The organism is Fictibacillus aquaticus (genome assembly GCF_002245695.1).
In the GTDB taxonomy this organism is placed as follows: domain Bacteria; phylum Bacillota; class Bacilli; order Bacillales; family Fictibacillaceae; genus Fictibacillus; species Fictibacillus aquaticus.
The window spans coordinates 55,750-283,477 of sequence record NZ_NOII01000011.1; the positions used below are offsets into that span (position 1 = coordinate 55,750).

A 227,728-nucleotide genomic window follows, 5' to 3' on the forward strand; every position below is an offset into this window, starting at 1 on the left:
TCAAATTTCTTTTTGTTTTCCTCAAGAGCAAGCTGGGCACCAAGCTTAATGGATTCCCCTAGTGTTGCACTTCCTCCAGATAGAGGTGTCTGTGTTGCAATTTTAATGACTTTTCCTCCTGATGACCCGCCGGATTCCCCGCCGCAGCCTGCCAAAAGTCCTAATGAAAGTGCGGATGCCATCACTACCGCCAAGCTTTTCTTAAGCACCACCCAAAATCCCCCTTTGTTGTTGTTTGAATTTTTAGATTATTAATACTATTTAAAAAAATAGTACAGTATAAACTCGTCCCAAACAACTAGTTTTTTACACTTTTAATAAAAAATTGATTTAATTTAAATGTTTTCCTGTTCATTCGACAAGATAACAAGGAGGGTGACACCTAAAAAAGGCTGTATTCGTAAACTATGTTGCTTTTATTGAATTCAGAGAAGAGGTTGATCTCCGTTTCAGGCGCACGCTTTCCGCGGGGTGAGCGGTGGAGTCGGCACATTCCACTCCAATCAACTTTATCAATGATGGGATCAAGATGTTCAAGCCATTTTGATGAAAGAATCAGCCGAAGCATTTGAAGGGAAAATAGAAACATTTCTTTTGGTTAGGCGTTGAAGCTTAACTTCTTCACAGGCAAAACCGCTGAAAGTTCTCTACAAACCAATCTGTTCAAAAGCAACAATCTTTAGAAAAGAGCCGAAAAAAAGACGGCAGAAAATTATATTCTGCCGTCTACTATTATTTTTTTAAGATTTCCGCGAAGTAGTTTCGCCTTCTAGGGCCGTCAAACTCACAGAAGTATATTCCCTGCCAGGTGCCGAGAATTAATTCCCCTTCTGAGATCAAAACCATTTGTGATGCTCCCATCGTGCTTGCTTTCAGGTGTGATGCGGTATTTCCCTCTGCATGCCGGTATTTCGGATGTTCCCAAGGGTATACCTCATCCAGCCTCATAATCATGTCCCGCTTCACATCGGGGTCGGCATTTTCATTGATTGTAATCCCTGCAGTTGTATGCGGACAGTACACGTATAGCACGCCATCCTGTATACCTTCCTCTTCTACATACGCCTGCAATGTCGAGGTGATTTCGTAAAACTCATCTCTTTCGTGAGTTTGAATCGTAAATTTTTGTGCCAATCATCCCGCCTCCTTTCATGTTCACTACAGCTATTCCCTTTTTCGCCAGTTATCCTTCATACAATTTTCACAGTTTCAAGCGTAAAAAGCCTTTTTTACACGGTAAAATAATGTCGAGAATACATTGTGAAAGGATGAACAAAATGAGCCAATCTTATGTAAAAGAGTTAGAAGAAGTACGCGACCGTCTGCTTGGCCATCCTCTATATAAACAGATGACGAACGCTGAGCGCATTAAAGTATTAATGAAACATCACGTATTTGCTGTTTGGGATTTTATGAGTTTATTGAAAAAATTGCAGCAGGAGCTGACTAGCGTATCCGTTCCATGGATGCCTCAGCCGCACCCTGAATATGCCCGGTTTATTAATGAAATCGTTCTTGGCGAAGAAACAGACGAAGACGGTGAGGGCGGCTATATCAGCCACTTTGAGCTGTATTACCGAGCAATGGAAGAAGTCGGAGCAGACTATTCCGCTATGGAGGAATATTTGAACTCACTAAAATCTGGAGCTGATCCAATTGAAGCGTTAGGTCAAAGCTCTATTCCCGGTACGGCTGGTGATTTTGTGAAGCACAGCCTCAGTCTGGCTATGAATGGAAAACCGCATGAAGTAGCGGCTGCATTCTTCTATGGCCGCGAGGATCTTATTCCAGATATGTTCCAGACACTTGTCGATGAAGTCGAAGCAAACGGTGTTGACGCGCACTGGCTGAAATATTATCTGCACCGCCACATCGAGCTTGACGGCGACGAGCACGGACCGTTAGCTGAACGGCTGCTGCTGTCGCTGTGCGGCGGAGATGCTGTAAAGCTGCAGGAAGCAGAACGGACCGCAAAAGAAGCGCTTGAATACCGCATTAAGCTTTGGGACGGCGTGCTGCAGGAAATTGAAGAAAAAGGGCTTTAAATATGAAATCCCCTGTAGGACAACATGTCCTCAGGGGATTCTTGTGTTTTATTTGCGGTGAACTCTCGTGCGGTCACCGGCGATTTTTTTCCACTTGGCACGCTCTGCATTCGCCAAACGCTGATCTTCCTTTCTTGCAAGGAAGGCCAGTTCGCGCTGCAGCTTTACATAGCTTTGATACCTGGAAGCATCAAGTGTGCCGTCTTCAAGTCCCTCTTTTACTGCACATCCAGGTTCGTTATTATGCGTGCAATCATTGAATCGGCATTGCTCAGCTATCGACTCAATATCTTGAAAACTTTGGCCGACGCCTTCGTCTGCTTCCCATAGCTGAAGCTCGCGCATTCCCGGCGTATCGATCAGAACGCCTCCGCTCTCCATCACAAGCAGTTCACGGTGTGTCGTTGTATGGCGCCCGCGGCTGTCTTCTTCTCTGACCGCGTTCGTTTTCAGCACTTCGCTGCCATATAAATAGTTGGCGAGTGTAGATTTCCCTACGCCCGAAGAACCAAGTAATGCGACCGTTTGACCTTCGCCAAGGTAAGGCTGGAGTTCATCCAATCCCGCTCCTGTTTCAACGCTCACGGCATGAATCGGCACTCCAAAAGCAACAGATTCAGTCAGGCGGATTTTCTCATCGACATCATTGCATAAATCAGCTTTGCTCAAAATCACGACAGGATTCGCGCCGCTCTCATAAGCCATCAGCAAGTATCGCTCTAACCTTCTAATATTAAAATCATGGTTCAGTGCGTTCACCAAAAAGACGGTGTTTACGTTAGTCGCGACGATCTGTTCTTCTGTTATAAGCCCTGCTGCTTTACGCGAAAACTTGCTGAAGCGCGGAAGTATGGCATGAATCGTCGCTTTTTGCTCTTCAGGCCGAGCCTGCACTGCGACCCAGTCACCAACAGCCGGAAAGTCGCCGCGGCCCTCTGCTTCATGACGCATCTTTCCGGTTACTTCACCCAAAAGCTCTCCGTGTTCCGTTAGTACACGATAAATCCTTTTATGCTCAAGGCTGATTCTGCCAGGGACGAGGCCCTGCTCTTTATAGATTTGAAATGCTTCCTGCAGACTATCATTAAATCCTAATTTTTGTAATTTCAAGTTTGTTTCCTCCAATGAGTTGTTTGTTTTTTTGATAATAAAAAAAGAACCGCATTGCACGGTTCTCGTGATGCACACTTCTGCCTAGAGGCAAAAATGCGCATATAAAAACCATGAACCGACACGCAGCCCATGGCAAAATAACAAACTCATGAAAAGGAAAGTTTTAAACTATACCCGTTCGATCGTTTCCAAAGGCTGCACTATGCAATTAACAATGAATGTATTCACAATCGATACCATAATGCATTCCTCCTTTGGCGAACTTGGTAATTAATGCCTTAAGTATAATATAGTATGTGAATTTTTGTAAAGCGTTATTCTAAAGAAAACTTGGCTGACGCTATGCCTTTAAGTCAGCCTTAGTTGCGCTTATACTTTATACCTTAACTTTTTGACTACGTCGAATCTCTGCTTTGTAAAAAAGTTATGCTCTCTTAAAGTGTAAAAAATAAAAAAACTGGCGCGAAATCCGCCAGTTTTTTCATTATTACTTCTTGTAGATCCAGACAGCTCCTGCAGAGTTGTCTTTTGCTTCTCCAAGAACCTGGAACTTAAGACCGAACTTAGGAACAAGACGTCCAGCATCGTCAATTACTCCGCCTGCAAGTTTGCCATTGTAGTCTTTGTAATCGATATAAGCTTTGGAATCATCAAATCCAGTTACACCAGTAAGACCTTTGTAATCAAAGATTCCACGTGATGGAGAATCGATGTACCATTTAGGTGACTTATCAAATGAGAATGCAGCATCAGCAACCTGGTAGCGTGTAGACTGCGCTACTGTTGGAAGGCCGTTAAGCTTACCAACGATCGCTTTAGGATGTGCATCTACTACTCCAAGGAACCCTTGGCCAGCATGTTGTCCTACCCAGTTATCTGTGAAGCTTTCATCTGCATACCATACTAGCATACCCGTGTTGTACTTCACGCCGCGAGAGAAAGCAAGAGCCTTATCCGCGCCAGCGTAGTTTCTCCACTCGATGTAGTAGTAGTGGTCTTTCTTATCAAATCCGTTTGAAACAACAGCTCCGTCTAAAGTAAGCTTAGGCGTTCCTTCTGCATCATCAGAGAAAACAACTGCGCCGTCAGCTGTAACAACAAGGTTATCCATAGCAAAGCCTTCAAGTGCAAGGCCGCCATCCGTTACGTACTCAAACTGGATTTTAACTTTCTTGCCTGCATACTCAGAAAGATCATAATGCTTGTCGACCCATAGACCTTTAGTAGATTCTGCACGAGCATCTCCATCCGTGTCATTATCTCCATAAGTATCAATCGTCTTTGAAACGCCATCTGCAATTACATTTACATACAGATAGTCATAATCGAATTCAACATCATAGTAAGCTTTAAAATCGACACTTGCAGTTGTTTTTCCTGTCAAATCAATCTCAGGCGTTGTCATCGCTGTATGAAGATCGTCGCCTTTTGTGCTGTAGTAATATTTCTGGCCAAACTTCGGCTGAATTCCTTTAACATCCTTCTTAGGAAGGTTAACTTTTACGATACCTGGGTTATTGGATTTTGTAACAGACTGATCGATAACAGTTGCTACACCCTTTTTCTGCAGGTCTGCATAGTTAACTTCCTTAATGTTAGCCCAGTTTCCGCCCATCGTATCTTGGAAGAATTCCTTATTTTGAGGCGAGAAGCTAGTCGGTGCTGTACCAGCGATGTTACCGTTCCAGCTTCCTCCAGACATGATAGACCAAGATGCTACTGGCTCTCCATCACCAGAGTACTGAGTGTCATACTCATCTGGAAGACCAAGGTCATGGCCGTATTCGTGTGCGAATACACCTACAGCACCGTCTTCAGGCTGGATTGTGTAGTCGTAAGCAGCCATTTTCCCGCCCCAGTATCCAACTTTTGCAGTTGTATTCGGAACAGGGAATACTCCGTTCAGTACCCAGCGGTGAGACCAGATTGCATTGTCGCCAAGCTTGCCGCCGCCAGCTTCCTGACCAGTTCCAGCATGGATGATCATCAAGTGGTCAACAAGACCGTCCGGCTCGTTCTGTTCGCCGTCACCGTCAAGATCGTAAAGATCAAACTCATCGTATTCAGAAAGGTCCATGCCCTTAGCTACTGCCGCTTTAAGAGCTTCTTTTACAAGATCACGAGGCCCTAGAGGCGCCAAGTTATCATGGCCGCCAGCAGGATTATCATCTCCATAATCTGCTGCTTTACCTGGAACAGTCAGCCACTCAGAAACCGTACCGTCTACAGTGTAGCTTCCGCCAGACTGCTCTTCATAATATTGCTTGAACGTTTGAACCTTTTCACCGTTAAAGAGGGTGAATTCGTTATCGCCGAACATCAATTTTTCATAATGTTCTTTGTTAAAGTCGTCAGAATACATGTAGCCATCTTCTTGGATAACATTGTTGTGTTTGAAGTCTTCAAACTCTGTTAATAGAACAAGAACCTTATCTTCTCTCACATCACCCTTGTATGTAGCAGGCTTAGCCGGATTAACTTTTACCAATCCGCTTGAAGAAGTTGTGCTCTTATTAAGACTGTGGCTTTTGTTAAGCTTGTTAGAAAGACTTTCCTTTTGCTTAGCCAAGAAATCTTTTGTTTTTACATCCATTTCGTGAGCATGCTCTGAATGCTTGTCCGTTTTTGAAACAGATCCGCCAGTCTTCATGCCCTTTTTGTTAATATAGTTCGAAACTGCTTTTTCAACCTGTGCTTTTGAAGCTTTTGATGAAATAAGCCCGCGTTTCTGTAAAGATTTTGCTAAACGGTCATGATCAATAATGTTGAGGTCAACCGGTGCTGATGCCAATACATTTGCTGCTGCCGGTTTAGCCTCTTCCTTCGCTTCCTTCGTAAAGGCAGCTGGAGCCATAACCCCAAGGGCCAAGCTTGTCACCAATAGTGACGTCCCTAACTTCTTCCCCCAATTATCCAACCTCATCCCTCCATAGTTAGAACATATTAAATATTCTGTAATTTCTTACTATATGAAGGTAACATATTCCAAGTATTTTAGAACGGGTATATGGAACTATATGTAAGTTAGATTAATAGGACTTTAGAATCATTTATAAAAAATAAAAACCACTGCTGATTTTTCAACAGTGGCTTACTTCGTTATTTTATAGACTTTTCATACCCAAAAATGATTCTTCTCAGCATCACTGTATCCATCTGCAGTGCCTTTTTGCCTGCTTTGGTCATTAGAGTACGTGTGTTTTTTGCGTCAAATTGAATGTTCCGGGTCAAATAGTCCCTGTAAACAGCAATCATATCATTCAAGCTGCGCTCTTCAGGCGAAAGGTCAGCTTCTGATTCAAACGGCACTGTATCAATGTTCTCAATTTCCAGGTTCTCGCAGATGATGTTCAATGCATCTATACTGTTTGGCGGATCGCTGTTCGTAATATTATAAATGCTACCGTCTTCTCCAAAGTGAATGGCTTCTTGCAGAACATCTGCTACATAATCCACTGGAACAAGGTTTTGTGTGCTATCGGGTTCACACAGCAGACGGTACGTTTTGCTCCCTTTATTTTGGCGTTCCATCCGTTTCTTGAACACCTCTAAGCTCCTCATTAAACCGTACATCGTAAATTTCGAGTCCGCTTCCCCTGTTATCGAATCTCCAACTATAATCGCCGGACGAAGAATTATGACGCCGAAATGTTGCTGATAATCAAACACAAGATGTTCAGCCTTGCATTTGCTTTCTTCATAAGGATTGTTGAACGGCCCCGTTTCCGAATACAGCCGTTCCTCCCCGTACTCTCTTGTTCCGAGTGTGTAGGCAGTGGATACGTAAAAAAAGCGTTTTGCCTTCATAGCTTTTGCTGCCTCAAGTGCGTGCAGCGTTCCTGTGTAATTTATATCATGAAGTTCTTCTTTTAAATGCAGATCAAATTTCACGAGTGCTGCCATATGGTAAAAGACATCGACCTCACCGCTAAGTTCCTCTAACTGATCATGTGACAAACCGAGATTAGGATGAGTAATATCTCCACTGATTATATGAATGTTAGAATTCTTATGATTAATTCCATCTAAAATAGCAGCTGCTTTGCTCAAGCTCCTTGCCAAAATATAGAGGGTGTGCCCTTGCTCGGCAAGACCTTTAATTAGCTTTCCGCCTAAAAAACCGGTCGCCCCAGTTAAAAAGATATTCATATTCTGATTTTCCTTCCTGGTTATCTTACCTTTATAGTACCATAGTAAAAGAACTAAATTAAGGTATGATAAAAGGCCGCCCTTTCCCAGGGCGGCCTTCACGAGTGGTGTCCATTCGGGGTACCGTACCCCCAATTATTCTTCTCTTTCTCTTTCAGGCTTGGCAATGTTGATGGCTGCTGTTTCGTTGTTCATGTAGTCTGTTGTGTGTGGCTGGTCTTCTTCCTGCCCGATGCCATAAAAAAAGTCATTTATCTTTTCTTCAGCCCTAGCTGTCTCATTTTGCTTCTCTTCTTCTCGGTTCATGATTGAGTGTCTCCTTTGCATTCTTCACATGCTGAAAATACTTCTTCGTACATATCCTGCTTGTTTGCATCGAAATTCGTGTTGCAATAGCGCAGTATGCCTTCCTTATCCACCACAAAACAAGAACGAATAGCTGTCCCGTCTTTCTCATTAAGGACACCGAATGCTTTAACCGTCTTTTTGTGCCAGTCTGCAAGTAAAGGGTACGGAAGTGTGCCGAGCGCTGCTGCAAAAACATTATGAGAGTATATGTGATCGACGCTTATTGCGAGCACTTCTGTTTCGGCTTCTTCAAACCTTTTATAATCCTCTTTCCAAGAGGTGATTTCCTTAATTCAGCCAGGGGTAAAATTAAGAGGATAAAAAGCAACAAGAACGTTCTTTTCTCCTTTAAAATCCGATAGCGAAATGTCTTTGCCACTTGTAGATGGCAGACTGAATTCAGGTGCCTGATCTCCAGCTTTCAGCATCATCCCACCTCCTTTTATTATCCTGTTTATAGTTCCCTCATTTTTCAAATGCAAACAGCGAAACTTGAAGATAAAGCACATTTAAAAAGAGAGGGGTACTGTACAAATGATGGTAACGTACCCCCTGACCTCAGAAAAAAACCAGAGACGCAGTGGTCTCTGGCTTTTTTGAGTAATTATTGAACGATTACTGTTTCTTCAATTGTTGTAATCGGTTCTGTTACAGGCTCTTCAGTGATAATTTCAACACTGTCTTCTGCAGGCTCAGACGCCTCATCTTGAGCTGGTTCTTGTACAGGCACAGCATGTACTGCAGAGTTTGCAGCAGCGCGCTTTTTCGCTGTCTCGCTAGCTTTTACTGAAGCAGATGCTTTAGCCTTGTTAATCTCAGAAACAGTTGTTTCCGTATCAGCTTGTTCAGGTGCTTCAGTTTCAGGAGTTTCTTCTGTCTCAGGAGCTTCTGGAAGTTCTGCTTCAGGTGCTTCTTCTGTCTCAGGAACTTCTGGAAGTTCTGCTTCAGGAGTTACTTCTGTCTCAGGAACTTCTGGAAGTTCTGCTTCAGGTGCTTCCTCTGTTGCAGGAACTTCTTCAGCAGGTGTTTGCTCTTCTGTGTTGTCTTCTCCTGCAAGCACAGCTGAATTTGGAGATGCATGAAGCTTTGCGTTTTCGCTTGCATGCTCAGCTGCCTGAGAATTAATTTTGTTTTGTAAAGATGGATTAACTTTTTCAGATTCCTCTTCAGTCTGTTCATCATCTGAAGTAGAATTATCATCTTCCTTCACAGCATCATCATCAGAAACTTCTTTTACGATTTCTTTGTCACGCTTTTTCTTTTCTTTTTTAGCTTTTTTCTTTTTCTTATCTTTCTTTTCCTTTAAGACAGCCTCAGGCTTGTCTTTTTCCTGGTCATCAGACTCTTCCTTTTCTTCGTCTTCTTCAGGAGCAGGAGTTTGTTCTGGTGCAGGAACAGTTACAACTTCATCCTCTTCAGGGGCAGGAGCTGGTTCTTCAGTTGGAACTTCAACCGGGATCTCAACTACCACTTCTGGAGTTTCTTCTTTCACATCTTCCACAGGCTCAGCTGGCACAGGTACAGCTACCGGTGCATGAACAGCTGAGTTAGGCGCGGCATGTTTTTTAGCATTTTCACTGGCATGCTCTGCAGCCTGTGAATGCGATTTATCCTTCACCTTCGTCTGTTTGTCAGCTTTATGTGCGGTTGCAGCTTTGTTCGCTTTTTCCTGCTTGCCATGAGGTTTTGCAGCAGGCTTATGAGCTTTATGCCCTCTTTCTACAGCTGTGTTAGGCTTTCCTTTTCCTTCCGCTTTGTGTCCGGAAGCATCGGCAGTTCCAGCTCCAGCCATAGCAGCAAGAGTTAATGCACCTGCAAAAACAAGAGTTCTGACAAAAACACGGTTATTCTTTTTCATAATTTATTTCGCTCCTTAATTTTTCATTTTTTTTGACGTTCAAATTGAAAAATCAAGGGCGTTTTTTGGCGGCTCAGACGGCGGGGCATTCACCCATTGGTTCCTGAGCAAATCCAGCCTTGTAAAAAAGCACGGCTGCACAGCTTTTTCTTCTGCTGCAGATCCGCAGTAAATTAAGCCTTTTGAAAAATTGGAAGATTTCCCTCCGCCTTCTTTTTCCTTGGAAGCAGACTTAAGACTTTGTACAGCTTGCAGTAAAACACCTTCCTCTTGAGGGATATATGGATCATCCGCTGGAAGAGGCCTCTGTTTTTGCTGCTCTGGCTTAAATAAATCCTGCCGTTTATGGAGATTTTTCACCTTGGCTTTTGATGCAGTCTGCACTTTTAAAGGCAGATGCGGCGCAGTCTGTTTTTCTGGTAACATTACCGGTTTAGCCGGACTTTTAGGCTTTGCAGCTTTTATAGCCGTTACTGGTTTTATCACTGAATTCTTTTGAATTGCAGCTCTTTTTTGAACAGGAACCTGTTGAACCTTTCCATGAGCGTTTGAAGCTGGCGGCAAGGATTTTTTCACTTGCTGTTTCTGACTATTTTTCAGCTGGCTCTGACCTCTGTTAACAGATGCTTTTTGCACGGTCTGAGGCTGCTGCCCTTGTGGGCGAGCGTGAGCCGCTCCCTTATTAACAGCGTTTTCATTTTTTTCTTTAGAAAAATTCTTCGCATGCTGTGAAGATATAGTCTTGCCTTTTTCCGCAAACACTTCTGAAGGAAGGAACAGGATGGCACCTGCAATTAAGCCTTGAAATACAAGACTTGAAAATCGCATAATTTCACCTCCTTCCATTTCCTAAACATAATAATACAGGTAAAATATGAAATTTTTGTCGGTATAGGTAAAAAACAGTCAAAGAGGCCTAGTTTGAACAAAAGGAATAGGACTGCTTATGGCGAATGAAAGAGGAAAAAGGAGGATTTGACTAATGAGCGCTCAAAAATCTTTTATTGAAAAATATAAAGAGGACCACCAGCATCCTATTAATAAAGCAACCCATGCTGTCGGCATCCCAATGATTATCGTATCGCTTCCGCTTTTTTTCTTTAATTGGAAGATTGCGCTGGCTTTATTTATTGGGGGGTGGATCTTGCAGTTTATCGGTCACATGTTTGAAGGGAAGAAGCCGTCTTTCTTATCTAATCCAGTCTATTTGCTTGTGGCTCCAGTATGGTATGCCAAAAACATCCTGACAGGAAAAGCCTTTAAAAAAGAAAACAAAGATCGGCCGTTTTAATTTTACGAAACTATTTGCTTTATGTGCCGTATATATTACTATCGAAATAATAACTTTATTATCTCAGGAGGAATGGAAGAACAATGAGAAGTGCAAATCCTTCTTTAAAATCATCAACATTTTCAAAGCACAGGGGGCTTGGCGGCGATTCTGCAATGACGCTGGCAGGTACGGTAAACAAAGCATTTATTATGCTTATGATCCTGCTAGGAACAGCCTTTTACACATGGGGTCAGTACTTTGCTGGGAAGCCTGTTGCCCACTTATTGATAATCGGGCTTATCGGCGGCTTAATCACTGCACTTATTGTCATTTTCGTCCCGAAAACAGCACCAGTTCTGGCACCAGTTTACGCTGCGCTTGAAGGTTTAGCGGTCGGCGGAATATCTGCTCAATTTGAATCACAGTACAGCGGCATCACTCTTCAAGCAGCAATGCTGACGTTTGGAACATTGCTTGCTTTATTGATCGCTTACAAATTCCGCATCATCCGCGTCACACATAATTTCAGACTGATGGTTTTCGGGGCAACAATGGGTATTTTACTTGTATACCTTGTCAACTTTATCATGAGCTTTTTCGGAGCATCCGTTCCTTATCTTCATGACTCTGGACCTATTGGTATCGGAATTAGCTTGTTCATCGTCGGTATCGCAGCACTGAACCTTGTTCTCGATTTTGATTTTATTGAACACGGTGCAGAGCAGAGAGTGCCTAAGTATATGGAGTGGTACGGAGCATTCGGCTTGATGGTAACACTTGTATGGCTGTACTTCGAAATCTTGAACCTTCTGGCTAAACTTAAGGACCGCTAATAAAAGCAGAGCCGCACTCAAATGTGAGTGCGGCTCTTTTTTGATTTTATAAAATTTCATTCCATCTCGTTACAACATACATAGCAAGCAGGATGACTGCAGCCAGTCCTCCCCACTCTTTTGCTTTGGATCCTGTAAGAATGGTAGTTTGCCCTATGTAAAGAAGCATCCATGCCAAGAAAAGCAGCAATGGCATCAGAAGTTCTATATGATAGCCTTCAAAAATAAGCAGTCCGTAAAAATAAAAGACGCAGTATGGAACAATTATAATAGCGGCAGTAAAGTAAACTGCATGAAGTACGTATTTGCCAACAAATCTTGATTTGTTCCGGTTATCGAGATCGGTCAATGCTGCGAATAGCGAGCTTATACCGAAAAATGTGCCAGTAAAATAAAAAGCCTTCCAGATAAACAGCATGGTGTTGTCTAATTGAATATAGCCGTTATGCCAGAACACTCTGCTGATTAATAGGATCAGCAAAACAATAAGCAATACGAACGCCATTGAATTAAGACGGAAGCTTCCTCTCCGATTTAAGAACCATATTACAGAACCAGCAGCCAAAAATAACACTGCCAGCATAGGCCTTCCTAGTATCATTGCTGTTCCATAGCCAGCCAGCAGCACACTGAACATATTGATCAGATAGGTTCTGAAATGCGGTATTTCACTGTGAATAGAATCATTATCCTTGTTCATGATGCACCTTCCTGTTTAGCGCTTCGTTTGAATAGAATATCGGCCAAAAAGAAGGAAAGTCAAGCACTCTTATTATTTTTTAAACCTGGCATATGATTGCACAGAATCTCTGATGAGCCACAAGTGGATAAGCTCCAATTTGCGCTTGTACTGCTTTGCCGCGAGTTCCCCCCGCCAATGGCGTTTTCGTATTAATTCGATATACTTTTCAATCACTTCATAATAATTGATCATATGGCACACACCCCCAGCTAGTATCACGGAATCTATTCCCCTGCCTGGCTGGTTGTAAACCTGCATTGTGTATTCATGTGCATGGGGTACGGTACCGAAGCTTAAATCCGGTACCGTACCCCACAATAGAATTTCCCTTATTGGACATCCTTCTTACTAAAGGAGGCATGAATGATCATGGCAAACAATGATAAGAAATACGAAGGAAAAGAAGATCTTTACTTGGACATTGACCGGATGATCAATGAAGGAATGGCCGGTGGCACAGTTGCTGATGCAGAAGACCTTAAGCAGATAGGGCCTGACACTAATATCACGCAGCAGGAAGAACCCCCTATTAAGCAAGGCGAGTAAAAAAGAAGGTGTCCTGTCAGCAATGAACATGGACACCTTCTTATAATCATTAATCTTGAGCTCACTCATAAAAACCTGTCCATAGCTCTTTCATCAATCACCAAACCGCTTCCAGTCGATGCGCGTCTGCTGGTAGCTGTCCTTCAGCTTCATGAGCCGGATATACAAGAACCCTTTTAAATAAAATGCACTAACCTGTTCTTTTCGGACAGGGCACGGAAGGTACAGCTCTCTTTCAAATTCACCGCCCCAAAATTCTTCAATCACCGGCTTAAAAACACCGTTTTTAATCGTTACATTACCTGAAATTTTCAGAGTTTGATGCTCCGCCGATATGGTGACATCCGTATCTTTTTCGATTCCAGGCATGGCCGCCACACATAATAGTTCGTGATGTGATTCGTAGATATTCATGGCTATGCTTCCAGCTGAGCCTTCTTTTGTCCGTTCCTGAACATTTTGCGGATGAAAAAAAGACTTTCCGAGATATTGATCAGCTATTTTCTTCCATTCCAGCATATCTTTCCATTGATCCATGGCGGTCCATCACCTCTCTTACGTTGCAGGAGCGAGCGGAACTAATGTTGGCGGAATGATCGGCGGCGCTTTTTCTAAGAATCCTCCCGAGTTATAGAGATTGGAAACTGGCGTTATCATCCCTGCACTGCCTACTTGCAGGACAGAAGAGTTTGAGATTCCTTCTACCTTTAACTGGTGGATGACAATATTCTGGCTCACAAAGAGATTCATACGTTCCTCCTCTCTGTCCACCCTGGAGGGCGAGCGATAAAATTCCGGATTTGCAATGCACGTGATTCCAGTCTCACGTTACCCGTATTGCCGATATGAAAGACCGCCGAATTCGCAAAACCGACCGAAGTTATTTTGCCTACTGTTATGAACGGATGCTCGTTAAACGTTCTTTTCTTAACAGGTGAAGGAAAGTCTGCGATCGGGATCGTTACTTTAAACGCGTCGTAATCAACAAACTGAAGGTTATACGAACCAAACCGGGCATTCTGCCTCTGAAGCGCAATGGCATAAGACAGGCAATTTATCTCCCCGCTGTCACCTGCTTCAAATACTCCTGCGCTGTCAAAGACATCAACGACGACAGATTGAACGACAGACGTTCTTTTCATAACGCAGCTATTCTTCCCTAGTAAGCGGAACGAGATCTGGTCCGATAACAAGAGATTCAGGCGGAGTATCATAAATGCTTCCCATCCTGATTATGTCTGCGTCTCCAACAATAAAGAGAGAAGAAAGTGTCACTCTTCCTACGTCAATACTGCCGACATTCAGTTCAATGTTGGTTACCTGAAAATTCATTGCCTCCCCCACCGCCTTCCACGATGCTCTTTTTCAAATGTTCCATGAACGCTGTGATGGATTTCATAACATCTTCTTTCGTTTTCTGCACGATCATCTGCTTGCCTTCCTCATCCTGCGGGTTATATTTGCTGCGATAATGTTCGAGCCGTTCTGGGATTTGACGCTGGATATCTTCTACCATAAACAGCCTGTATGAGTCTTCAAGCGGGAATTGCATCTCTGCTTCAAGCTTTTTAACTTCAACGATGATTTCTTCTTTGAAAAAGTCTTCTAAGCCGCCTCTTACATCACTGAAAAACGGATCAGATGTCATCCATTCCGTACTTCCGGTAGAAATCGTGTTTTTTCCGGCTGTAAACTGTTCAACTAGCTCCTTTGAATCATCAGAAGAAGGAGTGATTCCTATATTAAGCGTGCCATCCAGCCGTTCAATTTTAAGCTGATCAAATTTATATTCAATATTTTGCGGCGGTTTGGACTTTAATTCTTCCACTTGTTTCGTCAGCTCTTTCACCTGCTCTTCTAGAACCAGCAGCCTTTCTTTTTGAGTGCTGACCAATTCCTGAATCTGCTGCATATAACTGTATACATTAAACTGATCGTTCATAAACACACCCCTCTGTCTGAAATATATGCCTGATTTGAGGGGATTATTAATTATTCGCTACGACGTTTTGATCGTTGTTATCTGCATCATACGTGTAGGTCATACTATAGCCGTTCTGAACATTAATGTGATCGCCCGTGTTAAAGGAACCTGCTCCAGCATACGTTTTGGCATAGCTTACTGGACACATGGACTGTACGTCCCCAACATTCAAAACCGAACTGTTGCCAATAGATGTGATAGAAATTGATCCAACAATGGCCGGCATGGGCATCACCCGCTTCTTCATATTTCTGTCATCATGCTATGCAAAGAGCCCAAGAAATGTTCTTTTACTATTTTTCGTAAATAATATGCCTCTTCAAGAAAGCTATGAAGGGGTTGATCTCCGTTTCACGCGCACGCTTTCCGCGGGGCGTCCGGTGAGCCCCTTTGCCGCTACGCGACCTAAAGGGTCTCACCTGACCGCTCGTCCCGCTGGAGTCGGCGCCTTACACTCCAATCAACTTTATCAAGGATGAATTCAAGATGATTGAGCAAATAACATGAATGGACCAACCGATGCAATTGAAACTAAAATTGGAACATTTCTCATGGAATATGCAATGAAGCTCACACTTCATTGAAAACTCCGCCTTTCATTTAGAAAAAGGCTTAAATAAGTAACACATGGGCGCGTCCGTGAATATCGTGTAAAAAAGGCTGGAGAGGAGCGGATATATGCCATCACTCATCGTTGCCCCCATTAATATAAATGCAGCAAATGGACAGGTGAATTTCGGCGACAGCTTCATTATTAATCCGAAAAGCACAAGTAAATCGTACAATGGAGCTGGCGGAGCCAATACGGGGAATTTTGTACAGACGGTCACTGTCATCAGCGGAACAAACACGATTGACACAGATGCTCTTGATTCCAATGTCGCTGCTAACGCGTAAATACTTTATTTTCAGGAGGTAGATTGAATGCTCTCTTTTAATGACCGCTCTCTGTCGAGCTGGCTGAAGTCTTTCGAAGACCTCGTTGATAAAGGGTTCGTCCAATACAAGCAGATCATGGAGAACCTGTCGTTTTTAGTAGAAACAGATGAAACGCCTGACAAATACATCATTAATGCCCATCTGCATGATTACAGTATGAAAGATATTCAGCTTGAAGTCTTTGATCAAGCAGTAAGGATTGTAGCACAGCGGAACGAGAGCACCCAAATTGAAAACTCTCTGAATAAAGCGAGGCAATTTAACGGCCAGGTAAAAAGAATTGAACGGGTCATACCGCTTCCGTTCCGGATTCGGCAGGAAGATTTGCGTGCAACGTTTGGTGACGGAGTATTGAAGATCTCTATTCCGAAAAAAGCACTGCCGAATTACATCGATATTGAAACTGAAGAGGAAAAATCATAAACCTTCATCCATGGATGGAGGTTTTTTTCATGATATACTTGATAGAAAAAGAGGTGCTGTATGAACAATAAAGTAGTACTCGTAACATCAGACACGTTCGGCAAAGGTGAACAAGAACTCGGGGAAACTGTTATGGAAACCTTCTTCACTGTATTAAAACAGCAGCCTGAACTCCCTGCAGCCGTCTTTTTTATGAACAAAGGTGTATACTGTCTTACGAATCAGTCGCTTACCTCTCTCCATGCGAAAGAGCTTCAGGAAAAAGGGGTTAAGGTGTACGCGTGCAAAACATGCGTCGATCACTATGGCGTCGAAAATGATCTGACCGCAGGCGAGATATCAAGCATGGCACACTTTGTTGAACTGGCGGCCAAACATGAAGTAATGACAATAAGCTGATAATGAAAAGAGGATCACGCCAGAGTAATTATCTGGCGTGATCCTCTTTTTTGTGAAGTCGTTCGGTTATGATTTAGAAATCTCAGTAAGCGCATCTCCCGCTTTGTTGTTATCAATATCTTTTACAGCTAAGTCACCTAAGGAAACGATGCCAGCAACTCTACCATTTTCCATGATAGGAAGACGGCGAACTTGATGTTCTGACATAAGTCTCTTCGCATCCTCGACTGTCATGTCAATTTCTCCTGTAACGGGGTTTCTCGTCATTACATCACTTGCTGTACAGTTGATTGTACCATCTGCTACGCTTTGAATGACAATATCACGGTCTGAAACGATACCAACTAATTCACCATTTTCTACGACAGGTATTGATCCAACTTCCATGGTTCTCATTAGACTCGCTACTTCCTGAATAGGAGTTGATGGCTCGCAAGTTTCAATGCTTCCTGTCATTAACTTTTTTAATTTCACATTACCGCCTCCTTTAGAGTTTTACGGTAATGGTGTTCCTTTTCTGTGTTATCCATAAACATTCACCAGCATATCGCTGTCAATTTCGCTTTTTGTTCAGCCAGTTTTCAGTAAAATCCACTAGTTCTCTTTGGCTCATAAGATGAGAGTCCGCCGAACCAATTTTCCCTCTTAACACCTTGTGCTCTTGTTCAAATGCAGCTCCAATTTCCGGGAACAGCTCTTCCTGATAAACTCCACGTATGTATGTTTTCCAAACTCTAACCCCATTTTCCATAACTGGACTTCCTGAACTCTCTGTTTCTAAGCCAAGTGCACGGTGCTCCGCCAAATGCATGGATGTGTTGCTGTCATAACCTGCACCCAGCAGAAGAACAGATCCGTTCAATGCATAAATTTTAGCAAGCGGCGATTCTTCCCCTAATCCGTTGTCATAAGGATGCTCGTTTACAATATAGTCTCTATTTTTTCCCCATGCAGCAAATGAAAGAGTCGGATGACCGCTCCGTTTCACATCTGGATAGCTGCGGAACATATCCACAATCTTTCCCATAAACCATGTAGGCGTAGTTCGTGGATCGTAAGCCGGCATCTCATTCTTGATGGTCTCCCACCAGCTTTCAGGCACAGGAGGGTTCTGCCAATGTGACGGATCTGATAAATCCCCGCTCTGTGCCGGCATAACAATGGTACCCTCTTCTGTAACAGCCTCCATTAACGCTTCCACAACAGCTGCTGCTCCCCCGACCGTCCATCCTATTGACTTCAAACTGGAGTGCACGATAATGGTCATTCCCTTTTTCACACCGAGTTCTTTTAAATCCTGCAAAATCGATGTCTTTGTCCGTGGGAAGTCTGTTGATTGAATTAAACTTGTCATGCGTATCCAAGCCCCCTTATCGCTATTATTATACTAGATAAGAGAGATTCCACTTCCATTATTTGAAAAGAAAAAGCCCCTCGATATGAGGAGCTTTTTACATTAAGCAGCAGTTTGTTTAGATTTCTCTGCATTTCTTTTCATTCCCAAGCCGATTCCGCTAAAGCCAAAGAATAGCGCAAACAGCGGTGAAAGCCAAAGCATGAATGCAAATGGCAAGTAATCCAGCACAGGAACATTTAGAGTTGCAGCAATAAATGCACCGCTCACACTCCAAGGCACGAGTGGATTAACAAGTGTGCCTGCGTCCTCAAGGGTACGGGATAGATTCTTTAAAGGCACTCCTGCTTTTTCGTATTGCGGCTTGAATGCTTGACCTGGCAGCATGATTGAAAGGTACATCTCTCCTGCCAGAAGGTTTATCCCTACAGAAGATGCGACTGTCGCTGCAATTAAGTTTCCTGCTTTATGAAGCTTATCTTGAATGGCACTTAGCAAAAGTTCAAAAATGCCAAGCACTTGAATCAGACCGCCAAGTGAAAGTGCGATCATAATGAGTGAGATCGACCACATCATCGGAATCAGACCGCCTTTGTTGACAATGCTGTCTACCGCACTGTTTCCAGTCTGCATTTGCAGGCCGTTTTGCATGACGGACGCGACTTTAGCAAGCGTAAGGTCAGGTACGAGAACAAATGCTGTAATGATTGATAATGCGACACCCGCCAGCAAAGTAGGTACGATCGGAAGACGGCGGAATGCCAATACCATGACCGCGATTGGCGAAAGCAGCGTTAACGGATGTACAGGAAAATTACTGCTCAGGGTTTGGCGAATCTTTTCGAGCTCTGCTGCGTTTCCTGCCGCGTTCTCATGGCCGATAAAAAAGAAAATGACTGCTGTAATGGCCAATGACGGGACAGTTGTCCACAGCATGTGCCGGATATGCGTAAACATGTTTACCCCTGCAATACCTGGTGAAAGATTCGTTGAATCGGATAATGGAGACATTTTATCCCCAAAGAAAGCTCCGCATACGATTGCTCCGGCTGCGATACCAGGGTGAACGTCCATTACCTGCCCGATTCCCATCAGCGCCACGCCGACTGTTCCAATCGTCGTAAACGAGCTTCCAGTAAAGGTTGATACTAAAATTGTAATAAATAGAGCACTTAAAGCGAACCATTCAGGCTGAATATAATCCATTCCATAATACAGCAAGGTTGGGACAGTGCCGCTCATCATCCAGCTGGCAATAACAAAACCGATAACCAGCAGAATCAGTACAGGCTGCAGTCCGCTCGTGATGCCTTGAATGAGCCCTTTCTCAATCGTTTTCCAGTCAGCGCCACAGATAATGCCATATGCTCCGAGCACGATAACACAAACCATAAGCGGCACATGTGGCTCAACCTTTAATAACACAAGGCTTGAAAACATGATGCCAAATAATAAAAACAACACGGCAATCAACCCAGGTGCTGAAATCTTGCTGTTCATAAAAATCTCTCCTTCTTCTTGCTGTTAAATGGAATAGGCACATTCGCCCACTTACTTAAACGCTTTTATGCGTTGAAGCGAGTTGGTACAGTTACCTATAATAACTAAGAAGGCTGATTCTGTCAACATCATAGGTCTTAAGGGTTAGCTTGTTTGTGGGGTACGGTACCATTGGTCAATGGTACCGTACCCCGCGAATCCATCAAGAAAGCCCCAGCAGAGATAATAGCTGCTAGGGCCGTGTTGGAAGTTCTATTTTGTTTCAGCTTCTTCGCCGCGCAAAGTCGACAAACCTGAATTTATCCAGTCTGTGCCTGGATTCAGTGTATTGAAAGAGGCTGGCGTCTTCAAGATATACCGTGTTCTTAACTACAACAATATGAGTGAATCCATCTAGGTCAAGAACGGATTTATCTTCTTCTGTGGCCTCTTCAACGACAATTTCTTTTTTAGCAAATGATATCGGAAGTCCAAGATCATTTTCCAAGTATTCATAAATAGAACCTTCGCATATTTCCTTTGTCAGTGATGGGACGAAAGAACGCATAAAGAAGTCCTTGTCTAGAATCACTTTTTCGCCCTCAATCTCCCTTACTCGTAAAACTTTCCATACTTCATCGCTGCATTTTGCATGAAGGCTTTGCTGAAGCCGTTCATCTGGTTTGACGACCTGTATTTCATGTACGATCGTTCTCGTTTCTTTGCCCATGCTTTTCGCAAGCTCCTGAAAGCTTACGAGTCCTGATACAGGAAAACTTAACTTGCTTACATCCAGAACAACAGAGCCTTTTCCTCTGATTTTCTGAATATATCCGTTTTCCGCAAGCATCTGCAATGCTTTGCGAATGGTCTCTCTTGATGTTTCGTGTTTTTGCGCAAGTTCATTTTCTGAAGGAAGCTTGGACAAAGGAGCTATTTCTCCTGTATTAATCATATCTGCCCATTCATGGTAAACCGCAATAAACTTGTTTGTTTTCATATGATATCACCTGCTAAAATTGTAGCACTACTTTTTAAGGTGATAAATAATCGATTCATATGGTCGAAGCTTTATGCGATTTGAAAGAGCAGGTGAATCATTGTAATTCGATAACAAAATTTCAGAAGCAAAGTGCTCTAATTGAACACTGTCAGTCAAAACAGCTTCTGCTTCCTGACTGTAAAAGTTATTGACGACGAGCAGCTTTTCGTTATTTCCATTTCTGAGATACGCAAAGATTCTAGAATCATCTTCAAGCAGAAGTTCATAATTCCCTTCTGTAACGATATCCAGCTCTTTTCGTAGCTTGATGAGATCCTGATAATGATAGAATACAGAGCTTTGATCTTTGACAGCAAGATTTGCATTGATCTCTTTGTAATTGTCAGCTACAGGAATCCAAGGAGTTCCCGAAGTAAAGCCTGCGTTTTCAGATGCGTCCCATTGGACTGGAGTGCGCGAATTATCACGCGATTTGTGCTTCAAAATCTCTAGGATCTCAGCATCATCTTTTCCTTCAGCTTTAAGAATCTCGAACATATTGAGCGACTCTACGTCCCTGTACTGACTGATATCGTTGAAGCCGGGATTTGTCATTCCGAACTCTTCACCTTGATAAATATATGGTGTGCCCTGCATCATATGGATACACGTAGCGAGCATTTTTGCAGACTGAACTCTATACTCGCCGTCATCTCCATACCGGGAAACAATTCTTGGCTGGTCATGGTTGCACCAGAACAGAGCGTTCCAGCCGCCGCCTTCATTCATGCGGACCTGCCATTCAGATAAGATCTGTTTTAATTTAAGGAAATCAAAGTCGGCTACGCTCCACTTTTCACCGTTCGGATAATCTACTTTCAAATGGTGGAAATTAAACGTCATGCTTAGCTCGCCGCGTTCTGGATTGCTGTACTTGATGCAATGATCAATCGATGTTGAGGACATCTCTCCTACCGTCATCACATCATATTTTGAAAAGACGTTCTTGTACATCTCCTGCATGAATTCATGAACTCTCGGGCCGTCCGTATAAAACTTGCGTCCGTCACCGGGAGGGACTGAACCGTCATCATTCGGGAATGCCTGGTTCTTAGAAATCAAGTTGATGACATCAAGGCGAAAGCCATCAACTCCTTTCTCAAACCAAAAAGTCATCATATCGTAGACTTCTTTACGCAGCTTTTCATTCTCCCAATTTAAATCAGCTTGCGTGACATCAAACAAATGAAGGTAATATTCACCTGTTTTCTCGTCGAGCTGCCAAGCTGGCCCTCCAAATTTTGATATCCAGTTTGTCGGCTCTTTACCGTCCTGCCCTGGCTCTTTCCAAATGTAATAATCTCGGTAAGGACTGTCCTTTGATTCCTTTGCACGCTGAAACCATTCATGCTCTGTTGAAGTATGGTTCACTACAATATCCATGATGATTTTCAGTCCTCTTTTATGAGCTTCAGAAAGCAGCCTTTCAAAGTCCTCCATCGTCCCGTATTCCTCATGAATAGCGTAATAATCGCTGATATCATAGCCGTTGTCCTTCTGCGGCGACGAGTAAACAGGAGTAAGCCATACTACATCAGTTCCGAGTGACTTTATATAATCGAGCTTTTCAGTAATCCCGTTAAGGTCACCTTCACCGCTGCCTGTCGTATCACGAAAGCTTTTCGGATAAATCTGATAGACCGCAGCTTTTTTCCACCAAGGTTCTTTCACTATTCCTGCACCCTCTCGTTTATTGTTTTCGAAGCTTTACCTTCGCATAAAGGAAAGTAAGCACAAATGGTACGATTAGAGAAATCGCCATTCCAATAAAGAATGCACCCCAGAATTCAGGAATGATAGACAAGAATCCTGGCAGTCCGCCAACACCGATAGAAGATGCTTTTACACCTTGAATCGTGATGGTGATTCCAGCAATCGCAGATCCAATACACGCGAAAATAAATGGATATTTAAAGCGCAGGTTAACACCGAACATAGCTGGCTCAGTTATGCCAAGATATGCCGAAATTGCAGATGTTAAAGACAAGCCTCTAAGCTTTTCATCTCTTGCCGCAAACATCATAGCCAGCGCAGCTGATCCTTGCGCAATATTTGAAAGTGCGAGCATCGGCCATAGGAAGGTTCCCCCTGCATTTGTAACAAGCTGCAGGTCAACCGCCAAGAATGTGTGGTGCATTCCAGTGACAACAAGAAGTGCATAAAAACCGCCGTAGATCAGTCCGCCGAGCCATGCAAAATGGTCAAAAATTGACACGAATCCATCCGTGATCGCATTTCCGATAGCGAATGTTACCGGTCCGATCAGGATAAAAGATAAGAAGCCAGTAACGAGCAGCGTAATCGGCGCTACTAAAAGCAGCTTGAATGCATCAGGTATCCTCTTATCGAGGAACAGTTCAATCTTTGCCAAAATATAAGAAGCGAAAAGAACAGGCAGTACTTGGCCTTGGTAACCGACTTTCGCGACATCAAATCCAAAGAGATTCCAATACGGGATTTTACCCGCTTCAAGCGCTTTTCCGTATTCCCATGCATTTAAAAGACTAGGGTGTACGAGCATCAAACCGAGCACGATACCGAGCAGCGGAGATCCGCCAAACTTTTTAACTGCCGACCATCCAATAAGCGCCGGCAAGAAGGTAAATGCGGTGTTTGCGATTACATTTATGATGTCCGCAAAGTCCTTCCAGCCTGTATTCACATCTACAAAAGATTTTTCATCATAAAAAATGCCAGGACCCGTCAGGATGTTGTTGATACCCATAAGCAAACCAGCGGTTACAATGGCAGGCAAAATAGGAATAAAAATATCTGCCAGCGTCTTAATAGCCCGCTGCAGCGGATTCAGTTTCTTTTCCGCTTCATCCTTTATATCCTGTTTGCTCGCCCTGCCCATGCCAGTAATGTCAACGAGTTCGTTATAGACCTTATCAACAGTTCCTTGTCCGATAACAACCTGATATTGACCGTTTGCCGAAAATGATCCTTTTACAAGATCAATATTTTCAAGCGCGCTGCTGTCAACTTTGCTTTCATCTTTTAAAGCAAAGCGCAGTCTTGTTACACAGTGCGTTGCAGCCGAGATATTTTCCTTTCCGCCGACTGCCTGCACGATTTGTTCTGCTGTTTCACGAATGTTGCTCATTTCATTACCTCCCGCAAGCGTTTTCATTTTATCTAAAAGATTAACCTGAAATAGAACGTCTTAGATATTCATTCCCAATTGCTGAAAATTGAACACCTGTAAACTTGTATATACATGTTTCTCCTACATACTAACTTGTATATACAGGTTAGTCAACCTGGTAAAGGCGTCCAATTTATCTGCAATATATAGCAAGCAGACGGCAATAAAAAAAGCCTTTCCCGTAGTAAAGGGAAAAGCTTTCCTGCATTTTATAGTGAAAAAACATTCTTTTTGATTTAATTCCGCAAATGATGTCGCTGAATTTTCGAATTGAGTCTTTTGTCCTATCAAAATTTCCGATTTATTTGCGCTCCATAGCTTGACCACACCGACTGGCTCAGCTTTCTTCGTTCCATCAGTTCCTGAAAACGCAATGTTTTTTCATTCAGCTGCTTTTTCAGTCTTTCCTGTTCGTCCATCGCCGTACAGCAATGTATAAGATCTTCAATCCTTAAAACTTCCTTTTTCAGCTGAACTTCTTCAGGTACCATGCCGGCATTTTTTAAAACCTTATAAGATGCCCTCAGGTCGGAGGGAATTGATGACTCGTCTTCCAATTTTAGCGGCTTTCCTTTTCCAGGAAGGTCTTCAAAAACTCCTTCACGCTGTGCTTCTTTAATTCTCTGTTCCGCCATATGAAAGAATAAATCCATATCTCTCACCCTCTCCGTACTCTCTTTTACCCTCACAATTCTACTCTTACTCTTTTTTCTCCTGTTTTTGTTATAATCGGAATATCAAACTAAATTTCAATAGGTAAAGGAGCATATATTATGTCAAAATACAAAGCATTGACTATTGCCGGATCCGATACTAGCGGCGGCGCAGGTATTCAAGCAGACTTAAAAACCTTCCAGGAACTCGGCGTGTACGGTATGACTGCTCTTAACGTTGTAGTTGCACAAGATCCTCACAGAGACTGGTTCCATGAAGTGTTCCTTCTCCCGGTTGATCTATTCAAGGCACAGCTTGAAACAACGATTTCTGGCATCGGTGCTGATGCGCTTAAAACGGGAATGCTTGCATCAGTTGAAGTCATTCAGGCAGCCGCCGACATGATTGAAAAACATAACCTTAAAAATGTCGTCATCGACCCGGTTATGGTATGCAAGGGAGCTGAACCGCTTCACCCAGAACTAGCCGAAACTCTTCAAAACGTTCTTGTACCGAAAGCTACGGTCGTGACACCTAACTTGTTCGAGGCTGCACAGCTAGCTGGGATGGAGCCGATCACAACCATAGAACAAATGAAGGAAGCAGCACAAAAAATCCAGCAGAACGGCGCTCAATTTGTTGTTATTACTGCCGGCGGCAAATTTGAGCACGAGAAAGCTGTCGACCTTCTTTATGATGGCGAAACGTTTGAGCTTCTTGAAGGTGAACGTATTGATACGAAATATACTCATGGAGCAGGATGCACGTTTTCTGCGGCCATCGCTGCTGAACTGGCGAAGGGTGCACACCCAAGAGATGCTATCTACACAGCCAAAGAATTTGTTACGGCAGCCATTAAAGAGTCCTTCCCGCTTAACGAATATGTGGGGCCAACATGGCACGGTGCTTACCGAAACAGCCGCTGACCATATTAGTAACTTGAAAGAGCCTTTCCATAAGGCTCTTTTGCTTTTTTATCCGTGTATACCGAGCGGCTTTCACCTATATTTAACTCTCTAAATAAGATAAGTAAAGCAGATTGGTATAGGTTCTGAAGGCTTTTCCATTATAATAAGCGTTAAGAAGATTTCAGGGAGTGTGACTTCATGCAGCCGATACTAATTGAGCATGTGCAGCCGGTAATTGAACAATTTTTCGGAGAAGACGTTTATCTCCACCTTGAAACAACCAATGGCGCTTATGCTAATCATAATAACGAAAAGGTACTTACCGTTAACGCCTACATACGAAACGGTAAGGTAAACTTTGACTCTGGCAAAATAACAGGACCGGGACCTTACCGGGTCGGCTTGAAGATAGAACTTGGCTGGATCTATGCTGAAGGATTGACACACTGGGAACTCGACAGCAGCGGCCGCCTCTTGCTTGCTGGCCATGATGCCGAGGGCAAGCTGGCCGTAGCACTTCAGATCAGCCGTAATCCGTTTGAATAAGGAGGCACCACACGTGAATGAGCACATATTAGTTGTTTTCCCTCATCCAGATGACGAAGCATTTGGCGTAGCCGGGACCATCGCCCAGCTGACGAACCGCGGAGTGCCTGTCACCTATATTTGTTTAACATTAGGCGAGATGGGGCGAAATATGGGAATTCCCCCTTTTACAACCCGTGAATCGCTGCCTGAGATCAGAAAATCTGAGCTTGATCAGGCTTGCAAAGCAGTAGGAATTACCGATTTACGGCGCTTTGGATACCGCGATAAAACCGTTGAATTCGAAGACCGTGATATTCTCGCAGCTCGTATTTTAGAAGTAGTGGAAGAATTGAAGCCGTCACGCATTATTACTTTCTATCCGGGTTACAGCGTGCATCCGGATCATGAGGCAACTGCAGAAGCGGTCGTTCATGCACTTAGTCTGCTTCCTGAAAACAGCCGTCCAGAGCTTCATTGCGTAGCTTTTGCCCGCAACACTGAAGAAGGCATCGGAAAACCTGACATTGTAAATGACGTGTCTGACGTGTTTGACAGGAAAATGGACTGCATCAAAGCGCATAAATCACAGACAGACTGGCTTATCAAAGCGATAGAACAAGACCCTGCTATGTATGAGTGGGCGAAAAAGGAACGCTTTTGGGTTTATAAGTTTTAATCGGCAACGCACACAATATGTGTGCGTTTTATTATTTACAAACTCTTTTCATTGAATTAATTGAAAGTAAACAATCCTCCTGTAGGGTGTTAGATAACACACCTAGAGGAGGCATAACGTGAATTTCACTTTAAATAAATCCATCATAGCGGTTACAGCCGTCATGACACTATTGGGTTCTGCTCCAATAATCCCGCAGTCCATTTCTTCAACTGCTTCAGCAAATGAAAACTCAGCTTCTCCATTCTCAAAGCCAATGATGTTAAACAGCAGCGAGCTGCAGCCTGGTCTGAAACATAAAGAAGTCGTATATGGAAAGCCAGATGATTCTGCTGGATACTTGATTAACATAGACTTTTCCCCTAAAAAAGCAGACGCTGAAAAACTGCAAAACGGTTTAGAGCAAAAAGGATATAAAACAGTCATTATAACAATCAGAGAGCGCCCTCAAGATGATAACGCTGCAGGAGCGCTCGGATACATGGTGAGAACTGACACATTTGAGACCGAGCAGGAAGCTGCTGATCAACAGAAAAAATTGAACGAAGATGGGTATGCTGACGCCCGTGCCATTCATTCATCTGAAACTGGGGATCCTGTGTCCGGTCCATGGAAAGCCCATGTACTTGAGATTGATCCAAAAGTATTCAATGGCAAAGTAACGCCTTCACTTGCTACCAAAGTTATTCCGGGCAAGGAAAAACTGACAGAAATGAGCGCGCGAAGCCAAGCTCTGGCAGCCGTAAATGGCGGCTACTTCGTCATGGGTCCAGCTGATGGAACAGAAGGCGATCTTGCCGGAATCTCTATGATAAACGGAAGGTTGGAAAGTGAGGCTGTTAACGGAAGAAGCAGCTTTATCCTTAATAAAAACAATAAAGCTAGCATTGAATCTCTTGAAACGAAACAAAGTATTCGCTCGGCTAACGGCTCAACAAAAAGCGTGGATGGAATCAACCGGACTCCTGGCCTCATTCGAGGCTGCGGAGGTATAGATGATACTGAAACGACTGCACCTAAGCATGATTTCACTTGTACAGACAATAGCGAGCTGATTAAGTTCACTTCTGCGTACGGAGATACAACGCCAACTGGTGAAGGTGCAGAAGCTGTTATCGACTCTAAGGGACAAGTAATAAATGTATATAACAGCAGAGGCAACAAAATCCCGCCCGATGCTATTGTTATAGCTGGTACTGGAGATTCGGCTGAATGGATTAAGAAAAACCTTGTTACCGGATCTAAAGTGAAGACAAAGGAAAACGTTACAAAAGAAAAGACCCCCCTGGAGATTACACGTGATACGTCTATTATTAATGGCGGACCACGTTTACTGGATGAAGGAGCAGTTCGTATTCCTGCTAAAGCAGAAGGATTTCACCATGATGATAATCCAGAATTCTTTTATCAATTTGGTGTTCGCCGCCACCCGCGCACAATGGCAGGGATCAAGCCGGATGGAACCCTTCTTTTCGTAACGATCGACGGCAGAAAACCTGGACATAGCATTGGCGCTAATTTCCGAGAAGCTGCAGAAATCATGAAATCACTCGGCGCTGTAGATGCTGTGAACCTTGACGGCGGCGGCTCCACAACCATGACCGTTAACCAGAAACTAATCAATTCACCATCTGACAAGACCGGAGAACGTCCGATCGGTGATGCGATATTAATGCTCCCTGCTAAAAAGTAAAAGCCAATAGGAGGTAAAATGATGAAAAGAATAATTCTGGCAGCTGCTGCTGCATTAACGATTGGTTCTGCTGCAACTGCGGCTTTTGCAAATAGCAATACATCTTCTTCTGATAGCCTTGCAGACTCTTTTCAGCAGCTTTCACGTGAAAACGTCTGGGAACAAAAAGAAAAGCTGAACCTGCAATTTAACACGTTCCACCCTCAAGGGATGACAAAAATCGGTGACTTGTATTACATGTCTTCAGTAGAAGTTACCGAAAAGCCTGTAAAATACGGGGAACTTAAAGACGGGTACGACCGATCACCTGGAAAAGGAATCGGCCACTTGTTTGTCTTTGATAATGAAGGAAAATTGAAAAAAGACATCAAACTTGGCGAAGGCCAAATGTATCACCCAGGCGGTATTGCTTTTGACGGTAAATCAATATGGGTATCAGTTGCAGAATATCGTCCAAACAGCGAGTCAATCATCTATAAAGTCGACCCCGAAACGATGAAGTCAAATGAAGTCTTCCGCACTGACGATCATATTGGAGGCATCGTACATGACGATAAAAGTGGTAAGCTAAAAGCTGTAAGCTGGGGATCACGCACATTTTATGAGTTTAATGAAACCGGAAAAATTCAAAAAAAATCTAAAAACAGCAGCCATTTCATTGATTATCAGGACTGTGAAGATGCTGGCAACGATAAATTAATCTGCAGCGGTGTAACAGAACTGCCGCAGCCGGCTCCATCTCCGGGAAAATATGAGCTCGGCGGACTGGCTTTGCTGGACAGCAAAACTATGGATGTCGAGCATGAGCTTCCAATTTCCTTATTTTCTCCACAAGGTCACTCTGTAACAAGAAACCCTGTTTTCCTTGAACAGGAAGATGAGAGAATAAAGCTTTATACCATCCCAGATGACGACCAATCATCTTTGCTCGTCTATGATACATCCTTAAATAAATAGCGAGCTCTTCAAACCACTTTGATACATTACTCAAAGTGGTTTTTCTTTTTCAATTATCTTTAAAAGATTTGTCCTATTTTTACAAATCGATGTGTCAATATAAAATTCTTGTGGTATACTACTTGTAACAGAATGTTCACAAATACGACGATTTTTCGTCAAATTTGTAAGCGGTAACAACACTGGAAGGGGTTGACTCATCATGGACGTTTTTGTACTGTATCTTTTCATCGCTACAGCCACGCCACTATTTCTTTGGACAGAAAGCAAAAAAATGGCTCTCATGCAGATACCATTTATCGCTGTTATTTGGCTTTATATGATTCTGCACTTGGCTAAAGTTGACATGAGCCCGTTGATGCACACGCTGTTTATCAGCATATTTGTTGCTAACGTCATCTTTGCACACATCGCTGCAATCATGATTTACGCGCCTTATTTTAAAAAGAAGAAACTTGAGAAGAAAACAATTGTTGAATAAATAAAACTCCCTGGGCGATCAGGGAGTTTTTGTTATAACGGGCGGTGCGGCGATTTCTACTTTTATCCGGTCAGGGTCCTCAAAGAAAACAGCGTAATAGTCTTCACCAGCAGCAAAAGGATGACGGTCCTGATAAAGAATGGAAACTGACTGTTCCTCAAGCTTTGCCGTTAGAAGATCGACCTGCTCCCTGCTGTCTGCATGAAAGGCTAAATGGTTCAAGCCCACTCGGCATCGATGATACGGTACGTCCATGAACCGTTCCTCCGTCTGTACGAAAACGATATAAAAATGATCCTTTCTGTAACTAAATCCGTTGTTCCACTCCTGATAAACCTGATAGCCGAGTTCGTGTAACAGCCAGCCCCAGAAACTCCGGGATTCTTCTAAACGGGATACATATAATTCAATATGGTGAAGCATATTACTCCCCTCTTCCGGTTTATTTTTCCTTCTTTTATTATGACATATCCATCGTAAATCCTCTTCCACAATGAAACAAGTTAAGCTATACTTGTAAAAAAATTCAAAATACGGGGTGAATCGATGGAACTATTAAGAACCTCCTTCAGCTGGGTTGGCAGTGATGATATGCTGCTCGATACACCGGCTGTGACGAAGGCTGGCTGCATTACGATTGGCAGGTATGGCGGGCACTCTTCTGCAGGTGCTAAAAAGAACGAAGACGGCTGCCTAGTATGGTGCAACAAAGAATATAATTGGGAGTTTGCTGTTGTATTGGATGCTCACAATACCGCACAAAGTGCTGAACTGGTAGTCGATGCTTTAGAAAGCTGCCGGGAATCCATACATGTACTTCTAAACAAGCCAGCTTCATTCTGTCTGCCTCGGCTTGAAGAAAAAATACTGTCTATTTTTCAGTCTGATTCATTCAAGAGAAAATGTTCAGAAATCAAAGGCGAAACAGCCTGCTTGATCGCGGTACGCAAAGATAATTATTTATGGTGGTTTTCAGTCGGAGACAACCTGTTGTTTTTGTTTGCCAACGAGCTGCGTTCTTTTGGCCAGCAGCAGCTGAATCAACGAAACTTTTATGAATGGATCGGCCAGGTAAATACGTTCGATTTAGATGTTCCGTGTTATTCAACAGGACGCAGAGAGCTGCGGCATGGAAACAACTATATCATTCTCGCTACCGATGGACTTATAGAATGTCCAAACGAGCCATTCGCGGATCCTCAGACGATTTACCAGCGCTTTGAGGACCACGACCCTATATATGCTGTGCAATCACTACTAGACGATGTACACTATAACAAAGGAACAGACAGCACGACTGTGCTTGCTTGGAGTGTAAGTAATTCAAATAAAGCCGTGATGCCGAGCAATATGCCCTCTTTTTAGAGTTATGTTTTTTGCACAAAAAGAAAATAATGACATAAAAAAAGCCTCCTGCTATTTTGTAGCAAGAGGCTTTTCGCATTATATTCATTAGTGACTTTCGTGCTCACCATGATTTTCTTGGTTCTCGGTCTTCGGCTCGTCATGCTTATCATGCTTAGCGTGGCCTGCTGTCATTACCCATACAGACCCAATGACGATAACGATGGCAACGAAAGCTGCAAACAATATATTACCGATCTGCACGCGGCTCGTAAGATTACTCTTAGTCGAGTTCTCCGTCACGTGCATGAACATCAGCAGCTGCAGAGCAGCTTGCAAGAACGCAAAACCGAAAATGATGATTAAAATCCACGTCAATGATAAATCAGTACCCAGTGCGACCCATAGTGCAAACAAAGTAAGCACGATGGAGAGCACGAAACCGATTAAATGCTTCCACGGGAAGCCGTGGTGTTCATTAACTGCCGTTTTATTAGCCATGATGCATCACCATCCCCATCAGATAAACAGCTGTGAAGATAAAGATCCACACTACGTCTAAGAAGTGCCAGTATAGACTGGTGATAAAAACTTTTGCAGAAGTGGCTGGCGTAAGACCGCGCTTTGCCACTTGGATCAAGACCATCGTTACCCAGAAGATACCAAACGTTACGTGGGCACCGTGAGTTCCAACAAGAACAAAGAATCCTGACCAGGCTGCACTCGTACCGATGTTTGCACCTTCATGAATGAAGTGCAAGAACTCCTGAATCTCGAAGTACAGGAATCCCAGACCAAGACCAAGCGTTATGGCCATCCATGTGATCAGCCCTTTAACGTTCTGACGGCGCATCTCATGTACCGCAAGTCCGCAAGTGAAACTACTCGTTAGAAGCAAGAAGGTTTGAATCAGCAAACTCTTTACTTCAAACAGTTCACCAAGTGCAGGTCCATCTGCGATACGATGTGTTAATACCATATAAGTCGCAAATAATGTTGCAAAAAGCGCTATTTCTGCCCCTAGGAAAATCCAGAAACCGAGAATGTTTAGACGCCCAATCTCCGAACGATACTCTAAAGGCGTGTTGGGGTCGTGTGTTTCTGTATGTGCCATTTTTCACGCCTCCTTATTTTGAAATCTTTTCTGTTTCGATTACTTCTTCAACACTTACATAATATCCATCGTCGTACTCGAATGAACGGTAGATCAATGTTCCAAATACACCGATCATTCCGGCGATGCCCATCCACATCCAATCGAATACCATTCCGAATCCGGCTACAAAGAAGAATGAAGCCATGATGAACGGAACACCAGAGTTGCTAGGCATATGAATCTTCTTAATATCTTCGGCTTTTAATTTCTCAACTTTTCCAGCCTGCTTTTGTTTCCAGAAGTGGTCAAGACCTGTTACCTCTGGAATTTTTGCAAAGTTATAGAATGGAGGCATCGGTGATGGAGTAGACCATTCAAGTGTACGTCCATTCCAAGCATCTCCAGTCGTTTCACGCTTCGCAAAGCGGAAGCTGTAATAAATGTTGTAAACAAGAATGACGAATGCGATACCCATCATGAATCCGCCGATTGTAGAAACCATGTTCAATGGACCCCAGCCAGATTCTTCACTGTACGTGTAGACACGTCTTGGCATACCGTCTAGACCAAGGAAGTACTGCGGCATGAAACATACGTTAAATCCAATCGTGAAGATCCAGAAAACCCATTTACCGATACGTTCGTTCAGCTTGTAGCCAAACATCTTTGGATACCAGAAAATCAAGCCGGCAAAACATGCAAACACTGTACCCGCGATCAACACATAGTGGAAGTGAGATACCAGGAAGTATGTGTTGTGGTACTGATAGTCTGCAGCTGCCATAGCAAGCATGACACCTGTAACACCGCCGACAACAAAGTTCACGATAAAGCCTAGTGACCAAAGCATTGGGGTTGTAAATTCTATCCTTCCCCTATACATCGTGAAGAGCCAGTTAAATATCTTAACCCCTGTCGGAATACCGATCGCCATCGTTGTGATAGAGAATACGGAGTTAACGACTGCTCCTGAACCCATCGTAAAGAAGTGGTGGACCCAAACCAAGAAGCTGTATCCTGCAATAAGAAGCATAGACCAGATCATGGCTTTATAACCAAACAATGTTTTCTTAGAGAACGTAGAGATGATCTCAGAGAACATACCGAATGCCGGAAGAATAACGATATATACCTCTGGGTGGCCCCATAACCAGAAGAGGTTTGCCCAAAGCATATCCATTCCTTCTCCTTGCAGTGTGAAGAAATGACTTCCAAATAAACGGTCAAATGTCATAAGTACTAGTGCAACTGTAAGGATCGGGAAAGCGAAAATAATGATAACCATTGTTACTAGTGATGACCATGTAAACATCGGCATACGGAACAATGTCATTCCAGGTGCACGCATCTTAAGGATTGTAACTAAGAAGTTAATACCGGTTAAGAGCGTACCAATCCCCGCTATCTGCAGACCGAGCAAGTAGTAGTTCTGGCCAGGCCCAGGACTCAGTTCATTACTCGCAAGCGGCATGTAACTCGTCCAGCCCGCCGATGGCGAACCGCCGATTACGAATGAGATGTTGAATAACATCGCACCGATAAAGAACGTCCAGAAACTGACTGCATTTAAATAAGGATAAGCTACGTCACGTGCTCCGATTTGTAATGGAACAACTACGTTTATCAAACCAATCAAGAACGGCATTGCCATGAAGATGATCATGATCGTACCGTGAGTTGTAAAAATTTCGTTATAGTGCTGTGAATCGAGGAAATTCGCCTCTGGAACTGCGAGCTGTGCCCTCATTAAGAGTGCATCTACCCCGCCGCGGAACATCATCAGCACAGCGGAAACGATATACATGATACCAAGCTTTTTATGATCTACAGTTGTGAGCCATTCGTCCCACAGCCATTTCCATTTTTTAAATTTTGTAAGATAAAACAGGATACCCACCATCGTCAATACAATGGATACGTCTGCACCATAGATTAACGGGTCACCTGTTACGAAAAATTCATCCCATTTCATATTGAAATGCCTCCTCTGTTAATGGGCATGAGAATCCCCATGAGACTCTGATTCTTCTTGCTTCTTCTTCTCTTCTTCACGCTTTTTCTTTTCTTCTTTTGCAGCTTTTGAGTGCGGGATCTTAGGCTCATAACCTAAACGCTCACGAGCTTTCATCGCATAATCTGCCTCATCAGCATGGTTGACCCATCCTAAATGAGTAGAAGAGAAAGTCATCTCCTTAACGTGACCAGGAAGCATCAGTTTATCGTACTGCTCCTTCGTTAACTCTGGAGCATCGGTTTTTGTCTCGCTAACCCATTTTTCAAACTCTTTATCAGACATGGACATAACATCAAACGTATGATCAGTGAACCCTTCTCCAGTAAAGTTAGAGTTGCGTCCTTCATACGTACCTTGCTCGTCAGCCTGCAGATAAAGCTTTGTCTCCATACCCGCCATCGCATACTTTTGGCCGCCTAATTGCGGAACCCAAAATGATGCCATTGAATCAGCAGAAGTGAGCTTAAATAATACTGGCCGATCTTCTGGAATATGAAGATAGTTAACAGTTTCTATGTCTTGCTCAGGGTAAGTAAACACCCATTTCCAATCGACAGATGTAGCATGAATCACTAATGGTTTTTGATCTTTAGTCTCTTCAGGAGGTCCTTCTAGAGAATAGATCGTCTTAACCGTAGGAACCGCCAATGCAATCGTAATAATAATCGGAATGATCCACCAAATCGTTTCAAGCAAATGACTTCCTTCATTATCAGGATCATAGCCTTTATGATTTTTTCGATCACGATATTTATAAACAATAAAAGCAGTAAGTGCATAAACGACAATTAGAATAAATGTCATAAATCCAATTGAATACAGAATAAGGTCCTTTTGTTGCTGCCCTACTGGCCCTTTCGGATCTAATATAACCATTTCGCTGCAGCCGCTTAGCATGAGTACGGCCATCAATAACCCGAATGTAAAAAACGGCTTTAACCGTCGCATCACCAGGTCCACCTTCCTTTCTATGTTTGTCGCTTGTGAATTACCTCACAAGAAAACTTTGGTTAAGTACCTAATGTTTACTTTCTGTTAACATCCTACCAAACGTTAACACAAAAGTTATCTGCGTTGTGAAAGTGTCACGAGAATTTCAAACAAAGCTCACAACTTCTTCACACTTTGGTCAAAAAACGTTCATATTTTTGGAAGCTGCTTCTTCTGCTGGAAGATTAAACGGTTTTTTACCAGTGCAGGATTTTCCTCCCTTAACATCTATTGTAGAATTTTACCCTTTATGTACAGCCTTCACACCTTTATTGATTATTATCTTTTGGGGTATATTCTTGGCATAAAAAATGAAAAGGGGTCCGGTACCACGAAGGTACCGGACCCCTTTTCTATTATAGTGAGCAAATACAAGCATCGAATATGGCTAGTACCGTACCCCAGTGTTTATGCGCTCACTTCAACTTGATTATCAGCATCGTTGTAGACATCTGTGTCCAGCTCGTTTTGCAGTCTGCTTGTGACGATACCAGATGTCATGGCTCCGCTGACGTTTACTGCTGTTCGCCCCATGTCAATCAGCGGCTCTACTGAGATCAGAAGCCCTGCCAGCGCGATCGGAAGATCCATCGCTGAAAGGACAAGAAGTGCTGCAAATGTAGCTCCTCCGCCAACCCCAGCTACTCCAAACGAGCTTAATGCGACGATGGCGATAAGTGTTGCGATAAAGCTTGGTGAAAGCGGGTCAATCCCCACAGTCGGCGCGATCATTACAGCGAGCATGGCTGGATAAATTCCTGCACAGCCATTCTGTCCGATCGATAAGCCAAATGAACCGGAAAAGTTAGCAATTCCGTCTGGAACACCAAGGCTTTTTTGTGTACGGATGTTCAGAGGCAGTGCCCCTGCACTTGTACGTGATGTGAAGGCAAAAGACAGTACCGGGAACGCTTTTCTCATATATGTTACAGGATTAAGCCCTGAGAATGTAATCATCGCTAAATGGATGAGGAACATGACAAGCAGTGCAACATAGGAAGCAATGACAAACTTTCCGAGCTTCGTGATCGCGTCTAGGTCACTCAATGCAACGGTTTTTGTCATGATCGCCAATACTCCATATGGCGTCAGGCGCAGAATCAGTGTTACTACTCTCATGATAACTCCGTAGAAGGCATCAACAATCCCTGCAAACGTAGCGGCCTGCTCTTCGTTTTTCTTTTTAACCCCTAAATAAGCAAGACCTAAGAAAGCGGCAAAGATTACAATTGCAATCGTTGAAGTCGGACGAGCTCCTGTAAAGTCTAAGAACGGATTAGCCGGGAGCAGCGATAAGATCTGCTGAGGCAGCGTTAAATCTTTTACTGTACCAAAAGTCCCTTCAAGTTCCTGACCGCGTGCGTTCTCCGCATCACCCTGCTCAATCTGCACAGCTTCCAGGTCAAATGCTACCGCTGAAGCGATACCGACTGCAGCAGCTACTGCTGTAGTCGCAATCAGAAGACCAATAATCCAAGTGGAGATTTTACCGATGTTATTAGAAAGCTTCATTTTTGTAAAAGCCGATAAGATTGAAATAAACACAAGTGGCATCACGATCATTTTTAGGAACGTAACATAACCGCCGCCTACCAGCGAAAACCAATCTGCTGATTTCGCAACCGCTTCAGATCCAGGTTCATACGCATACTGAAGAATTAATCCAAATATAATTCCGAGTCCGAGACCGGTAAATACACGCTTTGAAAATGAAACGTGTTTGCGCTGCATATACACTAAAACGCCAAGCAATACTGCCATAACGGCGAGATTCAACAATACCAGGTAAGTTGTTGTCATCCTGGGTTCCCCCTCTTTAAAAATAGTCGCTTACTTAAAGTAATATAACTATTCCAATCCGTCAAGTAGGAATTCCCGATTTTATCAAATTTTTCCCCTCACCTCCTTCAAGGGTATACCTGTCTGCACAAAAAACCCACATTCAAAAAAGCAGCATTGAATGCGGGTTTATCATATAAGCAAGTATCCTGGATGTGGTTGTATTTAGTTTTGTACAATCTATTCGCTATCAGGACAAATTATTCATCATAAATTTGGACAAAAGCTCCCCGATATTTCGATGAAGCATGATGGCGTCATTGCTGTTTTTAAAATCACTCAAGAGAACAGCGGCAATCACAGGCTCCCCTTCATCTTTCACAATTATTGCGGCATCATGCTCTAATCCCGGAAGTTCGCCTGTCTTGCTGCCTACTGCCAAGCAAGGGTTCATTAGTGCAGGAAGCTTGTGACGGAACTGCTGACTGCACAGAATGCTGAGCATTTCGTTTTGAAAAGGAGATCTCAAAATCTGCTTCAGCATCGTCACCGTATCCCGGGCACTTGTCCAATTATCTTTATCAGAATGAAGATCCATCATTCTCCGCTGGATCACTGTTTCGCAGCAGCCGATATCCTTACAAAATGAATTAATCCGGTTTATTCCAATAAGATCAATCAGCTTGTTTGTTGCTGAGTTATCAGAAACGGTAATCATTAGAGTAACGAGTTCTAGAATGCTAAATGTTCGATCAACCTCCAAAGTTTTCAGGACTCCAGATCCTCCTGTCATGCAGTGGGATGAAACCTTTATTGGTGCAGTTAAACTGAGACTGCCTTGTTCAGCCTGACGAAAGACTTCCAGCATTACCGCCAGCTTTATTAGACTTGCGGATCTCACCCGTAAGCTGCTGTTCCATTCAGCATTCATTTTTCCCTCTATCATAATGCTTGCATTACCGTTGAAAGAACTAACCATTTCCTTTATGTATTCTGAAAAATCCTCCATTATTATGTCACCGCGCCGCCCATAGGAGCCGCACTGTTGTTCATCTTTTCAATCATGTTCACACCCATTACTACAGCTGTAAGCTCCTCTATTGACAGAATCTGTGATCGGCTGATGAGCTTATACGAGCTGCTCTCGAAAAATCCGTTCACCTTTTCAAAGACTGCGATTTCGTTTTCCTGTGCATCAAAAACACGGTACTCTCTAGAAAACGTCTTAGAAACAATTGAAAAGCTTCCCCTGTTTCCTGTCTCATAGACAAAAACTTTTTTAGTGAACGTCAGCTTATGCTTTAGCCAGCCAATTTCCTCTTTATTTTGGTTGGTGACAGTCCACCTGCTTCTGAAAAACCCGCTGAATCGGCCCTCAATGAGTGTCCTGTGATCCAGCCCGCAAACTGACACTGAAGACGTTAAAGCACTCTTTAAATCAAGGTATCCAGTCTTTTCTTTTTTCTCATTAAATATTTCGGTAAGCCCTCTTGAAAAGAAATTATCCTTGAAATAAGCCGTTTGCATCCACGCTCACTCCTTTGTCTGTCCTTTAACTATTCCAACGTTTTCGATAGAGAAAAGTTTCAGAAACATATTTTCACCTCAAAGGGAAAAAATGAAGTAGAAAAGGGGTGAATAGCATGTCACGCGGAAAAGAATTTGAACATAAGAAAAAAGGCCATCCCGGCAGGTTTCCGGATAACAGCCTCCAGCCTCGCATCGTGCAGGCATCAGATGAAACCGATTCAGAATCATTCGTAACAAAAGAAGCATTCAAAAACCGTACACAAGACGAAAAGTAACAATCATTAAAAGGAGCCGTAGCAGCTCCTTTTTATAATCCCCTCGTTGTGTCCCGTTCTCTGATAACCACATCACGATCGCGTTTCGTATGCCCGATCATGAAAAGACGTCTCAAGAAATAGCCGGCAATTCCATAAACGATAATGGCGACCAGGGTTGAAAGTTCCAGTTCAAACCTGCCGACATCCACCATTGGGAAAATAGAACGGAACGGATAAAGCAGCGGCTCGCTGAGACTAAGCACAAACTGAACAAACGGAGCAGCTTCATTAGCGCCAAACAATTTAAATAATAAACGCAAGCCAAGAATAACCTGAACGATGCCAATCAGTATACCAACTATTACAGCCATGATAGGTGTCCGTCTCATTAATTTTCGCTCCCTTAATTTTAATTATGAAAAATTTACCCTTTTTTCTCTTTTTTGTAACCTGCGGAGACATCCGTTTTTGTCTTTGTAAAGGCTTTTCCCTAACAGATTGTTTATTTTGAAGGGTTTGGTCTGTAAAGAAATTTTCCGACATCACCTCTGCGCTCTAAGTTAAAATACCAATGCCTCAAACATGAGATATTCTTTTATCACAGTAGCTTAATCATCTTTGAATACATCATTGATCAAGTTGATCTGAGTGTAAGGTGCCGACTCCGGCGGGATCAGTGGGACAGGTGAGACCCTTTAGGGCGCGTAGCGGCAAAGGGGCTCACCGCACACCCCGCGGAAAGCGTGCGCCTGAAACGCAGATCAACTGCTTCTCTGATTTCTAAAAGCAACAATGGTTACGAAAACGGCCTTTTTAAAATACATTCAAACACACAGTGCGCTTCTCTCTTTTGAGGGAAGCTTTTTTTCGTTGAGGCTGTTGAGTCAATTCCTATTCAATACTATAATGAAGCAGTATGAGACTTCTGACAGAAAAAGGTGTTCTATAGATGAGTATTTTATCAGTAACGAACTTGAGTCACGGCTTTGGCGACCGTGCAATTTTTAATGATGTGTCATTCCGCCTGCTAAAAGGCGAGCACATCGGCCTGATCGGTGCGAATGGTGAAGGTAAATCAACCTTCATGAACATAATCACAGGCAAACTGAAGCCCGATGAAGGAAAAGTTGAATGGGCTAAAAAAGCACGCATCGGCTATCTCGATCAGCATACTGTGCTGCAAAAAGGCATGACAATCCGCGACGTACTAAAAAGCGCGTTTCAATACATGCTGGACATGGAAGCGGAAATGAACGCTATCTATGAAAAAATGGGCGAAGCGACACCAGAAGAGCTTGAGAAGCTTCTCGAGGATGTCGGCGTCCTGCAGGATACGCTTACTAACAATGATTTTTATATCATTGATGCAAAAGTTGAGGAAATCGCGCGCGGACTAGGGCTAGAGGATATCGGTCTTGAGCGTGATGTAAACGATTTGAGCGGCGGACAGCGTACGAAGGTCCTTCTTGCCAAGCTATTGCTTGAAAAGCCAGACATTCTGCTCCTCGATGAGCCTACTAACTATCTTGACGAGGTTCATATTGAGTGGCTCAAGCGCTACCTTCAAGAGTATGAGAACGCATTTATCCTCATCTCGCATGATATCCCGTTCCTTAACAGCGTTATTAACTTGATCTACCACATGGAAAATCAGGAACTAAACCGCTATGTCGGGGACTATGACAACTTCATGGGCATTTATGAGATGAAAAAATCTCAGCTCGAATCTGCTTATAAAAAACAGCAGGCTGAAATGGCACAGCTGAAGGATTTCGTTGCACGCAATAAAGCACGTGTATCAACAAGAAACATGGCGATGTCGCGTCAAAAGAAGCTTGATAAGATGGATGTTATCGAGCTGGCAAAAGAAAAGCCGAAGCCGGAGTTTAACTTTAAGCAAGGCCGTACTTCAGGCAAGCTGATTTTTGAAACAAAGGACCTTGTTATCGGCTATGACGAGCCGTTATCAAAGCCGCTGAACCTGCGCATGGAGCGGGGCCAGAAGATTGCTCTTGTCGGTGCAAACGGAATCGGTAAGACAACATTGCTCCGCAGCATTCTAGGCGAGATCAAGCCAGTCTCTGGATCTGTCGAACGCGGCGAGCATCAGGAAGTCGGATACTTTCAGCAAGAGGTAAAAACAGCGAACTATAACACGTGTATTGAAGAAATCTGGAGCGAATTCCCTGGATTCTCTCACCACGAGGTGCGTGCGGCACTTGCAAAATGCGGGCTGACGACTAAGCATATTGAAAGCAAGGTCGAAGTGCTGAGTGGAGGAGAAAAAGCGAAGGTCCGATTATGTAAGCTGATTAACAATGAGACGAACCTGCTCGTGCTCGATGAGCCGACAAACCACCTGGACGTGGATGCTAAAGAAGAGCTCAAACGCGCTTTAAAAGCTTACAAAGGAAGCATCATCTTGATCTCCCACGAACCTGAATTTTATAAAGAAGTTGCCACTGATGTCTGGAACTGCGAAAGCTGGACAACAAAGGTATTTTAATAAGTTAAACCCTCACTTTGAAAGTTTAGAGTGGGGGTTTTTGTTTATTCATATGAAAGCATATAACGCATTCCCTTTTTAGAACCAATTATTATAGGACTCAATGAATGAATGATACGGTGAACTGTTTTCCTAGAACTTAAACTTATAAATGCTCGAATATCTCTGTTTTTAAATTGCTCTTTTAAAAGGAGTGAATAATCCATGATTGTTTCTTTGTGAGCCGTTCTTGAATTAAACGGACACTTGATACAGTGCCACTTTGCAACTTTCCAAATCATACTGAATGCTCCACATGCTGAGCATTGAACACCTTTCTGAATTTCATGTTCTCTTATTTGAAAAGTTTGCATGATGTCTGGATTATGCGGAGTGTGATTTTTCATCAAATAGTTGATGGCCTTCTTGCACTCTTTTTTAGTAAAGGCTTCTGTGGAATAACGGTCTAGGCAATTTTGAATTTTGGTGATCAGGCTCGCTCCTTTAGCAACCTTTTGAAGCTGTTCCTTAGAATTTGAGCGGACGATGGATAAGGGGTTAGTAAAAACAACCAGGGATTCAATCGGTACATTCGGAAACTTATGAAGTTTGAGCCATCCTGAAAGCTGCATATGCTGCAAATTAAGCTGTGACAACGGGTTTGGAAAACCTTCTTCAACGCCATTTCTTGTCCGTACCATCTGATCGACTTCCGAATCTAAAAAGATATCACCTTGAAAATTCTTCACTTCTAAAATCATAATCATTTTGGCAAACACTATGATCGTATCTATTTGAAAATAGGTACCATGCTTGGAAAGAAGCCTCACATCATAAAGGATAAAATTTTCTTTTTCAAGCAGCATACGCAAATAGTAATCAATTGAGTGTTCTCCCTTATAACCTGCATAGTGACGAGCAAATTCCTCTTGCACAGCCTGTCTCTTCGGATGATCAGGTCCCATTCGTCTTAATAATGCCTCGAGCTTCATCAACCTTATTGATTTAGTCTTTTTCTTAACAATCATGCAATCACTCTCCGCTTACTGTTATGAAATTCATCATACATAACCGGATTATTAATGGAAAATCGATAAATTACGGATTTTGCTTATTCTTTTAGGGAGTTTTTATAATTAATCAGCTAGAACCTTCAAGAAAATGGATAGAAACGCCCTTATTTTGGCTAATATTGTTATTTTTTCAGTTTTAAATAACTTGGTAAATTACTGAATGTTCCCGAAAGTTCGGATATGTGCCATTTTCAGAGGTTATGTGCCATCTTAAAAGGATATCTTCCAAAATTAAAGAACTATGTGCCGTTTTAAAAAGATTTGTGCCATTCTACAAATTTCGACACGGAAACTCCCCCTGTATGCTGAAAAGCTTACATAAAAAAGCCTCCTGATCCACTCAGAAGGCTTCCATACTAGCTATTCAATTCTTCCACAAGCAGCGACAGTTCTTCCCACCGCTCCATCGTTGTTTCCAGTTCGTCCTCTATCTTCTTCTGTTCAGCGAAAAGCTCATTGATCTTGCCAATATCACTGCCGGCTGCGATAATCGCCTGTTCCAGCTCGCTTTTTCGCTCTTCGAGGCCCATGATGCGGTCTTCAATCGTATCCCATTCCTGCTGTTCTTTGTACGACAGCTTCTTTTTCCGGCCTTCTTTTTTCTGCTGATTCGCTTCAACCGCACGTTCTGCTGAAAGCTGAGCCGCTGCTGCTGCATCCCGCTCGCGCTTCTCTTCCATATACTCGCTGTATGCCCCTTGATAACGGCGAATTTCGCCATCCCCTTCAAAGGCGAGCAAACGGTCAACTACGCGGTCAAGAAAATACCGGTCATGCGAAACGGTAACGACGACACCAGGAAAATGATCAAGATAATCCTCTAGAATAGAGAGAGTCTGAATATCCAAATCGTTCGTCGGCTCATCCAAAAACAGTACGTTCGGTTCGCCCATTAAGACACGCAGCAAATAAAGTCGGCGGCGCTCACCGCCAGACAGCTTGCGGATAAACGTATATTGCTGTGATCTATGAAACAGAAACCGCTCGAGCATCTGCTCAGCCGTTATTGCTGTTCCGTCAACCGTATAAATGACGGAAGCCGCTTCCTTGATGTAATCGATCATTCGGAGGGAGCCGTCAATCTCATCATGGTTTTGTGTGTAATAGCCGATCTTGACCGTTTCGCCGATCTCGACCGTACCGCTGTCAGGCTGAAGCCTGCCGGCGATTAAGTTCAAAAGCGTTGTCTTGCCGCTTCCGTTCGGTCCAACAATTCCAAGACGCTCTCCCGGTACCATTAAATAATCCAGCCTGTTGATCAGTGTTCTGCCGCCAAGCGCTTTAGAAACATCTTGAAGTTCAATTACTTTTTTCCCGAGACGCTGTGACCCGATGGCAAACTCTATATTGCCTTGTTTCTGCGGACCTTTAATCTCCTGCAGCTCCTCTGCACGATGAATGCGCGCTTTCTGCTTTGTCGTGCGGGCTTTCGCTCCGCGCTGCAGCCAAGCCAGCTCGCGGCGCAGAAGGTTTTGCCGCTTATCCTCACTCGCTGCTTCGCGCTCCTCGCGATCCGCTTTTTTCTCGAGATACGTCTCATAGTTGCCTTCATAAGCAAAAAGCCTGCCATGGTCGAGCTCAAAAATTTGGTTCGTCACACGGTTAAGGAAATAACGATCATGCGTGACCATGATTAAAGCGCCTTTATACTGAGACAAAAATTGCTCGAGCCATTCAATCGTATCGTTGTCTAGATGGTTTGTCGGCTCATCCAAAATCAGCAGCTCTGCTGGCTGGATAAGAGCTTTTGCGATCGCTACACGCTTTTGCTGTCCGCCTGATAAATGCTTCACAGTTTGAGAGAAGTCGCTTAATCCTAGTTTAGTCAGCACCGTTTTTGCTATCGTGTTCGCTTCCCACGCATCGTTTTCATCCATCCGCTGCTGCATTTTCATGAGCTTAGTCAGCCTTTTCTCATCAGCAGGATCTAATTCGAGATCCATCAGCGCTTTCTCATACTCTCTCATCGTTTTCATGATAAGAGAGTCGCCGTAATAGATTTGTTCAAGAACCGTCAGTTCTTCATCGAGCTCTGGCTGCTGCGGCACATATTCTACATGAAACGCATTGGAATGAGTCAGCTTTCCTTTTTCCACCGATTCCTGGCCCACGAGCACCTTCAGCAATGTTGATTTTCCTGTACCGTTTGTTCCGATCAAACCGACTCTCTGATTTTCCGAAATAGAGAATGAAATGTCATCGAATAATATTTTTTCGCCATACGTTTTAGTTAAGTTTTCAGCCAATAAAATACTCATGAACTAACCTGCCTTGTCTGTTATGCTGCTTTTATTGTATAGCAACTTCAGCAAGATTGAAAATGCCGTCGTTCATTATGAATGAGTTAGGTGACGTCCCGGGGCAAATTTCCTTCCTGGATGGTCATTTGGAAGAACACTTCTCCCATGGCTGAACAATTTTTCCCGGAGCGAACCATCTTTATATTCTTTTTTATAAATTCCTCGTTCCTGCAAAATGGGTATGACAAGATCTATAAAGTCTTCTAAGCAAGATGGCGTCACAAGATGGTTCAAATTATACCCATCGACACCTGACGTTTCAAAGTGATGCTGTATTTGATCAGCGACTTCAACGGGATTGCCGATAAAGACGGTGTTTCGATCAATAGATTCAAGCCTTCCGAGTGCCTCTTTAATCGATAGCTGTTTCGAAGCATCCTTCGTAAGCGAAGCCGCTTTATAGTGGCCATGCTCAGTTTTCTTAAACTCAAACGGCTGATCTTGATCTTGCTTTTCATATTCAGAAAGATCGTACCCGCTTGCTCCGCCAAACTGTGATTTAGCAGCATCTGGACTCCACAGCTTGTTGTATTCTTCGTACTTTGCCTCCGCTTGCTCAGTCGTTTCTGCCACGATAACAGTTAAGAAGCAGATAATCTTCACATGATCAGGATTCCGTCCATGTTCCACTGCTCTCTTCCGAATATCATCTGCATAATACTTAATGCGTTCTGGCGTTGGACCGCCAACAAACACACATTCTGCATGCTTAGCAGAAAAATCACGGCCGCGCTCTGACGTTCCTGCTTGGTAAATAACGGGTGTACGCTGCGGTGATGGCTCACTTAAGTGCGGGCCTTCCACGCTGAAAAATTCGCCCGTATGATTAATTTCGTGCACTTTAGAGGAGTCTACTAAAATCCCGTTCTCCACATCCTCTATAATCGCACCGTCCTCCCAGCTTTCCTCCCATAGCTTGTACGAAACTTCAAGAAACTCATCGGCGATCTCATACCGCTTATCATGCTTGACCATATCCTTCAGTCCAAAATTCCTTGCAGCGTTCGGCAGATAAGAGGTCACAACATTCCACGCAATCCTTCCGTTTGTAAGATGATCCAGCGTCGAGAACCTCCTTGCATTTCCGAACGGCTGCTCATAGGTTGTGCTGACCGTGATAGCAAATGATAAATGCTCTGTAACGCTGGCCATAGTCGGTATGACAAAAGCTCCGTCGTTCACGGGAATCTGCAGACCATCGTGAATGGAAGGTTCCTTGCTTTGCTTATATGTGTCATAAACACCTAGAACATCTGCAAAAAAGACGGCATCAAACTTTCCTCTTTCAAGAAGGCGCGCCATTTCGATCCAATAATTCAAATCTTTATAGCCTCTGTGTCTCTTAGACTTAGGGTGCTTCCACAAACCGTGCGAGTTATGCATCGCACTCGTCATCTCAAACGCATTTAAAATAATTTGCTTTGTCATCACATGCCTCCGTTTTTTTTGTAGACCAAACCATACAAAAAGCCTCTTCCCATAAAAATAAGAAGAGGCGAAAAAACGCAGCAGCTATGCTCTTCTTATCTTTCAAGCGTTACGCTTGCTGGAATTGGCACAGTGCTTCAATAAGCCTGCTGCCGAGGTTTCATAGGGCCAGTCCCTCTACCTCTCTGGATAAGAAATTAAACTATTTAACTTTGATACTTAAAATAACCTTTCAAGTAAACCACTGTCAACATTAAATTTTAAAAATAAAAAATTATCCGTCTTTTTAAACTGCGCTTTTGTAAACTATGTTGCTTATATAGAATTCAGTGAAGTAGTTGATCTCCGTTTCAGGCGCACGCTTTCCGCGGGGTGTGGCGAAAAGCAGAAACGGCTCGTTCAGCCCCGACAAGCAAAAGGGAAAGGGGCCGGTAAGTCGCTCTTTGACTTATTGGACACTTGCCCTTTTGACCTCGAGGGGCTAGCCGTTTTCTGCTGGACAAGTGAGCCCCTTTGCCGCTGCGCGACCTAAAGGGTCTCACCTGTCCCACTCGTCCCGCTGGATAAGGAAGGCTACGCAGCAAGACATCGCACGAAGAAAATGCGATTTTCATTTTAGAGGAGTCGGCACCTTACACTCCGATCAACTTTATCAATGATGGATTCTAGAAGACAAAGCAAAAGTAAAAAAAATTTAACAAAATCGATTAATTGAAATTCGAAAACTATTTTTATGGATTTAACATTTGAAGATTAATTTACAATTCAGATATCAACAACCGATGAACTTTCAAACTTACACAATCCTGTCATAAGCAATTATCTTTTAGAAATGCGCCCTTTTAAAAGATATGAAGTTTGGGGTATACAGTCAGTAAACACAATGACAGGAGAGGGTATGATGGGAATCCGCAAATACATTTTTCACAAATTTGAGAAGCCGACAGGAGTCATTGGGAAGATTGCTGGCCGCTATATGGCTGTAGAGAATAAAAGTCTGAACAAATGGACTGCTTCGCTTTTGGATATTCGGGACGGCGATAAACTGGTTGAAGTAGGCTATGGTCCTGGAAAAGGCATTGAATACATTTGCAGAGCCTACCAAAATGTCAGTTTAACAGGCTATGACATTTCAGCTGATATGAAGGAACTTGCCGAATCACGCAATAGCGATTATATCAAAGAGAGACGCGTTACACTTTATAGCCGCAGTGTGGCGGAGGCTAGTGAACAGCCTGAGACATTTGATAAAGCGTACTCGGTCAACTCCATTTTGATTTGGAAGGATCCTGTGAACGATCTTCGTGTGATTAAAGAATGGCTTAAACCGAACGGGCAGATTGCCATTACGCTCCAGCCTCATGAAAAAGGAGCGACGGATGAGACGGCGGAAGAAAACGGGAAAGTCATTTCACTCTACTTAAAACAAGCTGGTTTTCAGAACATTACGGTGCACACAAAAGAAATGAAGCCAGTTAACGCTGTTACTGTAACCGCAAATAAAAAAATAGAAAATTCAAATAATAATGTTTTGAAAAATTTTAACCGGGTACATTAACTATGCAACACTATAACACCATAAGGAGGAGTTGCAAGATGAGGAACACACCGTGTACCGAAAAAGGCAATGATCCAAGAGATGGGCCAAGTAGTGAGTGCAAGAACCGTTTAGTACCGATTTAGCTGTACGAACGTAACATTGAAAAGCAATAAGGATGCAAGACAGAAAGTAATCAAGTAAGTTGAAACAATGAAAAAGAGCCGGATGCTCGACCCGGCTCTTTTTTCATGGCTTCATTTTTGGCGCTCTTCATATTTTTCGTGATTTTCATGCCCTTCCAAATAACTTGTTTTTTGCCTTTTCTTGCGTCGCATTTTTTGAACGAAAAAAATAATAACCAGTACAATCAGCAGCAGACTGATATTAAAGAAGCCGCCTAAAAACAGAAAGAAATCACGGATTCCATCCCACATATTTATCACCTCTATTCCATCCTTACCCTCTAGCTTTCCCATGTACTCATGTTTTTTCTTCCAGTGAGCGGGAATAGTATAAAAAAAGAATTGAGGTGACGGCTGTGGCTGAAAACCGAAAAAAGCCAATGAAGAACAATCCGATGGACCATCCTGAACAGTATAGAACTGACAAGGAAAGCCTGTTTGACAAGTTTGAGTCTGAGAAAAATGTAGATCCCATACCAATGGAAGATCTGAAGGAAGAGAAACGAGAAGAAAAAGACAAAAAAGGAACGAAGAGCACATCATCCAGTGAAAAAAAGTATAATCCATGATGTAAAAAAGGGCCTGGTAATCAGGCCCTTTTTAGTTATGTACCAATTCTTTTGTTACTTGATCCTGTTCAACCTGCGATTCTTCAGCAGGAAGTGTAACGGTTACGACCGTTCCTTTCCCTTTTTTGCTGTCATATTGAACAGTTCCGTTCATTGATTCGATTATGCGGAGAGAAACCACTGTTCCAAGACCTGTACCTTTATCTTTTGTTGTGTAGAACAAAGTGCCGATTCTTTCGAGCTGTTCTTCACTCATTCCTTTGCCTGTATCTTTTATCGTAATGAACGCTTCTGCATTACTGCCCTCCAGTATAATGGACACTTTGCCTCCTTGGTCTGTCGCCTCAATTGCGTTCTTCACCATATTTACCAGCGCCTGTTTCAGCTGGCTCTTATCTGTATAAAGCAGAACACTTTTCTTGTAAATCTCCTCGATAACAACACCATTTTTCAAAGCAAGAGGATTTAGCAGCAACGCTAAATCGTGAAGAAAATCGGCAGCATTAAATTTTTCCATCTTGCGGAATTCCGGCTTTGCAAAGTTCAAGTAATCACTGATGATGGATTCTGCCCGTCCGAGCTCGCTTAATACGAGCGGGATGTACTGCTTGCTGTTCAGCGTTTGGTCCCTCTCCATGAGCTGAAGGAATCCTTTCACGACTGTCAGCGGATTTCTCACTTCATGAGCAATGGATGCAGCGAGCTCTCCTATTGTGTTGAGTTTTTCAGCACGCTGAATCTCGATTTTCATATAAGATCGCTCAATAATAGACTCGTTCAATATAGCAGCACAGCCTACCCCGATAATCTGAATGCATCCAAATAACACACAGTACATCGTTAATTGATACCATGTGACAGGAAAGATAATCTGTTTTTCTTCTACGATTGCAAAAAGAATACAAAGCTGAACAATAACAGGCCAAAAACCTATAACAATCGCCATCTTCCAGCGTTTATCAGGTGTACACTTCCAGAATTTTCGGTATACCAATAATAGAACTGACAGAGCCAAAAAAATAGCTATATATCCGTAAACTAGCGTATCTCCGCCTAAATATGTTCTTGTAAGTAACAGTGAAGCAAAGACGATAAGTCCTGCTTTCGTTCCTCCGTATAAAACGGCCAGAACGAGCGGTATGTAACGTAAATCCCAGTAAATTCCGTATTCGTAAAAGCTAAATAATAGGCTAAGAGATGCAGCCGCTCCATTTAATATTCCCGAAAGATAAGGTGATTCTGCCCATCTGCTTTTTTCCAGCAGCACACTATAAAATAGAACAGGTGCCAGTACTATCAGCATTTGTAATAGTAATTTTTCAGCAAGCATCTCATATCCCTCATTTCTCTTTACAGTCTAAAGTGAAAATACGACAAAAGTTCCCAATTACCTTTATAAGGAAACAAAAAATTGCATATCTTGCAAACGAAATATAAAAGTCCACAGAAAAAGACCTCAGCGTGTGCTGAGGTCTAATAAATTTAAGACACTTTGTCCTTTTCATTTTCAGTTCCTTTATACCCATTCTCCCAATACTCTGCGTTTTTAATGCCGAGTTTAGAAGAGTTGAAGACCGGATCGATACCCTGCTTTTTTTGCTCCTCATAGTCTTTTAATACTCTAAGTGCAGGCTTTGCTAAAATGAGTATCGCGATTAGGTTCAGCCACACCATGATTCCGAGGCCAATGTCACCCATCGCCCATGCGAGCTCCGTCTCTTTGACAGCACCATAATATGTTGCTCCGAGAATAACGATTTTCAAAAGAAACATGGCTACCTTGCTGTCCTTGCCTCTTGCTAGATAAGCAATATTCGTTTCAGCCATATAGTAATAGGCCATAATTGTTGTGAAGGCAAAGAAGAACAGCGCAACAGCTGTGAAACCAGCACCGAATCCAGGAAGAACGGATTCAATCGCGGCTTGTGTAAATCCAGGACCATCCGGTACTCCTGGAAGCTTTTCAGTAATGAATTTTGTTTTCTCAGCATTTTCGTACACATTGTATGAACCTGTGAAAAGGATCATAAACGCTGTCGCTGAACAAACAAGAAGAGTATCAACATAAACTGAGAACGCCTGTACAAGCCCTTGCTTAGCTGGGTGAGAAACCTCTGCTGCCGCCGCCGGGTGAGGGCCTGTCCCCTGGCCAGCTTCGTTTGAATAAACTCCTCGCTTAACACCCCAAGAAATGGCAGCACCTATAATACCGCCGAACGCTGCATCAGCTCCGAAAGCACTGCGGAAAATTAGCGAGAAGACAGCTGGAAGCTCTGATGCATTTGCCGCAACGATAATGAGAGAAACAAGAATATAGCCGATTGCCATGAAAGGAACGACATATTGCGCAACAGCCGCAATCCGCTTTACTCCGCCAAAAATAATTCCAGCTAAAAGCCCCATTAAAATGACGCCTGTGATCCGCGTATCTAATTCAAACGCATTGTCTAGTCCAACTGCGATGGAGTTAGACTGAATGCCTGGCATTAGCAGTGCCATCGCCAGGATAGCAGCGACAGCAAAAATGATGCCGTACCATCTCCAGCCTATTCCTTTTTCAATGTAATAAGCAGGTCCCCCGCGATATTGCCCGTCCTGCTTCACTTTATAAACCTGTGCGAGCGTTGATTCGATAAATGCACTCGCTGCACCAATAAACGCAATCATCCACATCCAGAAAACGGCACCAGGTCCGCCCATAGCAATGGCTGTTGCCGTACCGGCGATATTCCCTGTGCCGACACGTCCGGACAGAGCGATAGCCAGCGCCTGAAAGGAAGAAACGCCTGCTTCAGAGCTTTTCCCCTGAAACATAAGCTTGATCATATCTTTAAAATGCCTGACCTGCAGAAACCGGGTAAGAATAGAAAATAATAGCCCGACACCTAAGCAAAAATAGATCATCGGCTGACTCCATAGAATGGCAACTGCATCATTTACTGCATCTTTTAGGAATGTATCCATTTCAACCACCTCTCGTTGTCTGAAAATTTAACCTATTATGAATTATAGATTAAAGAGAGTTAGTTGACAAATCTACAAATAGTTCCAATTTTCTCAGCCCGATCTTTCGCTTATCTGATTTTGATAAAGATCGTAATAATGACCCTTCATACACAGAAGCTCATCATGCGTCCCTTTCTCTGCAATCGTGCCGTCATGAAGCACGATAATTTGATCCGCACGCTGAATCGTGTTCAGACGATGGGCAATAACAAAGCTCGTTCTTCCTTGAAAAAGTCGTTTAAGCGCATCTTGAATTTTAAGCTCAGTAATCGTGTCGATGCTGCTCGTCGCTTCATCAAGCAGAAGAATGGATGGATCAGCCAGCATCGCTCTAGCTATTGACAGCAGCTGCCTCTGCCCTTGCGAGATACCGCCGCCCTCCTGCTTCAGAACAGTTTCATACTGTTCAGGTAGCTTCATGATAAAAGAATGAGCATTTGCCATAACAGCTGCTTGCTCTACTTCTTCATCACTCGCCTCAAGACGGCCGTAACGGATGTTCTCACGTATCGTGCCTTGAAAGAGAAACGGATCCTGAAGCACGACCGCCATATGCGACCTTAAGCTTTCCCTTTTAATGGATATGGATGGTTTGCCGTCAAAAAGGATACTTCCTTCATCAGGATCATAGAAGCGTGACAGGAGATTGAAAAGTGTCGTCTTGCCTGCCCCTGTAGGACCGACGAGTGCTGTCATCTGCCCCTTGCTGGCTGTAAAACTAACATTTGCAACGGTATCGCCTTCTTTATCATAAGAGAAGGACACGTCCTGAAACTCTACGTTTCCGCTCAGTTCTTTAACATCAACTGCTGTAATTTCATCGCTTTCTTCTTTTTCTTCATCAAGTATTTCAAACACTCTCTCTGCTCCTGCAACGGCCGAGAGCAGTGTATTAAACTGGTTGGCAAGCTCGTTAAGAGGACGCGTGAATTGGCGAGAGTATTCGGCAAAAATCACGATGACACCGATCGTGATCATCCCCTTTAGCGCAAGATAGCCGCCCATTCCTGCTATGATGGCAAAGCTCAGGTTGTTGAGCATGTTCATCAGCTTTGGTATAAAGCCAGAAAACGTCTGTGACCAATACCCAGACTGCTTGAGCTTTTCGTTTTTTTCCATAAATTCTGCGCTTACGCGTTTTTCCTGTGAAAAAGATTTGACGATCCGCTGGCCAGAAATGATTTCTTCAATGTAGCCGTTCAGCTCCCCTGTATTTTTTTGCATCTGTTTATAAAGAGGACCTGTTCTGCTTGTTATCCATTTCATCCCCCAAAAAAGGAGCGGAACAATAATAAGTGTCAGCGCTGTGAGCAGCGGGCTTAGCCAAAGCATGACGGAAACGGTTCCGACAAGAGTCAGCACACTGGATACGATTTGAATAAACGAACTATTAAGAGTCGAGCTGACGTTATCTATATCATTGGTTATCCGGCTCATCAATTCGCCATGCTGACGTTTTTCAAAATAAGATATTGGCAGGCGATGAAAGGTGCGGAACAGCTGAGAACGCATCTTGTACACCGTATGCTGAGCAACCCCGATCATCCAATAGTTCTGAAGAAAGATAGAGACAGAGTTTAATAAATAAACGGCGATAAATGCGGCAAGGAGTAAAGGAAGCCCTTCCATCTTCCCCGGTACGATGTATTTGTCTATTGCTACACCGATAAGGAACGGACCAAGTAAACCAAACGCCGAACTGCCGATAATCATGAGGAAAACGAGGATAAGCTGTCCTTTTCTTTCCGCCATATAGTCCCAGATGCGTTTTACGGTCGTGCTCCAATTTTTCGGCTTTTGCTTTTTCGTGTTGAAATTATGATGATGACGCATTGCCATAGACAGCCTCCTCTCCGTATTGAGATGCTGCGATTCGCTGATAAAGCACTGATTCTCCTAAAAGCTCCTCATGCGTACCTGCTGCTGTCAATATGCTGTCTTCGAGCAGCATGATCTTATCCGCTTGAATCGCTGTACTGATTTTTTGTGTAATGATGATAGTTGTGCATTGATGCTTTTTCAACGCTTGCAGCAGTGCTGCTTCCGTCGTTAAGTCCAGCGCGCTCGTACTGTCATCAAGCAGGAGAATCTTCGGCCGCCTTACAAGAGCACGGGCAATGGAAAGCCTCTGCTTCTGCCCACCAGAAAGGTTGACCCCTTTCTGGCCGACTCTTGTTTCATACTGCTGCGGCAGTTTTTGGACCGTTTCATGAATTTGCGCGTCCTTTGCCGCAGAAATGATCTCTTCCATTGATGCTGTCTCGTTGCCCCAGCGGATATTTTCTTTTATTGAACCTGTAAACAGAAGAGCTTCCTGAGGAACATAGCCGATCTCGCTTCTCAGCCTTTCCATCTCCATGTCCCGCACATCGGTTCCGTCAATTTTAACCGTGCCATCTGTTGTGTCATAAAGTCTTGGAATAAGCTGAAACATCGATGTTTTACCTGATCCAGTTGCACCTAGGACAGCTACCGTTTCACCTGCTGCGATAGAAAAAGACAAATCACGAATCACCACTTCATCAGTGTCTGGGTATTGAAAGCTTACATTCTCAAATGTAACTGCCCCTTCTGCAATCACTTTGTCTGAACGGTTGCCGTCCTTCATTTCGGTCTCACTCATCAGCACCTCATTTATACGTTCAGACGATGCTTTTGCACGTGAAAATGCCATGATGATAAAAGAAAAGATCGATAGGACAGTCGTTATCCTGGTCGCATAGTTAACGATCGCTACAACTTCACCTGCTTTAATTTCCCCTGAAGACACATCCATGCTGCCAAACCAAAGGATTACCATCACTGCTATATTCATGATGAACAGCAGGATGGGAGTCGTCATTTCTACAAGACGCAGAGAAGAAACCGTATCGTTCATCAAGCTTTCGTTCGCTTTATGAAATCTGTTCCCTTCATGTTTCCGTCTGATGAACGCTTTAATTAATTTCATCCCCGCAAGGTTTTCCTGCATTACATTGTTTACTTTGTCTAGCTTTTTTTGCACGATGCTGAAAAGCTGACCTGCTTTCTTCATTACTGCCACCAAAAACAAGAGAAGCAGCGGGACTGTCAAAAGGAGTGCCAGCGAAAGCTGCATGTTGACAACCAAAGATAAAATAACACCGCCCACAATAATAAGAGGAGCACGCATCATAATCCTCAAACTCATGAAAACAAGATTCTGAACTTGTGTTACATCATTCGTCATTCTTGTAATGAGCGACGAGGAAGCAAACTTATTAAAATCGGCAAACGAAAAAGACTGTATTTTATCAAATAATAATTTTCTCAAATCATACCCATAATGCTGGCTGACATGAGCTGCCACAAACGAGTTAATGATCCCAGCAGCAAATGCAGCAAGCGCTATTCCCAGCATGATCGCACCCCAATAAAAAACCGTATCCAAATCGCGCTTTAAAATTCCTTCATCGATGATTTTCGCCATAATGAGCGGCTGCAGCAGCTCTACCGCCAGTTCCGTAAGCATCAGCAGCAGCGCCCCTACTACCCATAGGCGGTAAGGCTTAAGCAAAGCAAGAACCTTCTGCATTTTTTCCCTCCGCATTAAAATGGTTAACAAACTTAAGTATATGTACTATCATATCTCTTTTACCTGTAATTTTTAAATATTTTGACTTTTAAAGGAAAATTTTTTAGAACGCTTGGCTGATGCTATGCCTTTAAGTCAGCCCTTAATGTGCACTTTTTCTTATACTTTAACTTTGGAACTACGATGACTCTACTATTCGCAAAAAAATATTTTACTTATATTTCAAGAAAAGGTTTTAAACACTATTATTGAGGGAATTGATTAGATTGGCACAGTTTCAAATTAACAACTCATACATATAGCAGCCAACTTATCACTTTCTTAAAAGGAGAGCACGAGTATGCTAACGAAACAAGATACCTTTACACTCGGTGACATCAAATTCACATGGGATCTTGATGAAGGTCATTTTACATTCCAAGGTTCCGATGTTGTATTATTTTGGATTGACTCCGCCATGAAAACCTTGTTTGATACAATCGAGGAGATTTCTGGAGATGATGCTGCTAGTGTAGTCATGGAAACGACTGGGCACCGTCAGGGAGAAATTGTAGGGGATTTCTTTAAATCACTTAATCTGTCTCTTGAAAAATCGCTTGAGGCCATTCCCCCCCTTTATGCAACCGCTGGATGGGGGAAAGTTACATTTGAAGAATTGGATATTGAAACATCTCGCGTTATCGTTACCTTAAAAAACAGCTGGGAATATAAGATCAATAAAGCTCAAGGAAAGATGACACACGGATCCTTCCTCCCCGGCCATTTTGCCGGACTGCTGTCAAAGCTGTTCAACACAAACATCTGGTATGAGACGCTGCAGGGTGAAGTAGGCAATGACCCTTGCTGTGTGTTCTCCTTTTTCCCTTCTGATATGACATCATCCAAAAACATGCATGAGCTGCTGAGGAAGAAAGAACAGGATGAGATTCGAAAGCTTGAAGAAGAGGTGGAAAAACGAACTGAAGAGCTCAAATCGCTTATTCAAAAGCTTTCCTCCCCTATCATTCCTGTACTCGAAAATATTGTAGTAATTCCGCTGATCGGCAATTACGATGACAGCCGTGCCGAAGAGCTGCTGACCAAAACTCTTGAAAGTCTTCCAAAGCTTAAATCTAAATTTCTTATTCTTGACCTAACCGGAATGGATACAGACGGCTTTGATGCATCCAACCTGTATTTTATCGAACGCCTTTCAAAAGCGGCTGCTCTTCTTGGTTCAGAAAGCATCCTTGTCGGCATTTCAGCTGAACTGGGTATCGCCATTACCCGTGAACAGGTCGATCTCTCCGCCTTGAATTGCTTCGGCACACTGCAGCACGGCATCTACTATGCACTGTCTCAGGAAGGCCGAAAAATCATTTAATATACAAAAGAGGCTCGGTCCAGCGTTTGGATCAAGCCTCTTTTTGTGTCTGTTATTGCATTCTTCTTAAACGGGACTGCCGGATAATCTGGTTGATGACCTCGGAGAAAACTATTCCCATCGCGATTGACCCCGAAATCATGAATGCTTTCGCCGCCAAGCTGACAGCGACATTATAGTCGTTCTGAACAAAGTTCCGCATCGCATCATAAGCCATCCCTCCAGGCACAAGCGGAATGATCCCTCCGACACTATATATAATCACCGGGGTACGGTACCTTTTCGCAAAAAACTGGCTCGCCACTGCAACAATAAACGATGCAATAACAGTCGCCGGAACAAGGTCGACTCCATTTTCAGTGAGTATAATGTAGATGCTCCAGCCCATCATGCCGACAAAACCGCACTTTAAGAGGGAAGGCCGAGGAGCGTTGAACAGAATGATAAAAGCTGCTGATGCGATAAAACTGGTAACAAGCTGCTCTGCAATAAACATAACGGACCTCCCTCTTTACATGATAGAAAAAATAACGGCAATCCCTGATCCGATGGCAAAAGCTGTTAAGAATGCGTCAGCGCCTTTTGCCAGCCCTGAAATAAGATGGCCAGCCATCAAGTCGCGCACGGCATTGGTTATAAGCAAACCGGGCACAAGCGGCATGACTGAGCCGATAATAATAATATCCATGTCACTCCCTATTCCTGTTTTGACAAATAACAGAGCAAGCAGGCCAATCAGCAGCGAGGCGGAAAACTCAGAAAAGAATTTAATCGGAACCAGGTTGTGAAAATAAAGAAGCGCCATGAACCCAATGCCGCCAGCCAGAAAAGCTGGAATAAAGTCGCCCCAGCTGCCTTTAAACATGATTAAAAAGCAGCCTGAAGCAACAGCTGCCGCCAGAACTTGTACGGCGTATGAATATGTTGATTTTGAAGCACCAATCGCTTTTAATGCTGTATATGCTTCTCCGACTGACATTTCGCCTGCGCTGATACGCCTCGAAATCCCGTTAACCTGAGCGACCTTCTCCAGATCTGTCGTCCGTTCCATGATGCGGATGAGCTTCGTCTTTGTCGGCTCTTCTGCTTCAACTGAAAACAAAATACCCGTCGGCGTGACATAAGGATGAGATTCAGCAATACCGAAAGAAGCCGCGATCCTCATCATCGTGTCCTCGACCCGGTACGTTTCAGCGCCGCTCTCAAGCATGATCTTGCCAGCAAGAAGGCAGACGCCCATTATGTCATATGTAAAGTCCTGTTCCATCTCCATCCGCATTCTCTCCATCTATATTCTTGCTATTATTGTATCCCAAAAATAAACGCTCAATATTTTAACAGTTTAAATGATTGTCATATAAAAAGTAAATGCCTAATAAACGGTTTAGGGGTATGGTACCGTACCCCCGGATTACGCGCTTTTTTTTGCTTTTAAGCTTAGCTTTCCCCTGCTTAGCATAGACTTGATGGCATCGGCGTTCACAAGGATGATTCCTGCAATGATTGTGATGCCGCCGGCAACGCTGATCCAAGTAACTTCTTCATTGTATACAGCTGCGCCCAGACATAGAGCGATAAGCGGCGAAATGTACAGCCAAGTTGATGGAAACACAGGGTTCGTTTTAGAGACGAGCCAATAAAACAATGTATGGCCGATCATCGATCCTGCAACCGTCAAGTACAGCAGCGAGCCCCAAGCTGCAGGCTGAACAAATGTTTCTATATCCACTTTTTCCGTAAAAGAAGATAAAACGAACAGCAAGGCTCCGCCGTACATCATCTGCGCCGCATTAAGCGCAATCGGAGACGTGTCTGAAAAACGCTGTATGACACGTTTAGAATAAAGTGCACCTCCTGAATAGGAAACCTCCCCTGCTAAGATCAGCAGACAGCCGGCAAGCCACAGCCCGCTCACTTCCAAGTACAATGTAGGCAGCAGCAGGATGACGACACCGCAAAACCCAATCAATCCTCCAACCGCAGCCACAAGCGGCACTTTTTGCCGGAATAAGATTACCTGCCAAAGCATGATCATAAGCGGTCCCGTCGCTGACAATACACCTGCAATGCCTGATGAGACGTACTGTTCCGCCCAATATAGAGTGGAAAATGTACCGAAAGTTAAAGCAAGACCGCTTATCAGCATTTCTTTTCGAAGCAGCAGCCTCCACTCTGTTTTCTTGCGCCATTTCATCCACAAGAAAAGAATTGCACCTGCTATGAAAAAGCGGCTCCCTGCCGAGAAAAACGGCGGTGCTCCGGCGTCTACTCCTATTTTTATAGCGAGAAAGGTTGTTCCGAAAATAAGGCACATAACGAAATAATTAAAAAGCACCATCCGCAGCCACTCCTTTTCTATTTATCATATAGCGGCATGCACAGAACAGTTTTAAAATAACAGAACAGTTTTGTTTGAAATTTTGTACAATAAATAAAAAGGAGTGTGTGCCAGCCATGAAAAATCCGCTGTTCATAAAAGTACATGAAACAATCAATAACCGCTTAGAGCGCGGAGAGTACAAGCCTGGCGAAAAGCTTCCTTCTATTCGTTCACTCGCCACCGAGCTAAATGTTCACCGGCTGACTGTGTTTAAAGCATATCAGCTGCTGAAGGAAAACGGAAAAGTGGAAGTGAAGGACAAATCAGGTTACTATGCCAAAGGTGAGTCTTCCATTTTGACTGATCTCGACTACCCCATCGTCACCTCTTACATTCATAAAAGTCATCTGTCTGAGATTCACAGAGTACACGTTGAATTCCAGTTTTCACAGGCGGTTATTGACCCGGACCTTTTACCGAATCAATATACATCTTCTTCTGCAAAAAAAGTTCTCGACCTGTATCCTAAAGTGCTGAGCACGTATTCTACTGTTCAAGGAGATCGTGAGCTGCGGGAATCCCTTGCGAACTATTTTTATGAAAAGCAAAAGCAATATATCACAGCTGATGACGTGCTAATCACAACTGGATCGCAGCAGGCAATTGATCTAATCGCTCGTACGTTTGTTAGAAACGGCGATCACGTATTAATCGAGAGACCAACTTACAGTCCCGCAATCGATATGTTCAGAGAGCTGGGCGCACGACTCCTGCCAGTGAATATCACGCCTGACGGCTATGATATGGAGCAGCTCGAACAGTTCATGAAAGAGAAGAAGCCTGTTCTGTTTTATTTGAATCCTACTTTTCAAAATCCGACAGGCTATACTGTACCGGACAATCAGCGGAAACAGCTTGCTAATCTTGCTGAAAAATACAGAGTCTTCATCCTTGAGGATGACCCGTTCCGAGATATCTATTTTGAAAAGAAACCTCCGCTCCCTCTTTTTACATATGATGTACATGGCTATTGCCTGTACGTGAGGAGCTTCAGCAAATACATCGCACCCGGGCTCCGTATTTCTGCAATCCTGTGCAGGCAGCCGCTAATGGAACAGCTTCTTGCATCAAAGTCGCTCGCTGACAACGGCACACCGCTGCTGAATCAAAAAATGTTTCTTCACTATTACGCATCTGAGCGTCTTCAGAAGCATATTGAAAAGCTGCGGATTGCACTAGAGCTAAGGAAGGCCGCGATGGAATCAGCGCTTGAAGGAGAAGACTTTTATTGGGAGACTCCAGACGGAGGGCTCAATTTATGGGTTCAAATCCCTGATTCTATACGTATGGAGGAACTTCTGGCTGCATGCCTGGAGCAGTCTTTATCCTTTGTCCCCGGCACTATCTGCGATCCGCTGAAGGAAAAAGAAAACTGGATACGGCTAAGCTATTCGTATTTAAATGAGAAGAAAATCGTTAAAGGAATACAATTATTCAAAGACATTTTGTCTTCACTAAAATAAAAAACAGCCGCTTAATTTTCACGCGGCTGCTTTGTTCAATTATTGGTTTAACATAATTTTAATCGGGTCCATTTTATCCGGGCCGCTGTTCATGCTGAGGATGCCGAACGGGATCATCACATAATAATCTTTTTCAGAACTTCCTTTCGCGAGTACGAATCTGGATTGCAAGCGGAGTTTTTCTTTATCTAAAACAATTCCTTTGCTGCTCAAAATCGCAGCCTCCTGCTTCTGCGCTAAATCATTTTTATGCACGACTTTTGCCATTTCAGCAAAGTTCTGCAGAATATCCTTTTTAAATGCTGATGCTTTCAACCCTGTTAGCTCATAATCAAGCGTCAGTACATTTCCGTCTTTTTTCAATCCTGTTATAGAAACACTGTAAGGACTGCGGCTGCTCTTCACTTTAAATGATGCAGCAGTAATTTTATGCAGTGTATCTTCCTCATCACGGGAGATTTCTGGATAGACCATTAAATATTTCGCATTAGCATTGACTTTATTTAAGACCGTCCGCATTTCTTTCTTTTGCATACCATCTATTTTCTGGACACTTAAAACTCCGCCGTTTCGATTGTTCACTTGCTTTCCTTTATCATCTAACACCTTAAGCTCAACTGAGTCATTTGCACCAGCCACCATCGCAGTTGACCATGTAAAATCAATAATGGTTGAAGCTTTTGCGAGGCTTACAGATTGCAGCTGCAGCGAATCTGTTTTTGTCTTCACAGATGCATTTGACGCGATCGTTTTAATCGGCAGCTGCTTTACCGGTACGTTAAATTTCCACATCCCCTCATTACCTGCAATGTTTGTAAAGGTAATAGGCAGTGTAAAGTCTTCCGGCAACTCTTTTTCGCGATACTCAAATTCTACCGCCGCCTCATAGCCGTTTTCCGTTTTCTTCAGTCCGCTCGAGGAACCGGCATTCTCCGTTTGCTCGCCTTTTTCATACAGGTAGAAATTGAATCCTGAGACCCACACTCCGTTGCGGTCGATATCTTCCTTTACAAGTCCATCACCCGTTGCTGTAAAAGTAATTCCGACATTCGTTCCATCATAATAAGCACTCGTCACAGTCAAACTTACATTGTTGCTTACCGCTTCTTCATTCAGTTTTGTAACAAGTCCGCTCTGTGCAAGCTCTTTTCCTGTTTCTGAGCCAAACTTGTCGTAGATTCCCCCAAGGAACGGAACATCAGCCAGTACGGTTTTGACCGGCGTGGAAACGAACCCTGCGGCAAGCAGAAGAGCAGCTGCGCTTGAAGTAATCCAACCTGTTCTTGTAGCCAGCTTTTTGCGTACAATTTGCTTTTTCTGTAACCGGCCTTTTTGCATGCCTGCGCTGATAGCTTTTAAAATATCCTGCTGCGGCACTTCAATCTCCTCTACCTCTTTATCAAACCACGCTTTTTCCATAAGTGTCCGTCCCTCCTAACAGGTTTTTCAGTTCAAGTCTTGCACGCCGAAGATACGTTTTGACCGTACTCTCTGGTTTTTCCATCGTGTCAGCGATCCTCCGAATAGAAAAATCATGATAATAGAATAAAATAATTGCCGTTTGATAGTTTTTCTCTAAGCGTGAAATCGCACATGTGACGTCCAGCTCAGATGCATATGAATCTGTCCCTTTTTCAGCAGCTTGATTGAGAAAATCGTCACCGGTAAGAACTACTTTTTTCTGTTTACTTAGCAGCTGATAAGCATTCCTGATTAATATCTTGATTAGCCAAGTACTGAAATATGCCGGCTCTCTGAGCTGATGGATGGAGGTATACGCTTTACAGACCGTCTCCTGCACAACATCCAGCGCATCCTCTTTATTTCGCACATATAAAAAAGCGGTTTTATACATTTTTTCACTCTCATGCTTCATAAGTGCTTCAAACGCTTCGTCATTTCCGCGAACCGCTTTCTGCACAAGATGGATAACTTCCAATCTTATCCCCTCCTTCAACTATTAGAGCATAAATTAAGAGGAATAAGTTTCATAAATTACAAAAATAGTTATTTTTATCCACAAGCCTGAAAGATATAAGTTTCATTCCGCAAAAAAACAGCCAGGAACGAAAATTCGTTCCCGGCTGTCTCGTTAAGCGTCCTCATTCCTGCGCCTCATTCCTGGCAGGATTAGTAGTACAATCATCAGTACTCCAAGCGCTATTAAAATTATATATACGATTGGCAGAGCTGACTGGCTAGTTTCCTTAGTTTCATCCGTTCTGTTTAAAAACTGTCCGCTGTTTTTGCCGGAAAAAAGATGCAGCTGCTTCGCTTTTTGCGCAACTGTGCTCTTTTCTTCACCGCTTCCCTCTGCAAACAGCTCGCCTTTAATGTTCTCCCACTTTTCATCAGGTTTCATCTTAAAAGTAAGGCTTTTCTGCTCTTCAGGAATTGGTGTTTTTTGCTCGTTCAGCGGTTCATCTGTAAAGAAATCCGTATTGTTGTTCCTGTCCTTTTTTTCATAAAGATTTGGGGACAGGTTGTTAATATTCTTTTCTGCACTTGCTGTCTTGCTGCTCAAAAAGGTAAACAGCAGCACGAATGCCAGTACTAGTTTAATAAGCTTCATAAGCTTGATCAGACTCCTGAGGCTTTCCTGGTTTTCTCCAGGCATCAGCTGCAAATGGAATCACCGACAGCACCGCAATAATGCCGATCAAGACGAATGATCCTTGAGCAAACTGGTTATCCGCATCATATTGAATAGACATGTAAATTGCAGACATCGGATCTTCATACAGGAAGTTCGGTGCTGCCAGTGCAAGAAGCGGGCTTACAAAGAATAGTACAAGTCCGACGCTCGCGATCCAGCCGGCTGCATTGCCTAAGTAAAAGGCTGTTTTAACCAATAATGATGCTGCTGTTAAAAGCAGTATTGTGAAAATAGACCATTGTATCGCACGGCTGTCGGACAGTGAGTAAATTTCAAGTCCGAACAAGCTGATTACAAGTCCGACAATCAAGTTCAGCAAAGCAAACAGCGAACCTTTTACAAGCAGCGGCAGATTGCTGAAATAGTGACTGAAGAATCCGATCAGCAGCGCGCTGATCAAAACGATAACCAGGATGACAACCGGCGGCACTGTTTTTGTTTTCTCAGCTGGTGTGTCTCCGCTGATTTTCAGCGGATTCGCCAAGTAGTCATACACATAGCCATTATTCTGGCCATCGACCACTGTGTTGCCTAATACGTTATGCACATCGTCTCTGACGAGTTTAGTCGATGCTACGTTTGTTGCCCATTTTTCGTTCAATACATCAGCATCGCTCTGGACGACCGTTACTTTCTTTTGCAATTCGCCTGTATAGTTCACAACGAAGTTCTGTCTGTCCCCAAGTGTATTCATTAGTTCATTTATATACATCATTTCCTGTCCAATGCTCTGCTGGTTGGATATGACCGCTGTTCCGTCAGCATTCTGGCTCGGTGCAGGAGCATTCATCTCAGACTGCAGTTCCTGGAGCTGTGAAAGAACCGTATTTGCGCTTTCTTCCATCAGCCCGATGTCATCCATTATGGCAGCCTGCTGGCTCTCAAGGCTCACATTATAGTCAGTCGTGAACTGTGAAAAGTCCATGTTAAGTGTATTCATGACTTGCTGCGTTTCGGGAAGTTCCTTTTGCATAAGGCCGTCCCATTGCGACTGCTCGTTTTCGTTTACACTCAAAGTTTCAGTTACACGGCCATTTAGAATTTCATCATTTAAAACGGTTTCTTTAACCGGATCGTCATTGCTCATACGAGTTAACGTCCATTCATATTGAGCAAGAGCCCCGTAATAGTCAAGAATCGTGTCTAAAGACTTGTTTTCAAGCGGAGTGCTGAATGCTGCATCAAGCATCGTTTTTCGTGCCTCAGAAAGCACTGATGAATTAAGAATACTGCTCTCTTTACCTCTTATTTGCATAAACAGATTTTTACTTGAGCCTTTTAACGAATCCAATTCAGCAAGCAAGTCTGTATGTTCTGCGAGCAGTGCATTGTATTCTTCAACAAGTTTTCCGTTTTCTTCAAAGAGACCATCATACAATGCTTTTAAGGCATCATACTCCTGCTTCCACTTATCATCGTTTTCCTTGGCAGAAATACTGTTGATCAGCTTTTGGATTTCTCCTTCCTCACCTGTAAGACCTTCGAGATAGGTAATAGAATTCAGCAGCTCTTGAGTTGGCTCGGATACTGCCTTTAAATGAGGCAAAACACCGTCAATACCTGCTTTCATATCCTGAAGTTTCTGCAATTCATCGCTAAATCCAGGTTTATCTCCGCCTTGATCACCAGGCTCTCCTGGCTGCGCTGGTTCCTTAGGATCTTTAGGATCTCCAGGCGGCTTTTCTTCGCCAGGACTTGAATCCTCAACTTTCTTTCGCAAACTCAGCATCTCGTTTTCAATTGCCGTAAGCTGAACTTGCTCCTGCTGCGTTCTGTAGACATCCAGATACCGTCCTTGAATCTCTTTCATTTCTTTTATCTGTCTGTCAACCTGCGCAAGCCTCGTCTCGTTTAGAGCCGTGACAGAATCACTGTTCTCCTGCATAAGCGTTTCAATGCCTGCCATCGTATCAGTGAACCGGTCTCCCTGTTCATTAAACACTTGGCGGGATTCTTCCTGCTGAAGCGCGTAGCTTTGCGATCCTGTCTGAATAGCCAGGATACTTTCCTGCTGTGCAACTCCGAGGAGCTCTTGCTGAGCGTTCTGGTACTCTTTATATGCTTCTACATACTTTACGAATGCAGCAAGATTCTGTTCAAACTGCTCTACGCTGCTGGCTCGTTCAGGCGAGCTTTCCACACCTTGCTGCATGCTTGCTTTTAAATCCTCAAGCAGGCTCTTCTGTCGTTCCAATTCTCCTGCCAGGTTTTTGGAGCTAGGCTTATAAAAGTTCACCATAACCGTCTGAAAATCAATTTCTTTTTCCAGTATGCGGTCAAATTCTTTTCGCACACTGTCCATATCCTCTGATACATAGTTCCAATATAAAGAGCTCATTTTCGTGTTGACCCGGTTTGCCGCATAATCCAGCTCACGAAGGACCTTCTCTTTATTTACTGCGTTCAGCTGGCTTTGGACTTTGTATTGAAAGTCCGCTTTTGCCGGCTGCTGGTCATCGTAGGTTAATAGATTGTTCGTAAAATCGGATGGAATAAAGACAACAGCATCGTACTCATTGTTTTTAAGCCCGTTAACAGCGGCACTGCGGCCAAGCACTGTCCATTTAAAGTCCGATTGTTCCTTGAGAAGAGCCGGCACCTTCTCGCTGAGCTTTAAGTTCTCCGCTTCAGGCGCCCCGGCATCCTCGTTTACGATGGCGATCGATCTTGTAGCAGTCTCCTTAACCTCCATCGGGTTATCCCCGACAAACTGGATAAACAAGTGTGGAAAAACAAGAATGACCGCCGCTGCCAAAATCATTTTAATGGTATAGCTCCATTGACCTGTCATGTGTAAATCTTCCTTTCAATAACACACAGAGGTATTTGTATTTTCGTTTCTTTTCCATTCTCAACGAAATACCCAAATCCAGCGTGGATGTCTTCTTCTTTTCTGTTATAAGGAAGGGTAAGCAGCGTCTGCTCCGATTTTTTCATGAGCACGAGAGCCTGTCTGATCTGCTTGATTTCCGTTGTAAAGGCATCAAAGCCTTTTGTGATTTCATTGTTGTTGCCTGAAACAATCACATTGAATCCAAGGTGGCTGTAATTTTTCATAAAGCGGGACATACGGTCCTGCAGCATGCTGTCTGTTGTCTGAGTAAATCTTGAGTAGCCGTCAATAATGAAGTAGATCTGCGAGTATGATAGCTGGTGAAGGGTGCCGGATTGGATGCTCTGAACGTACTCTTTCTCCCGCTCTTTAAACAATTCTTCTACACCGTCAAGCCACGCTGCAATGTTTTCTTTTGTCTCCAGGTAGCTGACCTTCTCTTCAGTTGCGTAGCTTGAGAGCCCGCGGTCAATTGCATCGAACATACCGATATGCTGTGTATCTTGCAGAAGAATTGTGTTCAGCAGCACTTTAAGCGCATTCGTCTTTCCTTTTTGCGCCTGGCCGACAATGAGGCAGTGCTTGTTCCGGACAAAGTCCACATACACTGGTTCCACGTGCTCTTCATCAAGACCGATTGGAAGAACACCCGGCTGCTGCATGCCTTCTGTATATTGCGTAAAGCTGACCATTGTAAGCTCTGAAGGCAGCATCGGTATTGCTCTAGGAGCCTGCGCATCCTGATACTTCACTTTGATATCCTGAATCTTTTGCTTCATGTTCTCTAGCAGCTCATAATCGTCTGCACCTTCAGCTGGCAGGTAGATTTGCGAGAAATGTGCTTCCTCGCTTTTAATAATCGCCCTTCCTGGGATTGGCTCAGGCGAGAACGGCACTCTGCCCAAGATCATATATGCCTCTGTTGAATCCATTAAATAGTGCACAATCTTTGTTTTCAGGTTGTTCATGAGTGACTGCCTGACTGAGTTAATCCTCGTTGCGGTGAAGATCATATAAATGCCAAGTGACTGTCCGTCTCGCGCAAACTGCGTCATCTGCATCTCAATATCCGGAAGTTCCTCTTTTACAAGGTCAAAGTTATCAATTGTGATAAACTGCAGTGGCAGCTTCTCCTCGCTCATAGCATTGTACATCTTAATGCTGCTCACTTCTTTTTGCTGGAACAGCTGTTTCCTTCGCGCGATCTCATCCTTTAACAGACGAAGGAACTTCTCGATCTTGTGTTCCTCATCCATTAAAAAGTAGTCAGCGGTATGCGGCAGCTGTTTCAGCGGCAGCAGTGTTCCGTTGCCAAAATCGAACAAATAATAGTGAAGCTCTTCAGGACTCATTTTCTCTGCCATACTGAGCAAGATGCGGAGAACGGTATGCGATTTTCCGTAACCAGATGATCCGAAAATACCGATGTTTCCGTCATCCATTAGTTCGTAAATATACGGTGACTGGCTCTGCTTTTCTGGCTCGTCAATCATGCCAAGATAAATTTCGTTCGACCGTTCATCTTCACTTGATGTTTTGGAAAGACGCGAATCAAGCGGCGGCAGCCACGGGCTGTTTAGCTTGCGTATGCCCATCTTTTGCTGCAGCTCCTCAATTTTGTCAACGACTACATCGATCTCAGCCTCTGTTTCCTTCTTATCTCCATCGTTTGCAGTGACATCAGACAGAGGAATTAACCCGTAGTCCGTCACCAGTGCTACTTCATCTTCCGCTTCAAACGACTCGGCCTGATATGGTGCACCGCTCCATGCAGACTGGAAGAGTTCGTACACTTCATTGTTGCCAACCTGCAAATAACCTCGGCCCGTAACAGTAATAGATGAGGCATCTGCATTCTTTAATATCTCACGGCTGTCTGCAGCATCCTGAACCTTAAGAGCAACCTTGAAGCGTGCGTTGCTCCAAATCTGGTCATCTATAACGCCGCCTGGCTTCTGCGTCGCCAGTATCAAGTGAACACCTAAGCTACGTCCTATCCTTGCCGCACTGACAAGTTCACGGATAAATTCAGGCTCCTCTGATTTCAATTCGGCAAACTCATCTGAAATCAAGAAGAGATGCGGCAGCGGATCAGCCGCCTGGCCGCGCTTATAGAGCGTTGTGTAATCGTTAATATGGTTTACCTCATATTGATCAAAAAGGCGCTGTCTTCTTTTCAGCTCGCTCTTAATTGATGCAAGGGCTCTGCTGCTGAAGTTTTTGCTGCCTTCGATATTGGTAATTGTTCCAAGCAAGTGAGGCATGTTCTTAAACGGCTGCGCCATGCCTCCCCCTTTGTAGTCAATCAGCAAGAACGCTACTTCATGAGGGTGGAAATGCACCGCGAGCGATAGTATATATGTTTGTAGAAACTCCGATTTCCCTGATCCAGTTGTACCTGCAAGAAGTCCGTGCGGCCCGTGTGCCTTCTCATGAAGGTTCAGTTCAACGAGATCCTCTTTTCCTTTTAAGCCGACTGGTACGGCTAGTGATTTTGAAGATTGCCGCGTGAGCCAGTTTTGTTCGATCGGAAGCTCGTCTACTTCCTTCGCCTTCAGCATGCCGAGGAAAGATACGCTGTTAGGGATCGAGTTCGTCATCCCGACCTGATGATCCAGGGTCTTAAGCATGCGGGCATAATCCTCATTGTTTTCACGGTAGTGCTCATCAAGGTGGAATGGAATCTGGACTGCTTTTTTCTCCTGTATAAGGATATCGCCTTCCTTGTCGTTGATATAGCGGACAAGCGTGTGAACGTTCTCGGCAAGGCTTTCCTTCGTCTCAGCTGCAAATATAACTGAGATACCTAGATGCGAGTATTCTCCTTCTAGATACTCAAGAATAACGTGTTCTGCAATAAGCTCCTGATCCATTACGATAAACACAATGTGCGGTGAAAAACGGAGCTTTTCCTTGTCTTCCTCCATATCGCGTTCCCGAAGCATTTCATAAAAAGATGAAAGAAGCTGATCTCGGCTTTTTTCGTTATAGATCATGCCTTTTGCGTAGCCGTTCGGCATCTGAAAATGCGGCAGCCATTTAGCCCATTCCCATTGCTTGTAATCTTTTTCATTGAAGATAAAAACGAACCTGACGTCATGATAGCTGTGGAAAAAAGCAAGCTGGCCGATGATCTGATGAATTTCGTTCTTTACGATGTTCTCTTTCCCGACCAGTCCCATCGCGCCGCTAGAAAGGTTCACAGTTACTGAAACATTCTCTACCTCGCGATAAACCTTTTCCATGCGCTGTGACTGCTCCAAAAGATCATCAATCTCTCTGTTTGCCATGTCTCCTGCATTCAGATTAATCGTGTAGCTTGACGGCAGAGTACCTGTACCAAGCCGTATCTGCAGGAAGTCGTGACTTTCCGGAGACCTCTCCCAAATGCGGTCTGATATCTCTCTAGTCATATACTTCATCCGTTCAAAAGATGGAAAGTGGTAATCAAGCACCATCTTTTGCTTTTCAGCCAGCTCTTGCAGCTCTTTTCTTTTATTATCAAGGTAGACGGTGTACACTTTGCGGCGGCGTTCTTTTCGCCGTTTAAAGTTTCCGCGTTCCTTAAAATACTGCACAGATGATGTGACGAGCGTTGTTGCGAACATTACCATGGATACGATAATGAATATCCCGCGCGGCTGAACGAGTGCCACGATTCCCATGACAAGAATCATAAGAACAGGCGGCATGATAATAAGCCAAAGCCCTCGGTTCTGTTCTTCACCTTCTTGAGAAGGAAAAGACATCGTTACTTTGTCCTTCGGAAGCTCATAGATCATCCTTGGCGTTCTTCTGTACACAGGATACTTTTTGCTCATTTCGGATTTAGGCTGTTCGCTTCTAGGAAGTATAGTTTCGTAACCTGCAAGACTGCTCACCTGCAGCAAATCATCCTCAACGAGCCTGATTGTCATAAACGGCCAGAAAATAATATCGCCTGTTTCCAGAATGGCTTTTTCTTCTATCTTTCTGCCGTTCACATAGACGTTCTGGCTATTAGGAGTAATCATCCATTTGCCTGTTGCTTTTGTGAGGTAAAAGCCTTTGTCAGCCTGCCCTTTTTTTGTAACGTGGGCCTGTTCACTGTCAGATGAAAAGAAAATTTCTTTATGATTTCCTGTAAAATAAGTTGCTTGATAATCCATTTCTTCAGTTAGGAAGATTGATAGCTTCTCACCGCTATCTTCTATAACAACAGGCGAGTTTTCTGAAACAGATCCGACTACCTTATCGTTTTGAACAATTTCCAGACTGTCGTCAGTATCGCTTTTTTGAATTGTCATGGGACCGCCTGTAAAAGGAAATGCCCTTACGGTAACCGTCTGCTGCAGCTCTTGTCCGAGTGTAATCGGACGGAACGACTCTATACGGATCGGTACCTGCTGATATGTTTCTTGATGAAACACCCAAATCGTGCTCATGCGGCACCTCCCTTATTCGTTTCCGCCGGCAGGTGCTGGCGTCTTGGTTTTATCCTTTTCAGCTTCAGCTGCTGCCGCTTCTTCCTGCGTCTTCTTTTCTTCTTCAAGCTTACGCTGCTCTTCAAGCTGCTGCTCTGCCTGGCGCTTCTCCTCTTCTTTTCGCTCTTCCTCTTCAATCAGCGCCTGTTGTTCTTGTTCGTATTCGTCGATTTCAGCCTGCACTTCTTTTAAGAGCTTTTGTTTTTCCTCACTCGACAGTTCGTCATCTGCTTTTATCTCATTTCGGTATTCGAGCAAGCCGTAAACGATCAAATCACGGTCTTCAAGGTCACGGGCGATATCGAGAGCTTTCTTGCCCTCTCCACGTCCAATGTGAATCCAGTACGAATAATATTGCGGATCGGTCTGGAGTGTGACTGTATTCGTCACTTGTTCCTTTTGCTCTTCAGTCAATTTAGCGTTCTTTATGTATGACGAAGCGAGCTGATATTGCACCACGTCCGGCATCTCATCTGCTTCGTAATCAGCAAGAACTTCTACCACCTCGCTGTAGTCGCTGCCAAGGAAATGCTCATTGCTGCTTACAAAAGCTTCCTGCTTCGGTTCAAGAAAGAATAATGAGTACAGTGTATAAAGCAGTGCCGGAATAAAACCAGCCAGCAAACCAATTGCAACATAGCGGGTTACTTTCCACTTATTTTGCGGAATGCTCACAAACGTCTTGTCCTTTTCGTCCAGACTTTTTATTTGCTGTTCGATCCATTCCAGAAGCTCATCTTCATTCTTGGATGCTAGGATCTGTTTAGCCTGAGGCGAGAGGTCCAGCGTTTCATGAAATTTCAAGTAATCTTGAAATGTATATTTACCGTCTATAGCTAAAGCTGTGGCTGCTTTAAGCTCCTGCCAAAGCTTTTCTTTGTCTTTTTCATAGGGAGGGATGCTTTCTTTTACACCGTAATGCAAAAAGCTGGGGGTTAGACTTTCATCAAAAACAATATTCTCTGGGCACACAATGAGGTGGATTCTAGTAAGTGAATGCGCCTTAACTTTCTTTACAAGCTGATGTGCGAATATGTATGTGCTGCGGCCATCTTTTTCCTTAAGTGCACGAAAAGTATGGAAACGTTCTTCTGGACGAACAGTTATGATTAGTTCATCTTCGTTCAGGGTAATATCTCTATGGATGCCGGAATCAAGTTCCTTTAGCATGTCAATCTCGACTCTATTATCGAGCTTTATTTTCTCTTTTTGAAAAGCAAACGCAATCGTATCGTTTTCTCTATGAATGCGGGCTTCTAATTGCTGCTCCAGATAAGTCTGCTTCTTTTCTGCCATCTAATTTTAGACTCCCTTCATAGAACTTCAAACCGGTCACCGGTTGTAATTCCGCTCTCTGCCAGTTTTTCGTTACCTGACAAAACGATGTTTTTGTTAGGAATGCGCACCCAAAAACCTTCCTTAGGCGGCACAGGAATAGATTTTGCCTGCCAGATGATATCCACCACTTTTTTGACCGTGTTGAAGTTAGACAGGCGCAGGTCGAATGTTTCCCCTGTATAATTTTTCAGATCAACAGTTACTTCAATGTACATATCCATTCACCCCAAAAGGAAGAAGCGCCTAAAACTTTCAGAGAGTCGGCGCTCCTTTTTGTCATACAGTCAGTTGTCAAATGAAGCTTAGCCTCTGATTTGGCTTGCGATTTGGTTGTCAGCGTCTTCAAGCGCCTTAGAAGTGTTGTTAAGCTGTGTTGAGATATCCTCAAGCAGCTGCTGCATTTGCTGGAAAGAAGGCTTAAGAGCTTCGTACTGCTGACTGAATGCACGGCTAGCTTCCCCTTCCCACATGCCTTCCAATTGACTGATCATGCTATTTAGGCGGGAAATCTGCTCTCCTACCTGGCTGCTTTCGTTGGAGTAACGGCCTGACATATCAACTAACTCTGCTGGTGTAACGCGAATAATTCCTGACATCTTCTTCTCTCCCTTGTTTGTAAATGTTTATTTAAACAACGATCAAGATGACCGGTTGTTCTGCCGTTAATAAGGCAATTGGATAACCACACCTATATTTGCCCTATATTGGAAATTGCGAAACCCGAAATTTAAAGAAACTTGTTACTTTTTTCTCATTTCTTTTCTAGGATAACTTTTGAGTATAAGCAGAATTTTTCCTGTTATGTAATACAATAATCTATTTATTCCTATCCTATTAATATAGGTAATCAATTCTTGCCCTCTCAATTACTACCACAAATTCCCACGATACTTCAATATCAAACACGAAATAACATTTTTTTGATTCCTATTTACCGAGTCTTTCTTACTAAATATTCAATTAGAAACATGATGCAGAACTCTTTTTTTACTACAAATAAATATTAATATTGGTATATTAAAACAAATCTAACGCTATCTAATTTATTTTAAGAAAACATAATAGTTATCTGATTTAAAGCTATGAGCCTCTTTAGTGCCCCATCGGTAATTAGTCGCAATTAATAGGTTTGTTTTTCCATTTATAGAGGGTAATAGTAAAATATCTAAGGAATACAACATATATCATTTATGAAATTAATAAAAAATACCCATTTTTCCCAGTTTGGTATCTCCTGTAACATAGAAAGATGAGTCAATTGAAATGAAAGAGGTGCAAATTTTAAACAATGGATACACTATCATCTCTGTATGCATTATTACGAAAAAAGCAGGAACACCTTATTCGCCTTAATAATTGCCAAAGTGAACTTGCAGAATGCCAGTCAGATTTTCAAAGAAATCAACATTTATGTACAAAACCTGAATTATCAGCAATGACATGGGAAGGTGTACTAGCAAAGCAGTTTGATAACCTGCGTGAAAATGGGATACTCTCAGCTTATGAAGAAATACAAGGCAGCCAATTCCAAACTGTTTTTAGTGCTATCGATACCAAGAAAAGCCAACTGCATGAGGAAATCCGTTCTATTCAGGAATCTATTTCTGCTCTTCAGCTCGCTGAACTGCAAAATAGTGATAATAGGTAAGGAAGTGATTATTTATGAGTGAAATAAGAATTAAGTATAACGAAGTGGAGGCTGCTTTATCTCAGCTTCAGTCAGCTGTGCAGGCTCTGGAACCTGTGATGCCTGAGGACATAAGCGGACTCAATATTTTAGAAACCGTTGATGAGCTAAACAACATCAATAACCGCCTTCAGCAGACGTTGACAGCCTATCAAGAACTACTCAGCAAAAATACTCAAGGAACGCGGGAAGCGGTTAATCTGATGGAAGAGACGGATAAAGATGTGGCTTCAGGTATGATGCAGAGATAATTAGTAACCGACGATAAAAAACTCCCAAGGCTGATTTCCAGCCTTGGGAGTTTCTAATTTTATTAAATACGATAATAATCGGCCTTCCAATTCACAATCGCCTGCTTAATTTCCTTTGACTTAAGCCCCTCAGCCGCTGCTCTTTCAGCAAGTGCTGGAAACTCCTCATCTGGTGCAAAACGCAATGCTACAATCTGGCCAGGTGTCAGCCTAGAATCAAAAAGCTTACCTGTTAAAACGTAGTACCGTAGATTTTCTTCAGCACGGATTGCACGATCCTGTGCTTTTAATGGATAAACACGCACGAGGGCGAACGTGATTGCCATGGCGAGTGCCATCACGACTAAAATTACCGCTGACAGGGTATCTTCTGACCGAAAGAGATTTACGATGCTTGCAATCAGCCCGACAATAACGAGCAGCGAAAGCACATAATGATAGATTGGGTGCATTCTTGCGTGATTCTTTACATTTTGTGTATTCATTTTTGTATCCCCTTATCTTTTATTATTCCCACTTAAAGGTGTAGCTCGCTGCAATAAACGCCCCGATCAGCCATCCGCCTAAGATCATCGCTTCCATCCCTAGGCTCGCAAATGATGCACCGACGTTCATCGTTTCACGCAATGCATGGCTTAGGTGCGCGATCGGCAGAATCTGTACGATAGGCTGTAAAAATTCTGGCATGTTTTTGATCGGGAAAAATACTCCGCCTAAGAAAAGCATCGGGAATGACAGGAATCCTGCTATCGGCCCTGCACTTTCCGGTGTTTTGGCGATGCCTGCAATGATAAATCCGATCGCCATGAAAGCAAGTGTACCGAGCGCAACAAACGTGATCAGTGTGAGCCACGAACCGCGGACCTCAATTCCGAAAACAGCCCATGCTACACCGAGGACGATCAGCGCCTGCAATCCGTTCAGCAGGAATCGTGCTGTAATTTGAGCCGCAATAAATGTGGAGGCTTTCAGCGTTGTTCCCTGCATACGGCGCAGGATGCCCCGTTCACGCCAAGATGCGATTTGGCCAGCGACACCGTTCATGTTGTTGCTCATAATCATCATGGCTACAATTCCCGGAACGAGGAAATCGATATAACGCAGGTTCAGTGCTTCAACACCTTTTGCATCTGTAACAACGACCGGCTTGTAGTTCACTTTTTCTTTAGAAATGCTGTCTACCGCATTCGTTACAAGCTGGAGTCCGACCTGTGATACCGCAAAGTTTGTTTCGTTATAATAGACCGGCATCTGAAACGGTTTTTCTGCCGGAGCTGCTGAAATTTGTGTACCGTACCCTTGAGGGATAACGACGACAAGCTGCAAATCTCCTTTTTTCAGCTGTCTTAGCGCCTCTTTCTCTTCGCTCATCTTTTCTAGTGAGATCGCCTCGTTTTTCTTTAATTCATCAGCAAAACTCTTTGCCTGCTCTGACTGGTCTTGGTCCACCACTCCGATTGTGATTGAAATGCCATTTCCGTTTCCTAAAAAGGAACCGAGCATAACCATCAAAAAGATCGGAAACGCCAGCGTCCAGAACAGCACTTGCCGGTTGCGCAGGAAAATACGAATCTGTGATAACGTCAGCTGCCAGTATGCTCTCATTCTTCTCGCAGCCTCCTTCCTGTCATATGGATGAACACGTCCTCAAGCGTTGCGGTACGCGTCTGCAGATCGGCAAGCTTCAGCTGTTTTTCTGAAGCTTTTTGAATAAGATCCGTAAGAGTCGTCTGCAGGTTATCCGTATATAAAATATGTACGTCCTTCTGATTTCCTACCTGCTTTACACCTTCTATTTCAGGAAGCTGCATATCAGGATTTTCACCTTCAAAACGGAACTCGACTGCGCTGTCTGACTGGAGATTCTTCACTAGCTCTCCAGGTGTATCAAGAGCGATGAGCTCACCTTGATCCATGATAGCGATACGATCACATAGCACGTGCGCCTCATCCATGTAATGTGTAGTTAGGACAATTGTCTTGCCGCGTTCCTTTAGCTTCAGGATAATGTCCCATAGTGTCCGGCGTGCCTGTGGATCGAGCCCGGTCGTCGGTTCATCGAGAAAAATAACAGATGGATCATGGACTAGCGCCAATGCGATCGCGAGCCGCTGCTTCTGCCCGCCGCTCAAACCTTTTATTCTGCTATTCTTCTTTTCTGTGAGCAGCATATCATCGATCAGCTGCGGAATAGGGATGTTCCTTTTATAAAAACTTGCGTACAAATGAAGGATTTCTTCTACCTTTAATAATTCAAACAGTGTCGTTGACTGCAGCTGTACGCCGATAACTTCTTTAACCTTTTCCATCTCGCGGGTAATATCGTATCCATCAATTGCGGCAGTTCCTTCATCAGGCTTCCTTAAGCCTACAAGCATTTCAAGCGTTGTTGTTTTGCCTGCCCCGTTTGGTCCGAGTAAACCAAATATTTCACCTTTATGCACTTGAAACCGGCTGCCCTTAACAGCAGTAAAGTCGCCGTATCGTTTCACCAAACCTTGCACCTGGATAATTTCAGTTGCAGCTTCCATTTCTCACACTCCAGACGTTTTTGTCATTGGCTTTTGTTTTTGCCGCCAGAAAACATTCCTTCCAGCTTAGTCCACACTTGTTTCAATCCTTCCATCCACTCACACGCACTGTCCATGGAATCCGGCTTTATAAAGTAGTAACGGTAGCGCCCCTCTTTCCGCTGCGATACCAAACCAGCCTTCTCTAATACCTTTAAATGCTTGGAGATGGCCGGAAGAGACATATCAAAAGGCTGCGCCAGTTCCTGAACACTCCTTTCCCCTTTTGACAGCTGCTCGATAATACTTCTTCTCGTCGGATCCGAAAGAACCGAAAATACATCATTCAAATTGTTTTTGCGACACTTTACCATATGGTTAAATATAAAGTGTTCTATTTGAAGCTGTCAATTTTAAGAAAAAAAAGCTGACCACTAATGGCCAGCCTGCTCTATTAAATCCAAGATGAAGAGCTTTCTTGCTTCTTTCTTTTTTTGCACATTTTGCCTTGCTTTTGAGAGCTTTCTTGCTTTCCTTTTTTGTTCTGCTTTTGCGAGCTCTCTTTCTGCTGTGAAGATTCTTGCTTATTGTTCTTTGGCATTAAAATAACACTCCTTAATAAATTCAATACACTATACTTAATTGTATGTTTAAAGGAGTTAGGTTGTATGGGGATATACCTCATTCTCTGAAAAATGGATGGATGACCTGTTTAATAATATATAAATGATACATCGGCCGCTGCTGTAATCTTAGTTTCCCCCGGCTGAACAGGAACGGCAGCCTTTTGCGCCATCTCAGCAGCTTGAAAAGGAATCGGCTGCGGCGGAACAGCTTTGGATTGTTCTTTTATATGAAAAGGAATAGGGTTTAATGTTACCTTAAGCTCTTTTGCTATAGTTAAAGCTTTAAGCTGAGCATTTTGAATAGCCAGTGCTAACGCTTGATTATAATAGGCATTGATCGACGAAATTGAAAACTCAATGGAAGTGACTGAATTTGCCCCGCTGGCAACAGCACGATCGATGATTTGACCGGTTTTTGCAATATCACGGATCGTCACTTTAAGCTGGTGGCTGACTTGATAGCCTCTAAAAATCTGCTTTCCATCTTCATAATTATACTGCGGCTCTATTCGATAAGATGTCGTTTGAATATCTTCATTTTTAACTCCCATAGCTAGAAGTGACTGAATGACTGCAGAAGTCTTATCGTTATTTTCTTTTTGAGCAGTGCTTAATTGAATATTCTCCGTAATTACCCCGAGTGTAACGATAGCTTGATCTGGAACCACTGTAAGAGTACCCTCTCCTGTTACTAAAAGAGTGTTTGTATTTCTTTGTACAATTGGCTGACTCAAGCCCTGATACAAATAGGGCTGCTGTTGCTGCTGATTATACATAGTCCTGCCCCTTTCATAGAAAAGAGTCATCATCCTTTTAATGTATGCGGCGGCGAAATTAAAAAGACAAAGCCTCGTAAAAAATGGCTTTGTCTAAGCATAATGATTTCAGACTGATTGAATAAATTCGTGAACTACCGTATTAAATCGGTCCGTTTCCTCAAGAAACGGACAATGGCAGCTGTTTTCAAAGATTTCAAGCTTAGCATTTGGCAGCAGATCGCGAATATGTTCTCCTGCTGCAACAGGAATCAGCTTCTCATCACGGCCGAAGCAGAGCAGACTCGGATTTTTCATATCAGGAAAATCGGCGCGGTAATCGACCACCGACTGATCGAACAAAATGGCACTGGCGATGGATTCTGGCATTCTTGTCACTTCGTCCATGATCCAGTCTTTATCTTTTTCCGTGAGATCTTCCTTAAACATGAGCGGCACAAAGCCTTCTAGCGTTGCACGACGATCATGCTGCACACCGCGCATAAAGTGAATGAGTGTCGGAAAATCAAAGGCTCCAATCGGAAAATCCGGCCACTTAAAATCAGAAGCCATCTCATCCACGATCACGTTTGCCTTTATGTTTGCATCGCCAAACTGCTTTAAATATTCCCAGACAACGAAAGCTCCCATCGACCAGCCTGCCAACACGACATTTTTTAACTTTTTTCCATTGATAAACTCGTGAAGATCGCGAGCATACGTCTCGATCGTGTGTCCATGAGGCGGATAATCAGACTGTCCGTGGCCGCGGAAGTCCAGCAGGATGGTTTGGTAATGCTCCTTGAAATATGGCAGCTGCTTTTCAAAAAAACGGCTGCTCATCCATACACCATGCAAAAAAATCACAGGTGTACCGGACCCCGCTTCTGTATAATGCAGCTTCGTTTGATCACTTAACGTAAAATACGGCATGCGCTAAACCCCCTGTCACTGTCTATCGGTATCATAATAAACGTATGCTGCGAGCCTCAATACATGACTACGTATTAATTTTCGCGCTAGAAGTTTTCAAAGGACCTGATACGACTTTATTACGGCCGCTCTTTTTCGCGCTGTACAAGGCATCGTCTGCCTGCTTCACAAGCTCGTCCACTAGACCTACCGTTTCAGGAAAACTTGCCACACCAATCGATATGGTAATATGCAGCAGCTTGCCTGATGGAAGGGTAAAAGGATGTGACTCTACTGCTTGACGGATCCTTTCTGCGATCTCTATAGCTCTTGCATTCTGGCAATCCGGCAGCAGTACTGAAAACTCTTCTCCTCCATTTCGCGATACGATATCAAACGACCTGGAATTGTCCTTGAGCACTTGAGCGAGCTGCTTCAGTACTTCGTCACCGGCATCATGACCGTGTGTATCATTTACTTTTTTGAAGAAATCGATATCCATAAACAATATGGAAAGCAATTCGCCCCTGATTCCGCGTTCATTTTTATAATGGTTCAATTCTTCATCAAATGTCCTGACGTTGTTTAATCCGGTCAGATAATCGAGCCGGACTTCCTGCTTCATCTTTCTTATCATCTCATTGCTTCGATATAGATACAGATTCAATGAAACAGCAAGGAATCCGAGCGGTATTGAGAAGAGCGATAAATAAGCAAAATTTTCTATAGCAGCTGGGAAATCTAATAGGTATGTAAATGCAGCAAATATTACAGCCAGTGAGATGAGGTTCATGATAAACCCTTTTGTATAAACACCCCATTTTGTTCGAGAAATGACAGCTGCCATGCACCCGATTCCAGCCATCAATATTCCTAGACTCACAGACGATTCACTTAATCCATGCATCAGCGTTCGCCCCGTGCCGATTATAGCTCCACTAAGAATGGCTGCTATTGGACCTCCAAACAATGCAGCGATAATCATGAATAAATGCCTCATGTCTATAAAGATATCTGATGAAATTCTCACTGAAAAGTACATGAGTACAATTCCCATTAGTCCTGTGGCTATACCGAGAAATACATTATGAAAAAGCGGAGTATAAAAGCTTTTCTGCTCCCAGCTAATAACAAAGCCAACAATAAACAAATAAGAAAGAATAAGCGTGGAATGAAAGATCAAATCTTTTATCATGAAAATCACTACCTTAAAAAATGTTAGTTAATGAAATTATAACAAATTTTCCAAATATAGATAAAAAACATTACGTCTAATTTACTATTTATACTTTAAAAAACTTCTTATCTTTCATAGAATAGATGGATACACTGACAGATAGATTTATTTGTTATAATTACCCTTAGCATTCACTTTTTAGAAACAGAAAGGCTGATACATTTTGGAAAATAACGCTTCTAATTTTATTCGAAGTATTATAAAAGAAGATCTCGAGAACGGAAAGCATGCGAAGGTCATCACACGCTTCCCTCCTGAGCCGAACGGATACCTGCATATCGGGCACGCGAAATCAATCATCATCAACTTTGGCCTTGCCGATGATTTTGGCGGCGAAACAAACTTGCGATTTGATGACACGAACCCTCTGAAGGAAGATCAGGAGTATGTGGACGCGATTAAAAAAGATGTGGAATGGCTTGGATTTGAGTGGGAAAATCTTCGCTTTGCTTCTGATTATTTTGAAGAAATGTACGAGCGCGCTGTCCTTCTTATTAAAAAAGGAAAAGCATACGTGGACGACCTCACTGCAGATGAGATCCGCGAGTACCGCGGAACGCTGACAGAGCCTGGGAAAGAGAGCCCGTACCGCAATCGCTCGATCGAAGAAAACCTGGACCTTTTTGACCGCATGAGAAAAGGCGAGTTCGAAAATGGGCAAAAGGTGCTTCGTGCAAAAATCGATATGAGTTCACCAAATATCAACCTGCGCGATCCGGTTATTTATCGTGTTTCTCATACCACACACCATAACACTGGCGATACGTGGTGCATCTATCCGATGTACGCGTTTGCTCACCCGCTCGAGGATGCGATCGAAGGAGTGACTCACTCGCTTTGTACAACGGAGTTTGAAGACCAGCGTCCGCTGTACGACTGGGTTGTCGCGGAATGCGAAATGGAAAACACGCCGCGCCAAATCGAATTCGGCCGCCTCGGCCTCATCAATACTGTGATGAGCAAGCGAAAGCTGAAGCAGCTCGTTGACGAAGGATATGTAGATGGCTGGGATGACCCGCGCATGCCGACCATTTCTGGACTGCGCCGCAAAGGCTACACGCCAGAAGCGATCGTTGCTTTTGTAAAAGAAACGGGTGTTTCTAAGGGCGGTGCAAGTGCTGTTGATACAGCGATGCTCGAGCACTTTGTTCGCGAAGATTTAAAAATGAAGGCACCGCGTACGATGGGTATCCTAGATCCTTTGAAAGTTGTTATCACGAACTATCCAGAAGGCGAAGTCGAAATGCTTGATGCCGAGATTAACCCGGAAAATCCAGAGATGGGTATGAGAAAGATTCCGTTCTCACGTGAAATTTATGTAGAGCGCGATGACTTCATGGAAAATCCGCCAAACAAATACTTCCGCCTCTTCCCTGGCAACGAAGTCCGCTTGAAGCACGCGTATTTCATTAAGTGTGAAGATGTCATAAAAGACGCTGACGGAAACGTAGTAGAGCTTCACTGCACATATGATCCTGAAACAAAATCAGGAACTGGCTTCACTGGCCGCAAAGTTAAAGGTACGCTTCACTGGGTGGAAGCAACTCAAGCTGTTCCTGCCGAGTTCCGCCTTTACGAGCCGCTCATCAAGGACGCAGACATGGCGAGCGATGAGGAATCAGAAGGCAAGACGTTCCTTGATTATGTGAACCAGGATTCCTTGATCGTGAAGCAAGGGTACATTGAGCCAAACATGAAGGATGCGAAGGCACAGGACAAATTCCAGTTCTTCCGCCACGGCTACTTTAACGTGGATCCGAAGCATCCGACAGACGAGAAAATTGTTTTTAACGAAATCGTTTCGTTGAAGAGCTCATTTAAGTTGAAATAAAGTTAGAAAAGAGGCTTTGCTGACGATGTATGTTGTCAGAAAGCCTCTTTTTTTGTTGTGAAGCTCGCTTTGAGAGGGCGGCTGGGATGATTTTTTACTGGCGCGGGCGTGTTCTTCACATTTGCGGGTGCAGAAGAGAAAAGCGCGGGCGCAATCTACACAATTGCGGCCGCCAAACAGCAATCCGCGGGCGCGAATTACCCTTCCGCGGGCTAATTTCCGTTATTTAACAATCGATAAGCTGATTTTCAGCCATTTTGTCTTACTTCTAGCTTAATCACGTTGCCAGAAGGATCTGTTACGTTATAGCCTTCTGATTTAAAGCCCATTTCTTCAACCCTATTCAGTGCCTCACTTCTTGCCTTCGCATCTGCAAAAACTATCGTATAATACTTCATCCCGACACTGTTCGGCTTAGGTGCCGGTGCACCCGCTCCGTTCCATGTGTTCAATCCGATATGGTGATGGTAGCGGGCTGTTGAAACAAATAAAGCTTGGCTGCCGTATCGGCTGACCGCTTCAAAGCCAAGCGCCCCGTAAAATTCCTGCGATCTTGATATATCCGCAACATGAAGATGGATATGGCCCATGATTGTTTCAGAGTGCAAGCCAGTAAACTCCTCACCAACCGCCTCTGACAGCAAATCAGGCACATCAATCGCTTCTGTCGCCATCACGATTTGATCGCTATTCCATTGCCATTCAGTATCCTTCCTGTCACGATAAATCTCGATGCCGTTTCCGTCTGGATCAGCTAAGTACAGTGCTTCACTCACCTTGTGATCGGACGCTCCCTGCAACGGATATCTTATATCAATAAAATGCTGCAGCACCTTCGCTAGTTCCTTACGATTTGGAACAAGCAAAGCAAAATGATAAAGCCCTGTTGTTCGCTGCTGTCTCGGCAGTACGCCTTCAGGCTGTTCGATTGTTAATAACGGATTTTTGCCGTCTAACGTTAATAACACCTGATTCTCTGAGCGTTCTAATGTTTTAAACCCTAAAATGTCCTGATAAAACGATAAGGATTTTATTAAATCCTGCACAAGTAAATGAACATGACTCACGTATGTGGCTGGTTTTTTATGAAAGCTCATATTACCTCTCCTTATATAACTTTTATAAGTTGATTACTTTATGTAAGTATATAATACACGCTTCATAAATATTTAGCAACAAATACTGCCGATTATTTCATACAGATAATTGTACCTAATAATATTCCATTATTAGGTTTTTTAACCGGTAAAAAGTGGAATGGTCTTGAAGATATAAAATTATTACTTTTTGAGGAGGACTTATGATGGTATGCACTTCATGCGGTGTTGAAAGATCAACCGAGGCGGCACTAGTGTGCCAGCAGTGCGGGAATGCACATTTTCAGGCAAATTATAAGAGCGGTGTAATGGGAGGAACACTGCATGCAGACTCTGTTCCATATGAACACGGTGAGCAATTAGCTCTATTTGTCGGAGAAAAGAAAAAAAAATATTACTTCAAGAAGTGGGATAAAGAAGCGGACAAAAGAAAGCTTACATGGAACTGGGCTGCATACTTCCTCAGTATTTTCTGGTTCGGCTACCGCAAAATGTACAAGCATATCGCCATCATTTTATCCATTGTAGTTGCTCTGGATATCGTTACTCTTCTGCTGGACATTGGAAACTTGGCAGTAAACCGAGGCATTGCATTCGGCGGAGCTGCCGTAATTGGCATTATGGCGAATTCTCTTTATAAAAAGCACGCTGAGAAGAAAATTTCTGAAATTAATGCCACGTACTCCAACAAAGAACAGCAGCATATGGCACTTAAAAAGGCCGGCGGTACAAGCTGGGGAGGCGTCGGGATCGCGCTGCTCGCTTTTATTGGGTACTTGGGTGTTTTCTTTGTTTTAGCTACGGCTGCGGGAAGGTTATAAAAAGATGAACAGCCCCTCTTAACTTGAAGAGGGGATGTTTATTTTATCAATACTAGTTTTTTATATTGATATAGGCTTTTTTTCTTCCACTAGCTGAACTTCACTTTTATCAATCCATTTTTCATAAAAATACTTATCTGTTCTGTCTAACTTTAATTCGTCCGCCAATCGTGAGTCGCCAGTACCAACTAGAATTTTATCTTCTTTTTCACTTCCAATTTCTAATCTGTGTCCCTTATAAATTGCATAGGTATTAATTTGATAGTTCAGATTTAATTCTGATTTCAATACTTTTTTAATTAGAACTGTTGAATCTAAAGGATGGGGTTGAAAACCATTCATTGCATCCTCTCCATCTTTGCTCACTAGATTAACCCAATCTTCACCCTCTTTTCCTATTCGATATTCTTTGTTCCCGAGTATTGTGAACTTTCCCTTTTTCACCATAATATTTGATCCCCTAAAGCAGGCTGATAGTTTAAATGAATCAGCCTAAGAATGATATGAAGTTTTTATCCGTATATACAAAGTCGATTCTAAAACAAAAGACAAAAAAGATTACGATTTTTACTAATAAATTTTAATCTGGTTATCATTAGTTACTTTGCATTCTAATTTTTACATCTCCTTAATCACTTGAAGAAACAATGGGGGTTTAGCTTAATGCTAATTTAGTAATTTTCTCTATAGATTGCGAAGCCCAATTGTTTATAGTTCTCTAAGAATTTTATCAGCTCTAAGTCGTTCAATAAAATCTTCTAGAGCCTCCGTTGGGTATGAGAGTTCTGATTTAACAACCGCTCTTTCATCCGCAGTATATACAATCCACTGACCATCAAATTTTTCAATTCCGATTTCATCTGGTCTAACTTCTCGTTCATCATACCAGTTGTAATTTTCCAATCCTTCATTTTCTATTATTTTTTCTGCTTCTGATGTAGTCATCTTAAAGTTCCTATCCAATTAATTCAAAAAGCAATCAAATAAATAGTTGCTTCTTTAAATATTTAGTTATTGTCATTTAATAATCTATTGCGTTTAAACTCCTCTTTTTAATCTATTGAATAAGGCAAAATGTCCTCAATAATTTCAACTTCAATTAAATCAACTTTCTTGGAGTAAAAATATTTATCTACCAAATTAAATTGAAATGACTCACCTAGTTCAGCATCTGAAGTAGCAAGAAGTACTTTTCCATCCTCTGCATTTGATACACCAAATATTTCACCTTTATACTTCGCATAAGGATTTATGATGTAAGTTTCTTCCAACGTATCGACATTCACATGCTTAATATAAATATCGTTATCATAATGAATAAAGCCATTTTCTTCAGAATTATGACTAACCAAATTGACAGTTCCATCATCTAGATCTACAAACCTATACTCTTTACCATTATATTTTGCGTAGGTCCCTTTTCTAATCATATATACCTCCAAAAGACAGTTAATTTACAGGAACAAACCTTTCTTTCATACCATCATAAACACCTATTAGTATCTCTTTTCCATCTATAACCTGAAATAGTTCGGCACCGTGTTTAGGCATATAGTAATTATCAAATTTATATTCAGGTACTACTGTTCCATTTCTTGATCCAGTAAATCCATTACGAGTACAAGGTGGGCCATCCTTATTATGACCTCCATTAAACTTTTCTCCAAAAGGGATTTCGACATTATGAACAAATTGTGTTTTAAATTTAATAATACCGTAAGATCCTCCTTCTTCCGGAAAAGGTCTGCTACCGCTGCCATCTATATAATCTAACCTCAGGCTTTCAACAAATTCTTTATAAGATTTGATATGATGCACATCTTCAGCTTTAGCTATATATCCTCCAATTGTGCCGTATCTTCCATTTATATAATTTTCTATATCCTTAAAAGGAATTGTTTTTTGAAGTAAAGTATCTTTTGTTATGGGTGATACACTTTTACGAATAGCTTCTAATAATTCAACGTCTTCATCTAATAACTCACTATAATCTTTCAATTTTAATGCATTAAACTCATTTCTACTAATATTATAATTTGCTAACACTTCATCAATTATAGAGTCATATCCTCTTAAATCCTCAAGATTCTCAGCAGCATATTTTCCTTTAATAACTTTACTTCCAGCACCCTTCGCCATCGAAGCCTGCTGCATAAGTTCTTTAGCAGTCTTCGTATCCACCGTAATGGTCTTCAATGTCTGACCCGTTGCGGCAGCCATGGATTCTACTTTAAATCCAACCGGAACCCGTACATTCCCGACATTCTTCCCAATAGCTTTAAACACTTCCTGCGCCTTCGCAGCTTTCATTTTGGCGTATTGCGTGCTGTATGGGAATTTGTTTTGGATCATTTTGGACACGTTCATCTTATCGATGGCATAGCCTGCTCCGCTTACACCGAGGATCGCGAAGGCGTTGAACATACTTTGGTTGCGCTGTTCCTGTGTAAGCTCGTTGCCAAACATATCCTTGCCAGTAAAGTATTCGCTGAACCCGTTGGCGGAAACGAGTCCGTAAATGCCGTATTCCGTTTTTTGCAGAGCAGTGAGTCCCTTTGGTGTTTTCATCACTCTCATCGCATCGGCAGCGGCATCTACACCGCGTGCCGTTTTGTAGATGGCGCTTCCGCCTTTTACAGCGCGTCCCGCCCAGCCAACTACCGGAATGAAGCCAGCCGCAGCCATCGCGCCGGCTGCAATTCTTTCTGCATCGGACAGCTTGCGGCCTGTGACCGGATCAACGCCTTCAATAGCACGCTTAGAGTCATAATAGCCCGTTACTTCACCCGTGAACGTGCACACTGTATCCCATGTTTTCTCATACCATGGGCGGTTCTCCATTTCTTCTATCTCTTTTGCCGCAATACGCGCCTGAATCTGATCCTCTTTAAACGTCAAATACTCCGAAGTCATTTGTTCGACCTCGGATTTCGCCTTGTGCACTTCCCCGGCATAATACGCCTCAGAATTGAAATGGATAGGAGAAATATTCTCTCCCTGCCGCGTCGCCTCCATCAGCTGAGCAAATAAAGCATAGATCAAGCTCTCCTGGTTTTGGGACATCATATATTCCTGCGTCAGCTTCTGGTCGAGCTCATTCACCTTTTCTACCGTTTCATCACGTTTTTTCTCCGCTTTATGCATTAAGTCCTCAAACGGACCTTTCGAAAATACGTTTAATGAAACAAGGTCGCCGACATCATTAAAAATGCGCTGAAGTGCGTCCTGCTGCTCATCGACCATATCCTGCGACATTCTGATGGAACGCGCTACGTTTTCTTTCAAGAACGGAACTTGGACGACCGTACTGCCTGCAAGGTTTGCATCCTCCGCATCCCCCGGTATTCCTTTTAGAAACGCAGTGTTCATGTCAATAAGCTGGACCCAGGCATCAACGACTTCCATCTGGGCTTTGTAAAAACCTTTAATAGCCTCAGCTCCGTGGCCTTGAAAACCTGAATCTCCGACAATGCTGCTAAACTCTTTTTTCAGCCGTTCAAACTGCTCTTTCAGCGATTTGTAATGCAGTGCTCGCTCTTCTGCTGCCGACTGCAATGTGGAAGCTTCATATACTTTGTTTGCCATATGTCACGAGTGCCCTCTCTTTACTTATTTCTGAAAATGGCTTGATCCTGCTTTTTCAGTATTTCAACATTGGCCTTCGTGTCCTCGATGTTCTTGCTGACCACACTTATGTATTCAAGGACCATTTTATGAAGATTACTCTCACGCTCTATCCATTGTTTCGTAAATTCAAGCTCGTTCCGCCCGAGCGATCCTTCTGACGGTGCCGGCAGATTGACAGCGTCCAGGGCACGCTGCGTTTCAGACAGCTGCTGTGTGACGTCATCAAAATGAAGCTTAATCGTCTGCATCAAAACACCCGCTTTCTTAAATCATCCAGCTTGCTGCTGAGCTCATCAAATGCCTCTTCACCCTTATCGAGCAGCTGTCCGGCCTCATGCGCCAGACCGCTCGCGATATCCAATGCACCGCGCTCCGCCTTTAACAAGCCGATTTTAAAATCGATTTTCTGTTTATAATCATCATAATCATCATGAACGATCTCTGAAATTGTACGGTATGCATCCTCACGCAAATCCTCAAAGCTATTAGCCCGGCTTCCTTTCCAAAGCTCATCCAGCTCAGGTTCCAAAATTCTGCGAATCTCGTTCAAGCTCATATTCTGCTCTTGGCTGATCTCCGATTTAGCACGCTGCAGCCTGTTGATCTTCTCATCAATAGCTGCCGATTGGCTGGATATAGAACGGAAAATGTCATTCAGCGAATCTGAAAATCCCATCATTATGCACTCCTTACTGCTGCACTTATTACTCCACCTATGATAATAGTTAAAATTTGTCATGCAGACTATACCCTATCTTACTATTAATCAATCCTTTTTCAGCCTATTGTAAGGGGACTTTTGTCCCGAACATTTGGAAGTTTTTAAAACAGTGAAAAGGGAATCGACTTACAACAAAAAGAAGTGGAGAGGAAGTGAGCAGCATGATGAAACGCACGTTTTCTATTATTCTGGTAAGCTCCTTATTTTTAGCCGGATGCGGCACGTCATTAAATCGTGCCACAGTGGACGAGAAGACTGCAGACATGGCGGTAAAGAAAGAGACCACCGCAGACATAGCAGAAAAGGAAGAGAACACTGATACACAAGAAAAAGTGGAGGCAATTGAAGAGTCAAGTGCTGTGGAACCGGAAAGTGAAGAAGTACCTGAGTCAGAGGATGGCAGCGGAGCGGTTATTGTGCCCGAGAGTTCTATGTCTGGAGATGATGCTGTTTCAGGTTCTGTGCCAGAAGAAGTGAAGCGGGAGGTGATGGCCGTGTTAAAGGAGCAGATCGCTGCCTATAACGCCAGCCAGCTTGACCGCTACATGAACACGTTAAGCAAGAACGCAGTCGGATTCGATTATGAAAAAGAGAAGCTTCATATGCAGACCGCATTCGAACAGCTCGACAGCAAGATGGAACTCGTGGACCACAGCTTCGATAAGTATGATGAGCAGGGCTTCGTCACAGTCATCACGCTTGTGAAGGCGGACAACATTGTAAAAGCAACAGGTAAACGCGTGCAGACGGTTATGCAGAACGCAAACATTTTTCAGAAAGAACCGGGTGGTTGGAAAATGACCGCTTCTTTAATAATTGAATAGGTACAAACGTGCGGAAAGCCGTTCCTGGAGAGGAACGGCTTTTGATTTGTGCTTTGAGACCCTGTTTGAGCCCCTGGTTTTTGCTGAGACCCGCAAATTTGAATTTTGACCCGTAATTTAGAAATTAGACTCGCAAATTTTCCCGCTAGACCCGCAAAATTGAATTTAGACCCGTATTCCCTTAATTACTTCATTTTTATCTAATATCCCCGCCAGTAATAACCGCATTTTGCCTGTCACCGGTAAAAGCGCGGCCGCTCCATTTCATAACGGTCTGCATGTAGCCGATTCCGTCAGCATTATAGCGTCCGGCAATGCTTTGCAGAGCCTGCAGCTCAAATGTTCCGTTCCGGTCATAATCGATCGGGTACAGTCCGGATAACGGAGAAACCCAGCCCTCCACAGGCTGTTTCAGTGTGCCGTCCGGTTTGTACACCTCGCTTAAATACTCTTTGCCTTTATACTGCAGATCAATCCAGAACTTTTGTCTGAAATTAAAGCTCGTCACTTCCGCTCTAAAATAGTTCAAATAACGGACTTGATATTTATACTGATTATTAAAGTCCTCCGCATCAAAAATCTGCATCAGCTGCCCGTTTAGATCCGAGAAGACATAAGCATAAATCGTTCCACCACTGCCGCCTGTATCGATGATAACTAAGATGTCATCGACTCGGTTGCCGGTAAAATCACCGAGAAAGAGAGTTGGATTGTAGCCGCTGCTTTCCTTTAAAAGCACTCTTTGATACTCTGATGTTTTTCCGTTCTGAATGACCAAAGTGATATTTTGTAAAAACGGACTGTCAGGTGTTTGCTCAGCTGTGATGAAAACATTATCTCTGTAGCCGTCCCCAGTTACGTCACCTTCCTTCGCCGTGATCACCGCACTTCGCGAGTGGTTCATGTAGTTTACATAATTGGGGTACGGTACCCGATTTACATACCCCATTCCAGATGCGGCAGCATAACTCCATTGAGAATCATAGTTAACATAATTGGGGTACGGCACCCAATTAGACATTGGAACCGTCATCCCTTGATTATGATTCCATTGATTTTGCACCCAGCTTTTTTGATTCTGCAGCCAACTCTTCTGCACAGGGGTTTTTGCCTTTTGTACTGAAGCAGCACCAGACGTTTGCCCAGCCGCCGCTGGATACGGCACTACATGCGGCATGACCAAATAAGCCGCGTCAAAGGCAGAAGTATCCGCATTTGGTTCGCTTTGATAATGTAAATACGAGGGATCGTGCATCTGGCGGGGCATGATATTGCCATAATAGTTGTACATCATGTGCTCTCACCTGCCTAGTTCAGTTGCAACCAGTATATGCAGGCACACTGTCCAGTGACTGCCGTAAAGAAACTTAACCAAGCAAAAAAAGACTGGCTCAAATTATGCCAGTCCTCTCTATTTAGGCCGCCGGCCAAGCTGCAATTCATAGATGCTCAGACCAAAGTCCATTTGAAAATGCGGATAATCTTTGAAATCGCCGAATATCTCTCCGCCCCATTCAAATCCTAAATTTTTTCCGATTGCCACAACTTCCATCCAGTCTGCCTCGCCGTTTTTGTTGCCGTCACGCTTAATGTCCCAGACCGCTTCACCTGCTTGATTTTCCAGTGCAAAATCAAGCGCCATCCCATAATTATGGTACGACTTGCCGCCCTCAGCATGTGTAACGATATTTCCTGGCTTTGTCCTGCCCTTCGCGTAAAGTTCGTCCTGTTCCGCAGCCGACCTGAAATCATCGGTGATCATGATTTGTATACCTTTCTTAGAAGCCTCTTCCACAAGCTTGTCCCTTTTTTCCGCAACAAGCGGGTGCATTCCCGTCGGCATTGATCTATCCCAATATTTAAATTCTAGCTGATACAGCGCGAAAAACGCTCCTGCAGCCAGGAGAAGGAGAATCAGCCAGCCTTTACCCTTTTTCTTTTTCTTTTTTCTTTTTGTTGTTCGTGTTGTAGCCGTCATCGCAATTGGTTTCCTCCGTCTTTCTATAACAACATAAAGCGGCTTTACCCCAAAAAGGCTTAAGCCGCTTTATGTTTTCTCTATCTACCCTTTAATTCCCTGCGGAAACGTAAAAACATTATGCGGGTCGTACTCTCGATTAATCTTCCGGAGTTTTTCCGCATTGCCTCCATAATAAGCTTTTTCATAATTTCCTAACCTATCGTATGGGAAATTGACGAATGACCCCTTCGTAACAGAGCGGATATACTGAAATCTTGGATACAGCCAATCCTGATTGACCTTCTCAAACGCATCATCTGTCCAAACCGTCTGAATACCCATTATATAGCGCGCATCTCGGAAATAAAAGGCAGATTCTTTCCGGCTGATTTCACTCACTCTACCACCTAGAGCATACACCGTTACGGCTGTAAAAACCGATCCATCTGCAGGTTTTTGAATCGTTCCAGCAATCTTTCGGATTTCTTTATTGTCAAAATCACGGTGCACAAACCGTCCCGTGGATTGAAATTTTTCAAACGGTGGATAATCGTTCATAACCGCAGTAACGGCTTCTAAGAACGTGAGGTGCCTTACCGTTATCTGCAAACCGATGTCCGCGAACGGCTGCAGCAGTTTTGAGGCGGTTTCCGTATCTCCATAAAAAAGTCCGCGTCCGAAAATGCCCAGTCCTTCTTCTTCCGAGTTATAAATAGACACATTAATTGTCATCCGTATATCCAGCTTTTTCAGCCATTCCTGCCATACCGTCAAAAACGATTCCTGCTGTGCTTTAGATGATTCTGGTGCATAAACCTGCACAAGCGATACTTTATCTACTTTTGGCGGCAGTCTGAACGTCATGCTGACCACCACGCCAAAATTCCCGCCGCCTGCTCCTCTTAACGCCCAGAACAAATCCTTGTTTTTCTCTTCGCTGCAGGTCAATAATTTCCCTTTATAATTGACGATTTCTATTTCAAGCAGCTGATCGCTTCCGAGGCCGAACAGCCGGGTCGACATTCCCCAACCTCCGCCAAGCACATACCCGCATACTCCGACAGTCGGACAAGTGCCGCCTGGAAACGGATAACCGCGGCTTCCCAAAGCTTCATACAGCTCTTTGTTTTTCACACCTGACTGAATTTTAACTAATCTTTGACCCTCATGCATATCAATTCTTGTCAGCCGGCTAATGTCAATGACGAGGACTCCGTTTCCGACCGAGTAGCCTTCATAATGGTGGCCGCCTGAACGAATGCGTATTTCCGCCTTGTTTTTGCGCGCCCAGCGGATGGCATTCTGGACATCCTTAATTTCTAAACAGTACACAATAACGAGCGGAAACTTCTGAATTGCACGGTTCCATTCCTGACGTGCCTGCTCATAACGAGGATCTTCGGGCGTCACGATCTCGCCGGTCAATCCCTTCAAATCCTCACTCATACATATCACCTCTATGATTATGTATGCGGCGGACAGGTTGACCCATTCCTAATAAAATAAGCCCGCAAGAAGCTGCAGGCTTATTTGGAATGCTTTATTGTGCGGTACCGTACCCCGGCTAGTGAGAGTGCTAACACGAGGAACACAGCGTCCAGAAAGGCGAAAACTAATGTATCGCCACCGATATAGTCTAAAAAGCTGCCAAGAATAGGTCCGACTGCCATCCCCATGTACCGGAAAAAGTTATACGCACCGATAGCTGTAGCTCGTTTTTCCTGGAACTCCTGTGTTAAAAGCGCCGTCTGGACAGGAAGAGACATTCCGAGGAACAATCCGAACAAGCTTATCGACAGAGCGAGAAGCGGCAATGAAACATGCGATAAAAGCAAGAACAGCAACAGTGCACCAACGTTCAAAAACACCGTAGACACAATCACGTTCCGGCTGTCGAAATTTTTCAGTCTGCCGCCAAGCAAGCTTCCTGCCACAATTCCGAGAGACAGCGGCAAGAACACCAGTCCTTTTTGTTCCGCAGTCAGGCTGTACTGCTCGTCCATGATATCCGGCAAGAATACGAGAAAATTATACAACCCGTAATACTGCACAAAGCCAAGTACGATAATGGCTAATCCTGTCCTGTTTGTTAGTATCGTCCAATAATCGCTCACGTGGAACTTGCTTGGTGACAGTCCGGCTGGTTTTGTTTCTTTTAAGTAAAATACGTTGCCTAAAAGAATGATAATGCCAACGAAGATAAGTGCTACGAACACACTGTGAAAATCAAATGACCCGCTCAAGAACCCTCCCGCCACTGGTCCTAAAACAGGTCCGAGCGAAACCATCATCTGAAAGGTTCCCATCGGCCTGATGCGGTCTTTTCCTTCAAACAGGTCCCCAATAACGGTTACTGCCACAACCGATCCAGCAGCGATTCCGACAGCCTGCAATGAACGGAAGATGAGCAGCATTTCAATTGATTCGGCAAAAAAACAGCCAACCGTAGCAGCAAGGTAGATCGCTATTCCGGCAAGCATCACCTTTCTGCGCCCGATTTGATCCGTCAGCGGTCCGTATACCATCTGCATCAATGCCAGAAAGACGGTATACAGCGAAATTGAAACATTCACCAAAAACGGTGTCGTCGCAAGCTGATTCGTTACTTCTGGAATAATAGGAACATATATAGTCTGTGAAAACGGTCCAAGAAACGCAGCGACCGCCACTAAATAAACAATAAACGTGCGGTTTTTCATGTAATAAAACCCCTTGCCACTTTATTCATGTTTGTAATTATACACCTTGTGAAGCAACGTCGCTGAATAAATGCTTATATGAAAACAAAAATATAGCTAACCACTCAAGCAGATTCATTGAATCCCATTAGCATGTTTGAAATACTGTCCTTGTTGTGAATCCTTTAGGTAAAGGAGTGTTGTATAAATGAAGGTATTATTAGTCGGTGCAAACGGGCAGATCGGCCAGAAACTTACAGAGCTTTTAGGAAAAAGCGATAAGCACAGTGTGAGGGCGATGGTGAGAAAGCCTGAACAGGCACAGAATCTTGAAAAGCTGGGTGCAGAAACGGTTAAAGCTGACCTAGAGGGAAGTGTTGAAGAACTTGCGCAAGCCGCAAAAGGCTGCGACGCAATTGTGTTTACTGCAGGGTCCGGCGGCAGCACAGGTCATGACAAAACATTGCTCATCGATCTGGATGGTGCCGCAAAAATGGTGGAGGCGGCGCAGCAGGCAGGTATTGACCGTTTTGTTATGGTAAGTGCACTGCAGGCTCATAACAGAGAAAACTGGAACGAGCAATTAAAGCCTTATTATGCGGCCAAGCATTATGCAGATAAAATTTTGGAGCAAAGCGGATTGACGTATACGATTGTAAGACCAGGAGGTTTGGTGGACGAACCTGGAACCGGCCGAATACAAGCTGGACGCGATTTAGAACGTGGAACGATTCCTCGTGAAGATGTAGCGCGCACTGTATATGCTGTTCTAGATGAAAAACAAGCTTTCAACCGAGGATTTGATCTTTTATCCGGTGATTCAGCGATTGAAGAAGTTCTCAGCAATCTTTAAAAAATAAAAAGGATGACATCAACAGGCGGCCGTCCGCTCTCTTGATGTCATCCTTTTTTACACTTTAAGAAAACTAGCGCGCAAAGTATAAGTGCAGCTAAAGCTGACTTAAAGACATTGCGTCAGCCAAGTTTTCTTTATGGGCTCGATAACTCTGAATCATCTCCGCCATTACTATTTTCAGCCACATTGACCACTTTTCCGTCGTTGGCTTTTAAAGTCACTTCCTTAAATGTCTTGCCATCAAACACGACAATATCATAAACAATGTTAGATTCGAAATGATCCAGTTCGGTTGTCACGACCTCTACTTCACCCGATACCATTTTGCAGGCAATGTCCTGTGCTTCCTCTTTGGTCAGCTGAACCTTTTGCTCCCACTCTTTTTGGAAGTCTTCTTCAGGGCTATTGTTCTTGCTTTGCAAGCCAGCAGCCTGTACCAGTTTAAAAGGAGTATGTGATGATGCTGCAGCTATGCCTGCTCCAGCCACAGCAATGGCCGCAGTGCCAGCAATCCATGCCTTTTTCATCTTCATTCCTTCCCCCCGTCAAAAGAGACTTAATGGGTTAATTATATCGATATAATATAATAAACATATTTTAGTTACGTTAGAGTTATATGACAAAATGATTGCAAGTTTTCTCAGGGGTACGGTACCTTTTCGAAGAAATTGCGCTGCAGTGGCTTCAATAAGAAAAGGTACCGTCTCCCATGAACCTTCATTCAAAAAAAAGACTGAAGCGGTCTCTTGCAGCTTCAGTCTTCATCCTTCGCGTCCCAGTCCTCAGGGATGGGTTCGCTTAAGTATTCTTCTATTTCTTTTTTATACTTCTCTACTTGATCAAGGTGGCCGTTAAACTGCTCTTTGTTAATTAAATACTGCACTCCATCGTGTATGGCGCGGATTTTTTTCTGCTGAACCTGGCTTTCAATATATGACACCGGCAGCGAAAGATATTCCGCTGTTTCTTCTATCGTTAAATACATCTCTCATCTCTCCTGTTTGCACTTCTGCCTCCACGTTACCGCATTTCGGGTCATATCTCAATGGCAAGCTTACCCGATTTTGCCCGCGATACGCATGCTAGCATAACATTCCCAGCCAATCGTTCTTCTTCTGTGAGGAAAGAATCGCGGTGGTCAACATCCCCTGATGCTACACGCAGCTCACACGTCCCGCACCGGCCGACTCGGCATGAGTGCGGCGCTCGAACACCAGCGGCAAGCAGTGCATCAAGCAAGGTTTTATTTTCGGGCACAGCCAGCTGCCTTCCATCACTTAACTCCACTGCAAAAGGTACGGCGTCCGCACGCTGCTGTGGTGCAAAACGCTCGCTATGAACACTTTTCATAGGAAATCCAGCAGACAAAGCTGCTTCAGTAAACTCCGTGATAAACGAATCTGGTCCGCAGAAATACACATGAGTTCCTATTCGATGCTCCGACAAAACGGCAGGATCGATGCGTCTTCCTTCATTTGAGAAATAAAATTTGGATTCTATAGGATAGTTTTTAACCAGATAATCATAAAACGCACACTGCTCACGCGATTTCGCCGCATAATGAAGCTCAAACGGTCTGCCGCTTTCCTTCAGCTCTCTCATCATGGAAAGAAAAGGTGTAATCCCGATTCCAGCCGCATAAAAGATATGCCGCTTCGCACTGAAACTCAGCTGAAAATAATTTTTCGGAAAGCTGATGTGCAGAATGTCTCCGATCTTCATATCGTTATGCCAAAACCGGGATCCGCCTCTTGACTCCTCACTCAGCCGGACGGCGATCTCATATTGTCCCTTTTCATAACGAGTCAGCGAATAATGGCGCTCCAACCCTTTCCCTAAGTACGTTATGATGTGTGAACCGCCGCTAAATTCCGGCAATGCAAGCCCGCTGCACGAAGCCAGTCTAAACCGCTTAACAGCTGGTGTTTCCTGAATAACCGCCGTGACTTGGACTTGAATTTTACCGTTCAAAGACATACACTTCACCATTCTTCGGTTTACCGAATTTCGGTCCTGTAAACCCAAGCTTCATCAGTTCTTTTCTCATAAACATCATGATGCCGCCGTGCGAGACAATGAGCACATCCTCCTCGCTGTCGAGAATGTTTTCCAATGAACGACGGATCCGCTCTACAACAGCTGTTCTGCTCTCAGGCTGTGAGGGATGGTTGAAGTACCATGCAAGCCGGATGAACAATAGATGAACGAACAGCGGCAGCTTCATTTTTGCACGGAACAGCGGCGACAGCCTTATCTCCCTTAACTCCTCCAATAGAACGACATTATCTCCGAACACCTTGCGCGCTGTGTATTCCGCACGAGTCAAATCGCTTGCAAAGCATCGTTTCCAATCAATACCCCTCATGTGTACGTCATTTTCAATCACAGCCGACGCATCATATTCGCCTACCCATTTCAGCAGTTCGTCAGATGTGAGCAGCTTGTTTGGATAGCCCCGCTCCACCTCAAAATGCCTGACCAGTCCAATCTTCATTCTATCTTCTCCCCTTTTACAAAACAGGATAAGCCAAGTATGCATCGTGCAATGAAGAGTAATGATCAGAAAGCTCGAGCAACAGCCCGCATTCACCGCACTTCACTGTATCTTTACCGACTGCATGACAGCGGCAGCAATAGACATGCTGCTCCTTCTCGCCGTATCCCATATATTCCGCTTCCTCATCAGAAAATCCGGCATCCTCCGCCCATTTCCTTACCTGAGCAAGCTGCTGCCACGGCAGTGCCGCGTATAAGTACGTCCCGATTTTCTGGCGCGCCAGCTGATCTGCCAGCTCTTCGTTAAAGCTCAGCATCTCAACCGTCATGCTGTGCCGAAACAACGGCCGCAGCAGCTCCAGTCCTTTTTCATCAGCGATGATAATATACTTTCGCACCTTCTTCACAGCTGCTCCTCCAGATAGGCGAGCACTGCTCCCTTATAACGGCCGATCCCTTTGTAATCTGTAATATGCGGAGGAAGCTCTTTCAAGATTTCATAAAACTGGCGCTTCCATTCAGGGTTTTCACAGAACCTTTCCAATGAGATTACGTAAGTGTGTATTGTAAAAAGGATGCTGTGTGTCTGCGGCAGACGGAATAGCTTCTGCACCTCGATCCGAAGATGGACAAACTCCCCTGCATTATCTCTCGTCACCGTTTTCCTAAGCTTCCCCCATTCATCAAACGTTTCAAGGGAGGTATCAAGCCGGTCTCCCGCCATAAGCGACCAGTTCTTACGCTCCCACGGCACTCCCGACTCGAGCCGGAGCAGAAATTTTAAAATACGGCTGTCGAGCCCTTCCTCTTTAAACCCTGGAATCGGGTGATGGATCTGACGGAACTTCATGCCGAGGTTAAACGCGAGCGACCAGTTGGCCGGGAAACAGAGCTGTCCCGCGTCCAAATACAGGTCGCCGTCCCGCTGCATCATAAGGATGAGGTCCTCCTGAACATGACGTCCGACGAAATCAAGAGGCTCGTGGTCCAGGCTGGCTGTATCGCCGTATGTAAATGACTGCATTTCATTCAATGTCTTGTTTTGAAACGTCCACTCCCTTCCATTTTTCTTCAATGAAAAGGTTTCAGGATACGCTCCCGCAAGCTGCTCCATCACAAGAGCCGCAGCTTCCCATTGCGCTTTTATTGAATGAGGCAGCGACTGAAAACAGCGCTCAGGATGATCAGACAGCAGCTGCCGTTTCAGCTTTATCTCTTCCACATATCTCGAATTCATCTCCACACTTATTGGATTCTCCATAGGCACCGAATTATTTGAGTACCGGTAAACGTCCTCTTTAAACGGATACGGAAACCGTTCCAGCGTCTCAGTCCAGACCATACTAGCCCCCCTTTAAACAGACTGAATATTCTTATTATTTATTGTAAAGATTTAAACACTCTATGTCATCTCTTGAATAAAGGAATCCTTCCCTTTTTATGGAATAAAAGGATTGAGGTGATTAATATGACGGTACTAAATACTGTTTTGCTAAAGGAAAAATTAGAGAATTTAGATGTTAAAAATATAGAACAGGACGAAGCTTTTCAGCTGGCGCTGGAAATGATGAACCACATCGGCGACACGGATCCTGTATTACGCGATAAACTCATTTATTCTACGATGTTTAAAATGATACGCGGCAAAATGTTTACAGAGAATCAATTAGAACAACTCTTGCTCTTAAGCGTTGATGAATCGCATCTTTTTAATGGATTAGGTGAGGAGGGTATGGATTCCGTTTTCACACGTACATTTTCTGTTTTGATTACCGCGTTAGCAGTGAGCATACATAATGAACATCCCTTCTTATCAGAAACTGTGTTTCATAACGTAAAAGAGAAAGTTCTAAGCTATGCGCGGGGCGAAAACGATATACGGGGATATGTAGACGAAAAAGGGTGGGCACATTCAGTGGCACATATGGCGGACTGCTTGGATGAGCTGGCTATTAATCATGCGACAACAAAAGCAGACTTGACTGACATTCTGCATATCGCCCAGCTGAAGCTGATGGAACCGCGAAAGGTGTTTGATACAGAAGAGGACGAGCGTATGGTGACAGCTGTATGCGCTGTAATGAAACGCGGCCTTCATACACGCGAAGAGCTTCTAACATGGCTTGAAAGCTGGAGCGACTATAAGAAAACAGAAGACTACAATCAAAACTACACACTAAAAATTAATACGAAGCATTTTTTGCGCAGTCTGTATTTCAGGCTTGATGGAACATACGCTGTTGAGCGGGAGGATATTGAAAAGGTGTTGAAACTGCTGTAAGGAGAGAACGAAATGGAGTTTTCAATTGGAAACGATACGCTTTATTACGAAATGGAGGGTCATGGCCACCCTTTAATTATCCTTCATTCCATGGGCACGGATCACCGGTCCATGAGAGCTTGGATTGAGCCAATTTTCGAGCCGAGCGAGGATGTTCAGCGGATTTATGTGGACATTCCAGCGCACGGACGCAGCGTGTGTTCGGACGTTCGGTCAACGGAGGATATGGTCAGGCTGCTGCGGGAATTTGTAGAAACGGCAATTCCTGATGGGCAATTCTCTTTAGTCGGACACTCGTATGGAGGATATATCGCGCAAGGAATTTTTAACGAGCTTGCTCACCGTGTAAGAGGAATTTGCCTGCTCGCTTCTGCACTCCATAAAAAAGAACGCACACTGCCTGAGAAGGTTGTCCGCGAAAGAGATGAAGCTGCTTTACGTGCTGTTGATCAGGAAATAAGACAGGCATTCGAGACTCTTCTTGTGTATCAAAACTATAACAACCTTGTAGCGTTTATTGATGAATTGCAGCCGGGCAGGATGCTAGCCGACCGCACCTTCCTCTTATCAAACTGGAGAGAAAACGGCTATTTCCTGCCTGAAGATCCGCTCAGTGCTGAAACATATAGCCAGCAAGCCTTGATCATTGCAGGCAAGCAGGACGCTATTACGGGTTACAAAGATTATTATCCTTTAGCTGAGAAATTCCCGAACAGCACACTCGCCGTCCTTAATGAGGCTGGACATTTAATGACGGTTGAAAAACGCCGCATCGTGCAAACACTGTTTAGAGATTGGCTTGAAAGCTGTGCAAGAGTCACTTTGAGTGGTACTAAATAATATGAAGCCTGGCTTATAGCCGGGTTTTTATTCTGGTGTTATATAATCGCAAAGCTCGATAATCGTGCCCTGCGTATGCACGGGGTTAATATAAATCAGCCTTCTGCCGTACGGATTAATTCTGTACGTGTCTTTTAGGAAAGTCAGTCCGCGCGCTTCAAACTCCTCGATCGCCACATGCAGATCGTCCACCCGATACGCAAGGTGATGCACGCCTTTTCCCTTTTGACGGATGAAGCGCTCGACCGGAGACGTTTTGCTCGTTGGCTCCAGCAGTTCAATCACTTGATTTTCAAGCTGTATCACCGCGATATGCGTCTCGACTCCTGGCTTCTCACTCGTATATCGCTCAGTCAGCTTGCCGCCAAGTACATTTGTGTAAAATTCAATTGCTTCATCTATACGTCTTACGGCAATACCTGTATGGTCCAGTTTCATCATGTACACCTCTTTTAATCTCAGATCAATTTACTAGTTCATTGATTAAACCATAGCATAAGCTTGTCATTTAATCCCGTAATCTCATAATAGCCCCTCTATAAACATAGAAAAAGGAAGGCATGTAAGCCCTCCTTTATACGCTATTCCGCTTTATTCATTCTTCTCTCTTGCTCAGCAATAATCTCGTTATCTTCCGCATTATCGCGTGTCACCTTCTGAGTGAGGATCGCTCCAACCGCTACAAGTATCATGACTGCAATATAGTAGCCTTTTTCGTTCAGCTGCAGGCTGTCTGCGTTATATAGCCCGATACAGAACAAAAAGACTCCTGCGAAAAAAGTGAAATACGCCAATACGGTAAATGCCTGCGTGTTTCTTCTTCTGTACTTTTGCATATGTAAATCCTCCTTAGCCATTTCTATTTTTAATAATAAGTGCAATCGCTAAGTTAATTATATTCAATTATAGAATTTATTTCCTTATTTTTCTTTTTAAGATGTGTACCGTCCTTCTTAAATGGATTTTTTGCTTCAAATGTCCATTTGCGGTACCGTACCCCCAAATTATTGCTCCGTGAGATGCTGCTCCTGAAGCAGCTCCATGCTTCCGCTTTTGCCCTCGGCATAAGCTTTGATGTGATCTTTAATGTTTGGGTACAGCACGATATTATCCAGCTCGTCCAAGTGAACCCACCTTACTCCAACCTGATCCTCATCCGGCACCTCTGGCATTCGCGGTTCAGATCCTTCTTTTATTGCACACTCAAACATTAGACTGATGCCGTGGTGACCCGCAACTGCTTTACGGCCAGCTACAAGATGCGGGGCTGTTTCATAAACAAACGCCAGCTTTCCAACCTCTACGTCGACACCTGCTTCTTCCATCGCTTCACGCCGGACCGCTTCAATGACTGACTCTCCCGGCTCTACTCCGCCTGCTGGAAGGTTGTAATGCAGCCCATTTCTCTTAGAATCAAACTCTACTAGCAATACCGCATTTTCCTTAATAATAAGCGCACAAGCTCTGACACGTATGTGAAAATTCATCAGAAATACCCCCATCCTTTTATAGCAGCTTTCTGATTATATGTATTTTTATCCCAAAACACAATGAAAACTATCCTTTTTTAAACCTTCCGAAGAAAAGTACACCTATAACGGCAATCCCTGATAAATACAGCCACCAATGTCCGCTGCCATCATCACCAGCAGTATCATTATCCTCATCAGCAAGATCAACTGGCTTGTCGCTTTTTTTGCTTAGCACTTCCTTATATAGCTCTGAATCTACTCCGTCTCTTACTCTAACCTCTCCGTTTTCAAGTTCTATCATTCCGTTTGGCCCGCCAACCGGCACAAGAAAGTCCGCTTCTCCATCCTCTAAAAAAAGCAGGTATTCGCCGCCGTTTTCCTGAAACTCTTCAACAATTCCAAGATCATATTGATCTATTCCGACAACCATAGGGTTCATTACTTCACCTTTATAAACCTTCGAGGTTTTGAAGGGATAACCCGCATAAACACTATCGTGCTCAGCATTGGCCGATATGTCATACGTCCCGACAACAATTACATCCGCTCTCTCTATCACCTTTTTTGGATTCAGCTCAACCCACTTTGTCGCTGAAGCATCACGATATCCCCATAAAAGAAAAACTAAAGTTACCGCAAATATAGAACATGCCTTTTTCATTCGTTCCCCCCTATTCTTTATCGATTCGACAAAAACCATTATTTACTTTTATAGCAGTCTAGCTAACTTAAGCAATAGTAAAATAATTTCCCGTCAAATAATGTCGTTATTTTTTCCATAAAGTATGAGCTGTTCATAAGGGTCTCCCTCAATTCCGAGCAGCTGGCAAAATGCAGGCTCTGTCTTCACTCCTGATTTTTTCAGCTTGATAACATTTTCTTTTAAACCGGGAATTCTCTTCATAAGCACGTGTTCGATCACCATATGTAAATACGCATACTGCTCCGTTACAGGGCGCGGCTGTCCGAACAGCTCAAATTCATATCCTCCAGCAAAGAAATTAGCTTTTATTACGCGCACATTCCTCACATTAAGCCGTTTTATCCTGAACCCCTCCCGATCAACGAATAACCGCTTTACCTCCTCTTCAAAAAAGTCCAACTCCTCCACAAACAGGATGATATCCAAATCGGAGCCCTCAATATCAATACCAATGGGAATCGTTCCGCACAAAACAGGGGTATATTTTGATAGACGGTTCATCATTCCTGTCCGTTTCAGTAAATCAAACACTTCCCTTTGTTTTTTATTTCCTACTTCTAAATAATCAATTGAAAGAAACATCCTCCACCTCCACAACAGACAAAGGCCCGGCACCTGGCCAGACCTTCATCAATTATTTCGTACTCGGTACAGCTGTTTTCTTTACAGGGAGATAAATGTCGATTTGCTTGTTCTCTGAGCCGTGGCATCTTGTATCATAAAGCTCAAATTCTACTGATCCTGAATGCTCGTAGCCTGAATTCTGAAACCACTTTGTAAAAATGTAGTTCCATGTATTTTGAATAGAAGGAACAAATTCGCTCTCTGAAGCTTTTGGAGTGGTAAACACCGCATACTCCGCTTCGGGAAACCTTCTGTACGTCATCCCCTCTGGAGCCGTACTTCCTTCTGCCACTTCCATTCCGATAAGGTAAGTGAACTCGCTCGTTTCCGGATCATTGTCAACGCACATTCCAAATTCCGTGCTGCTGTCAATTGGGTTGGGTATCGCAGCTCCCTTTCTGTTTACGATATAATCCTGCCAGAATGCCGGTATATCCCGATTGTTCTGTCCGTCTGTGTTAGATGTTCTCAATTCATAGCCCATAATACTAAATGCTGGCTTTGTAAAAAATTTTGGTTCCACGCTGATTCCTCCTGTCATAATGTAGGTGCTCAGGCAGGCTCTTTCACGCAGTGATCCAAGAACAGAACCTCTTTGGCGCAGCTGTTTCGGTGAAACACCGAAGCATTTTTTAAATGCTCGGTTGAAAGACTCATGGTAATGAAAGCCGACATCGAACGCAATATCGATCACTTTATCATCGGTTGCCAACAAGCGTACTGCTGCAGCCGACAGTCTTCGCTTCCTCACATAATCCATGACCGGCTCGCCTACCATCACATGGAAAACACGGTGAAAATGAAAAGGTGAAAAACACGCGATTTCAGCCAATTCATTTAACGTAATCCTTCTGTCCAAATGTTCTTCAATATAATCGATGCTCCGCTGAATGCAAGCCACATAATCCATTCCTGTTCACCTGCCTTTATTCTTACAATACCAGTACAGGAAATCCGCTTCTTAACCTTCTTTGCTAACCTTTAAAATACCTTCCCATAAATATGCGTATCACATAATTCTTCTGTAATCAGGTCGATAGAGTCACTGCGCAAAGTGCCTTCAAGAGTATAGCCAAGCCTCTGCGGTATCGCCATGCTTCGAGTGTTGCGCGTATCGCAGCGAATCTCCAGACGTCTAGCTTTAAGCTCATTGACCGCGAACTCCTCAATGCCTTTTACCGCTTCAATCATATAGCCTTTTCCACTGTGGCGCGTATCCTGCCAATAGCCAATTTCAAATTTCCTGACGTCCCAGTCCATCCGGTGTAAACCCGTCGATCCAATAAACTCTCCTGTTTCTTTTAAAAAGACAAGCAGTCTTAGATCTTCGCGCTTTAAAAATTTCAATTGCGCTCCGCGGATGTTGGCTTCCACATCGTCAGCGCTCTGATTAATATGCGCAAATGGCAGCCACGGCTTAAGCTCAGTGAGAGATGCCATGATCGCTTCATGGACTGCCTTTCCGTCTCCAAAGTGCGGCATTCTGACTAGCAATCTATCAGTTTCAAATTCAGAAGGAAACTCTAGTAAAATTGGATTCATCTCTCTGCCCCCTAATATAATCTGTTCGCGTATCCATCCTGCAGCCTTGCCTCTGTCTGTTCTGCCGTCACACCTGGAATTTTCATATGATCTGTCAGCATCATAGCGGCAGATGGCAATGGATCAGCAAGATTTCCGCTCCACAGTCCCGATCGCTTGATTGACTTTGCACAATGAATAAAAATCTCTTCTACCTCAACAGCAACAGCAGCAAGCGGCAGCTTCCCTTTTACCGCCATACGCTGCAGCAGTTCCTCATCCCTTACAATGCACGCCTTTCCATTAATTCGAAGTGTCTCCCCCATACCTGGAATAAGGAACAGCAAACCAGCCCTTGGATTGGACAAAATATTTGTTAGTGAATCCACCCTTTTGTTGCCTGGTCTTTCTGGAATGAGAAGTGTCTTGTCGTCCAGCACTTGAACAAACCCAGGATGATCGCCCCTCGGCGACGCGTCGCAGTGCCCCTCGCTGTTTGATGTGGAAAGCACGAGAAACGGCGAAAGCGAAATAAGCGTTCGGCAATGCTCGTCCAGGCTGCTGATTACCTTTTTAACGGCGAACTGTGACGGTTTGCCCATCAGCTCGCGGAGTTCATCCTTTTGTGTAACAACTTTAGTAAATTGCGCCAACTGCCTATCTCCTTGTTTTACCATTTTATGTATTCCAAGTATTATAGATTTAGAGATCATTCTACGTCAACACATTATCTTTATTAATGATAATTTTTTCCAAATACTTTACTATAAACTTAATGGAACATTGTGGTGATGTCATCTCCTAGCAGGTGACAACATTATAGTTAAGGCGTATCGCTTTTATATCGGAGGGAAGAATGGACATTATAACTAGATTAGAAGAATTGAAAGGTTCAGCCGGGCTGATTGTCTTCTCAACAAAAGATCAGCAGGTCATTGTTTCTGCGAACAGCAGTCTGTCCGTCCCTCTTGCTTCTGCTGCAAAAGTGGCGCTTGGTTTTTGTATAGGGAAATGGGTAGAAGAGGGTTTATTTCAATGGGACAACATGGTGGAGGATATCGTTTTTGATGCTAATGAGGACAGCAAGGAGCTTTATCCCCATTTCCAAGGTCGTTCTGCCCTGCCACTTAAAGATGCCGTTGAGGTCATGATTGCCTGTCATGATCATAAAGTTGCTGACAGATTAGCTTTGTTTTGCGGAGGCTGGGAAAAGGTCAATCACCATATCAGACGCTATTATACGAGCATTCATATTACCGATAACCCGCTTGATAATCATAACTGTGGTGAATTGCAGGACGTATTTCACCTGCTGCAAACCGTTTTTCAAGAATATAAAATAAACCCGATGATATGGGCTCCAATCATTAACGGTCTCGTCCGACAGCAAGGATATTCTGAAAACATTCCTAAACATCAATTGAATCATATGACGGGCGGGATGCTGAATGCGTTGGTCAATGTGGGCATCTTAGGAGAATTTCATCAGCATCCGTTGCTGTATGTGTTTGGAGCGAAGAACCTTCCAGACCGGCGGCAGCATTCGAGTGCAGATCATTTAGTAACTGATTTGCTTCATCACATTTATCAAGAGTATCTTAAACAAGATCTGAACATTTCGGTTACAAAATAAAAGCAGCCGGTCTGATTCTATTAGTCCGGCTGCTTTTTCTGGTCCCCATCTTTAGTTTTCAATCCCTCTTTCTCCAGTATTTCATCAAGAGATATCTCTTCAGAATAATAGTCTGTACCACTTACCTGAAAGTCTTCTCCGCAGTTTTTATCCGTAACATAAAAGACGCTGCTCTCGTAATCATAGCCCTCGCCTTGAATACCCTCAGTGCCGCCTATGCTGATGCATTTCTCATCAATTCGTGTTTTGTTTCCTTTATTGTCTACATAATAATATTTGTCTTCTATAATTCCTGCTGGCAATGAGTAAGTTGTGGTACCGTACCCCAGATCGTTTATTTCCACTACCTTGTAGCCGTCAACGGTTTTGGGGTCAGACCCCCGCTTAACATTGTGGACAGCATATACTTTTCCTGTATAGCCTGCAGGAATTACATAAGACTGGTGGGTCTTTTCTTCAAACACCTGCAGTTCATTCAGCTTCCATGCGGTAAATAGAAGTAGTGAAAAGACAGCTATCACGGCAGCTGCATTTATAAAAACGATTTTCTTTTTTTGATTTGTAATAGAGTCTTTTTTCTTTTTCATCCACTCATCTGCTAAGAAGAACACTAACGCACAAATAACTGCAAAAAAAGTAAGATCACGAGTCCATACAAAAATTAATAAAGCGGGAAATATATGAACAAAACCTGCTGCTGCAAACCGGTAATCCCCAGCTTTTTTCGTTAAAAAGTCAGATAGAAAGGATACTGGTATTCCATAAAAATAGTTTCCGACTCCAGCATAGAAAGCCACAATAAGAAAAAAACCAAAAAAGCCACCGCTGCTTTTGTCTGCAAGCTCCCAAATAAAAAAATAGGCGGATATAGCACTAGTTGAAAAAAATGCCGCTAACATCTTTCTTACAATAGCTGGCCAATTACTCATATATATCCCTCACTTATTAATGTGAATATTTTCACATAGATTTTACCACTAAAATCAGCAGCATGATAGAAAATATTGGAACTTCACCACCCGTTTTCCGTATTACTTATCAAATATAGTAGTAGAAAAGAGGTACTGAATGAAATTTAGCCGTTTACTTATATTCGCTCTTTTAATTGGCACAATTGCTTTATCTGGCTGCACCTTTACTCAAACAAAAGACGAGAGCTATATTATTTGGGGAGAAAATATGAATGATCGAGAACTTAGGGAGTCTTTAATTAAGCGTTTGGATGATGCAAACTTAGATTACAAGATAGATAAAGAAAATAATGTCCTCATTAAAAAAAGTGATATGAAGAAAGCAACAATGTGTTGTACATAATATGCAAAAAGGGCTGAATGATTCAGCCCTTTTGCCACTCCTCCCACTCTTCCCGCAACAGACCCATCCGAATAGAATCGTAATAAACTCCATTGTACAATCGGCATTTTCTTAGCCGGGCTTCCATCGTCATGCCAAGCTTTTCTCCGGCTTTTATCATCCGTTCGTTGCCTGACCAAGTTGTGAACCCGACTCGGACGAGCGGCAATGTTTGAAACAAATGATCGATCCACATTTTCAGCGCACGGGTACCGTACCCCCCGCTCCAATATTCCGGAACATAGATAACGATGCCAATCTCGAGCCAGTTGGACGGCTGATGCTCCCAATAGTAGCCAATCGTGCCGACAACTGTTCCATCCACTTCAATGGCCCAATAATCATCGCGATCGACAATCTGATGCTTTTCCTTATATTCCTGAAAAGAAAGAGCTTTATGCTCAAAGTACGGGGCATCCCACTTTTTCCATTCTGGCGCTTCTTCTTTATAAGCTAGCTCCCACAGTCTCAGCAAATCTTCCTCTTGAATCGGACGCAGTACGACAGTTCCATCTTTGTATGTCATTTTGTCCACCCGTTTACTTTGTAATAGGTTCAATATAATAATAGATTCCTTTCTTTACGGTCGGCATTACAGAACCACCGCCGTCTAACGTAATCGGTCCTTTCAGTTCTTCCGCAATACCGAGATACACCTTATATTTTTTCTTTGAATACGTACTCGTTTCACCCACAACTTGGGATACGTTGTTTACACCCGTTCCAGCCTCTGACCGGTACCATGCATACTTTCCGTCTTTTTCAACAACGTTAGCAATGAACACAATATTATGCTCTTCAAGTTTCATTGAATAAAGGATAAACGTTTCTCCATCTTGCGTGACTTCATCCAGAATACTTTCTGATGATAAATCATCTTCTTTTAACCCTGCATTAATGGCAGCCTGTTTCGTGCTGTGCCACTTCAGCTCGTTATCTTCTTTTTGAGAACATCCTACAGCACTCATGATCAACAGCAATAAAGCTAAATAAATGTTTTTCATTATTTTATCCTCACTTTAGCTTCTCCATTAATCCATGCAGGATAAGCGCTCAACTCAATAGTGATTGGACCCTTCACAGTTTTCATATCAGGCATTTCAATCCCGAATTCCTTTATTCCTTCTTCATCACTTGTTCTGAAAAACCCTCCATGTGTCTCAATCACATTTCCGTAAACATCTTTTATTTCTCCGAAAGGATCCCCATGAAACTTTTTAACATTCATCGTGAAAACAAGATTATTATCTTCTATCTTCAAGCTGCTTAAAACATTGCCCGGAGGCTGTTTTAAAATCTGAAGTTTTTCCGTATCAACCACAAGTGTCATATCCTCTTTCTCAACTGCCTGCAATTTATTGATTACTACATACAGCTCTTCTGGCTTATGGAAGTAATTGCTTTGCAGGTAAATGATCTGTTCATCCGCAGAGATTATGCTGCCTGTTACTCCTCCATTAATACCACCCCACGTCTCGCCTTTCTCGTCTACAATCCGCAAATCTTCTAGTGCTAAAATCTGCTTTGTATTATTCGGATCCATCTTGACATGTACACCGGTACGAAGAGGACTGACTTCTGCACTAACAACAGTGAGCTTCTGCCCTTCAATTTCAATCGTCTTATTAATGGTATATTTTTGGGACACCTTAATGTCTTTCGTAAGGGTGAACGGAATAGAGAACTCTTCCCCCTCCAGGCTTAAATCCAGCTGAAACTTCTTGCCTTGTATTTTATTTTCAAAATAAAACTCCAGCTCTCCTGTGTAACGATCCATTCCTTCTTCATTACTCGGGCTCCCGAATCCAGTCGTTCCTGGATCCAAATGCTTTCCTTCCAAGCTGATTATCTTGGCTGCTTGGATATCAAAGTACTCTTTCTTTTGTTCTGGAGTCAGTGTATAAAACACTACCATTCCGCTTTCGTCCGCTATAACTCCATCAATCGTTACTCTCATGCCGTTTTTTTCAGCAGATGTGCCGATTTTCTGATAATAATCGTTTTCTACTGCGCTCATTTTTCCTTTATCGAACTTAACCATCTCAACGATCTTTTCCATTCCTGGTAGATTCGCTATAGCATTCGCAAATGCTGGTGATACACGAATCGTGGCAAAAAAGCCTAGCAAAATAACTGCAGCTGCAACAAAACTGTACACCCACTTATAGCTTCTTTTTTTCTTACGTTCTTCTTTCTTAGCTTTTTGAAAACCTGCCATGATCGCTGCATCGAGAGAGTCGAGCGAGACCGGAATGTTTTCATAGCTTTTCTTATAATCGTTCAACTGTAGTTCTTGATTCTTAAACATTCAAGCTCCCGCCCTTCTCTTCTAATTTTTCGCGCAGCGATTTCAGCGCTTTGTTCAGCCATGTTTTAATGGTTCCTTCTGGGCACTGCATCGTGTCGGCGATATCCTTTATTTTCAGATCGTGAAAATATTTCAGCGTCAGAATTTCTCGCGAACGATCATCGAGCGCGAGCATCGCATCCTTCAGCTCCATTTCTGAATGGTTTTCTGAAACCCCTTGAGCTGCCAGCAAGCCATCATCAAAAACAAGCCGCTTTTTCTTCTTCAGTACATCATTGCAATAGTTAATCATTATTCGAATGAGCCACGTTTTCACATACGATGGCTCCTTTAGTGACCGGATGCTCTTGTATGCGCGGTAAGTGACTTCCTGCAGCGCCTCAATTGCTTCGGTTTCACTGTGTAAATACGAAAGAGCAGTCTTATATAGATCTATTTTGTATAGCTGCATCAAACCCAGAAAAGCCTCATCGTCACCATTAATGGCTTTTATGGAAAGTTCCACACTTCCGCTCAACGTAATGCCTCCTTCATGCTTTTGCATCGTTTCTAAGTATTAGACTGCGATGAACGGAAAAGGTTTTAACAAATTTTCTCATTCTGCCTTTTTAAGCTGAAATAACTTCTCTTCCACTGTTTCATTGCCTTTATTCATCTCTTTTATCGGCTTACTTTTTAATTTTTTATGGTCAAGCAGCAATCCCCTCTTCATCCCTTCCACCATTAAATTGGCAGCAAATATCACCACAACAAACCCTCCGAGCGGTGCAAGGAGCACCCATTTGGCGTACCAAATATAATCGGCAGAAGACGCGACGAGCTCCGACCATTCGTTGCGCATCAGCATTGGTTTCTTCACCCTGCCTAAATCGTCCATCTTGATCCAGCGCGCTCCGCCAATAAACAGCCCAAGGACGCCAATGTGAGCGAGAAGAAGCAGCGATGATACGATTTGCTGTCCGAACATGATCAGGATCCGCGGCATAAGGAATGGCATAATATGCTTCCGCAGCACATGCAGCTTGTTGCCGCCCATCATTTTGACACTAATAAAGAACTCCATCTTCTTGATCTCGGTTACTTCTCCTATTAGTGCAACACTAATCGTTGGGACCGCAATCATCGTCAGGATTCCGATTGACAATGCATAATATTCAGCGTCTGTATACGTCCAGAAGAAAATCATGATGACAGGAGAAAGCACAATATACGCCAATAATGAAGCCGGAATGAACTTAAACGTTTCCGCACACTCGACTAAAAACATACGAAGCCTGCCAGGCAGGTTCATGAGCAGAATACACCCGATAAATGACACCACCATCCGCAACATCGCTAAACCAAGGGCAATCATGATCGTATACTTCGCGCCCATCATCACTTTATAAAACATATCCTCGCCAAGCTGGTTCGTGCCAAGCCAATGATTTTCGGATGGAGGCATCGGGGCTTTTCCCATCAGCTTGCCTTCCTTGTTATACACAACCAACTCAATCTCTGGCGGATCCGGCTTTAATTCAACATATACTGCACTTACAGCAAACAGAAGAGCTAGTATGGAAACTCCGATAAGAAAAAAGGGCTGTTTAATTAGGTTCATCATGCAACCAGCTCCATTCTCTTCTTTTTTCGCTCCACTAAAATGGTCAACACCGCAAACAATACAAAGAACGGCACAAATATCATAATAAGTCCTGCCACAGTTGCTTGCGGTGCGAACAGGCTGTATGTTTTGACGAGGTATCGGAGGATTCCATTAATGTTTAAAAAATACTCGATAATGAACAGATTGGAGAGCATGAGCCAGAACAGCGATTTGATGTGATGTGTCGTGGAGAAAATGGCGTTTCTGAAAATATGGACGATTACGATGTATGCTGACCTTAATCCTTTTCCCATGGCTGTTTCTACATAAAGCTTAATCAATTCTTCTTCCATCGCCTGCACGAGCAGCCGTGCTAGAAAGACGGATGGCAGAATGGAAAGACACAGCACTGGAAGCAGCACGGCTGGCTGTTGTGCGGTTTGTATGATTTGAAACAATAGGATTCCTGTTTTTTCAAAAAATGCGATCGCTGCTATCTGGAACAGTGCAATCACAAACAAGTCGGGAAGAGACTCTGTAAAGATGAGCGCTCCTTTAATTACTTTTCCAAGCGACTGAGGCAGCAGCATCACTGTTAAACCGATGCTCACGGCAAGCAGCACGGAGACAAACAGTGCAATAAAGAAAATTTTCATCGATAACATGTATGGCCGAATGATCTCAGGAAAGAGCGGATAAAATTTGTCCTTCTGGTAATATTCCATGTTCGGCAAGTCAGCAAAAGACTTCACCATATTGGTCAAAACCTCACTATATTGCTTCCATTCCAAAGACAGCTCCCACACGAGAACCGAAGCGTCTTCACCCTTGTCAATTAAACGCAGTACAGGAAGCACATCGGTCATATCAATGAATAAAAATGGTATTGGAATGATTAAGAACAAGCAAAGAGTCGTTAAAACAAGCTGCAGAGACCTTTTTTTTATGGTTGTTGTCATGTTAGTCTCCTTAACTTACAATTTCTGTAATAATTATAAAATCATATTGTAATTTTTGTAAAATTTGAACGCTTAGGACAAAAAAAGATGCCTTCTGCTGGAGAAGACATCCTGTTAGCTAATTAATTTAGGAGACAGCTTATGACCGAAGTAGACGATAAGAACTGTTAAGATCCCGTATGGCAAGGAAAGGATTAAATCCCCAAAGCCGATTACGTTCTCATGAAGAAGCCGGTAAAACAAATAGAGCGAATATGGAAGTGTGATAAATAATGCGGTACCGGACCCCAATGCGTAAATCTTCAGCAGCAATGACTGGCCTAAGTGTGTAAAAACGTGAAGCAGCAGCAACAGGTTGAATCCAACAAACATCGAATAAAATTCCTTCTCAACCGCAAGATACGTTGCGATGATATAGAATACGAGCTGAATGAGTACAGGTATAGAAAATCGTGCCGCTGTGATGTGAGACATCTCTTGAAAAGTCGTTCTCATGGGCTTGGGTACTTTATGGACGACTTTATTGTAGTTTCTCTTAAACCATGACTCTACAAAAATAATTTCTTCAAAATCATGAAGCATGAAGGTGACCGGAAACAGCCACAGCAATGTTGGTAAGCTTATATTTGCAGCCAGCCATTCTAGCATCAATCGTCCTCCTTATGCCTGAGACGTAATCGGATGCTTAAATTCAGTAGGAAGCTCCATTTCGTTTTCCATCCGGACAAACATTACTTCACTTCCATGGAATTTTTGCTTTTCCATCCCCTCCTGCTGATCGACGGTAAAATGAAAGATGACATCGCGAGTCTGCTTCGTGCAAATGGCATCTAGTATTCTATGTAAATCCATTTTCTTTTGCGAGACGATTTCAAAGATGTGCACTTCATTTTCTGGTGTCGTTTGATAGATAACAATCGCTTCCTCATCCTCAAGATAATAAATATCATCCGGAAATGCTGCCAGACAATAGAACATGAGCAGCTCCTCTGTGTTGACAGTGCCCAGCGTCATGGAAACAGGCACTCTATTTTTGGCAAACTCATAAATGAATGAAAGGTCATCCTCTGGGCTTAATTTTCTTGTTCTGCCAGGTTTGGATGATGCATATTTCGTTGTATACTGCGTTTCTTCCACAACATGAAATCCAAACTTTGGATAAAAGTCCAGCACCGTCCTATTCGCGAACAAATACATAATATCGTAAGCGCCCTCAAAATCCTTTAATACAATCTCCATTAATTTTCTAGAAAGACCTCGGCCGCGGTATTCAGGATGCGTCATCACCGTTCCGATTTGAATGGCGCGCTTGGTTTTTCCACGCACAACAAGGTTGATGAGGTTTACAGATACGTTCGCGATTATTTTTTCTCCGTCACTATAAGAATATGGAATATATTTCTCCGTCCAATAGCCATGTTCATGCCAGCTTGTAAAGTCGATGCCGAACACTTGCTGAGCCAGCTGAATGAAGCTTTCGCGCATTTCACTTTGGTTGCGATAATCTTTTATGAATGTTAATTCCGCCATTGCTAATCCTCCATTTGAATATCTATTTCTATTCTATAGTATCCAAACAAATACTGGGAACAAAATCCAATGATATAGCAAGGATTTGTTTCAATTAAAAGCGAAGTAATGATTATTAAAGGAGGCTGTGACATGCCTGTCATTCACCAGAAAACATATATTAAAGCTGATAAAGAATTCGTTTATCGCACTCTCACAACAGCTGAAGGATGGAACGCCTGGTTTACAGATGACACGTCGGTTGAATTGAACGGCGATGGGACCGGGGAAATTCGACTGCGCTGGACGAACTTTGGCAGCGAAAAGAAAACGATAGAAGACGGAGGCATGATTCTTGAAGCTGTTCCGGGTAAATCCTTCGTATTTCAGTGGGCACCTGGAGAAAGTGTGACGACTATAAGCATTCAGCTTGAATCCTATAAAGAAGGGACTCGAGTTATGCTTACCGAAACGGGCTATTCGAATTCAGAGAGAGATTTAGCCGCCTGCATTGATTGTGCAGCCGGCTGGGGAGAGGCTCTGACACTTTTAAAGATTTATTTGGAGCATGGGATTGTTTATAAGGATGATCTTGGGTAAAAGGAAAGCCCCTCGGAATGGAGGGGCTTGTCGTATTTATCAGCCTGCAACTGCGTGCAGCGAATTCAGCTTGCTTTTCATTTCGTTCACTTGTGTATTGTTGCCGATAAATCGAATTTCACCTGTCTCATCGACCAGCACCATTGTAGGCACCTTTTTAATATAATAGTTTTCGACAATGTCAGCTGAATGAAGGAAGGTGAATTGACTGTATTTTTCTTTTACTGCAGTAGAGTAAAACTCCCCACTGACCACAATTGTTTTGACGGATAATGGTGCCACTTGTTCAAGCAGACTTTGACAGACTGAACAAGATTCGTTGCTGAATACTAACAGCACCTCTTTGCCAAGATAATCATGAAGCTTTACTAGATTTCCATGCTGATCTTTCCCTCGGAATAACGGAGCACTCGTATTTACAGAAAGCCCTTCCTCTTCCACTTTTACTCCTGCAGCTCTAAATCGGTTAAGAAATTGTACAAGCAGTCTTGTAAACGTAAAAAGCAGCACAAATTGGACTAATAGAAACGCCCAAAGCAATACATGTGACAATGTACTTAAACTCATAACAAACTACCTCTCTCCTGCCAGTTCTTTTGATTTTAGGCTGATGTTTACTAAATTCTTGCTCGTTAAAAATACAATGATGAGGATAACGCTCATGATTAGCAGAGTTCCATACTCATACGATATAACGGAAATCTCTTTTTCAATGTATAAGCTTACAGATAAACCGGCTGTAATAACCACGTTTCTGAGGATAAGCCACCATGATATCTTATGGTTACCTAGAACACCACCGCACCCGCAAGAGATTTCATTGCGACCCCTCAATAGGTTAATAAGAATGGCTGCAGTAAAGATTCCCATGAGCAATATGGAGGCCGATAATATGGCAGATGGATAAATATTTAAAATCAACGAAAATCCTATTACTAATTCAAACACAAATAATCCTCCAGCAGATGCTGGCACAAGCTTTGCAGGTAATATTTGATAATCCTGCATAAGCCGTTTATGTTCCTGCCATTTAGAGACTTTGCTTAAACTGCTGACAACAAAAACGATTCCTACTGTGATCTGAAACAACCATAATAAGTAGTCCATATTTCTCCTCAAAATGTCTTTTATGATTAGGCGTACCACTTTGCCTGAAGATTAAATAACTGGCTATATTCCGATGGTTTGCTGATTAATTCCTCGTGTGTGCCAGATTCTATGATTTCTCCATCTTTCATCACAAGGATGCGATCTGCAAATCTCGCTGCTGCCATGCGATGTGACACAAATATCGCTGTCTTATTTTTTGCCATGCTGTCCAGCTTCGCAAAGATATCCATCTCTGTAAGTGGATCAAGTGCAGATGTTGGCTCGTCCATAATCAAGATATCCGAATCCTTAAGAATAGCTCTCGCGATGGCAAGCCTTTGCCACTGTCCGCCAGACAGTTCCTCACTGCCTTCGTATAAAAACTTTCCTAACTTTGTGTCTAACCCATCCGGAAAACTCTCAATCTTTTTGGACAGCCCGCTCTGTTTACACATTTCTAGCAGCAGTTCATCATTATTCAAATGTTTTAAATCCCCGAATGCAACGTTTTCTCTTAATGAAAAAGGATAGGTAATGAAATCCTGAAAGATCGCTGAAAATCTATCACTGATTTCTTGCGGTTCCATCGCTTGTATATTTTTTTGATGAACGTAAATGTCACCATTCGTAATCGGATACAGACCCAAAATACATTTTACCAGCGTTGTCTTTCCTGAGCCGTTCTCCCCTACAATGGCAATCTTTTCACCTTTTTTAATCGTTAGATCTATATTCTTCAACACGTTATTTCCCTGATCTGAGTAGGAAAAATTCACATTACTGATCGTAATAGCTGAATTTGTATCAATCCATGTCGAAGCAGGCTTAATAAACGTTTCATCTTCATGTTCCATAAAAGAAAAATAATCATTTAAGTATAGCTGTTCTTCGTAAATTCGGGCGAGACTGACAGCCGCGGAGTTTATGACACCCTGAGCTCCTTGAATTGCTTGACCGATAGAAACAAATTGCCCTACTCCAAGCTTGCTTGAGCGAAGCAAATTAATAATGATCCAGCTTGCTCCCACATACATTAAAGCCGTTAGACTATCTAAAATAATAAGAGTCCGCTTTTCTCGTTTCATCAGCTGAATCGCCTTGTTATTGGTATAAAGCGTAAGTCGTTCCCACATGGATAACAAATAGTTACTTAGATTAAAAAGACGTATCTCTTTGTTTCCTTCTTTGTTTTGAAATAATGCAGAAATGAAATTTGCTTCTCTGGCTTCTTTTGTTGTGTACTTCATTAAGAAAAACTTTTCACTTCCATATCTAGCTTGTACAAACAATGTTGGCACAGCAACTATGACACTTATTACTACTAAGCTCCAATGAACCATTGCTAGGAAAACAATGTACGACCCAAAACTTATGACCGCCTGACATATATCTAATAAATGCTTGAGCGGACTCAGTATACGGGTTCCTTGGTTATTGCCAATTCGTTCAATGGTATTATAAAACTCAGCATTTTCGAAATTATGATATGGTACTTTTACAGCTTTTTCAGAGAGTGCTCTACCTATAATAAAATCAAGCTTATATTCCATTTCCATATCCATTACTTCATTTACATGCTGAATAATGGTTCTGGAAATTGTCACAAGGAATTGAAAAAACAATAATAGAAAAATAACTTTTAGTCCTTGTGAATCATTAGAAAGATAGCCAGTAACTTCATTTACTAATTTCTCTAATAGCTTTAAGGATACAAAGGGTAAAATCCCCATTAGTATTCTAGTAAATAGTGAAAATAGAGCCCATTTTTTCCCATGAATATGTATCAGCTTAAATGCATTTTTTAATCCATCCCATTTCATTAGTTACAATCCCTTTTGAAAAGAAAATGAGGACCAGAAAGTTCCTGGTCCTGGTAAATAATTATTGACCATAGCAAGTGCAATAGTAATAAGTAGCGCACTTAATACCGCTAATGCTGTCATAAGTACTGGACTCTCTAATACGAGTGTAACTGCCAGAGCTGCATACCTGCTGTGTGCAAACACTTCTTGTAACTTTAGCATTACATCCGATTGGTCCGTATGTAATTCCCAAAATTTTCTTCAACATAATTTCACCCCCTTTCAATTATTATTCATAGCTCTTAATAACGGTTTACTCCAAGTATTTTCAAGAAGTATTTCCCCTGTATGATCTACAATCAAAAAAGTCGGAAATTGTCTAGCTCCCATCATCGACATTACGTCATCGCTAACCATATGTAATGCTGCAACGTCCTCTTTAAAATCCAATTTATTCTCTGCAATATTTAAATCATTGCATTCCATAATGTTGAAGATTTTTAACTTTGATTGGTTGTAAGCTATTAGCTCTTCCATCCCCGAGTGACAATACGAACAAGTACACGATGTAAGTGCTACAGCATAATGCTCGTCCCCATCGGATAAATCCAGCGGAACATAATCTAATAGGTTTTTTCCCACTAATGTATCTTCTTGAATTACATTCTGAATCGCTGCAGGTTCAGGCATATAACCCACTTCTACTTTCAACAGTTTCAGCTGCTGTACTGTTTTTACAGCTAATGAGAAAGCGATTACAGAAAAGACCAGAATGAACAGATCGTTATTTATAAAGTTTGTGACCACGGTTTAATTTCTTCTCCGTCAGTACCTACGTCCGCTTGATGTGAAACTGCCCCTGAAAAAACGGATAGAGTTAGAGCTAATGCAAAAAGACCTGTCATTAATTTTTTCAATTTAATTCCCCTCACATTTAAATTGTTATTATTAGTAACAACAATAGTTATTACTGTTTACAATTTCATATTATAGTATTATTTTCCAATCGTCAAATACTTTTTGGAATTTTTCAAAAACTCCACTATACTATGGTAGACACTGTTAAACCGGAGGATACAGCATGGACATCAGCACACAAATCGGAATAAAAATTAAAGAAATGAGAACCGTACAAAACATCACTCAAGAAGAACTTGCTAAAGGAATTGTGAACCGCAGTTTCATCAGCCAGCTGGAAAAAGGAACGGTAAGCCCGTCCATAGATACACTCGACAAGCTTGCTCAGCGGCTGAATTGCTCTATCTCATACCTGATTGGCCAAAGTGAGAGAAACGAAGCTATCGATCAATTAAATATCATCAGTTTAATGGATAACATTGAATCGCATTTAAATGAAAATTCTCTGGATCGAGCGAAGCAATTGCTCGAGAGCATTACTGGAGAGTGGATGAGCAAGCTAAGTAATTTTGAGCGTGGTAAATACTTTTGGATTAAAGCGAGGATTAATTGGTTTGACAAAAACTATGAGGACGCCGAGCTTTATGTTTTAAAAGCGATTAAAATTTATGAGGATAACTATCAAAATCAGTTGGGAAAGCTATATAACTTTTTAGGAACAACCCTTTTTAAGCTGGATAAGATAGAAGATTCCTTTAAGTCTTTTTCAAAGGCAATGTATTTCACTCATCAATATCCGTCTGATTACTACTTAACAGTAGAAACGTACTTCAACATGGGAGTTTATCACACATATTTAAGAGAGTACCAAACAGCCATTTATTATCTATTGAATGCTCAGGAGTGCGGTGAAAATAATTCAACACTGCATAAACTTGGTGAGATTAAAATGACACTGGGCATCTGCTACCGTCATATTGGCAGACTGCAGGAATCAATAGCTGCTTACCTGGATGCATCACGCCTTTTCACAACAAGAGATGAAAACAACCATTTGGCCGGTGTGTATTTTAATTTAGGTGTGCTTTATCGGGAAATCAATGACATGAATGAATCAACAAATTGTTTTACTAAAGCAAAAACCACATACGAACAGAAAAAGAATGAAAGCTACATACATAAATGTGAGATTCAATTAATTAAAAATATGATAAAATCCAACAGTACCCAGTTGGCCAGAGAAAGCTTTAAAGAGTTAAGAAAAAAAGGAAAGAAGATTGGATATGAAGATGCACTATTAGGCGGAATCATAAACCTGACTGAATATAAGACAACGAAAAACGAAACTGTTCTTTCAGAAGGGATCAACTATTTTTCATTGGCAGGAGAAATCGTGAAGTCCTCACCAGAACATAAACTGGATTACTTAAAGGATATTAATACGTATATCTTGCAAGAAAATTTTTTTGAAGAAGCAAAAGCGCTGTTTCTAAAGTACTTATAAAAAGCGAAAGCCCCTCTTAAGCTGAGGGGCTTTCACTCTTTATAGCTATCATGACTCCATTAGGATCGTGAATACTTGTTACCTTCATTCCAGTCATTACAGCCTCATTAACTGTGACCGTATCTCCTACAACTGCTGTCAACGGAACATCCCTGCCGAATAGATCATTTAAATCTCGCTTCATCTCCGGTTTCTTTACCGTAAGCAGCAGTTCCTTAAGCTCTGCCTCTTCTACAGTCCCATCGATTGCATCACCATGTGTCTGCAGTTCCACCCTAAAGCCATATGGAGTGGCAATGAACGTCCGCCGCTCACCACCGTCAATCTTCCAGTTTAAGTCTTCGGCATTCTTGCAGATTTGCTGGTATTCCGCCGGCGAGACAAGAAACCCAATATGATCGAATATAACTTTCTTGCCGTAGCCGAACGTGATATTCACAGCGCCTTTACGCGCTTCGATAATCCGGAACTTAATTTCTTTATCCCGAAAATCATCCCACGCAAGCGGGGGGTTAAACGTTTGGAACTCACCGTTATACTTTCCATTTCGGAGAGAAATTCGGAAGCCTTGATTAACATAAAATTTTTCTGTTTCCTCTACGTGAGGGGTCCAGAAGTGGTAGTGGAAGAGCATGTAGGTCACCTCGTTTTTATTTTTTCTAATTGATTATCATGCAGCCGCTGAAGTAATAGATATGAAACGCTAGCACCTATTAAGGCAAGCAGCATATCCCATTGTGTGTCCCATACATCCCGTTGCGTTCCGAGGAACGCCTCTGCAGCTTCTCCAGTCATAATCGCAACAGCAAATTCAACCAGTTCATAAACTGCACTAATCGCCAAGCATGTACTAATCACGAGAAATGGCATCCACCTCGAATGTTTGAGTGGCGAGCTTCGCCATAAAATCTCACGAATGATAATCGCTGGTATAAATCCTTGGGCAAAGTGACCTAATCGGTCATAATAGTTGCGATCAAGCTCGAACGTTTCTTTTAGCCAATTAAACAGAGGCATCTCCGCGTACGTATAATGTCCACCAATAAATAAAATAACGCAGTGAATGAGTATTAGGGTGTAAGATAGCATGGTTAATTTGTAGTTGCGAAATGTGGCTATTATGATAAACAATCCAATTATCCCTGGTATCACTTCCAGCCACCATGTAAATCGATCAGCTGGATTCATTGAAGACCAGAATAGAGCTGTACTATACAGAAGTAACAGGAAAAGTTCTTTCTTGTATTTCATTATGAGACTCCCTCTTTAACCAGATATTTTTTTAATTCGCCTTATCCGGTCACTTGTCCTTGTATCCATTCGACAAAAACCTTTAAACTATATAATAAGAAATTTAGGCAAGTTGGAGGAAACCATTGAAAAAACTAGTTAAAGTCGTTGCAGCAATAATAGAAAATGAAAACAAAGAAATTCTTTGTGCACTACGATCTCCAGAGATGTCCATCCCAAACATGTGGGAGTTTCCTGGTGGAAAGGTTGAGGCAGGAGAGGATTTATCTTCTGCGCTGATTAGAGAAATAGAAGAAGAGTTAGGTTGCACCATTGAAACAGAGGGGCTATTTAACGATCATACACACGAATATGAGGCTTTTACGATTAACTTAATCGCGTTAAAGGCGAGAATTACAATCGGCACACCAAAGCCTAATGAGCATTCGACGTTAATCTGGCTTAAAAGAGAAAATCTGTCCTCGTTATTGTGGGCTCCTGCTGACATTCCTGCAGTAGAACAGTTAATAAACGAAAAATAGCCTTCTCAAAAATGAGAAGGCTACACTTTTATCGTGAATTCATTAAATAGGCTTGCTGGCACTTCATTTTCTAGTTTGATTGTAACCGTAATCGGCTTTTCACCTTCGTAAGCAATGGTATCCCCTTTGCCGATATAAATATACGGCTCCGTTTTCCCATCCAGTTCTTTATATTTCCTTACAAACAGATGAAGATTTACCCCACGTTCTTTGTTCTTGATAATATTTTGTCCTCTTTCTGAGGCTTGAGATGTGTTATTCACGGACTGCCATTGAAAATGCTGTTCGTCCAAAAACATATCTTTATAATTAATACTTTCTTTAATACTTTCTTCTTTGTGCAGATCAATATAGAGAAAGAATTCTTTCTCATTAGCTATTAGTCCTGACCCACGAAATGAACTATGGATTTTACGATAGTTAGAGAGTAACGCAGCATCGACCATCTGGTACTGTTCGTACAGCTTAAAGTGTGGAACACCATAATACTCTTCTCTATATTCCTTTTCATAACGAAAAATCCCAAAGGTAAGAATGTCCTCAATGAATGCTCTCTGATTTTCGTTATCTATAACCCTTTTAAATACTGACGTTTTAGACAAAACCCAGCCATCTAATTCACATAATTTCAACTTGGTGCTCTTTTGTCCAACATCATAATAATTTTGATTTAACGTTTCAAATGCGTGAATGATACTATCCAAATCCACATGTTTAATTATTTTCAGTATTTCGTGTTGAGCAGTCTCGACATCGATGTAATCATGATCAAGCAAGTACCTTAGGATTACAAACTCATAGACTCTTTTAAGCGGAAGCTTGCTTGAAAGTTCTTTCACTACATTTTCAAACTCAATATCTAATAATAGATTTTTTAAACCTTCATCCTTCTCCACTTTCGCTACAAACTGGATATACGATTTTTCCTTATCAATAAACTTAACCGGATCGGGTGCACCATCATATTTCAAATAGTCCACCAGGTAGTAAGGGATTAGACCTTGGTTTAGCTTCTTAAACTCAAAATACTCTTCCTTTAAATACTTTAATGATCTGAAATTCTCTCGATCAATTTGCTCTAATATACGTTCTTGCGATATCTTGTCCATCTGTATATGCGTGCAGCCTGGAATATTTGCAAATCCAGTAGCAATGGCAACCTTCAAACTCTCTTTATCATAATAACGACTTCCATTAAGCGCGAGTGCAATAAGGAACGTTTTGTTATGATTACCGATAAAATCTAAGACAGTAAGAAAGCTTTTATTCGCATGCTTTCTAAGTCCACGCCCCAGCTGTTGAATAAAAACAATCGGGGAATTCGTTGGCCGCAGCATCAGCACGGAATTAACAGAAGGAATATCCACCCCTTCGTTAAAGATATCAACTGTAAAAATAAATTCTAAATCGTCATCATCGTTTTCCAATCTATTTATGTATCGTTCTCGTTGCTCTGGTGAATGCTCTCCAAACAAACAGACGCTGTTATATCCTCGTTTGTTGAACTCACTCGCCATGTATTGTGCATGATCAATACTTGCACAAAAACCTAGGCACTTACGCTTTTCGCCGTCGTGTCCATAAAAATTCATTTTCTCAATAATAAAATCCACACGTTCGTTGACCTTCAATCTCTTCGTTACTTCCGCAATATCGTCTATTGAAACATCGCTCAAATCAACTGTTTCAATGTCGGTGATTCCAAAGTAATGAAACGGAATGACAAGCTCGTCCTCCAACGCCTCATGAAGTCGGACTTCTAAGGCTACGTTGTTATCAAAAAGATCAAATACATTCCCACTGTCACTACGTTCTGGAGTTGCTGTCATTCCAAGGGTAAACTCAGGCTCAAAGTAATTCAATACCCCTTGATAGGATGGACTTGTAGCATGGTGCGCCTCATCGATAATGAGATATTGAAACTCATCTCTAGCAAACTCTTCATAACACTTAGACAAAGTCTGAATTGTCGCGAATAAATAATCCACGTTTTTTTGCTTATGATTCCCGGTTAATAGACCAAACGTGAAACCATCATTCGGTAATAGCTTCTCGAAGGTTTCCTTTGCTTTCCTCAGGATTTCCTCTCGATGCACGACAAACAAAACCTTTTTCGGCGAATATCTCTTAACGTCAAAAGCAGACATATATGTTTTACCAGTACCTGTCGCTGCAATGACTAGAGCTTTTTTCTCGCCAAAGGCTCTGAGTCGCTCTAAGTTTTCAATCGCTCTTTTTTGCATCCTGTTCGGAATGATGTATTCTTTCTTTTCATAGATCGATTGCTGTACAGGCTGCGTTCTCTTAAGTGTTTTTAAAAACTCTTCATAGTCTTGAATCAATTCCGCGTTGGCCTCAGAGCTATATTCCCATAGAGCGTTGTATTCTTTAAGAACCTTTTGAATAAAAGATGCGTCCTCTTTCGCAATTACCTCAACGTTCCACTCCACGTTACTTTTCAACGCACTCTGCGTAATGTTAGACGAACCGATGATAACTTTATAACTGTCACGGTACTCAAATATATAAGCCTTTGTATGAAAGCCAATTTCCTTATCCGTCACAAAGACTTTAAGCTCAACATTATCAAACTCTTTTAATTTCTCCAGCGCCTTAGGATCCGTAAAATTTAGATAGGTAGACGTGATGATCTTCCCTTTAATCCCTCTATCCTGCGCTTCCTTTAACGGATCGAGCAAAAGCTGTAGTCCGCTGTAATTGACGAACGCCACACTGAAATAAAAGCTGATACATTCGTTCATTGAACGTATTAGCTCTGTGAGTAGGTTTTCTTTATCTGAGTTGATAATTAGTTTCTTTTCAGTATCCATAAAAACTCCTATTCTAGTTCTAGGCTAGCTTATTATTGGAAAAGTTTTCATATATGTAAGGTTACTATAAGAATTAACGAATTAAAAGATCATAAAAATAGCAACGGGAATAACCCGTTGCTATCTCATACCTATAAACTTATTAAAACTTCCTCAAAGCCTTCCAAGTAGCCGCCCCTACAACCCCATCCACCTTCAGCTTCTTAGCACTCTGAAATCTCTTCACTGCTGCCTCTGTATTGGCGCCAAATATACCATCGACTCCTTTTGTGCTGTAGCCGAGATCGGTTAAGCGGCGCTGCAGGCGTTTGACGTCTTCTCCTTTGCTGCCTTTTTTCAGGACGGGCTGAGATGCAGTAACCGGCACAGTTGGTGAGCCGTTTGTGACTTTAAATCCATAGGCGGTGGCGAGTGCTGGAAAGGTTTTTGCTGAAGTAGTGATGATGACGGGCGTGTTGACAGGGACTCGATTGTACAGCCAGAGGATCTCGTTGTTGTACATGCGAATGCAGCCGGCACTGACATATTTTCCGATGGAGCTGGAGTTGTTGTTGCCATGAATGGCGTACGTTGTTCCCCATGTTTCGCGGGCGTTGAGGCCAAGCCAACGGTTGCCGAGCGGGTTGCGCGGATCGCCGCCTGGGATGTTGCCTGAGTAATACGGACGATTAGTGATTTTATTAACGATCTTGAACCATCCTTCCGGTGTGTAGGATGGCTGGCGGCCCGTCGCCACACGGAAAACCTTATATAGCTTGTTGTTTAGAAAATACGCAAGCTGGTTGTTCGACTTGTTGATGATGATGTACGTTGATGGCGCCGCAGCAGCAGACGCTGGCTTCACTAACACAAACATGAAGCACAAAAACAGCAAAAAGATAACAAGCTTCCTCATTTTCATCGCGTCCCGTCCGTTTCTATAGTGATATAGGTATAATCCTCCTATCCTATGCGGGACGCTCCTATGCTAATGACTTTTTCACAAGAATTTTTAATATAAATAACATGAATATTTGGTGTTATAACTGCATATCTTGTATGTTCGGCTCTATTATTCGGACTCCATCCATTCTTCTATGTACTCTTTCAGTTCAAGATGTACATCCTCTATTGATTCATCTATCAGCTCACCCTTTACGCTGACAAAAGATCGCGTGCATTCCCAAATTGGAATAGTATGCAAATCCAGCAATTCACCTGTACCATCCAGCACGCCGATTGACAGTTCAGACCGGTAACCCGGTTTGAAAGGTTCCTCGCCTTCACGCACAAACTCGGCTTCGAGTTCAAGCTTTTCTCCCTCTAATACAGGTCTGTATTTTGCTAGGAATGCAGGGACGTAATCTTTTAAACTTTGTTCGAATTGCTCAATTTTGTTTAACAGCTCTTGTGAAAAATCCTTTTGTTTATATTTCACCTTGTAAACATCCTCCCATTTATTATTTCTGAATTGTTTTATTTTCACTTTTATGCAAATTAATAATTGAAAGTTTTTGTAAATGTTATATAATTAATGAGGTTTTCCAAAATATACATTTTTCAAATATAACTTTCAGGTTAATGGAGGATACATTAATGCAAAACTGGATTGGCAATAAGCCTACTTTATCTCAACAAGCTGCTTCAAGAAAATATGACAAGGTGCTTCAGCACGCATTATATAGCTTAATACCAGACGGAGAATCTGTAATAAAAATAATCGAGGCAGAGTGCGATAAGAAAAGCGGACGTGAGATAAAAGGTGTTCTTGCTTTAACTAATGCCCAGCTTCATTTCTTTTCTAAGCAAGAAAACTTCTCAATTCCTTATGAGAAGATTAATGATATTGATATAAGACCTGACGGAAAAGATAAGACTGAATGGCAACTTACTTTAAGGGTTTCCCGTTCTACAAGAAACTTTGATGATATTAAGAAAGATGATGATTCTCAGGAATTCTTTGATATTTTAGAAAAGAAAATCATAAGTCCGAACCAGCAAATTCTTACTACTGTAACTCATAACTTTGACTACTTTCTTCACGCAGAAAAACTAGAAGAGCTTAAAAAGAATAATGTACAAATCACATCATTTCTGATGAAACGAGACGATCTGGGCTTTTCAAAGAATGGAGAAAGACTATTAAAGGAAAAGCATCCTGATTACAAATTAATTATCGAAGCAACTTATAAAGACAAAAAAGAAAAGAAAGGTAATTTTATTGTAGTCGATAAATTCGTTTGGCTTTATGAATATAACGACAAAGAACGTAGAGCGAAAAAGATCGTAGCATGGCCATTTGCATTCTTTTCAGAAGCAGTGGCAGACCATTACGCAATAAAAACAGAAATCCTTACAAATGAAGGCGCGCTCGTGTTGAAAAGCTCAGGCAAAAAGTTTGTAGAAGAACTTTCTGCTCAAGGTATCGTATTTTCTGTCAAGATGCGAAAATGGTATAACAAAATTCTTGGCTATAGAAGCCGCAAATGGTGGAAAATGACGATTTCATCACTTACGTATGCTTCTATATTCTTCATAGCACTAATCATTCTCCTCTCTCCTGATGAAGATTCTGCTAAAAGTGAGAAAAAGGAGATACAAACTGTCGCTACAACAACTGCAACTAACGATGATGCTGACAAAAAGGAAAACGAGGCTGCTGCTCGTGCTGCTGAGGAAAAACGCAAGCAAGAAGCGGCTGCCCGCGCTGCTGAGGAAAAACGCAAGGAAGAAGCGGCTGCTCGCGCTGCTGAGGAAAAACGCAAGCAAGAAGCAGCTGCCCGCGCAGCTGAGGAACAGCGTAAGCAAGAAGCTGCTGCCCGTGCTGCAGAGGAACAGCGTAAACAAGAAGCTGCTGCCCGTGCCGCTGAGGACAAACGCAAGCAGGAAGCTGCTGCAGCAAATGTGTATTTTAAAAACTGTGATGCAGCACGTGCTGCTGGCGCTGCTCCGGTACACCAAGGCGAACCTGGTTATGGTAAACACTTAGATCGTGATGGTGACGGCACAGGCTGTGATTCTTAATAATAAAAATTGCCAGAAGAAAAATTCTTCCGGCAATTTTTTTGACATTTTCCTTCCATCTCGACTATACTGTTGTTAATTCATGGTAACGAAAGGGTGAAAGTTGGGCCGATGTGGAGCTAATCTTATTTTCTAACGCTGATTTAAATAAAAATCAACGCCTGGAGAATAGGATTCGTCTGCCCATTTTTGCCGATATCGTTTGTGAAAGTACATATCATTAGGTATGTCTACTTTGCATACGTCTATTTTGGCATAAGCAGCTGTAGCCTCTCCGGGCAATCGGGGAGGTTTTTTTATGAGTTTGCCTTTTTTAAGAGTGAAAAATATAAAGAAAAGCTTTGGAAATAAAGTAGTTTTAGGTGATGTGTCTTTTGAACTGAACGAGGGGGCTCGTGCCGGCCTTGTCGGCTTTAATGGTACCGGGAAGACGACACTCGCTGAGATTTTGACAGGTGCACTCGATTTTGAGGCTGGAACCATTGATACGTTCGGCCGTCATTTGAAGATCGGTTATCTTCATCAATCGGTGGATTATACGGTCAATGATTTTACGCAGATGATGAGCAGTGAAGATGTTTACGAACACACGAGCCAGCTTGGACTGCAAAAAGCGAATCACTGGAATCAGGAAAAGCTGCACCATTTAAGCGGCGGGGAAAAATTAAAGCTGGCGCTGGCCAATGTGTGGGCATCGGATCCTGATTTCCTTATTCTTGATGAGCCGACGAACCACTTGGATTTGGATGGTGTGAAATGGCTTGTCGAGCAGCTCGAGGCATTTCGCGGAACAGCGATCATCATTTCTCATGACCGTTATTTCCTGGATCGGACAGTTTCTTGTGTGCTGGAGCTTGAGGCTGGAAAGGTTCAAGTATATGACGGGAATTATACGGCGTACCGTGATGAGAAAAAACGGCAGCACGAGATTCAGCTGCGGCACTATGAATCACAGCAGCGCTATAAGGAAAAAGTCGAGAACCAGATGGCGCAATACAAGGAATGGGCTGCCAAAGGACACCGGGATTCTACTAAACAAGGCGGATCTTCGTCAGAGAGCCGGCAGATGGGCTTAAAGGAGTTTCACCGTGCGAAAGCAAAGAAAACAGAGGCACGTGTAAAATCGAAGCTAAAGCGCCTAACATTGCAGATGAGCAAGACCGGGGTTGAGAAGCCGAAAGATGAAGCGTCTGTGTTTTTTCAATTCCAGAACGGTGAAAAGCGAGGCAAAAGGATTGTTGAGGCGAAAAAGCTCAGCAAGGAATTTGACGGCGTCACACTTTTTCAGGATACTGACTTTTACGTAAAGCATGGCGAGCGTGTTGGCCTGCTTGGGAGGAACGGCTCTGGGAAAACAACGCTGATTCGTATGATGCTTGGTGAGCAGAACGCTTCTTGCGGCGAGCTGTGGCGGAGCCCTACCCTTAAGGTGGCTTATTTGAGCCAGGATGTCGGTGATTTGGATCCAGAGAAAACAACGATCGAGGCACTTGGGCTTGAAAATCGCGATGAGATCCTGCGGGCACGGACGATGCTCGCTAACCTTGGGCTGGATGAGAGTAAGATTCGGCAAAAGGTCAGCAGCTTGAGTCTTGGAGAACGGACACGTGTGAAACTTACAGGTATGCTGCTTAGTGACTATGACATGCTTATTTTAGATGAGCCGACGAACCACCTTGATCTCCCAAGCCGAGAGCAGCTGGAAGAAACACTGAGCCAGTATAATGGTACTCTGCTCGTTGTTTCCCATGATACGTATTTTATGGAGAAGCTGTGTGATAAGCTGCTTGCTATTGAAGATGGTGTGATTCGCCGTCATGAAATGGGGCTTCAGGAATATGAGGAGCGGAAAAATAAGAGTGCTGTTAAAGGTGTTTCTGAGGAGTCTATTGAAGAACAGCTGATGGTGCTTGATACGAAGCTGAACGCGGTGCTTGGGGAGCTTTGTATGATTGAGAAAGATAATCCACGGTTTGTTGAGCTGGATGGGGAGTTCTTGGCTCTGTCGCGGGCTAAGCGGGAGCTTGTAGAGCGAAAGGCGAAGTAAATGAATACTTTTTCAGCTCTGCTTCGTATTATTATTTAATCAACTGATATGGGGGCTTGTTCTAATGACATTCACTGCAGAAAGAGATCGTTTTTTTGTTATCCTAATGTTTGTGACACTTTTTGTGGTGGGATGTTCGTTATTCATCCCCTTATGGTTTGATAAAGAAAATCTGACAGCTGAGAATCTAACTGCAGTAAGTTCATTATATATTTTCACTATGGGTGTTATCCTCTGGGTAAGTTTCTTTTTTAAATATACTCTCCATAATGAATATCTGCTTGTTAAAGGCGGACCGGCAAAAAGCCGGATTTTATACAGCGATATAACAAAGGTGGCACCCGTTGACAATATATACACGGGGTTTCGTATGCATTCATCAAGGAACAGTATTGAAGTCTTTTATAAAACCGGCTGGACGGGAAGCGTGAAAATATCGCCCAAGAACCAGAAGCTGTTTATTGATGAACTTAAGAAGAGATGTCCTAATGCTGTTTTTGATAGCAGGTTGTAGGTTTGTTAGGGGCTAGACCCGTAAAATTTGATTTTGACCCGTAAATTTAATTTTGGACCCGAGAATCTTCACTTTTGACCCGCAAATCCAGATTTAGACCCGCAAACCCCCACACACTCAAAAAAAGAGCCCAGAAGTCTGCCTTCGGGGCTCGTTTTTCAACTTGTTTACTCGCCTTTAATCTCCAGCAGCTTCTGTCTCAATCCAATTTCCATATCCGCAAGCTCATTTTCAGCTAAACGGCGCTTGATTCGGCCTTCTTCCTGAATTTTCAGCGTTTCTTCCAATGTAGAAAGTAAATTAGCCTGGGTTTTCTTTAATGTTTCAATATCGATCAGGCCGCGTTCGTTCTCTTTCGCCGTCTCGATCGTGTTTGTCTTCAGCATCTCAGCATTCTTCAGCAACAATTCATTCGTTGTTTTAGAAACCTGCTTTTGTGCTTCAACCGCTGAACGCTGGCGCATCAGCGTCAGTGCGATCGCCACTTGGTTTTTCCATAACGGGATTGCCGTCATGATCGATGATTGGATTTTTTCAACTAATGCCTGGTTTGTGTTCTGGATTAGACGGATTTGCGGCGCACTCTGAATGGTAATCTCACGGCTCAGCTTCAGATCGTGCAGTCTTTTATCCAATCGGTCAGCGAACTGAACCATGTCGTTTACTTCCTGGAACTTCATTTGGTCTCCTGAAGCCTCAGCCTCTTTACGCAGCGCAGGAATCGTCTTTTGGTTCAGCTCATCTAGCTTCACTTCACCAGCCGCAATGTATACGTTCAGCGCCTGGAAGTACTCTTTGTTATGCTCGTACAACTTTTCCATCATGACGATGTCAGACAGCAGGACGTTCTTGCTTCCGTCGAGCTTTACAGCGATCCGGTCGATCTGTGCGCCAGTCTTTTGATACTTGGACAGCACCTCTTGAACGGAACCGGTTACTTTTCCGAACATGCGGCTTATTAGCCCTGTCTTCTCTGATTTCAGCTCTTCCGGGTTTACTTCCTGCAGCTTTTTCATCAGGTCGCTGATAATTACTCCGATCTCGCCTGCATCCTTCTTTTTCACTTGATCGAGCATCGTGTTTGAGAAAGACAGCAGCTTGGATTGCGCGGGTGCACCGTAAGTGATCATCGCCTGATGGTTTTTGGGGTCAATGCGCTCTGCCAGTTCGAGTGCCTTTGCCCGGTTTTCTTCAGGAATGACATCAATTAGACGGATCGGTTCATTATTGCTTTTTTGGACTTCTTTTTTTTCAGCGCTGTCGCCGAAAGGATCGGACAGAAGATCATTCATTAGATCGCTGTCATCAAATAGAGGCGCTTTGTTTTCGCTCATTATAATCGCCTGCCTTCTTCTGGAATGGATGAATCTTTATTGGATTTGATGGAGTGCTTGGCAACGTCCAGTTCAAATTTTAAATCGCTCATGTCGTCGGAAAGGACATGATATAAATCCTTCTCGATGGTCTCAGTCAATTCCTCTAATGTACGGCTTGTTTCTACAAGTGACTGGCTCATTTCGCGGCTCTTTTTCGGGCTGCTGGACAAAAACACGTATTTTTCAGCAAGTTCAACCGCTGAATCAAGATGGGTGAAATAAAATCGTTCCGCCTTGTAAAACCGCTTTGGCTCTCTTTTTGTGAGATTGTGTATTTTCCGGGCGATGCGCACGAGTTCAATTCTCCGCTTCAATGACCATATGTCCTTGATGGAAAAAAGCGCTTTTTGCAGCCGGAAAATCTTTGGCTTAGCTTCACGCAGGTTTTTCTGGATATAAAGATACTCACTGCGTGTAAGGTGATGCTTTTTCAGAAACTGGTGCTTCATATAAACTGAAGCCCCTGTATAAACAGCTGCACCGCCGCCTGTGGCGATTGCCGATGATAACAAAAAGGTTTGGTCAAAAGCGAAAAAACTGACGAGCCAGACGGTGACCGAACTTGGAACAGCAAGCCCCGTCCGTGCGGCAAATGCCAGAAATCCGTTCATAGCTATCGACTCCTGTCTTCAACTCTTTGATTACTATACGAAAAAAAAACGTTCAGGGTTTCGTCATCATATTAAAAGAGCTTGTTTATTTTACTAGTTTTACCATAACCCATCTGCTGCATAACTTCCATTGACCCGCATATGTAATGTGCTCTAAGACTTCAGGCGTATATTTTATGTAAAAATCCGCTCTTGTAATGGGACATTTATTCATACACCCTGTCCCATCACTGCATAAAATAGAGGGTAATACCAAATGGCATATTTGTATTACACATCGACCGTTTTTAAGGAGTGTCACATATGTCTTGGAATAAGCATAAAAAATGCGAGAGCTCTTGGCACTGCAAGCCTGAAAGTTCTTCTTGCCATTGCAAGCACGAAAGCTCCTGGCACTGGAAGCACGAGAGCTCATCTTGCCATTGCAAGCACGAAAGCTCTTCCCTCCCTTGCTGGTGCAAACACGAAAGTTCTTCAAAGCATGAGAGCTCATGCCACTGCAAACACGAAAGCCCACAATGGAAACCGGAAAGTCCGCAATGGAAGCCCGAAAGCCCGCAATGGAAACCGGAAAGCTCTTGCCATCATAAGCACGAAAGCTCTTCTAGTTCTTCTAGTTCTTCTAGTTCATCAAGTTCTTCCAGCTCATCCAGTTCTTCTGGCGATTGCTGGAACTTCAAGAAAAAGAAGAAAAAGAAAAAGAAGCAGCACGAAAGCTCTAGCTGGTAATCACCGCATGCTGAAATATAAGACCCCTTTTCTTTTGAGAAGGGGTCTTTGGCTTAATCTCCGTTGTAATACTTGCAGCTATAAACAGATCCTGATTCTGTGTAAAGAAGCTCCGAATTGGCTTTCCCAGAAATTTTTGTACCTACCGGAAGTTTAGACGCATACACATCGACGTTTTTATCAAAGCTTCCATTAAAGGTCTGCTGAATTTTATAGTCGTTAAACTCTAGACCGTCCTGCTTCCCTTCTTTCTCATATGTACATATCATTGGACCGCTCACATCAATAATAAAATCCTTCTTGTCTTTTTGCATTTCCTTCGCTGCTGCCAGCGCTTGTTCTTTTCCTTTTTCGTACATCTTATTTAACTGTCTCGCCCCCTGTACTTTAGGATCTAATTCTTCTTTACTGCAGCCGCCCATTAGCAGTGCGCCTCCGACTATAAGAGCATATATGATTTTCATTTTGATACAAACAGGCCGGTCGATTTTGTAATCATGATATAGCCTCCCCCTTCAACCATTTTTTGCTGAAGGAATCGTTCAAACGCGTTTACTTTTTCTCCGATCAGCTTTTCCTTCGCTTCTGTATGCGTAGAGCGCAGATAATCTATAACAGCTCGCAAATCCGTGATTTTCAAGTCACCCGGAAAAGTTTTTAAATCGACGTTGTTAAAATGTGACAAAAGCTGCTTCTCACCGTTTTCGAGACCAAACACCTTGGCATGATCATATGCTGATGCGTAATGGATGGTGTCATCAAACTCCTGCAGCAGCATGCCAAATTCCTTCAAATGAGAAGTGCCTATCGTTGAACTGTAGAAAATGCCTCCGTCCTTTAACACCCGGCGGACTTCACAGATTCCCTTACCGGGGTCCGGTACATGATAGAGCATATGATTAGCGATCACCACGTCAAAGCTGTCCGTCTTATACGGAATGTTTTCAATATTAATCTGCTGAAAATGAAAATTCGGCAAATCCTGAAGGCTGCTCTTGGCATCAGCCAGCATGCCTTCCGAATAATCGGAAAGTGTAATCTCACAGCTGTCTGGCAAGCGATGCTTGTTCTTAACCCAAAATGCTCCGTTTCCGCAGCCAAGTTCCAAAATGCGGCTTCCTGGCTTAAAAGAATATTGATCAAACAGCCACAAGTGCCAGTCTTCTTTATTTGTGCTGTATTTTTGATGAATGTTAATACGTATATCAAGATTTTCCGACGTTTTATATTGGTCTTTTACATTATTCATAGAAATTCCCTCCTGTTTATAAAATTAGATTAATAGAGGATAATTCCTTTTATTGGAACAAAAATAAAACCCAGAACGCATAAGCATCCTGGGTCAGATTTAATTCGTCACTTCTATTAATTCCTTGATAATCAGGTCTGTGAAAGCTTTTGCCCCTGTTTTTGTCAGGTGAACGCCGTCGCCGCCGAAGTATTCAGCGTGCGAGGCACTGGCTCCATACCAATCAACAAGTGTCACATTATCGCGCTCTGCTGCTGTTTCGCTGAGCACTTCGTTAACGACCGTCTGCCATGGCCGCGGAACGCGTACGTTTACGAGGACAACTTCTCTCTTCTCACCGATTAGATCAAGCAGCTCCTCCAACTGCTCTTTGTCAAAGGGACCGTTCGTTCCAAGTTCGATGACAACATAATCGCCGAGCTGGCCCGAGCTTTTTAGCTGCTGAAAAATGCTGTGGGCATCCTCCATCTGCCTGCCGACTTTTCCATCCGCTTTCAGACGCGGAAACTCAACTTCAAGATAAGCAGCGGCCGAAATCATGACTGAGTCGCCGATTACTGTAATCTTCGCATCCTTATTTACCTCTTTTGCCGGCTCAGCAGGCTTTGGAGGTGTTGGAGGCTTTGAAGCAGGCGCTCGCTCTTCAGGTCTGTCTTTATCACGTGACTCTTTAGGAGGAACAGGCTTTACTTCTTCTGGCTCCTTCGGCTTATCTGCCGGCACTTCTTTTTCCTTTATTGGACCAATCAACGGCAATGACACTTCATTGATTGGATTGGACGCTTTTACAATCCGGTCAGAAACCACTCCTAGTGTAGAGATGACACAGAGCATAAGGATAATTCCGCTGACCGTGACAAACTTACTGTAATAGCCGACCTTGCCTTGCCATTCGCCGCGTCTGACCATATGCCACGTTTTTGTGATCGCTCCATGACGGATCGGCATTTCGATAAACGCGTAGGATAACGCTGCAAGCAGAAGGATAAGTGTCAGCTGGAAAGTGATCAGCAAAGGATTAGGCCCTTCAACGTTTACTTTTGGCGTTGTCAGCGCGATGACTGGATAATGCCAAAGATAAATGCCGTATGAACGCAGTCCGAGCCATTTCAGCGGCTGAAGACTGAGCACTTTATTCAATGTGCTGGACGGATGAGCAACGGCTCCGACTAGCAGAGCTGAGGCAACTGATAAGATGACCATCCCGCCTTGGTATAAAAAGTCCTGATACTGATTCGTCTGCCAGATCATAAACAATATGACGAGCAGTGCAGCAGTTCCTGTCAGATCCATTGAAATACGTGCAGAAGCTGGCGCGCTCTGTGACAGCTTTCGGCTCGGCCATATCATAGCGAGAGCTGCTCCTATTAAGAGTGAGAACGCTCGTGTGTCTGTTCCGTAATAGATTCTGCTCGGGTCTGCTCCCGGCTCATACATGGCAGCCATCGCAAGCGCTGATACGATGGCGAGCATCAGTGTATATGAGAATACTAGCTTTTTAGGCAGCTTTAATAAAAGGCCGATAAACAATGGCCATATAATATAAAATTGTTCTTCAACCGCTAATGACCAGAAATGAGTCAGAAGCGATGTAACACCGAAACTTTCAAAGTAAGACAAATCTTGAAACACATAATACCAGTTGCTTATATAAAAAATGGCAGCAAGCGCATCTTCACAAAGCTTAGTAAGCAGTTCCTGTTTGAACAATGTCACCCACGACATGACGACAAGAAGCATCGTAAACATTCCGGGCAGGAGTCTGCGAGCGCGTCTGATCCAAAAGTTTTTTAAGTCAATTTTACCATTATTGTTATATTCCGATATTAATAGGTCTGTAATTAAATAGCCTGAGAGAACGAAAAATACCGTTACTCCGAGAAGTCCGCCGGATGCCCACTGAAAGTTCAGGTGGTAGGCGATGACTGCAAGTACAGCTATGGCTCTTATTCCATCTAGTCCAGTTATGTATCGGGGCTTCTCTGCTGTGTTCTGCAGGCTTTCTTTCTTTATAGCCCTTTTTTGTTTCATAGCTGCATTCCTTTCTTTATTTCATTCTCTTATGTTACCAAAATTTCAAGTGAAAAAGCAGTACCTGAACGACTATTTTTGTCCAGATAATGTCCATTTTTTTATACCCGTTAAAGTGTATGCATAAATCTCCGTAAAGGTATCTTTTTTATTTAATAGAATTAGTAATGTAATAAATAAAATATGCCGGAGGGTTACGATGAATAAAACGGAACTGGAGATTCATGAACAGCATTTAGATGAGATCACGGCAGCGTTTGAAAACGAGCCTTACGCCAAGTTTCTCGGCATGAAACTGGCAGCACTTGGTCCGGGTACAGCAGCTGCTGAAATTGAAGTAAAGGAGCATATGCTTAATTCACACGGCACCGCTCATGGCGCAGTCATTTTTGCTCTTGCCGATTACGCTTTTGCTGCTGCATGCAACTCGTACGGCCGCACATCTGTCGGCCTGAACACGACGGTCAACTTTATGTCACCTGGCAAATGCGGTTCTGTACTGCGTGCCATTGCTGTAGAAGAGAAACGGAACTACCGCACAGCGTGGTACAAAATCCGTGTCGAAAGCGACGGGGAGCTCGTAGCCTCCATGGAAGCGTTATGCTACCGCAAGGATCAATATTTTGTTGAGCAAAAATAGGGAAAGGAGCTGGCACTGGGCGCCAGCCCCTTTTTTAGTTTAATTATCGGTATCGTTTTGCACCTTCGTATTTGGGAGCCCAGTATGAGCTATCCATATCTGCAGTCGTAACACCATTTGATGAACCGCTGTGCATGAACTTACCATTTCCAATGTACACTCCAGCATGGCTAGGTCCGCCGCCATCAATATCATAATATACGATATCCCCGACTGCCGGTGAGCTCACACTCGTTCCCGTGCCATACATTTCTTTCACTGTACGCGGCAGATCAATACCAGCCGCTTCGTCAAAAATGTAGTTTAGGTAACCGCTGCAGTCAAAGCCATCTGGGTCTTCCCCTCCCCATTCATAAGGAGTTCCTTCGTATTTCTTGGCTGTCTCAACCATTGCAGGCTTGCTGAAAACTCCAAGAGCTTTGTATGTTGAATTCCCTGTCTCTCCATCTGCTGTCAGCCCATGGTCACGCTGAAATTTCTTAACCGCGTCTGTTGTGTATGTGCCATAATATGTTGTCGTGTCACCGCTGTATGTAAAGTAGCCTTTTTGTTTTAAAATCTTCTGTAAATCCTCAACCTCTGCGTGCTGCATCTCCGGCTTCAGCTTCTGATCTCCAAGAGCCGCATGTCCTACCTCTGGTCTCATCGCTAAAAACCCTGCTATAACTAATCCTGCTGTTACCTTCTTCAAACAATCCTCTCCTCTGCTCTCTAAGATTCACCCGCTCATTCTATCAAGACAACATGACAGAAAAGTTACAGCAGGATAACAATTAATAAAGCGGGAAAAGATGGGGGTACGGTACCATTTCCTTCTACCTAGGTGATATCACCGGATGCGCTGAAATGGTACCGTACCCCCAAAAAAGTGTATGATATTCTCAAATACGTGTAAGAAAGAGGAAATGAATATGATAGTGGCATTGGCTGCAGCTGCCTTGATCGTACTGGCGGTTGTTCTGTTTTTTCGTTTTTTCCCGGCTTTTGGCTCCCGCACTTCTGGTGAGAAGCTGAAGGTGATGCAAAACCTGCCGAATTTTAATGGCAAGGTGTTTGAGAATCAGATTACAACGAACATGGACATGAACGCTTCTTCTATATTTTCTATGCTGAGAGATTATATGAAAGGCAATCCGCACAGGACGCCATCGAGCATGGTTCCTGTTGTTCCGTTTCAATTTGGACAGCCTCTAGGGGCCGAACAAGCTCGCGTAACTTGGATCGGACATTCAGCCTTTATATTAGAAATCGAAGGCAAGACTCTGCTTGTAGACCCAATGTTCGGCAGCGCCCCTACTCCTTTTCCGTGGTTTGGAAATAAGCGTTTCAGCAAAACACTGCCGTTTGACATCGACAGTATACCTGAGGTGGATGCCATTATTTTTTCACATGACCATTACGACCACCTGGACTATGACTCCTTTAAAAAGCTGAAAAATAAAGCACGCCGTATTTTCGTACCGCTCGGTGTGAGCGGCCATCTAGAACGGTGGGGGGCTGATCCGTCAAAGATCAGCGAGCATTACTGGTACGATGAAATTGAGTTTGAAGGACTTAAGCTAGTCTGCGCACCTGCACGCCATTTCTCTGGACGCAGTCTTACTGACCGCAATTCAACACTATGGTGCTCGTGGTCGTTTATCGGCCGTTACAATAAAGTCTTTTACAGCGGTGACAGCGGATATGGCCCTCATTTTAAAGAGATCGGCGAAAAGTACGGTCCCTTCGACCTGACCCTGATGGAATGCGGACAATACGATGAACGCTGGGCGGCCATTCATATGCTGCCGGAGGAAACGGTTCAGGCTCATATTGATGTTAAAGGACGCACATTAATTCCAGTGCACTGGGCAGCTTTTACCCTGTCTTTTCATGACTGGAATGATCCTGCGGAACGCGCTCATAAAGAAGCGAAAAAACACGGCGTCTCTATCACGCTCCCAAGAATAGGAGAAAGCGTGACGGTTAGAGATGAGGTCTTCCCTGTTGAAAAATGGTGGCATTAAAAAACGGACTAAAGCATCCCCTTCAATGACGATGGGATGCTTTTTCATTTCATTAACCAAGCTTTAAGAAGACTCCCAGTGCCAAAAGTCACTTTCTCTTCCCCTTATATAGGTCCTTTAAAGGATGGTGTTTTCCATAATATAGTATTTATTACGCATCTTTTGTAATTAACTGTATTTTCAATTAACTTTACCTTTGCTATCCTTTACAATCTTTGTAAGTTAGGCAGATACATAGTTTAGCGAGTTTATTAAAAGAATGGAGTGATATTGTGGAAAAGAAGAAATTTGTTATCCCGATGGTGCTGACCGCTTCTTTACTCGCCTCCCCGTTTGCTGGAACACCAGCTTATGGCTTACAGCCTCAAGACCAAGGCACTGTACAGCTTCAAAAAAATGCTTCTGCATCAAAAATCGATCACCGTTCTGTCTTTGCAAAAACGGTGACAGGCAAAAAAAACGACAGTACCGATGCTGTGCTTTTTGTTGAACAGCAAAAGGACAAGCTTTCACTCATCAATCCCGAAAAGAACCTGAAAGTAAAGAAAAAAGAAACCGATGAGCTCGGCATGACTCATGTTAAACTGCAGCAGACCAAAAACGGCATTCCAGTCGAAAACTCCGAGCTGATCGTTCATTATGACAAAGAAGGCGCTGTACAGACCATCAACGGCTACTACAATAACGAGCTGGCTGCAAAAGAAATCGACACAGCACCTGTTGTTTCAGCTGGTAAGGCTCTTGATGCCGCCAAAAGATCAGTATCCGCACCAGAAATATTTGAGTATGAGCCAAAAACAGATCTCGTTATCTATCAAGATCAGCTGGCTTACAAGGTAAACCTTAATTTCTTAGGCGAGCTGCCAGGCAACTGGTTCGTCTTTATAAACGCCAAAACAGGAGAAATCGTAGATCAGTATAACGGTCTGATGCACGCTGATGAGTACAAAGCATCCAAGGGCTCCGGCATCGGCGTTAAGGGTGATCATCGTGTTCTGAATATCGCTCATAAAAACGATAAGGATACAAAAGGCGGGACAGAGTTTTACTTGTACGACAAATCTCATGAAAATACAGAAGGGCTGCTGACCTATGACTTTAAGAACCAGTGGCGATCGAGTACAGTAAGACTTCCCGGCGAGTTGTTTAAATCCAATGACGCTTCGTTTAAAAGCGATTATGAAAGAGCCGGTGTGGATGCCCACTATAACTCTAAAAAAGTATACGATTATTACATGAATGAGCATGGCCGTAATTCTATTGACGGAAAAGGAATGGCCATCATTTCTACTGTTCATTATGGCGAAAACTATAACAATGCCTTCTGGAACGGACAGCAGATGACTTACGGAGATGGTGACGGCAAGTTTATGATCTCGCTTTCTGCAGGACTGGACGTCGCTGCGCATGAAATGACTCACGGTGTTACGACCAACACCTCCAACCTGCAATACCGATTTGAGTCAGGGGCACTTAATGAAGCGTTCTCCGATATCTTTGGCGCATTGATTGACGATAATGACTGGGAGGTTGGAGAAGATATCATGGGAGCTGATGCTGTAGCGACAGGCCGAGATGCACTTCGCTCTCTGAGCAATCCGCGGCGATTCCCAGTCAATGCTGCTTATACGCCGTATGGGGACGGTAACGGAAAATACCCTCAGCATATGGATGAGTTCTATCATCTGCCATTAAACCTCGATAACGGAGGAGTGCACATTAACTCTTCTATTATCAACCATGCTGCTTACTTGACTGGCATTGAAATCGGCAGAGAAAAGCTCGGTAAAATCTATTACCGTGCACTGACAGTTTACTTAACGCCGACTTCTACATTCAGCGACGCACGTAAAGCCTTGCTGCAATCCGCAGCTGACCTTTACGGCGCAGAAAGTGCAGAATATAAATCGACCGAAGCCGGCTTGAACGGCGTCGGCATTATAGAATAAAAGACGAGGTTGGGGGTACGGTACCTTTTTCCATAAACAGCGGTGTGATGCATGCTGTATGGAAAAGGTACCGTACCCCCCTCTTTTTATTTAACCATCTTATTTTCAAGCGCCGACTTGGCAAATAGGGTCACAACCGAGTCGTCCATAGGCGGATTATGCAGCCCAGCCCGCACATCGCGGTAAAAGCGCTGCAGCGGGTTTGCTTTTTGCAAACTCCTCGCACCGGCAACCCTCATAGCTTTATCGACAATCGACAAAGCCGCATTTGTTACACAGTACTTTACAGCTCCCATATCCTTCAGTAATTCTGGATTCTCTGAGATCTGCCATTTTTCCGCGACTGAATACAAAAAGTGGCGCGCCTGTGCAAGCTCTATATCCATCTCTCCGATCAAGCGCTGAACGTTTGGCAAGTCACCGATCGGTCCTGGAAGACTGTTAGGCGAATACGTCTTCGCAAACTCTACTGCTTCGTTCCTCGCTGCCGCAGCAATCCCAATATAAGTAGCAGGTATATGCAGCAGCCAGCCTGAGCTTTTCGTGCGGCCTTCTGAATACTCTACAAGATCTTCTTCTTTTACCTCGACTTGATCCAGTACGAGGTCATGGCTGCCCGTTCCCTGCATCGCAATCATGTTCCATGTTTCATCGATTGAAACTCCCGGCAACTCTCTTTCTACATAAAACCATGCTACTTTTTCTTCCTCCTCAATCCAGGCACTTACGAGAAAGATATCCAGTACAGGCGCAAGAGTCGTAAACGTTTTGCGGCCGTTCAGCACCCATCCGCTGTCTTTTCGGACTGCCGTCGTCTGCGGCCTTCCTCCTCTAGTAGGACTGCCTGTCTGCGGCTCCGTTCCGGCACGATTGACGAGCGCTCCTGCGGCTACTTTTTCAAAAAACGATTTAAGCTTTTCCTCGCTCCAATTTTTTCTTTCGACAATTTCGAGTACCACTCCTACATGCCAGCCAATGGACAGTGAAGTCGCTCCGCAATAACGCGCAATGGTTTCCTGCCCGAGCAAATAGTCCATCAAAGTGCCGCCAAGACCTCCATACTCTTTAGGCAGCGTCAGCTTCGTGTAGCCGAAATCTTTCAATTCTTTTATATTCTCGAAAGGAAATCCGTTCGATTCATCCAGCTCGGCTGCCCTGTCGGCAAAATGCTTCACTGCTACGTCCAGCTTTTTAATATATGCTTTTTGTTTATCACATGTAAAAAAAGACAAGTGCATCATCCCCTTAAACCGATTATCCTATTATTAAACCATCATACCCTATAAGTCATCTCAGTCAGTCTTATAGATTGGCTGCAAACTTGCTTTTGAAGCGAGAACTGACTTCTTCTATTTATAAAATACGGCAGGTGCCCGTCATTTGCTAAAATGATGCTCACCGCAGACGGAGGCTATACATGGAATACATAGTTCGGGAAGCAAAAAGAGACGATGCTCAGCAAATCATCGAATTTTACAATAAAGTTGGCGGAGAAAGTGATTTTCTTTCTTTTGGCTCGGACGAGTTTCAACGGGATCACATAGAATATGGCGATTACTTGGAGAACACGCGCAATGAAGAGAACTCTTTGATTCTCCTGGCTCTGGATGGCGATGACATTATCAGCATTGCCACGATCAATTCGAGCCAAAAAGTGAGGACAAAGCATGTTGGAACGCTTGGTATTGTAGTATCAAAAGAACATCATGGAAAAGGCATCGGCAAAAAGCTCATGAATGACTTGATCAAATGGGCTTCTGGGAATGGAATCACGAAAAAGATCACACTAGTTACGCGAGAGGATAACGAGCTTGCCATCGCCCTTTACAAACAGCTAGGCTTTGAAATAGAAGGTGTATTAAAGCGAGATACATATATTCATGGTGTTTATTACAACACACTCGTTATGGGGTTATTCCTATGATGACCATTTTGTTATTCGTGCTCGCTGGACTCGCTGAAATCGGAGGCGGCTACTTGATCTGGCTTTGGCTTAGGGAAGGAAAACCTTCATTTTACGGCCTGTTAGGCGGGCTGATTCTTGCAAGCTATGGAATCATCGCCACCATGCAGTCATTCCCTTCTTTCGGCCGTGTGTATGCAGCTTACGGCGGAGTCTTTATCGTTCTTTCTCTTTTATGGAGCTGGGGCGTTGACCGGAAAATGCCGGATACGTATGACTGGATCGGTGCCGGCATCTGCCTGATCGGCGTCTGCGTGATGCTGTTTGCTCCAAGACATTAATAATGGGGGTCCGGTACTCTTTCCCATCAGCATGCATTGCTGTGCTGATTATAGGAAAGAGTACCGGACCCCCGATGTTTAGCTTATTTTCTTAACCGCTGAGGCCGTGCTTTTTTTCTTCTTCAACAGGAAGTACGAGGTAATCACACCTGCAGCAATTAATAGAGTCAGGAACAGCTGCGATCGCATAGCATCAATGAATGCCATAGATACGAGAATAGCCACGATGCTCACAATTGTCACGTACGACAAACCAGGGAACAGCCACATTTTCATCTCCAGCTCCTCACCGTTCGCCTCTCTCTTTTTACGGATCACGATGTGAGAAACAGCAATCGCCAAGTATACGATGAGCGCGATAGCACCTGACGCGTTGACAAGAAACAGGAACATCTTGTCCGGCGAAACAAAGTTAAAAATGGCACAGATGTAAGCTACGACTGTTCCGATCCAAACTGCACGAGTTGGAACACCCTGCTTGTTCAATTTTAAGAAAGCGCTCGGTGCATCTCCACGCTGTGCGAGTGAAAAGATCATTCGTGAGTTCGTATATAGAGCCGAGTTTAAGCAAGAAAGAACGGACGTCAAAACAACTAGATTCATAATAAACGCTGCACTCGGAATACCTACCATATCAAGCATTGTTACATACGGACTCTTAAGAGCAGTAGTTGAGTTCCACGGAAGCAAGGTTACTAGGATCGCAACTGACCCGATATAGAAAATTAAGATACGCCACACGACGCTGCGAATGGCAATCTTGATCGTTTTCTTCGGATCCTCCGACTCGCCTGCAGCTATAGCCGCGATCTCTGCACCAAAGTAAGCAAAGATAACAGTAGCTACCCCTAGGAAAATCGAGCCCATACCATTCGGAGAAAACCCGCCCTTGCCAAACAGGTTTGATGTACCTGGCGACTCTACTCCTGGAAAAATATCAAAAATAATTGAGAGTCCCAATCCCATAAAGATAGAGATCGCTACTATTTTAATAAGTGCAAACCAATATTCAAACTCGCCAAAGGATTTAACAGAAAAGATATTTGTAAGCGTTAACAAAAATGTAAGAATAAGACTCCAAGCCCAGATTGGAACCGACGGCATCCATTCATGTGCAATAGCTCCACCTGCAACGGCTTCAATCGCGATGACGATAACCCAGAAAAACCAGTACAGCCAGCCGATCGTATAGCCTGCCCACTGTCCGATTCCTTCACGAGCGTATGTCGCAAACGATCCGCTGTCTGGATTGTGTGCAGCCATTTCACCGAGCATCCGCATAAGAAATACGACGAGTATTCCTGCAAATGCATACGATAACACTGCACTCGGTCCGGTTGTATTGATGACGGAACCTGCTCCAACAAACAGTCCTGCCCCAATTATGCCTCCAAGAGAAATCATCGTAATATGCCTTGTTTTAAGCTGTTTCTGCAGACCTTCATTGTTCTTTACTGCCATTCGTGTTCGCCTCCCTGTTGAGTTTGTGGTTTGGGGGTACGGTACGCTTTCCCGAAAACAGCGCAGCAGCGCTTGCAGACGGGAAAGGGTACCGTACCCCCTCTTTTATAGTCCGATCGAGATGTATTGAATCTCGAGATACTCCTCGATGCCGAAGTGGCTGCCTTCACGGCCGAGACCGCTCTGTTTCATGCCGCCAAACGGTGCCTGTGCAACGGAAGGAAGTGCATCGTTCAAGCCCACAATGCCGTATTCCAGCTGCTCAGTAACCGTGAACGCCTGGCTCAAATTTTCCGTATACACATAAGCTGCCAATCCATACGGTGTATTGTTTGCGCGTTCAATCACTTCATCCACTGTCTTGAACGTGGCAATCGGTGCAAGCGGTCCGAACGTTTCCTCGTTCATGCAGAGCATATCGTCACTCGCTCCTGAGATGACTGCAGGCTGCACGAAATATCCTGTGCTCCCTGCCGCTGCATCTCCGCCGCACACGAGCTTTCCGCCTTTTGAAACGGCGTCATCAATATGTCTTTGTACTTTTTCAACCGCAGCATCATCAATGAGCGGGCCAATATCCATGCCTTCTTCCAGGCCGTTACCAACCTTTAGCCGGGAGACAGCTTCAACAAACGCCTGTGTGAACGGTTCTGCGATGCTTTCATGAACATACACACGGTTCGTGCACACACACGTCTGTCCTGCATTGCGGTATTTTGAAGCAAGCAGCCCCTCTGCCGCTTTTTTCACATCTGCATCTGCCATAACGATGAACGGCGCATGACCGCCAAGCTCAAGTGAGATTTTTTTCACCGTATCTGCCGCTTTCCTCATAAGCAGCTTCCCGACCTCCGTCGATCCGGTAAAAGAAACCTTGCGTACGCGCGTGTCCTGCATCCAAACATCTGCGATCTCTGCGGCTTCTCCTGTCACCACTTGAAGCACGCCCTCCGGAATCCCAGCATCACGTGCCAGCTCAGCAAGCCGGATGGCCGTAAGCGGCGTCTGTTCCGCCGGCTTCACCACTGCGGTACAGCCCGCAGCAAGAGCAGGCGCCACTTTTCTTGTTATCATCGCCGCTGGAAAGTTCCACGGAGTGATCGCAGCGATCACTCCAACAGGCTGCTTATGAACGAGAAGCCTTTTGTTCGGGTGCGAAGCCGGAATCGTCTGGCCGTAAATCCGCTTCCCTTCCTCTGCATACCAGGAAATAAAGCTGTTCGCGTATGCGATCTCCCCAGCTGCTTCCTTCAGCGGCTTTCCTTGCTCTTCTGTCATCAGCCGCGCTAATTCTTCTGTCTTCTGTTCGATAAGCTGATGCCATTTCATGAGCAGTGCACTGCGTTCCTGCGCTGTCTTTTTCGACCACGTCTTAAATGCGGCATAAGCGCGGTCTACCGCAGCAGCCGCTTCCTTGCTTCCACCGTTGGGAACAGTGGCGACTACTTCTTTTGTTGCCGGGTTTAATACCTCAATCATGGCTTCTCTCTCCTTTATTTACTGAGCGGCAGCTACCGGAATCCCGGTCTCTACTGCTTCGATCGCATCGTTTAAAATGCTGATCAGCTCATTGATTTCTTCCTGGTTGATAATAAGCGGCGGCGCAAAAACAAGTGTGTCCTGTCCGTCAAACACAACCGAACGGCAGATGAGCCCGCGTCTTGCTGCTTCGCCTACAATCTTTGGCGCTAGCGGCTCTGCAAAGCGCTCGTTCGTTTCTTTGTTTTTCACGATTTCAACCGCACCCATAAGCCCCAGCGCACGTACATTTCCGACAATACCGCGCTCTGATTGAATTCTTTGGAAACCTTTCAGCAGCTCCTCACCCATCACCCTTGCGTTTTGAATAAGATTTTCACGCTCAAGAATTTCAAGGTTTTTCAAAGCGACTGCACAAGCCATCGGATGTCCGCTGTACGTGTAGCCGTGCAGCAGCGTTCCTTCTGAAAGCTGGATAAAGTCCTTGTGCATCTTTTCTGAGATCATCACGCCGCCTAGCTGTGCATACCCGCTTGTCACCCCTTTAGCGAAGCACATCATGTCAGGCGCCACGCCATAGTGATCCATGCCAAAATAAGTACCCGTTCTGCCGAATCCAGTGATTACTTCGTCAGTAATGAACAAGATTCCGTATTCATCGCAAATGCTTCTGATTTCTGCAAAAAAGCCTTCCGGTGCGATATGCAGACCGCCTGCCCCTTGAACCGGTTCGGCGATAAACGCGGCTACCGTTTCAGGTCCTTCTTTTTCAATTGTTTGGCGCAGCGCTTCTCGCGAGAAGTGATCCACATAGCAGAAGTCAGGCGCATTTGAATTCGTAAAATCGCGGAACGGTTTTAGTCCTGTCGCGCTTGTTGCTCCCATCGCAACACCGTGATAAGACTTAGACCGCGAAATAATCTTTTTGCGTTCTGGCTGTCCTTTTAAAATCCAATAATGACGCGCCAGCTTATAAGCCGTGTCGTTAGATTCTGATCCGCCAGAAGTGAAGAATGTCGCAGAAAGATCTCCAGGTGCGATCTCAGCTAATTTTGCTGCGAGCCTAATCGCCGGTTCGTTGCTGTATGTCGCGAAGCATGAGCTGTAACCTAGCGTCTTCATTTGTTCATAAGCCGTCTGCGCGATCTCTTCACGTCCGTGTCCGATGTTCACGTTCCATAGAGAAGAAAGACCGTCAATCGCGGATCTCCCTTTCATGTCATATAGCCGCACACCTTTTCCTTCTGTAAAAATAAAATCCGGCCCAGTTGCCTGCTGCTGTTTAATTGAAGTTGTCGGATGCAAAAAGTGTTTCTGATCCAAACCTGTCAGCTGCTCGTATTTATTTTCCACCGTAACCACCCTTTGTTCGTCATTTATGAAGCTCCGCCAAATAAATATGCAATTTTCGTGCCAACTGAAAATTCAGTTTACTGTGCATATAGCAATTCAATAATGAATCATTATTCTTGATTCCGAATCAATAATGAATGATTAAATCATTTTTGAATTAATTCCGTATTTTTTTAGCCTCCGTACAACTGTCGGCTGGCTCATCCCTAGGTATTCAGCCATTTCATAGGTTGATCGACATTCACGAAAAGCACGGATCAGCCAGCTTTTTTCAACGATTTCTAATGATTCTTGTAAGGTTGCTCCACTTTGCGGAAGTTCTTCCGGCAGCTGGCTGCTGAATTTTTCATTCTGTGATAGAGGAAGGTGGCCGCTTGTAATCAAGCTGTTTTCGAGCGTTACGACAAGCCGTTCTACAAGATTCTCGAGTTCCCGTACGTTTCCTGGCCAGCTGTAATTTAAGAAAGTCTCTACAGCAGATGCGTGAAAGGTCTTACCGCTCCCATACTTTTCATTAAACTTCTCCAAGAAAAAGTTCATCAGCTGAAGGATGTCTTCCTTCCGTTCCCGCAGCGGCGGAATCGCGATCGGCACAACATTCAAGCGGTAATACAAATCATCACGGAATGCCCCTTGCTTCACCATGGACTCTAGGTTTCGGTTGGTAGCCGCCACAAGTCTAAAGTCAACCGAACGGCTTTTGCTTCCGCCCATACGTGTCACTTTCTTTTCCTGCAGCACTTTTAATAGCTTGACTTGTATGGACAACGGCAGTTCGCCGACCTCATCAAGAAAAAGGGTTCCCTTGTCTGCCAGCTCGACCAGCCCCGTCTTCCCCTTGCTGCTCGCTCCTGTAAATGCACCAGGCTCGTATCCAAACATTTCAGATTCGAAAAGTGCGTGCGGAATTGCTCCGCAGTTCACTTCAATAAGCGGTGCATTTTTGCGGCTGCTGCCATAGTGCAGTGCTCTGGCAAACACCGTTTTTCCTGTTCCAGACTCTCCCTCCAGCACAACCGACGCATCACTGTTAGCAACACGGTTCACCAGCTCCCAGACGTTCTGCATCTTCTTGCTTTTTATTACGATACCGTCTGCCGTTATATTTTGATCACGAAGCTGCTGCATCTCGGACTCATACCGCCTCATCTTCTCCTGCAGCTTTTCGTACTGCGCCTTCAGCTCTTCTATCTCTGTCATATCATGAGAAAAGCTGATCACACGGATTATGTTGTTCTCATTATCAAAAAGCGGAAATCCCTGCGTCATGATGACTTTCCCGGTACCCGTCTCCTGCATGAAACGGACAGGAGCCTTGGTCTGGATCACCCTCAGCGTGACAGAAGGATTGAAAATCTTTTCCATCTCCAAATCTTGAACAGACCGGCCGACTAGCTTTTCAGACGATATGCCATACATCTCCTGACTGTTCTTTACTGCACGAAGAATGATTCCATCGCCATCCGCGATGATGATATTCTCACTCGATGCGTTGATAATTCCTTCAATTTCAAGCTCCAGCAGTTCCAGAGGGCTTAGCAACTACAACACCACTTTCTAACTTATATAAATATTTCGAATAATTATAACATAAGGCTGTTTTAGTGAACTATTTTGTAGTTAAAGAAATCGGAGAAGGGTTGATTTCCGTTTCAGGTGCACGCTTTCCGCGGGGCAGGCGGTGAGCCACTCGCCGCTACGCGCCATTGAGTGTCTCACCTGACCGCTTGTCCCGCTGGAGTCGGCACCTTCCACTCCAATCAACTTTTCAATGATGAATTCAAGAAGATCAAGCGAAAGAATCAGCCAAAAAATTAACTATTCTTCATGGACTAGGTCTTGGAGTTTTTAGAGACAAAGCTGTTGTACTTTCTTACAAAAAACCTTTCAAAAGAAGAAATCTTCTAGAAAGCACTACAATATTAGTAAGCAAAGGGTACCGTACCCCCATTATGTAAACGAACAAAATAAGGGCGTCGATTCTATGTGTATTGTACATAGCCGACGCCCTATTTTGATTCTTCCATATTCACTTATACGTTCTTTCCTTTCTTACTGTTACACATGCACTTGCATTTAATTAACTGACAAGCATTTAATCATTTGCTTGCATTTTTACAGTTTATTGTCCTTTTTTTCAGTCCCCGCATACACACATGCTGCGAAAATAGTTTTCACCGGCTATTTCCATCTGCAACACGATCAATAGTATGCTTCGCTCACCAGCGTCATTGGAATCATCTCCCTTATATTGATAAGTTAAATGATCTTACACGCGTGGTCCCCGCATATCCACACATCTCGTAACCGGTTTTCACAGACCGTTTACTAGCTGGATGTGATTATAATATGCTTCGCTTGCCTATTTCACTGGAATCACGCCTTCCTTTTTAAGAATGGGTGTTTCTTTGTTTCGTTAAGGATATATTAACTCAAAGTAAATATTATTAAAATATTCAGAATTATTAATTTATAGTCATTTCAGGTGATTTTTAAAGGATTATCTCTATCAATCTATCTTTTTCCCACAATTTCTTTCTATTTCTTGTTATTTCAACATTTTAAATAATAAGGGGTACGGTACCATTCCCTATAAACCGCGCAGCGATGCGGTCTGAGAGGAATAGTACCGTACCCCGCAAGCAAAAAAATTATTTTCCTGCCGGCAAAAAATAAGAAAGATTATCGGTAATGCGGCTGCCAACTCTGAATCCGAAGGCGCTCGCACTGCCGTTAATAACAAATATCCCTGTCATGATATGACCTTCTTTTTCTCCGTTTTCGGTCATAAAATGTGTTTTTGGCAGCTGGGCATATTTTTGATACACATAAAGATATTCTTTATAGCTTTTATTTTTATCCTCATCCACCAGCGTACCTGTTCCGTCGAAGATCTCCACCGTATCTCCTTCGCGACCGAAAACTGGCTTCTTAACATAACTCTCTCCTTTTGCAATAAACACATCTGGCTCTAAGTACGTCGGCAAGAAACACTGCTTTATCCAATCATGCTCTTCATCTGTAAAAAAAGGCGACTTTTCCTCATGCAGTCCCCAAATGACAGCCATGACCGCTTTGCTTTGCAAAAGAAACGCAGACGGCGGGTTCACAACCGCAAGCTTCTTTTCTATAACAAGCTCCATTAGCTGCAGTCCAACGTCCTCTCCGCTTTCGGGATCCACATCCTTAATCAGCGACTCCACCGGGAACGTCTGCCTGTACAGCACGTCAATCTTGCGTCCTTCCCCATCAAACAGGCCTTCACCTGAAATTATCTGCAACTCTTTTAGCGGAACATACTTTGACGGTACACCCGCAAGTTCTTTTAAATATAAGACTGTATTGCGGTCTTCCTCATTATCCTCATGCGATGTGAATACAATGTAAGGCGCATGTGATGTGCCCAGGCTGCGGTATGCATTCAGCACAGCGGAGCGCACCGCTTTTTTCAGCTGAGCTTCTTCTCCATCGTTTGGATTCTGCAATCCAAACTCAGCGCACATTTTTCCTGTCACAGAAAAACATTCATAAATAAATGTCGGTGTGTCGCTGTTAAACTCCATTACTTTTGGAGTACCGTCTAATTCAACCGCATCAAGCCTGCCGATTACGGTTTTCGGCAGCATACTCCTATGCCGGATATAGCTGAGCGTTTCTGGCGGAAACCCGAGCTGCAGCAGTGTATCATCTTCTACTAAATCCGAAGACAGCAGCTCATGCGTCTTGAAAAAGATTTTGCCGGCTCGATCTGCAAACTTACGCAATCTGTCCGCAAATTCGTCTGTAACACGGTGTACACCATACAGCGAATATTCCTGGCCATACATATCGGCCCAATAATTTGGCATATTTTGAAAAAATGCAGTCCGCTTCGTTTTATAATCCACAATTCTTCCTCCGCACTGGTATGATAGATTTAGTATACCTCAGGGAGGGCAAGACATTGAAGCTAACGTATTACATACAGCGCGGTGACAATTACGAAGGATTTTTAACTTACTCCGTTCCAGAAAATTTGAACGAAGATGAAGTGTACGCAAGACAGCTCTGCGAGTACTTTGTTGTAAAAGGAAAGGAATACAAGCTGCTCTCTAACGAAATGGCAGGTAAAGAAGAGGTTCTCGTCGTAGAAGAAAAAGGAGATGCTCGACGTTTCAGCGATGAAAAAAATTATAAAGGGCAAGGAGTCCATATTGAGTTCCGTGAGTACCGTGAATCGGGCGATATGCGGCTGATCCGCGCGATGCCGCTGGCTACACATTGGGAGGTCATCCGCTACCTGTTAAAAGATGTGATCGACATTCCTGAAATCGGGCAATTTTTGCGTGATTCTACTGAGATTGATGAAGACCGCGGGGTTTATGTCATTTATCTTGGGAAGATGGTGCTTTAAAGGTTTATGACTGGCTTGCGGGTCGGTGGTTTCTGCACGCTGACCAGCGAACCGCACATCAGAAAGGAGCTCTTCATATGAATTTTAACCTTAATGAGGCAGTTGAGGTTCTAGAACGCACGCCACAGACGCTTGAGTACTTCCTTTCCGGCCTCTCAAAGTGCTGGCTGCAATCAAACGAAGGCGAGGGTACGTGGAACGCTGTTGAAGTAATCGATCATTTAATAGAATGTGAGAAAACGAACTTTCTGCCGCGGATCGAATCCATCTTGGAGGAAGGCGGTCCTAAGCCATTTCCATCATTTGACCGCTTTGCTCACTTGAATCAAGAATCAGAGGCTTCTCTTGCACAGAGACTTGCTGAATTTAAAAGCTTGCGAGCATCCAATCTAGATAAGCTTCAACTCCTCATCAATCCACAAATCCATCTTGAACAAACAGGATTGCACCCTGAATTTGGCGAAGTAAAACTGCGGGAACTGCTCTCGACATGGGTCGCTCACGATTTAACCCATATATCGCAGATTACTAGAGTAATGGCGGAAAGATACCGGTCAGATGTCGGTCCATGGAGTGCGTATTTGAGTATTTTAAGGAAATAACATTCAGTTTGAGGCAAAGGGGTGCTTTTAGATGAATCCTAAGGTTGATGAATTTTTAGCAAAAGCTGAAAAATGGAAGGCAGAGTTTGAGAAGCTGAGAAATATCGTTCTTGACTGTGAGCTGACCGAAGATTTTAAGTGGATGCATCCTTGCTATACATATAATAAAAAAAACGTCGTCTTAATACATGGATTTAAAGAATATTGTGCTCTTCTTTTTCACAAGGGCGCCTTGTTAAAGGATGAACAGGGGATTCTCATCCAGCAAACTGAGAATGTACAGGCTGCACGCCAGATTCGGTTCACCAATCTTCAAGAAATCGTTGAAATGGAAGATATACTGATAACTTATATTAATGAAGCCATTGAGGTTGAAAAAGCCGGTTTAAAGGTGGCTGTTCAAAAGAATAATGCAGAACTCACCATTCCGGAAGAGCTTCAAAATAAGTTCGGTGATACACCTGCGTTGAAAACAGCTTTTGAAGCGTTGACACCCGGTCGTCAAAAAGCTTACGCCCGCTTTTTTTCAGAACCAAAGCAATCCAAAACCCGAGTAACAAGGATTGAAAAGTACACGGCGCAAATTCTCGATGGTAAAGGTCTAAACGACTGCACCTGCGGCCTTTCTCAAAGAATGCCAAACTGTGACGGATCGCACAAAGCCATTACATAAAAAAATGGCCAGATCAAATTGATCTGGCCGTTAATTCCCCGGATAAGTCGCTTTCAAAAATGCAATTGATTGCGTGATCAGTGCCTTTAACACTTCCACATCAATATCCGCCATTTTATTAACATACACACAAGCCTTCCCTGACGTGTGTTTGCCGAACTTGTTTAACAGTTCCTCTCGATTAGGGTCACCAGGTGCAAAATATATACTGATCTTCGCTTTTCGCGGGGAGAAGCCCACTAATGGCGCATCACCTTCATGGCCGGAATCGTACTTGTAGTGATAAGAACCGAATCCGATGATGCTTGGCCCCCACATTTTCGCCTCATAGCCAGTCGTCTCAGTAAAAATGTCCAGCAGCTTGTACGCATCTTCCTTCTTCTTTTCGCTTTCCACCTGTTCAATAAACTCGATTACACTTTGATCCGTCTCTTTTGTTTTCAGTTCGTATGCCACTTAGAACACTCCTAACTTTTTGGAAGGACTCCGTTTGTCATCTTTTTTAATAAAAAAGGTAAAATATAACCGCAAAACATCAGTGTAAAACAAATTGTTACAAATTGAACCGTTACTTCTAGGAATCTATTAGAAACAAAACCTGAAATCCAATTTCCTCCGTAGTAAATTGAAACAAACGCCAGCATGATAGCAGCCAGATAAGAAACACCCGTGCCTAAAAGCTGAAGTATTGTCAGTTCCTTCAACAGATTTCTGTTTTTTACTATATTGTAAACGACAACGATAATGAACAGAGTTAAGAACACTAAATCCTTAGTCACAGAAAAGCACTCCTTATTTCGCCTTTTCTTCAGCATCCCTAAAGGCTTTAGGTGTACCTAAAAAGGCCAGCATTGTACTTATTTCTTTTCCGTCTTGATCTTTGCAGCTCTCCAAAAACACGCTTCCGCCTCGGATACTCATATACCCGCACGTAAACTCACCTTTAGGAGTACCTTTATAGCCTTCATACTCATTTTTAAATGTGAAAACTTTCCCATCATAATTCAATGTATTCTGTGCTAGCTCCTGCTTTTGGCTGTTAAAAATTGAGATGGTTACAGGGTCAGCCTTTTCACCTGCGTCGCTCTTCTTTTCCAGCTGGATGAGTTTATCGAGGTTGTGAAGCTGCACTTTTCCTTGATGAACCAGATCTTCAAACGTGTCTCCAAGATGCACGGCCACGACATGACCATCCTTAATCGCCTTCGTTTCAACAGCCTTCTCGCTTCCTTTGCCAGTGTCATCGGAACAGGCTGCACCCATCAAAACAAAAGCTAGAATGCCTATCTTTAGAATTTTCTTCAAAGCCTTTCCCCCTCACTTAATCTTTTTTCCATATTTTACATATAAAACCCTTTTATTCTATAAAATAAAAAAACTCACAGACTTAGCGTCTATGAGTCAATTTCTATCATTAATACGTCAAACACTGCGCAATTACCCAACCCACTGAAAGGCTGAGAAGGAGCAGGATTACGCCGACTGCGACGTTGTTTTCTTCTACCGCTTTGGAAATCTTGATGCGAAGAATAAGTACCTCTGCTATGTAAAACGCGATAACCTGTGCCACGATTCCGATCGCGCCCCAGATGAGCATGTCAACGATGTTCACTGAGTTTGCGATAGACGAGCCGATTACGAAAGCGAGACCGAAAAGACGTCCGCCGATAGAGAGTGCCGCAGCTGTGTTTCCCTTGCTGATGAGCTTTAATTCTTTTACTTTTGTTGTCATCTCGAACATGACAAATCCAACCATCAAAAGGCCGAGGCCTGTTGCAGCATACAATAAGAAATTAAGTACGAGTTCCATTATTCATCCACACCCTTTTTATAAAATTATCCGCCAAAACCGCCGCTGCTGCTGCCAAAGCCTTTTCCGCCTTTGAAGCTTGAACTGCTTTTGTATTTCTTGTATTTCGAGCTTTTGTGAAGGCTGTTCGTGTCTCTGTAATACGTCCCGTTGTAAAAGTAGTAGCCAAAATAGCGGGAATTTGTATCATCACACTCATAAACCCCTTCACTGTCATCCCAATCCCAGTCACTGCACTCACTGTCCGTCGGCTCTGGCGGCAGCTCTTCGTCTGAGCATGCCGTAAGTCCGGCAACGAGCGAGATGGAAGAAAGACCAGCTAAAAGCTTTTTCGTCTTGTTCATGTTTTCACCCCTCGATACCTAATTATATAGAAAAAAGCGAAGCAAAAAACCATTTTTTCCAAATTCCGTCTTAATTTAAATATACGATGTCAGCACAAAGGATAATACGAGAGAAGGACCTAAAAGATTCAGCATAAAAAAAAACGGCCGCCAAAATGATGGCGGCCCTCTTTCTTTCTCTTAATACAGACTCAGATTCTCCAGCCGTTCACTGACTTTGCGTTCGAGCAGGTTGAACGACTGCCACGACTCTTGCTTCTTCATCATGATTTTCTGATCAAGCAAAATCTGTTTTACCTTTTGATTGGAAGGTTCTTTTTCATACAAGTCCATCAAACCATCCAATCCAGCATAGGAAAGGGATGTAAGGTGATTAAGATCAATCTTGCCTGTTTCCTCATACCTTTGCATGTTCTGATTCACGATAAACTGATCGACGTTCACCATGTTAAGCGCAGTGTAGTAAACGAGCGCTGAGATGACATAAAACCGCACGAGTGACAGCCTTTCCACCCACACTTTTATCAGGGTGAAAATAAAGATTACTGCGAGCAGCAGCATAAAGGAATGCGGAAGCACGCGGTCAAATGTAAACCCGTACGCGCTCTCATAAAGAGACAACCGGACAAAAGCTGATACGAGCATAATTCCGCTGACGATAATGAGCAATGTGAGAAGCAGCTTTACCGCTGCCTTCAAAGCTCGGTTTATAAGATGAGTGAACGTGATAACACCATTCAGAAGAGACAGGTTGATAAGCGTTACCGCCAGCAGCTCGAAGAATCCCCGTCGTGCATACTCGGCAAACGTGTAGCTCTCCTGCAATGTTCCGCTGAAAAAGTATTGAAACTGCAGCGAAGCAAAGAGTACGTACACCGCGTTCACCATTAATAAAAGGGTGCAGACAATGATAGGATCCCAGCTGAATGCGCCCGGACGAAATTTCCCTTCCACAACGATGTCTCTGTGGGTTTTCAATACTTGAAGATACCCAAACAGTACAGCTGAGATGATTAAGACTGCTAATGTACGGAAGATTCCTTCAAAAGGGTTAACCTGAATAAGCAGATCTGGAAGGTTTCCGACTAGCATTTTAAATTTTTCGTCTGCTGAAGAGAGAAGGAGGATGACCACAAACAGCAGCGGTACAGACAGCAGCAAACCAATCGTAACTTTAATAAGCGCTTGTGTTGTTTTATTGCTTGTTTTGGGCTTTAATTTGCTTTTCAAGGATTTTAATACCGTCAGCACGTATGGAAACGTACTGAAGAATCTGGTCAATGTGTAAAAGATAAACGAAAATTTGTGCCATGGTATTAATTGATTGCCGGTAATCAAACTCATATGGAAAATAACAAGTACCGGTATGACGAGCTGGTTAAAGCCGTAAAAGAACATATTGGAGTAAAGGAAAAAGGTCGATGACAGCAGCCATATCGATAGAAGAACGAAAAAGCCGAACCGCCTATTCGTGAAATCAAATCCTTTAAAGCGCCAGAAAAACGTCCAATATAGCGCGGTTACAAATACAAAATAGGAAATACCGATCTTACTGTGAAAAAAAGACTGCTCTGCAAGAACTCCAAGCAATGTGCATAAAATCATAAATACGATATCTGTTCTTTTCCATGATGCATTCATTTTACTCTCTCCTTTTTATATCGTTATTCTATATACATAGTAATTCTATATAGTTATGCAAAAAAAATTTAGACTGACTTCTTCTTTCCCCACTTGTAGCCGGCATAGCATACGGGATACATCAAGAAAAACGCACCGACGCATAGCGTGATAAACGTCTCAGTAAGCAGAGGATCAAACCATTCATGCGGAACGACGCGGAACAGCACAAGCAACATGAGCCCGAAATTCGGAATAACCGAGATGGCGAACGTCTTTTTCATGAGGGATCTTCCTCTAGCACCGAAGCTCTTGCCAATCTCGTAGCCGAGCAGCGCCCAGAAGCCAAGGTAGATGGCCATAATCAGCAGCGGTATAGATGTCAGTGCAGCCCACGTGTGCCGTACCCATGCATATTGGCTTTGAAAGTGCACGAATGTCAGAATGCTTCCTCCCACAAAGAAGGCAGCGTTCAGCAGCAGAAAAAGATAAAACGTCTTACTTGGCGTTACTGACAGTTCCTCTTGCCAAAGCATCGCCACTTCTTTCGGATGGCCGATACGCTCAGCGAAAATCCGCTCCCATTCGTCCGTGGTTTTTATCTCTTCTATCTTTTCCTGGACGAGTTCGCTTAAATGGGAATCGTAATCCTGCAGAATATCGCGTTTTTGCGGATGTTTCTTTAGTTCTTTTTCGAGCTTCTGTAAATATGAAGCCTTCACATTAAGATGGATCATGCTCCGGACTCCCCATCACTTTGTTGATGACCTGGACGAACTGCTGCCATTCTTCTGTTTTCTCTTTCAGCATCTGCACGCCTTCATCCGTAATTCGGTAATACTTGCGCGCAGGGCCTTTCTCCTGCTCCTGCCAATAGCACTCGATGTACTCCTGCTTTTCCAGCTTGTGAAGCGCCGGATAAAGCGTGCCTTCTTTCACCTGCAAGTGCTGGTCACTCCGCTTTTCAAGCTCCTTCACCAGCTCATAGCCGTACATATCCCGCTCCGCCAGCAGCTGCAGCACAACAAGTGACGTGCTTCCTTTCAACAATTCACGATTAAACAATGTAAACTTCACCTACCTAGAATTAAAAGGTACCTGTTATCAATGTATCACGGTTGGTAAATTTTATGCAAGTTTTTTTGACAGCTGTATAGAAATAAATGGTAAAATTTGTTTAGGAGGCGAACTCTGAATGATTGCTCTTATATTCGCTATCGTTTGTTCCATCATACTTTTTAACCCTCATATTAAATGGTGGATAAAGACTGGTGCAGGCGTGTATTACGCAGTTTTAACGTATTTCTTTAACACCGGCAGACAGGAAATTGAAGATAAATATCATTATAAAGGACCAATCGAGGTTTATTGGGATAAAAATTCCGATTACGTTGACGCCTATTACGGATTTTTCACCATTCCGTTTATGGTGCTGCTTATTTATTCGTATTACTTGTGGCTGAAACATTGTAAAACGAAAACGCAAAAATTTTGGATCGTTCTCAGCATCATTCCTGTTGGGCTGCTGTTTCTATGGCTGTCGATTCTGTTGGGGATGTTGGGTTATCGTCCATAAAAACTAAAGGCAGGCTATGTGATGAATATCCAAATGTTGTTTGCGGAGTTTCCAGTATTGTCTTCTGAGTACCTAGAACTTAAAAGAATTGAAGCCGGCGATTTGGATGATGTTTTTGCCATCTACAGCAACGAACGAGTTTTTGCGTATTGCGGCATACTTCCTAAATCCAACAAAGCTGTTGTACAGAACATGATCGGCTATTTTGACCGTGATTTTCATAAGCAGACGAGGATTAAGTGGGGCATTTTTGTTGAGGGCCGCCTTGCCGGTATTATTGAAGCGTTTGATTTCAGCAAAAAGGTAGAGATGGTGACGATCGGTTATTTTCTTGCCGAGTCTTATTGGGGAAAAGGGATCGCAACGGAAGCTGTTCGACTGCTTGTGGAATTTTTGTTCGAAAAAGGTGAGTTTAACAGAATTCAGGCAGAAGTGATGCCTGAGAACACTGCATCCAAGCATGTTCTAGTGAAAAACGGATTCATCTGTGAAGGCACGCTTCGCCAGGCGACACTCTGGGTCGGCAAAGGAATTGTAGATTTAGAGATTTACTCGATGCTGAAGAGCGAGTTTTCGGAATTGAAAACAACTAAAAAAGTATACGTGAGGTAAGTGCTGTGAAGAAATATGGTCTAGCTTCAATTATTTTTTTCTTAATCTCCGCTTTGTTTTATGCTGCTGTGATGTTCGGCAACTTAGACGATTTATTTCCTGGTTCAGTTACGATTGCTGTGGCTGTCATATTGCCTGTTGCCGGATTGATTACATCCATTTTAAGCAGCAAAGGCGCAATGAGAACGATAGGTTTGGTCGGCAACCTAGTTGTTCTGTTTTTCTCTGTCATTATACCCGCTGCATCTTTGCTATTTTGGAATCAGCCTTAAAAGGGTAGCCCTCATGCGGGCTGCCCTTTCTTGCTTAAAAATTCGTTTTAAACCAATCTAAAATATCTTTTGCCATATCCTCTGAAATAGAATGATTAATTCCTTCATATTTCAAAAACAGAACGCTGTCTTTTCTAGGGGAATGCGAGTAAAAATCTTCTTGACCGGCAATGGGAACAACCCCATCTTCAAGTCCATGAAGAAACAGCACCGGTGCCACTTCATCTCTGCTGCAATATTTCGGGTCATAGCTTTTAAATAGCGCAAGCTCGTCATCACTTAATGGATGACGGCCGTCTCTATCTCTAAAGATCGTTTCAGAAGTTACGAAAGAACTTGAGCCGTTAACATTCACGATGCCAGCAAAGCCGCTTTGTTTGAAAAAGATACCGCTCGCAATAAAGCCGCCCATTGAACTGCCATACAGGATGGTATCCTCTTTTGATAGATTCAATACCGAAAGCAGCTCATTCATTTCATCGATGCTTTCAAAAATCGTTTTCCAAAAGTACGTTTGCATGATTGCTTTTTCAAAGTGATCGTCCAGCGGGCTTCTCGTATCATGATAAATAATTTCCGGTAAAATCACATCAAAACCAGCCTGTGCTAACCTTTCTGCCAGAAGCATTTGAGTTTCTATTGTCGAACCCCATCCATGATACATGAGAACCGTTTTGTTTTTAGTTTCTCCAATGGCATGAAGGCGCTTATGTGGGAAAGCTGTCATATTCTTCATCTTTTTTTACCTTGTTTTTAATAGTTTTGTATAATCCTTTTCCGGAACAATACCTTCCTCTGCGGCACGGTTCAGCAAAGACGTGATCGCTTCGAACCCTTTTTCTCCAAGATCACGGGTAAATTCGTTCACATACAAGTCAATATGAGACTGGGCCACTTCCTCGGACAGCTCGTCCGCGTGCTGCATCACGTAATCACGGGATGCTCCAGGGTTCGCCCACGCGTATTCAACGGATTGGCGGATCCAGCCTGTTACAGCATCAAGATCGAGCGTCTTTTTAGCGATAATTGCACCAAGCGGAATCGGCAGTCCCGTATCGCTCTCCCACCATTCGCCCATATCAGCGAGCATAGTCAGCCCGAAGTTTTGGTACGTGAAGCGCGCTTCATGAATGACGAGTCCTGCATCGATCCGGCCATCCTTCACTGCAGGCATGATCTCATTAAACGGCATAACGACAATCTCGCCTACTCCGCCTGGTACGTTCTGTGCCGCCCATAACCGGAATAAAAGATAGGCTGTCGAGCGTTCGCTCGGTACAGCGACCTTTGCACCTGACAGTGTCGCTGGATCCGCCTTTTCTGGATCATTCACCAAAACGAGCGGACCGCAGCCGCGCCCGAGAGCTCCGCCGCACAGGATGAGCGCATAGTCGTCCCGCACATACGGCAATGCGGCATATGAAATTTTAAGGATATCAAGCTCGTCCGCTTCAGCAGCAAGCTCGTTCGTGATATTGATATCTGCATACGTGACGTCAAATTCAGGCGCTCCAGAAACAAGCCCATGTGTGAGCGCGTGAAAGACAAACGTGTCGTTCGGACATGGTGAAAAGGCGATGCTTAGCTTTTTGTTCATTTAAAAAACCTCCGTTATGACTTTGCTTGCTGATTCGAGTGCGGCCAGCGCATCTTTAATGCGCCATGCCGATCTGACGCGTGGTCCGATGGCGTTTGAGATTGCCCGAAGCTCAAGCACAGGCACGTTATAGCTGCGTGCCGCAGACGCGACGCCGTATCCTTCCATCGCTTCCGCCACTGCATCAGGCTCTCGCGCCTGAAGATCCGCCGTCGTTTCAGCCGTTCCGGTAACTGTGGATAATGTGAGTACCGTACCCCGGTTAGTTATTATTCCTGTTGCTTCGAGCGCAGAGGTCAAAGCGCCCGCAAGGTGTTCTTCCACTGCTATTCTTGTGGATGATCCGAATCCGAGGTCATCCAGCGGAATGAATCCGTCCGGTGACTCTGCACCTAAATCCGCTGAAACGATTTCTGAGGCCACAACGACCGAACCAACATCTGCTTTATCCGTGAACCCTCCTGCAATACCGGCGCATATTACGAGGCTGTACTCTTCCTTTTGCAGCGCTTTAGTCGTTTCAATAGCTGCTGAGACCGGTCCGACACCGGCCAGCACGACGTCCACTCTTTTATTAAAATCAATACCGCGCAAAACCGCATCCCGTTCCGCTTCCACAGAGGTCATCACGAGAATGCGTCCCTCACTGCTCTCCATCATTTTTCTCCCCACACTTCCCTGTCATTCTAGTACTAGCATACCTAATGAGCCGTTTGTCTGTAAAATATTGCGGGTAGCAGTATATGAGGTGAAATGAATGAAAAAACCATTCAAAGAATACATGATCGTTTGGATTGTCATTTGCCTGATAACTTGGCCGTTTTTTCCGATGAAAGAATGGGGAGTTATCAGTATCTTATTACTGTGTTTTGTCGTGGTTATGTTTCTTCTTTATACCGCCATCCGCAAGGCTTGGATTGCGTACATTCTGTCTTTTATCGCCGCATTGATAACCGTGTATTTTATTAATCTGCTGACAAACGGCAACGTACCGTACCCCATCGTTATTATTTTGGGTTTATTTCACGGGATCCGCTTCTTTGTGACAGGACGTTTTAAATAAATGCAGAATTCTTTAGCTGAAGGGGGCTTTATTAATGAAGGACGATAAGTTATTTACAGCTTATATAAAAAGTGCAGAGCACCACTTTAGCGGGTGGGATTTTTCTTATATTACAGATACGGGGCGCATGCAGTCTGAGCTGCTGCCTTGGTCATATGGGAGTATGGCGGCTACCCTTGTTCAAAATTGCGATGCTTTTCTCGATATGGGAACCGGCGGAGGCGAGTTTTTATCAAAATTGCGGCCTTTTCCTGAAGTTGCATGGGCGACAGAAGCCTATCCTCCAAACGTACCAATCGCGGCTAAACGGCTTGAACCGCTTGGAGTCAAAGTAGCACAGGTTGAGGACGATACCACTCTCCCATTTGACGATAACCAGTTTGATGTCATCATTAACCGGCACGAATCTTACTCTCCAAAAGAAGTGCGGCGAATTATTAAGGACGGCAGTATCTTTTTAACGCAACAGGTAGGCGGGACTGACTGCATTCAGATCAATGAGGCGCTCGGCGTTCCGGCAAATGATGAGTTTGCGCACTGGAATTTGCACTTTGCAGCAGAAGAGCTGCTCCAGAACGGATTTAAGATTACATACAGCAATGAATCGTATCCTGCTCAGCGTTTTTACGATATCGGAGCACTAATCTATTATTTAAAAGCGATCCCATGGCAGCTGGAAGATTTCAGCGTTGAAAAAAGCTTGGAGAAGCTATATGAAATCCATACGCAGATTCAGTCTAATGGGTATTTCGATGTCCGGCAGGATCGGTTTGTGATTAAAGCAGAGGCCATATAAAAAAAACGGCAGGTGTCAGGCACCTGCCGTTTTATCATTATCCCTTTTGTATAAAAACCACTTTCAAATAGTTACCTTCTTTAAACTCACGGTGGTATTTGAAATCAGTTGGGAGTTTGAACTCTTCTAAAATTTTATATTTACCGCCTGTTTGCTTGAAGGCTTTGTCGATAAAATCTTTAAACTTTGTCATGCCGAATGTGGCGCAGTTGGAAGATGCCACGATCACACCGTTTTTCTCTGTGATGGCAATCGCCTGTTCAAGCAGTCCAGTGTAGTCTTTTTCTGCTGAAAATGTGTGTTTCTTGGAACGCGCAAAGCTTGGAGGATCAAGGATGACCATATCAAACGAAAGCTGCTTGCGGACTGCGTACTTAAAGTAGTTGAACACATCCTCAACAATAATGTCGTGCTCGCTGTAGTCAATGCCGTTCACACTGAACTGCTCCTGCGTTTTTACGCGGCTACGGTTAGCGAGGTCAACACTCGTCGTTTTTACCGCACCGCCGAGTGCAGCAGCTACAGAAAACGCACCCGTATACGAAAACGTGTTGAGCACAGTCTTGCCTTTCGCATATTTATCGCGGATGGTCTTGCGCACGTCACGCTGATCCAGGAACACGCCAACCATCGCGCCGTCGTTCAAATATACTGCGAAGTGAATGCCATTTTCCCTTACGAGCAGCGGTTCAGGCGCTTTTTCGCCTTCCACAAAATCATCGCCCTCGATATACGTCCCTTTTCCGGCAAAACGCTTTTTCTCATAAATCCCTTTTACTTTTTCAACATTATTTTTCAGCGCCGTAATGATGTCATTCTTGAACGCGTAAACACCCTCGCTGTACCACGTGATCACATAATAATTGTTATAATGATCAATCGTCACACCGCCGATTCCGTCTCCCTCACCGTTAAATACGCGGAAAGCCGTCGTTTCATAATCTTTGAAAAGCGCTTCTCGGTGGGCAACCGCCGTTTTCATCTTTTGATTGAAGAAGCTATCATCAATCACTTCCTGCGGGTCACGCGTCAATATCCAGCCGCGCCCCTTATTTTGCTTGCCGTAGTAGCCTTTGCCAAGAAACGTGTTTTTCTCGTCAAAAAGCTCGACAATCGTCCCCTCTTCTTTTATTTCATGCAGATTAAGGACGGCATCCTCCGAAATAAGCGGATACCCTGCTTTCAAGCTCTTCACATAAGCTTGCTTTACTTTTAAACGCGCTGTCTTTTTCATAATTGCCTCTATTCTTCTCATTTGTATTTTAATAATAAAAGCCTTTCCACGACCGGAAAGGCATATGCGTAAATCTCATCAAACTCGGCTTTTATCTTTTTGGGCCAAGAAAACTTTAATCATAAAATAACTCACTTCATCCGGTACAAGCTCCTTGATTGGCTTCAGCTTGTCCCCGCCAGCCTCCTGGACAGCTCGCTCGAGATCCCTGATGTACTCTTCAGGAATCACGTCCTCCATGTCGATGTCCCTCCCGTCCTGCATGCACTGGATCAGATGATTCTCGACCGTCGTTATTGTAAGTTTCCTATTTTCAGCGATTTCTTCAAGGTCCATTTCGTCCTTATACAGCTTGTAAGTCTCGAGGTGAGAGTTGGCTGTCGGCTTTTTCGGCGTGCGCACTGGCGCTGTTTCTGTGCTCACTTCTGCTTTGTAATCAGGATTCTCGATCAAAAAGTCCTCGATCGCAGACATGAACTTTTCGCCGTACCGATCGAGCTTGTTCTGTCCGACTCCAGTTACAGTCAGGAACTGCTCACTGCTGCGCGGCTGCTTGGCGCACATGTCTTTTAACGCGGTATCAGCAAAAATAACGAATGGCGGCACGCCTTCCTGCTCAGCAATTTGCTTCCGCACAAGACGAAGCTCTTCAAACAGCGGATCATCCACAGAAACCTGCTTCGTTCTGACAGCTTCTTTGCGATAGACTGTTTCTTTTCCAACCAGCACCTCTCGCCCTTTTTCTTTAACATAAAGTGTCGGGAACGTACCGTGATCGACCGCGATCAGTTCCTGCGAGATAAGGAACTCAATCAGATCGGTCACATCCTTCGCACTCTGATCCTTCAGCATGCCGTATGTAGGCAGGCGTTCAAATCCAAGCTCGAATACTTTTTTATTACGCGATGCAGTCAGCACCTGTGCAATGATTGTCTTCCCGAAGCGCTTCTGACCCATGCGGACGATACACGACAGTACGATCTGCGCCTCGCGCGTCACGTCCATCGTTTCACGGGAATCCGTACAGTTGCCGCAGCGCCCGCACGGCGGCGATTCTGCCTCACTGAAATAATGAACAATCTTGCTCTGCAGACAGCTTTCCGTATGGCAATAATCAACCATCTGCTGCAGCTTCTCGAGCTCAGAGGACATGCGGTGCTGCTCGCTCGACTGGTCGATCAGGAAACGCTGCACCTGCACGTCCTGAGACGAGTATAGCAGGATACATTCACTCGGCAGTCCGTCACGCCCGGCACGCCCCGCTTCCTGATAATAGCTCTCCATATTTTTCGTCAGCTGATAATGGATAACATAGCGGATGTTCGATTTATCGATTCCCATTCCGAATGCAGATGTCGCAACCATGACCGCCGTCCGGTCCTGAAGAAACTCCTCTTGCTGCTCCATCCGCTCCACATCGCTCATACCCGCATGATACCGTGACACGGCAATCCCGCTTTTTTGCAGGTGTTCGTACAGCTGATCAACGTTTTTTCGCGTTGCCGCATAAATAATTCCTGCTTCTTTTTCGTTCTTTTTCAAAAAATCCTTTAAATAACGGAGCCTGTCCTGCCCGCGGATAACGGAGAATGACAAGTTTTCGCGCTCAAATCCTGTAAGGACTGTGTTGTTTTCGTCGATATTCAGCGACTCGCAAATGTCATAACGTACGCGCGGTGTTGCCGTTGCCGTCAGGGCAATCACGATCGGCTTTTGCGGCAGCACCTGCACCATCCGCTGGATGCGCTGGTAGCTCGGCCGGAAATCGTGGCCCCATTGCGAGATACAGTGCGCTTCATCTACCGCAAGAAGCGGAATGTCCAGTTCTTTTAAATGTTCCATAAAATCGTATGATTCAAGCCGCTCAGGTGCGATGTACAGCAGCTTGTACTCGCCTTGCTTTGCTTTTTGTATCCGTTCACGCGATTCTGCGGCCGTAATCGAAGAGTTGATGTATGCCGCGGGGATGCCGACCTGAAGCAGCGCATCCACCTGATCCTTCATAAGAGAGATGAGCGGCGAAATGACGATTGTCGTTCCTTCAAAAACGAGTGCAGGAATCTGATAGCAGATCGATTTCCCTCCGCCCGTCGGCATGACGGTAAGCGTGTCATTGCCTGAAAGCACCGACTGAATCGCCTGTTCCTGCCCGTTCCGGAACGCCGAATAGCCATAATACTGCTGCAGCAGCTTTCTAGCCTGTTCTAGCATGGTTGGAGATTCCTCCTTTTAAAAATTAAGAGAGGACTGGCGCGCCAGTCCTTTTCCGAATTGTATAAGTTATCTTCTTATTATAAAGGCTAGAAGCTGTTTCGGCAAAAGCTCATTTTGCTGGAAAACAACCCCTTATTGACACCGTTTCTTTTCTTCTGTACTGTAGGAAAGTATGTTTTTAATAGGAGGAAACAATGGATAATCAGAATTCTACACAAATTAAAATTACAACAGCCGATCCATCCGCCCTTGGCCTATTCGGTCTCGCAATGGTTACGCTTGTCGCATCTTCACAAAAACTCGGCCTCACAGACGGCACAGCCTTCATCCTGCCGTGGGCCTTTTTCTTAGGCGGAATCGCTCAGCTTTTCGCAGCTGTTCAAGACGCTAAGCACAACAATATCTTTGGAACAACCGCATTTGGCGCGTTCGGCCTCTTCTGGTTCGGCGTCGGCATGTCATGGCTCATCCAATTAGGTGCATTCGGTGAAGCACTCGCAGGAGACGTGGATTCACATCAGCTAGGTGTCGCATTTGTCGGCTACCTGATCTTCAGCCTCTTCATGACCGTTGGTGCGATGGAAACACATAAAGTATTGTTCAGCATTTTCGTCTGCATCGATTTTCTCTTTATCGGTCTTTCGTTAAGTTCGTTTGATGTGATGCACGAGCAGACACACATGCTCGCAGCTGTTGCCGAGCTTATGATCTCACTGCTGTCCTTCTACGGTTCAGCTGCGATCGTCCTCAACACCCACTTCGGCCGTGTTTTGCTGCCGATTGGGAAGCCTTTTGGGGTTTTTAAGAAGTAAGCTTGGGACTCATATGGGGTACGGTACCCCAAATGGACACTTTCAAGCAATTTTCCACCTGAAACGGACAAATTCTTATAGAAAAGGGATATCCAGCTTAGCTGGTTATCCCTTTTCTGGTTTATGGAAGTTTTTTTAGGCGTTATGTGCCATATTTTTAGCTTATGTGCCGTTTTAGAATTTTTTTGTCCCACTTTTTCAAGATTTGTGCCATTTTACAAATTTCGACAAACTCAAAACAAAAAAAAGAGCAGGCGCACTGGCACCCGCATACAAACTCACAGCTAATTCTGCTTCTGCTCCCTATAATGCAGCATCTTTTTATTAAACTTCATCCCTAACACTCTGAAATATATCGCAAAGCCGAAAATGCCGCCTGCATAAATCATGTGAAACAAGATCAGCATTTTATAAAATTGATCTGTACCTAATTCAAACCAGTGAAACAACTGCGACATGCCAAGCAGCACAGTTCCTAATACTAAATATTGTACAAAAACCTTGCCGGCAGCGTTCATTTTAAACGCGCTGTCCTCGCTCCATAATACATAGTTCATAATGGTTACGAAGATGCTTAAAAAGAAAATCTGCACGATCATTTCAAAAGAAATCGCTCTTGCTCCTAGCATAAAGCCAAACACGACATAAATGATGATGCCGGCTGAGAAAAACAGTCCTGCCATCGTCTTAAACACTAGAGTGGACTCCATTAGTTTGTTCCACATGCCTCTCAATCCTCCTAAAAACCTAATTTGTTTTTCACATCAGAAACATACTGCCTTGAGACCATCATCTGTTCACCGTTTTCGAGCGTTACCTCAAGCCTGCCGCCAATCCGCGGCAAAATCGTGCTGATTTTATCCAAGTTAATAATGGTAGCTTTAGTAGCCCGGAAAAATGGACCCTTGCCAAACATCGTTTCAATCTGATAAAGCCGAAGAGGTATTTCATATACTTCTTTCCTTGTATAAGCGAAGTTCTTCTTATCTACTGATTCAAAATAATAGATATCCTCTGCCGGAAGCACATGTACTTTCCCATCCAATGTGCCTAACACTTTTCGTTCTATTGACCGCAATGACGACAGCACTTTCATTACGTCATCACTCATCACTTTGCATTTCACAATAATTTCAAGCTCATTTTGTTCGTCGTCTTCTAAAATCGTAATCTTCATTCAGCACCTCCAATCAAAGCGGCCGCTTCTCTTTGAATTTAGTATATGACAGGGCAATGAGGCCGTAAATCACCTCACAACCGACCTGCACAAAACAGCTCCTAAGCTGCAAAATGATGGTGGTAGATTTTCCCGGCATGGGGTACGGTACCCGAAATGGACATTCTCCTCCAATATTACACACGGAAAGGACAGACAAAATGAAAACAAGCAGATTCCTGCACGAGGATCTGCCTGTTATTCACCTTCAATCACGTTCGAATATTTTGTTTTAAAGCTTCCCTCTCCACCGTATCCATAAAATCCTGAACGACTTTGTTATTGCTCTTTTCACCGAGCTTCATCAGCACTCGGCCGAGAAAGTTAATCCCTTTGTTCTGCCCTTCATACAAGAAGCGCGTTCTGCCCTCATCCAATTTAGTCAATGTAAATGAAAACTCAATCTCAAACGCTTTTCCCAAAACAAAGCTCCATTTTTGATGCTTTCTCGTTTCCGTTTCTTCAAATTCTAAGACGGTCACAACATAAGTCTCAACCCTCTTGCCCTCTTTATAGCTTTGCTTATAATTAGATCCCACCATGCCAGGTTTCTTTTCCAGCAGCACATGCTCCACCACATTTGGCATGATTCGCTGAATCTGATCATCATTAAATAGCTCCCACACTTCTTCGATATTTACCGCTATCTCTCTTTCACTCCGCCAAGTAATCATGTCTAATCCCCCTCATTTCCTATTCTTAAAAATTCATCTATGTCATCGACCTTGCTGCTTAATTCCTGTATTTCCTCTTCAATCTTTCTTTTCTTCTCACGCAAAATGTTCTCAAGGTTAGCGAAAGATTCGTCTTCAATAACGGACTTCATTTCCTGAATCGTAAAGTCAAACCGCCGCAGCTGTACAAGCAGCATCGCTACTATATAAGAGCCGTTATCATAGTATCGGTAGTTGTTGTCGGGATTAATATAGACCGGCTCGAGAAGCTTGATATCGCTGTAATAGCGCAGCGCCTCTTTACTTAAACCTGTCATTTTTGAAAACTCGCCGACTTTATACATTTCTCTTCTCCTCCGTTACAGCTTTATCATAAACCGTGTGGTGCACCACAGAGTCAATATGTATCTATTATGTACTTAAGTAAAAACACCTGCTCCGAAAAGCAGGTGTTCACGTAAGGGAAGGGGTACGGTACCACATAGAAATATTCCGCTCACAGCAAGTCCTTATTCTAATGAGTACCGTACCCCCAATCGGTTTTTAAACATTCAAATCCCGCTTCTGGTAAACGGTAAATGCAACAATCAGCAGAACACCTGATAACACAACGGAAAGTGCAATGAACATCCAGTCTCCTCCAATGTCAAACAATACCTCTTTTGCCTCAAAATATTTGAAAGGTGTGGCAAACCTCAGCACCTCAAGATTCTCGCTCAATTCAATTACGATCGACAGCAGATATGTTATGAGTATCACTCCGGCTGACAGTGATACTGCCTGTTTCGGCTTCTTGCTCACAGCTGCAATCGCCGCACCAGCACTTAAGAATAGAACTTGCACCAAATACAGTAGCATCATTAAGATTGCGAGCCTTCCCGCGTCCTCATTTCCTCCGCCATAATGCTGAACCATCAAGACAGAAACAACAAGCACTGTACTGTTAAAAATAACAATCATAAACAACGCCGCGGCAAGCTTTGATTTTAAAACCTGCATCCTCGAAACTGGCTTTGACATCAAAAATTCTGCTGTTTTATCTCGCTCTTCTTTTGCAATAACATTTGCGCCAAGCAGACCCGCATGAATGGCTGCCATCAGCAAAACATACGCGAATACGACGACATAATAGCCGAGAACCGTCGAAAGATCGACTGACCCGATGCCAAAAAGGGCTTGCAATGATTTTGGCATGGCCGCCATCATATCGTTCATCGACTGACCCGAATCTTGTATGCTGCCGTATTTGCTCATCCCGCCAGCAACCATCGCCAATATCCCGGCCATCCAGAAAATAAGCGAACGGCGCGAAGCCTTCAATTCCCGCAATATCATGTTCATCATCGTCACCCTCTCTTATATCGAGTGAATATCTTTTTTCGAAAACAGCCAGAAACTTGCCGAAAGCATCATCACTACCAGTACCAGCCCAAGTACGAGAAACCGTGCTTCATATGCCGAATGCTCCGCAATATAGGCGTAATCAAAATACTTAAATGGTGTTACGTAGCGTATCCCTTCCTCACCAACAATTGAGCCAAAAACCGATAAGACGAAAAACACCATGATCGTGCTAAGCGACAGCGTGAGTACCGAACGAATCCGCTTTAGAACAACAGCCAGGAAAATTCCCAATGCTGCAAACACGAGCTGAATGATGAAATTTGAAGCTGAGATTAGCAGAAAGACGGTTACATCCACTCCTTCTACTGCCACGAAATTCGCCATAAACGAGGCGGCTGCAACAAACACGATGTTTGTAATAACAAGCGAAACAAGAACAGCACGCCATTTAGCAGCAAGAATCTCAAGACGTGTCACAGGCTTTGTGAGAAGAAACTCAGCTGTCTTCCCGCTTGTTTCCTTCGCCACAATGCCTGCTCCAAGGTTCATAGCCTGAATAGCACCGCATAGCATCACATACAAAAACATATATGAATAGAATCCTAGGAATGATGTGATCGTATTAATCTGCAGACCAACAGCCTTAAGCACGCCTTCTGGATAGCCTTCAATCAGCCTTTTAAATTCATCTGCATCTCTTGAAATAGAAGGAAATATAGACAAAAACAGAACCGTAATCCCCACGAGTGCCAAACTCCAGATTAAAATGGACTTCCGTGCCGACTTCAGCTCATGAATAAACATATTCATCGCTGTCACTCCTCCTTCTCGTAATAGTGCATGAAAATCTCCTCAAGATCCGGCTCTTCCACCCATAGGTTTGCTAACTCGATACCGGCCAGCTTTTGCATAATAACGTTAATATCACCGCTGTATAAAAAGCTTATTGTATTCTCATCCTGTTCAACATTCGTCACACCCGTAAATTCAAAAATCGCAGCATCGACGGGAATCTTTGTTTCAATCCGAATCTTCTTATGGTTATTTTCTTTTAACGTGCTGATCTTCTCGACTGCAATGATGCGCCCTTCTTTAATGATCGCCACACGGTCACACATCTTCTGAACCTCGCTTAAAATGTGCGAAGAAAACAGGATTGTCGCACCTTTCCGATTTTCCTCCTTCAGCAATTCAAAGAACTTTTGCTGCATTAACGGATCAAGCCCGCCCGTCGGTTCATCCAAAATAATCAGCTTCGGTTCATGAAGCAGCCCTTGAACAATCCCGACTTTTTTTCGGTTTCCATAAGAAAGATCATCAATTTTTTTATTTAAATCAAGGTCCATGATCTCAGCCATCTCTGCAATTCGCTTGCGGCAGTCTTTTTTATAAAAACTCGCTGAATACTTCAGAAGATCCTTCACACGCATGTTGTCGTAATAAAAAACCTCTGATGGCAGATAACCAATCTCCTTCTTAATTTCCGGAGCGTCTTTGACCGAATCCTTGCCAAAGATCGTCACACTTCCGCTCGTTGGATAAATAATAGAAAGCATAGTGCGGAGTGTTGTCGATTTCCCAGCGCCATTCGGACCGATAAAACCGAAAATCTCACCTTCTTCGACTGAAAAGCTCACATCCTCAATTCCCCGGCTGCTGCCATACGTTTTCGTAAGGTTTTTAATCTCGATCACGTTCATTACGCTCACGTCCCCTTTTTATTTATAAAAGCTGCCTCTGAACATCTCGATGTAATCATCTGCTTCACGAAATGCTTCATTGTAATCTGGCTTATCGAGCTGCATAGCTTTTGCCTTTGCCAGCACTTCTGCACTAAACCCCTCGAACGTCCAAATGACACTCTTAATCGCCTTTTGAATATCTAGTCCATCCTTAAACTTAGATATATCTAGATTGGCAAAAAGCTGATCAGAACTGCTTTCACTAAACTTTTTCAGCTTCTCCTGAAATTCAGCTCTAACATCAGATGCATCCTCTAAATACGCTTTCTCAAAAAAACGAAAGATATTGGGATACATATTCAGCAATTCCATCTTCACACGTGTAATTTCACGCAGACGCTCAAAAAAGTCTGGAATCTGCATATCTACTTTTTTATAAAAATCATTCATCACCAGTTCCATGCAATGATCGAACACAAAAAGATAAAGCATTTTCTTGTTCTGAAAGTAATGAAAAAGAAGACCCTTCGATATACCCGCCTCCTTCACAATTTCATTCGTAGAAGCAAGATCATACCCCTTCTGCACATACATCTTAATTGCTGCATTCAAAATACGTTTCTGTTTAGCCTCATCCAAACTAAGAAACTTAGAAAACATAACAAAACTCCTTACATACCCTCGATTGACCACGTTGGTCAATAACATCATACTCCCAATTGACCACAATGGTCAATTACGTTTTTTGGGGTAAGGTACTCCAAATGGACACTTTCAAGGATATGTTTGCGTGGAATGGACATTAACCTTAGAGCAGCTCATAAGACTTTATATCTACATAACGTTTATGGTCACATAGTAAAAAAATACCGTTTATTATTTCATTGAATCTGCGTGTCGACCTTTGCCGTAGTTATATGGTAAAAGAAGTTTATTGAGTAAAAATTAAGGGAATGGACTTCAGGGATATATTGGAACATTTTAACAAGACAGGCGGGGATAAAATCGATGAAAACACTCGATGCGTCATCTTTAATAAGCGGGATTGACAACATACTTAACAAGCTGGCTGTTCAAAGTGAAAAGATGCAGCAGATTGAAGAAGCAGTCAGAGGACTTACAGAACTCGGGGAATCATTAAAAGGAAATGGAGGAGACGCGATAAAATCGTTTTATCAGGAATGCCACCTGCCATTTCTCTCCTACTATCAGATTATGACTGCCGATTACATTATGGCTCTCAACGGTATCGTCAGTTCACTTCAAGGCTTCGAACCAGCTCGCAATGGGTTCATTAAGGAAAGTTTTTTGCTTAATGAGGTGGAAGACGGACTTCAAAAGATTAAAAGAGTAACAGAAAACTTAACGAACGAAACGAATGCTGTGCTTTCCAGCGTTCAGGATATTGTCTCGCTGCCTGAGCTTGATGATTGGACTGTCGTTCAGGAAGTGAGCACTGCCAAGAAAGATAAAGACTTAACTGTCCAGATATTACATGAATTTGATAGTCAGCAAACGAATGAATTGGTTTCGGTATCTAACCATGTCCACAACATGAATTCGTATGTTACACAAATCTCATCCATGTTCCAAAATCGCGACCTTACTGTAAGCAATTATAAAAGCGGCTCACTCTTAGAAAAGCTGTCTAACAGCTCTATTGGCGGTGTTGGAGGATCTAACAGCGGAAACCTTGGCAACCCAGGGGATGTTTCAAAAAATGCTGTTGAGATTCTGACTTCCTATGAAAATACTAAGAACCTGGATCTAGAAAAGGATTTGAAGGAAGAGGAAGAACTGCAATCTCTGGTTGATTATTTATGGAAGGGTACAAAAGATTCTATCCCTCCTCTTGTTATAATAGGACTTGCACAATCAACAGGGCTCCTTAGAATTGAATTTACTAAGAAAAAGAACCATTACACATTTAAGTACAATAAAAAGGTATTGAATTTTCTTAAGGGGAAAAGTGGTCCAGAGAACATCAGAAACCTTATACGGACTTTAGACAAAAAATCTAAACAGAATGCCAAAATTGAAAAGCTGTTAAAATCAAAGGACAGCAATGTGAAACAAGCACGATATGTTGATACTCGTACAAAGTTACAAAAAGCTGAAGCTAAAGCATTGAAAATGGCAACCGGTAACCGGCCAGTACATGAAACTGTTAAACAGAAAGTTTTTAAACATACTGATCGAGCCATGCTAATTGAAAAGGGTAAGTTTGCCAAACTTGCGGGTAAAGGAGCGGGTGCGGGTGCGGCTGTAATAAGCACGGGTACCGGGATATATAATGTTTATTCTCGATGGGACGAAGTTGGCAATAAAAAAGGAAAAGATCTATATGAGGCCCGGGGCAGGATAATCGGTGAAGAAGTTAATAAGGCTGTTGGAAGTGCTACTGGTGCAGCCGTAGGTACGTATGTTGGTGCCGCTATCGGGGGAGCACTTTCAGGTCCATTTGCACCATTTGGAGCTGCAGCGGGTGCTGTTATTGGTGGTGCAATCGGTGCAAGTGTGGGTGAATGGGGCTCTAAATACACAAGCAAATGGATGAGTGATGCTGGTGCATCTGTAGGAAAAGCCGTTCATAATGTAAAAGAAAAAGCAGGTAAAGCGATAGATAGTGCAAAAGAAAAGCTTGATGATGTAAAGGATAAAGTTTTCGGCTGGCTATAGCATATCCGTCTAACTCAGAGTAAAGGATGTAATATTTAATGGGAATTCTAGCTATGATTGTTGGTTTTGGAGTCGTTTTTTCAGTAACAAATATACTGTTTAGTTTTCTATACCTAATCAGCTATTCTGCAGGTAAAGGTCTTTATCAATGGATCATTCGGGATATAGATTTTTTAGAACTGCTGGTTGCTCCATTTTTAGGCTTAACCTATTACATTGCAAATAAGCTTTTTGGTAAGTTTAATTGGTTTAATGCTAGGATTTTGCTAGTTGTGTATGCTTTATTCATGCTGATTCCAATGATTGGTTTTTCGTATTTATTTGATGCTGCCGCCAGCAAATAAGTATTAAAGCCTCTCATGAAAATTTAAAGGAAGTACTTCAATGGAAATTATTAATACAGGTTTAACCATTCTCAACATTTGTATCGTAACTAACTTGTTGTACGCATTTTTGTTCCTAATCAGCCGCAGTGCTGGAGAAGGATTCGCTAATTGGATAAGTAGTGGTTCCGATATTGTAACGGGTATCATGTATATATTCTTCATAGGATTGACCTTCATAACTGCAAATTTGATTTATGAGACATATAACTGGTTCATCTCAAGAATGCTGCTAATCGTCTACATCGTTGCATTAATTTTTATAATGACCCTATTGCCTTAATTTGAAAGGAGCACCCTCAATGTCCTATTCTCTATCAGCAGAAGAATATATCCTGTCATTAATCCTCATCGGCGGAGAAGCCGCTGCTTATTCTATCAAGGATGACGTATTCGGCGATATCTCAAACGAAGAGTTGCAGTACCGGATGGACAGTGCCATGAACGGACTTTTTTCCAAAGGATTGTTAACTATCGAAAATAATCAGGAAATTGTTCAGCCGGCATTCAAAGAATTTTTGATGAGCCTCACAAGCGTACCCCGTGTTATTCGATGCCAGACAGCTGCCGGGAATGAACTTGTCACAACATCCATATTTTTCGCAGCAAATCTCACCGTTCAGCGCTCCCGATACAACAACCGGGTGTACGAGCTTTTCACTCAAAAAGATGATACCCAGCTCAGCAGTCTGCTGTCCATGAGCCCTCTTCCCCAACAAGGCGAACCCGTTTTAATTGAGGATCAGCATTTTGAAAAGATCATTGACCAGCTTCTGCAGCAAAATGAGCTTGATGAATCATTAGAAAACCTTCTTCCTGAGGACATAATATCTGTATTAAAGGTGAACGACGGCAAGCTTAACTCCTTTTATGACTATAGGTTTTCAAATGATAGCGTCAACTTGCAGTCATTTTTGTATGTCACTTCAAACGAAAGAACTTACAAAATTGAAGAACAAGACGGTTTGCTTAGAATCGAACCCTTTTCAATTCAATCGTTATTTCAAACTGTCTAGACAAAAACATCCGTTCAACGCGGGTGTTTTTTCATGTTTTGAAAATGAAACCCCTTACATGCTAAATTGTTTAAAAATTTCATATATTCCTCTTGTTCTGACTCTTTAAGGCTGTTAAGATAGGGGACATTAACTAACCAACACACCTCGAAAAGGAGCCAGTCATCATGAAAAAACTTGCTATGATTTTATTTATTTCTCTGCCGTTCCTCGCACAGCTTATCGTGCTTCCGTTAGTGAACCGCATTGACCCCGTCATTTTCGGGCTGCCTTTTCTGCAATTTTGGTTTTTCCTGTGGATTGTTCTGACTCCGCTTTGCACACTAGGCATCTATCAACTTCAGAAATCACAAGGAGGCTGGAATTAACATGCAGGGAAATCTTACAGCACTTTCAATCACCATCTTCATCATCCTTACTGTCGTCCTCATCGGATTCCTTGCCGGACGCGATAAAAGTGTCCGCAGCTCTGTTGAGGAATGGTCAGTCGGAGGCCGCCGTTTCGGGAGCTTGCTCGTCTGGTTTCTCGTCGGCGCAGATCTTTATACCGCATACACGTTCCTTGGTTTGACTTCAACGGCTTATACTGCAGGAAGTCTTGCCTTTTTCGCGATCCCTTACTCCGTTCTCGCGTATTTTATCTCTTACTTTTTCCTTCCAAAGCTATGGAAAGTCGCTAACCACCACAAGCTCACAACGCTCGCGGATTATGCGAGAGAGCGCTTTGACAGCAAGCTTCTTTCCTCTCTGATCGCCATTGTCGGCGTTCTTATGCTTATTCCATATATTTGCCTGCAGCTGAGCGGTATTCAGGATACACTGCAAGTTGCCGGGACAGGCTTTATCAATGTAAAAGTTGTCGTCATTACATCGTTCTTCCTTGTTGCGCTGTACACCTTTTTCAGCGGAATCAAAGGACCGACATACACGGCTATCATAAAAGATGTGCTCGTCTGGGCAATCATGCTGTTCATGGTCGTTTCACTGCCAATCATGCACTTTGGCGGCTGGACGCCAATGATGGACACAATCATCAAAGACGCACCACAGCTTCTGACGATTCCGACAGAAGGACCAAAAGGGATCCCATGGTTCATCACCGCATCACTTGTATCCGCACTCGCTCTGTTCATGTGGGCACACGCCGCAACAGGTGTATTCACAGCAAAAAGTGCAGATGCCATCCGAAAGAACGCGATGTATCTGCCGCTGTACAACATCGTCTTGATTCTTGTTGTTTTCCTTGGCTTTATCGCATTTCTCGTTCTGCCTGACGGAACGGATCCGCGTTTCGCACTGCTCCGTCTGATTCAGACTTCGTATGGCGGTGTAGGACAAGGACTTGCGTATTCAACAATCGCGCTCGCATCGCTCATCCCATGTTCGATCATGGCAATCGGCGCATCAAACCTTTTCGCGAACAATATCTATCGTGATTTAATCAATCCAGATGTAAAAGGACCTAAGCTGACAATGATCACACGCGGCATGGTATTTGTCGTAATTGGCTTGGCGCTGCTTTTCGGACTCGTGTTCCCGACGGCGCTCGTGTCGCTGCAGCTGCTCGGCGTTTCCGGCATGGTACAGATCTTCCCTGCCATCGTCATCAGCTTGTTCTGGAAAAACCAGACTCGCGAAGCCACAATCATCGGCTTGCTTGTCGGACTTGCTGTAACATTCACGGTTTATTCAACCGGAACATCAATGGGCATCTACGAAGGCTTCTGGGGCTTGAGCGCAAACGTACTGACAGTCGCAGCACTGAACCCATTCTTTGTTAAGAAAAACAAAGCTAACGCCGTTAAAGAATACTTGTTTCAACAGCAAAACAACCAAGCTGCTTCACTTAAAAAAGGAGCTTAAACCTAAAGAGGTCAGGCGCTAGAGAGCGCTTGACCTCTTTTTTTATTGAAACTTTCAACCAGCAGAATCGTTTATTTATATAGAAGAAAAGATACAAAGGAGTTTAGATAATGAAGAAAGCGTATATTTTGCTGTTAGGCATAAGCTTTCCTACATTACTGCTGATAATGGCATTAATCGAAAAAGGCTACGTTGCAGAAACACCTGCTAAGATAGCCTCCATTCCCCTGCTTTTATGTATGCTTGCAGGGTTTATCGTAGCCGTTCTGCAGCACTTAAGAGACGACAAGAAAGTAGTGCTTACTAAGAAAAAGATCATTGAGATCTCACTTCTAGTCACTGCATTGCTCATCATCCCTCTCCTGTTACAGCAATTAATAAGTTAAAAACATATGGGGGTACGGTACCCGTTTTCAGAAAACGGGTACCGTACCCCCATTATGTTAACTATACTGCTCCAGCACCGTGAAGAACTGCTTTACAAATTCATAGAAGTCCCGCTCAGCTGGAGACAACTGCCGCAGCTTCGGCTTGATGATACCTACCGTCCGGATAACCCTTGGCGCTTCGATCGGCAGCTTTACCGTATATTGATGCTTCGTTTCGTTAAATGAACTGTCCGGCAACAGGGTTACTCCCATACCGGCAATGACCAACCCCTTTAACGCATCTAAGTCCTCTCCCTCAGAAGAAATCTTCGGCGTGAACCCCGCTTCACGGCACGCATCAAGAACCACTTTTCGCAGTACATATCCTTCAGGAAACAATACAAAATTCTCGTTCCGCAAGTCCCCTAAATACAAACTTCTCTTTTCAGCAAGATGATGATCAGACGGAATGAGCACCGACAAATTTTCCGTAAATAAAATATGTCCTTCCACTTCCGGATGATCTTTTGGTACAGGTCCGAGCAGAGCCAGGTCTATTTCCCCGTTTTTCACAGCATCAATCAAATAGTTATACGATCCCTGCCTTAAATAGAACGCCACATTAGGATGTTCTCTTTTAAAAGCAGAGATTACGGTCGGCATGAGCTGACTCGCCAAGCTAGTTGGAAAACCAATTTTTACGGTTCCTTTCTCGGGGTCCAAATACTCATCTATTTGCTTTTTCGCAAAATCTATCGCCTTCATCGCCGTCTTTGCATGCGTTAAGAACAGCTTCCCTACTGCTGTGAGCTTGACGTTGCGTCCTTCCCGCTCAAAAAGCGAAACTCCGAGCTCCGCCTCCAAATTCGCGATTTGCCGGCTGACGGCAGACTGTGCGACATGAAGATGCTGCGCTGCTTCTGACACGTGTTCCCTTTCTGCCACCTCAATAAAATACTGCAATTGTCGCAGTTCCATAGCCTCATCACCTCGATCGTTCTCATTTTGAGATCATTCTTATCTATATTATATATTGTTTGCATTAATCAGAAAACATACACTATTACAAAGAGACGGAAAACGGGAGGGCATGTCCATGACTTACAATCAGATACCTCAGGCACAAGGGCTTTACGATCCGCAATTCGAGCACGACGCATGCGGAATCGGTGTTTACGCCCATTTAAAAGGAAAAGCGACACACGACATCGTGAAAAAAGGCCTCGGAATGCTGTGCAGACTTGAACACCGCGCTGGACAGGACGCTGCTACCGGAGACGGTGCTGGGCTGATGGTACAGATTCCAGATGCATTCTTCAGAGAAAAGTGTCCAGAACTCAACCTTCCTGAAAAAGGCCGCTACGGTGTGGGCATGCTCTTCTTTTCAAAAAACGAAAAAGAACAGCAGCAGATTGAAAGCCACATTAACAACTTAATTAAAGCAGAAGGACAGCACTTGATCGGCTGGAGAACGGTGCCAGTAAATCAAGAACCAATCGGACCTGCTGCAAAAGAAACGTGCCCTGTCATCCGCCAGGTGTTTATTGCCGCAGATGAAAGCCTTCAGGACGAAGCTTCGTTCGAGCGCAAGCTGTATATTATCCGTAAACAGGCGGAGAACTGGGCTAAAAAGCAGGAGCTGCGCTTTTACTTTACTGGCCTTTCAACGAGAACGATCATTTACAAAGGGTTGTTGACACCTGAACAGGTCGATGCGTTTTATCTTGATTTGCAGGACCCTTCTTTTGTATCGGCATTCGCTTTAGTGCATTCCCGCTTTAGCACAAATACATTCCCGAGCTGGGAACGAGCACATCCAAACCGTTATATTATTCACAATGGAGAGATCAACACGCTGCGCGGCAATATGAACTGGATGAAAGCCCGCGAGCAGCAGTTTGTTTCTGAAGCGTTCGGATCGGATCTTGAAAAAGTTCTGCCGATCGTCGACAGCGATGGCAGTGACTCGTCTATCCTAGATAACGCGTTTGAATTTCTTGTACTAGCTGGCAGAAAACCGGCACATGCGGCCATGATGCTCATCCCAGAGCCATGGACGGAAAATCCGCACATCTCAGCTGAAAAGCGTGCGTTTTATGAATACCACAGCTGCTTGATGGAGCCTTGGGACGGACCGACGAGCATTTCATTCACCGATGGACGTCAGATAGGTGCGATTCTTGACCGCAACGGTCTCCGCCCTGCGCGCTATTACGTAACGAAAGATGACCATATTATTTATTCATCCGAAGTGGGCGTCATTCCGGTTGACGAAGAAGAAATCGTATATAAAGACCGTCTGAGCCCAGGCAAAATGCTTTTAATAGATATTGAAGAAGGCCGCATCCTTTCTGATCAAGAGATCAAGAGTGAAATGGCGAACGAGAAGCCTTACCAAGAATGGCTGAAACAGCAGCTCGTTGCTATTAACGACCACGGCAATACGCCTAAAGAAACGGTGCCAAACCTGCTTTCACAGCAAAAAGCATTCGGATATACGTATGAAGACATTAAAAAGTACCTTCTTGCCATTGTAACAGAAGGCAAAGATCCAATTGGATCGATGGGCAGCGATACACCGCTCGCAGTGTTATCTGATCGTCCGCAGTCACTTTTCAACTACTTTAAGCAGCATTTCGCACAAGTGACGAACCCGCCGATTGATGCGATACGCGAACAGCTTGTGACATCATCCATGACTTTGCTTGGTGCGGAAGGCAACCTTCTTCACCCTGACGAAAATAACTGCCGCCGATTGCAGCTGGACTCACCTGTTCTAACTCCTGGACAGATGAAAGAAATTAAAAAGAAAGCTTTCAGCGGATTCCGAAGTGCCATTTTGCACACTTTATTTTCAGATGATTTAGAACAATCTGTAGAAAACTTGCTGAAACAGGCAGAAGAGTCCGTGTTAGACGGGGCTAGCATTCTTGTCCTATCAGACCGTAAAATGAACGAAAACACGGCTGCGATACCTGCCCTGCTGGCAGCAAGCGCAGTTCACCACCATCTTGTACAAAAAGGACTGCGCACAAAAACGAGCCTGATCATCGAGTCTGGCGAAACACGTGAGGTTCACCATTTTGCGGCTCTGATCGGATATGGCGCTGATGCCATTTACCCTTACCTCGCATATGCGACATATGCTGAGACTGCGGCAGACGGCAGCCTAACGGTGACATATGATGAAGCTGTTAAAAAGTACAAAAAAGGCGTGACAGACGGAATTATTAAAGTCATGTCTAAGATGGGAATCTCAACCGTACAAAGCTACCGTGGCGCACAGATTTTTGAAGCCGTAGGGATTGGCAAGAAAACAATCGAACGCTACTTCCCTGGTACAGCATCACAGCTGGATGGAATCGGCCTCGACATTATTGCCCGGGAAACACTTGTTCGACATAATGAAGCTTATGCTAAAAATACAGACAGCACTCTCGATTCTGGCAGTGATTTTCAGTGGAGAGCAAACGGAGAGCACCATGCGTTCAATCCGAAGACCATCCACACACTGCAGTGGGCGTGCCGCAAGCAGGACTACTCACTTTTCAAGCAATTTTCTGAAGCAGCAAATGAAGAGCGTCTTGGCTTTTTAAGAAACATGTTCTCGTTTAAAAACACAAAAGCTCTTCCACTCGATGAAGTTGAATCTGTTGATTCTATCGTAAAACGCTTCAAGACAGGTGCGATGTCATTCGGATCATTGAGCCAGGAAGCGCACGAAGCACTAGCTATTGCTATGAATCGCCTTGGCGGCAAAAGCAACAGCGGTGAAGGCGGCGAAAATCCGGAGCGTTTTATCCCGGATGCCAATGGCGACAACCGCCGCAGTGCGATCAAACAGATAGCATCAGGCCGTTTCGGCGTTAACAGCCACTATCTTGTGAACGCTGATGAGCTGCAGATCAAGATGGCACAGGGCGCAAAGCCAGGCGAGGGCGGACAGCTGCCAGGCAACAAGGTTTATCCTTGGGTTGCTGAAGTCCGCGGTTCAACGCCAGGAGTGGGATTAATTTCCCCTCCTCCGCACCATGATATTTATTCAATCGAGGATCTCGCACAGCTGATCCATGACTTGAAAAATGCAAACCGCCACGCACGCATTTCGGTAAAACTCGTTGCTAAAGCCGGTGTCGGCACAATTGCTTCCGGTGTAGCAAAAGGTTCAGCTGATGTAATCGTGATCAGCGGATACGACGGCGGAACAGGTGCATCACCGAAAACGAGCATCAAGCATACTGGGCTTCCGTGGGAACTGGGTCTTGCTGAAACGCACCAGACACTTATGCTGAACGGATTGCGTGAACGTGTTGTTCTTGAAACAGACGGCAAGCTGATGACAGGTAAAGACGTTGTCATGGCCGCCCTTCTCGGTGCTGAGGAATTCGGCTTCGCGACAGCACCTCTTGTCGTGCTTGGCTGTGTGATGATGCGTGTCTGCCACATGGATACATGCCCTGTCGGCGTCGCAACACAGAACCCAGAGCTTCGCGACAAGTTCGCCGGCAATCCGGACCATGTCGTCAACTATATGAGATTCGTAGCTGAAGAAGTGCGCGAGATCATGGCACAGCTCGGATTCCGTACACTTGATGAAATGGTCGGACGTACCGACGTGCTTGAAGTGAGCAATCGAGCGAAGGAACATTGGAAGGCGCGTTATCTGGATCTTTCAAGCCTGACATACCAGGTGGAAGGTGCGCGTTCATTCCGTACACCGCAGGATCATAAAATCAATGAATCTCTTGATATAAAAGAAATACTCCCTGCAGTTGAGCAGGCTATTGAAAACGGCAAGCCAGTCGATGCTAGTTTTGAGATTGAAAACATTAACCGTGTTGCTGGAACAATTACGGGCAGTGAGATTTCTAAACGCTATGGTGCTGCAGGTCTGCCTGATAATACCGTTACACTCCGCTTTACAGGTCATGCAGGTCAAAGCTTTGGCGCATTCGCTCCTAAAGGAATGACGATGCACTTGACCGGTGATGCCAACGACTACGTAGGAAAAGGGCTTTCCGGCGGTAAAATTACGGTCACTGCACCAGCTGCGTTCCGCCATATGGCCAATTCCAATGTCATTATCGGGAATGTCGCCTTTTACGGCGCATCCGGCGGTGAGGCGTATGTTAATGGAATGGCAGGCGAACGTTTTGCCGTCCGAAACAGCGGTGCTAACGTTGTCGTGGAAGGAATCGGCGACCATGGCTGTGAGTATATGACTGGCGGCAAGGTCGTCGTGCTCGGTGAAACAGGCAAGAACTTCGGTGCCGGGATGTCAGGCGGAATTGCTTATATTCTCGCTCCTAACGCGGACGAATTTAAAGCTCATTGCAATCTTGAAAGTATTGAATTTGAAGATCTGTCCGATTTAGATGAACGCGCTTCTGTATATGAGATGATCGCTGCTCACCAGCAGGAAACAGGCAGCGAAAAAGCGGCATACGTTCTGCAAAACTGGCCGACTCTTGCACCGCTTTTTGTAAAAGTCATTCCTAAAGATTACAAGCAGATGCTCGAACGCATCCGGGAAGAGCGTGAAGCTGGTTACTCTGAGGAAACAGCCGTAATGAACGCATTTAAGAGCGTTTCTGGAGGAAATGCAGCAGCTGCTGCCCCAAAGGCTAGAAGAAATGAGCTGAATAGGCTGGCGAGGGTGTAACGCAGCAGTCTAATTTGGGATTTGCGGGTCTAATTTGAAATTTACGAGTCTATATACTAATTTTACAGATCTAAATTAAATTTTACGGGTCAATCCTAATTTACGGGTCTAGCACTTCGACAACCATATTTTAAACTAGAAAGGCGGGATACTATGGGTAAGCCAACCGGATTTTTGGACTATAAAAGAGAAGACATCCATGAACGCGATCCAAAAAAGCGAGTCAAGGATTGGAACGAATACACGCTTCCGGCACCGGACAGCCTGATGGAAAGGCAGGGCGCGCGTTGCATGGACTGCGCGACGCCGTTCTGCCACATCGGGATGGAGATTAACGGCATGACATCCGGGTGTCCGATTCACAACCTGATCCCTGAGTGGAACGACCTTGTGTACCGCGGCCGCTGGAAAGAAGCGCTCGACCGCCTGATGAAAACAAACAATTTTCCCGAGTTCACTGGTCGTGTCTGCCCTGCTCCATGTGAGGGCTCGTGTACGGTCGAGATTTCTGAGCCTGCTGTTACGATAAAAAATATTGAGAGAGCGATTATTGATAAAGGCTTTGAAAATGGCTGGATCACGCCGCGGATTCCTGGCAGCCGAACAGGCAAAAGAATCGCGATTGTCGGTTCTGGCCCTGCAGGATTAGCCGCAGCTGATCAGCTTAACCAAGCCGGCCACACTGTCACTGTTTATGAGCGAGCTGACCGTGCAGGCGGACTGCTCGTGTATGGCATTCCGAACATGAAGCTTGATAAAGGAATTGTAGAACGCCGTATAGACCTGCTACGCCAGGAAGGCATTGAGTTTGTCCTAAACACGGAAATTGGACGCGACGTTTCTCCTGAGCAGCTAAGAGCTGAATACGATGCAGTCATCCTTTGTACCGGTGCACAGAAACAGCGCGATCTTGAACTCGAGGGCCGCGATGCCGTGGGCGTGCATTTTGCGATGGATTACCTGACGGTGTCTACTCAGCGCCTTCTTGGCAGTCAAGTGCCAGACGAAAAATACATTGATGCGGCAGGCAAAGATGTAATCGTCATTGGCGGCGGAGATACGGGAGCTGACTGCGTGGCTACGGCATTGCGCCAAAAGTGCCGCAGTGTCGTGCAGTTCGGCAAGTACCCGAAGCTTCCTGGTTCTCGTACGCCAGACAACATGTGGCCTGAGCTGCCAAATATCTTCACACTGGACTACGCATACGAAGAAGCAGCTGCTGTGCATGGCGAAGATCCTCGCCAGTATTCTGTACAGACGAAAAAATTAGTGGCTGATGCAGATGGTACGTTAAAAGAGCTGCACACTGTCCAAATGGAAAAAGCGCTGAATGAAAACGGGGAATGGGTCATGCAGGAGGTGCTTGGCACTGAACGTATTTGGCCGGCACAGCTTGTGTTTATCGCGATCGGTTTTGAAGGACCAGAACAGCCGGTACTCTCGGCGTTTGGAGTAAAAACAACGGCTAACCGCCGAGTGGCAACTGCTTCAAGCAGCTACCAAACAAACGTTGACGGCGTTTTTGCAGCTGGCGATGCCCGCCGCGGACAGAGCCTCATCGTCTGGGCGATCCGCGAAGGACGCGAGGTTGCTGCTGAAGTTGAAAGCTCCTTGAGCGCAGTGCCTGCAGCTGTAGGGCAATAATAGAAGTTAACATAAATGGGGTACGGTACCGTCACGGTACCGTACCCCATTTGTATGGTTTCTAATTCAACTCGAAATCCCCAGAAGATGTTGTAACTTGTAACTTATATTTTCCCTCACCAATTCTGCCCGCGATGGTATGGTCTGTTTTTTTATCATAATCCACACCTGCAAGATTCACTGTTCCATCACCTGAGCTTCCTTCAAAAACTATACTCAGCGACTCTGGCCGATCTTCAAAAACAACATTCACATCGCCGCTTGCCGTATCAGCTTTAATGTTGCCTGATGCAGATTTCCCTTTCACATCAATCTCTCCTGATGACGTCTCAGCTGTCACATCACCCTTCAGGCCATTCAGTATCATATCACCTGAGCTTGCAAGCAGTTCAAACTTCTTTGAAACAGAGTCTTTCAGCGTGATATCTCCGCTGCTTGTTTCACTGCGGCTCACAGAATCCGCCGACACATTTTTCATTTTAATGTCTCCTGAACTCGCTTCTGCTTCCACTTTATCTGCTTTAAGATCACGAAGTTCAATATCTCCTGACGACGTTTCAATCACCAACGATTTATACATTTTCTCAGGTACCTTCACTTCCAGATTAAGGTCCACTCTTCCCATACCTACATAAAAGTACATATTCTTCTGGGTGACCTTCACCTTCAATGTGTCCCCTTTTTCCTCAACCGAAAGCTTATAATTGCTTTTTTCCTTAATCGTTTTGCTGAGCCTTCCTTTCAACGTTACTTCTATTTGACCTGATTGCCCTGGCACGACTGTAACATCAGTTGATGAAACATCCACTTCAATGTTCTCAACACCCCCGCTTTTCACCATTTTCTTACTATGATAATCGGTGGTTTTTAGTGAGAACGCATCAGTAAAGGTTGCCGTACCTGCCGTACCAATCACTCCTACAGCTAACATCGCCAGTGCAAATTTCACAATCCTGCTCATGCCGCTCTCTCTCCTTTTCCGTACACAATATTACTGTTAAATCGGATGTACCTTGTCATCGCCCGTTTCGCAGCTCTGCCAGCATTCAACATTCCTACACTCAGCAAAATTCCAAGACTGCAAGTAATCAAGCTGACAAAAAACACGAGCAATATTCCGTCCAGACCATTCACAACAAGCGATCCAATGACCGCTAACGGAGTAATGAGAAGAGCAAAAGCTGCAACCCATAACCCCACAAAAACCCCAGCTATCCCAAGAGCCGGTCCAAGAACAAAGACGAGGTTAAAAAAGAACAGCCCTGCCAGTACAATAGTTGAATTCAGCTTCCCAGCCCCTTTGCTATGATACTCCGCCGGTTTCACCGTTGGCCGGTATTCACTGAGCAAATCCTTCGCAATCATTTCCGGACTGCCGAGTTCAGCTACGAGTTCTTCCTCAATCTTTCCTTCTGCCATTCCATTTGAAAAGTGCTCCTCAAAGTCATAGAGCATTTCCCGTCTGTCATTCTCCGGTACTTGCTGGAGAAGAGAATCCAATTTTCCAAGAAACATTGCTTTCTTCATTTTCGAGCCCCTCCACAATGAATTCATTCACAGCGTTTGAAAACTGCTTCCATTCGTCAATCAGCACTCTCATATAAGCAGCGCCTTTTTCTGTTAAGTAATAATATTTTCTAGGCGGACCTTCAGTCGATTCCGCAAGATAAGTAGATACATATTCTTCCTTCGTCAAGCGCCTCAGAAGCGGATACAGTGTTCCTTCTGCCACCTCAATCTTGCTGGAAATACTTTGTGCCAGCTCGTAGCCATATTGATCCTTCTTGGAAATAAGAATCAATACACAAAGCTCCAGCGCACCTTTTTTGAATTGAACATTCATTCCATTCCTCCAGCGATTATAATCCAGTACTAAACAATAACCAGTAGTGTTCCAAAAAAATACAGTAGACTCACTTGTAAGAATATACCATAGTAGTGAACAATGCAAGGTAGTTGTTGTTATTTTATGTAAAAATATTTTCAGGTTAACATAATGGGGGTACGGTACCGTCACGGTACCGTACCCCCATCTTTTCTTTTCTTAATTCACATATGTTACATCGCCTTTTACTTCAACACCTGCTGGGACTTTCAAATAAACAAATCCAAGTCCAAATGTAGCTTCACTGTCGAACGACATACCTCCAGTTCCGTCAGAAAACTGGCTGAAGGCAAAGCCTGCTTGGAAAAGCCCCATATTAACCTCTGTTGGAATCGGATTATTTACAGATAAATCCGATCCTGCAAGAGAAAGCTCTATCGGGTTCGATTTGTCGGTAACATCGATTCGTTCAATAATGAATTTACCTGTGTAATAGACAGCCTCTATACTCCCATCCTTGCTGTGATCTGTATGTTCAACGAATACGCTTATTGACGGTGCGGATACCGTTAGCGTCCTCTCGCTGAATGGAAGCGACCAGCTTTTCTTTTTGTTAAAAGCTGTTTGACCGGGATCATACTTCCCGTTCATCGCCTCATCAAATACCCTTGTTTCTTCATCTTGTATCTGTTCTATTTGTTCCGTACTGTAGGTCTTGCCCGATGTTAATTTTGCAGGAAGAATTACAGCAGACAGCATCGCAGCAATTAACAAAATCACGGTATAACCACCTAGTATCCATTTCATTTTCCCGCCAAGATTAAAACCTCTTCGTTGACCTGACTTAAACAGCAGCATCACAACAGACATAATACCTGCAATAAGAATAATGGGGATTAAAAATGTTACGATAATCATGCTTTTACCTCCATTTGCCTTAAGAGAAAACTTGCTGCGGCATAAAACAGACTTGATACACCAATCACTTTTATAGCAAACAGCACGAAGGACGTTTCATCTCCAAAAAATATACCGGTCTTAAAGAGCATTGTTGATTCCCCTGTCACAACTCCCTCTAAAATTAACAGACCGAAAATCACAACAGGAAGAATAAACACAAATGCTCTGTTAAATTGTATCAGCATACCTGCAAAGTATCCGATACTGGCCAACAGAAAGATATACAAATATGAAGCACACAAACCCTTCAACATTTCTCCAACTGTCAGCTGCTGCATCATAAATGAATGATCTTTCAGGACGAAAACCGCGATCAGCTGAAACAAGTGTGTGGAAAGAAATGCCGTAACACCTGCAAAAGCACAGGCAGATAAGAGAAATAGAATGTTAGAATATTGGCTTGCCGCTTGATTCGTAACGAAAGAGTAATCATCATTTCGGTAAGCTTTGGTCGTTATCAGAATACCGACAATGAAAGCCCATAGCATGGTAAATACGAGAATCATACTTCCTGTAAAATATTTAACGTCATATGAAAACGTCTCTGATCCGCCACCCATCATGGATGATCCGTTAAAAGAGAAAAGGATAGCAATCATCTGTATGAATATTAAAGATGTAAATCCGCTCGAGTAAGATTTCAGCTTGTAAGAATATTGCTTTTTAACGATATTCGATAATTTCACTTCAGCTAAATACATGATCGATCCCTCCTTTTGTTTTGCTTGTCAGGTACATACACAGACTGTCTGCCGAGACAGGCGTCATCTCAAGTCCTTGCAATCTAGCTCTTTCTAGTCCTTCCTCAGAGAATACATTCCTCACAACCGCATACGTTCCGTTCACACCTGCTGTCTGCTGGTGAATGATTTCTCTTTCCGCGATCCAGCTTTCGACGGCCGCAGCTGGTCCGCTTATCCCTATCGCATACTCCTTCATATCTTCAACCGTCATATGAAGGCACTTTTCTCCTTCTTTGATCAATAAAATATCTTCTAAAATATCCTCCACCTCATTAAGCAGATGACTTGAGAGGATAATAGTCCTCGGTGAGGCAATATAGTCCTTCAGCAGTGCACGGTAAAAGTCTTTCCTTACTCCTGCATCCATGCCTGAAGTTGGTTCATCAAAAATCGTCAGCGGACAGCGCGCTGCCAGCCCGACAATCATGTTGAACGTACTCTTCATTCCTTTGGACAAATTGTTATGATTCTGACTCGGATCGAGAGAAAAGTATTCTAACAATCGCTCTGCCAGCTGATTGTTCCAGTTATGATAAAAGCTCCCTGCCGTTTGCAGCAGCTCACTCAAAGTCATTGCCGCTGGAAACGTCATGTTGCCGTGGATGAATATAGTGTTGGCCGATACTTTCAAATTATTAAAAGGGTTCTCTGAAAACACGCGCACTTCGCCGGAGGTTTGCTTTTGCAAGCCAGCAATAATGCTCAAAAGCGTTGTTTTACCCGCTCCGTTTCTACCAATCAGTCCAGTAATACTGTTTTCCGCCAATGTAAAAGACAAATTGCGGAGGGCATTCCCTCTGCCGTATCGCTTCATAACCCCCTGGCAGCTGACCACATTCATTTCATATCCTCCTTTATCTTTCGGTGCATATCTTTTATCAATGTAACAAGCTCATCTTCACCGACATTCAGCTGAACGGCTTCCATGGCTAGTTCCTTAACCATTCCACTAAGCTTCTGATTTTTTCTTTTCTCCAAAATGATCTCTCTTGCCCCACTCGACACAAACATTCCCAGCCCTCGCTTTTTATAAAGAACCTGTTCATCCGCTAAAATATTTAACCCTTTAGCCGCTGTTGCGGGGTTAATGTTAAACATCTCAGCAAGCTGATATTGCGAATAGATCTTTTCATCCACATTGATACTGGCGTTCAATATCTCATTCTCAAGCCAATCCGCGATCTGAATATAAATCGGGGTCAAGCTGTTCAAGTTTAATAACAAACCATCACCACCCACACTCCATTAGTGCATTACTCTTGTAATGTACTATATAATTCCAATATATGCAAATAAATGTTAAAAATGAACAAAAAAAGAGTGATGGGGGGACGGTACCGCCACGGTACCGTACCCCCATCACTTTGTATCAGTTATACTCCCGGAAACCATCCCGGTGAATTCACGATCGCATTCCATAATGCATCTGGAACGACTAGCTCCTTTTGCTTGCTTTTATCAATACTTGTTACAATCTCGTCTTCCCGGCCTTCTTTGATTTTCTTCACCCAATCTGGATCGATGATAAGCTCTCGCCCAAGTGCAATAAGTGGCACCCCTGATTCCATAGCTTTCACAGCATCGTCTGCCGTATAGATGGAGCCGACACCGATAACCGGAACTTTTTTCCCGACACGCTCCTGAATTAGTTCGATGCGCGACCGCTTATCTTCCACTCCGCGTCTTGCTTCTGACCAGAAGTCCATCAACGAAACGTGAAGGTAGTCGAGATCCTTTTCACTCAAAGCATCCACAAGCGCCAAAGTGTCTGCCATCGTGATGCCAGGTGTTTCTGGTTCTTCAGGCGAGAACCGGTACCCAACGATAAACGACTCATCACCATGTTCAGCAACCGCTTTTTGAACCGAGTCAACTACTGCAAGCGGGAAAGCCATTCTCTTTTCGAGGCTGCCTCCCCATTTATCTTCACGGCGGTTCGCATGAGGCGAGAAGAACTGCTGAATGAGATAGCCGTTAGCACCATGTATTTCAACGCCGTCATATCCAGCTTCAATCGCACGTCTTGTTGCTTCTCCAAAATCGCGTACAATCGATTCGATCTCTTCAGAAGTCAGTTCACGAGGAACGGGCTTGCCTTCTCCCTCAGAAGGAATATTGCTCGCACTCACCACATCTCCATTTACAAGCTCAGATGGGCATTCGCGTCCGCCATGAAAGATCTGAAGAATCGCTTTTGAACCTTGTTCTTTAATAGCCGATGCCAGACGGCGAAGACTCGGAATCATGTCATCAGAGTCTGCTGCAAACTCTCCCGGAAATCCTTTACCGTTCGGCGTGGCATACGTACATGCCGTGACAACCATCCCGACGCCGTCAGAACGTCTTTCATAGTAGGCAACTTCATCATCTGATACTGTTCCGTCTGGATTGGACGCAAAGTTTGTCATCGGTGCCAAAACGACACGGTTTTTTAGTTCTACCCCGTTTCCAAACGTAAACGATTTAAATAAAGGCTCATACTTTTGCTTCATCATGCTGCTATTTCCACCTTTCAATATTACTATCTTTTTAAAAGTTACTAGTATATTAATATCAAAGGTGGTTAATAGCAAAGAATCTGCTTAAAGAATTAAAGGGGGTACGGTACATTTACAATTCAACGCAGCCATAGCTTCGTTTTGTTTGTAAATGTACCGTACCCCATAAACACTAACACTTATACTCCACCAGCCAGCAGTCACGATATTCGCCTTCGTGAAGCTCATTCTTCGGCAGCAGCATCACCTTTTTAAACCCGCATTTTTCGTAGCACCGTAGTGCCCGCAAGTTCCAGGTTTGCGGGTCCATCACTACACGATCAGCTCGCCTCATATCCTTCAAATATTTCACCATCCCCTGAACCAGAATTGTTCCTACCCCTTTATTCCAAAGCTCTGTTTCCCCAATAAATTGATCCATTCCATAAATGACTTCTGATGGATCCTCATATCCAAATCGCATTCGATCTTCAACCGTTACATGATAAAACTGAATATACCCAGCAGGCACACCGTCAAATTCTACAATGCACAGCACACCATCTTCATCTGGATTGTAGAATTCACGCTCCACCCGATCCAAATCAAATGGATTGTCTCGTCCTTCGTAAAACTCCAGAACGCCTGGATCACACAGCCACTTAGCGAGCAGATGAGCGTCTTCCTTTTCTAAAATCCTTACACTTAGTTTTCCGTTTTGAAATAACATATTTTCCTCCGCGCAAGTCATTATAAAAGGTCTATTTCGCTAAAGAAAAACTCAGTCCTTTGAGGCATGTAAAAAAGGGCAGATAAAAATTCATCTGCCCCATTCCATTTACTGTTTTTGAACACTCACATTATCAATATAAACATTTGCAGCAGCGTTTCCGTCTGCTATGTTTCCGAGTTCAAACACGAGCTTACCATCAGCAAACGTTTCTTCGTTCATCACAAAGATAAAACTGTGGCGTTTCATCTCATCCGTCAGATCAAGGGTCTGCGTAGAAACATACGGAATAAACCAAGGATCAGTTGCCAGCTCTTTTCCGATGTTCACATTCATTTTTCGCGCTACATCCGCCCGAGCATCAAACTCAACGGTATACGTTGCTCCATTTTCAAAAAGCAAATCTTTTTGAAAGATTTGCGGAGCGTACGAAGCTCCGCCGACTTTCGAAACAGCCGCTTTCAACTCGCCGTTCTCGCTTGAAATTGTTCCTTCTCCATAACCGCTCCACTGATCTCCCCACCATGCGGTCCAGTTTTCAGTGTTAGTTGAAAACGTTCCGTTGTCGATGCCAGGTGTTGAAACGGGATCTTGCTCATCCGGTGCACCTTTTACACGCAGCACGACATTATCGATGAAAACATCGTGACTGCCTACAGGAGATTTCGCATTTTTCCCTAGCAGCATCTTAAACGAAGCAAGATCGTCAGCCGCCATCTTAAATTCATAGGTGAAATGCTGCATATTATCATGCAACGTTACAATGTCACTAAAATAGCGATTATACTGAGCGTTTTCAACGGTAAACTCTACATCTCTTTCTTTAGTAGAACGTGCATCAAAAGACAGCTCATAAACGGCTCCATTAGCAAGGTTAAGGTTGCCCTGCTCAAGTATGACGCTCCACGCCTCGTTTCCTTCGCTGTTGATGGCAGCACGAGCCTCGCCGTTTTCAGTTGAAAGCTGTGCGGCAGCATCGTAATGGACATAATTGCTCCATGACGACAGCCCCTCTGTAAAATCACCATTTTTCAGAGGATAAAGGTCAATGTTTCCGTAATCTGGCTTGTCAGATGTTTTAATTAACGATACATCATCCAAGTACACATCATGGTTAGACCCTGACCCTAAATAAAAGACGAGCTGCCCTGCTGAATCTGTAACATCATCCGGCATCGTAAATTCGATCGTTCTCTCTTCCATTCCAGCAGACAGTTCAAATGTCTTCAGCTCAGAATAATTTACACTTCCATCACTGTTCAGCACGCCCGCCTGTATCGTTCTTGGCTCATCTGAACGTGCTTTAAACGTCAACTTGTAGTCGTTGCCTTTCAATAGGTACAGCCCTTTTTGATTCAGTTGAACCTGATCAGATGAGACGCCGCCTTCTACTATATCGACATGCAGCTCGCGAGTTTCTTCACTTACAGATGCAACAGCAGAAGCCTCTCCTGTTTCAAAGTTCCAGTATGTCATTCTGTCCATGCTGCCCTGGTCAAAAGTGCCGTTATAGATATGGTTGCCATCCGGCAGCGGCTGCTTCGCCCCATTCGGGTCTTCCTTCTCAGCCGTCACGTCCTCTACCCGCACATTGCCGATCCATACAGGATTTGTTCCGTTCCCTCCAATATTAAATTCCAGACGAGACGCGATATCCGTATCGTTCAGCATGTTAAATGTGAACTCGTAACGCTGAAGCTCGCTGCCGAGTTTAATGCTCTCTTCATTCGAGTATTTGACATACCCTCTTTCAGGCCCTGCACCCAGTTTTACCATCATATTGCGAGCTGCCGTTGATTTCGCGTCAAAGCTCACTTTATACTTGCCGCCTTTTCCGAGTGATACATTTTGAATCATTTGCAGCGAATACAGCTGTGAACCTGGGTTGTCCACGTTCACTTTTGCAAAATTTTCTCCGTTCACATTCTCTACAGCCACACTTCCCGCTCCGCCAAAGTCAGGCAGATGCACAAAGTTCCAATAAAGCGGATCGAGCTGCTTATCTCCCGTCCCAATATCTGTTATCGGCTTTTCAAAGTTCTCATCATATACGTGGTTACCATCGTTCAGCGGCTGTTTCGCATCAGCAGGTAGCACGACCGGTTCAGCAGGAGGCTCCACCGGCTCACGGTAATCTCGTTTTTTCAAATCGTACACACGCACATAATCAACAAGCATCTCGCTCGGGAACGGTGTCGTCTCATCCGTTTCGCCGTCAAACCAGCCGCCTACTGCCAGATTCATGACTAGGTAGAAGTTCTGGTCAAACGGTGCTGGATAAGAGTAGTTCGCGGCATTATCCTTGCCTTTTGAGTACCAATTGTTTTCCGTGTGAAAAAGCTCGCCGTCAACAAACCAGCGCAGCTCGCCAGGCTCCCATTCAAGAGCGTACGTGTGCCAATGGTTGATGCCCTTGTTCTTAGGAAACTCGTACTCTTTGCCCGTATATTTATTGTTCGGCCAGCCTTCGCCATAGTGAATCGTGCCCGCTACTTTATTCGGCTTGCTTCCCCATGCCTCCATAATATCGATTTCTCCTGAAGCAGCCCACGATCCGTACTTATCTTCTTCAGGCAGCATCCAAAGCGCCGGCCAAAGCCCTTTACCTGTCGGAAGCTTCGCCTTAATCTCATACCGTCCATACGTTTTACTGAATAATCCTTTTGATTTCAGCTTAGCCGACGTATAATCGTAGTTACCGAATTTGTCGGACACTTTTTCCTTTTTCGCCTTGATGACTAGATTGCCGTCACGAGTGAAAGCGTTTTCTTTTGAGTCCGTATAAAATTCTTTCTCGTTATTTCCCCAGCCTGGTGTAATGCCGTTGCCTTCACTGTCTACGATCCAGTTACCTTTATCAAAACCCCATTTAGTGCGGTCGATCTCTTTGCCATTAAACTCATCATTCCAGACAAGAGACCATTCTGATTTATTGCGCTTCACTTTTTTTCCATCTTCTTTTGTGTCTTTGGCCGCATAGCCAGTGCTTGGCACCATAAGCATTGCCGTCATAACAATTGCTAGTGCTTTTTTCATATCTTTCCCTCCTCTTATTTTTAAGCTAAAAAAAGAACGGCCCCCTTGATTCCAACACGTTCTGAAAATCCAAAGAGGCCGCTCGCTAAGATGATTTTTTTATAAAGTAATCATAAATGTCGTAATTGAATGCTCCGGCAAAACAGTCTTCACAGCTTGTCCTGCGATCACAACAGAAAGCTCCTCCGGCTTATCTCCGGCATTCATCACAACTGTTGCAATGCTGCCGTCTTCATTCTGGAAAGACACCGTCTGCAAACTCTCCGACTTCAGCTCACTCGCAATCCGCACCGCATTCGGCTTAATGTACTTGCTGAAATGGCCGATGTAGAAGTACGAGCTGTTATAGTGAATCTCGCCTGTCTTTGTATCCACGATGATAGGAGCATCACAATAATTGCCAACATGGTTCGGTCCGCCCTGCTCGTTCAGCACAAGGTTCCAGTCAATCCAGCCTTCAAGATAGTTATTCATGTCGCCGATCATGTTGCGTGCGTAACGCTCGCCTGTATGCCATGCGCCGAGCTGAACTCCGCCTTCTATGCATCCTTCTGTAAAAATCAGATGCTTATCAGGGAAAGCCTCATGAATTTTGGATAAGTTCTCGAACTCCTCCGACACGTACCAGTGAATGCCCGTACCCCATACATAGCGGGCTGCATCCGGATCAGACAGCACGGTTGACGCACGTTCATACGCAATATCACGGTTATGATCCCAGATAATAATTTTTTTATCTTCTAAACCTTCTTGTTCCATAATCGGTCCAAGATGATTTTTCACAAAATCGCGTTCTTCTTCCGCCGAGTAGCGGCATGAATCCCACACCTGTGTCGCGTCAGGCTCGTTTTGCACAGTGATGCCCCAAATCGGAACACCTTCTGCTTCCATCGCCTTTACATACTTGGCATAATAACGCGCCCAAACATCGTTGTACTCAGGCTTCAGCTTGCCGCCGTTGTTCATCTCATTGTTCGTTTTCATCCAAGCAGGAGGGCTCCAAGGAGAAGAGAGAATCGTCAGCTCTTCTCCTCTTGCCGCCACCGCGTCTTTTATGAACGGAAGCACATGCTCCTTCTCGCGCTTTATGCTGAACGTGCTCAGCTCGGTATCGCCATCTTCCACGTACGTGTAATTGCCTAGAGCAAAGTCACAGCTATGAATGTGCGTCCGGCCAAGGTTATAGCCAAGCCCTTTTTCTTTATGAAAATAGCTTTCTATCACACTCAGTCTGTCTGCTGCAGGAATTTTGGAAAGTGTATAAGCAGCTGCTTCGGTAAACGCTCCTCCAAACCCCATAAAGCGCTGAAACGTCTTTTCCGGAAAAAGTTTCAGTGCAGTGCCCTCTGACTTTTCAACCTTTTCAAAAGACAATGTTTCCTTTTCAGCAAAACGATCTCCGGTGTTTTTTGATGTCTGTATGATCTTTACATTCATGTTCTGCAGCCTCATTTAGTTAGATTTAGAAAGTTCTCCTGCATGCTGTACATTGCGCTCTTCAATAATCTCCGCATAGCGGCGGCCGCTGTCTTTTAAAATTCTTTCCTGTGTTTCAAAATTCACATACGTAATTCCAAAGCGCTTGTCATAACCGAACGACCACTCAAAGTTATCAAGTAATGACCATAAGTAGTAACCTGCGATGTTCATTCCCTCGTCGTTCAAGTCTGCAACCGCACTAATGTGGCTTTCAACGTACTGCTGACGCTCGAAATCATGCACTCTGTTATCCTCGGAAACCGTATCAGGGAACGCAGCTCCATTTTCCGTGATGAAGATTGGAAGATTCGTATATTCCTTGCGCAGACGGCGAATCAGATCCTTAAATTCATCCGGGCTGATATCCCAGCCCATCCCTGTTTTCGGATAGTCGCTGTGCGCGTATTTGTACAGAAAGTCAGACGGTGAACTGAACTCAACCAATCCTCGTGCATAATAATTGATGCCGAAGAAGTCGCACTCAGTAGAAATTTTCTCTAGATCTCCATCCTGGATGAAGCTGTAGTCGTGCACATATTTTGAGAATAGGTTCATCATATCTGCCGGGTAAGATCCTTTTAAAACTGGATCAAGGAACCAGCGATTGCTGTATCCGTCCGCGTTGTTTGCCGCCAGCTTGTCGTTGACAGAAGAACTTGCCGGATAGATCGGCGATAAGTTTAGCGTGATGCCTATCGGCGTGTTTGAACCAAACTTTTCTTTTAGCAATGTAACAGCTTCCCCGTGCGAAAGAAGAATATGGTGAACCGCCTTAAGCGCCTCTTCCATGTTCGAATGGCCAGGAGCATGCACCCCTTGATGGTAGCCAAGGAACCCTGCACACCATGGCTCATTGTGCGTGATCCACATGTGAACAGAATCGCCTAGCTCTTCAAAGCACTTTTCTGCATATTCGATAAACCATTGCACAGATTCGCGGTTCGTCCATCCGCCAAGTTCATGCGCCCACATCGGCAGATCCCAGTGATACAGCGTAACAGAAGGCTTGATGCCTTCTTCTGTCAGACGCGCGATAATCTTTTTGTAAAAGTCCATGCCAGCCGGGTTGTATTGGCCCTTTGCCGGGAAAATACGCGGCCAAGCGATTGAAAAGCGGTACGAGTCAACGCCAAGCGTCTTTAGCACCTCAATATCCTTTTCATAAAGGTGGTAGTGATCACACGCCACATCACCGTTCTCCATTTTTTCTACCTTGCCTGGAATATCGCAGAACATGTCCCAAATCGATGGTGTTCTTCCGTCCTTGTCATGTGCTCCTTCAATTTGGTAAGAAGATGTTGCCGTACCGAAAATAAAGTCTTTAGAAAATCTGCTCATATACGATCACCTCTGAGATTAGTTGTAGAATTTGTAAGCGCAATCATTATTTCTCACTCTTATTTTACAGGTGGATGGTCCGCAACTTGAGACAGGGAATTTTGTATATGGTTTCAGAATTTTAGAGTGGCTGTTTATTTTAATCAATGTTGCATTAAAGAACTCAACGGAGCCGTTAATCTCCGTTTCAGGCGCACGCTTTCCGCGGGGCGTGGCGAAAAGCAGAAACGGCTCGTTCAGCCCCGACAAGCAAAAGGGAAAGGGGCCGGTAAGTCGCTCTTTGACTTATTGGACACTTGCCCTTTTGACCTCGAGGGGCTAGCCGTTTTCTGCTGGACAGGTGAGCCCTCTCGCCGCTACGCGCCATTGAGAGGTCTCACCTTCCCGCTCGTCCCGCAGGATAAGGAAGGCTACGCAGCAAGACATCGCACGAAGAAAATGTGACCTTCATTTTCGAGGAGTCGGCGCCTTACACTCCGATCAACTTTTTCAATGATGGATTCAAGATGTTTAAGCCATTGAAGTTAAACTAACACCTCTGTAATACCTTCGCTAAAAATTCCTTGCTTAATAAATTTAGAGCTTTTTAATAATAAAAACGAGCTCCAAAAGGAACCCGTCTTAGTTCTTTTCCCGATATTCTTTTGGTGATATTCCTTCAATCTCGCGGAATACCCGCGCGAATTGCTTTGGATTTTTGTAGCCTACTTTTTCGCTGATTTCAAATACTTTAAGATCGGTTTCTCCCAGCAGACTTTTTGCTTCTTCAATCCGTACATTTTTTAGGTAATCAACAAAATTCTGCCCTGTGTAGTCTTTGAACATATGACTGAAATACGAGTAGTTGAGTGAAATGTAGTTTGAAACGACCGCTAGATTGAGATCTTTATGATAGTTTTCTTTAATATACGCGATCGCTTTATCCATATATTTCTGTTCAGAATAAACGGATTTCATTTGTTTATTGTACTCATGCAATCGCATTAAAAGGTTTTCAAGCGCCTGAAAGTACTCATGAAAATTTCTGAAGTTAAAGATGTTGCTGATCTTGTTGAATAGATTGAAGGTTTCTACTGACTCTTCACCAAGCCTGGCAAAAAAGCTTACAAAAATAATGTCATTCATTTCTTTTGCCAAATTTTCCATATACTCTATTTCACGGCTGGAGATTGTTTCATAATCCATCACTTGACCTAAAAGCGATTTAATCTCATCCTCACGCTCTGTGCCGAGCATATTGGAAATCTTCTTGATATTATCCACCGGAACATCCGATACACTTTGCTTTTCTTTCGCCTCATCATAAAAAATGATGGTGCTGCGCGGATGGAAGAAATGATATTTCAGCGCATTTTCAGCCTGCTCATACACACTTTTCATGTCTTTAATATCATCCGCTTTATTGCTTAATCCAATGACAAAGCTATCACTGCTTAGCGAATTTTGCAGCTCAGAAAACAGATGCATGCTAGGAGTGATGATAACCGTCCGTGATTCACTGTCTAGAAAGGAAAGCGTTTCTGCCTCGTTGTCCCTTAAAAATTTGCTAACTTTGCTTAACAAATCTTTTTCATCTGATTTGATGATGCCTATATAATAGCCATTATGAAACGGCTCAACTTGCATTTTTTCATAAAAATCGTCAAAGTCTTCGTTCTGTACATTTGGATTTAACAGCATATAATTGAGCTGGCTTGTTCTGTACTCTTCCAAGAATTGATTCGCAGATTTACCTGCGGATTCAAATTCCTCCACAATGCTGTTTAGCGTGTTAAACAGCTCAATTCTATTCACTGGCTTGAGCAAATAATCTTTCACGTTCGCCTTAATCGCTTCCTTCGAATACACAAAGTCATCATAGCCGCTGAGGATAACGAGAGCAGGGGATTTTTGTTTATCACTTTGCTGCAGCTCTTTAATCAATTCAATCCCGCTCATGCGCGGCATTTTAATATCTGTAATCAGAATATGTGCTGCATTCTCTTCCATCATGTCTAGTGCTTCTATACCGTCAGCTGCGACGGCTGTTTCGAATGTATCGGGAAACTCCCGGTTAATCATCGCCTGGATGCCGAGACGGATATTTTTTTCATCGTCTGCAATAAGTATCTTATACATGTCCGCTGCCCCCTTTCATTGATTTATAAGGCATTCTGATGATTACGGCTGTAAACTCGCCCTCTGTACTTGAAACCGTCACACCGCTTTCCTTGCCATAATAAAGCTGAATTCGCTCATTCACATTGCGCAGCCCGATGCCGTTTCCGCTGCCCTCAGCTTGTTCGGGCTTTTCCTGTACTGAGTGAATGCTATTGTTCAGTTTCTCGCACAGAACCTCGTTCATACCGATGCCATTATCCTTGATCTCGATAAACGCCGAATTGCCGTCCTTCCAAGCCGTTACGTATATCAAACCAGGACGTGAGTATAGGACAGATGACAGCCCATGTTTAATGGCGTTTTCGATGATAGGCTGAAGCGACATCTTCAGCACTTCCTGATCAAGCAATTCTTTCGGAACATCAATGTGAAGAACAAGTGAGTTGTCTAAACGCAGATTCATAATATCGATATAGTTTTGAATATAATGAAGCTCTTCTTCAAATACAATAAAATCGTTTTTCCACCTTAAGTTGTAGCGCATCATTTCCCCAAGAGATGTCACGGCATCAGAAATATCGTACTGCCCTTCAATTTCAGCCATCATCTTAATATTTTCCAGCGTGTTATACAGGAAATGAGAGTCGATCTGCGTCTTAAGCGCTCTTAGCTCTGTCTCCTTCGCTGCGGCCTGTTTATTGACGGCATCCGCTATAAGACTATTAATCTTTCTGACCATTCTTTTAAAATGTGCCGCCAGTTCACTGATCTCGTCGCTGCCTGTAATATCTTCATCAAATACAAACTCTCCTTTTTCCACTCGCTTGACGGCGTCTGTTAATAGATACATCTTCTTCAGCAGCAGTGAGACAAGGATATACGTAAATAAAGAGAGTATTAGAACGAGAACAATAATACCGCTCAGAATAATATTCCTCGTTTTATCCGCTTCTTTGTTCAAATCTTCTAGAGAAATCACATTCAGCATATAGCTGTCGATATCATCAATATACGAGTACACCACAAGGTAAGGGGTTTGGTTGTTGATAAACTCGAAGCTTCCTGTTCCTTCTTTCTTAAACTTAGAGAATTCACGTTTAAGAGTTTTCGTTTTGATCCCTGCATCTCTTAAAAACGTATCATGATAGTTTCGTATCATTTTCCCGTTTCTATCGAGCACGACATAAACAGAACCTTTATCATTAACTGTGCCGAACATTTTCGGAAAAAAGTTTTTCAGCAGCATGTTGATCTCAATAATGCCTAAGTGCTCGTCCTTTGGATAATCCAGTTCGCGCAGCAGTGAGATTTTTGACATATTCTGTGAAGGAAGTCTTTCCAGCACATCTTCTGTCTGCTGATCAAACCACCAGAGCTCCATGCCGTTACGGCTTACCACATCACTTCTCCACGGCTTTTTCATGATCCGTTTCTCGCTGAAAAGGATCGGCCACATTTCCGTTACATATGGATTGGTCGTATAAAGGCGGATGTTTTCAATCGCCGGATTGTTCACCTGCAGTCTAGAGACGTTGGAAAATGCATTCATCTTAAAATTGATCAATTCATCTACATTCGCTTCGTTTCTTGATTTCACGAAATCGATGAATTCCATATCTGAAACGACCATCTGCGCTGTCCGTCTTATCGTTTCAATATTATTTTTAATGATAATTTTTTCGATTTCCATCGCATTTTCGTTCTTATTTCGAATATCATGGATGGCGCGGTCATACACGTCGTTCGTATAATAAACGGTAAAAATGATAATAGGAATAATAATGATGAGAATATATAAGGCCACGAGTTTCTGCTGAAGAGACAGCTTGTCCATCAGCTTGTTTGCCTGTCCAGACCATTTCGAGACAGCAGCCGCAGTTTTCAAATGTATCACTTCCGTAACTTTCTATATGCTTAAAGTATAGTACAGAGGAAGTGTTTCTTATATAAAAAATAATATTGAAATAACTTCCATTAAAACAGGAATAGACAGCCTCTTTAGATTTGTTTTTCTAAAGAGGCCGCCTTTGTTAGGGAGATTATTTTGTTGCAGATTCTAGCTTTGCCTTGTTATCTTTATACGTTTTTTGCTGATACTCTACAACCTTGTCATAGCCGTAAGAATCACGCTTTTTCTTGTATTCTTTGAAAATCTTCTTGAACTCTTTGTCAGATTTTGCTAAAAGAAGCTTCGGAAGCGTTTTGCCCCATTCTTGTGCGATCTTGCTTGCAGCAACACCTTCAGCAGATGTTCCTGTTGGGTTGATGCCGTCAAACTCTGCAAAACTTACTGTCTTACCTTTTGTCCAGTCTTCCATCTGCTTGAACGGCTCAGATGAAGGCGGCAGCCATTGCAGGTTCATGTTCGTGTCCATAAGCATCCAGTACTTATAAGATGCACCATACTTCTGGTCGAACGCTGCACGGTCTTTGTTCAATAGATCTAGAACTTCAGGCTTGAATTCTGGCTTCCCGCCTGTTTCGTCATACGTTTCGCCTTTCTTTCCAAGGTAAAGATCTTTCTGTCCTTCTTCACTGATTAAGTAAGTCAGGAATTGAATCGCTCTTTCTTTGTCTTTTACATCCTTAGAGATAAGTGTTACTGTCCATCCAGAGATGCTGTCTCCTGCTAGAGTCGGAGCATCGCCTTTAGAGTTTGCTGGTCCGTCAACTGCGATATAAACGGAGTTTGGATCTTTTTGATATAGCGCGTGCTGCTGTGCTGCAAGGTCACTGCGCTGGTAAAGCATCGCGAAGTAACGGCCTTGTGCGATTTTTTCTTCCATTTGCGGACGCTTGTCGATAAAGATATCCTTCGCCAATAATCCTTCTTCGTTCGCTTTACGGAATGTTTTCAACCAGTCAAGGTACTCAGGGTCCTCTGTACGGTCATATACCTTTCCGTCTTTTTCCATAGGAATGGCAAGGAAGTTTTGCAGGTATGCTTCAAGAGATGTGTTACCTACATCTGTGAACTCGTTCATTCCGAATGGAATAAGCGGTGCACCGTTTACTTCTGGGAACTTTTCTTTTGCTGCTTGCAGTGCTCCTAGGAATCCTTCCGGCGTGCTCATGTCTGGGCTGCCGATTGCTTCATACATATCTTTTCTTACAAGGAACGTCTGGTTAGACGGTTTAAGCTCTTTGTACTTGTCAAAATCTTTTGGTGAAGACGATGCGTTCGGGTAGCCGTACGTGTTGCCGTCTTCTTGCTTATACCATTCTACTTTTGCGTTGTCTGATACTTTATAAAAATACGGGTCATACTTGTCAGCCAGTTCGTTTAATGGAAGAACAAGCTCGCCTTCTACCATTTTCTTAACTGCATCTTCCCACCAGCCGATTGTGATGAAGTCTGGCAGTTTGCCTGATGCGATCATTGTGTTCATTTTTTCAGCTTCGTTACCCGCAGGTGAAATGAAGTTAACAGAAACGCCTGTCTTATCTGTTACATATTTAGAGACAACATCATCGCCCCATTTATGTGCGAACCATGAGAAGTTCACATACCAATCGAAAGTGATCGGATCTTTATTTGTTTTCCAGCCTGGCTCGTTTGCTGTTGCTTTTGACTTCTTTTCATCGGAAGCGCTTTCATCTTTGTCACTAGAACAGCCGGCGAATAGCCCGACGAACAATGACAAAATAAGAAGCAATGAAAAGCCTTTAACCCATGTCTTTTTCATCTTTTATCCCTCTCTTTTTATAAAGTATAGAATGATTGAAATATATCGGGAAGGCCGCTTGAGCCTTCCCCGTTAAAAGGGGGATCATCCCTTTAAACTGCTGTTTTGAATGGTTATCAGCCTTTTACAGAGCCGATCAGCATTCCTTTTACAAAATACTTCTGCAGGAACGGATACACGAGCACGATTGGCAATGTGGTCACAACCATCGTGGCAAGCTTAATGGACTGCGAGGTAACCGTTTTAGTCGCAATCGTTCCGGATGCGTTCATCATCATCTGGTTCGAACTCGATTCAGCTACAACCTTGTACAAATACGTCTGAATCGGCTGGAGCGACGGATCGTTGACAAAGATAACACCCGCGAAATAGTCGTTCCACTGATACACGCCTTGGAAAAGCGCGATCGTTGCGATTACAGGCATGGACAATGGAATGATCACTCGAATGAAAATCGTGAAATCATTTGCTCCATCCATCTTAGCTGCTTCCTCCAGTGAAGTCGGAAGCTCCCTGAAGAAGGAGACAAAGATAATCAGGTGGAAAAAGTTAAACATCGTCGGGATGATGTACACTAGGAAGTTATCAAACAATCCCAAATCTCTAATTAAAAGGAAGTATGGAATCAAACCTCCGCTGAAAAACATCGTCACGATCCCGATCATCATGTACAGCTTGCGGCCGTAAAGGTCTTTACGCGAGATCGCATAAGCGACCATAGCTGTAAAGAACACGTGGATGATTGTTCCGATGACCGTTTTGGCAACCGTTACCCCAAATGAGGTCAAGATGCCTTGGTTGTTAAATACCGCTTTATAGTTCTCAAGGGAAAACTCTCTCGGCCACCAATAGATGGAGCCGCCCTTCATAGCATCCATGCCATCATTTAGTGAATTCACAATGACATACCATATCGGGTAAATCGTGATCGCACAGATTGAGAGCATGATCAGGATATTAATATTATCAAAGATATACTCGCTTGTTGTTCTCCTGTTGCGTTTGAAAAGCTTAAACAAGAAACCTCACCTCCCCTAGAATAACGACGTGCCGTTAATTTTCTTCATGATTTTGTTCGCTGATAGTAGAAGGATGAACGCGATAATGGCTTTCATTAGTCCTACTGCTGTCGCATACGAGTATCTCGCGTTTTGAATACCAAGCTGGTAAACATACGTATCAATAACGTTACTTGCACTTTCATTTAATGAGTTTTTAAGAATTAAGATTTGATCAAAGTTCGAGTTCAGCACTCCGCTCACTGCAAGAATGAACAGGATTGCGATTGTCGGCATAATAGCCGGCAATGTAACATGCCACATCTTCTGGAAACGGTTCGCTCCGTCAATTGTCGCAGCTTCATACAGCTCAGTTGATACGCCTGCGATCGCAGCGAGATAGATGATGGCCGACCAGCCAAGCTCTTTCCAAATATCTGATAAAATGACGATCGCCCAGAAGTTATCCGGACTTGCCAGGAAATTCGTTCGTTCGTCGATCATGCCAAGACCTAGTAACACATCATTGATAACACCAATGTCTGCAAGCCAAGTTGTCAGGATTCCGCCAAGCACAACCCAAGAAATAAAGTGAGGCAAATACGAAATCGTCTGAACCGCTTTCTTCAGCTTTAACGACGTCAGCTCGTTAAGCAGAAGCGCGAAAATAATCGGCAGCGGGAAGGCTATAATTAACTTGATTAAACTCATGCCGAGCGTGTTTTTCAGGACGATAAGAAAGTTCTCATCCTGCAAGAATTCTTTAAACTGCATCAATCCTACCCAAGGTGCCTCAGATATTGACTGGATGATGCTGAATTCTTTAAACGCAATTATTAATCCATACATCGGGATGTAATTGAAGATGAACATCCATACGACACCAAGAAGGGCCATGATCTGCAAGTACTTCTGATTATTTACTCGCTTGGCCGCTTTTTTAAATCGTTTACTCTTTGCCCCTGGTTTGACGAGGGGTTCTATTAGCTGCTGTTCTGGTTGCTGGATTTTCACGTCCATACACTCACCGCCCTAAATACTTCTGTTGTAATCCTCTCTTTTTATATTAAGAAAACCCTTACATTTTCATAAGCTATGAAATTTTGCTTATGGTAGCATATTTTTGGATTTGGTATTGTTGAATAAAAAATGGGGGTACGGTACCGACACGGTACCGTACCCCCATTATGTTAATAGGTCTATTTTTTAAAACTCTATTGCAATACCATACCTCTTGCCTTTTTTGTACTCTTTGCTTACATGCTCTTTGTATAAATGTTGATCTAAATACAGCTTTCCTTTTGTATCCTTAAACTTAGCATCGACTTGATAGGTTAGAAGAATGGTCTCTGTTGCACCGGGCGGCAGATTGCGCAATGTGACTGGCTCAAACTCTCCGTCTCTAGTCTGGTAGTAATTGTAGCCAAACGCAAGCTTTGTCTCGATTAAATTTATTGCAGATACGTTTTTATCGGACGTGTTCTTAACTTCCATCTCGACAGAAAACGGAACAAATGTAAATCCATTTGTTTTCTCCGCTTTTCCATAGGATATATTCTTGACCTTAAACTCCGCTTCATCAATAGGTACGATATCCCCTATACGAAATGTTTCTACGTTATACTTTCTTGCTACCTCGGCATTCACATAATATACTCTTGTTCCCCAAGCGATAACAGCGAGCAATACAGCTGCTAGAGCGATGATTTTCTTTTTGCCCATCGTCCGTCTCCTTCCAGCCGGTAATGGTCAGTGATCCGGCCGTTTTCCATCATAAAGATTTCATTCGAGAGATAATCGAGTTCTTCTTTATCATGACTCGCGATGAGGATACATTTGTTTTTCGCCTTTAAATCCAGGAGCAGGCGCTTCAGTTCCTCAATGCCATCCGTATCGAGGGCATTGGTCGGTTCATCTAAAATAATCAGATCTGGCTCTTCCATAATAGCCTGCGCAAGACCGAGGCGCTGTTTCATGCCGAGAGAATATTTTCTGTATTTTCTTTTGTCATCCGGATCAAGACCCACGAGCTTGATAGATTCTTTAATTCGATCATCGTCAATTAAATTGTTAAGTCCAGCAAGCATTTTCAGGTTTTTAAATCCTGTGTAGCCGTTTAAGAATCCGGGATATTCAATCAAAACACCTACACTTGGCGGGAAAGAAAGCTCTTCTCCAAGTACATTTCCTCCAACTATCACCGAACCTTCAGTAGGCCGAATCAACCCGCAAAGCGCTCGAAACAGCATCGTTTTGCCAGAGCCGTTCTTGCCTCTAAAGCCATATATCTTTCCTTTTGAAAGCGCCAGGTTGATGTCTGTTAAGATAGGCTGCTTTTTTAATTCCTTCGATAACTGTGTAACTGTTACATACACTAGTTCAGACATTTATTTGTTCCTCCTAAAGGATGTCTTTTTTCTGAAAAATAAATAAAGCAATGACGGCTACCACCGAGAATAATGAAAGACAATAAATGATAGAAAAGCTGAGTGACAGCTGGTGCTCCATATTAAATATTTGCTGTTTCAAAATCATAGAGTGAATAGCCGGAAGCCATTTTAAATCTGAGAATGTAGAGATAACACAGACAACAATAATCCCGAAAAACGTGATGACTGGAGAAACAAACTGGGTGCCCATAAGCATCATTACTGACAGCAAAATGCCAGTTATCATATAACCTAAGAAAATCCGTATGACCAGTTCCACAGATGATATTTTTATTTCCATCTGCGTTTCTATCACTCTCTCAAAATATGGCGAAGCACCTATTGTAAAATCAGCGAATACAACACTTGATACCATATAGATGGTTAGAAAGAGCCCCAGAATCATGAGAATATTTTGAGCTACGATCCAGCACATTTTGGATACTAGATAGTGCAGCTTCGACCGGCATCTCATTAATAGATACGTCCGGTTATTCTCCATATCCTGAAATAAAAAATCACCGATTAAAAACAACAATAGAAACTGGACAAAGTCCCAATAAAAAGGCACCTGATAATCAGATATCCGATAAAAGTAGCCTTCGTCTTTCAGCAAGGCAAAGAACGTTCCGACACTGTTGCTCTCCAATTCTCTTAGCTGCAGACTTTTCATGAGTGCAAGGAAAGCGATGATTGTGTAAAAAGCTAAGTATTTGTACTTGCCGTATGAAAAACTATAGTTTAAGTCCCGTAAAAACAGCTTATATAATGTGGTCCTGCTCATGAAAGAAAGTCCTTCCTCTTATATAACTGCCTGATTATGACCAACAGAACAAATGAAACAGCCAGTAAATATAGACTCTGAAAAACGATACTCATCGGATTGATCCAATTATGAAGCGCCAGGCTCGCTGCCCTTGTAAAAATCGGAAACGGGAGCACATTGCATAAATCAATTCCAGCTAATGTGACTAAAAGAATTATGATAATGGCACTGCTCTTCAAAAAAAACTTTAGAAAAAGTGTCAAAAATGAAATTAGCAAAAAGCCAAAGAACTTTGTAACAAACAATGCCGATAGGATGTTGAACGTGGTGATGTGTGGAGTAATGGATTGAAAAGCTTCTTTATTATTCAGCACTTTGCTAATGGATCCTGTGCTGTGTAGCCAGGTGTTCTCTGGTCCCCTAAGAAGAATTCCGACAAGATAGGAAAATCCAAGAATCATAAGCGTTAAAATGAGCGACAAACAGATTGCCGAGGCTGCAAGAGAACTCCATGTGCGGGATCGAGATCCAAGTTTCAAGACATACAGCGCTTTTTCGTGCTTATCTGTCAGTTGAGAAATCAACGTCACAATGACTGGAATGGCAATAGCGATAAACATATTTTGATTCGTGCTGCCATTAATTCCAGAAAAGTTTGCCATTAAATCATAAATTCCATTGTTCGACCATTGCCCTTCCCTTGCAATGAAGGAGAGACCAGTTTGAATTCCTATACAATATAGAACGATTAGAAGCCATGTTCTGTGGAATGACAGCAATCCCCTTATTCCAAGGTGCACAGCTTTAAACGGTTTCATTTCTTACACCAGCTGTTAAATACCAGACAAAGCTGCCCAAAAATCCTGCAAATAAATATAGCAGCATACTCCAATGTTCTTGATAATTCCATAAAAACAATCCCGAAACGGAATAGCTATACCAGTTCAAACTTGGAAACAAAACATCCAAACCTAAAAACAGAAGGAATGGAAACACTAAAACAATGTAGCGGTTCCTGACAGCAGTTGAAAGGGCAAGCCCTAATGAGGCAAGTATGCCGCCAAACAAGAACAGCAAGAAAAACCGCAGTGCTATGTAGACAAAGGGATGCTGATAAAATAAATCCTGATAAAATCCATTTTGAGAGACAGGCGCCATTCCATAGTAAAAGTTGTTTTCAATTAAAGGAAAAGCCATCATCAATGCCAAGAAGTTAACAAGCAATGGGAAAACAGCAATAAACCCGCCAAGCAGAAAGTTAACAGCATATCGTGTCATTAAATACGATTTCTTGTGTATCTTTGTTAGAATGCTTTTGATTAAACCTGTATTAAAATCCTCTGCATACGCATCACAATAAACAAGGGAAGCCAGGAGAGGAAAAATCAGTGCATAAATCTGATATGTACTCGAAACTTCGAGATACATCCAGCTAACAAAGGGGCTTCTAGGATACATCATGTAATATTGATCTGTGACACCCTGCGGCCACATTTGAATGACTGGCCATAATCCAAGAAATAGCCCTGCAGCGAGCAGCATCCATAAAACGGGTCTGCTGCTAATTCGGCTAAACTCCATCTTTAACATGTTATCCCTCCCAGCCTTTCATGAAAGAAACTCTTTTTTGTCATAGATTTTCAAACATATGAAAAATAAAACTGTAATCCATAAAAGAAAATAGATGAGATTAAATAACTGGTCCTCTGGAGACAGCCAAAGCTCCATCGAGATTCTGGCTTGCCCTGTGAACAAGCTGTATTGATCGAAAAAAAGTCCGTCCCCCAACCATAAGATCAGGGATGTAAAAAACACATACACGTTTTTCCTCAGTAACAGTTTTAAGAAAATTACCATCAGTATCATAAAGAGAATCACGAGGAATCTTGAACCAATAATATAGCTCCATACTTTCCCGCTAGTAACACGGGGAACGTAAAGCTGAAAATAATCCTTGTTATCCAGCCAAAAATACAGCGATCCTTCTTTTGTTCCCCAAAGGTTCGTTAACTGTCCTGTCGAAATCAGTGATCCCACAACACCAATAACTATTATGAGACTGGTTAAAAAAACAGTCAGTCCAACTGCAAAGAAGACATGCTCATAAAATAGCTTTCTTTTCTTTTTAATCCTGACGACTATCATATCGTTTTCTACTTGATCCATAAGAAGAGGCATCACGATGGCGATCATCGGTAGAATACCGGCCAACAGCACAAGCATTCCCGCACTGCCTCCACCTTTAAAGGGAGATAGAAAATCAAACAATGAGTTATTTGCTAACCCAGATGCATTGACCGTCCCTATCACGGTAATGACCAGCACAAACCCGATACTAAGCAGTGCCATTTTTCCAATGAAAGACTTAAGGTCCAGCATCCCCATTATTTATCCCAGCCCGTTTTCTCACCCGTATAGTCATATGTGTTCTTCCTATATTCCTCATAAGGAACTTCTCTACTTCCAGAAACGTCCAATTTAAATACATCTGGAGCAATACCTTTGTTAATCTGAATGTCTGTTCCTTTCACAAAAAAGGTTAATATATTTTCTTTGTTGTAGCATTGCAGATCCAGTAAAGCTCCGGTTTCTTTGGAAACACTCATTGTAAAGTTTCCTTGTAAAGATTCAGATTTTTCTTTTGGAATAACACCTTTAATTTCATAAGTCGGCATTCCAAACTTAGACCCTATGGTGTAACTCCAATTCGAATAATTTTCTCTTAGCAATTCATTCTCTTCGCTTTGTGTAATAAATATATTCCCTACACCTAACCAACCAATCTCCCTAGCAAGATCATCAATTTTATTAGAATTGTTTTTCAAATCCTCTATTGTAGTTAGCTTTTTTTCAGCCAATTCTTGAATAAATACACCATCATTTAATAAAAGATTTTCTGTCTGTATCACCTTACCATCTTGTAATTCCTCATTTGTTGTCAGATTTCTTTTATTGATCAAATCAACGTAAAAGGTATGACGGTGCGTTGACCCCAAAAGAGGATGTCCCCACTCTACCACTCCTTGGGCATTTTCAATGTTATCCCAAGAGTAAAACATTTTTTTCACGATGCTGAATTGATCGGGGTATCTTTTAACCAGTTCCTCTTCTTCCCTATGAAAAGGAAATGGGTCTTCAAGGAATGGATTTCTATGCTCTTTGCCGCTAATTGTAAATGTCTTTTCTTTTTTGTTAATAACATCTATCTTGTTGACCATTTCTTCTTCTTTGCTGTTAAACGTGGTTTTGATATCTGGATAAAATTTGATACCAATCAAGACGAGTGCAAGAACAGTCACGATAAGGGCAGGAATAATTTTTTTAGCCATAGTTACTCCTTATTCTTTTTCATGGATACGCATTTTTATTTTATAGTCGTATTTTTGAATCCAATATTGAATTTCATCTAATCGTTTTTCCTCTTCATAGGTGGGAACGTTTCTGTTTTCTGATTTAATTTTTGTATTGATATCCAGCCACTCTTTCCACAGCGTGCTGTAATCACTAAATGCCTGAGGCGTTAAGTATTGCTTAGCCAAGTCGAAATTCTGTTCAAGCTTCACAAAACTCTCTTCCATCGTTTTTTGTTCACTGTCAGTTTCAAGCTCTAACAGCTTTTCTTTGGAACCAAACACTTTAGACAGCATAGGAATATCCGCATCAGCAATATTTGTTTGCTGAACAGTAATGGCAGACATAAGAATCACAGCGGATGCTGCTAATCCAGCTATCCAGTACTTCGGTGATTTCTTCTTCTCTTCTCTATCCGCCAAATCAATACCAAGTATTGCCCTTTGACGGGCCTCTTTAGGAATCTCGATTTTGTTCATTTCTCTTATAATTTTATTGTCCATAAATATCCTCCGCCGTCAGCTGTTTTCGCAATTTATCGAGTGACCGATATAACGTCGTTTTAACCGTACCAATTGGCACTTCCAGTACATCTGAAATCTCTTGAAACGTGTAATGGTGATAATACTTTAAAATCACTACACTTTTCTCACTTTCATCTAACTTTTCCAGCAAATCTTGGAGAGTAAGCTGCAGAGAAATATCTTGATCATCCGATTGCACAAACTCTATATACTCCGGCTTTAAATGAACAACGTTTTGTCTTTTTTTTAACAGGTCAATTGAGCAGTTAATGGTGATCTTGATCAGCCATGTTTTAAAATACTCAGGACTTTTTAGTTTTTTAATTTGGCTGTATGACTTGTATGCTGTATCCTGTACAACATCCAGCGCATCGTTTTGGTTTTTTACATACATATAAGCCATACGGTACACATCATCTTCATATTGCTGAAACAGTGTTAAATACGCTTTCTTATCACCTTTTTGAGCTTTTTTCACAAGTTTTAAAATAAGCGGTCACCCCCTTCTGTTAGATTTCAACCTATTAGACTGGCAGTATTGTAATTTAGCTTTAGGAATTTGAAATTTTTTAATGGTGTTTTCCGTTTATTTCAATTTTACTTCAATTGGAAAGGTATGTAAGATATTTTGCAATAAAAAAGAAGCCTCCCAGACAGGAAGACTTCACTCATGTACTATTCTTCTTTCTCATCCCTTATATAAGACACCGCCTCACACATCACACTATACATCTTCTCCACACCCTCATTTGACGCTTCAAACTCATACGCATGCTCAGCCGAAATCCCTAAGTGTCCCGCTTCTTTCACCGCGTCCATGTTTGCTCCCATGAAAATGAACTCCCAGCTGTATTTTTCCTTTTGGTGTGTGATGAGCTTGCTGATTTTTTCGTAGTCGTACTCGATGCTCGAGTTTTCCATGCCGTCTGTTGTGATGACGAAGATCACTTTGCCTGGACGGTCTTCCTCTTTTGCTTTGGACAATCTGTTTCCAACATCATTTATCGTGCGGCCTACTGCATCCAGCAGCGCTGTGCATCCACGTACATAATAATCTTCCTTTGTCAGCACGGCGTCCTTTGCATGAATTCCGTCCCACAGCACCTCGTATTGATCATCAAAAAGTACGGTTGTCAGCCGGGTTTCGCCTGCCAATTGGCTCTGCTTTTTCACAAACGCATTGAAACCTCCAATTGTGTCGCTCTCCAGCCCTGCCATTGAACCACTGCGGTCCAGCAAGAAAATAATCTCCGTTAACTCCTTATTCATCTCCATCATCCTCCCTGTTCTTCATGCTATAATGATATCGAGTTTTATCCATTATTTGGTCGCTTTCAAGGCGACATTTAGGAGGCGGTTTCGATTTTAACCGAAAAGCTGATACAGGAGATTCAGGAGTACATTGAATTTCATTTAAGCATGGAGGTTTTCAGCTGCCAAGCACCTATTGAGGCGGAAATTTACAAAGAATCGCTGCAGGAAATCAGCGGTCTTGATGAATTTATCCAAAGCCATAAGAAGCCTTCCTTTAGAGATGTACTTTTTAGCTATATTGACCAATCAGGCGCAACCGACGCCGCCATCTATACAAAAGCAGGCATCGACCGGAGACATTTTTCTAAGATTCGCTCTAGGGCCGATTACACGCCAAAGAAAAACACAGTCATTGCACTCGCCCTGTCACTTAAGCTGGACATTGATAATACCGATGAACTCTTAAGCTCCGCCGGCTATTCTCTTTCCCAGAGCGACGAAGCAGATTTAGTCATCCAGTATTTTATTGAAAAGCAGAATTATAATATCCATGTGATTGATGAAGCACTGTACCGGTTTAAAGGGAAGACGCTGGTTGGGGCGATATAGGATAAAAACTGAGGAGGTACTATCATGTCTGTTGCACACTCCACTTTAAGAGAAAAAGATGCATTTCTTTGTACTCCAGCTCAAGTCAGTCAGGCAATCGCAGCTTACTTTGAAGGAAAAGGTTTCTCCATTCAGGTTTCTGAAAATAAAAGTGATGTTGATGTGATTGCTTCTTCAGGTTCAATCCGCTTCTTTATCGAATCCAGAGCAAACCAAGCATACAAATATCAGGATACAGACAAAGTTTTTGACAGCTCCAAACTAGACGTCCAATTCGCAGAGCAAATTGAACAAATTATGCGGTTTCAGCAGCAAAACTTACATTCTAAAACTACTTTCTTTATCATGGGTAACCCAGATATCAAGAGGCTGCGCAATCGTATTGCCAAAGTGGATAAAATGCTGGATAAGCTAGGAATCATTCGCTGCTGGGTTAAAGAAAATGGAGAAGTTGAGTTTGAAGGGGAAAATGCCTTTTTACTGGAGCTCAGCTGCTGAATAGCATTACGTACGGAGGATAATACAAAATGAATATTTGGCAAGGAAAATTAGTACGATTAAGACCTATTCAGCATTCAGACTGGAAGTACTTCCATAAAGATAGCCTAGACTCTGAGATTTCGAGATTGAATGACGCGATTTATGGTCCAAGATCTGAGGAAGGCACAAAACGGTGGACCGAGTCCGAGGCGGAAAAAGGCTGGGATGGGCACAATTTTAGGATGGCTGTTGAGAATTTTGACGGTGAACTCGTTGGCAGCATCAGCACCGATAAATGCGACCCGCGCAACGGCACGTTTAGCTATGGCGTCAGCATCTTTCGCGACCATTGGAAAAACGGCTATGCGAGCGATTCTATTAAAATCGTATTACGTTATTTCTTCAACGAGCTGCGTTATCAAAAAGCAACTGCCTATGTATACAGCTTTAATGAAGGCTCCATTCAGATGCACAATCGGATTGGATTTACGCAAGAAGGTTGTTTGCGGAATATGATTTATACACAAGGAAAATATTATGACCTATTGGTTTTTGGTTTGACTGATGAAGAATTTGAACAACTCTCACGATAAAACGCTCAGATCTCCTTATCTGAGCGTTTTTCGTCTTTCTTTTCTGTAATCCATTTCGTATATCTAAAGAACACAATGAGCAGGTTTACCACAAAATAAATGATTAAAAGCGCCAGCAGGGCTGAAAAATATTCGCCTTCTTTAAGTGTTTCAACTAACATGTAAACACAAGCAAAACCTAATGCTACTACGACAAGAAATACACAAAAGATTAATGGTGTTATTTTCACGTTATCTTCCCCTTAATCGTTTTATATTCTCCTGCAATTTTTATCCGTTCATATATGTATTATATCTCAACTGTATAATTTTGGAGGTTTCACCCGTTCTTCAACACAAATAATTTCTTGTTTCTGTTTATAGTAGATAAAAAGACATCCTTGAAATCCACAACCCCTTGCACAGCTAAATTATTCATCAGCCACTGTTCATCTACCCCAGCTTTAGCTAGATTTTCATGAATGACCTTCCCCTCGTTGATAATAACTAAAGGGATGTCTGTGCTGCTGGCGGTTAATTTCATATCTGCTGGTGTAACAGGATTTTCTTTCTCCACTTTCATGATGGATATATGCCCATTTGGCTCTAATATGGCATACTTCACCTGGCTCACATCAAAAATATTGTTTACTCTAAGCTCTGATAATAGCAGATCGAGACTGAAAAATTGCCGTTTCAGATTCTTTAAAACGACTTTTCCATTATCGATAAGGATAGCCGGCTTTCCGTTGAAGAAAAAGCTGAATTTCCTGCTTTTTAAAGAGATCAAGCTGAAAATAGTGTGCCAAAGGAAGAGGGTGAATAACGGTATTAGCATATAGGTGAAAGAGATTTTGCCATCTAATAAAGGAGACACCGTAATGGCTCCCAGAATCCATATTAGCGCAAAGTCATACGTGGTCATCTGATTCACAGCGCGTTTGGATACAAGCCGACCAACAAAGAAGCCGATAGCACCAACGATAACGGTTCGAATCAAATAGCCTAACAAACTAATGTGCTCAATATTCCCAAATACGTCCGGCATCCCTTCACCCTCCTCTCTAATTTATATATAGCTCACCCTGTCCGGTTAAAAGTCCGATAAACACCTGCCGAACATCAGTAATATTCTGCTTTTTTAATTGTGCATGCACCCAGTCGGTCGTCAGGTTTTTCTCATGCAGTACCTTCGTGTCGATCTTTCCTTCATATATTAAAATTCTTGATAACTCTGTCGGTGTCGTTGGAATACCCATGATTGACTTTGTGACGGGCAGCTCTTTAGCATTTTGAGCGACACTAAAAACTCCGTTTGGTTCGGCAATCACATAGTCTACATTTTTCAGCTCAAAAATATTTTTCTGTCTTAATATTGAAAACAAATTATCAATCGTGAGCATGGATTTTTTCAAAATATCCTTTTTGACTCTCCCATTTTCCACTAATACCACTTGCTTTTTAGATGAAAAATAAGGTGACAGCTTTAAGTAGCTGTATGAAATCAATAAGATGAACAAGATATAAACCACAATAATTGATATGGAATCAATCGGCCGAGACTGCGGCTGTACCATGCGCGATGAAGCAATATGGCTGATACCAGCAGCAACCAAGAAATTATAAGGCGTGATAATTCCCGGCTGTCTGAATCCCAATGCCTTATCTGCTAAAAATAATACAAAATATAGAATAGTAGTCCGGACAAATAATTCGAGATAAGTAAGATCTTCTGCAGTGAAAAATAAATGCTTTAAGTCCAAAGAGATCTTCTCCTTTAAAGAGACTAAGTAATCTTCTTATCTATTATTTCTTGTAAAGTCGTAAAGAATACCCCTAATAAAAAAACGTTCAGAACTTTTGTCTGAACGTTTTCTTCTTATTCAACAAATAAAAGAGAATGATTGTGAGTACAACTGCTCCTATCCCTACAAACAAAAAGGACAAATCTATCCTCTCTTCATCTTCCTTTTCTCTAAATACCGCTTTTTTATACTTGCCATCCTCTACTTTCACGGCAATGGCATCGTCTGTACTCATGTTCTTAATAGAATAATATTTTGTCCCTTTTTTATAAGCATTTGAAAAATCACCTGAGAGAGATTTCATGTCGGAATAACTCGTCACTTCTCCAACTTCCGAATCAATATCTGTTACATATTCGTCTAATACTTCATAAGTCCGGCCATCCCAAACAACTAAAGGATACGCCCATGAAGTGGCGGATGAAGGTTGCGGAAACATGAAAACAAACAAAACGGCAACTAAAAGCAAGGTACTTTTCTTCATATTTCTGCAGCTAAAACACCAAACTTAATATCCTTTGTTTCCTTCGTATCTGCAAACCACCGTAACACTTGGTTATGATGATCGATGATTTGCTGTGCGGATAATCCGGCTGAATTCCAAGTACTGTGTGCATCTGTAGCCAGTGTTACATCAAATCCCATACTGAAGGCTCTTCTGCACGTTGTGTCCACGCAAACCTCGCTTTGAATGCCCGCCAAGACGACGTGCTCAATGCTCCTTTTCATCAATTCTTCATATAAATGGGTCTGATAAAAAGAATCCGGGGTGGTCTTTTCAATGATTAGTTCCGTTGAAGCTGGAGTAATATCCGGATGTATTTCCCACGCCTCTGTTCCTGGTTCCAGTGTCTTTCCTGCAGGAGCATTATGCTGAATAAACACGACTTGCACTTGAGATTTTCTTGCACTCTCCAAAAGCTGTTTCAAATTCCCGAGCAGCTCTTCAGCCTTGAACACAGGATTCTCTTCTAAAAACATGCCCCTTTGAACATCAATGATAAGAAGTGCAGTTTTCATTCGTTTGTCAGCTCCTTAAAATTTTATGGCTTCCTCTCATCCCATAAGATTCACTAAATAATACTGAAAACTATAAGCTCCTATACAGCTAAGACTAGAAGCTAAAAGTGCAATGGATAGATAAGGATTGTGACTAGACTCTCTTCTTAAAAATAAATAAAAAGCAGATAGTGCCGTACCCAGTATAAAAAACACTAACCAAAAAGATCCCCGTACAAATCCAAATTGAATGAAAAAGACAACGATGTATAAAACATTTATTGAAAGCAACAGAAGCTGTAATGCATTCTTCATTGTTATCCATCCCTTACAATTCTATTAAAATAACACCTCATGCCCCATCCACTTCTCAATCTTAACCTTGCCCTGAATAGACAGCAGCCGGCATAAATAACGATATGGGGTACGGTACCTGCTCAGATCTGGAATCGGAAGCACTCGCTCGTAGCCTTTCCTGAACTCTGCTGCTGACGGCTTGTCCAATATATATTCCAGTCCAATAAAATCAAGTTCACGCGGAGCAATGGCATAAGCTTCTGTATCAACCAGCCCGGTTAACACCTTTCCATCCGAAATAAACTGTGTAGGATCAAGGTCGATCATGACAAAGGTTGAAGACTCCGGAACAGGAAGACCTCGCATTAGCTTCTGCATTTCCGGAAGCATCTTCTTTATTTCTACCTGATCCTCATAATACCGCGAGACGATTTTCTCCATTCCATTTGCAAGATGCTCGCGGAAATCGGCTAGATCCACAGCGAGCTGCTCACGCTCCGGATGTCCTGCATAATTCCTCTTTAATGTATGTATTCTAGCTAGCCCTTCGCCCAAACTTTGCAGAAGAGAAGCAGGCTGATCAATAAAGCTGTCCACCGTTTTGCCTTCCAGCTTTTCAACCACTACAAACTCCCTGTCCAACTTACCTTTTTTCAGCACTCTGGGGACAGGGATGGAACTGACTTCACTCAGCACATTGTTCACACTTTCCAGCTGGTGAACATTTCGGGGGTCGATGCCAAACAGCACGCTGCAGCCATACCAGAAATCGCCCTCTGGCTCACCCTTTATTCGCGATGACCTCACAACCGCCTCCCCGCTCTCGATTTTAACAAGCCACACATCGCTCGCGTGGCCATCGTATCCGGGGCTAAGCTCTTGTACTTCTATAATTTTTTCATGAAATAAAAATTGCAGATTCATAGAACACTCCTTTAATTAAGGATTAAACCACTGAAAACCATTAGAATATTCAGTGTTACATGCCAAATTATTGCCGGCAATATGCTTTTGGATTTAATTGTTATAGCTCCGTAAAAAAAGCCTCCTGCCGCAAAAGCAGCACACACAATCCAAGAAAAACCTAAAGAGTAATGCTGTAAACCAAAGCCTAAGCTAGTTAAAAGAACAGCCCATTTTTCACCGAATTGCTCTAGAAACCGGCTAAGTATTGCACCTCTCCAAATCAATTCTTCAAGTACACCATTTACAAGAGAAAATACAGCGGCCAGCAACAAGACTCCCTGCACAAAATCCCAGCCCCGCATCCCAATAAACGGAACAAAAGATACGATATTAATTGTAAGAGCAATGAGAAGAAACCATCTTACCCTTATTAGGTGTGGACCGAACCAGATAAAGGGAGCAACTATTTTTTCATTCCATAAAGGTTTTTTCCAAAACAAAATAAAAGAACTTTTTTGTAAGAACGACTGTGCAAACAATGGGATTAAGATGAGAGCAAGCGATAAACGGCTATAAAATACATAGCCAATCTTTGAATCGATTTGTTCTATCCAGTGGGCGCTGATATACAAATACAGACCAAACCCGATGCCAAAAAGAAGGCTCGTCACTATAAAATCTTTTACAGGTTTGAGTTTTGTAAAATACAACATTATCGAAAGCAACGTCCATACTCCAAGCAATAGATAACTGTTAAGCTGAAGAATGATGATAAGAGTAATAAACAATAATAGCGCGGTATATTTCATAGAGTTGAGTTCCTGTCTTACAGAATTTAATTATACATATTTTACCACAAAGAGAGTTTGCTCCTGCTTTTTGAAATACAATAAAAAGCATAACTCCAGTGGAATTATGCTTTTAGATTTATTATTTATTTTTTAACTGGCATGCCTTCCTTTTCCCATGCAGAAAATCCGCCTTGAAAATTTAAGACATCCTTGAACCCCTTTTTCTGCAGCATGCTGGTCGCAATCGCTGACCTGGCGCCGGATTGGCAATGGGCGACAAGGGTTTTATCTTTTGGCAGCGATCCCGTCTCGTTTTCTAAGTTACCGAGAAAATGATGGTGTGCACCTGGAATATGGCCGCTGTCCCACTCACTTTCAGCCCTCACATCTATGACATAAAAATTATCGTCAGCAGCATATTTCTTTACTTGATCCGCAGATACCATTTCATACGATTCATGGTCACCGCTCAGCTCTTCTGGCGTTATAAAGCCTGTTATCCGGTCAAGTCCGATGGATTGCAACGAACGTTTAATATCAGGAAGCTTCTGCTCCTCCGCAATCAGTACAATATCCTGATCATATTTCAGCAGCCATCCCGCCCAATTGGTGAACGAACCGTTATACGGCAAGTTTAGTGAACCCTGAACGTGTCCTAATGCGAATTCTGCCGCTGGCCTTGTATCTACTAAAATTGCAGCTTCATCAATTGGAAGCGAAACTTTTGGCGTTTCTTCGCTGTTCAGCAATGCCGGTCCGCTTTTATTCCACTTTTTCATTTGACCAAAGTACGTCGGCGGCTCTGGCTGACTTGATAGAAGCTCCTTTACAAAAGCAGCTTCATCCTGGACTTGGAATGCCCAGTTAACCGTTTTTTCGTATCCAATAGTCGATACCGGAACGGCGCCTAATGATTTTCCGCAAGAGCTTCCCGCACCATGTGCTGGCCAGACCTGAAGAAAGTCAGGCAGCTGAGCCACTTTTTTTAGTGAAGCGAACAGCTCTTTTCCTCCCTTTTCAGAGGTTCCTGCAGATCCCGCTGCCTTCTCAAGCAAATCCGGCCTGCCCACATCGCCAACAAACAGAAAGTCACCTGTGAAAATACCCATTGGCTCATCCGCTCCTCCCCCTTTATCGGTAAGCAGGAACGAGATGCTTTCAGGGGTATGTCCCGGTGTGTGCATGACTTCAAATTGCACTTTTCCTATAGAAAAAACGGAACCATCTTTTAAAAGCTCATGCTCATAATCGCCTAAAAACTCGTATTTCCAGTCTTTATCCCCTTCATCAGACATGTAAAGTTTGATTCCATAAAGATGTGCCAGCTCCCTGGCGCCTGAAAGGTAGTCGGCATGAATATGCGTTTCAGCCGCTGCGGTAATCTTCAGCCCCTCTTTTTTCGCAGTCTCAAGATAAGGGGTATAGTGCCTTGCAGGATCAATGACGATCGCCTCACCCGTACCTTGGCAACCTATCAAATAAGAACGATGGGCGAGCTGTTCATCAAAGAATGATTTAAAATACATAGTGGCTCCTCCTCAGTAAGTAAATAAACCTTTCCTTCTGTTCATTCTTGAATATGAATTGAAAAAGTATACTTCCTTTTTAAAAATACCTCCATAGGTATCTTACCCGTGACAGAAATGAACTAAAACAAGAAAATCTAAGAACGGTACAGAGTTTCTTCCCCCCCGTAGTTTCACTTGGTACCGTACCCCCAAAGTATGACTTGCTACTTAAAAACAATAAAACCCTGTAGTATACAGGGTTTTGGGGTTTATTAAGTTTAGTTTGCAGTTTCAGGTGATCAGGAATAGGAACCTTGCTCGCAAAGTCGCTAGCTTTTTCTCGTTTAATAGAACGATAGACAGCATATACGATGGCAGCGATGTTTATGACAATGGCGCTGCTGATGAATTCAATCATAAACAAGCTCCTTCTATAAAAATAGACTCTCTACGTAATAGAGAGTCTGCTGCTGCGGTAAAATTCCGCCGCACTTCATGTACATTAAGTATAAACACATATGTAAAATATGTAAATTTCTTAGTGTCAGTTGTTATGTCTAAATAATCCCATGTTTTTTTAATGCAAACTCAATTCCGTCCTCGCTAGATTTCTTCGTCACAAAATCCGCAATTGCTTTTAAGTTGGACGAACCGTTGCCCATTGCAATACCAAGTCCCGCCAGTTCCAGCATATCAATATCATTTTCGCCGTCCCCAAACGCAACAGCCTCTGAGGGATGAATATTAAAATGCTCCAGTACTTTAAAAATGGCTAACGATTTGCATACGTCTTCTTGTAAGACATTTAGTATATACGGATGCCATCTTTTAAATTTCAGATTTGGAAATGAGTGAATATACTTTTCTGCCATTTCATCGGTTGCATACAAACACATTAAATAGACTTCTTCCTCATGAATCAGTTGATTTATTGAGGGGTAATCATCCAGTGAAAGTGTTTCTTTTAAGGCCTGCAATATACTTTGATCTTTCACACCATTCATACTGAAATCTTCTGTATAAAAGGAAAGACCGTGATTTTCACCAAGGGCAAACTCAAACACTTCTCGGATGTTCTTCTGATCTAGCGGCACTTTATGAATCACCGCTTCACCGTGCTTCACGTACCCGCCATTTGCTGTGATAAATATATCTATCCCCAGCTCCCGAATTTCGCTGCACATAGAAAGCGGTCGTCCTGTCGCCACAGCCACTCTGATGCCTTTATTTTTCAAAGCCTGTATCGCTAGTTTTGTACTATTTGAAATGCTCCCATCCTCATGGTGCGTCAGCGTTCCATCCACATCAAAAAACACGATTTTGTAATCCATAAGTCCCCCCATTTTAATTCTTAACGTTTTCTTCTCTTACTTAATTGTAACTTATTTCAAAATACTTCCATAGGTCCATATACGAAGAGAAACTATTTTGTGTAAAATTAAGGAAGATAAACAGAGTGGAGGGCTGTCATTGGATTTTGTATTAGAACATAAATGGGTATTTTTAATTGCCGCTGAAGTTTTCTTTTGGATCTTCATGCTGACTTTCTTAGTGCTGCGCTATTGGTTTAAGCTGCATAAAATGAGTGTCTTGTTTATGGGTCTTTTTATCGTAAACGATCTGTGGATTGCAACAATGGGGTTCTTTGATTACTTAAAAACGGGGGAATTTGCGAGCTATCAGGTGATCATTTTAATCCTCATCGTTTATGCGTTTACATATGGGAAGAGTGATTTTAAGAAGTTGGATTATGCAATTCAGAAACGCGTCGCTAAAATGAAAGGCGAGCCAATGCCTGATCTGCACAGACCTGTGGCTTTATACGGAAAAGATCTGGCTAGAAAGGAAAGAAAGCAATTCACTGTTCATTTTCTTGTTTTCTGCCTGGTTCATATCGTACTTCTTTTTGTGGCTGGCCTATCTGATCAGTTTACGCAAAACCAAAGCATTCAGCAGATGCTCACGGAATGGTTCAATAGCAAAGATGGTCTTTACCCTTTTGATAATCAAACAATGAACAACTTGAGCAGAATCTGGACGATTATTCTTGTCGTTGATGGTGTCATCTCTCTCTCCTACACAGTCTTTCCTAAGCAGGAGAAGAAGCACGTTTCATTGGACAGATAGAGAAAAGGCCTTGCCAATTGACGGCGAGGCCTTTTGTCAGTTTAAATCAGTCCCCGCCACCGCACCCGCTGCTGCAGCAGCTGTCACTCGTGCAGCTGCTGTAACATGATGAGCTGGAATCTGTACTCTTATTCTTAGAAGAATAGGTCACAGGCTGCTGACCGTACACTGCTTTCATTTGGTTGGAATAATCATGGTGATGTTTGTAAGATGTAAAAATCATCGCCTCGGCAATAAGCGGTGCGTTTCCAACCTCTTCAACCACTCGCTTTGGCGTATAGTTTTGCTTTGTTTTATGTACATTGACTTTTATTTTTCTTTTTAAAGAATCGATGATTTCCTGAACTAATTGCTTATCTGCGTTCTTCCTGAAATATTTTTCTTTAAGATCTGCATGAGAGCATTTCAGGAAATCCTCTATCGTCTCTTTTGACAGTGGTGATTTGAAGAATCGGCCCCAAACAAATTCCGAATATGCCGTATGATGAAAAAGCTCCGTGTACAATAAATCAAACCACGCACGTCCGCTTGGGTCGGGTTTGAAAGTATCGTTTGGCGTGTGATGAATATGCTGGCCGCAAAATTGCTGGCAAAACGTTTCATAGTCTTTCGTAAACATGATCATCTCGTGCCAGATCTCATCCGCTTTCTCACTGAACATCGGAACATTTTTAGCCAGTGAACACATTAAAAAGAAACGCTGCAGTTCAAAAAAGTAATGATTATACGAGTCTTCGTTCGTTTTGGGATGTTCTGCAAAGTAACGTTTCTTAATTTTAGATTGATAATCTTCCGTTAACGCCATCTTAAGCGCCATTACGCTTTTCTCCAGTTGAAGTGACGCATTAACACCGAGGTGATCAGGTATAGGAACCTTGCTCGCTATATCTCTAGCTTTCTTTCGTTTAATGGAACCGTAGACGGCATATACGATTGCAGCCATGATGATGACAATGGCGCCGCGGATGAACTCAATCATAAACAACCTCCTGCTATAAAAATAGACTCTCTACCGTGATAGAGAGTCTGCTGCTGCGGACAATGGCCGCCGCACTTCATGTACGTTTAGTATAAATAAAGTTGTAAAATATGTAAAACTTTAACATATGTTGTGTTATGCCCAAATAATCCCGAGCTAGGGATATACTTTATTCTCGCTCCTTTGGCCAAGAGCCTTGCTGTTTACGAATTAATACAATTTGGCCTATATGATATACGTTGTGCAAGATTTGCCGAGCCATCACTCCGACAAGTTCATCATCCAGCTGACTGTCATTAACTTGTGCTAATGATGTTCGCAAACTTTTACAAATTAGATGTGTTTCTGCCAAAACTGCTTTCCATTTTTCAGAATCAGCTGGATCACCGGCATCTCCAAATGTATTCACTGACAAGATTGCCTTCCATTTAGAATCTGCTGGCTGCCCGATATCTCCAAATGCAGCTTTTGCATCAGATGCCTTTTTTCTAGGCTTTGTATCATTGGTTTGTCTAAGCAGAATGGCGTTGAAATAATTTAGATGGTTTACAGTTTGCCAGATTGTGTTCCCGCCTCCAGGAGGCTGCCAGCTTGCATCTCTGGAACTTAACCCCTCAAGAGCAGATTCTAAAGGTAAAAACCAAGTCTCCGTATCCCAACTAAAGTCGAATTCCATACGAAAAATATCCATTAGCTTTAGGTTCATTTATTTCCTCCCCCTCATCTTTAAGCTATTAATTTTGAGGTATTGAAGTGAAAGTGTTGAAACAATTTACTGTAGTTGTTTTAACCTAAAATACAAATTCGATATAACCACTACTAAACCTTGTTCAGCAAGCGAATTCGCAATAATCGATATTACCAAATAAAAATAAGCCAGTTAATTCATATGCGAATTAGCTGGCTTTTTTCCTTACTATTATATTTTAATAAAAATAATCCCGAGCAGCGCGGTAATAATGCCAACAAGCTGATACCGCTTCAGCTTCTCTTTAAACAGCCAGCAGCCTGCCAGGATAACAACAAGACAGTTCAGGCTGACAATCGGGAAGATGATGCTGGCAATTCCTTTTTGCAAAGCGTAAAAATAACAGCTGTACCCAATAACACTGACAAGCCCGACAATTGTGCCGATACTTGCTTCGGACTTCAGCCAGTTTTCCTTTTCCCGAAGACTTGTAATTCCGAGAAAAATACTGCCGCCGCCATACATGCAAATTAGCGTGTTGAGCGCGCTGATTTGCAGATGAGACGTCGTTTTCATTAAGATGCCTAGAATGCCGAACGAAAGTATAGCCAGAATAATTCGGAGCATCCATGGTCTGTATTCAAAAGCTCTGGCTGAACCTGGTGAATATTGAATAAGAATAGCAGAGCCAAGAATAACCATGATCCCCATCCATTGAATCAAGCTGATCTGTTCGTGAAAAATTATTGCTGAACCCAGAATCGGAAGGATCGCGTTTGCTCCGATTAGCGGGGACGTCAAGCTAGCCGGCCCTTTTTCAAACGCCTTAGACATCTGAATATTGCCGCTCGCGTTTAGTATGCCGATTGTGCTCCCGAGAACGATGGCAAGAAGGTCCAGCTTCAGAGCACCTATGGCCATTCCATAAGAAAGAGTGAGCAGAAACGCAACGATATAAAAGAAAAATTGAATATGCACCTTTGAATAGCCTTTGCTCGTACTCCATTTAAAAATGGTATTGTTCATCCCAAAGCTTAACGTTGTTGCCAATGCTGCAGCGATCCACATGGTTGCGCCTTCTCTCTATTATTTTCCATGACTTATTGTAAATCTATTAATAAGATGCTGCAATATAAAAAGCAGCCGAAAAAAACACCAGCTGCTTTACTCTATCATTTTTTCGATTTAGTCCATATCAACAATAAGCCAGTCTCCGTCTACCTTTTTCAACTCAATTGTTGTTTCGTCGCGGCCTGATCCGTATATCGGTTTTGGCGTCATTTCCAGCTTTACATTGACCTCTGCTCTGTTACCATCGATTTCTTCTTCAATAGCTAGAATGTCGATTTCTGCATTATCTGGAATATCTTCAGCATCATTATTCTCATCCCACGGAATACTCGGGTGAACATACTTGCCCGCTTCCTCCATGTCTTTATCCTCCATCGCATCAAAAAATGCTTCAACTACATCTTTTGGAGAATTAACCATCATGGAGTTAACCAAAAAACCAATTAACAGAATGGCAGCTATCCAGCCGTACCATGGTACTTTCTTAAAAATAGTTACGGCTTTCTCTTTGCTCGACGGATAATCATTTCGTGGCGTATCCGTTATAACCTGCTGTTCAGACTGCTGTGTTCCATGTTCTTCAGTAATTGTTCTTTCAGCCCCGCAATGACTGCAAAAGCGGGCGCTCTCCGGCACTTCCTTGCCGCATGACTTACAATGTACCATTTTATTAGCTCCTTACGTTTTTAAATTGCTGCTCTGTTATATCGGCTTAACGCTGTGATTATTTACAAAACAAAATAAGAAGCAGCTGCCATGATGGGCAACTGCTTCTTCCTATTTAACGATAGTCATTATGAGTCGGCGTGAACAAGTCTTCCTCTGATTTTCTAACCATTGAAAAATTGTCCACGTTATAATGTCCGTGCATGATGGCGTTGTGATGCTGAATAATTTGTTCGGCTGTGAGGACCTTTGAATCTGTCGTCGAATGTCCGTCGCCAACTAGTGTGACATCAAAACCATTAACGGTAGCTGCCCGCACTGCGGTATCGATGCAATGCTCCGTCTTACAGCCCATGATTACAAGATGCTCAATTTGGCTGTCCTTTAAATAAGGCAGCAAATCCGTCCCATAAAAAGAACTGGTCGCCTTTTTATCAAAGGTAACAGCTGAGGATGGCACCTGGATGCCTCTGTGTATTTCAAATCCCGGTCCTTCCCCATTCGCAACATCAAGGTCTCTCACGAAAACGATGGACGCTTGTTCATGCTGCGCCTTTTCAAGAACCGCATTAATGTTTTCAACTAATCTTTCTTTTTCAAAAACACATTGTTCCTTATCATTGCCTTCTATTAATTCCTGTTGAGCATCAATGACGAGCAAAGCTTGCTTCAAGAAATCACTCCTCTATTTGTTGTTTACCATTAAATCCTGGCTGCTGTATCTCTCCACCCGATCGAGCCACTCGCCGATATGCACATTGAAAAGCTCTGGCTGTTCTATATGAAGATTATGCCCTGCAGTATCCAAGATGGAAAAAGTAGCACGCGGGTACTTATCCAGGATGTCGTATGCGTCCTTATAACCTGTAACGTGATCCTGTCGCCCTACTAAAAACACACTCGGTTTTGCAAACTCTTCTTGATCAATGTCGAACGTAAAGCCATATGCTTGCGAGATTCTCTCCAGAAATGCGTGATCCGACATTTCAATTCCTGCAACAATTTCCTTCCTCGTCCTGTTCAAGGTATATTCGTTTAACACAACGGCAACAGAACGAAATTCGATTTGTTCTTCTTGCGATAGTGAATCTAGCAAATCATGGTCTACTACTAGATTAGCTTGTTCTGGAAGAGTCCTTGCTGTCCTGTCAGCGATTATCATCGGACAGATCAGCGCTGCTCCCAAAACACGTTCAGGCATTCTAGCTATAATTCCACGAGCGATATAGCCGCCGTAAGATTCTCCTGCTATTAAAAACGACTGTTCTGGTAAAAGGGAGTCTATGAATTGTATAACAGAATCCAGCATTTCATCGGAGTTTTGGATGTTTTCATAGTCTCTCGTTTTTCCCATGCCTGGGAGATCAAGATAGATGCGTTTGTAATCATCGTGATTCTTAAATGCAGGCTCCATGCAGCCTTTCATCAGTCGGTGATCCGGTGAAAAGCCATGAATCATCACAACTGGAGTACCTGAACCTATCATTTCATAATAAATTTCAGCTTTCTTCACCTTACAATACGCCATATTTCACCACTCCTTTTCCCTCACCTTCTCGTTCGGCAAAGCTGAGGGTGAATCCTTCAAAGCGGTGGATCTTTTGTTGGTAAGGTACTTGCGTGGGGTACGGTACCATTCATCAACATCTGGCTTTAAATCACCGTTTTGCGTGAATGGTACCGTACCCCCGACCTGCTGCATAGTATAGACTATTGCCTAGTTAGAGGAGGATCCATTGTATGAAGAACAATCCTCGTGATCAAGCACCAAATAATCAAATTCCGCAGCCAATAAGAAGTGACGGTACGGGATGGTGGGATTTCGGTCCGCGGAACGTCATGCGCGATATTCAAAATCCAGATCTGCTCGTTCCGCCCGTCACAGATGCTGGGAGTCTGCCTAATTTAAGGTTTTCTTTTTCTGACACGAACATGCAGTTGAATCATGGCGGCTGGTCGAGAGAAGTGACAGTCAGGGAACTGCCGATTGCCACTACGCTTGCGGGAGTAAACATGGCTCTGACGCCAGGCGGCATACGCGAATTGCACTGGCATATGGAGGCAGAATGGGCGATCATGCTGGTAGGTCGCGCACGCATCACTGCAGTCGATCAGAATGGAAGGAACTTTATCCAAGACGTCGGTGTAGGCGATCTATGGTACTTCCCCCCTGGCATTCCCCACTCTATTCAAGGTTTGGAGGAAGGCTGCGAGTTTCTGCTCGTTTTTGATAACGGGAATTTCTCCGATTTGAGCACATTATCCATCTCGGATTGGTTTGCACATACACCAAAGGATGTTCTATCGGCAAACTTTGGTGTGCCGGAAAGTGCATTCGCCAATGTT

The 227,728-nt window shown here is 43.3% G+C and carries 244 protein-coding genes and 1 riboswitch (2 of these 245 running past the window's edge); of the genes, 63 read left to right on the forward strand and 181 right to left on the reverse strand.

Annotated features, from left to right (window positions below; all coding sequences use genetic code 11):
• Positions 1–212, reverse strand: partial view of a branched-chain amino acid ABC transporter substrate-binding protein gene (locus tag CGZ90_RS15840; RefSeq protein WP_094253496.1) — the 5' portion only. Its footprint begins 970 nt before the window's first position; the window shows 212 of its 1,182 coding nt (coding positions 1–212); it begins with the start codon at positions 210–212; the stop codon falls past the left edge of the window.
• Between the two features lie 520 nt (positions 213–732).
• Positions 733–1,134, reverse strand: a complete 402-nt coding sequence (locus CGZ90_RS15845) for a secondary thiamine-phosphate synthase enzyme YjbQ (RefSeq protein ID WP_094253497.1) — start codon at positions 1,132–1,134, stop codon at positions 733–735.
• A 143-nt stretch (positions 1,135–1,277) separates the two neighbouring features.
• On the opposite strand from CGZ90_RS15845, the gene CGZ90_RS15850 reads away from it, so the two are divergent.
• Complete coding sequence (locus CGZ90_RS15850) at positions 1,278–2,045, forward strand: DUF3050 domain-containing protein (RefSeq protein WP_094253498.1); 768 nt, start codon at positions 1,278–1,280, stop codon at positions 2,043–2,045.
• Between the two features lie 48 nt (positions 2,046–2,093).
• Here the strand turns inward: CGZ90_RS15850 and rsgA are convergent, their stop codons facing one another.
• From rsgA to CGZ90_RS15885, 7 genes are all read right to left on the reverse strand, one after another.
• Complete coding sequence (rsgA, locus tag CGZ90_RS15855) at positions 2,094–3,155, reverse strand: ribosome small subunit-dependent GTPase A (RefSeq protein WP_094253499.1); 1,062 nt, start codon at positions 3,153–3,155, stop codon at positions 2,094–2,096.
• A gap of 490 nt (positions 3,156–3,645) precedes the next feature.
• Positions 3,646–6,012: an immune inhibitor A domain-containing protein gene (locus CGZ90_RS15860; RefSeq protein ID WP_094253821.1), complete on the reverse strand. Its 2,367-nt coding sequence runs from the start codon at positions 6,010–6,012 to the stop codon at positions 3,646–3,648.
• 245 nt (positions 6,013–6,257) lie between these two features.
• Positions 6,258–7,307 (reverse strand): SDR family oxidoreductase, encoded by a 1,050-nt coding sequence (locus CGZ90_RS15865; RefSeq protein WP_094253500.1) that lies wholly within the window; start codon positions 7,305–7,307, stop codon positions 6,258–6,260.
• Positions 7,308–7,442: 135 nt separating this feature from the next.
• Positions 7,443–7,613 carry a hypothetical protein gene (locus CGZ90_RS20810; protein ID WP_165766882.1) on the reverse strand — a complete coding sequence of 57 codons (171 nt, stop codon included), beginning with the start codon at positions 7,611–7,613 and terminating at the stop codon, positions 7,443–7,445.
• Positions 7,610–8,164, reverse strand: coding sequence for a redoxin domain-containing protein (locus tag CGZ90_RS15870; RefSeq protein WP_338032253.1), 555 nt, complete (start codon positions 8,162–8,164; stop codon positions 7,610–7,612). The genes CGZ90_RS20810 and CGZ90_RS15870 overlap by 4 nt, the downstream gene beginning before the upstream one ends.
• Positions 8,165–8,259: 95 nt before the next feature.
• Positions 8,260–9,513 (reverse strand): prolipoprotein diacylglyceryl transferase, encoded by a 1,254-nt coding sequence (locus CGZ90_RS15880; protein ID WP_094253503.1) that lies wholly within the window; start codon positions 9,511–9,513, stop codon positions 8,260–8,262.
• Positions 9,514–9,552: 39 nt separating this feature from the next.
• Positions 9,553–10,341 (reverse strand): hypothetical protein, encoded by a 789-nt coding sequence (locus tag CGZ90_RS15885; protein WP_094253504.1) that lies wholly within the window; start codon positions 10,339–10,341, stop codon positions 9,553–9,555.
• A gap of 154 nt (positions 10,342–10,495) precedes the next feature.
• Here CGZ90_RS15885 and CGZ90_RS15890 point away from each other — a divergent pair, with 154 nt between their 5' ends.
• Positions 10,496–10,804, forward strand: a complete 309-nt coding sequence (locus CGZ90_RS15890; RefSeq protein ID WP_094253505.1) for an Mpo1-like protein — start codon at positions 10,496–10,498, stop codon at positions 10,802–10,804.
• Between the two features lie 83 nt (positions 10,805–10,887).
• The gene (locus tag CGZ90_RS15895; RefSeq protein WP_094253506.1) at positions 10,888–11,619 is read left to right on the forward strand and encodes a Bax inhibitor-1/YccA family protein; all 732 of its coding nucleotides are present in this window, start codon (positions 10,888–10,890) and stop codon (positions 11,617–11,619) included.
• Positions 11,620–11,665: 46 nt separating this feature from the next.
• On the opposite strand, the gene CGZ90_RS15900 is transcribed toward CGZ90_RS15895, so the two are convergent.
• Both CGZ90_RS15900 and CGZ90_RS20820 read right to left on the reverse strand, forming a co-directional pair.
• Positions 11,666–12,319, reverse strand: coding sequence for a hypothetical protein (locus CGZ90_RS15900; RefSeq protein ID WP_094253507.1), 654 nt, complete (start codon positions 12,317–12,319; stop codon positions 11,666–11,668).
• Positions 12,320–12,391: 72 nt separating this feature from the next.
• Entirely contained in the window at positions 12,392–12,553 is a 162-nt protein-coding gene (locus tag CGZ90_RS20820; RefSeq protein ID WP_165766884.1) for a hypothetical protein, read from the reverse strand.
• A gap of 177 nt (positions 12,554–12,730) precedes the next feature.
• Here CGZ90_RS20820 and CGZ90_RS15910 point away from each other — a divergent pair, with 177 nt between their 5' ends.
• On the forward strand, positions 12,731–12,907 hold the full coding sequence (locus CGZ90_RS15910) for a hypothetical protein (protein ID WP_240515452.1): 177 nt from the start codon (positions 12,731–12,733) through the stop codon (positions 12,905–12,907).
• Between the two features lie 93 nt (positions 12,908–13,000).
• Here CGZ90_RS15910 and CGZ90_RS15915 read toward each other — a convergent pair whose 3' ends face one another.
• From CGZ90_RS15915 to CGZ90_RS15940, 6 genes are read right to left on the reverse strand one after another with little or no spacing between them, the layout of a single operon-like run.
• Positions 13,001–13,444: an Hsp20/alpha crystallin family protein gene (locus CGZ90_RS15915; protein WP_094253510.1), complete on the reverse strand. Its 444-nt coding sequence runs from the start codon at positions 13,442–13,444 to the stop codon at positions 13,001–13,003.
• 18 nt (positions 13,445–13,462) lie between these two features.
• Positions 13,463–13,657 carry a spore germination protein GerPB gene (locus tag CGZ90_RS15920; RefSeq protein WP_094253511.1) on the reverse strand — a complete coding sequence of 65 codons (195 nt, stop codon included), beginning with the start codon at positions 13,655–13,657 and terminating at the stop codon, positions 13,463–13,465.
• On the reverse strand, positions 13,654–14,049 hold the full coding sequence (locus tag CGZ90_RS15925) for a spore germination protein GerPE (RefSeq protein ID WP_165766885.1): 396 nt from the start codon (positions 14,047–14,049) through the stop codon (positions 13,654–13,656). Before CGZ90_RS15925 ends, CGZ90_RS15920 begins: the two co-directional genes overlap by 4 nt.
• A 7-nt stretch (positions 14,050–14,056) precedes the next feature.
• Positions 14,057–14,239 (reverse strand): spore gernimation protein GerPD, encoded by a 183-nt coding sequence (locus tag CGZ90_RS15930; protein ID WP_094253513.1) that lies wholly within the window; start codon positions 14,237–14,239, stop codon positions 14,057–14,059.
• Positions 14,214–14,849, reverse strand: coding sequence for a spore germination protein GerPC (gerPC, locus tag CGZ90_RS15935; protein ID WP_094253514.1), 636 nt, complete (start codon positions 14,847–14,849; stop codon positions 14,214–14,216). Before gerPC ends, CGZ90_RS15930 begins: the two co-directional genes overlap by 26 nt.
• 46 nt (positions 14,850–14,895) lie before the next feature.
• The gene (locus CGZ90_RS15940) at positions 14,896–15,117 is read right to left on the reverse strand and encodes a spore germination protein (RefSeq protein ID WP_094253515.1); all 222 of its coding nucleotides are present in this window, start codon (positions 15,115–15,117) and stop codon (positions 14,896–14,898) included.
• 452 nt (positions 15,118–15,569) lie between these two features.
• Between CGZ90_RS15940 and CGZ90_RS15945 the strand changes: the two genes are divergently transcribed.
• From CGZ90_RS15945 to CGZ90_RS15955, 3 genes are read left to right on the forward strand one after another with little or no spacing between them, the layout of a single operon-like run.
• Complete coding sequence (locus CGZ90_RS15945; protein ID WP_094253516.1) at positions 15,570–15,788, forward strand: spore germination protein; 219 nt, start codon at positions 15,570–15,572, stop codon at positions 15,786–15,788.
• A 27-nt stretch (positions 15,789–15,815) separates the two neighbouring features.
• Positions 15,816–16,253 carry an Hsp20/alpha crystallin family protein gene (locus tag CGZ90_RS15950; RefSeq protein WP_094253517.1) on the forward strand — a complete coding sequence of 146 codons (438 nt, stop codon included), beginning with the start codon at positions 15,816–15,818 and terminating at the stop codon, positions 16,251–16,253.
• A gap of 60 nt (positions 16,254–16,313) precedes the next feature.
• On the forward strand, positions 16,314–16,652 hold the full coding sequence (locus tag CGZ90_RS15955; protein ID WP_094253518.1) for a DsrE family protein: 339 nt from the start codon (positions 16,314–16,316) through the stop codon (positions 16,650–16,652).
• A 66-nt stretch (positions 16,653–16,718) separates the two neighbouring features.
• Here the strand turns inward: CGZ90_RS15955 and CGZ90_RS15960 are convergent, their stop codons facing one another.
• From CGZ90_RS15960 to CGZ90_RS15990, 7 genes are all read right to left on the reverse strand, one after another.
• Positions 16,719–17,108, reverse strand: coding sequence for a CBS domain-containing protein (locus tag CGZ90_RS15960; RefSeq protein WP_338032257.1), 390 nt, complete (start codon positions 17,106–17,108; stop codon positions 16,719–16,721).
• 97 nt (positions 17,109–17,205) lie between these two features.
• The gene (locus tag CGZ90_RS15965) at positions 17,206–18,012 is read right to left on the reverse strand and encodes an AAC(3) family N-acetyltransferase (RefSeq protein WP_094253520.1); all 807 of its coding nucleotides are present in this window, start codon (positions 18,010–18,012) and stop codon (positions 17,206–17,208) included.
• A 96-nt stretch (positions 18,013–18,108) separates the two neighbouring features.
• A complete protein-coding gene (gene nhaC, locus CGZ90_RS15970; RefSeq protein WP_094253521.1) occupies positions 18,109–19,506 on the reverse strand; it encodes a Na+/H+ antiporter NhaC in 1,398 nt (465 codons plus the stop codon).
• Between the two features lie 262 nt (positions 19,507–19,768).
• A complete protein-coding gene (gene treR / locus CGZ90_RS15975) occupies positions 19,769–20,485 on the reverse strand; it encodes a trehalose operon repressor (protein ID WP_094253522.1) in 717 nt (238 codons plus the stop codon).
• Between the two features lie 27 nt (positions 20,486–20,512).
• Entirely contained in the window at positions 20,513–22,198 is a 1,686-nt protein-coding gene (gene treC, locus CGZ90_RS15980; protein WP_094253523.1) for an alpha,alpha-phosphotrehalase, read from the reverse strand.
• A gap of 19 nt (positions 22,199–22,217) precedes the next feature.
• A complete protein-coding gene (gene treP, locus CGZ90_RS15985; RefSeq protein ID WP_094253524.1) occupies positions 22,218–23,633 on the reverse strand; it encodes a PTS system trehalose-specific EIIBC component in 1,416 nt (471 codons plus the stop codon).
• A 329-nt stretch (positions 23,634–23,962) separates the two neighbouring features.
• Complete coding sequence (locus CGZ90_RS15990) at positions 23,963–24,328, reverse strand: DnaJ family domain-containing protein (protein ID WP_094253525.1); 366 nt, start codon at positions 24,326–24,328, stop codon at positions 23,963–23,965.
• A gap of 120 nt (positions 24,329–24,448) precedes the next feature.
• Between CGZ90_RS15990 and pdxK the strand changes: the two genes are divergently transcribed.
• The 6 genes from pdxK (at position 24,449) to CGZ90_RS16020 (ending at position 29,572) form a co-directional block, all read left to right on the forward strand.
• Complete coding sequence (pdxK, locus tag CGZ90_RS15995) at positions 24,449–25,255, forward strand: pyridoxine/pyridoxal/pyridoxamine kinase (protein ID WP_094253526.1); 807 nt, start codon at positions 24,449–24,451, stop codon at positions 25,253–25,255.
• Between the two features lie 180 nt (positions 25,256–25,435).
• Positions 25,436–25,783 (forward strand): YojF family protein, encoded by a 348-nt coding sequence (locus CGZ90_RS16000; RefSeq protein ID WP_094253527.1) that lies wholly within the window; start codon positions 25,436–25,438, stop codon positions 25,781–25,783.
• A 13-nt stretch (positions 25,784–25,796) separates the two neighbouring features.
• Positions 25,797–26,441 (forward strand): bacillithiol biosynthesis deacetylase BshB2, encoded by a 645-nt coding sequence (bshB2, locus tag CGZ90_RS16005; RefSeq protein ID WP_094253528.1) that lies wholly within the window; start codon positions 25,797–25,799, stop codon positions 26,439–26,441.
• Between the two features lie 118 nt (positions 26,442–26,559).
• Positions 26,560–28,134 carry a phosphodiester glycosidase family protein gene (locus CGZ90_RS16010; RefSeq protein WP_094253529.1) on the forward strand — a complete coding sequence of 525 codons (1,575 nt, stop codon included), beginning with the start codon at positions 26,560–26,562 and terminating at the stop codon, positions 28,132–28,134.
• Between the two features lie 18 nt (positions 28,135–28,152).
• Complete coding sequence (locus CGZ90_RS16015) at positions 28,153–29,091, forward strand: DUF6454 family protein (RefSeq protein ID WP_240515453.1); 939 nt, start codon at positions 28,153–28,155, stop codon at positions 29,089–29,091.
• 202 nt (positions 29,092–29,293) lie between these two features.
• Complete coding sequence (locus tag CGZ90_RS16020; RefSeq protein WP_094253531.1) at positions 29,294–29,572, forward strand: spore morphogenesis/germination protein YwcE; 279 nt, start codon at positions 29,294–29,296, stop codon at positions 29,570–29,572.
• 18 nt (positions 29,573–29,590) lie between these two features.
• Here CGZ90_RS16020 and CGZ90_RS16025 read toward each other — a convergent pair whose 3' ends face one another.
• Positions 29,591–29,995, reverse strand: a complete 405-nt coding sequence (locus CGZ90_RS16025) for a VOC family protein (protein WP_094253532.1) — start codon at positions 29,993–29,995, stop codon at positions 29,591–29,593.
• A 123-nt stretch (positions 29,996–30,118) separates the two neighbouring features.
• Between CGZ90_RS16025 and CGZ90_RS16030 the strand changes: the two genes are divergently transcribed.
• Positions 30,119–30,937, forward strand: coding sequence for a PP2C family serine/threonine-protein phosphatase (locus CGZ90_RS16030; RefSeq protein WP_094253533.1), 819 nt, complete (start codon positions 30,119–30,121; stop codon positions 30,935–30,937).
• Between the two features lie 87 nt (positions 30,938–31,024).
• On the opposite strand, the gene qoxD is transcribed toward CGZ90_RS16030, so the two are convergent.
• From qoxD to CGZ90_RS16065, 7 genes are all read right to left on the reverse strand, one after another.
• Positions 31,025–31,417: a cytochrome aa3 quinol oxidase subunit IV gene (gene qoxD, locus CGZ90_RS16035; protein ID WP_094253534.1), complete on the reverse strand. Its 393-nt coding sequence runs from the start codon at positions 31,415–31,417 to the stop codon at positions 31,025–31,027.
• Positions 31,410–32,030: a cytochrome aa3 quinol oxidase subunit III gene (gene qoxC / locus CGZ90_RS16040; RefSeq protein WP_094253535.1), complete on the reverse strand. Its 621-nt coding sequence runs from the start codon at positions 32,028–32,030 to the stop codon at positions 31,410–31,412. The genes qoxD and qoxC overlap by 8 nt, the downstream gene beginning before the upstream one ends.
• Positions 32,031–32,043: 13 nt before the next feature.
• Positions 32,044–33,984 carry a cytochrome aa3 quinol oxidase subunit I gene (qoxB, locus tag CGZ90_RS16045; protein WP_094253536.1) on the reverse strand — a complete coding sequence of 647 codons (1,941 nt, stop codon included), beginning with the start codon at positions 33,982–33,984 and terminating at the stop codon, positions 32,044–32,046.
• 18 nt (positions 33,985–34,002) lie between these two features.
• On the reverse strand, positions 34,003–34,977 hold the full coding sequence (gene qoxA / locus CGZ90_RS16050) for a cytochrome aa3 quinol oxidase subunit II (protein ID WP_379675192.1): 975 nt from the start codon (positions 34,975–34,977) through the stop codon (positions 34,003–34,005).
• A gap of 447 nt (positions 34,978–35,424) precedes the next feature.
• Positions 35,425–36,816, reverse strand: a complete 1,392-nt coding sequence (locus tag CGZ90_RS16055; RefSeq protein WP_240515454.1) for an L-cystine transporter — start codon at positions 36,814–36,816, stop codon at positions 35,425–35,427.
• Between the two features lie 229 nt (positions 36,817–37,045).
• Positions 37,046–37,726, reverse strand: a complete 681-nt coding sequence (locus CGZ90_RS16060; RefSeq protein ID WP_165766886.1) for a serine hydrolase — start codon at positions 37,724–37,726, stop codon at positions 37,046–37,048.
• 80 nt (positions 37,727–37,806) lie between these two features.
• Complete coding sequence (locus CGZ90_RS16065) at positions 37,807–38,322, reverse strand: hypothetical protein (protein WP_094253539.1); 516 nt, start codon at positions 38,320–38,322, stop codon at positions 37,807–37,809.
• 116 nt (positions 38,323–38,438) lie between these two features.
• On the opposite strand from CGZ90_RS16065, the gene CGZ90_RS20825 reads away from it, so the two are divergent.
• The gene (locus CGZ90_RS20825; RefSeq protein WP_165766887.1) at positions 38,439–38,600 is read left to right on the forward strand and encodes a hypothetical protein; all 162 of its coding nucleotides are present in this window, start codon (positions 38,439–38,441) and stop codon (positions 38,598–38,600) included.
• Positions 38,601–38,632: 32 nt separating this feature from the next.
• On the opposite strand, the gene CGZ90_RS16070 is transcribed toward CGZ90_RS20825, so the two are convergent.
• Complete coding sequence (locus tag CGZ90_RS16070; protein ID WP_094253540.1) at positions 38,633–38,971, reverse strand: YggT family protein; 339 nt, start codon at positions 38,969–38,971, stop codon at positions 38,633–38,635.
• Between the two features lie 560 nt (positions 38,972–39,531).
• Here CGZ90_RS16070 and CGZ90_RS16075 point away from each other — a divergent pair.
• Positions 39,532–41,088, forward strand: coding sequence for an ABC-F family ATP-binding cassette domain-containing protein (locus tag CGZ90_RS16075; RefSeq protein ID WP_094253541.1), 1,557 nt, complete (start codon positions 39,532–39,534; stop codon positions 41,086–41,088).
• Positions 41,089–41,132: 44 nt separating this feature from the next.
• Here the strand turns inward: CGZ90_RS16075 and CGZ90_RS16080 are convergent, their stop codons facing one another.
• From CGZ90_RS16080 to CGZ90_RS16090, 3 genes are all read right to left on the reverse strand, one after another.
• Complete coding sequence (locus CGZ90_RS16080; protein ID WP_094253542.1) at positions 41,133–42,095, reverse strand: nuclease-related domain-containing protein; 963 nt, start codon at positions 42,093–42,095, stop codon at positions 41,133–41,135.
• Between the two features lie 401 nt (positions 42,096–42,496).
• Positions 42,497–44,398 carry an ABC transporter ATP-binding protein gene (locus tag CGZ90_RS16085; RefSeq protein WP_094253543.1) on the reverse strand — a complete coding sequence of 634 codons (1,902 nt, stop codon included), beginning with the start codon at positions 44,396–44,398 and terminating at the stop codon, positions 42,497–42,499.
• Between the two features lie 75 nt (positions 44,399–44,473).
• A complete protein-coding gene (locus CGZ90_RS16090; RefSeq protein ID WP_094253544.1) occupies positions 44,474–45,868 on the reverse strand; it encodes an LLM class flavin-dependent oxidoreductase in 1,395 nt (464 codons plus the stop codon).
• 92 nt (positions 45,869–45,960) lie between these two features.
• Positions 45,961–46,064, reverse strand: a riboswitch (SAM riboswitch).
• 702 nt (positions 46,065–46,766) lie between these two features.
• Between CGZ90_RS16090 and CGZ90_RS16095 the strand changes: the two genes are divergently transcribed.
• Positions 46,767–47,426 (forward strand): class I SAM-dependent methyltransferase, encoded by a 660-nt coding sequence (locus CGZ90_RS16095; protein WP_165766888.1) that lies wholly within the window; start codon positions 46,767–46,769, stop codon positions 47,424–47,426.
• A gap of 236 nt (positions 47,427–47,662) precedes the next feature.
• Here CGZ90_RS16095 and CGZ90_RS16100 read toward each other — a convergent pair whose 3' ends face one another.
• Positions 47,663–47,851 (reverse strand): hypothetical protein, encoded by a 189-nt coding sequence (locus CGZ90_RS16100; protein ID WP_133063606.1) that lies wholly within the window; start codon positions 47,849–47,851, stop codon positions 47,663–47,665.
• A gap of 95 nt (positions 47,852–47,946) precedes the next feature.
• Between CGZ90_RS16100 and CGZ90_RS16105 the strand changes: the two genes are divergently transcribed.
• Positions 47,947–48,159, forward strand: coding sequence for a hypothetical protein (locus tag CGZ90_RS16105; RefSeq protein WP_094253547.1), 213 nt, complete (start codon positions 47,947–47,949; stop codon positions 48,157–48,159).
• A 31-nt stretch (positions 48,160–48,190) separates the two neighbouring features.
• On the opposite strand, the gene CGZ90_RS16110 is transcribed toward CGZ90_RS16105, so the two are convergent.
• The 4 genes from CGZ90_RS16110 to CGZ90_RS16125 all read right to left on the reverse strand — a co-directional run bounded on the left by CGZ90_RS16110 (position 48,191) and on the right by CGZ90_RS16125 (position 54,718).
• Positions 48,191–49,489: an ATP-binding protein gene (locus tag CGZ90_RS16110; protein WP_094253548.1), complete on the reverse strand. Its 1,299-nt coding sequence runs from the start codon at positions 49,487–49,489 to the stop codon at positions 48,191–48,193.
• Positions 49,490–49,641: 152 nt separating this feature from the next.
• Positions 49,642–51,123 carry an alanine/glycine:cation symporter family protein gene (locus CGZ90_RS16115; RefSeq protein ID WP_094253549.1) on the reverse strand — a complete coding sequence of 494 codons (1,482 nt, stop codon included), beginning with the start codon at positions 51,121–51,123 and terminating at the stop codon, positions 49,642–49,644.
• A gap of 93 nt (positions 51,124–51,216) precedes the next feature.
• The gene (locus CGZ90_RS16120) at positions 51,217–53,004 is read right to left on the reverse strand and encodes an ABC transporter ATP-binding protein (protein ID WP_094253550.1); all 1,788 of its coding nucleotides are present in this window, start codon (positions 53,002–53,004) and stop codon (positions 51,217–51,219) included.
• Positions 52,982–54,718, reverse strand: a complete 1,737-nt coding sequence (locus CGZ90_RS16125) for an ABC transporter ATP-binding protein (protein ID WP_094253551.1) — start codon at positions 54,716–54,718, stop codon at positions 52,982–52,984. Before CGZ90_RS16125 ends, CGZ90_RS16120 begins: the two co-directional genes overlap by 23 nt.
• Before the next feature lie 340 nt (positions 54,719–55,058).
• Between CGZ90_RS16125 and CGZ90_RS16130 the strand changes: the two genes are divergently transcribed.
• A complete protein-coding gene (locus tag CGZ90_RS16130) occupies positions 55,059–56,081 on the forward strand; it encodes an STAS domain-containing protein (RefSeq protein WP_094253552.1) in 1,023 nt (340 codons plus the stop codon).
• 52 nt (positions 56,082–56,133) lie between these two features.
• Here CGZ90_RS16130 and CGZ90_RS16135 read toward each other — a convergent pair whose 3' ends face one another.
• From CGZ90_RS16135 to CGZ90_RS16145, 3 genes are all read right to left on the reverse strand, one after another.
• Complete coding sequence (locus CGZ90_RS16135) at positions 56,134–56,577, reverse strand: threonine/serine exporter family protein (protein ID WP_094253553.1); 444 nt, start codon at positions 56,575–56,577, stop codon at positions 56,134–56,136.
• A 15-nt stretch (positions 56,578–56,592) separates the two neighbouring features.
• Positions 56,593–57,354: a threonine/serine exporter family protein gene (locus CGZ90_RS16140; RefSeq protein ID WP_094253554.1), complete on the reverse strand. Its 762-nt coding sequence runs from the start codon at positions 57,352–57,354 to the stop codon at positions 56,593–56,595.
• Between the two features lie 138 nt (positions 57,355–57,492).
• Positions 57,493–58,419 carry a DMT family transporter gene (locus CGZ90_RS16145; RefSeq protein WP_094253555.1) on the reverse strand — a complete coding sequence of 309 codons (927 nt, stop codon included), beginning with the start codon at positions 58,417–58,419 and terminating at the stop codon, positions 57,493–57,495.
• Positions 58,420–58,535: 116 nt separating this feature from the next.
• Here CGZ90_RS16145 and CGZ90_RS16150 point away from each other — a divergent pair, with 116 nt between their 5' ends.
• Positions 58,536–59,924: an aminotransferase-like domain-containing protein gene (locus tag CGZ90_RS16150; RefSeq protein WP_094253556.1), complete on the forward strand. Its 1,389-nt coding sequence runs from the start codon at positions 58,536–58,538 to the stop codon at positions 59,922–59,924.
• A gap of 39 nt (positions 59,925–59,963) precedes the next feature.
• On the opposite strand, the gene CGZ90_RS16155 is transcribed toward CGZ90_RS16150, so the two are convergent.
• The 8 genes from CGZ90_RS16155 to CGZ90_RS16190 form a co-directional block, all read right to left on the reverse strand.
• Positions 59,964–61,343, reverse strand: a complete 1,380-nt coding sequence (locus tag CGZ90_RS16155; protein WP_094253557.1) for a DUF4179 domain-containing protein — start codon at positions 61,341–61,343, stop codon at positions 59,964–59,966.
• Positions 61,324–61,863 (reverse strand): sigma-70 family RNA polymerase sigma factor, encoded by a 540-nt coding sequence (locus CGZ90_RS16160; protein ID WP_094253558.1) that lies wholly within the window; start codon positions 61,861–61,863, stop codon positions 61,324–61,326. The genes CGZ90_RS16155 and CGZ90_RS16160 overlap by 20 nt, the downstream gene beginning before the upstream one ends.
• 153 nt (positions 61,864–62,016) lie before the next feature.
• Entirely contained in the window at positions 62,017–62,496 is a 480-nt protein-coding gene (gene essA, locus CGZ90_RS16165; RefSeq protein WP_165766889.1) for a type VII secretion protein EssA, read from the reverse strand.
• Positions 62,483–65,371, reverse strand: coding sequence for a type VII secretion protein EsaA (esaA, locus tag CGZ90_RS16170; protein ID WP_094253560.1), 2,889 nt, complete (start codon positions 65,369–65,371; stop codon positions 62,483–62,485). Before esaA ends, essA begins: the two co-directional genes overlap by 14 nt.
• Positions 65,368–69,837, reverse strand: coding sequence for a type VII secretion protein EssC (gene essC, locus CGZ90_RS16175; protein ID WP_094253561.1), 4,470 nt, complete (start codon positions 69,835–69,837; stop codon positions 65,368–65,370). Before essC ends, esaA begins: the two co-directional genes overlap by 4 nt.
• Before the next feature lie 12 nt (positions 69,838–69,849).
• The gene (gene essB, locus CGZ90_RS16180; protein WP_094253562.1) at positions 69,850–71,172 is read right to left on the reverse strand and encodes a type VII secretion protein EssB; all 1,323 of its coding nucleotides are present in this window, start codon (positions 71,170–71,172) and stop codon (positions 69,850–69,852) included.
• A 17-nt stretch (positions 71,173–71,189) separates the two neighbouring features.
• Positions 71,190–71,429, reverse strand: coding sequence for an ESX secretion system protein YukD (gene yukD, locus CGZ90_RS16185; RefSeq protein ID WP_094253563.1), 240 nt, complete (start codon positions 71,427–71,429; stop codon positions 71,190–71,192).
• 87 nt (positions 71,430–71,516) lie between these two features.
• Positions 71,517–71,810 carry a WXG100 family type VII secretion target gene (locus CGZ90_RS16190; protein ID WP_094253564.1) on the reverse strand — a complete coding sequence of 98 codons (294 nt, stop codon included), beginning with the start codon at positions 71,808–71,810 and terminating at the stop codon, positions 71,517–71,519.
• A gap of 692 nt (positions 71,811–72,502) precedes the next feature.
• Here CGZ90_RS16190 and CGZ90_RS16195 point away from each other — a divergent pair.
• On the forward strand, positions 72,503–72,862 hold the full coding sequence (locus tag CGZ90_RS16195) for a YwqH-like family protein (protein WP_094253565.1): 360 nt from the start codon (positions 72,503–72,505) through the stop codon (positions 72,860–72,862).
• A gap of 14 nt (positions 72,863–72,876) precedes the next feature.
• Positions 72,877–73,152, forward strand: coding sequence for a YwqI/YxiC family protein (locus CGZ90_RS16200; protein WP_094253566.1), 276 nt, complete (start codon positions 72,877–72,879; stop codon positions 73,150–73,152).
• 62 nt (positions 73,153–73,214) lie between these two features.
• On the opposite strand, the gene CGZ90_RS16205 is transcribed toward CGZ90_RS16200, so the two are convergent.
• From CGZ90_RS16205 to CGZ90_RS16235, 8 genes are all read right to left on the reverse strand, one after another.
• Positions 73,215–73,637 (reverse strand): DUF6526 family protein, encoded by a 423-nt coding sequence (locus CGZ90_RS16205; RefSeq protein WP_094253567.1) that lies wholly within the window; start codon positions 73,635–73,637, stop codon positions 73,215–73,217.
• A 22-nt stretch (positions 73,638–73,659) separates the two neighbouring features.
• Complete coding sequence (locus tag CGZ90_RS16210) at positions 73,660–74,757, reverse strand: ABC transporter permease (protein WP_094253568.1); 1,098 nt, start codon at positions 74,755–74,757, stop codon at positions 73,660–73,662.
• Complete coding sequence (locus CGZ90_RS16215; RefSeq protein ID WP_094253569.1) at positions 74,754–75,683, reverse strand: ABC transporter ATP-binding protein; 930 nt, start codon at positions 75,681–75,683, stop codon at positions 74,754–74,756. The genes CGZ90_RS16210 and CGZ90_RS16215 overlap by 4 nt, the downstream gene beginning before the upstream one ends.
• 23 nt (positions 75,684–75,706) lie before the next feature.
• Positions 75,707–76,012 carry an ArsR/SmtB family transcription factor gene (locus CGZ90_RS16220; protein WP_240515455.1) on the reverse strand — a complete coding sequence of 102 codons (306 nt, stop codon included), beginning with the start codon at positions 76,010–76,012 and terminating at the stop codon, positions 75,707–75,709.
• A gap of 104 nt (positions 76,013–76,116) precedes the next feature.
• Entirely contained in the window at positions 76,117–76,263 is a 147-nt protein-coding gene (locus CGZ90_RS20830) for a hypothetical protein (protein WP_165766890.1), read from the reverse strand.
• Positions 76,264–76,374: 111 nt separating this feature from the next.
• Complete coding sequence (locus CGZ90_RS16225) at positions 76,375–77,064, reverse strand: SIMPL domain-containing protein (RefSeq protein ID WP_165766891.1); 690 nt, start codon at positions 77,062–77,064, stop codon at positions 76,375–76,377.
• A 108-nt stretch (positions 77,065–77,172) separates the two neighbouring features.
• On the reverse strand, positions 77,173–77,976 hold the full coding sequence (locus CGZ90_RS16230; RefSeq protein ID WP_094253572.1) for an alpha/beta fold hydrolase: 804 nt from the start codon (positions 77,974–77,976) through the stop codon (positions 77,173–77,175).
• Between the two features lie 67 nt (positions 77,977–78,043).
• A complete protein-coding gene (locus tag CGZ90_RS16235; RefSeq protein ID WP_094253573.1) occupies positions 78,044–79,150 on the reverse strand; it encodes a diguanylate cyclase in 1,107 nt (368 codons plus the stop codon).
• Between the two features lie 205 nt (positions 79,151–79,355).
• Between CGZ90_RS16235 and CGZ90_RS16240 the strand changes: the two genes are divergently transcribed.
• The gene (locus CGZ90_RS16240) at positions 79,356–81,023 is read left to right on the forward strand and encodes a glutamine--tRNA ligase/YqeY domain fusion protein (RefSeq protein WP_094253574.1); all 1,668 of its coding nucleotides are present in this window, start codon (positions 79,356–79,358) and stop codon (positions 81,021–81,023) included.
• A gap of 248 nt (positions 81,024–81,271) precedes the next feature.
• Here CGZ90_RS16240 and CGZ90_RS16245 read toward each other — a convergent pair whose 3' ends face one another.
• The gene (locus CGZ90_RS16245; protein ID WP_094253575.1) at positions 81,272–82,120 is read right to left on the reverse strand and encodes a VOC family protein; all 849 of its coding nucleotides are present in this window, start codon (positions 82,118–82,120) and stop codon (positions 81,272–81,274) included.
• A gap of 203 nt (positions 82,121–82,323) precedes the next feature.
• Here CGZ90_RS16245 and CGZ90_RS16250 point away from each other — a divergent pair, with 203 nt between their 5' ends.
• Complete coding sequence (locus CGZ90_RS16250) at positions 82,324–82,941, forward strand: DUF2628 domain-containing protein (protein WP_094253576.1); 618 nt, start codon at positions 82,324–82,326, stop codon at positions 82,939–82,941.
• Between the two features lie 60 nt (positions 82,942–83,001).
• Here the strand turns inward: CGZ90_RS16250 and CGZ90_RS16255 are convergent, their stop codons facing one another.
• The 6 genes from CGZ90_RS16255 to CGZ90_RS16280 all read right to left on the reverse strand — a co-directional run bounded on the left by CGZ90_RS16255 (position 83,002) and on the right by CGZ90_RS16280 (position 87,247).
• Entirely contained in the window at positions 83,002–83,388 is a 387-nt protein-coding gene (locus CGZ90_RS16255; protein ID WP_094253577.1) for a hypothetical protein, read from the reverse strand.
• 261 nt (positions 83,389–83,649) lie between these two features.
• The gene (locus CGZ90_RS16260; RefSeq protein ID WP_094253578.1) at positions 83,650–83,886 is read right to left on the reverse strand and encodes a hypothetical protein; all 237 of its coding nucleotides are present in this window, start codon (positions 83,884–83,886) and stop codon (positions 83,650–83,652) included.
• A 107-nt stretch (positions 83,887–83,993) separates the two neighbouring features.
• Positions 83,994–84,371, reverse strand: a complete 378-nt coding sequence (locus CGZ90_RS16265; RefSeq protein WP_094253579.1) for a hypothetical protein — start codon at positions 84,369–84,371, stop codon at positions 83,994–83,996.
• Positions 84,372–84,390: 19 nt separating this feature from the next.
• Entirely contained in the window at positions 84,391–86,526 is a 2,136-nt protein-coding gene (locus CGZ90_RS16270) for a ribonuclease YeeF family protein (RefSeq protein WP_094253580.1), read from the reverse strand.
• Between the two features lie 20 nt (positions 86,527–86,546).
• The gene (locus tag CGZ90_RS16275) at positions 86,547–86,816 is read right to left on the reverse strand and encodes a YwqI/YxiC family protein (protein ID WP_240515456.1); all 270 of its coding nucleotides are present in this window, start codon (positions 86,814–86,816) and stop codon (positions 86,547–86,549) included.
• Positions 86,816–87,247: a YwqH-like family protein gene (locus tag CGZ90_RS16280; RefSeq protein ID WP_240515457.1), complete on the reverse strand. Its 432-nt coding sequence runs from the start codon at positions 87,245–87,247 to the stop codon at positions 86,816–86,818. The genes CGZ90_RS16275 and CGZ90_RS16280 overlap by 1 nt, the downstream gene beginning before the upstream one ends.
• Before the next feature lie 203 nt (positions 87,248–87,450).
• On the opposite strand from CGZ90_RS16280, the gene CGZ90_RS16285 reads away from it, so the two are divergent.
• A complete protein-coding gene (locus tag CGZ90_RS16285; protein WP_094253583.1) occupies positions 87,451–88,113 on the forward strand; it encodes a Cif family virulence factor in 663 nt (220 codons plus the stop codon).
• A gap of 196 nt (positions 88,114–88,309) precedes the next feature.
• Here the strand turns inward: CGZ90_RS16285 and CGZ90_RS21105 are convergent, their stop codons facing one another.
• From CGZ90_RS21105 to CGZ90_RS16305, 4 genes are all read right to left on the reverse strand, one after another.
• Entirely contained in the window at positions 88,310–89,407 is a 1,098-nt protein-coding gene (locus tag CGZ90_RS21105) for a hypothetical protein (protein WP_240515458.1), read from the reverse strand.
• A 117-nt stretch (positions 89,408–89,524) separates the two neighbouring features.
• Entirely contained in the window at positions 89,525–90,091 is a 567-nt protein-coding gene (locus tag CGZ90_RS16295) for a M15 family metallopeptidase (RefSeq protein ID WP_094253584.1), read from the reverse strand.
• Between the two features lie 84 nt (positions 90,092–90,175).
• Positions 90,176–91,519, reverse strand: a complete 1,344-nt coding sequence (locus tag CGZ90_RS16300; RefSeq protein WP_094253585.1) for an FAD-binding oxidoreductase — start codon at positions 91,517–91,519, stop codon at positions 90,176–90,178.
• 80 nt (positions 91,520–91,599) lie between these two features.
• On the reverse strand, positions 91,600–92,772 hold the full coding sequence (locus CGZ90_RS16305) for an MFS transporter (protein WP_094253586.1): 1,173 nt from the start codon (positions 92,770–92,772) through the stop codon (positions 91,600–91,602).
• 187 nt (positions 92,773–92,959) lie between these two features.
• On the opposite strand from CGZ90_RS16305, the gene CGZ90_RS16310 reads away from it, so the two are divergent.
• Entirely contained in the window at positions 92,960–93,604 is a 645-nt protein-coding gene (locus CGZ90_RS16310; protein WP_094253587.1) for an SDR family oxidoreductase, read from the forward strand.
• A 137-nt stretch (positions 93,605–93,741) separates the two neighbouring features.
• Here the strand turns inward: CGZ90_RS16310 and CGZ90_RS16315 are convergent, their stop codons facing one another.
• The 6 genes from CGZ90_RS16315 to CGZ90_RS16340 form a co-directional block, all read right to left on the reverse strand.
• Positions 93,742–94,140 carry a hypothetical protein gene (locus CGZ90_RS16315; protein ID WP_094253588.1) on the reverse strand — a complete coding sequence of 133 codons (399 nt, stop codon included), beginning with the start codon at positions 94,138–94,140 and terminating at the stop codon, positions 93,742–93,744.
• A 221-nt stretch (positions 94,141–94,361) separates the two neighbouring features.
• Entirely contained in the window at positions 94,362–94,592 is a 231-nt protein-coding gene (locus tag CGZ90_RS16320) for an excisionase family DNA-binding protein (protein ID WP_094253589.1), read from the reverse strand.
• A gap of 50 nt (positions 94,593–94,642) precedes the next feature.
• Positions 94,643–95,578: a PDR/VanB family oxidoreductase gene (locus CGZ90_RS16325; RefSeq protein WP_240515459.1), complete on the reverse strand. Its 936-nt coding sequence runs from the start codon at positions 95,576–95,578 to the stop codon at positions 94,643–94,645.
• Positions 95,568–96,101 (reverse strand): histidine phosphatase family protein, encoded by a 534-nt coding sequence (locus CGZ90_RS16330; protein WP_094253591.1) that lies wholly within the window; start codon positions 96,099–96,101, stop codon positions 95,568–95,570. Before CGZ90_RS16330 ends, CGZ90_RS16325 begins: the two co-directional genes overlap by 11 nt.
• A 16-nt stretch (positions 96,102–96,117) precedes the next feature.
• Entirely contained in the window at positions 96,118–96,510 is a 393-nt protein-coding gene (locus CGZ90_RS16335) for a hypothetical protein (protein ID WP_094253592.1), read from the reverse strand.
• Positions 96,507–97,445, reverse strand: a complete 939-nt coding sequence (locus CGZ90_RS16340) for a heme-dependent oxidative N-demethylase family protein (protein ID WP_094253593.1) — start codon at positions 97,443–97,445, stop codon at positions 96,507–96,509. The genes CGZ90_RS16335 and CGZ90_RS16340 overlap by 4 nt, the downstream gene beginning before the upstream one ends.
• Positions 97,446–97,571: 126 nt before the next feature.
• On the opposite strand from CGZ90_RS16340, the gene CGZ90_RS16345 reads away from it, so the two are divergent.
• A complete protein-coding gene (locus tag CGZ90_RS16345) occupies positions 97,572–98,384 on the forward strand; it encodes a DUF2785 domain-containing protein (RefSeq protein WP_094253594.1) in 813 nt (270 codons plus the stop codon).
• 12 nt (positions 98,385–98,396) lie between these two features.
• Positions 98,397–99,224: an alpha/beta fold hydrolase gene (locus CGZ90_RS16350; protein ID WP_094253595.1), complete on the forward strand. Its 828-nt coding sequence runs from the start codon at positions 98,397–98,399 to the stop codon at positions 99,222–99,224.
• Positions 99,225–99,251: 27 nt separating this feature from the next.
• On the opposite strand, the gene CGZ90_RS16355 is transcribed toward CGZ90_RS16350, so the two are convergent.
• The 8 genes from CGZ90_RS16355 to CGZ90_RS16390 form a co-directional block, all read right to left on the reverse strand.
• Positions 99,252–99,662 (reverse strand): VOC family protein, encoded by a 411-nt coding sequence (locus CGZ90_RS16355; protein WP_379675198.1) that lies wholly within the window; start codon positions 99,660–99,662, stop codon positions 99,252–99,254.
• A 143-nt stretch (positions 99,663–99,805) separates the two neighbouring features.
• Positions 99,806–100,060: a YiaA/YiaB family inner membrane protein gene (locus CGZ90_RS16360; RefSeq protein ID WP_094253597.1), complete on the reverse strand. Its 255-nt coding sequence runs from the start codon at positions 100,058–100,060 to the stop codon at positions 99,806–99,808.
• 168 nt (positions 100,061–100,228) lie between these two features.
• Positions 100,229–100,711, reverse strand: a complete 483-nt coding sequence (locus tag CGZ90_RS16365; RefSeq protein WP_094253598.1) for an NUDIX domain-containing protein — start codon at positions 100,709–100,711, stop codon at positions 100,229–100,231.
• A gap of 70 nt (positions 100,712–100,781) precedes the next feature.
• Positions 100,782–101,357 carry a hypothetical protein gene (locus CGZ90_RS16370; protein ID WP_094253599.1) on the reverse strand — a complete coding sequence of 192 codons (576 nt, stop codon included), beginning with the start codon at positions 101,355–101,357 and terminating at the stop codon, positions 100,782–100,784.
• Between the two features lie 93 nt (positions 101,358–101,450).
• On the reverse strand, positions 101,451–101,981 hold the full coding sequence (locus tag CGZ90_RS16375; RefSeq protein ID WP_094253600.1) for a DUF4269 domain-containing protein: 531 nt from the start codon (positions 101,979–101,981) through the stop codon (positions 101,451–101,453).
• A 52-nt stretch (positions 101,982–102,033) separates the two neighbouring features.
• Positions 102,034–102,933, reverse strand: coding sequence for an AraC family transcriptional regulator (locus tag CGZ90_RS16380; protein WP_094253601.1), 900 nt, complete (start codon positions 102,931–102,933; stop codon positions 102,034–102,036).
• A gap of 71 nt (positions 102,934–103,004) precedes the next feature.
• A complete protein-coding gene (locus CGZ90_RS16385) occupies positions 103,005–103,565 on the reverse strand; it encodes a GNAT family N-acetyltransferase (RefSeq protein ID WP_094253602.1) in 561 nt (186 codons plus the stop codon).
• 11 nt (positions 103,566–103,576) lie between these two features.
• The gene (locus CGZ90_RS16390) at positions 103,577–104,221 is read right to left on the reverse strand and encodes a pyridoxamine 5'-phosphate oxidase family protein (protein WP_094253603.1); all 645 of its coding nucleotides are present in this window, start codon (positions 104,219–104,221) and stop codon (positions 103,577–103,579) included.
• Between the two features lie 179 nt (positions 104,222–104,400).
• Between CGZ90_RS16390 and CGZ90_RS16395 the strand changes: the two genes are divergently transcribed.
• The gene (locus tag CGZ90_RS16395; RefSeq protein ID WP_094253604.1) at positions 104,401–105,177 is read left to right on the forward strand and encodes a serine hydrolase; all 777 of its coding nucleotides are present in this window, start codon (positions 104,401–104,403) and stop codon (positions 105,175–105,177) included.
• 20 nt (positions 105,178–105,197) lie between these two features.
• Here CGZ90_RS16395 and CGZ90_RS16400 read toward each other — a convergent pair whose 3' ends face one another.
• On the reverse strand, positions 105,198–106,106 hold the full coding sequence (locus CGZ90_RS16400; RefSeq protein WP_094253605.1) for a DUF6843 domain-containing protein: 909 nt from the start codon (positions 106,104–106,106) through the stop codon (positions 105,198–105,200).
• Positions 106,107–106,245: 139 nt separating this feature from the next.
• Between CGZ90_RS16400 and CGZ90_RS16405 the strand changes: the two genes are divergently transcribed.
• Positions 106,246–106,491, forward strand: a complete 246-nt coding sequence (locus CGZ90_RS16405) for a hypothetical protein (RefSeq protein ID WP_094253606.1) — start codon at positions 106,246–106,248, stop codon at positions 106,489–106,491.
• A gap of 22 nt (positions 106,492–106,513) precedes the next feature.
• Here CGZ90_RS16405 and CGZ90_RS16410 read toward each other — a convergent pair whose 3' ends face one another.
• From CGZ90_RS16410 to CGZ90_RS16445, 8 genes are all read right to left on the reverse strand, one after another.
• Positions 106,514–107,056 (reverse strand): GNAT family N-acetyltransferase, encoded by a 543-nt coding sequence (locus CGZ90_RS16410; RefSeq protein WP_094253607.1) that lies wholly within the window; start codon positions 107,054–107,056, stop codon positions 106,514–106,516.
• Positions 107,057–107,069: 13 nt separating this feature from the next.
• The gene (locus CGZ90_RS16415) at positions 107,070–107,534 is read right to left on the reverse strand and encodes a hypothetical protein (protein WP_094253608.1); all 465 of its coding nucleotides are present in this window, start codon (positions 107,532–107,534) and stop codon (positions 107,070–107,072) included.
• Positions 107,534–108,838, reverse strand: coding sequence for a DUF4179 domain-containing protein (locus tag CGZ90_RS16420; RefSeq protein WP_094253609.1), 1,305 nt, complete (start codon positions 108,836–108,838; stop codon positions 107,534–107,536). The genes CGZ90_RS16415 and CGZ90_RS16420 overlap by 1 nt, the downstream gene beginning before the upstream one ends.
• Positions 108,831–109,355 carry a sigma-70 family RNA polymerase sigma factor gene (locus tag CGZ90_RS16425; protein WP_240515460.1) on the reverse strand — a complete coding sequence of 175 codons (525 nt, stop codon included), beginning with the start codon at positions 109,353–109,355 and terminating at the stop codon, positions 108,831–108,833. The genes CGZ90_RS16420 and CGZ90_RS16425 overlap by 8 nt, the downstream gene beginning before the upstream one ends.
• Positions 109,356–109,433: 78 nt before the next feature.
• A complete protein-coding gene (locus CGZ90_RS16430; protein WP_094253611.1) occupies positions 109,434–110,441 on the reverse strand; it encodes an ABC transporter permease in 1,008 nt (335 codons plus the stop codon).
• A complete protein-coding gene (locus CGZ90_RS16435) occupies positions 110,438–111,382 on the reverse strand; it encodes an ABC transporter permease subunit (RefSeq protein ID WP_094253612.1) in 945 nt (314 codons plus the stop codon). Before CGZ90_RS16435 ends, CGZ90_RS16430 begins: the two co-directional genes overlap by 4 nt.
• Positions 111,383–111,496: 114 nt before the next feature.
• Positions 111,497–112,030 carry an HXXEE domain-containing protein gene (locus tag CGZ90_RS16440; RefSeq protein WP_094253613.1) on the reverse strand — a complete coding sequence of 178 codons (534 nt, stop codon included), beginning with the start codon at positions 112,028–112,030 and terminating at the stop codon, positions 111,497–111,499.
• 12 nt (positions 112,031–112,042) lie between these two features.
• Positions 112,043–112,912, reverse strand: coding sequence for a GNAT family N-acetyltransferase (locus tag CGZ90_RS16445; protein WP_094253614.1), 870 nt, complete (start codon positions 112,910–112,912; stop codon positions 112,043–112,045).
• 132 nt (positions 112,913–113,044) lie between these two features.
• Here CGZ90_RS16445 and CGZ90_RS16450 point away from each other — a divergent pair, with 132 nt between their 5' ends.
• The gene (locus tag CGZ90_RS16450) at positions 113,045–113,491 is read left to right on the forward strand and encodes an SRPBCC family protein (RefSeq protein WP_165766892.1); all 447 of its coding nucleotides are present in this window, start codon (positions 113,045–113,047) and stop codon (positions 113,489–113,491) included.
• 39 nt (positions 113,492–113,530) lie between these two features.
• Here the strand turns inward: CGZ90_RS16450 and CGZ90_RS16455 are convergent, their stop codons facing one another.
• From CGZ90_RS16455 to CGZ90_RS21235, 5 genes are all read right to left on the reverse strand, one after another.
• Positions 113,531–114,058, reverse strand: coding sequence for a peroxiredoxin family protein (locus tag CGZ90_RS16455; protein ID WP_094253616.1), 528 nt, complete (start codon positions 114,056–114,058; stop codon positions 113,531–113,533).
• Positions 114,059–114,064: 6 nt separating this feature from the next.
• Entirely contained in the window at positions 114,065–114,598 is a 534-nt protein-coding gene (locus CGZ90_RS16460; RefSeq protein WP_094253617.1) for a MauE/DoxX family redox-associated membrane protein, read from the reverse strand.
• 26 nt (positions 114,599–114,624) lie between these two features.
• Positions 114,625–116,400 (reverse strand): ABC transporter ATP-binding protein, encoded by a 1,776-nt coding sequence (locus CGZ90_RS16465; protein ID WP_094253618.1) that lies wholly within the window; start codon positions 116,398–116,400, stop codon positions 114,625–114,627.
• A 264-nt stretch (positions 116,401–116,664) separates the two neighbouring features.
• Positions 116,665–117,189, reverse strand: coding sequence for a hypothetical protein (locus CGZ90_RS16470; protein WP_094253619.1), 525 nt, complete (start codon positions 117,187–117,189; stop codon positions 116,665–116,667).
• The gene (locus CGZ90_RS21235) at positions 117,171–117,299 is read right to left on the reverse strand and encodes a hypothetical protein (RefSeq protein ID WP_276206773.1); all 129 of its coding nucleotides are present in this window, start codon (positions 117,297–117,299) and stop codon (positions 117,171–117,173) included. The genes CGZ90_RS16470 and CGZ90_RS21235 overlap by 19 nt, the downstream gene beginning before the upstream one ends.
• A 164-nt stretch (positions 117,300–117,463) precedes the next feature.
• Here CGZ90_RS21235 and CGZ90_RS16475 point away from each other — a divergent pair, with 164 nt between their 5' ends.
• Complete coding sequence (locus CGZ90_RS16475; protein ID WP_094253620.1) at positions 117,464–118,744, forward strand: helix-turn-helix transcriptional regulator; 1,281 nt, start codon at positions 117,464–117,466, stop codon at positions 118,742–118,744.
• Between the two features lie 16 nt (positions 118,745–118,760).
• On the opposite strand, the gene CGZ90_RS16480 is transcribed toward CGZ90_RS16475, so the two are convergent.
• On the reverse strand, positions 118,761–119,378 hold the full coding sequence (locus CGZ90_RS16480; RefSeq protein WP_094253621.1) for a hypothetical protein: 618 nt from the start codon (positions 119,376–119,378) through the stop codon (positions 118,761–118,763).
• 5 nt (positions 119,379–119,383) lie between these two features.
• Positions 119,384–119,995 carry a DUF2238 domain-containing protein gene (locus CGZ90_RS16485; RefSeq protein ID WP_094253622.1) on the reverse strand — a complete coding sequence of 204 codons (612 nt, stop codon included), beginning with the start codon at positions 119,993–119,995 and terminating at the stop codon, positions 119,384–119,386.
• Positions 119,996–120,120: 125 nt separating this feature from the next.
• Here CGZ90_RS16485 and CGZ90_RS16490 point away from each other — a divergent pair, with 125 nt between their 5' ends.
• Entirely contained in the window at positions 120,121–120,516 is a 396-nt protein-coding gene (locus CGZ90_RS16490; RefSeq protein ID WP_094253623.1) for a (deoxy)nucleoside triphosphate pyrophosphohydrolase, read from the forward strand.
• A 20-nt stretch (positions 120,517–120,536) separates the two neighbouring features.
• On the opposite strand, the gene CGZ90_RS16495 is transcribed toward CGZ90_RS16490, so the two are convergent.
• The 3 genes from CGZ90_RS16495 to CGZ90_RS16505 form a co-directional block, all read right to left on the reverse strand.
• The gene (locus tag CGZ90_RS16495) at positions 120,537–123,347 is read right to left on the reverse strand and encodes a DEAD/DEAH box helicase (protein WP_094253624.1); all 2,811 of its coding nucleotides are present in this window, start codon (positions 123,345–123,347) and stop codon (positions 120,537–120,539) included.
• A 142-nt stretch (positions 123,348–123,489) separates the two neighbouring features.
• Positions 123,490–124,242 carry a L,D-transpeptidase family protein gene (locus tag CGZ90_RS16500; protein WP_094253824.1) on the reverse strand — a complete coding sequence of 251 codons (753 nt, stop codon included), beginning with the start codon at positions 124,240–124,242 and terminating at the stop codon, positions 123,490–123,492.
• A gap of 156 nt (positions 124,243–124,398) precedes the next feature.
• Positions 124,399–124,764 (reverse strand): hypothetical protein, encoded by a 366-nt coding sequence (locus CGZ90_RS16505; protein ID WP_094253625.1) that lies wholly within the window; start codon positions 124,762–124,764, stop codon positions 124,399–124,401.
• Positions 124,765–124,922: 158 nt separating this feature from the next.
• Here CGZ90_RS16505 and CGZ90_RS16510 point away from each other — a divergent pair, with 158 nt between their 5' ends.
• From CGZ90_RS16510 to CGZ90_RS16520, 3 genes are all read left to right on the forward strand, one after another.
• Positions 124,923–126,350, forward strand: coding sequence for an excalibur calcium-binding domain-containing protein (locus CGZ90_RS16510; RefSeq protein ID WP_094253626.1), 1,428 nt, complete (start codon positions 124,923–124,925; stop codon positions 126,348–126,350).
• A 298-nt stretch (positions 126,351–126,648) separates the two neighbouring features.
• Positions 126,649–128,397, forward strand: a complete 1,749-nt coding sequence (gene abc-f / locus CGZ90_RS16515; protein ID WP_094253627.1) for a ribosomal protection-like ABC-F family protein — start codon at positions 126,649–126,651, stop codon at positions 128,395–128,397.
• Between the two features lie 64 nt (positions 128,398–128,461).
• Positions 128,462–128,911, forward strand: a complete 450-nt coding sequence (locus CGZ90_RS16520; RefSeq protein ID WP_094253628.1) for a PH domain-containing protein — start codon at positions 128,462–128,464, stop codon at positions 128,909–128,911.
• Positions 128,912–129,078: 167 nt separating this feature from the next.
• Here the strand turns inward: CGZ90_RS16520 and CGZ90_RS16525 are convergent, their stop codons facing one another.
• The 5 genes from CGZ90_RS16525 to CGZ90_RS16545 form a co-directional block, all read right to left on the reverse strand.
• Positions 129,079–130,245 carry a toxic anion resistance protein gene (locus CGZ90_RS16525; RefSeq protein ID WP_094253629.1) on the reverse strand — a complete coding sequence of 389 codons (1,167 nt, stop codon included), beginning with the start codon at positions 130,243–130,245 and terminating at the stop codon, positions 129,079–129,081.
• Positions 130,245–130,898, reverse strand: a complete 654-nt coding sequence (locus CGZ90_RS16530; RefSeq protein ID WP_094253630.1) for a 5-bromo-4-chloroindolyl phosphate hydrolysis family protein — start codon at positions 130,896–130,898, stop codon at positions 130,245–130,247. Before CGZ90_RS16530 ends, CGZ90_RS16525 begins: the two co-directional genes overlap by 1 nt.
• Before the next feature lie 782 nt (positions 130,899–131,680).
• On the reverse strand, positions 131,681–132,049 hold the full coding sequence (locus tag CGZ90_RS16535; protein WP_094253631.1) for a hypothetical protein: 369 nt from the start codon (positions 132,047–132,049) through the stop codon (positions 131,681–131,683).
• Positions 132,050–132,087: 38 nt separating this feature from the next.
• Positions 132,088–132,876 carry a class I SAM-dependent methyltransferase gene (locus tag CGZ90_RS16540; RefSeq protein ID WP_094253632.1) on the reverse strand — a complete coding sequence of 263 codons (789 nt, stop codon included), beginning with the start codon at positions 132,874–132,876 and terminating at the stop codon, positions 132,088–132,090.
• Between the two features lie 99 nt (positions 132,877–132,975).
• The gene (locus tag CGZ90_RS16545) at positions 132,976–134,907 is read right to left on the reverse strand and encodes an acyltransferase family protein (protein ID WP_094253633.1); all 1,932 of its coding nucleotides are present in this window, start codon (positions 134,905–134,907) and stop codon (positions 132,976–132,978) included.
• A 199-nt stretch (positions 134,908–135,106) separates the two neighbouring features.
• Here CGZ90_RS16545 and CGZ90_RS16550 point away from each other — a divergent pair, with 199 nt between their 5' ends.
• Positions 135,107–135,547, forward strand: a complete 441-nt coding sequence (locus CGZ90_RS16550; protein WP_094253634.1) for a hotdog fold thioesterase — start codon at positions 135,107–135,109, stop codon at positions 135,545–135,547.
• A gap of 43 nt (positions 135,548–135,590) precedes the next feature.
• Here the strand turns inward: CGZ90_RS16550 and CGZ90_RS16555 are convergent, their stop codons facing one another.
• The gene (locus CGZ90_RS16555; RefSeq protein WP_094253635.1) at positions 135,591–136,238 is read right to left on the reverse strand and encodes a C40 family peptidase; all 648 of its coding nucleotides are present in this window, start codon (positions 136,236–136,238) and stop codon (positions 135,591–135,593) included.
• A 328-nt stretch (positions 136,239–136,566) separates the two neighbouring features.
• Between CGZ90_RS16555 and CGZ90_RS16560 the strand changes: the two genes are divergently transcribed.
• Both CGZ90_RS16560 and CGZ90_RS16565 read left to right on the forward strand, forming a co-directional pair.
• Entirely contained in the window at positions 136,567–137,553 is a 987-nt protein-coding gene (locus tag CGZ90_RS16560; RefSeq protein ID WP_379675197.1) for an MBL fold metallo-hydrolase, read from the forward strand.
• Between the two features lie 272 nt (positions 137,554–137,825).
• The gene (locus CGZ90_RS16565) at positions 137,826–139,502 is read left to right on the forward strand and encodes a M4 family metallopeptidase (protein ID WP_338032254.1); all 1,677 of its coding nucleotides are present in this window, start codon (positions 137,826–137,828) and stop codon (positions 139,500–139,502) included.
• Positions 139,503–139,588: 86 nt separating this feature from the next.
• On the opposite strand, the gene CGZ90_RS16570 is transcribed toward CGZ90_RS16565, so the two are convergent.
• Positions 139,589–140,740 (reverse strand): acyl-CoA dehydrogenase family protein, encoded by a 1,152-nt coding sequence (locus tag CGZ90_RS16570; protein ID WP_094253637.1) that lies wholly within the window; start codon positions 140,738–140,740, stop codon positions 139,589–139,591.
• Positions 140,741–140,919: 179 nt separating this feature from the next.
• Between CGZ90_RS16570 and CGZ90_RS16575 the strand changes: the two genes are divergently transcribed.
• Together CGZ90_RS16575 and CGZ90_RS16580 are read left to right on the forward strand one after the other, a co-directional pair.
• Positions 140,920–141,426, forward strand: coding sequence for a GNAT family N-acetyltransferase (locus CGZ90_RS16575; protein WP_094253638.1), 507 nt, complete (start codon positions 140,920–140,922; stop codon positions 141,424–141,426).
• On the forward strand, positions 141,417–141,746 hold the full coding sequence (locus CGZ90_RS16580) for a YnfA family protein (protein ID WP_205727417.1): 330 nt from the start codon (positions 141,417–141,419) through the stop codon (positions 141,744–141,746). The genes CGZ90_RS16575 and CGZ90_RS16580 overlap by 10 nt, the downstream gene beginning before the upstream one ends.
• 78 nt (positions 141,747–141,824) lie before the next feature.
• Here CGZ90_RS16580 and CGZ90_RS16585 read toward each other — a convergent pair whose 3' ends face one another.
• From CGZ90_RS16585 to CGZ90_RS16605, 5 genes are all read right to left on the reverse strand, one after another.
• Positions 141,825–143,207, reverse strand: a complete 1,383-nt coding sequence (locus tag CGZ90_RS16585) for an amino acid permease (protein WP_094253640.1) — start codon at positions 143,205–143,207, stop codon at positions 141,825–141,827.
• Between the two features lie 105 nt (positions 143,208–143,312).
• Positions 143,313–144,686 (reverse strand): NAD-dependent succinate-semialdehyde dehydrogenase, encoded by a 1,374-nt coding sequence (locus tag CGZ90_RS16590; protein WP_094253641.1) that lies wholly within the window; start codon positions 144,684–144,686, stop codon positions 143,313–143,315.
• 18 nt (positions 144,687–144,704) lie between these two features.
• The gene (locus tag CGZ90_RS16595; protein WP_094253642.1) at positions 144,705–146,048 is read right to left on the reverse strand and encodes an aminotransferase family protein; all 1,344 of its coding nucleotides are present in this window, start codon (positions 146,046–146,048) and stop codon (positions 144,705–144,707) included.
• Between the two features lie 132 nt (positions 146,049–146,180).
• Positions 146,181–147,581, reverse strand: a complete 1,401-nt coding sequence (locus tag CGZ90_RS16600) for a sigma-54 interaction domain-containing protein (protein ID WP_094253643.1) — start codon at positions 147,579–147,581, stop codon at positions 146,181–146,183.
• A gap of 1,109 nt (positions 147,582–148,690) precedes the next feature.
• Positions 148,691–149,926: a glutathionylspermidine synthase family protein gene (locus tag CGZ90_RS16605; protein ID WP_240515461.1), complete on the reverse strand. Its 1,236-nt coding sequence runs from the start codon at positions 149,924–149,926 to the stop codon at positions 148,691–148,693.
• Positions 149,927–149,982: 56 nt separating this feature from the next.
• Between CGZ90_RS16605 and CGZ90_RS16610 the strand changes: the two genes are divergently transcribed.
• From CGZ90_RS16610 to CGZ90_RS16620, 3 genes are all read left to right on the forward strand, one after another.
• A complete protein-coding gene (locus tag CGZ90_RS16610) occupies positions 149,983–150,432 on the forward strand; it encodes an RNA helicase (protein ID WP_240515462.1) in 450 nt (149 codons plus the stop codon).
• A gap of 77 nt (positions 150,433–150,509) precedes the next feature.
• Entirely contained in the window at positions 150,510–151,034 is a 525-nt protein-coding gene (locus tag CGZ90_RS16615; RefSeq protein ID WP_094253645.1) for a DinB family protein, read from the forward strand.
• A 31-nt stretch (positions 151,035–151,065) separates the two neighbouring features.
• A complete protein-coding gene (locus tag CGZ90_RS16620) occupies positions 151,066–151,707 on the forward strand; it encodes a DUF1801 domain-containing protein (RefSeq protein ID WP_094253646.1) in 642 nt (213 codons plus the stop codon).
• A 30-nt stretch (positions 151,708–151,737) separates the two neighbouring features.
• Here CGZ90_RS16620 and CGZ90_RS16625 read toward each other — a convergent pair whose 3' ends face one another.
• From CGZ90_RS16625 to CGZ90_RS16660, 8 genes are all read right to left on the reverse strand, one after another.
• Entirely contained in the window at positions 151,738–152,163 is a 426-nt protein-coding gene (locus CGZ90_RS16625) for a DUF1801 domain-containing protein (protein WP_094253647.1), read from the reverse strand.
• 11 nt (positions 152,164–152,174) lie between these two features.
• Positions 152,175–152,486 carry a hypothetical protein gene (locus tag CGZ90_RS16630; protein WP_094253648.1) on the reverse strand — a complete coding sequence of 104 codons (312 nt, stop codon included), beginning with the start codon at positions 152,484–152,486 and terminating at the stop codon, positions 152,175–152,177.
• A 13-nt stretch (positions 152,487–152,499) separates the two neighbouring features.
• Positions 152,500–153,012, reverse strand: coding sequence for a hypothetical protein (locus CGZ90_RS16635; protein WP_094253649.1), 513 nt, complete (start codon positions 153,010–153,012; stop codon positions 152,500–152,502).
• A 109-nt stretch (positions 153,013–153,121) separates the two neighbouring features.
• The gene (locus CGZ90_RS16640; RefSeq protein WP_094253650.1) at positions 153,122–153,517 is read right to left on the reverse strand and encodes a DUF350 domain-containing protein; all 396 of its coding nucleotides are present in this window, start codon (positions 153,515–153,517) and stop codon (positions 153,122–153,124) included.
• A gap of 26 nt (positions 153,518–153,543) precedes the next feature.
• Entirely contained in the window at positions 153,544–153,861 is a 318-nt protein-coding gene (locus tag CGZ90_RS16645; RefSeq protein WP_094253651.1) for a hypothetical protein, read from the reverse strand.
• 180 nt (positions 153,862–154,041) lie between these two features.
• Positions 154,042–155,502 carry a DUF4153 domain-containing protein gene (locus tag CGZ90_RS16650; RefSeq protein WP_094253652.1) on the reverse strand — a complete coding sequence of 487 codons (1,461 nt, stop codon included), beginning with the start codon at positions 155,500–155,502 and terminating at the stop codon, positions 154,042–154,044.
• Positions 155,503–155,570: 68 nt separating this feature from the next.
• Positions 155,571–156,218 (reverse strand): HAAS signaling domain-containing protein, encoded by a 648-nt coding sequence (locus CGZ90_RS16655; protein WP_094253653.1) that lies wholly within the window; start codon positions 156,216–156,218, stop codon positions 155,571–155,573.
• Positions 156,205–156,546, reverse strand: a complete 342-nt coding sequence (locus CGZ90_RS16660) for a PadR family transcriptional regulator (RefSeq protein WP_094253654.1) — start codon at positions 156,544–156,546, stop codon at positions 156,205–156,207. The genes CGZ90_RS16655 and CGZ90_RS16660 overlap by 14 nt, the downstream gene beginning before the upstream one ends.
• Positions 156,547–156,676: 130 nt before the next feature.
• On the opposite strand from CGZ90_RS16660, the gene CGZ90_RS16665 reads away from it, so the two are divergent.
• Genes CGZ90_RS16665 through CGZ90_RS20515 form a run of 3 tightly spaced genes read left to right on the forward strand, consistent with a single transcriptional unit; the run spans position 156,677 to position 157,941 of the window.
• On the forward strand, positions 156,677–157,057 hold the full coding sequence (locus tag CGZ90_RS16665) for a hypothetical protein (RefSeq protein WP_094253655.1): 381 nt from the start codon (positions 156,677–156,679) through the stop codon (positions 157,055–157,057).
• A gap of 21 nt (positions 157,058–157,078) precedes the next feature.
• The gene (locus CGZ90_RS16670) at positions 157,079–157,669 is read left to right on the forward strand and encodes a GNAT family N-acetyltransferase (protein ID WP_094253656.1); all 591 of its coding nucleotides are present in this window, start codon (positions 157,079–157,081) and stop codon (positions 157,667–157,669) included.
• A 5-nt stretch (positions 157,670–157,674) separates the two neighbouring features.
• The gene (locus CGZ90_RS20515; protein WP_133063607.1) at positions 157,675–157,941 is read left to right on the forward strand and encodes a hypothetical protein; all 267 of its coding nucleotides are present in this window, start codon (positions 157,675–157,677) and stop codon (positions 157,939–157,941) included.
• Positions 157,942–157,975: 34 nt separating this feature from the next.
• Here CGZ90_RS20515 and CGZ90_RS16675 read toward each other — a convergent pair whose 3' ends face one another.
• From CGZ90_RS16675 to CGZ90_RS16685, 3 genes are read right to left on the reverse strand one after another with little or no spacing between them, the layout of a single operon-like run.
• Complete coding sequence (locus CGZ90_RS16675) at positions 157,976–158,668, reverse strand: alpha/beta hydrolase family protein (RefSeq protein ID WP_165766893.1); 693 nt, start codon at positions 158,666–158,668, stop codon at positions 157,976–157,978.
• A 15-nt stretch (positions 158,669–158,683) separates the two neighbouring features.
• On the reverse strand, positions 158,684–159,538 hold the full coding sequence (locus CGZ90_RS16680; protein WP_094253658.1) for a 1,4-dihydroxy-6-naphtoate synthase: 855 nt from the start codon (positions 159,536–159,538) through the stop codon (positions 158,684–158,686).
• Entirely contained in the window at positions 159,539–160,198 is a 660-nt protein-coding gene (locus CGZ90_RS16685; protein ID WP_094253659.1) for a futalosine hydrolase, read from the reverse strand. It abuts the gene before it with no gap.
• Between the two features lie 97 nt (positions 160,199–160,295).
• Here CGZ90_RS16685 and CGZ90_RS16690 point away from each other — a divergent pair, with 97 nt between their 5' ends.
• Together CGZ90_RS16690 and CGZ90_RS16695 are read left to right on the forward strand one after the other, a co-directional pair.
• Positions 160,296–160,601, forward strand: coding sequence for a hypothetical protein (locus CGZ90_RS16690; RefSeq protein WP_094253660.1), 306 nt, complete (start codon positions 160,296–160,298; stop codon positions 160,599–160,601).
• A 34-nt stretch (positions 160,602–160,635) separates the two neighbouring features.
• Positions 160,636–161,397: a class I SAM-dependent methyltransferase gene (locus CGZ90_RS16695; RefSeq protein ID WP_094253661.1), complete on the forward strand. Its 762-nt coding sequence runs from the start codon at positions 160,636–160,638 to the stop codon at positions 161,395–161,397.
• 37 nt (positions 161,398–161,434) lie between these two features.
• Here CGZ90_RS16695 and CGZ90_RS16700 read toward each other — a convergent pair whose 3' ends face one another.
• Both CGZ90_RS16700 and recQ read right to left on the reverse strand, forming a co-directional pair.
• Positions 161,435–162,631 carry a class I SAM-dependent rRNA methyltransferase gene (locus tag CGZ90_RS16700; RefSeq protein ID WP_094253662.1) on the reverse strand — a complete coding sequence of 399 codons (1,197 nt, stop codon included), beginning with the start codon at positions 162,629–162,631 and terminating at the stop codon, positions 161,435–161,437.
• Positions 162,632–162,709: 78 nt separating this feature from the next.
• The gene (gene recQ / locus CGZ90_RS16705) at positions 162,710–164,842 is read right to left on the reverse strand and encodes a DNA helicase RecQ (RefSeq protein ID WP_094253663.1); all 2,133 of its coding nucleotides are present in this window, start codon (positions 164,840–164,842) and stop codon (positions 162,710–162,712) included.
• 197 nt (positions 164,843–165,039) lie between these two features.
• Between recQ and CGZ90_RS16710 the strand changes: the two genes are divergently transcribed.
• Entirely contained in the window at positions 165,040–165,657 is a 618-nt protein-coding gene (locus CGZ90_RS16710) for an acetate uptake transporter (protein ID WP_094253664.1), read from the forward strand.
• Between the two features lie 284 nt (positions 165,658–165,941).
• On the opposite strand, the gene CGZ90_RS16715 is transcribed toward CGZ90_RS16710, so the two are convergent.
• The 8 genes from CGZ90_RS16715 to CGZ90_RS16750 form a co-directional block, all read right to left on the reverse strand.
• Positions 165,942–166,382, reverse strand: a complete 441-nt coding sequence (locus CGZ90_RS16715; RefSeq protein WP_094253665.1) for a hypothetical protein — start codon at positions 166,380–166,382, stop codon at positions 165,942–165,944.
• A gap of 14 nt (positions 166,383–166,396) precedes the next feature.
• A complete protein-coding gene (locus CGZ90_RS16720) occupies positions 166,397–166,834 on the reverse strand; it encodes a LytTR family DNA-binding domain-containing protein (RefSeq protein ID WP_094253666.1) in 438 nt (145 codons plus the stop codon).
• Between the two features lie 251 nt (positions 166,835–167,085).
• Complete coding sequence (locus CGZ90_RS16725) at positions 167,086–167,547, reverse strand: SRPBCC family protein (RefSeq protein ID WP_094253667.1); 462 nt, start codon at positions 167,545–167,547, stop codon at positions 167,086–167,088.
• A 2-nt stretch (positions 167,548–167,549) separates the two neighbouring features.
• Positions 167,550–167,891 carry a MerR family DNA-binding transcriptional regulator gene (locus CGZ90_RS16730; protein ID WP_094253668.1) on the reverse strand — a complete coding sequence of 114 codons (342 nt, stop codon included), beginning with the start codon at positions 167,889–167,891 and terminating at the stop codon, positions 167,550–167,552.
• Positions 167,892–168,090: 199 nt separating this feature from the next.
• Positions 168,091–168,891 carry an ABC transporter permease subunit gene (locus CGZ90_RS16735; protein WP_240515463.1) on the reverse strand — a complete coding sequence of 267 codons (801 nt, stop codon included), beginning with the start codon at positions 168,889–168,891 and terminating at the stop codon, positions 168,091–168,093.
• Between the two features lie 12 nt (positions 168,892–168,903).
• Positions 168,904–169,701 carry an ABC transporter permease subunit gene (locus CGZ90_RS16740; RefSeq protein ID WP_094253669.1) on the reverse strand — a complete coding sequence of 266 codons (798 nt, stop codon included), beginning with the start codon at positions 169,699–169,701 and terminating at the stop codon, positions 168,904–168,906.
• A gap of 5 nt (positions 169,702–169,706) precedes the next feature.
• Positions 169,707–170,591 carry an ABC transporter ATP-binding protein gene (locus tag CGZ90_RS16745; protein ID WP_094253670.1) on the reverse strand — a complete coding sequence of 295 codons (885 nt, stop codon included), beginning with the start codon at positions 170,589–170,591 and terminating at the stop codon, positions 169,707–169,709.
• A gap of 18 nt (positions 170,592–170,609) precedes the next feature.
• On the reverse strand, positions 170,610–171,233 hold the full coding sequence (locus tag CGZ90_RS16750) for a TetR/AcrR family transcriptional regulator (protein ID WP_094253671.1): 624 nt from the start codon (positions 171,231–171,233) through the stop codon (positions 170,610–170,612).
• A gap of 348 nt (positions 171,234–171,581) precedes the next feature.
• Between CGZ90_RS16750 and CGZ90_RS16755 the strand changes: the two genes are divergently transcribed.
• The 6 genes from CGZ90_RS16755 (at position 171,582) to CGZ90_RS16785 (ending at position 176,900) form a co-directional block, all read left to right on the forward strand.
• Positions 171,582–173,252, forward strand: coding sequence for an LXG domain-containing protein (locus CGZ90_RS16755; protein ID WP_094253672.1), 1,671 nt, complete (start codon positions 171,582–171,584; stop codon positions 173,250–173,252).
• 38 nt (positions 173,253–173,290) lie between these two features.
• Positions 173,291–173,596 (forward strand): hypothetical protein, encoded by a 306-nt coding sequence (locus CGZ90_RS16760; RefSeq protein ID WP_094253673.1) that lies wholly within the window; start codon positions 173,291–173,293, stop codon positions 173,594–173,596.
• A gap of 341 nt (positions 173,597–173,937) precedes the next feature.
• Entirely contained in the window at positions 173,938–174,651 is a 714-nt protein-coding gene (locus CGZ90_RS16770) for a hypothetical protein (protein WP_094253675.1), read from the forward strand.
• 167 nt (positions 174,652–174,818) lie between these two features.
• Positions 174,819–175,019, forward strand: a complete 201-nt coding sequence (locus tag CGZ90_RS16775; protein WP_379675191.1) for a DUF3311 domain-containing protein — start codon at positions 174,819–174,821, stop codon at positions 175,017–175,019.
• 1 nt (position 175,020) lies between these two features.
• Positions 175,021–176,514, forward strand: coding sequence for a sodium:solute symporter family protein (locus CGZ90_RS16780; protein WP_094253677.1), 1,494 nt, complete (start codon positions 175,021–175,023; stop codon positions 176,512–176,514).
• Between the two features lie 110 nt (positions 176,515–176,624).
• Entirely contained in the window at positions 176,625–176,900 is a 276-nt protein-coding gene (locus tag CGZ90_RS16785) for a hypothetical protein (RefSeq protein WP_094253678.1), read from the forward strand.
• Positions 176,901–176,957: 57 nt separating this feature from the next.
• Here the strand turns inward: CGZ90_RS16785 and gltC are convergent, their stop codons facing one another.
• Positions 176,958–177,860 (reverse strand): glutamate biosynthesis transcriptional regulator GltC, encoded by a 903-nt coding sequence (gene gltC / locus CGZ90_RS16790; RefSeq protein WP_094253679.1) that lies wholly within the window; start codon positions 177,858–177,860, stop codon positions 176,958–176,960.
• Positions 177,861–177,978: 118 nt separating this feature from the next.
• On the opposite strand from gltC, the gene gltB reads away from it, so the two are divergent.
• On the forward strand, positions 177,979–182,544 hold the full coding sequence (gene gltB / locus CGZ90_RS16795) for a glutamate synthase large subunit (RefSeq protein WP_094253680.1): 4,566 nt from the start codon (positions 177,979–177,981) through the stop codon (positions 182,542–182,544).
• A 153-nt stretch (positions 182,545–182,697) separates the two neighbouring features.
• Positions 182,698–184,188 (forward strand): glutamate synthase subunit beta, encoded by a 1,491-nt coding sequence (locus CGZ90_RS16800; RefSeq protein ID WP_094253681.1) that lies wholly within the window; start codon positions 182,698–182,700, stop codon positions 184,186–184,188.
• 61 nt (positions 184,189–184,249) lie between these two features.
• On the opposite strand, the gene CGZ90_RS16805 is transcribed toward CGZ90_RS16800, so the two are convergent.
• From CGZ90_RS16805 to CGZ90_RS16935, 27 genes are all read right to left on the reverse strand, one after another.
• Positions 184,250–185,149 (reverse strand): DUF4097 family beta strand repeat-containing protein, encoded by a 900-nt coding sequence (locus CGZ90_RS16805; protein WP_094253682.1) that lies wholly within the window; start codon positions 185,147–185,149, stop codon positions 184,250–184,252.
• Positions 185,146–185,715: an HAAS signaling domain-containing protein gene (locus CGZ90_RS16810; RefSeq protein WP_165766894.1), complete on the reverse strand. Its 570-nt coding sequence runs from the start codon at positions 185,713–185,715 to the stop codon at positions 185,146–185,148. The genes CGZ90_RS16805 and CGZ90_RS16810 overlap by 4 nt, the downstream gene beginning before the upstream one ends.
• Positions 185,654–186,031, reverse strand: a complete 378-nt coding sequence (locus CGZ90_RS16815; protein ID WP_094253684.1) for a PadR family transcriptional regulator — start codon at positions 186,029–186,031, stop codon at positions 185,654–185,656. Before CGZ90_RS16815 ends, CGZ90_RS16810 begins: the two co-directional genes overlap by 62 nt.
• Before the next feature lie 201 nt (positions 186,032–186,232).
• Complete coding sequence (locus tag CGZ90_RS16820) at positions 186,233–186,931, reverse strand: hypothetical protein (RefSeq protein ID WP_094253685.1); 699 nt, start codon at positions 186,929–186,931, stop codon at positions 186,233–186,235.
• Positions 186,928–187,674, reverse strand: a complete 747-nt coding sequence (locus CGZ90_RS16825) for a hypothetical protein (protein ID WP_094253686.1) — start codon at positions 187,672–187,674, stop codon at positions 186,928–186,930. The genes CGZ90_RS16820 and CGZ90_RS16825 overlap by 4 nt, the downstream gene beginning before the upstream one ends.
• A complete protein-coding gene (locus CGZ90_RS16830) occupies positions 187,661–188,557 on the reverse strand; it encodes an ABC transporter ATP-binding protein (protein ID WP_094253687.1) in 897 nt (298 codons plus the stop codon). The genes CGZ90_RS16825 and CGZ90_RS16830 overlap by 14 nt, the downstream gene beginning before the upstream one ends.
• Positions 188,554–188,940, reverse strand: a complete 387-nt coding sequence (locus CGZ90_RS16835; protein WP_094253688.1) for a GntR family transcriptional regulator — start codon at positions 188,938–188,940, stop codon at positions 188,554–188,556. Before CGZ90_RS16835 ends, CGZ90_RS16830 begins: the two co-directional genes overlap by 4 nt.
• A gap of 149 nt (positions 188,941–189,089) precedes the next feature.
• Positions 189,090–190,211 carry an NADH-dependent flavin oxidoreductase gene (locus CGZ90_RS16840; RefSeq protein ID WP_094253689.1) on the reverse strand — a complete coding sequence of 374 codons (1,122 nt, stop codon included), beginning with the start codon at positions 190,209–190,211 and terminating at the stop codon, positions 189,090–189,092.
• Positions 190,212–190,386: 175 nt separating this feature from the next.
• The gene (locus CGZ90_RS16845; protein ID WP_094253690.1) at positions 190,387–190,923 is read right to left on the reverse strand and encodes a GNAT family N-acetyltransferase; all 537 of its coding nucleotides are present in this window, start codon (positions 190,921–190,923) and stop codon (positions 190,387–190,389) included.
• Between the two features lie 108 nt (positions 190,924–191,031).
• Complete coding sequence (locus tag CGZ90_RS16850; RefSeq protein WP_094253691.1) at positions 191,032–193,959, reverse strand: carbohydrate binding domain-containing protein; 2,928 nt, start codon at positions 193,957–193,959, stop codon at positions 191,032–191,034.
• Between the two features lie 99 nt (positions 193,960–194,058).
• A complete protein-coding gene (locus tag CGZ90_RS16855) occupies positions 194,059–195,396 on the reverse strand; it encodes a glycoside hydrolase family 30 protein (RefSeq protein WP_094253828.1) in 1,338 nt (445 codons plus the stop codon).
• Between the two features lie 15 nt (positions 195,397–195,411).
• The gene (locus CGZ90_RS16860) at positions 195,412–196,776 is read right to left on the reverse strand and encodes a GH1 family beta-glucosidase (protein ID WP_094253692.1); all 1,365 of its coding nucleotides are present in this window, start codon (positions 196,774–196,776) and stop codon (positions 195,412–195,414) included.
• A gap of 621 nt (positions 196,777–197,397) precedes the next feature.
• Positions 197,398–198,894: a response regulator gene (locus CGZ90_RS16865; protein ID WP_094253693.1), complete on the reverse strand. Its 1,497-nt coding sequence runs from the start codon at positions 198,892–198,894 to the stop codon at positions 197,398–197,400.
• Positions 198,887–200,761, reverse strand: a complete 1,875-nt coding sequence (locus CGZ90_RS16870; protein ID WP_094253694.1) for a sensor histidine kinase — start codon at positions 200,759–200,761, stop codon at positions 198,887–198,889. The genes CGZ90_RS16865 and CGZ90_RS16870 overlap by 8 nt, the downstream gene beginning before the upstream one ends.
• Before the next feature lie 154 nt (positions 200,762–200,915).
• Positions 200,916–202,562: a type 2 periplasmic-binding domain-containing protein gene (locus CGZ90_RS16875; RefSeq protein WP_094253695.1), complete on the reverse strand. Its 1,647-nt coding sequence runs from the start codon at positions 202,560–202,562 to the stop codon at positions 200,916–200,918.
• 116 nt (positions 202,563–202,678) lie between these two features.
• A complete protein-coding gene (locus tag CGZ90_RS16880; RefSeq protein ID WP_094253829.1) occupies positions 202,679–203,509 on the reverse strand; it encodes a carbohydrate ABC transporter permease in 831 nt (276 codons plus the stop codon).
• A gap of 87 nt (positions 203,510–203,596) precedes the next feature.
• Entirely contained in the window at positions 203,597–204,580 is a 984-nt protein-coding gene (locus CGZ90_RS16885; RefSeq protein ID WP_094253696.1) for an ABC transporter permease, read from the reverse strand.
• Positions 204,581–204,766: 186 nt separating this feature from the next.
• Positions 204,767–205,282, reverse strand: a complete 516-nt coding sequence (locus CGZ90_RS16890) for a hypothetical protein (protein WP_094253697.1) — start codon at positions 205,280–205,282, stop codon at positions 204,767–204,769.
• Positions 205,255–205,947, reverse strand: a complete 693-nt coding sequence (locus CGZ90_RS16895; protein WP_094253698.1) for an ATP-binding cassette domain-containing protein — start codon at positions 205,945–205,947, stop codon at positions 205,255–205,257. Before CGZ90_RS16895 ends, CGZ90_RS16890 begins: the two co-directional genes overlap by 28 nt.
• A gap of 13 nt (positions 205,948–205,960) precedes the next feature.
• A complete protein-coding gene (locus CGZ90_RS16900; RefSeq protein ID WP_094253699.1) occupies positions 205,961–206,773 on the reverse strand; it encodes a hypothetical protein in 813 nt (270 codons plus the stop codon).
• Positions 206,770–207,573: a hypothetical protein gene (locus tag CGZ90_RS16905; protein ID WP_094253700.1), complete on the reverse strand. Its 804-nt coding sequence runs from the start codon at positions 207,571–207,573 to the stop codon at positions 206,770–206,772. Before CGZ90_RS16905 ends, CGZ90_RS16900 begins: the two co-directional genes overlap by 4 nt.
• Complete coding sequence (locus CGZ90_RS16910; RefSeq protein WP_094253701.1) at positions 207,560–208,345, reverse strand: hypothetical protein; 786 nt, start codon at positions 208,343–208,345, stop codon at positions 207,560–207,562. The genes CGZ90_RS16905 and CGZ90_RS16910 overlap by 14 nt, the downstream gene beginning before the upstream one ends.
• 18 nt (positions 208,346–208,363) lie before the next feature.
• The gene (locus CGZ90_RS16915; RefSeq protein WP_133063608.1) at positions 208,364–209,134 is read right to left on the reverse strand and encodes a hypothetical protein; all 771 of its coding nucleotides are present in this window, start codon (positions 209,132–209,134) and stop codon (positions 208,364–208,366) included.
• A gap of 5 nt (positions 209,135–209,139) precedes the next feature.
• Positions 209,140–210,084, reverse strand: coding sequence for a hypothetical protein (locus tag CGZ90_RS16920; RefSeq protein ID WP_094253703.1), 945 nt, complete (start codon positions 210,082–210,084; stop codon positions 209,140–209,142).
• Positions 210,085–210,093: 9 nt separating this feature from the next.
• Positions 210,094–210,609 carry a hypothetical protein gene (locus tag CGZ90_RS16925; protein ID WP_094253704.1) on the reverse strand — a complete coding sequence of 172 codons (516 nt, stop codon included), beginning with the start codon at positions 210,607–210,609 and terminating at the stop codon, positions 210,094–210,096.
• The gene (locus tag CGZ90_RS16930) at positions 210,599–211,108 is read right to left on the reverse strand and encodes a sigma-70 family RNA polymerase sigma factor (protein WP_338032255.1); all 510 of its coding nucleotides are present in this window, start codon (positions 211,106–211,108) and stop codon (positions 210,599–210,601) included. The genes CGZ90_RS16925 and CGZ90_RS16930 overlap by 11 nt, the downstream gene beginning before the upstream one ends.
• A 197-nt stretch (positions 211,109–211,305) precedes the next feature.
• The gene (locus CGZ90_RS16935; protein ID WP_094253706.1) at positions 211,306–211,899 is read right to left on the reverse strand and encodes a vWA domain-containing protein; all 594 of its coding nucleotides are present in this window, start codon (positions 211,897–211,899) and stop codon (positions 211,306–211,308) included.
• Between the two features lie 150 nt (positions 211,900–212,049).
• On the opposite strand from CGZ90_RS16935, the gene CGZ90_RS16940 reads away from it, so the two are divergent.
• The 3 genes from CGZ90_RS16940 to CGZ90_RS16950 are packed head-to-tail and all read left to right on the forward strand — an operon-like array spanning position 212,050 to position 213,566.
• Entirely contained in the window at positions 212,050–212,493 is a 444-nt protein-coding gene (locus CGZ90_RS16940) for a hypothetical protein (RefSeq protein WP_205727414.1), read from the forward strand.
• Positions 212,494–212,517: 24 nt separating this feature from the next.
• Positions 212,518–212,991, forward strand: a complete 474-nt coding sequence (locus CGZ90_RS16945) for a hypothetical protein (RefSeq protein ID WP_094253708.1) — start codon at positions 212,518–212,520, stop codon at positions 212,989–212,991.
• Positions 212,992–213,020: 29 nt separating this feature from the next.
• Positions 213,021–213,566, forward strand: coding sequence for a GNAT family N-acetyltransferase (locus CGZ90_RS16950; RefSeq protein ID WP_094253709.1), 546 nt, complete (start codon positions 213,021–213,023; stop codon positions 213,564–213,566).
• A 5-nt stretch (positions 213,567–213,571) separates the two neighbouring features.
• On the opposite strand, the gene CGZ90_RS16955 is transcribed toward CGZ90_RS16950, so the two are convergent.
• The 10 genes from CGZ90_RS16955 to CGZ90_RS17000 form a co-directional block, all read right to left on the reverse strand.
• Entirely contained in the window at positions 213,572–213,796 is a 225-nt protein-coding gene (locus CGZ90_RS16955; RefSeq protein ID WP_094253710.1) for a hypothetical protein, read from the reverse strand.
• Between the two features lie 89 nt (positions 213,797–213,885).
• On the reverse strand, positions 213,886–214,593 hold the full coding sequence (locus CGZ90_RS16960; RefSeq protein ID WP_094253711.1) for a DUF421 domain-containing protein: 708 nt from the start codon (positions 214,591–214,593) through the stop codon (positions 213,886–213,888).
• Positions 214,594–214,609: 16 nt separating this feature from the next.
• Positions 214,610–215,308 (reverse strand): DUF421 domain-containing protein, encoded by a 699-nt coding sequence (locus CGZ90_RS16965; protein ID WP_094253712.1) that lies wholly within the window; start codon positions 215,306–215,308, stop codon positions 214,610–214,612.
• A gap of 88 nt (positions 215,309–215,396) precedes the next feature.
• Positions 215,397–215,834, reverse strand: a complete 438-nt coding sequence (locus tag CGZ90_RS16970; protein ID WP_094253713.1) for a hypothetical protein — start codon at positions 215,832–215,834, stop codon at positions 215,397–215,399.
• The gene (locus CGZ90_RS16975; RefSeq protein WP_094253714.1) at positions 215,831–216,370 is read right to left on the reverse strand and encodes a cysteine hydrolase family protein; all 540 of its coding nucleotides are present in this window, start codon (positions 216,368–216,370) and stop codon (positions 215,831–215,833) included. The genes CGZ90_RS16970 and CGZ90_RS16975 overlap by 4 nt, the downstream gene beginning before the upstream one ends.
• A 36-nt stretch (positions 216,371–216,406) precedes the next feature.
• Entirely contained in the window at positions 216,407–216,664 is a 258-nt protein-coding gene (locus CGZ90_RS20520; protein WP_133063609.1) for a hypothetical protein, read from the reverse strand.
• A gap of 24 nt (positions 216,665–216,688) precedes the next feature.
• Positions 216,689–217,570, reverse strand: coding sequence for an aminoglycoside phosphotransferase family protein (locus tag CGZ90_RS16980; RefSeq protein WP_094253715.1), 882 nt, complete (start codon positions 217,568–217,570; stop codon positions 216,689–216,691).
• 11 nt (positions 217,571–217,581) lie between these two features.
• Complete coding sequence (locus tag CGZ90_RS16985) at positions 217,582–218,361, reverse strand: CPBP family intramembrane glutamic endopeptidase (protein ID WP_094253716.1); 780 nt, start codon at positions 218,359–218,361, stop codon at positions 217,582–217,584.
• A gap of 125 nt (positions 218,362–218,486) precedes the next feature.
• Complete coding sequence (locus CGZ90_RS16990; RefSeq protein WP_094253717.1) at positions 218,487–219,869, reverse strand: MBL fold metallo-hydrolase; 1,383 nt, start codon at positions 219,867–219,869, stop codon at positions 218,487–218,489.
• A 539-nt stretch (positions 219,870–220,408) separates the two neighbouring features.
• A complete protein-coding gene (locus tag CGZ90_RS17000; RefSeq protein ID WP_094253719.1) occupies positions 220,409–221,182 on the reverse strand; it encodes a Cof-type HAD-IIB family hydrolase in 774 nt (257 codons plus the stop codon).
• A 139-nt stretch (positions 221,183–221,321) separates the two neighbouring features.
• Between CGZ90_RS17000 and CGZ90_RS17005 the strand changes: the two genes are divergently transcribed.
• Entirely contained in the window at positions 221,322–221,978 is a 657-nt protein-coding gene (locus tag CGZ90_RS17005; RefSeq protein WP_094253720.1) for a hypothetical protein, read from the forward strand.
• A 46-nt stretch (positions 221,979–222,024) separates the two neighbouring features.
• On the opposite strand, the gene CGZ90_RS17010 is transcribed toward CGZ90_RS17005, so the two are convergent.
• The 6 genes from CGZ90_RS17010 to CGZ90_RS17035 all read right to left on the reverse strand — a co-directional run bounded on the left by CGZ90_RS17010 (position 222,025) and on the right by CGZ90_RS17035 (position 226,910).
• Positions 222,025–222,957, reverse strand: a complete 933-nt coding sequence (locus CGZ90_RS17010) for a glycine-rich domain-containing protein (protein ID WP_094253721.1) — start codon at positions 222,955–222,957, stop codon at positions 222,025–222,027.
• Between the two features lie 169 nt (positions 222,958–223,126).
• Complete coding sequence (locus CGZ90_RS17015; RefSeq protein ID WP_094253722.1) at positions 223,127–223,663, reverse strand: DinB family protein; 537 nt, start codon at positions 223,661–223,663, stop codon at positions 223,127–223,129.
• 213 nt (positions 223,664–223,876) lie between these two features.
• The gene (locus tag CGZ90_RS17020) at positions 223,877–224,713 is read right to left on the reverse strand and encodes a DMT family transporter (RefSeq protein ID WP_094253723.1); all 837 of its coding nucleotides are present in this window, start codon (positions 224,711–224,713) and stop codon (positions 223,877–223,879) included.
• Between the two features lie 117 nt (positions 224,714–224,830).
• The gene (locus tag CGZ90_RS17025) at positions 224,831–225,382 is read right to left on the reverse strand and encodes a zinc-ribbon domain-containing protein (RefSeq protein ID WP_094253724.1); all 552 of its coding nucleotides are present in this window, start codon (positions 225,380–225,382) and stop codon (positions 224,831–224,833) included.
• Between the two features lie 115 nt (positions 225,383–225,497).
• Positions 225,498–226,055 carry a cysteine hydrolase family protein gene (locus CGZ90_RS17030; RefSeq protein ID WP_094253725.1) on the reverse strand — a complete coding sequence of 186 codons (558 nt, stop codon included), beginning with the start codon at positions 226,053–226,055 and terminating at the stop codon, positions 225,498–225,500.
• Between the two features lie 12 nt (positions 226,056–226,067).
• Complete coding sequence (locus CGZ90_RS17035) at positions 226,068–226,910, reverse strand: alpha/beta fold hydrolase (RefSeq protein ID WP_094253726.1); 843 nt, start codon at positions 226,908–226,910, stop codon at positions 226,068–226,070.
• A gap of 212 nt (positions 226,911–227,122) precedes the next feature.
• Here CGZ90_RS17035 and CGZ90_RS17040 point away from each other — a divergent pair, with 212 nt between their 5' ends.
• Positions 227,123–227,728, forward strand: partial view of an oxalate decarboxylase family bicupin gene (locus tag CGZ90_RS17040; RefSeq protein WP_094253727.1) — the 5' portion only. The gene runs 597 nt beyond the window's last position; only the first 606 of its 1,203 coding nucleotides appear in the window; the start codon lies at positions 227,123–227,125; its stop codon lies off the right edge, out of view.

What these genes read in the sequence shown, in the direction of transcription:
- CGZ90_RS16085 (WP_094253543.1), bottom strand. Translation starts at nt 44,398, where the DNA reads ATGAGTATTTTATTGGCTGAAAACTTAACTAAAACGTATGGCGAAAAA.
- CGZ90_RS16125 (WP_094253551.1), bottom strand. Translation starts at nt 54,718, where the DNA reads ATGCAGAAGGTTCTTGCTTTGCTTAAGCCTTACCGCCTATGGGTAGTA.
- CGZ90_RS15920 (WP_094253511.1), bottom strand. Translation starts at nt 13,657, where the DNA reads ATGAATCTCTTTGTGAGCCAGAATATTGTCATCCACCAGTTAAAGGTA.
- CGZ90_RS15960 (WP_338032257.1), bottom strand. Translation starts at nt 17,108, where the DNA reads ATGACAGGAAGCATTGAAACTTGCGAGCCATCAACTCCTATTCAGGAA.
- CGZ90_RS16775 (WP_379675191.1), top strand. Translation starts at nt 174,819, where the DNA reads ATGAAAAAACTTGCTATGATTTTATTTATTTCTCTGCCGTTCCTCGCA.
- CGZ90_RS16735 (WP_240515463.1), bottom strand. Translation starts at nt 168,891, where the DNA reads ATGATGAACATGATATTGCGGGAATTGAAGGCTTCGCGCCGTTCGCTT.
- CGZ90_RS16340 (WP_094253593.1), bottom strand. Translation starts at nt 97,445, where the DNA reads ATGGTCTGGACTGAGACGCTGGAACGGTTTCCGTATCCGTTTAAAGAG.
- CGZ90_RS16070 (WP_094253540.1), bottom strand. Translation starts at nt 38,971, where the DNA reads ATGAGACGGACACCTATCATGGCTGTAATAGTTGGTATACTGATTGGC.
- CGZ90_RS16465 (WP_094253618.1), bottom strand. Translation starts at nt 116,400, where the DNA reads ATGAAATGGGATGGATTAAAAAATGCATTTAAGCTGATACATATTCAT.
- CGZ90_RS16190 (WP_094253564.1), bottom strand. Translation starts at nt 71,810, where the DNA reads ATGTCAGGAATTATTCGCGTTACACCAGCAGAGTTAGTTGATATGTCA.
- CGZ90_RS16675 (WP_165766893.1), bottom strand. Translation starts at nt 158,668, where the DNA reads ATGACAGCTTTCCCACATAAGCGCCTTCATGCCATTGGAGAAACTAAA.
- CGZ90_RS16400 (WP_094253605.1), bottom strand. Translation starts at nt 106,106, where the DNA reads ATGAGTAATTGGCCAGCTATTGTAAGAAAGATGTTAGCGGCATTTTTT.
- CGZ90_RS15940 (WP_094253515.1), bottom strand. Translation starts at nt 15,117, where the DNA reads ATGCCGGCCATTGTTGGATCAATTTCTATCACATCTATTGGCAACAGT.
- CGZ90_RS20820 (WP_165766884.1), bottom strand. Translation starts at nt 12,553, where the DNA reads ATGATCAATTATTATGAAGTGATTGAAAAGTATATCGAATTAATACGA.
- CGZ90_RS16115 (WP_094253549.1), bottom strand. Translation starts at nt 51,123, where the DNA reads ATGGATACATTCCTAAAAGATGCAGTAAATGATGCAGTTGCCATTCTA.
- CGZ90_RS16905 (WP_094253700.1), bottom strand. Translation starts at nt 207,573, where the DNA reads ATGAAACCGTTTAAAGCTGTGCACCTTGGAATAAGGGGATTGCTGTCA.
- CGZ90_RS16395 (WP_094253604.1), top strand. Translation starts at nt 104,401, where the DNA reads ATGGACATTATAACTAGATTAGAAGAATTGAAAGGTTCAGCCGGGCTG.
- CGZ90_RS15955 (WP_094253518.1), top strand. Translation starts at nt 16,314, where the DNA reads ATGAACAATAAAGTAGTACTCGTAACATCAGACACGTTCGGCAAAGGT.
- CGZ90_RS16710 (WP_094253664.1), top strand. Translation starts at nt 165,040, where the DNA reads ATGGATAATCAGAATTCTACACAAATTAAAATTACAACAGCCGATCCA.
- treP (WP_094253524.1), bottom strand. Translation starts at nt 23,633, where the DNA reads ATGAGCAACATTCGTGAAACAGCAGAACAAATCGTGCAGGCAGTCGGC.
- CGZ90_RS16730 (WP_094253668.1), bottom strand. Translation starts at nt 167,891, where the DNA reads ATGTATAAAGTCGGCGAGTTTTCAAAAATGACAGGTTTAAGTAAAGAG.
- CGZ90_RS16740 (WP_094253669.1), bottom strand. Translation starts at nt 169,701, where the DNA reads ATGAATATGTTTATTCATGAGCTGAAGTCGGCACGGAAGTCCATTTTA.
- CGZ90_RS16895 (WP_094253698.1), bottom strand. Translation starts at nt 205,947, where the DNA reads ATGTCTGAACTAGTGTATGTAACAGTTACACAGTTATCGAAGGAATTA.
- CGZ90_RS17025 (WP_094253724.1), bottom strand. Translation starts at nt 225,382, where the DNA reads ATGGTACATTGTAAGTCATGCGGCAAGGAAGTGCCGGAGAGCGCCCGC.
- CGZ90_RS16715 (WP_094253665.1), bottom strand. Translation starts at nt 166,382, where the DNA reads ATGTGGAACAAACTAATGGAGTCCACTCTAGTGTTTAAGACGATGGCA.
- CGZ90_RS16725 (WP_094253667.1), bottom strand. Translation starts at nt 167,547, where the DNA reads ATGATTACTTGGCGGAGTGAAAGAGAGATAGCGGTAAATATCGAAGAA.
- CGZ90_RS16320 (WP_094253589.1), bottom strand. Translation starts at nt 94,592, where the DNA reads ATGTATTTAACGATAGAAGAAACAGCGGAATATCTTTCGCTGCCGGTG.
- CGZ90_RS16650 (WP_094253652.1), bottom strand. Translation starts at nt 155,502, where the DNA reads ATGAATGCATCATGGAAAAGAACAGATATCGTATTTATGATTTTATGC.
- CGZ90_RS16375 (WP_094253600.1), bottom strand. Translation starts at nt 101,981, where the DNA reads ATGTTTCTTTCAATTGATTATTTAGAAGTAGGAAATAAAAAACAAAGG.
- CGZ90_RS16695 (WP_094253661.1), top strand. Translation starts at nt 160,636, where the DNA reads ATGAAGGACGATAAGTTATTTACAGCTTATATAAAAAGTGCAGAGCAC.
- CGZ90_RS16840 (WP_094253689.1), bottom strand. Translation starts at nt 190,211, where the DNA reads ATGATGAAGCAAAAGTATGAGCCTTTATTTAAATCGTTTACGTTTGGA.
- CGZ90_RS17000 (WP_094253719.1), bottom strand. Translation starts at nt 221,182, where the DNA reads ATGGATTACAAAATCGTGTTTTTTGATGTGGATGGAACGCTGACGCAC.
- CGZ90_RS21105 (WP_240515458.1), bottom strand. Translation starts at nt 89,407, where the DNA reads ATGATGTACAACTATTATGGCAATATCATGCCCCGCCAGATGCACGAT.
- CGZ90_RS16820 (WP_094253685.1), bottom strand. Translation starts at nt 186,931, where the DNA reads ATGATTATCGTAACATTTTTAATCCCCATTATTCTTATTGCAGGTATT.
- CGZ90_RS16110 (WP_094253548.1), bottom strand. Translation starts at nt 49,489, where the DNA reads ATGCTTGCTGAAAAATTACTATTACAAATGCTGATAGTACTGGCACCT.
- CGZ90_RS16095 (WP_165766888.1), top strand. Translation starts at nt 46,767, where the DNA reads ATGATGGGAATCCGCAAATACATTTTTCACAAATTTGAGAAGCCGACA.
- CGZ90_RS15865 (WP_094253500.1), bottom strand. Translation starts at nt 7,307, where the DNA reads ATGAATATCTTTTTAACTGGGGCGACCGGTTTTTTAGGCGGAAAGCTA.
- CGZ90_RS15860 (WP_094253821.1), bottom strand. Translation starts at nt 6,012, where the DNA reads ATGGCTCCAGCTGCCTTTACGAAGGAAGCGAAGGAAGAGGCTAAACCG.
- CGZ90_RS20520 (WP_133063609.1), bottom strand. Translation starts at nt 216,664, where the DNA reads ATGAAGAATGCATTACAGCTTCTGTTGCTTTCAATAAATGTTTTATAC.
- CGZ90_RS16030 (WP_094253533.1), top strand. Translation starts at nt 30,119, where the DNA reads ATGGAACTATTAAGAACCTCCTTCAGCTGGGTTGGCAGTGATGATATG.
- CGZ90_RS16155 (WP_094253557.1), bottom strand. Translation starts at nt 61,343, where the DNA reads ATGGAAAAAGCGTGGTTTGATAAAGAGGTAGAGGAGATTGAAGTGCCG.
- CGZ90_RS16390 (WP_094253603.1), bottom strand. Translation starts at nt 104,221, where the DNA reads ATGGTAAAACAAGGAGATAGGCAGTTGGCGCAATTTACTAAAGTTGTT.
- CGZ90_RS16270 (WP_094253580.1), bottom strand. Translation starts at nt 86,526, where the DNA reads ATGGCAAACAAAGTATATGAAGCTTCCACATTGCAGTCGGCAGCAGAA.
- CGZ90_RS16860 (WP_094253692.1), bottom strand. Translation starts at nt 196,776, where the DNA reads ATGAGCAGATTTTCTAAAGACTTTATTTTCGGTACGGCAACATCTTCT.
- CGZ90_RS16750 (WP_094253671.1), bottom strand. Translation starts at nt 171,233, where the DNA reads ATGTTTTCTAAGTTTCTTAGTTTGGATGAGGCTAAACAGAAACGTATT.
- CGZ90_RS16985 (WP_094253716.1), bottom strand. Translation starts at nt 218,361, where the DNA reads ATGAAATATACCGCGCTATTATTGTTTATTACTCTTATCATCATTCTT.
- CGZ90_RS16805 (WP_094253682.1), bottom strand. Translation starts at nt 185,149, where the DNA reads ATGAGCAGGATTGTGAAATTTGCACTGGCGATGTTAGCTGTAGGAGTG.
- essB (WP_094253562.1), bottom strand. Translation starts at nt 71,172, where the DNA reads ATGGCAGAAAAGAAGCAGACTTATCTGGAGCAGCAATTAGAAGCCCGC.
- abc-f (WP_094253627.1), top strand. Translation starts at nt 126,649, where the DNA reads ATGAGTTTGCCTTTTTTAAGAGTGAAAAATATAAAGAAAAGCTTTGGA.
- CGZ90_RS16345 (WP_094253594.1), top strand. Translation starts at nt 97,572, where the DNA reads ATGACGGTACTAAATACTGTTTTGCTAAAGGAAAAATTAGAGAATTTA.
- CGZ90_RS16665 (WP_094253655.1), top strand. Translation starts at nt 156,677, where the DNA reads ATGATTGCTCTTATATTCGCTATCGTTTGTTCCATCATACTTTTTAAC.
- CGZ90_RS16370 (WP_094253599.1), bottom strand. Translation starts at nt 101,357, where the DNA reads ATGAAAAAGGCATGTTCTATATTTGCGGTAACTTTAGTTTTTCTTTTA.
- CGZ90_RS16440 (WP_094253613.1), bottom strand. Translation starts at nt 112,030, where the DNA reads ATGCTAGAATGGCTGGCTGCAAATATAAGCTTACCAACATTGCTGTGG.
- CGZ90_RS16055 (WP_240515454.1), bottom strand. Translation starts at nt 36,816, where the DNA reads ATGACAACAACTTACCTGGTATTGTTGAATCTCGCCGTTATGGCAGTA.
- CGZ90_RS16305 (WP_094253586.1), bottom strand. Translation starts at nt 92,772, where the DNA reads ATGAAAAACCGCACGTTTATTGTTTATTTAGTGGCGGTCGCTGCGTTT.
- CGZ90_RS16210 (WP_094253568.1), bottom strand. Translation starts at nt 74,757, where the DNA reads ATGAGAGCATACTGGCAGCTGACGTTATCACAGATTCGTATTTTCCTG.
- CGZ90_RS16480 (WP_094253621.1), bottom strand. Translation starts at nt 119,378, where the DNA reads ATGCTCTTCCACTACCACTTCTGGACCCCTCACGTAGAGGAAACAGAA.
- CGZ90_RS16560 (WP_379675197.1), top strand. Translation starts at nt 136,567, where the DNA reads ATGCAAAACCTGCCGAATTTTAATGGCAAGGTGTTTGAGAATCAGATT.
- CGZ90_RS16495 (WP_094253624.1), bottom strand. Translation starts at nt 123,347, where the DNA reads ATGGATACTGAAAAGAAACTAATTATCAACTCAGATAAAGAAAACCTA.
- CGZ90_RS16945 (WP_094253708.1), top strand. Translation starts at nt 212,518, where the DNA reads ATGTCTGTTGCACACTCCACTTTAAGAGAAAAAGATGCATTTCTTTGT.
- CGZ90_RS16255 (WP_094253577.1), bottom strand. Translation starts at nt 83,388, where the DNA reads ATGGTGAAAAAGGGAAAGTTCACAATACTCGGGAACAAAGAATATCGA.
- CGZ90_RS16140 (WP_094253554.1), bottom strand. Translation starts at nt 57,354, where the DNA reads ATGGAGATGGAACAGGACTTTACATATGACATAATGGGCGTCTGCCTT.
- CGZ90_RS16845 (WP_094253690.1), bottom strand. Translation starts at nt 190,923, where the DNA reads ATGTTATTTCAAAACGGAAAACTAAGTGTAAGGATTTTAGAAAAGGAA.
- CGZ90_RS16530 (WP_094253630.1), bottom strand. Translation starts at nt 130,898, where the DNA reads ATGAACGGATTTCTGGCATTTGCCGCACGGACGGGGCTTGCTGTTCCA.
- CGZ90_RS16445 (WP_094253614.1), bottom strand. Translation starts at nt 112,912, where the DNA reads ATGGCGGAATTAACATTCATAAAAGATTATCGCAACCAAAGTGAAATG.
- CGZ90_RS16640 (WP_094253650.1), bottom strand. Translation starts at nt 153,517, where the DNA reads ATGGAACTCGTACTTAATTTCTTATTGTATGCTGCAACAGGCCTCGGC.
- CGZ90_RS16830 (WP_094253687.1), bottom strand. Translation starts at nt 188,557, where the DNA reads ATGAATGTGGTCAGCTGCCAGGGGGTTATGAAGCGATACGGCAGAGGG.
- CGZ90_RS16205 (WP_094253567.1), bottom strand. Translation starts at nt 73,637, where the DNA reads ATGAATACACAAAATGTAAAGAATCACGCAAGAATGCACCCAATCTAT.
- CGZ90_RS16450 (WP_165766892.1), top strand. Translation starts at nt 113,045, where the DNA reads ATGCCTGTCATTCACCAGAAAACATATATTAAAGCTGATAAAGAATTC.
- CGZ90_RS15885 (WP_094253504.1), bottom strand. Translation starts at nt 10,341, where the DNA reads ATGCGATTTTCAAGTCTTGTATTTCAAGGCTTAATTGCAGGTGCCATC.
- gltC (WP_094253679.1), bottom strand. Translation starts at nt 177,860, where the DNA reads ATGGAACTGCGACAATTGCAGTATTTTATTGAGGTGGCAGAAAGGGAA.
- CGZ90_RS16970 (WP_094253713.1), bottom strand. Translation starts at nt 215,834, where the DNA reads ATGAAGAAAAGTACCTTGCTTTTAGTTGCCGTTTTGTTTGTTTTCATG.
- CGZ90_RS16435 (WP_094253612.1), bottom strand. Translation starts at nt 111,382, where the DNA reads ATGACAACAACCATAAAAAAAAGGTCTCTGCAGCTTGTTTTAACGACT.
- CGZ90_RS16540 (WP_094253632.1), bottom strand. Translation starts at nt 132,876, where the DNA reads ATGAATAATGTAAAAGACCAATATAAAACGTCGGAAAATCTTGATATA.
- CGZ90_RS16275 (WP_240515456.1), bottom strand. Translation starts at nt 86,816, where the DNA reads ATGCAGACGATTAAGCTTCATTTTGATGACGTCACACAGCAGCTGTCT.
- CGZ90_RS16975 (WP_094253714.1), bottom strand. Translation starts at nt 216,370, where the DNA reads ATGAAAACTGCACTTCTTATCATTGATGTTCAAAGGGGCATGTTTTTA.
- CGZ90_RS16405 (WP_094253606.1), top strand. Translation starts at nt 106,246, where the DNA reads ATGAAATTTAGCCGTTTACTTATATTCGCTCTTTTAATTGGCACAATT.
- CGZ90_RS16295 (WP_094253584.1), bottom strand. Translation starts at nt 90,091, where the DNA reads ATGACGGCTACAACACGAACAACAAAAAGAAAAAAGAAAAAGAAAAAG.
- CGZ90_RS16755 (WP_094253672.1), top strand. Translation starts at nt 171,582, where the DNA reads ATGAAAACACTCGATGCGTCATCTTTAATAAGCGGGATTGACAACATA.
- CGZ90_RS16915 (WP_133063608.1), bottom strand. Translation starts at nt 209,134, where the DNA reads ATGCTGGACCTTAAGTCTTTCATTGGAAAAATGGCACTGCTTAGTATC.
- CGZ90_RS16900 (WP_094253699.1), bottom strand. Translation starts at nt 206,773, where the DNA reads ATGAGCAGGACCACATTATATAAGCTGTTTTTACGGGACTTAAACTAT.
- CGZ90_RS16365 (WP_094253598.1), bottom strand. Translation starts at nt 100,711, where the DNA reads ATGAATTTTCACATACGTGTCAGAGCTTGTGCGCTTATTATTAAGGAA.
- CGZ90_RS16500 (WP_094253824.1), bottom strand. Translation starts at nt 124,242, where the DNA reads ATGAGGAAGCTTGTTATCTTTTTGCTGTTTTTGTGCTTCATGTTTGTG.
- CGZ90_RS16230 (WP_094253572.1), bottom strand. Translation starts at nt 77,976, where the DNA reads ATGCCGTATTTTACGTTAAGTGATCAAACGAAGCTGCATTATACAGAA.
- CGZ90_RS16235 (WP_094253573.1), bottom strand. Translation starts at nt 79,150, where the DNA reads ATGATAAAAGATTTGATCTTTCATTCCACGCTTATTCTTTCTTATTTG.
- yukD (WP_094253563.1), bottom strand. Translation starts at nt 71,429, where the DNA reads ATGTACATTGAAGTAACTGTTGATCTGAAAAATTATACAGGGGAAACA.
- recQ (WP_094253663.1), bottom strand. Translation starts at nt 164,842, where the DNA reads ATGCTAGAACAGGCTAGAAAGCTGCTGCAGCAGTATTATGGCTATTCG.
- CGZ90_RS17015 (WP_094253722.1), bottom strand. Translation starts at nt 223,663, where the DNA reads ATGAACCTAAAGCTAATGGATATTTTTCGTATGGAATTCGACTTTAGT.
- CGZ90_RS16225 (WP_165766891.1), bottom strand. Translation starts at nt 77,064, where the DNA reads ATGTATAATCAGCAGCAACAGCAGCCCTATTTGTATCAGGGCTTGAGT.
- CGZ90_RS15910 (WP_240515452.1), top strand. Translation starts at nt 12,731, where the DNA reads ATGGCAAACAATGATAAGAAATACGAAGGAAAAGAAGATCTTTACTTG.
- CGZ90_RS16720 (WP_094253666.1), bottom strand. Translation starts at nt 166,834, where the DNA reads ATGAAGATTACGATTTTAGAAGACGACGAACAAAATGAGCTTGAAATT.
- CGZ90_RS16475 (WP_094253620.1), top strand. Translation starts at nt 117,464, where the DNA reads ATGGACATCAGCACACAAATCGGAATAAAAATTAAAGAAATGAGAACC.
- CGZ90_RS15880 (WP_094253503.1), bottom strand. Translation starts at nt 9,513, where the DNA reads ATGAAAAAGAATAACCGTGTTTTTGTCAGAACTCTTGTTTTTGCAGGT.
- CGZ90_RS16545 (WP_094253633.1), bottom strand. Translation starts at nt 134,907, where the DNA reads ATGAAACAAAAAAGGGCTATAAAGAAAGAAAGCCTGCAGAACACAGCA.
- CGZ90_RS16265 (WP_094253579.1), bottom strand. Translation starts at nt 84,371, where the DNA reads ATGATTAGAAAAGGGACCTACGCAAAATATAATGGTAAAGAGTATAGG.
- CGZ90_RS16850 (WP_094253691.1), bottom strand. Translation starts at nt 193,959, where the DNA reads ATGAAAAAAGCACTAGCAATTGTTATGACGGCAATGCTTATGGTGCCA.
- CGZ90_RS16000 (WP_094253527.1), top strand. Translation starts at nt 25,436, where the DNA reads ATGCAGCCGATACTAATTGAGCATGTGCAGCCGGTAATTGAACAATTT.
- CGZ90_RS16585 (WP_094253640.1), bottom strand. Translation starts at nt 143,207, where the DNA reads ATGGCAGTAAAGAACAATGAAGGTCTGCAGAAACAGCTTAAAACAAGG.
- CGZ90_RS16120 (WP_094253550.1), bottom strand. Translation starts at nt 53,004, where the DNA reads ATGGCAATGCGTCATCATCATAATTTCAACACGAAAAAGCAAAAGCCG.
- CGZ90_RS15915 (WP_094253510.1), bottom strand. Translation starts at nt 13,444, where the DNA reads ATGGATCAATGGAAAGATATGCTGGAATGGAAGAAAATAGCTGATCAA.
- CGZ90_RS16020 (WP_094253531.1), top strand. Translation starts at nt 29,294, where the DNA reads ATGGACGTTTTTGTACTGTATCTTTTCATCGCTACAGCCACGCCACTA.
- CGZ90_RS16690 (WP_094253660.1), top strand. Translation starts at nt 160,296, where the DNA reads ATGAAAAAACCATTCAAAGAATACATGATCGTTTGGATTGTCATTTGC.
- CGZ90_RS15945 (WP_094253516.1), top strand. Translation starts at nt 15,570, where the DNA reads ATGCCATCACTCATCGTTGCCCCCATTAATATAAATGCAGCAAATGGA.
- CGZ90_RS16810 (WP_165766894.1), bottom strand. Translation starts at nt 185,715, where the DNA reads ATGAAGAAAGCAATGTTTCTTGGAAAATTGGATTCTCTTCTCCAGCAA.
- CGZ90_RS16770 (WP_094253675.1), top strand. Translation starts at nt 173,938, where the DNA reads ATGTCCTATTCTCTATCAGCAGAAGAATATATCCTGTCATTAATCCTC.
- CGZ90_RS16800 (WP_094253681.1), top strand. Translation starts at nt 182,698, where the DNA reads ATGGGTAAGCCAACCGGATTTTTGGACTATAAAAGAGAAGACATCCAT.
- CGZ90_RS15895 (WP_094253506.1), top strand. Translation starts at nt 10,888, where the DNA reads ATGAGAAGTGCAAATCCTTCTTTAAAATCATCAACATTTTCAAAGCAC.
- CGZ90_RS16075 (WP_094253541.1), top strand. Translation starts at nt 39,532, where the DNA reads ATGAGTATTTTATCAGTAACGAACTTGAGTCACGGCTTTGGCGACCGT.
- CGZ90_RS16455 (WP_094253616.1), bottom strand. Translation starts at nt 114,058, where the DNA reads ATGAGTTTAAGTACATTGTCACATGTATTGCTTTGGGCGTTTCTATTA.
- CGZ90_RS16940 (WP_205727414.1), top strand. Translation starts at nt 212,050, where the DNA reads ATGGAGGTTTTCAGCTGCCAAGCACCTATTGAGGCGGAAATTTACAAA.
- CGZ90_RS16195 (WP_094253565.1), top strand. Translation starts at nt 72,503, where the DNA reads ATGGATACACTATCATCTCTGTATGCATTATTACGAAAAAAGCAGGAA.
- CGZ90_RS15890 (WP_094253505.1), top strand. Translation starts at nt 10,496, where the DNA reads ATGAGCGCTCAAAAATCTTTTATTGAAAAATATAAAGAGGACCACCAG.
- gerPC (WP_094253514.1), bottom strand. Translation starts at nt 14,849, where the DNA reads ATGAACGATCAGTTTAATGTATACAGTTATATGCAGCAGATTCAGGAA.
- CGZ90_RS16330 (WP_094253591.1), bottom strand. Translation starts at nt 96,101, where the DNA reads ATGAAGATTGGACTGGTCAGGCATTTTGAGGTGGAGCGGGGCTATCCA.
- CGZ90_RS16015 (WP_240515453.1), top strand. Translation starts at nt 28,153, where the DNA reads ATGATGAAAAGAATAATTCTGGCAGCTGCTGCTGCATTAACGATTGGT.
- CGZ90_RS16485 (WP_094253622.1), bottom strand. Translation starts at nt 119,995, where the DNA reads ATGAAATACAAGAAAGAACTTTTCCTGTTACTTCTGTATAGTACAGCT.
- CGZ90_RS20825 (WP_165766887.1), top strand. Translation starts at nt 38,439, where the DNA reads ATGTCACGCGGAAAAGAATTTGAACATAAGAAAAAAGGCCATCCCGGC.
- CGZ90_RS16145 (WP_094253555.1), bottom strand. Translation starts at nt 58,419, where the DNA reads ATGGTGCTTTTTAATTATTTCGTTATGTGCCTTATTTTCGGAACAACC.
- CGZ90_RS16655 (WP_094253653.1), bottom strand. Translation starts at nt 156,218, where the DNA reads ATGATCCATCTTAATGTGAAGGCTTCATATTTACAGAAGCTCGAAAAA.
- esaA (WP_094253560.1), bottom strand. Translation starts at nt 65,371, where the DNA reads ATGACAGGTCAATGGAGCTATACCATTAAAATGATTTTGGCAGCGGCG.
- CGZ90_RS16780 (WP_094253677.1), top strand. Translation starts at nt 175,021, where the DNA reads ATGCAGGGAAATCTTACAGCACTTTCAATCACCATCTTCATCATCCTT.
- CGZ90_RS16130 (WP_094253552.1), top strand. Translation starts at nt 55,059, where the DNA reads ATGCTAACGAAACAAGATACCTTTACACTCGGTGACATCAAATTCACA.
- CGZ90_RS16815 (WP_094253684.1), bottom strand. Translation starts at nt 186,031, where the DNA reads ATGAATGTTCAATTCAAAAAAGGTGCGCTGGAGCTTTGTGTATTGATT.
- CGZ90_RS16215 (WP_094253569.1), bottom strand. Translation starts at nt 75,683, where the DNA reads ATGGAAGCTGCAACTGAAATTATCCAGGTGCAAGGTTTGGTGAAACGA.
- CGZ90_RS16285 (WP_094253583.1), top strand. Translation starts at nt 87,451, where the DNA reads ATGATGAAACGCACGTTTTCTATTATTCTGGTAAGCTCCTTATTTTTA.
- CGZ90_RS16990 (WP_094253717.1), bottom strand. Translation starts at nt 219,869, where the DNA reads ATGTATTTTAAATCATTCTTTGATGAACAGCTCGCCCATCGTTCTTAT.
- CGZ90_RS16460 (WP_094253617.1), bottom strand. Translation starts at nt 114,598, where the DNA reads ATGGACTACTTATTATGGTTGTTTCAGATCACAGTAGGAATCGTTTTT.
- CGZ90_RS16420 (WP_094253609.1), bottom strand. Translation starts at nt 108,838, where the DNA reads ATGTTTAAGAATCAAGAACTACAGTTGAACGATTATAAGAAAAGCTAT.
- CGZ90_RS16950 (WP_094253709.1), top strand. Translation starts at nt 213,021, where the DNA reads ATGAATATTTGGCAAGGAAAATTAGTACGATTAAGACCTATTCAGCAT.
- essA (WP_165766889.1), bottom strand. Translation starts at nt 62,496, where the DNA reads ATGAAGCTTATTAAACTAGTACTGGCATTCGTGCTGCTGTTTACCTTT.
- CGZ90_RS15950 (WP_094253517.1), top strand. Translation starts at nt 15,816, where the DNA reads ATGCTCTCTTTTAATGACCGCTCTCTGTCGAGCTGGCTGAAGTCTTTC.
- CGZ90_RS16935 (WP_094253706.1), bottom strand. Translation starts at nt 211,899, where the DNA reads ATGAATAAGGAGTTAACGGAGATTATTTTCTTGCTGGACCGCAGTGGT.
- CGZ90_RS16430 (WP_094253611.1), bottom strand. Translation starts at nt 110,441, where the DNA reads ATGATGAACCTAATTAAACAGCCCTTTTTTCTTATCGGAGTTTCCATA.
- CGZ90_RS16410 (WP_094253607.1), bottom strand. Translation starts at nt 107,056, where the DNA reads ATGACATACAAAGATGGAACTGTCGTACTGCGTCCGATTCAAGAGGAA.
- CGZ90_RS16080 (WP_094253542.1), bottom strand. Translation starts at nt 42,095, where the DNA reads ATGATTGTTAAGAAAAAGACTAAATCAATAAGGTTGATGAAGCTCGAG.
- CGZ90_RS16260 (WP_094253578.1), bottom strand. Translation starts at nt 83,886, where the DNA reads ATGACTACATCAGAAGCAGAAAAAATAATAGAAAATGAAGGATTGGAA.
- CGZ90_RS16150 (WP_094253556.1), top strand. Translation starts at nt 58,536, where the DNA reads ATGAAAAATCCGCTGTTCATAAAAGTACATGAAACAATCAATAACCGC.
- treR (WP_094253522.1), bottom strand. Translation starts at nt 20,485, where the DNA reads ATGAAAACAAACAAGTTTATTGCGGTTTACCATGAATGGGCAGATATG.
- nhaC (WP_094253521.1), bottom strand. Translation starts at nt 19,506, where the DNA reads ATGAACAGCAAGATTTCAGCACCTGGGTTGATTGCCGTGTTGTTTTTA.
- CGZ90_RS16520 (WP_094253628.1), top strand. Translation starts at nt 128,462, where the DNA reads ATGACATTCACTGCAGAAAGAGATCGTTTTTTTGTTATCCTAATGTTT.
- CGZ90_RS16350 (WP_094253595.1), top strand. Translation starts at nt 98,397, where the DNA reads ATGGAGTTTTCAATTGGAAACGATACGCTTTATTACGAAATGGAGGGT.
- CGZ90_RS16620 (WP_094253646.1), top strand. Translation starts at nt 151,066, where the DNA reads ATGAATCCTAAGGTTGATGAATTTTTAGCAAAAGCTGAAAAATGGAAG.
- CGZ90_RS16200 (WP_094253566.1), top strand. Translation starts at nt 72,877, where the DNA reads ATGAGTGAAATAAGAATTAAGTATAACGAAGTGGAGGCTGCTTTATCT.
- CGZ90_RS16415 (WP_094253608.1), bottom strand. Translation starts at nt 107,534, where the DNA reads ATGAAAAACATTTATTTAGCTTTATTGCTGTTGATCATGAGTGCTGTA.
- CGZ90_RS16890 (WP_094253697.1), bottom strand. Translation starts at nt 205,282, where the DNA reads ATGGGCAAAAAGAAAATCATCGCTCTAGCAGCTGTATTGCTCGCTGTT.
- CGZ90_RS16925 (WP_094253704.1), bottom strand. Translation starts at nt 210,609, where the DNA reads ATGGACAATAAAATTATAAGAGAAATGAACAAAATCGAGATTCCTAAA.
- CGZ90_RS17010 (WP_094253721.1), bottom strand. Translation starts at nt 222,957, where the DNA reads ATGATTGAGTTCATCCGCGGCGCCATTGTCATCATCATGGCTGCAATC.
- CGZ90_RS16590 (WP_094253641.1), bottom strand. Translation starts at nt 144,686, where the DNA reads ATGATTGAGGTATTAAACCCGGCAACAAAAGAAGTAGTCGCCACTGTT.
- CGZ90_RS15900 (WP_094253507.1), bottom strand. Translation starts at nt 12,319, where the DNA reads ATGAACAAGGATAATGATTCTATTCACAGTGAAATACCGCATTTCAGA.
- CGZ90_RS15925 (WP_165766885.1), bottom strand. Translation starts at nt 14,049, where the DNA reads ATGAAAAGAACGTCTGTCGTTCAATCTGTCGTCGTTGATGTCTTTGAC.
- CGZ90_RS16300 (WP_094253585.1), bottom strand. Translation starts at nt 91,519, where the DNA reads ATGAGTGAGGATTTGAAGGGATTGACCGGCGAGATCGTGACGCCCGAA.
- essC (WP_094253561.1), bottom strand. Translation starts at nt 69,837, where the DNA reads ATGAGCACGATTTGGGTGTTTCATCAAGAAACATATCAGCAGGTACCG.
- CGZ90_RS20810 (WP_165766882.1), bottom strand. Translation starts at nt 7,613, where the DNA reads ATGAACCGAGAAGAAGAGAAGCAAAATGAGACAGCTAGGGCTGAAGAA.
- CGZ90_RS16310 (WP_094253587.1), top strand. Translation starts at nt 92,960, where the DNA reads ATGAAGGTATTATTAGTCGGTGCAAACGGGCAGATCGGCCAGAAACTT.
- CGZ90_RS16760 (WP_094253673.1), top strand. Translation starts at nt 173,291, where the DNA reads ATGGGAATTCTAGCTATGATTGTTGGTTTTGGAGTCGTTTTTTCAGTA.
- CGZ90_RS16135 (WP_094253553.1), bottom strand. Translation starts at nt 56,577, where the DNA reads ATGTTTATTGCAGAGCAGCTTGTTACCAGTTTTATCGCATCAGCAGCT.
- CGZ90_RS16885 (WP_094253696.1), bottom strand. Translation starts at nt 204,580, where the DNA reads ATGGACGTGAAAATCCAGCAACCAGAACAGCAGCTAATAGAACCCCTC.
- CGZ90_RS16385 (WP_094253602.1), bottom strand. Translation starts at nt 103,565, where the DNA reads ATGAATCCAATTTTACTAGAGTTTCCTTCTGAATTTGAAACTGATAGA.
- CGZ90_RS16615 (WP_094253645.1), top strand. Translation starts at nt 150,510, where the DNA reads ATGAATTTTAACCTTAATGAGGCAGTTGAGGTTCTAGAACGCACGCCA.
- CGZ90_RS16570 (WP_094253637.1), bottom strand. Translation starts at nt 140,740, where the DNA reads ATGCACTTGTCTTTTTTTACATGTGATAAACAAAAAGCATATATTAAA.
- CGZ90_RS16025 (WP_094253532.1), bottom strand. Translation starts at nt 29,995, where the DNA reads ATGCTTCACCATATTGAATTATATGTATCCCGTTTAGAAGAATCCCGG.
- CGZ90_RS16700 (WP_094253662.1), bottom strand. Translation starts at nt 162,631, where the DNA reads ATGAAAAAGACAGCGCGTTTAAAAGTAAAGCAAGCTTATGTGAAGAGC.
- CGZ90_RS16980 (WP_094253715.1), bottom strand. Translation starts at nt 217,570, where the DNA reads ATGAATCTGCAATTTTTATTTCATGAAAAAATTATAGAAGTACAAGAG.
- CGZ90_RS16875 (WP_094253695.1), bottom strand. Translation starts at nt 202,562, where the DNA reads ATGAAAAAGACATGGGTTAAAGGCTTTTCATTGCTTCTTATTTTGTCA.
- CGZ90_RS16880 (WP_094253829.1), bottom strand. Translation starts at nt 203,509, where the DNA reads ATGCTCTCAATCTGTGCGATCACGATTTACCCGATATGGTATGTCATT.
- CGZ90_RS16575 (WP_094253638.1), top strand. Translation starts at nt 140,920, where the DNA reads ATGGAATACATAGTTCGGGAAGCAAAAAGAGACGATGCTCAGCAAATC.
- CGZ90_RS16245 (WP_094253575.1), bottom strand. Translation starts at nt 82,120, where the DNA reads ATGAGCTTTCATAAAAAACCAGCCACATACGTGAGTCATGTTCATTTA.
- qoxC (WP_094253535.1), bottom strand. Translation starts at nt 32,030, where the DNA reads ATGGCACATACAGAAACACACGACCCCAACACGCCTTTAGAGTATCGT.
- pdxK (WP_094253526.1), top strand. Translation starts at nt 24,449, where the DNA reads ATGTCAAAATACAAAGCATTGACTATTGCCGGATCCGATACTAGCGGC.
- CGZ90_RS16825 (WP_094253686.1), bottom strand. Translation starts at nt 187,674, where the DNA reads ATGTATTTAGCTGAAGTGAAATTATCGAATATCGTTAAAAAGCAATAT.
- CGZ90_RS16525 (WP_094253629.1), bottom strand. Translation starts at nt 130,245, where the DNA reads ATGAGCGAAAACAAAGCGCCTCTATTTGATGACAGCGATCTAATGAAT.
- CGZ90_RS16855 (WP_094253828.1), bottom strand. Translation starts at nt 195,396, where the DNA reads ATGAATGTAAAGATCATACAGACATCAAAAAACACCGGAGATCGTTTT.
- CGZ90_RS16550 (WP_094253634.1), top strand. Translation starts at nt 135,107, where the DNA reads ATGAATAAAACGGAACTGGAGATTCATGAACAGCATTTAGATGAGATC.
- CGZ90_RS16280 (WP_240515457.1), bottom strand. Translation starts at nt 87,247, where the DNA reads ATGATGGGATTTTCAGATTCGCTGAATGACATTTTCCGTTCTATATCC.
- CGZ90_RS16920 (WP_094253703.1), bottom strand. Translation starts at nt 210,084, where the DNA reads ATGGCTAAAAAAATTATTCCTGCCCTTATCGTGACTGTTCTTGCACTC.
- qoxB (WP_094253536.1), bottom strand. Translation starts at nt 33,984, where the DNA reads ATGAAATGGGATGAATTTTTCGTAACAGGTGACCCGTTAATCTATGGT.
- CGZ90_RS16865 (WP_094253693.1), bottom strand. Translation starts at nt 198,894, where the DNA reads ATGTATAAGATACTTATTGCAGACGATGAAAAAAATATCCGTCTCGGC.
- CGZ90_RS16250 (WP_094253576.1), top strand. Translation starts at nt 82,324, where the DNA reads ATGATGGTATGCACTTCATGCGGTGTTGAAAGATCAACCGAGGCGGCA.
- CGZ90_RS16670 (WP_094253656.1), top strand. Translation starts at nt 157,079, where the DNA reads ATGAATATCCAAATGTTGTTTGCGGAGTTTCCAGTATTGTCTTCTGAG.
- CGZ90_RS16355 (WP_379675198.1), bottom strand. Translation starts at nt 99,662, where the DNA reads ATGAAACTGGACCATACAGGTATTGCCGTAAGACGTATAGATGAAGCA.
- CGZ90_RS16510 (WP_094253626.1), top strand. Translation starts at nt 124,923, where the DNA reads ATGCAAAACTGGATTGGCAATAAGCCTACTTTATCTCAACAAGCTGCT.
- gltB (WP_094253680.1), top strand. Translation starts at nt 177,979, where the DNA reads ATGACTTACAATCAGATACCTCAGGCACAAGGGCTTTACGATCCGCAA.
- CGZ90_RS16785 (WP_094253678.1), top strand. Translation starts at nt 176,625, where the DNA reads ATGAAGAAAGCGTATATTTTGCTGTTAGGCATAAGCTTTCCTACATTA.
- CGZ90_RS16910 (WP_094253701.1), bottom strand. Translation starts at nt 208,345, where the DNA reads ATGTTAAAGATGGAGTTTAGCCGAATTAGCAGCAGACCCGTTTTATGG.
- CGZ90_RS16745 (WP_094253670.1), bottom strand. Translation starts at nt 170,591, where the DNA reads ATGAACGTGATCGAGATTAAAAACCTTACGAAAACGTATGGCAGCAGC.
- CGZ90_RS16645 (WP_094253651.1), bottom strand. Translation starts at nt 153,861, where the DNA reads ATGAACAAGACGAAAAAGCTTTTAGCTGGTCTTTCTTCCATCTCGCTC.
- CGZ90_RS17020 (WP_094253723.1), bottom strand. Translation starts at nt 224,713, where the DNA reads ATGTGGATCGCTGCAGCATTGGCAACAACGTTAAGCTTTGGGATGAAC.
- CGZ90_RS20830 (WP_165766890.1), bottom strand. Translation starts at nt 76,263, where the DNA reads ATGCCAAAGAACAATAAGCAAGAATCTTCACAGCAGAAAGAGAGCTCG.
- CGZ90_RS16315 (WP_094253588.1), bottom strand. Translation starts at nt 94,140, where the DNA reads ATGAAGATGAAAAAGGCATGGATTGCTGGCACTGCGGCCATTGCTGTG.
- CGZ90_RS17035 (WP_094253726.1), bottom strand. Translation starts at nt 226,910, where the DNA reads ATGGCGTATTGTAAGGTGAAGAAAGCTGAAATTTATTATGAAATGATA.
- qoxD (WP_094253534.1), bottom strand. Translation starts at nt 31,417, where the DNA reads ATGGCTAATAAAACGGCAGTTAATGAACACCACGGCTTCCCGTGGAAG.
- CGZ90_RS16685 (WP_094253659.1), bottom strand. Translation starts at nt 160,198, where the DNA reads ATGATGGAGAGCAGTGAGGGACGCATTCTCGTGATGACCTCTGTGGAA.
- CGZ90_RS16065 (WP_094253539.1), bottom strand. Translation starts at nt 38,322, where the DNA reads ATGCAAACGGCTTATTTCAAGGATAATTTCTTTTCAAGAGGGCTTACC.
- CGZ90_RS16090 (WP_094253544.1), bottom strand. Translation starts at nt 45,868, where the DNA reads ATGACAAAGCAAATTATTTTAAATGCGTTTGAGATGACGAGTGCGATG.
- CGZ90_RS16060 (WP_165766886.1), bottom strand. Translation starts at nt 37,726, where the DNA reads ATGAATGCTGAATGGAACAGCAGCTTACGGGTGAGATCCGCAAGTCTA.
- CGZ90_RS16380 (WP_094253601.1), bottom strand. Translation starts at nt 102,933, where the DNA reads ATGGATTATGTGGCTTGCATTCAGCGGAGCATCGATTATATTGAAGAA.
- CGZ90_RS16360 (WP_094253597.1), bottom strand. Translation starts at nt 100,060, where the DNA reads ATGCAAAAGTACAGAAGAAGAAACACGCAGGCATTTACCGTATTGGCG.
- CGZ90_RS15990 (WP_094253525.1), bottom strand. Translation starts at nt 24,328, where the DNA reads ATGGATTTATTCTTTCATATGGCGGAACAGAGAATTAAAGAAGCACAG.
- CGZ90_RS16680 (WP_094253658.1), bottom strand. Translation starts at nt 159,538, where the DNA reads ATGAACAAAAAGCTAAGCATCGCCTTTTCACCATGTCCGAACGACACG.
- CGZ90_RS16535 (WP_094253631.1), bottom strand. Translation starts at nt 132,049, where the DNA reads ATGGGCGGCTGCAGTAAAGAAGAATTAGATCCTAAAGTACAGGGGGCG.
- CGZ90_RS15850 (WP_094253498.1), top strand. Translation starts at nt 1,278, where the DNA reads ATGAGCCAATCTTATGTAAAAGAGTTAGAAGAAGTACGCGACCGTCTG.
- CGZ90_RS16960 (WP_094253711.1), bottom strand. Translation starts at nt 214,593, where the DNA reads ATGCCGGACGTATTTGGGAATATTGAGCACATTAGTTTGTTAGGCTAT.
- CGZ90_RS15930 (WP_094253513.1), bottom strand. Translation starts at nt 14,239, where the DNA reads ATGAATTTTCAGGTAACCAACATTGAACTGAATGTCGGCAGTATTGAC.